The sequence below is a fragment of the Stutzerimonas stutzeri genome (assembly GCF_000590475.1).
Lineage (GTDB): Bacteria > Pseudomonadota > Gammaproteobacteria > Pseudomonadales > Pseudomonadaceae > Stutzerimonas > Stutzerimonas stutzeri_D.
The window spans coordinates 1-230,686 of record NZ_CP007441.1 but is presented as its reverse complement, the minus strand read 5'-3'; the positions used below and the strand labels follow the sequence as shown (position 1 = coordinate 230,686).

The following is a 230,686-nucleotide window of genomic DNA, read 5'->3' as shown; positions in this document are numbered from 1 at the left end:
TGCCGATGTCATCATCATTGGCGCCGGCATCGTTGGTGCGGCCTGTGCAAACGAACTGGCGGCCAATGGCCTCGACGTTCTGCTCCTCGACGCCCAGCGTGGAGGTGCTACGGCAGCCGGGATGGGCCATCTGGTGGCACTGGACGATAACCCGGCCGAGCTGGCGCTGAGCGACTATTCGATTCAACGCTGGCGGGAATTGGGACGTCTGATGGACGACAGCTGCGGCTATCGCAACAACGGGACGCTCTGGCTCGCAGCCAACGAGGCGGAGATGGCGGTGGCCGAGCACAAGCTGGCCACCTTGTCCGAGCAGGGCATGAGCTGCGAACTGCTCGGCGGCGCCGCACTGAGAGCAGCGGAACCGGAATTGCGCAGCGGGCTGCATGGCGCACTGAAAGTCAGTGGGGACGGCATCATCTATGCACCCAACGCGGCGCGCTGGCTGATTGCCCAGGGCGGCAAGCACATCGTCCAGAGGCAGGCGTGCGTGACATGCGTCCAGGGTCAACAGGTCGAGTTGAGTGACGGCAGCAGCCTGCGTGCGCAGGCAGTGGTGCTGGCTAACGGCATTCACGCAACCGAGCTTTGCCCTGACCTGCCGATCCAGCCGAAAAAAGGCCACTTGGTGATCACTGATCGCTATCCCGGCAAGGTTACGCATACCCTGGTCGAGCTGGGCTACGTCACCAGTGCGCACAATAGCGCGGGGCCATCGGTGGCCTGCAACATCCAGCCGCGCCCGACCGGGCAATTGTTCATCGGCTCCTCGCGGCAGTTCGGCACCCGCGACCCGGAAATCGACAGCTGGATGCTGGCGCGAATGCTCAAGCGCGCCGTCGACTATATGCCGGGGCTCGCCCGGATGAACGCCATTCGCAGCTGGACCGGTTTTCGCGCTGCGAGTCCGGATGGCCTGCCGCTGGTGGGCGAACATCCGCAACAGTCAGGGCTGTGGTTGGCGGTCGGCCATGAGGGGCTGGGTGTGACCACGGCACCCGGCACTGCCGAATTGCTGACCGCACAGCTTTTGGGAAGGCCGTCGGCAATGGCCATCGAACCCTACAGCCCAGCACGCTTCATTCCTTCATCAGGCGGGTCGTCGGCGCCCGCCTACGCCATGGGAAACCTAGGCCATGATTGAAATCACGCTGGACGGCCGTGTGCTTCAGGTTGCGCCCGGCACGACGGTAGCCGCGGCGCTGTATCTCGGCGGCGATGGCAGCAGCCGCACCTCGGTATCCGGCCAGCGGCGCGCGCCACTCTGCGGCATGGGTATCTGCCAGGAATGCCGCGTCACCATCAACGGGCAGCGCCGCCTCGCTTGCCAGACGCCCTGCGTCACCGGCATGACCGTGGAAACCCGCCCATGAAATCTCACTACGACATCCTGATCGTCGGCGCCGGCCCTGCCGGAATGGCTGCCGCGCTCGCCGCCGCACCCAGCGGGGCAAGCATCGCCGTGCTCGACGATAACCCAACAGCGGGTGGGCAGATCTGGCGCGACGGGCCACACGTCAAGGTGCCGCCCACGGCACGCCAGCACCGGCAGGCATTGGCACAGGCGGCGAACATCGAGCTCCATAACGGCACTCGAGTAGTCGCCGCGCCGGGCGGCAAGCGTCTACTGCTCGAAGACGCTGAGCAAGGGCATCTGGTCGGTTACGACAAGCTGATTCTATGTACCGGCGCGCGCGAGCTATTGCTACCGTTTCCCGGCTGGACACTGCCCGGAGTGACCGGCGCCGGCGGGCTGCAGGCGCTTATCAAGGGCGGAATGCCGGTGACCGGCAAACGTCTGGTCATCGCAGGAAGCGGTCCACTTCTTTTAGCCTGCGCCGCGACGGCAAAAAACGCCGGCGCGCGCCTGCTGTGCATTGCAGAACAAGCGCCTCTAAAAGCCGTAATCCATTTCGCCGCACGCCTGCCAAGCTGGCCGAGCAAAGCACTGCAGGCATTAAAACTAAGCGATCGCTGTTATCGCAGCGGCACCCATGTGCTGGCAGCACTTGGAACCGACCGCGTGGAAGCGGTGCGTTTGAGCCACAACGGTAAGGTTTCGGAAATCGCCTGCGATCACCTGGCCTGCGGTTTCGGACTCATTCCGAACACCGAACTCGGTCAGGTGCTGGGCAGTGCGCTCAGCGGGGGCGCGCTTCGGGTCGATGCTTACCAGCAGACGAGTCTGACGGATCACTTTGCAGCCGGCGAATGCACCGGCTTCGGCGGCAGTGAACTGGCGCTGGCCGAAGGTCGCATTGCTGGTTATGCCGCGGTGGGCGACCTCAAGCGAAGCAAGGCGCGATTCGCCGAGCGTCAACGCTGGCAGAATTTCGCCGACCTGCTGGCGCGTACCTTCCAGCTCAGCGAACAGCTGAGAACCCTGGCGGCTCCCGACACCCTGATATGCCGGTGCGAGGATGTGCCCTATTCGGCGATGGTGGGCCACAGCAGCTGGGTCGAAGCCAAGCTCGAAAGCCGCTGCGGAATGGGTGCCTGCCAGGGCCGGATCTGCGGCGCGGCGAGCAACGTTCTGTTCGGCTGGCAACCGCCAAAACCGCGCCAGCCGATCAGCCCGGCCCGCATCGGGACGCTGATTGCCTTGCCCGACGCCGAACCGACGGCCGAGCGACATGAAGCGCTGTCCTGAGCCAGCCACTGCCTACCATTCACTCGCCGCCGGCCGTATCCTCGGATTTTCCCAGCTCGTAGCGCGCCGATGCTCACCCTGCTTCCGACCGACCCACCCCGGGATCTGCCCACGCTGCTTGCCAGCCTGAAGCTGATTGCGCCGTTGTTCGATGCGATGCCGGAGGTGGTGTTCTTCATCAAGGACACTGAGGCCCGTTACAGCCTGGCCAACCGTACCCTGGCCGAGCGCTGCGGCCATAGCGATCCCGGTGCGCTGATTGGGCTGACGGCCGAACAGGTGTTTCCGACCGGCTTCGGCGCGCAGTACACCGACCAGGACCGGCGTGTGCTCAGCCTGGGACTACGCCTGCAGAATCAACTTGAACTGCACCTGTACCCAGGCCGCGAGCCGGGCTGGTGCATGACGCACAAACTGGCACTGCGTAATCCGCAAGGCCTGATCATCGGCATGGCCGGGGTTTCCATCGACCTGCAGGCACCCGAGGCCAACAATCCGGCCTACCTCAAACTCGCTGCAGTTGATGCACATATCCGCACAAATCATTCCGGCGCGATCAGGCTGTCCGAACTCACGGCCATTGCCGGGCTCTCGGTCGCCCAACTGGAACGGTTGTGTAAACGGGTATTCCGCCTGACGCCTCGGCAAATGATTCACAAGGCTCGGCTGGATGCAGCGGCCGATCTGCTCGGCGGGCCGCTGCCCATCACCGAAATCGCGCTGCGCTGCGGTTATGCCGATCACAGCGCCTTCAGCCGTCAGTTTCGTGCGCTGACTGGACTGTCACCCAGCGCGTATCGAAACGCCCTGCCATCCAAACATCGGGCACCTTGGTAACGCGCTGCTCCCATTTGTAGCAGCTACGCTTCACTTCAGGTCTTCTGCAGCTCGCCCGACGAACGGTCATCCAGTCGTTAATCGTGTACTTGGCGCGTAGACACCGCTCTAGCGGGCCGCTCTGCAGCAGCTTGCCTCGGTTTCATTTCTCTATCTCGTTCCATTTGGCCGACCGGCACGGCTATTGCTTTACGGATAACGTATACGAAATCGCGAAATAGCTGCTTGAATCAATTGGACGATCAACCGCATCGACGAGGACTGTATGAAGAAAACCCTAGCTGTGGCCGTTAGCGCTCTGCTTGCCGCCTCCATCACCTCCATTGCCCAAGCCGACAAGCTCGATGACATCATCGGCTCAGGCAAGCTGCGCTGCGCCGTTACCCTCGACTTTCCGCCCATGGGCTTTCGCGACGAAGGCAACAAGCCAGCCGGGTTCGACGTCGATTATTGCAACGACCTGGCCAAGGTGCTCGGCGTCGATGCGGAAGTGGTCGAAACGCCCTTCCCAGACCGGATCCCGGCCCTCGTCTCCGGCCGTGCGGATGTGATCGTTGCCTCCACGTCGGATACGCTCGAGCGCGCCAAGACGGTGGGCATGAGCATTCCTTATTTCGCCTTCAACATGGTGGTGCTGACGCGCGAAGAGACGGGCATCAACAACTACGACGACCTCAAGGGTCGCCCGGTCGGTAACACCAGCGGCACCTTCGAAGCCATCGCGCTGGAGAAGGATGTGAAAAGTTGGGGCGAAGGCAGCTTCCGCGCCTACCAGTCGCAGAACGACACCATTCTCGCCGTCGCTCAGGGCCATGTGGACGCCACCGTCGTCACCAACACCGTCGCGGCCTCGACCATCAAATCGGGCAAGTACAAAGGCCTGAAGATCGCGGGCGATGCGCCTTACGTCATCGACTACGTGTCGCTCGCCGCCAAGCGCAACGAGTACGGCCTGATCAATTACCTGAACCTGTTCGTCAACCAGCAAGTGCGCTCCGGCCGGTATGCCGAACTGTACGAGAAGTGGGTCGGTGGCAAGCCGGTCGATCTGACCGTACCTGGCGTTTACTACTGATCGGCGCGTAACGATGCGCCGTAGCGACCACGCCTCCGTTCGGCACCAGCCTGCGCTCAGTTTCATCGGTCGCAGTCTGGTTCCTGGCGGCGCTCAGGCAGCCAGTCTGCACGCGGACGTGGGCTTAAGTTTCTGGGGCGGCGTCGATCCCTTCAGTGGCGAGGTAATCGACCGTCACCACCCTCTTAGCGGCGAGCATATCGCCGGCAAGGTCCTGGTAATCCCCAGCGGACGCGGCTCCTGTACCGGGAGCAGTGTCCTGCTGGAATTGATCCTCAACGGTCATGCACCCGCCGCGCTGGTTTTCGCTGAAGCCGAGGAGATCCTCACCCTCGGCGTGCTGGTGGCGCAGCTGTTGTTCGGCCAATCTCTACCGGTGATCAGTGTTGAACAGACCGCCTTCGCGGCTCTGCGCAGCGCTCGTTACATACGAATCGAGAACGGCGTCGTGCAGGGTTTCGACGAGCTGCCGAACGATGAATGGACCGCCTCAACGGCTCCCGAAGACGCGTTACCGACGAACATTGCCCTGACCGCGCAGGACCGGGCCATGCTTGCCGGGGAGCAAGGCAAGGCCACCCAGGCCGCCATGCAGATTCTGCTGCGCATGGCTGAACTCCAGGGCGCGCGGGAGCTGATGGACATCACTCAGGCGCATATCGACGGCTGCATCTATACCGGGCCGGCAAGCCTGCGCTTCGCACGCCAACTGGCGGACTGGGGTGGACGGGTAAAAGTACCGACGACCCTCAACTCGATTTCCGTGGATCAGCGTCGCTGGCGGGAAATGGGCGTTGCCGCCGCGTTCGGCGAGCCGGCCAGCCAGTTGGCCGACGCTTATGTCGAAATGGGTGCCAGCGCCAGCTTTACCTGCGCACCCTACCTGCTCGACAGCGCGCCACACGCTGGCGAGCAGGTCGTCTGGGCGGAATCCAATGCCGTGGTGTATGCCAACAGCGTGCTGGGTGCGCGGACCTTGAAGTACCCGGATTTCCTCGACATTTGCATCGCCCTGACCGGCCGCGCGCCGCGGGTGGGATGCCATCTGGACGAACAACGCCACGCCACGCTGCGGATCGATCTGCCGCCGCTGCAATCGCTGGATGATTCGTTCTATCCGCTGCTCGGCTATCACGTCGGTCTGCTCTGCGGCAGTGAAATTCCGGTGATCTGCGGGCTCGAACAGAGCCATCCGACACTCGACGACCTGAAGGCCTTCGGCGCGGCTTTCGCCACCACCTCGGCGGCACCGATGTTCCATATCGCTGGCGTCACGCCGGAAGCGAACACGGCCGAGGCCGCACTCGGTGGGCGGGCTCCAACGCGCATTCTCCAAGTCGAACGCTGCGATCTGCTGGCCAGCTGGCACGAACTGGACGGTGGCGAGTTTGCAGACGTTCAGTTGATCAGCCTGGGCAATCCGCACTTCTCGTTGAGCGAGTTCGCCCGCCTCGCACAGCTGTGCGAAGGCCGTGTGAAACACACCGATGTTTCACTGCTGATCACCTGCGGTCGGGAGATTCAGCGCCAAGCCTCCGAAGCAGGCCATTTACAGACACTCGAGCAGTTCGGCGCGCAGATCATCACCGACACCTGCTGGTGCATGATCGAAGCGCCGGTCATTCCTCGAACCTGCCGCACCCTGATGACCAACTCCGGTAAATACGCCCACTACGCGCCAGGCCTGGCTGGTCGGCAGGTGCGCTTCGGCAGCCTTGCCGAATGCGTCGAAACCGCCTGCACCGGCCAAGCCAGCGGCCGCCTACCGCGCTGGCTCGCGACTGCCGAAACCGAAGGAGCGCACTGAGGATGTTCGATTACACCTTCCATTGGCGCCCGGCGCTGCGTGCGCTACCGGACATGCTCGCTGGCGCCGTGGTGACCTTCGAGACCGCCGCGCTGTCGATGATCTTCGGCGTGCTCATCGCCCTGGCGCTGACCGCCATGCGAGAAACCCGCAACCCGCTGCTCAAGGGCGTCGGCAGCGCTTGGGTTTCAGTGGCACGCAACACGCCGTCGCTGTTCCAGATCTATGCCCTGTACTTCGGCCTCGGCGCCTTCGGCTGGCACATCAGTTCCTGGGCAGCGCTGCTTGCCGGCATCACGTTCAATAACGCGGGCTACCTGGCGGAAAATTTCCGCGGCGGGCTCAAGGCGGTGCCGGAGACGCAGATGCGCGCCGCGCGGTCGCTGGGCATGAGTGCGTTCCAGGCGTATCGGTTGGTGGTCGTCCCGCAGTTGCTGCGCATCGTCTTCCACCCGCTCTCCAACCAGATGGTCTGGGCCGTGCTGATGACTTCGCTGGGGGTGATCGTCGGCTTGAACAACGACCTCACCGGCGTGACCCAGGAATACAACGTCAAGACCTTCCGCACCTTCGAATATTTTGCCCTGGCTGCCGTGATCTATTACCTGATCGCCAAGCTGATCGTAGCGGTGGCCCGGCTGATGGCCTGGCGGCTGTTCCGCTATTGAGGATCCGAGCATGTTTGAAACCAGCCTGACCTCGACCGATCTGCTGTTCCTGCTCAAGGGCGCCGGCGTGACCTTGATGCTGACCTTCTGGGCGATGCTGCTGGGGACCCTCGCCGGCATCGTCTTCGGCGTGATCCGCGCGCTGTTTCCCCGCGCGAGCCTGCCGCTGGCCTGGTTCCTGGACATCTTTCGCAGCGTGCCGCTGCTGATCCAGTTCGTTCTGTTCAACGCTTTGAAAAGCATCGTCGGCCTGGACTGGAGCGCCTTCACGGTCGGCTGCGTGGTGCTGGGCGTCTACGCCGCGGCTTTCTTCACCGAAGTGGTGCGCGGCGGCGTGCTGGCAGTGCCGGGCAGTTTGCGTCTGGCCAGCCGCTCGCTGGGCCTGACCTACTGGCAGGACCTGCGCTACATCGTCCTGCCGGTCGCCACCCGCGTCGCCTTTCCCGGCTGGGTCAATCTGGTCTTATCAGTGATGAAGGACACCGCGCTGGTGATGTGGATCGGCATCATCGAGCTGCTACGTGCCTCGCAGACCATCGTCACGCGCATCCAGGAGCCGCTGCTGGTGATCTGCATCGCGGGACTCATCTACTACGTCATGAGCCTGGTGATCGCTCGCCTGGGCGCCCGGCTGGAAAAAAGGTGGCAGGAATGATAGAGATCGAAAAGGTGCACAAATCCTTCGGCGAGCTCGAAGTGATCAAGGGCGTCGACCTCACCGTCAACAAAGGCGAAGTGGTCTCGATCATTGGCGGCTCGGGCTCCGGCAAGTCGACCTTGCTGATGTGCATCAATGGGCTGGAATCCATCAAGAGCGGCTCGATTCGCGTCGACGGTACCGAGGTGCATGCCAAGGGTACCGACATCAACAAGCTGCGGCAGAAGATCGGCATCGTCTTTCAGCAATGGAACGCCTTCCCGCACTTGACGGTGCTGGAGAACGTGATGCTGGCGCCGCGCAAGGTGCTCGGCAAAAGCCGTGCGGAAGCCGAGGAACTGGCGGTCAAGCAGCTGACCCATGTCGGCCTGGCGGACAAGCTGAAGGTGTTCCCGAGCAAGCTGTCCGGTGGCCAGCAACAGCGCATGGCGATCGCCCGGGCACTCGCCATGTCGCCGGATTACATGCTGTTCGACGAGGCGACTTCGGCGCTCGATCCGCAACTGGTAGGCGAAGTGCTAGACACCATGCGCCTGCTCGCCGAGGACGGCATGACGATGGTGCTGGTGACCCATGAAATGGGCTTTGCCCGCGAAGTGTCCGACCGCGTCGCGTTCTTCCGCAACGGCCTGATACACGAGATCGGCCCGCCCGATCAGGTCATCAGCCACCCGCAGAAGCCGGAAACCGCGGCCTTCCTCAAATCCGTGATCTAGGGTGCAGCCATGCGATCGAGCAAAGTTATCCATGTAGTCAGCTGCCACGCCGAGGGCGAGGTGGGTGACGTCATTGTCGGCGGCGTCGCTCCGCCACCCGGTGCGAGCCTGTGGGAGCAGTCGCGCTGGATCGCCCATGACGAAACCCTACGCAACTTCATGCTCAATGAACCGCGTGGCGGCGTGTTCCGCCATGTGAACCTGCTGGTGCCGGCCAAAAACCCGCAGGCACAGATGGGCTGGATCATCATGGAGCCGGCCGACACACCACCGATGTCCGGCTCCAATTCGCTGTGCGTTTCCACCGTGCTGCTGGACAGCGGCATCCTGCCGATGACCGAGCCGGAAACACGGCTGATACTCGAAGCGCCGGGCGGCCTGATCGAGGCCGTCGCGCAGTGCCGCGACGGCAAGGTCGAGCGGGTCGAAGTGAAGAACGTGCCGTCCTTCGCCGACAAGCTCGATGCTTGGATCGAGGTCGAGGGGCTGGGTTCGCTACAGGTCGACACGGCCTACGGCGGCGACAGTTTCGTCATTGTCGACGCCAAGCGTCTGGGTTTTTCGCTGAACGCCGATGAAGCCGCCGATCTGGTCGCGACCGGCTTGAAGATCACCCAGGCCGCCAATCAGCAGCTTGGCTTCGTCCACCCGATCAATTCGGACTGGGCACATATCTCCTTTTGCCAGATCGCCGCGCCGGTCGAACGCATCGACGGCGTGCTCACGGCCGCCAATGCAGTGGTCATACGCCCCGGCAAAATCGATCGATCACCCTGCGGCACCGGCTGCTCGGCGCGTATGGCGGTGCTGCACGCCAAGGGGCAATTGGGGGTCGGTGATCGCTTCGTTGGCCGCTCGATCATCGGCTCGGAATTTCATTGCCGGATCGACAGCCTGACCGAGCTCGCCGGACGGCCCGCGATCGTGCCGTGCCTGTCCGGCCGCGCCTGGATCACCGGCACCCATCAACATCTGTTGGACCCCAGCGACCCCTGGCCAGAAGGCTACCGGCTTTCGGACACCTGGCCGGTGGACCTGAAAATCTGATTCATCGCCGCCGGCCACAAGTAGGCGGCAACAAGCGACACGGCCAAGCCACGGCCGGATTCACACCGCGGACAGGACCCCATCGGCCGAGGACGGCCCAAACAAAACGTATACGAAATACCTTAGTGGAGGCATCTATGAGCAAGCGCGTCAACTGGAGCGGCGTATTCCCGGCCGTCACCACGCAATTCAACGACGATTTTTCAGTCAACCTGGAGGAAACGCACAAGGTCATCTCCAACGTCGTACGCGACGGGGTGTCCGGGCTGGTGGTCTGTGGTTCGGTCGGTGAGAACACCTCACTGAGCACCGAGGAGAAGATCGCCGTCACCGAAGTGGCGGTCGATGCCGCTGGCGGGCGCGTGCCAGTGATCTGCGGTGTCGCGGAATTCACTAGCGTGCAGGCCGCCAAGGTGGCCAACGAGGTGCGGAAAGCCGGCGTCGATGGTGTGATGCTGATGCCGGCGCTGGTCTACGGCTCCAAGCCATTCGAGACCGCCGAGCACTACCGCTACGTGGCCACGAAGGCCGACGTGCCGCTGATGGTCTACAACAACCCGCCGATCTACAAGAACGATGTCACCCCGGACATCCTCATCTCGCTGGCCGACTGCGACAACGTGGTCTGCTTCAAGGATTCATCCGGCGACACGCGCCGCTTCATCGACGTGCGCAACGAAGTCGGCGACCGCTTCGTGCTGTTCGCCGGCCTCGATGACGTGGTGCTGGAAAGCATCGCCGTGGGCGCTGAGGGCTGGGTCTCGGGCATGTCCAACGTCTTTCCCAAGGAAGGCGAAACCATCTTTCGCCTGGCCAAGGCGGGGCGCTTCGCCGAAGCCATGCCGATCTACGAATGGCTGATGCCGATCCTGCATCTCGATGCCCGCGCCGACCTGGTGCAGTGCATCAAGCTCTGCGAAGCCATCGCCGGTCGCGGCAGCGCCCTGACCCGCCCGCCACGGCTGGCCCTGCCGGATGCCGACCGCCAGTACGTCGAGCAGATCATGGCCAAGGCCATGGCCAACCGCCCGACCCTGCCCGATGTGGGGCTTTGAACGTTTGTCCGCCTGCCGCATTCCGTCCGCGCCGCCCCGGCGGCCGGGCGCCTGACTCGCCATGAGAGGTTTCGCCATGCAACTGAAAAAAGCCCATCTGATCGCCGCCTTCGGCCTGGCGCTGGCCTGCGCCAGTACTCAGGCCGCCGAAACCTACACGGTGCCGACCTCGGTGCCGGAAGGCAGCTTCTTCTTCGAGAACTTCCTGGTGCGCTTCGCCAAGAATGCCGACCTGCTGACCGATGGCGAGGTGAAGATCCGCCCGGTCGGCGCCGGGGTGATCGTCCCGGCGCTGCAGGTCTTCGAATCGGTACAGAACGGCGTGCTCAAGGCTGGCCATTCCACCGCCACTTACCTGGTCAATCAGGACCCGCTGAACAACGTATTCGCCAGCTACCCGGGCGGCATGTCCGGCGAAGAGACGCTGTCCTGGCTGTACGAGGGCAATGGCTTGAAATACCTGCAGGAATACCGTGAGAAGGAGATGGGCCTGCACTCGATGGTGGTCGGCGTCGGCAGCACCGAGATCCTTGCCCACTCGAACAAGAAGATTCAAAGCCTGGAAGATTTTAAGGGCGTGAAATACCGCACTGCCGGCGCCTGGGCCGAAGTGGTCAAGCAAGTCGGCGCATCGCCCACGGTGGTGCCGCCAGGCGAGATCTACACGCTGCTGCAGCGCAAGGGCGTGGACGCCATTGAGTGGGCGACGCCGGGCGCCAACCTCACCGAGGGCTTTCACGAGGTCGCGCCCTACATCCTCACGCCGGGCGTGCACCAGCCGTCGTTCGTCTGGGAATTCTTCATGACCACCAAGAGCTGGGACGCGCTGGACAAGGACACCCAGGCCAAGCTCGAAGCGGCGGCCAAGCTGACCACGATGCAGAGCTACTTCCACTTCCTCGACGCCGACATGAAAGCCATGCAGACCTACAAGGACGCGGGTATTGAGATCCTCCGGCTGGACCCGGCAGCGATCGAGGATCTGGCCAAGCGCGGCAACGACCTGGTCACCTCACAAATTGACGCACGCGCTGCCGGGAAGACTGACGCCAAAGCGATCCTCAAGGACTACCAGGACTACATGAAGCGCTGGTCGGACAACTCGTCCTACCTGTACCGCCACTGAGTAACGCCGCCGGCCGCCCACGTGGCGGCCGGCCTGGAGGTCTGATGAAGCGCAATTGTTTCGACTGGCCCGCCACCGTCCTGCTCTGGGTGGCGGCGGCAATGGCTCTGCTACTGGTGCTGGCGATGATCTTCGAGGTGTTCTCGCGCTACGTGCTCAACGCACCGACGCTCTGGGCCTTCGACATTTCCTACATGCTCAACGGCGCCATGTTCATCCTCGGCTGCGCCTATGCGCTGAAGATCGACGCCCACGTGCGCATCGACTTTCTCGCCTCCCGGCTCAAACCGGCCATGCAGCGCTGGATCAACGGCCTGTTCTACCTGCTCTTGTTCGCCCCGATTCTTGGCGCCCTGACCTGGACCGCCGGCAAGCGCACCTGGCACGCCTTCGCCACCGGCGAGGTCGAGCACGTCAGCCCCTGGGCACCCTTGATCTGGCCGTTCTACAGCGCCCTCGCCATCGGCCTGGCGGCGCTGACCCTGCAAGTGCTGGTCGACGCCTACCGCTATTTCACCGACCAGAAGCAGCCCAGCGGGGGAATGCCCGAATGATGGATTTCATCCCGCTGCTAATGTTCGCGCTGCTGTTCGTCTTCATCTTTCTCGGAATTCCGGTTTCGTTTTCGCTGATCACGGTGTCGGCGCTGTTCGGCCTGCTGCTGTTCGGCGAAAACATCTTCCAGCAGATGTTCGGCTCGCTGCTGCAGGCCTCGACTAATTTCTCGCTGTCGGCAATTCCGCTGTTCGTGCTAATGGGCGCGATCCTCGAGCGCAGCGGCCTGGCCCGCAGGCTGTACGAGGCGTTGCAGCTCTGGCTCGGCGGATTTTCCGGCGGCCTGGCGATGTCGACCATGCTGATGTGCGGCATCTTCGCCGCCAGCTCGGGCATCGTCGGCGCGGTGGAAATCGTGGTCGGCATGATGGCCATCCCGGCCATGGCCAAATACAACTACGACCGCGCGCTCACCGCCGGCACCATCTGCGCCGGCGGCTCGCTCGGGACCATCATCCCGCCCTCGGTGATCGTCGTGGTGTATGCCTCGATGGCGCAACTGTCGATCGGCCAGCTGTTCGCCGCGACCCTGATTCCCGGCCTGCTGATGCTGGTGCTGTTCCTGCTCTACATCGGTGTGCGCTGCTGGATCACGCCCGCGCTGGCGCCCGCCGTGCCGGCGATGCAGGCTACGCCGCTGGCGGACAAACTGGCGATCACGCTCAAGGCGCTGATTCCACCGTTCCTGCTGATCTTCGCCGTGCTCGGCTCAATGCTCGCCGGCGTCGCCTCGCCGACCGAATCCGCGGCGGTCGGCGCGTTCGGCGCAGCGGTCCTGGCGCTGTGCTTTCGCGAGCTGAGCATCCGACGGCTGATCGAGGCGCTGGTCTCGACCATCACCATCACCGCGATGATCATGCTCATCGTCACCGGCGGCACCATGTTCACCGCCATCTTCGCCGCCAGCGGTGGTGGCTGGATGCTCGCCGATTTCATGGGCGAACTGGATCTCAGCCCTTACTGGTTGATCCTGGCACTGATGTTCATCGTGCTGATCGCGGGCATGGTGCTGGATTGGATTTCCATCGTGCTGATCTTGGTACCGATCTTCATGCCCTTGGTGAAGATGGCGGGCATCGACCCGATCTGGTTCGCGGTGATGTTCATGGTGGTGATCCAGACCGCCTACCTCACACCGCCGCTGGCACCGTCGATCTTCTATCTGAAATCGATCGCGCCGGCTGAAATGACCTACGGTGAGATGTACCGTGGGGTGCTGCCGTTCATTGCCATCCAGCTGTTGCTGTTTCTGATCATTCTGGCGGTGCCGAGCATCGCCACCTGGCTGCCACGGCAACTGTTCTGAGCCCGTCATCCCCGTGGGGATTCGCTATAGAAGGAGAAATGCATGGCCCGCTTATCACTGGATGAAGTCCGCGATCTGGCGCAACGCATCCTGCGCCAGCACGGCTTCGCCGAACCCTATGTCGTGGCAATCGCTGAAAGCATGGTTGCGGCGGAGCGTGACGAGTGTAAATCCCATGGGATCTATCGCCTGCTGGGCTGCATCGCCACGCTGAAGACTGGCAAGGTCAATCCCGGTGCGGTCCCTGAGGTAGTCGATCACGCGCCGTCAATCGTGCGGGTCGATGCAAAAGGCGGTTTCGCCCAAGTGCCGTTCCAGGCTGGTTTGCCGGTTCTTGTGGATAAGGCGAGGCAGCAAGGCATCGCACTGATGGCCATCAATAACTGCGTGCACTTTTCAGCGCTCTGGGCGGAAATGGAAATGCTGACCGCTGCCGGCTTGGTCGCACTGGCCTGTACGCCGAGCCATGCCTGGGTCGCACCGGCCGGCGGCAGCAAGCCGGTGTTTGGCACCAACCCGATCGCCTTCGGCTGGCCGCGCAGCGGGAAGCTGCCGTTCATTTTCGATTTCGCCACCAGCGCCGTGGCGCGCGGCGAAATCGAACTCCATCGCCGTGCTGACAAGCCGATCCCCGAGGGCTGGGGCATAGACGCCGATGGCAACCCCACTACCGAAGCCGCCGAGGCGCTCAACGGCGCCATGCTGACCTTCGGTGGCCACAAAGGCTCAGCACTGGCCGCCATGGTCGAGCTGCTGGCCGGCCCGCTGATCGGCGACATGACCAGTCAGGAATCGCTGAGCTTCGATGCCGGCACCAAATCGGCACCCTATGGCGGTGAGCTGATCATCGCCATCGATCCCAAGCGCATGCTGGGCGACACCGCCGATGAGCATCTGGCACGCGCCGAAACGATGTTCGAAGCCATTCAAGGTCAGGGCGCACGGCTGCCGTCACAACGGCGCTACGAGGCCCGAGAGCGGACCCTTCGTGACGGCGTGGACATTCCCGATGCGCTGTACGCCGACCTCATGGCCTTGCTCGAACAACCCGCATGAGCCGGCACAGCGCCACCGGTATGACGGCCGCTAGCGACACTCCGCCGAAGAGGGCAGCAAGGGACTGACCATCAAGAGATCCGGAAACTCCATCAGTTGCGCGTGCAGCTGGCGCTGCTCGTCATAGCTTTCGATGGCGCGGCGAAAACGCATGCGACGCTCATCCTGCTGCTTGCGACGAGCACGGGCATCGAGGTTGACGTAGGTTTCGCGGTGCTGGGCCATGCGGGTCTCCCGAGAGAGGTACTGGGAGGCTCAGCATCGAAGCTGTCGGTGACGCTATGAGGTCAGGCTGATGACGCTGCGATGACGATTGCCGCAACGCCATTAGCGGCGCTATCGCCACAGGACGCTCAATCTTCGTGAAGCTTTACCGACTTGGGTGACAGGCGCAGGCTGCGCAGGCTGCGCTTGACGCTCTTCAAGTGGTTCACCAGGCTCGGCCCACGTGCCATGGCGACACCCATCGCCAGCACATCGATAACCACCAGATGGGCGATACGCGAGGTCAGCGGCGTATAGATTTCGGTGTCTTCCTGGACGTCGATGGCCAGGTTGATGGTCGCCAGCTCCGCCAACGGCGTCTGACTCGGGCAAAGCGTGATCAGCGTGGCGCCGGACTCGCGCACCACGTTGGCGGTGATCAGCAAGTCCTTGGAGCGCCCCGACTGGGAAATACAGATCGCCACGTCGGTGGGTTTCAACGTCACCGCCGACATCGCCTGCATGTGCGGATCGGAATACGCCGCCGCGCTGAGCAGCAGCCGGAAGAATTTGTGCTGGGCGTCGGTGGCCACCGCCCCGGACGCACCGAAGCCGTAGAACTCCACCCGCTCGGCCTTGGCCATGGCCGCGACCGCAAGCTCCAGCGCGTCGGAGTCCAGGCGCTCGCGCACATCCATCAGCGTATGCAGGGTGGTGTCAAAGATCTTCAGCGCGAAGTCCGTAATCGAATCATTCTCAGTGATGGCGAACTGGCCGAAGCTGGCACCGGCGGCGAGGCTCTGCGCCAGTTTCAGCTTGAGGTCCTGGAACCCGAGGCAGCCGATAGCACGGCAGAAGCGCACGATGGTCGGCTCGCTGACCCCCACCACATGGGCCAGGTCCGCCATCGAACTGTGCATCACGGCGGCTGGATCGAGGAGCACATGGTCGGCCACCTTCAACTCCGACTTGCGTAGCGAGCTTCTCGATTGAGCGATGTGTTGCAGCAGGTTCACGTTCCGGACTCGCTATGATCAATACCTGGCAAGAGTGGTCGAACGCAGCGGGTGCGCTCGCATCCGTTCTTGCCGGCTGGGCGTAGTGGGCTTGTAGTTATACTACAAGGCTTGCAGCATCGCCCACCTGCGTGCCGTTTTTAACGCCGTATTGCCAACGCGGGTAGTTTTAAGCGGTACGTCAATCGAGTCTGTCCACCTTCTAGGAGTGACGCTGTGTCCATTTCCTGCGACATGCTGGTATTTGGCGGTACCGGTGATCTGGCGCTACACAAACTCATCCCTGCGCTTTATCACCTGCACCGCGAACACCGTCTGCACGACGACGTACGCATCCTCGCGATCTCCCGTCAGGAGATCGACCGCAACGCCTATCTAAGCCTGGCCGAGCGCCATTGCCGTGCGGAAATCGCACGCACCGACTTCGAGGCTGACACCTGGGAAGCGTTCAGTCAGCGTCTCGATTACTTCGCCATGGACGCCTTGCAGCGAGGCGAATTCGTCGGCCTCGCGCACTACCTCGGCCAAGCCGAGGGGCGCGTGCGGGTGCACTATCTGGCAACCGCGCCACGCCTGTTCGAACCCATTGCCTCCAATCTGGAAAGCGCAGGCCTTGCCGGGGAAGACGCCCGCATCGTGCTGGAAAAGCCCATCGGCCATTCGCTGGATTCGGCGCTGGAAATCAACGAAGCAATCGGCGCAGTGTTCCCCGAATCGCGGATCTACCGGATCGATCACTATTTGGGCAAGGAAACCGTGCAGAACCTCATGGCGCTGCGCTTCGCCAACGCGCTGTTCGAGCCGATCTGGCGCAGCGGCCACATCGACCATGTGCAAATCACCGTGGCCGAAACCCTCGGCGTCGAGAATCGCGGTAGCTACTACGACCACGCCGGCGCCATGCGCGACATGCTGCAGAACCATCTGCTGCAACTGCTCTGCCTGGTGGCGATGGAGGCGCCGGTGCGATTCGATGCCAAGTCGATACGCGGCGAGAAGGTGAAGATCCTCGAAGCCCTCAAGCCGATCACCGGTAATGACGTGCAGGACAAGACCGTGCGCGGCCAATATGGCGCCGGCCGCATCGGTGGCCACGATGTGCAGGCCTACTACTTCGAAAACGATGTCGACAACGACAGCGACACCGAGACCTTCGTCGCGGTGAAGGCCGAGATCGACAACTGGCGCTGGGCCGGCGTGCCCTTCTACCTGCGCACCGGCAAGCGCATGTCGCGCAAGCGTTCGGAGATCATCATCACCTTCAAGCAGGTGCCGCACATGCTCTTCACCAAGGGCGAGGTCAACCGCCTGGTGATCAGCCTGCAACCCGAAGAAAGTATCAGCCTGCAACTGATGGCCAAGGCACCGGGCAAGGGCATGCAACTGGAGCCCGTCGAGCTGGACCTCAATCTTGCCAATGCCTTCAGCAAGACGCGCCGCTGGGAGGCTTACGAGCGGCTGCTGCTGGATGTCATCGAAGGCGATTCGACGCTGTTCATGCGCCGCGACGAGGTGGAAGCCGCCTGGAACTGGGTCGATCCGATCCTGCGCGGCTGGCAAAGCCATTACCGCAAACCGAGACCCTACCCGGCCGGGACCGATGGTCCTGAACAGGCGCACCAGCTGATCGAACACCAGGGCCGCCGATGGTGGCGCTGAGACACCTTTCCGGGCGTGCCGACAACGGCGCCCGGAACAGTTCCAGCGCGCAGCACAGGGCGGTTTGCGGCATCTCGGAATAACTAACTCAGCCGCCGCTCAACAACTATCAGAGCAACTTGCCCGTACCGGCTCAATTCAACTCGCCACAAAAATTTCATTGAACGCGACGAAGTCGCCAATCTGCTCGCAACATACCGCCGATATTCACCCGGAATAACCACGGCCGATCACGATAGTTCAACGGCCGAATCTGCGGCCCTTCAGGCCTAAACTTCCGTTACTTCACCGACGGCCTGCTTCGGTGCCAGACGGCGGCACCAGAGCCGCTGTCCAATTCCGCTACAGCCCTTGATTTCACTAGCTCTTACAAGAATTTTCGGAACCTTACAACGGTCTGTCCGGAGTGGGCGAGCGATGCCCGAAAGACACGCCGGCTCTTCGGCTGAACTCACGGAAGATATCCGTCCAGATATGTAGCCGAATTCGACGCATATTCCGCATCCTCAGAAAAAAGTTCACATTGCTCGATAAGCGGCAAACTTCCTCGATATCGACAGCGAATCCACGCCGATGAAGAGCACCTCGGGTTGAGATTAAATTTTTAATGTGTTTATTCTAATAAAGGATTTCAATCAACAACCCCAAAGGATTTGTTTTGAGTGTTCCTACCGTAACGCTCCGTCGCCCAACCGACGGCGACGGTTCTGCCCTCCATGATCTGGTAGCGCGCTGCCAGCCTCTGGATACCAATTCGGTGTACTGCAACCTGCTGCAGTGTTCCGACTTCGCCGATACCTCCATCGCGGCCAATGATGCAAATGGCCAGTTGGTAGGTTTCATTTCCGGTTATCGCCCACCCGCTCGCCCCGACACGCTGTTCGTCTGGCAAGTCGCGGTAGACGCGTCGATGCGCGGCCAGGGTCTGGCTCTGCGCATGCTGATGGCCCTGGTCACTCGGGTCGCCAGAGAACAGGGCGTCCGTCATCTGGAAACGACCATCTCGCCTGACAACGGCGCCTCGCAGGCGCTGTTCAAGAAGGCCTTCGCTCAACTGGAGACCGAGTACAGCACCCGCACGCTGTTCTCTCGGGCCAAGCACTTCGCCGGTCAGCACGAAGACGAAGAGCTTTATCGGGCGGGTCCGTTCGACGCCACCGACTCCAGACAACGAATCAGAGGAAACCCCATGCAAACGTTTGAACTGCACGAATCCGGTGTTCGCAGCTACTGCCGCTCCTTCCCCGTGGTCTTCAAGCAAGCCCGCGGCGCCGAGCTGATCACCCGTGAAGGCAAGCATTACATCGACTTCCTCGCCGGTGCCGGCACGCTCAACTACGGCCACAACCATCCGGTGCTGAAGCAGGCGCTGCTCGATTACATCAGCGCCGACGGCATTACCCACGGCCTGGACATGTATTCCGATGCGAAAGAACGTTTTCTTTCGACCTTCGACCGGCTGATCCTCAAGCCGCGCAACATGGACTACGTCATGCAGTTCACCGGCCCGACCGGCACCAACGCGGTCGAGGCCGCGCTGAAGCTGGCGCGCAAAGTGACTGGCCGCAACAACATCATCAGCTTCACCAACGGCTTCCACGGCTGCAGCATCGGCGCCCTGGCGGCGACCGGTAACAAGCATCACCGTGGCGCCGCCGGCGTTCCGCTGACCGACGTCAGCCGCATGCCGTACGCCAATTACTTCGGCGACAAGGTCAACACCATCGGGATGATGGACAAGTTGCTGACCGACCCGTCCAGCGGTATCGACAAGCCCGCCGCGGTCATCGTCGAAGTGGTCCAGGGCGAAGGCGGCCTCAACGCGGCCTCCGCTGACTGGATCCGCAAGCTGGAAAAACTCTGCCGCAAGCACGAGATGCTGCTGATCATCGACGACATCCAGGCCGGTTGCGGCCGTACCGGCAGCTTCTTCAGCTTCGAAGAGATGGGCATCAAGCCGGACATGATAACGCTGTCCAAGTCGCTGTCGGGCTTCGGTCTGCCGTTCGCCATGGTGCTGCTGCGCAAGGAGCTGGACCAGTGGAAGCCGGGCGAGCACAACGGCACCTTCCGCGGTAACAACCACGCCTTCGTCACCGCCGCAGCGGCCATCGAGCACTTCTGGAGCGATGATCAGTTCGCCAAGAGCGTGCAGGCCAAGGGCAAGCGCATCGCCGATGGCATGCACAAGATCGTGCGCCGTTACGGCCCGGACTCCTTGTTCGTCAAGGGCCGCGGCATGATGATCGGCATCAGCTGCCCGGATGGCGACACCGCCGCCGCCATCTGCCGCCACGCCTTCGAAAATGGCCTGGTGATCGAAACCAGCGGCGCCCACAGCGAAGTGGTCAAGTGTCTCTGCCCGCTGGTCATCAGCGAAGAGCAGATCGACAAGGCCATGAGCATCCTGGACAAGGCCTTTGCCGCCGTGATGTCCGAGCAGGACACCAATCAAGCAGCTTCTTGAGGATTTATAAATGATCGTACGTACCCTGGCTGACTGCGAGCAGTCCAACCGCAAGATCACCACCGAGACCTGGGACAGCACCCGCCTGCTGCTCAAGGACGACAAGATGGGTTTCTCGTTCCACATCACCACCATCTACGCCAACACCGAGACGCACATCCACTACCAGAACCACCTGGAGTCGGTGTACTGCATCAGCGGTAACGGCGAGGTCGAGACCGTCGCCGACGGCAAGATCTACAAGATCGAACCCGGCACCCTGTACATCCTCGACAAGCACGACGAGCACCTGCTACGGGGTGGCTCCGAGGACATGAAGATGGCCTGCGTGTTCAACCCGCCGCTCAACGGCAAGGAAGTGCATGACGAAAGCGGCGTCTACCCGCTGGAGGCTGAAACCGTCGCCTGAGGCGATACGGCATGGCGGGTTCGCCCGCCAGGCAAGTCGTAGGGTGGCTCGAACCGCCCTACGCCGATGATTCAAGGAGAACCTAACGTGAACCCCGTGCAAGCCGACCTGTACCCTTCGCGCCAGCACGATGAACCCAGCTGGCAGGAGCGTCTGGATCCGGTTGTCTACCGCAGTGATCTGGCCAATGCTCCGATCGCACCGGACCTGATCGAACGCTTCGAGCGTGACGGTTATCTGGTCATCCCCAATCTGTTCAGCGCCGACGAAGTCGCGGTATTCCGCGAAGAGCTCGAGCGCATGCGCCAGGACCCGGCCGTCGCCGAGTCCGGCAAGACCATCAAGGAACCCGACAGCGGCGCGATCCGCTCGGTGTTCGCCATTCACAAAGACAATGCACTGTTTGCCCGAATCGCTGCCGACGAACGAACCGCCGGCATTGCCCGCTTCATTCTCGGCGGTGATCTTTACGTGCATCAGTCACGGATGAACTTCAAACCCGGCTTTACCGGCAAGGAGTTCTACTGGCACTCGGATTTCGAGACCTGGCACATCGAAGACGGCCTGCCGCGCATGCGCACGCTGAGCTGCTCGATCCTGCTGACCGACAACGAGCCACACAACGGTCCGCTGATGCTGGTTCCGGGATCACACAGGCACTACATCCGCTGTGTCGGCGCGACGCCGGAGAATCACTACGAGAAATCCCTGCGCAAGCAGGAGTTGGGTGTTCCGGATCACGACAGCCTCACCGAGCTGGCCGATCGTTACGGAATCGACACCGCCACCGGCCCGGCAGGCAGTGTGGTGTTCTTCGACTGCAACACCATGCACGGCTCCAACAGCAACATCACGCCCAGCGCGCGCAGCAATCTGTTCTACGTCTACAACCACGTGGATAATGCCGCGCAGGCCCCGTTCTGCGGCCTTTCGCCCCGCCCGGCCTTTGTCGCCGAGCGCGAGCGCTTCGAGCCGCTGCAGATCCAGAAACAGAAGTATCTCTGACATCCAGGCGGTTAGAAACGTCAGCGAGGCAGCCAAGACAAGGCAGGAATCGCTGAGAAAGCGGAGTTTACGAGCTGTAAATGAGCATTTCGAAGCGATTCCTAACGCCGTATTGGCAACGCAGGTAGTTTTTAACGGCTGGATCTCATCAGGCCCGACTATGGGCCTGATCTTTGTTGGCGGCCAGATGGCGGCCCAGGGATGAAAATTCACCCCCAAGACGGGAAGTTGAATCGATGCATACCGTAGAAAAAATCGGCGGCACATCCATGAGCCGCTTCGACGAACTGCTGAACAATATCTTCATTGGCGGGCGCGAAGGCGATGCGCTCTATCAGCGCGTCTTCGTCGTCTCGGCCTACAGCGGCATGACCAATCTGCTGCTGGAACACAAGAAAACCGGCGAGCCGGGTGTCTATCAACGCTTCGCCGACGCCCGCAGCGAAGGCGCCTGGCTCGACGCACTGGAAACCATCCGCGAGCGCATGGTCGGCAAGAACGCCGAACTGTTCGCTGGCGAATTCGAGCTGCGCGCGGCCAACCAGTTCATCAACTCGCGTATCGATGATGCCCGCGAATGCATGAGCAGCCTGCAGCGCCTGTGCGCCTACGGCCACTTCCAGCTCGACGAGCACCTGATGAAGGTGCGCGAGATGCTCGCCTCACTCGGCGAAGCACACAGCGCTTTCAACTCGGTGCTGGCGCTCAAGCACCGCGGCGTCAACGCCAAGATGGTCGATCTGACCGGCTGGCATCGGGATGCGCCGCTGCCGTTCGAGGACATGGTGCGCCACAGCTTCGCCGAGGTGGATCTGTCCCGCGAGCTGGTGGTCGCCACGGGCTATACGCACTGCAGCGAAGGCCTGATGAACACCTTCGACCGTGGTTACAGCGAGATCACCTTCGCCCAGATTGCAGCTGCCACCGGCGCGCGCGAGGCGATCATCCACAAGGAATTTCACCTCTCCAGTGCCGATCCGAATCTGGTGGGAGCCGACAAGGTCGTCACCATCGGCCGCACCAATTACGACGTCGCCGACCAGCTGTCGAACCTGGGCATGGAAGCAATACATCCGCGGGCGGCCAAGACCCTGCGTCGCGCCGGCATCGAGCTGCGCATCAAGAATGCCTTCGAACCCGAGCACGCCGGCACGCTCATCAGCCAGGACTACAAGAGCGAGCGGCCCTGCGTCGAGATCATCGCCGGCCGCAAGGACGTCTTCGGTATCGAAGTGTTCGATCAGGACATGCTCGGCGACATCGGCTACGACATCGAGATCAGCAAACTGCTCAAGCAGCTGCGCCTCTACGTGGTCAACAAGGACTCCGACGCCAACAGCATCACTTACTACGCCTCCGGCTCGCGCAAGCTGATCAACCGCGCCGCGCGGCTGATCGAGGAAAAGTACCCCGCCGCGGAAGTCACCGTGCACAACGTGGCCATCGTTTCGGCGATCGGTTCCGACCTCAAGGTCAAGGGCATCCTCGCCAAGACCGTGGCCGCATTGGCCGGCGCGAGCATCAGCATCCAGGCCGTGCATCAGTCGATCCGCCAGGTGGAGATGCAGTGCGTGGTCAACGAGGAAGACTACGATGCGGCAGTGGCTGCCCTGCATCGCGCGCTGATCGAGCCGGAAAACCATGGCGATGTGATCGCCGCGGCATAAGCGCACCGCAACAGCGCGCCACGAACCGCCGGACCCGGCATCAGCTAGGTCCGGCGGTTTGCTGTCTGCCAGCCAAGTGCGTTGGACTCCGTGCGGCGCCGATACCAAGCGGCGAAGAACACCAGCGCCAACAGCAACTCGGCCAGGTCGCCGCCGTAATACATCAGCTGCGCGGCGGCCTCGATCTGCGCCAGGTCGTGCGCCGAGTCCCGTGGAAAGCCATAGGCGTACATCAACTTGCCGAGCACGGCGTGAGCGGCGATGGCAACGAACAGCACCCCTAACCGCAGCCACATGCCAGGCCGATGGGGCGCGGGATCCGGTCCGGCAATCGACCAGCTGAACAGGTAGCCGGCCAGGACGAAATGCAGCTGCAGCCAGACATGCAGCAGTGGCTGATTGAAGCTCAGCTGGTACAGCGGTGTCAGATAGAGCACATAGAGCCCGCCGATATCCAGCAGCAGCGCCGTAACCGGATGGCTCATGCAGCGCCCCAGTGGGCTACCCGCAATATCGGTGAGGCGCCTCGCGGTGACCACCGGCACGCTACGCAACAATAGCGTACCGGGCGCACCGAGCATCAATGCGATGGGCGCAAACATGCCCAGCAGCAGGTGTTGAGCCATATGCCCGCGCAGGTCGGCATGGCCCCATTCGACCATGGGGGGTGACAATGCCAGCACCAGCAAGCCACATCCAAACGAGAAACTGATCAGCCGCCAACAGTGCCAGGCCTTGCGGCGCCTGCGCTGAGCGCGCACGCCGAGCACATAGGCAAACCACAGGCCCAGGGTCAGCAACACCAGCAGGAAGGTTCCGGCCAGGGCTAGCAGATGGGCATCGTGGGACATCTGCTATTCGTTCCGCGGTGGCGCGGCTCGGCCAGGTCCGAGCTGCCGCCAGGTGATAAAACCAATCACCAGCAGCATGACGCCGAAGCCGTTCCAAGTCAGGTCGTAGAGCCAGATGTCATCGACATAACGCACCTGGTGCAGGCGCAACAGCTTGTGATCGACGATGCCGTCGAACAGCTGAAACCCGCCAGCGCCGAACAAAAGACCGGCCCACGCGTGCCGTCGCGACACGGACTGCTGACGATTCAAGCGCACGAACAGATAGCCGCCGGCCGCCAACATCAGCAGTTCCGCCGCGTGCAGCAGTCCATCGGAAAGCAGCGCTACGGCCAACGTCGAACGATCGAAGAAATGATGCCAGGCAAGAATCTGGTGAAACACGATCTCGTCCACCGCCGCCATCACGCCAACCCCGAGAAACATCGTCGCGGTAAGGCTGCCGTGGGCATCGACGGGGTTGGTAGTCACAATGATCTCCGGGTCGTAGCAGGTTGGCTTGAATCGAAACTCGCTCCGGTCGATCCAAACCCTATCTATGAGTGACTTAGGTCCGGCTGATGAGTTCGCCATTCAGTTGACCTGACAGGGCTAAATGCGCCGGGGCAAGGCCGTAAAATTCCGCGCATTTCTTGTTGGTATACAGAGCCACATCACCATGACCCACCCCCGCACCGAACTGCTATCGCCCGCCGGCACCCTCAAATCCATGCGTTACGCCTTCGCCTACGGCGCCGATGCCGTTTATGCCGGCCAGCCGCGCTACAGCCTGCGTGTACGTAATAACGAATTCGGCCACGCCAATCTCAAGCAGGGCATCGACGAGGCTCACGCCCAGGGCAAGCGGTTTTACGTGGTGGTCAACATCGCGCCGCACAATGCCAAGCTGAAAACGTTCATCAAGGATCTGCAGCCGGTGATCGCCATGGGCCCGGATGCGCTGATCATGTCCGATCCCGGCCTGATCATGCTGGTCCGCCAGCACTTCCCGGAGATGAGCATCCATCTCTCGGTGCAGGCCAACGCGGTGAACTGGGCCAGCGTCGAGTTCTGGCGCCAGCAGGGCCTGACCCGCGCCATCCTCTCGCGCGAGTTGTCGCTGGAAGAAATTGGCGAGATTCGTGAAAAGGTGCCGGGCATGGAGCTGGAAGTGTTCGTCCACGGCGCGCTGTGCATGGCCTATTCCGGGCGCTGCCTGGTCTCGGGCTATATCAACAAGCGTGACCCCAATCAGGGCTCATGCACCAACGCCTGCCGCTGGGAATACAAGGCTCATGAGGGCAAGGAAGACGAGCTGGGCAATATCGTTCAGCAGTACCAGCCGATTCCGGTGCAGCAGCTTGACCATGACCGGCGCCAGCCAACCCTGGGTGCCGGCGCGCCGACCGATCAGATGTACCTGCTTGAAGACAACAGCCGCCCCGGCGAGCTGATGGAGGCCTTCGAGGACGAGCACGGCACTTACATCATGAACTCCAAGGATCTGCGCGCCGTGCAGCACGTCGAGCGGCTGGTGCAGATGGGCGTGCACTCACTGAAGATCGAAGGCCGCACCAAGTCGCACTATTACGTGGCGCGCACCGCGCAGGTCTACCGCAAGGCCATCGACGACGCCGTGGCCGGGCGGCCCTTCGACAAGTCGCTGATGGACACCCTGGAGTCCCTGGTCCATCGCGGCTATGCTATACCGAAGGCTTTCTGCGCCGACATGTGCATGACGAATATCAGAACTACGAACGTGGCTTCTCGCTTTCCGACCGCCAGCAGTTCGTCGGCGAGCTGACCGGTGAACGGCGCAACGGGCTGGCCGAGGTGACCGTCAAGAACCGCTTCGCCATCGGCGACTGGCTGGAATTGATGACCCCGCAGGGAAATCTGAACTTCCGCCTGGAGGCGCTGGAAAACAAGCGTGGTGAACGCGCCGAGATGGCACCCGGCGATGGGCATGTGCTCTATCTGCCCGTACCGGAAAGCGTCGACTTGCAACATGCGCTGCTGATGCGTGAACTGGACGGCGGCCGGACCACCCGCGGGTAGCCCGCCAGTACGAGGCGCCGGGCCAGACCCGCTCCGCCGCGTGGCGGGTTTCGCCGCGACAGCCGTAGGGTGGGCTTCAGCCCACCGGCAATAGGAATGACGCAGAGACCAGCGGCGGGCTGAAGCCCACCTACGGCCCGTAAAAGCCCAGCGCGCACCATCAAACCAAGAGTTTGACGAACTCCTCAGGCGGCACCGGACGGCTGATCAGGTAGCCCTGCATCTCGTCACAGCCGTGCGCCTTGAGGAAGTCCGCCTGCGCCTGGGTCTCGACACCTTCGGCCACGACCTTGAGCTCCAGACTGTGGACCATGGCGATGATCGCCCGAACGATAGCCGAGTCCTCGCCCACCTGATCCAGCTCGCAGATGAACGAGCGATCGATCTTCACGTAGTCCACCGGGAAGCGCTTGAGGTAGCTGAGCGAGGAATAGCCGGTGCCGAAATCATCGATTGCCAGCTTCACGCCCAGCGCGCGCAGTTGACGACTGATGTTGATCGCGTTGTCGATATCATCGAGCAGCTGACTTTCGGTCAGTTCCAGCTCGAGCCGATCGGCGGGCAACCCGGTTTCTTCCAGTACCTGCCGCACCAGGCTGACGAAGTTGCCCTGACGCAGCTGCTTGACCGACAGATTGACCGATACGCGGATCTCCGCCAGTCCGTCGAGCTGCCACTGGCGCGCCTGCCGACAGGCCTGACGCAGTACGAACTCGCCCAGCGGGATGATCAGCCCGGTTTCTTCGGCCAGGGGAATGAAAAAACCTGGCGCGATCAGGCCTTTCTGCGGATGCCTCCAGCGCACCAGTGCTTCGGCCGCATCCAGGCTGTCTTCCGTCACGCTCAGCCGCGGCTGGTAGAAAACTTCCAGTTGGCCTTCCTCAAGTGCGCGCCGCAGCTGGTTCTCCAACTTGAGATTTTCCAGGCTCGACGCCTGCAAGCGCTCCGTGAAAAACTGCAATGTGTTGCCGCCCAGATGCTTGGCGTGCTGCATGGCCATGTTCGCCTGCAACAGCAACGACGTCGCCTCGCGCGAGTTGTCCGGCATCAAGCTCGCGCCAATGGAAGCGCTGACCACCAACTCCTGACCGCCGACATGAATCGGCTTGCTGATGCGCGTCAGCAATCGGCTGGCCGTGTGCGCCAGGCTCGCGAGGCTACCGTACCCGTCGAGCACCGCTACGAATTCGTCACCGGAAATGCGCGCGATGGTATCGGCGTCCGAGAGCGTATGGGACAGGCGGCGGGAAACCTCGTGGAGCAGCTGGTCCGCGGCCTCATGTCCCAGGCTTTCGTTGAGGACCTTGAAGCGGTCCAGATCGATGTAGAGCACCGCCAGCCCGCGATTGCTGTTACGGCTGCGCTCGCAGGCGCTATGCAGGCGCTCCTTGAGGAGGGTCCGATTGGCCAGCCCGGTGAGCTCGTCAAAGTGGGTGAGGTAGCGCAAACGCTCCTCGACCTGCCGTCTGACGCTCAGATCGGATACGAAGGCAACCACGTTGGTAACGTTGCCGTGTACATCCCGTACTACGCGCATCTGAGCCCATTGCGGGTACACCTCGCCGTTTTTGCGAGTCTCGATCAGCTCGCCCTGCCAACTATCGTTTTGCGCCAGGCTTTCGCGAATCGTCGCGTATTGCTGGCGACTGTCTTCGGAGCTGGCCAGTAACGCGACACTTCGGCCGATCAGCTCTTCCCGAGTGAATCCAGACAGATTGCAACAGGCCTGGTTGACGGCCAGCAGTCGGAACTCGGGATCCATGATCGCCATGCCCTCACCTGCCGCTTCGAACACCGTAGCTGCCAATCGCAGTTGCTCGGCCTGACGATGACTCTCACTGATGTCTCGCCGCGTACCGATCATGCGGACGGCCCGGCCGTTGGCATCGCGCTCGGTGACCCGCCCGCGGTCTTCGATCCAAACGGAACTGCCGTCGTTGAGCATGGCCCGGTATTGCACGGCATAAATGTCGGTCTTGCCCTTCAGATGATCAATCAGATCCTGTTGTACACGTGGGCCGTCCTCGGCATGCACTTCGGGGCGCCGTTGATCGGCAAGCCGCAACCGGTCGCTTTGTCCAACGCCGAAAATCACGTCCATCCGCGAGTGATGGACTTCGTTGTTGGCCAAATCCCAGTCCCACATACCGATCGCGCTGGCTTCCAGCGCCAGGGACAGCCGTGCCTCGCTTTCACGCAGCGCGGCAGTGCGCTCGACCACCCGACGTTCGAGCCCGTCGAACGCCTCTCGCAGCCGGGTCTCGGCATGGCGACGCTGCTCGATTTCCCGGGCCAGCTCGCCATTTAGTTCGATGGCTTCACCGCGCATGCTTTGCAGCCGCCGAATCAGCAACTGATTCTGCCGGCGCTGTGCCAGGCTGACCGTCACCAGTCGGTTCATTTGCCAGGCGATCATGCTCAGCGTCAGCAGCACAATTGCCGCCAGTAGTCCCCACCCCTGCAGCTGGGGCTCGCCGCTGCCCAGCAGCACGGCCGCAGCGGGGAGCAGTCCAGGAATGGCAAACGCCCCGAACGCCCGGAGTGATACGCCGCAGGCCACGCAACCCGCGAAGAATACCGAGGCAAGCGAGCCGAGCAATATTGTTTGCTGCAAAAACGGGCCGTCTAGCGCCAGCTCGATGATGGCGTAGTCCAGCGTCACCGCACTGGCGACGCTGCTCAGGAGAAAAGACCGGTACCAGCGGGGTTGCTGCTGCTCCTCGGCGCTTGCCTTGGCGAAACTGCGTGTCTGCTGCAGCCGCAGAAGGGCGAGCGCGAAGGTTACACCGGACCATATAAGCAGTTGCGGCTTCGGCGCTTCCGACCAGAGCACGGCGGGGAAAACCAGGCTGGTGATGATCATCAGCAGCAGCGCGAGCCGCGAGCCCTCATAGAGCAGCCGCGTGCGCTCAGCCCGCTGATCAATCTCTGCAAGGTTGAAAGCGGCGTGGTCCTCCATGGCCATTGACGCCGACGGATTGGCTTGTGCTGAATCGGTCATCAGGTTGTTCTTGTAATGAATGTCTGGAGCAGTAGGGGTGCATTCGGCACGCTTTGATAATGGCACGACGCTAGCGTCTGGTCATCGTCTGTCCGACCAAAGACCGTGGATGACGATACGGTGGTATCGATCAGGTGGATTTTCAACAGGTCGATGACCAGAACCCGGGCCGACTCCTGGTGCTGTTGCTGCCCTCCTCCATCCAAGCCTCCTGTCTGTTCCCGGCCGTGTTGGCGCCCGTCTGTTGCACGAGCGAATCGACTGGGTTTCCGGCTAGAATGGCGCCCATGCATGATGATCTCTCCCTTCTCCTGAACTCTCTCAACGATGCCCAGCGCCAGGCCGTGGCCGCGCCGCTGGGTCGTCAATTGGTCCTCGCCGGTGCTGGCTCCGGCAAGACCCGTGTGCTGGTGCACCGCATCGCCTGGCTACACCAGGTCGAGCGCGCATCTTTGCACTCGATTCTTTCAGTAACCTTTACCAACAAGGCTGCCGCCGAGATGCGTCAGCGCATCGAGCAGCTGATGAAGGTCAACCCGCAAGGCATGTGGGTCGGCACCTTCCACGGCTTGGCGCATCGCCTGCTACGGGCACACTGGCAGGAAGCCAAGCTGGCGCAGAATTTCCAGATCCTCGATTCCGACGATCAGCAGCGGCTGGTCAAGCGTGTGATCCGCGAGCTCGGCCTCGATGAGCAACGTTGGCCGGCGCGTCAGGCCCAGTGGTGGATCAACGGACAGAAGGACGAAGGCCTGCGGCCCAAGCACATTCAGCCTAGCGGCGATCTGTTCCTGGCCACCATGCTGAGCATCTACCAGGCCTACGAAGAAGCCTGCGCGCGCGCCGGGGTGATCGACTTCTCCGAGCTGCTGCTGCGAGCGCTGGACCTTTGGCGCGACAACCCGGGCCTGCTCGATCATTACCAGCGCCGCTTCCGCCACATCCTGGTGGACGAATTCCAGGACACCAACGCCGTGCAATACGCCTGGTTGCGCCTGTTGGCCAAAGGGGGCGACAGCCTGATGGTGGTCGGCGACGACGATCAGTCGATCTACGGCTGGCGTGGTGCGCGGGTAGAAAACCTGCACCAGTTCAGCGAAGACTTCCAGGACGCCGAAACCATCCGCCTGGAACAGAACTACCGCTCCACTGCCTGCATCCTCAAGGCCGCCAACGCGCTGATCGCCAACAACCAGGGACGCCTCGGCAAGGAATTGTGGACCGAAGGCTGCGAAGGCGAGCCGATCAGCCTGTATGCCGCTTTCAACGAACACGACGAAGCCCGCTACGTGGTCGAAAGCATCGAGAGCGCCATTAGGAAGGAAGGCCTGGCACGTAGCGAAATCGCCATCCTCTACCGCTCCAACGCCCAGTCCCGTGTGCTTGAAGAAGCCCTGCTGCGTGAACGCATCCCCTACCGCATCTATGGCGGCCAGCGCTTCTTCGAACGTGCCGAGATCAAGAACGCCATGGCCTACCTGCGCCTGATCCAGACGCGCGACAACGACGCCGCGCTGGAGCGGGTGATCAACGTGCCGGCGCGCGGCATCGGCGAGAAGACCGTCGAAGCCCTGCGCCAGTTGGCCCGCCAGGAGGGCACCTCGATGTGGGCCGCGCTGCACCAAGCGGTCGGTACCAAGGTGGTTTCAGGCCGTGCAGCCAGTGCGCTGAACGGTTTCGTCGAGCTGATCGACACGCTTGCTTTGAAAGTCGAAGGCATGCAGCTGCACAACATGGCGCAGCTGGTCATCGAGCAGTCCGGACTGCTCGCTTATCACCGCGACGAAAAGGGCGAAAAAGCCCAGGCTCGGGTGGAAAACCTCGAGGAATTGGTCTCCGCCGCCCGCGCCTTCGACCATTACAGCGAGGAGGAAGAAGACGAGCAGACACCACTTGCCGCCTTCCTCGACCATGCCTCGCTGGAAGCCGGCGAGCAGCAGGCCGGCGATCACGAGGACAGCGTGCAATTGATGACGCTGCACAGCGCCAAGGGCCTGGAGTTTCCGCTGGTGTTTCTGGTGGGCATGGAGGAAGGGCTGTTCCCGCACAAGATGAGCCTGGAAGAACCTGGCCGTCTCGAAGAAGAACGCCGCCTGGCCTACGTCGGCATTACCCGCGCCATGCAGCAACTGATCATCACCTACGCCGAAACCCGGCGGTTGTATGGCAGCGAGACCTATAACAAGGTCTCGCGCTTCGTGCGCGAACTGCCGCCAGCACTGGTCAGCGAAGTGCGCCTGAGCAATACCGTCAGCCGCAGCTTCAACACCCGTGGCATGAGCGGGGGCTCGCTGTTCGATGGCGCCAACGTGCCGGAAACGCCGTTCAACCTCGGTCAGCGTGTCCGCCATTCGCTGTTCGGCGAAGGCACCATCCTCAATTTCGAGGGGTCCGGCGCTCAGGCACGTGTCCAGGTGAACTTCGAGAGCGAAGGAAGCAAGTGGTTGATGCTCAGTTATGCCAAACTCGAAGCGCTATGACGTGCACGTCAACCTGATACTAATAAAATTCGTCAAAGGAAATAGCCACTCATGAAACGCCGTCACTTGTTTGGTGCCGCCGCTGCCCTGCTTGCATCCCTGGGTCTTGCGGGCTGCAACGATGAGAAAAAAGTCGAATCGACCGCCGAGCCGCAAGCCACTACCAGTGAAGCACCCAAGGAATACCACTGGAAGATGGTCACCGCCTGGCCGAAAAATTATCCAGGCCTGGGCACTGCCGCCCAGCGGCTGGCCGATCGCGTCAACGCCATGAGCGACGGTCGGCTGACTATCAAGGTTTACGCCGGCGGCGAGCTGGTGCCCGCGCTGGAAGTCTTCGATGCCGTCTCGCGCGGTACTGCTGAGCTTGGCCACGGCGCCGCTTATTACTGGAAGGGCAAGGTGCCCACTGCGCAGTTCTTCACCTCGGTTCCGTTCGGTCTTTCGACCAGCGAGATGAACGCCTGGCTGACCCGCGGCGGCGGTCAGGCGTTCTGGGATGAAGCCTACGCGCCCTACGGCGTCAAACCCATGGTCGTGGGCAACACCGGCATGCAGATGGGCGGCTGGTTCAACAAGGAAATCAACTCGCTTGACGACCTGAACGGTCTGAAGATCCGCACGCCTGGCCTGGGCGGCGAAGTACTGAGCAGACTCGGCGCGACTACCGTCAACATGCCGGGTGGCGAGGTCTTTACCGCGTTGCAGACGGGGGCGATCGATGCCACCGACTGGGTCAGCCCGTACAACGACCTCGCCTTTGGCCTGCACAAGGCCGCCAAGTACTACTACTACCCAGGCTGGCAGGAGCCACAGGCCGTGCTGGAACTGCTGATCAACCAGAAGGCCCTCGACAGTCTGCCGGACGACCTGCGTGCGATCCTCACCGAAGCCGCCCTGGCCGCCAGTCGCGACATGATCGACGACTACGTCTACAACAACGCACTGGCGCTCGAGCAGCTCAAGCAACAGGGCGCGCAGCTCAAGCGCTTCCCAGACGAGGTGCTGACTGCCATGCGCGAGCAGGCCGACGTGGTTCTCGGCGAGCTGGCCGCACAAAGCGAGCTGAACGGCCGCATCTGGGCGTCGATGAAGGCGTTCCAGGCCCAGGTCAAGCCGATGCACGAAATCTCTGAGAAAGAGCTGTATAACTGGCGCTGAGCCAGATGACCGCTGCGCGTGTCGACCTCGGCAAGCGCAGCGAAGCAAAAGCCCGAAACACTCTGCAACTGGCGCGCCCGGACCGGGGCGTGCACCATCTGCTATGTATCTTCACCAACCCAGGAATACCAAATGCAACGTGTGCTCAGCATTTTCATGGCGCTGTGTATCGGCCTGACCCTCAGTCTCGACGTCCACGCCAAGCGTTTCGGCGGCGGCAAGAGCTTCGGCTCGGCGCCCAGCCATCAGACCCGCCAGGCGCCTCAGCAGACCCAGGCCAACACGACTCAGGCAGGCCGTCAGACCCCGGCCGCCGCCAGCGGCGCATCGCGCTGGCTGGGCCCGCTGGCCGGCCTCGCCGCCGGTGGCCTGCTCGCCTCGATGTTCATGGGCGACGGCTTCGAAGGCATCCAGTTCATGGATATCCTGATCTTCGGCGGTATCGCGTTCCTGCTGTTCCGCTTCCTCGCTGCGCGCCGGCGTCAGCAGCAACAGCCGGCCATGGCCGGGCACGGACATGGAAACGCACCGATGCAGCGCGAGGTGCCTGCACAGACCTCGATCTTCGGTGGCAGCGCGGCGCCGGCGGCAGCACCGGTAATCAACGCACCCGCCTGGTTCAATGAGCAAAGCTTCGTGGCCGCGGCTCGCGAGCACTTCCTGTCCCTGCAGCAGCATTGGGATGCGAACGAGATGGACAAGATCGCCGAATTCGTCACGCCGCAGCTGCATGAGTTCCTCCAGCGCGAGCGTGCCGAGCTTGGCGACGCCTACCAGTCCACCTACATCGACGATCTGCAGATCCAGCTCGACGGCGTGGACGACCAGGCCGACAAGACCATCGCCACCCTGACCTTCGTCGGCGTATCGAAGAACTCGCGCTTCGACCAGGGCGAGCCCTTCAGCGAAAGCTGGCGCATGGAACGTGCGCAGGGCGAGAACCAGCCATGGCTGGTCGCGGGCATCCGCCAGAACGCCTGACCCGCGCAGCGGTCATCCACAAACCCGGGCTAGCCCGGGTTTGTCGTTTCTGCGATTCGCGATTTGCAGCCTGATTCGGATGACGACGAAACACTGGGCGCTGAGCTTCTGGTGTATTTGCGAGCCCTCTGCGACGGCGAAGCTCCTGACTGAATTTGATCGCTTCATCCGCCGCGCGTGAACCAACGGGGCGTCCCGCCCAGCGGCGCAGCTCAGGGTTAGGCTTCCCGACTCCAGTCCCGTTTTAGACAAACCACTGATCTTTACCGACGGGCTGAGCTGAACCCTGCGAAGAATTAAGCGTCCATTCTTATCGCGAATAAAAAAGAACGGAGTCCTGCGTGCCAGGCAACCTCGCAACAGGGTTCAGCGCCTTCAGCATGGCTGGCGCACCCACGGCCCTTTCCGCCCCGAATCGCCAACAGGATCGTCAGCCATGAGCAGTGTTCGCCTGCCTTCGGTCGACCGCCTGCTACGCGCACCCGCCTGTGCGCCGCTGCAGCAGCGCTATGGCCGCGAAGCGCTGCTCGGCACCCTGCGCGACCTGCTCGACGAGCTGCGTGAGCCCGTCCGCCAGGGTCAGCTCGCGGCGCTGGAGCTGTCCGAAGCGGTGCTCGCCGGTCGCGCCGGCGAACGCCTGGCCAACCAGCATCGCAGCCGCGTACGCCGCGTATTCAACCTGACCGGCACGGTGTTGCACACCAACCTCGGCCGCGCCCTGCTACCGGATGAAGCCATCGAGGCAATAACCCTGGCGGCGCGCTACCCGATGAACCTGGAGTTCGACCTCGCCAGCGGCAAGCGTGGCGACCGCGACGACCTGATCGAAGGGTTGATCCGCGAGCTGACCGGCGCCGAAGCCGTTACCGTGGTTAACAACAACGCCGCCGCCGTACTGCTGGCACTGAACAGCCTCGGGGCACGCAAGGAAGGGATCATTTCCCGCGGCGAGCTGATCGAGATCGGTGGCGCCTTCCGCATCCCTGACATCATGGCCCGCGCCGGCGTGAAGCTGCATGAAGTGGGCACCACCAACCGCACCCACGCCAAGGATTACGAGGCCGCGATCAACCCGCGCAGCGGCCTGCTGATGCGCGTGCATACCAGCAACTACACCGTGCAAGGCTTCATCAGCAGCGTCGCCACGGCCGAATTGGCCGCCATCGCCCGCGCCCATGGCCTGCCGCTGCTCGAAGACCTTGGCAGCGGCAGTCTCGTCGACCTGTCGCGCTGGAGCCTGCCGAAGGAGCCCACCGTGCAGGAAGCCCTGCGCGACGGCGCCGACATCGTCACCTTCAGCGGCGACAAGCTGCTCGGTGGTCCACAGGCGGGGCTGATCGTCGGTAGTCGCGAGCTGATCCAGAAGATCAAGAAGAATCCGCTCAAGCGCGCGCTGCGAGTCGACAAGCTGACCCTGGCGGCGCTCGAAGCGGTGTTGAACCTCTACCGTGACCCCGACCGTCTCGGTGAGCGCCTGACCAGCCTGCGCCTGCTGAGCCGCCCGCAGCCGGACATCCGCGCACAGGCCGAACGGCTCGCACCCGCCTTTTCCACCGCGCTTGGCGAACACTGGCAGGTCGCCGTGAGCGATGCGCTAGGCATGATCGGTAGCGGCGCGCAGCCAGTGGCGCGTCTGCCCAGCGCCGCCCTGTGCATTCGCCCGCAGCAGCCCAGGCGCCTGCGCGGCCGCAGCCTGCGCCAGCTGGAAGAGGCGCTGCGTTGCCTGCCGATCCCTATTCTTGGCCGGATCGCCGACGACGCGCTCTGGCTCGACTTGCGGCAACTGGACGACGAGCCGGCGCTGCTGGAACAGCTGTCCCATTTGCAGCGGGAGTTGGCGTCATGATCATCGGCACAGCCGGCCACATCGACCATGGCAAGACCGCGCTGCTCAAGGCATTGACCGGGCAGGAAGGCGACCGCCGCCGCGAAGAACGTCTGCGCGGCATCACCATCGATCTTGGCTACCTCTACGCCTCGCTGGGCGAGTCCGACCTCACCGGTTTCATCGACGTGCCCGGCCATGAACGCTTCGTGCATAACATGCTGGCCGGCGCCTGCGGCATCGACTGCGTGTTGCTGGTAATCGCCGCGGACGATGGTGTGATGCCGCAGACCCGCGAACATCTGGCCATCGTCGAGCTGCTGGGCATTCGCCGTGCGCTCGTGGCACTGACCAAGATCGACCGGGTCGAAGCGCCGCGCATCGCCGAAGTGGGCGCCCAGATCGAAGCGTTGCTGCAGGCCGGTCCGCTGGCTGAAGCGCCGATCTACCCGGTGTCCAGCGTTACCGGCGAAGGCATCGGGGCGCTTCGCTCGGCACTGGTCGAGCAGGCCGCAAGCGTACGCGCGCGCAGCGACCAAGGTCATTTCCGCCTGGCCATCGACCGCGCCTTCAGCGTCACCGGCACCGGTGTGGTGGTGACCGGTACGGCTTTCGCGGGCCGGGTTCGAGTGGGTGATGAACTGACCCTGGGTCCCATCGGGCGTACCGTTCGGGTACGCGGGCTGCATGCCCAGAATCAGGCTGCGCAGGAAGCCCGCGCAGGCCAGCGGGTCGCTCTGAACCTCGCCGGCGATCGCCTGGCCGTTGAGCAGATCAACCGCGGCAACTGGCTGCTGAAGCCCGAGCTGCAGGCCGCCACCCGGCGCATCGACATCGAATTCACCCTGTTGCCCAGCGAGGCCCGCGAGCTGCGGCACTGGACCCCGGTGCACATCCATCTTGGCGCGCAGGACGTCACCGGCCGGATCGCCCTGCTGGAAGGTGAATACCTGGCGCCCGGGGGGCACGTGCACGCGCAGCTGCTCCTGAATGCACCGGCTCATGCCGTGCATGGCGATCGCGTGGTGCTGCGCGATCAGTCCGCGCAGCGCACCATCGGTGGCGGCCGGGTGCTCGATCCCTTCGCCCCGCCGCGCAACCGGCACCGCCAGGCACGGCTGGCCGTTCTACGTGCACTGTCCGGCGAGACGCTTGAAGACATCCTACCGGCGCTGCTGCCCAGTGCCCTCAACGGCTTGGAACCGGCCTTGCTGGAGCGCCAGTTCAACCGGCCGCGACAGACCTGGCGCTTGCCGGACGAGGCGTTGGAAATCAGCACGCGGCTAGGCCCGCGGCTGTTCGACCGCGGCACCTGGGACTACCTCGAACAAAGTCTGGTGGCGGCGCTGCAGCGCTTTCATGAAACACAACCGGACGAGCTCGGCCCGGATCGCGACCGTCTGCGCCGCTACGCGCTGCCTCAGTTGGAGCGCCCTATCTACCTCGCCCTGTTGGAGCAAACCCTGGCGGCCGGCAAGGTCGAAGCCAGCGGGCCCTGGCTGCACCTTCCGGGACATCGAGTCCGCCTGAGCGCCGAGGAAGAATCGTTGAAGGCACGGCTGTGGCCGCTGCTCGAATCAGCCCGGTTCAATCCACCCTGGGTGCGCGAGCTGGCTGGCGAGCTGGATATCGAAGAAGAGCGGGTGCGCCATCTGCTGCGCAAACTGTCGCGCATCGGCGAGCTGCAACAGGTGGTTAAAGACCTGTTCTATCCCGACTCGACCATCCGCCAGCTGGCCAATCAGGTGCTGGACATGGAGCGCCAGACCGGTGTGATCCGCGCCGCCGCCTTTCGCGACCAGATCCAGCTCGGCCGCAAACGCAGCATTCAACTACTCGAACATTTCGACCGCATCGGCCTCACCCGCCGCTTCGGCAACGAACGCAAAATCCGCCCCGACAGCGCCTTGGCCTCGGACGTCGAGCTCAGGTAGGCTGCTCGAACACTGACCGGAGCCAAGCTCCGTTCACGCCAACTTCTGGAGGGCAATCGCACCCGGTGGTGCGGCTGGGCTTCAAATCTGTGTTTAACCAATTTTCCATTGGACTATGTTGGCAAGCACTGGCTATTCAGACTACGTCGTTCCGGTTTGCGGCCAGTGTTGGTCTTTGCTGGCTTTTGTTTTCGATTCTAACGAGCCCAGCCTGGAAGCTTTCTGTCCGCCGGCTTCCTCATCACGGTCACCGGGATCATTTTTTGGTTCCTGTGGTAATCCCTGAAGTACTTGGCAACCACACCGCCTTTATTGTTCATCGACAAATCTTCTTCTGTCGTGCTGAGTCCTTGCAACGTAACAATGTAGTTGAAAGGCTCAAAATCAGGGACGCCACTAACTCTTAACTTTAAAGAAAGTGAAGCCTTTATACTTTCAAAAACCTCATTTACGTTCACGTCTAAGTTAAGACCATAAGAAAAATCATTTACCGCGAATGCTCTAAGAACAATTTCATGCCAAGCGCCACCAATTCCAGCCTGCATGGCGATTGGACTCTTCTTCTTGGCATTTACAATCTTTTCGATAACTGGAAGAGCAGACTTCAAGATTACTGTCGCCAAGGTCATGCCAAGCTTCGTATTCTTTCGCTCTGAATAAAGTATCGACATACACAAGCACAACAGCGCAGTTAACACAATCTCCCTTGTTTCAGTTACCTTTAATATCTCCAGAATAAACTCACCAGCCTCGTCTGGCCCAAACTCAGCGAGACGCTGATAAAACCCGACAATTAAGTGCCATTCGCTAGATATATCTTTTGCAGAAATATCATTAGGTGCCGCCCAGGCCAGCAGCTCTATAAACTGCAGGCTTAAAGTGCCTTTATATTCAGGAACAATTTCGTAAAGGGCATTAAAAGCATTCTTGTTCCCCGACTCCATTACAAAGTCTTTTATCTCGCCGTTGATTGCGCCCTTTACCCTCTCAATAGCCCCGAGATCAGGCGTCAACCCAATGATGTACTCTGAGACTAAGAACTCTTGATACGATCTGTGTGGAAAATAAAACTTATCTGCCATTTTCGTTTCGAGAACAGAGCCTGAAACGAGATCGCGAAGCGCAGCCTCGCGGTCAATGTTCTTCCCATCTCTGCACTTATCTATAAGTGAACGAGGTATTTCAGACAAGGCAAGCCCACTACCTCCTCCATCGCACCACATCCACCAGGCTAACTCTCTTACGAAGTTTCTCCGTGTGTCGCTCGAGAAAATCCGCCTCGATTTTTTGAACATCTCCCGCTCTATAATGCAATCCATAAAGTGCTTATACAGTCCGTAACGACTATAGCTTTCTAACTGCTGGCTCGGTTCAGATGCAATTTCAGCCAGCATTTTAGCTTGAACGGGACGCAAGATTATTTCGGAGAAATCCAACGCTTTGATTTCAATAATTCTTTTAGATATGAATTCTTCTAAAGGCATATTGCAGTCTATACCGGAATCCGTTACCAAATGCCGGATGTACTTCCCCATAAACTCTATGGAAGCTTCCCTGGTAAAGAAGTTGAGCTCAATTCTATCGTATATGCTCCACTCAAAAGCTCTGACTTCTTTCTCGTCAAGCGGCCGGACTCCTCTCAATATTAGGGCCTGCTCAGAATCGCTTATAAAGGCTGAAGGCCTACCCAATAGGATTACCTTAGATCTCTTTTCTACAAGTCTATTGAGCTCTTTAACATTATGCCGAAACTGGTCCCATGTCATGGCGTGCTTCATTTCATCGAAGCCGTCTAACAATATGCAGAATTGGCCGGACCTATTCAGCTCCATAAATAATTCAAACGTGTAGTTTTGCACTGCATTGGAAGAAATTAGACTTTTAGCAAGAAGACCTTCAAGGCTCTGCTCATCGGAGATCTCGCCTAGCCGAATATATATCGGTATCCGCCCGCGGTTATTCTCAAGAAATTCCTCGGCCAATGCGCAGGCGAAGTGCTTGGAAAAACTGGTTTTTCCCATGCCGTACCCAGCCAATATGGCTATCGGCCTGGCATTTTCTTCGCTAATCCACGATAACAAACGTTCTTTTAAGGATTGATTTTCACCGAAATACAAGGGCATATAATATTTATCAAGCCCACCCTCCTTGTATCCTGTACAGAGCCCTTCTAGGTACGTCAGGAAGTTCATGATATGCGAGCGAAACTGCTCTAAGGTCATAAACATAAAGCCGCACCCGATTATGTACTTTCGCGTATCCGGGCTAACATCTAGCGGCGCTATGATTATTACCTTATCTACCTCTTTATTATTAAGCAGAACGCTATATTCAGAAAATATATTAGACGCTATGTATGCTTTGGTTAGAGGCTTCTCATAGTTCTTCGCCTCAATGGCATACCTAACTAAAGAGCCGTACTCAAATCTTTCATAATAAACATCAACTTTTTTATATCCACCAAGCCGCTTTTCTATCTCCACATTTCTATAGGAAGCAGCCGCCAATATTCGAGCAATCGTATCACGGTAGTCATTCCCTTTCTTGACAGCACTCATCTATTCACCACCGTTGGTAATCATTCTTCATCGCTCGCAAAAAAGTAAGCGGCACTTCTTTCTCGTTGCCCACCTCGCCAGCACTAGTTAATTTTTACTAGCTTAATAGATTGCTGTGCATAAGGGATTTGGTCATGCTTATGATCTACCTCGGAATTGGAAATATTTAATTCCTCATATTCAAATTAACACTTGCTTTGCAATTCCTACGAGCAATGCTTCCTTCCCCGCCAGGACAGAAATCGCTTATCCGTGACTCTTTTCCTACAACCACAATTTCTTTTCGGCGGGGCGGGATCGTTACGGTCGGCTCGGGGATAACCCGTGTAGCGGGAACGATATTAGTCGCGCCCTGGGGAACGTAGTTGTTGTCGTTGAATACTGTTTGCTTGGGCGTCGGCTCTGCCGTAACAGCTTGAGGCTGGTCTGATTGCCACTGAGGCGTTGCACCTCTCGCGGCCACTTCCTCTACTACCCTGCCCCAATCCTTGGTCTCTGTGGTCTTTACTCGCGTAATCTCAGCGACGGAGGCTGGCTTGGGTTGGATGCGCCTATCGGCAATGCGCTGTGCGGTTCCCTGCAGGAACGCTGAGCCTGCCATCTGGAGAACCGCTAGCGTAATAACGGTGCCAATCAGGCCAGGGATCAGCCTCGCTAGCCTGCGGCTTTTACGTGGTTGCCTTGTGATGTAGTCCGGGGCGTCGTTCCAATCAGCCTTCATACCTAACCTCTCCCTGTCGTTCGGGCGTACCAGCGCCTAGTCACTTCCGTTGTGATCGCTATCCTGCGCTCTGACTGGTCAAGTTTCGGTTGGCCTCGTCGAATTGCGGGGTTCGGTGATCATGTTCGGGCTCGATCCGGCCGCTTACGATCCAAAGGCGTCCTCGAAAGCGAGTCTGCGAGGTGGCGTTCTCATCATCCCAGCGCGGATTCTCTCACTGCTGATGTCGCGCCGGCGATCGTATTTTTTACTGACTTACCCAGCAAAACTTCCTGGGGTTCGTCACCAGCCATAAGTATGCGGTACGCTCACCTCTCGCCTGATCTTCTGCAAGAAGTAGTAGCAGTTGGCCCGTTCGGAAATTCCGACACTTCGTTGATCGTGCTCGGTCAGAGCATCAGCCAAGCTGGAAACTCCTTGTAGATCAATGAGGAAGGCAATCGCACCCGGTGGTGCGGCCGGGCTTCAAACCCGGTTGGGGGCGGCAGCCGTTCCTGGGTGGGTTCGACTCCCACTGCCTTCCGCCATTTCCCGGCTGGACCCAAACGCCTCCGTCGCCCTACATCCCGAACCCCGCAACACGGCAAAGCGCTAATCGCGCGGCAGCCTTTCTACTCGTCTGCTCCGTTCCAGCAATCTTCAATTGAACTCATAGACAGAAGCCATCTGCCGGTCGAGCGCAAGCGGGACAAAGCTGGTCTAGGATTTTATGCACGGGACGATCAGGAGACTAAGTATGTTGGCCGCATTACTTCCGACCTTGAAGGAACTGGAGCTTCCGCTGCGCCTAAAGCTGTGGGACGGCAAGGAGATCGATGTTGGCCCCGTCCCAAGCGTGACGCTGGAAATCAAGGATCCCGGTCTGATCCCGCAGTTGGCCCACCCCAGCCTGGCCCTGCTGGGTGGGGCGTATGTCGAAGGCAAGATCGACTTTCACGGCCCGCTTGAGGAGATCATTCGCATCGGCGATGAGATCTCTAGCGCACTGGGCGAAGAGCACTCGGCATTGCCGACTCGCCAGGCGCATGACAAGGCCACCGACGCCGAAGCGATTTCCTATCATTACGACCTGTCCAACACGTTCTATCAGCTGTGGCTCGACCGCGACATGGTCTATTCCTGTGCGTACTTCGAGACCGGCACCGAAGACCTCGATCAGGCGCAGCAGGCCAAGCTGCGGCACCTGTGTCGCAAGTTACGGCTGAAACCGAGTGATCGCCTGCTCGATGTCGGCTGCGGCTGGGGCGGGCTGGCGCGCTTTGCTGCGCGCGAGTATGGCGTCCAGGTGTTCGGCATCACCCTGAGTGCCGAGCAGTTGAAGCTGGGCCGCGAGCGCGTCGCCGCCGAGGGCCTGGAAAGCCAGGTCCGGCTGGAGCTCATGGATTATCGTGATCTGCCCAGGGACGGCCAGTTCGACAAGGTGGTCAGTGTCGGCATGTTCGAGCATGTCGGACACGCCAACCTGCCGTTGTACTGTCAGCAACTGGCGGATCTGGTACGTCCCGGCGGGCTGGTGCTCAACCATGGCATCACCTCGCGCTACATCGATGGCCGGCCGGTGGCGCATGGCGCGGGCGAGTTCATCGATCGCTACGTGTTCCCTCATGGCGAGTTGCCGCATCTGGTGAAGATCGGCGCCTGCATCAGCGAATCGGGACTGGAGATCGTCGACGTGGAGAGCTTGCGCGTGCACTACGCGCGCACCCTGCAGTTCTGGAGCGAACGCCTGGAGACGAATCTGGCCGAGGCCCAGCGACTGATTCCGGAGCGGGCGCTACGCATCTGGCGGGTTTATCTGGCGGGCTGCGCCTACGGCTTCCGTCGTAACTGGATCAACCTGCATCAGATTCTGGCGAGCAAGCCACTGCCAGATGGCTCTCATGAGCTGCCCTGGTCGCGGGCCGATATCTACCGATAGTCGAAGTGCAAGGGGCGCCTTAACGGCGCCCGGTTCAGCGCGGGTGAGTCAGCGCAGCAGCAACAGCGCTGTGGTGGTCGAGCGGATCATGCCGGTGGTGGTGCTGCCGACGAAGAACTGGCGAATCCGCGAGTGGCCGTAAGCGCCCATCACCAACAGGTCGATGCCTTGCTCGGCCTGATAGGCATGCAGGGTCGGTTCGACTTCCCCAGCACGAATCGCGGTCTGCACGTCGAAGCCGGCAGCGGCCAGCGTCTCGCCTGCCGATTCGAGCAAGGTGCGGTTGTCGGCGGTGTCATCACCGACCATCACTAGGTGAACGGGAATTCCCTTGAACAGCGGGCTCGAGGCCAGCATCTCGATGCCCTTGAGCGTAGTGGCGCTGCCGTCGAAGGCCAGCATGACGCGGGTCGGCACGCTGAAGCTGGCCGGGGTAACCAGGATCGGTCGGTGCAGGGTGCGAATCACGCTCTCCAGCTGGCTGCCGATGAGCTGGAAATCGGTGCCGCTGTCCTCGCCCTGTTTGCCGATCACCAGCAGGCGGATGTCCGATTCCAGATCGCGCAGCGTTTCCACCAGATCGCCGTGGCGCTGTCGCACGTCCGGCAGCGCTACGCCGGCGGTGATCACGCGCTGCTTGGCGGCATCGAGCATCATCCGGCCTTCCTCAAGCGCCAGCTTGTTGCGCTTTTCATCCAGCGCGGCGAGCTCTTCGAGCAGATATTCGCGGCTGCCGAGGCCAATGATGCCGCTGAGATTGCCGGCGGCCGGATACTGCTGTTGATCGAGAACATGTAGCAGGGCCAGCGGCGCATCCAGCTGGCGACTGGCCCAGGCGGCGCAATCACAGACGGCGGCTGCCGAAGGGGATCCGTCGATGCAAGCCATTACGTGGGTCATAGCCGTTCTCCTGGTCAGTGGTTCATGAGCGTGTCGATGGCTTCGGGTTTATCGTGCACCCCGAAGCGGTCGACGATGGTCGCGCTCGCTTCATTCAGACCCAGCACCTGGACTTCGGTGCCCTCGCGACGGAACTTGAGCACCACCTTGTCCAGTGCGGATACGGCGGTGATGTCCCAGAAATGCGCATGGGTAAGGTCGATGACGACCATTGCGACGGCTTCTTTGAAATCGAAGGCGGCGGTGAACTTGTCGGAAGAACTGAAGAACACCTGGCCCACCACCCGGTAGGTGCGCCGATTGCCTTCGCCATCCAGTTCCGCGTCGACCTTTAGGTAATGCCCGACCTTGTTGGCGAAGAACATCGCCGCCAGCAGCACGCCGGCCAGCACGCCGTACGCCAGGTTATGGGTGAACACGACCACCACCACCGTGACCACCATGACGATGTTGGTGGAGAGCGGGTAATGCTTGAGATTGCGCAGCGAATCCCAGCTGAAGGTCCCGATCGACACCATGATCATCACCGCTACCAGCGCGGCCATGGGGATCTGGCCGACCCAGTCACTGAGAAACACCACCATCAGCAGCAGCACGACGCCTGCGATCAGCGTCGACAGGCGCGTGCGGCCGCCGGATTTCACGTTGATCACCGACTGACCGATCATCGCGCAGCCGGCCATGCCGCCGAACAGGCCTGAAACGATATTGGCGACACCCTGGCCCTTGCACTCGCGGTTCTTGTCGCTGCCGGTGTCGGTCAGGTCGTCGACGATGGTGGCGGTCATCAGCGATTCCAGCAGGCCCACCACCGCCAGCGCGGCGGAGTACGGGAAGATGATCGCCAGAGTCTCGAAGGTCAGCGGCACTTCCGGCCAGAGGAAGATCGGCAGCGTATCGGGTAGCTCGCCCATGTCGCCGACGGTGCGGATGTCGAGGCCCAGATACATGGCCACGGCCGTCAGGCTGAGGATGCACACCAGCGGCGAAGGAATGATGCGGCCGATCTTCGGCACGTAGGGGAACAGGTAGATGATGCCCAGGCCGGCGGCAGTCATCGCGTAGACGTGCCAGGTGACGTCTGTCAGCTCCGGCAACTGCGCCATGAAGATCAGAATCGCCAGCGCGTTGACGAAACCGGTGACCACCGAGCGCGAGACGAAGCGCATCAGCGAGCCGAGGCGAAGGTAACCGGCGCCGATCTGGAAGACACCGCAAAGCAGGGTCGCAGCCAGCAGGTATTGCAATCCATGGTCACGCACCAGCGTCACCATCAATAGCGCCATGGCACCGGTCGCCGCCGAGATCATGCCCGGACGGCCACCGACGAACGCAATCACCACCGCGATGCAGAAGGACGCATAGAGGCCGACCCGGGGATCGACCCCGGCAATGATCGAAAAGGCGATCGCCTCGGGAATCAGTGCGAGGGCCACGACGAGACCGGAAAGCACGTCGCCACGCATGTTGCAGAACCAGTTTTGCTTGATCGAATGGAGCATCGGAATATCCAGAGCAAAGGCATCGCCGCCAGACCGGACTACGGCAAGCAAGGCTGAAACGAGACCAGATTTCAAATTCTAGTAGAGGTGTGGTCCACGCACACGAGGCGCGGCGCACGGCAGGACACGACCGCGCCCATGACAGGCGGTCGTGTCAGGCAAAGGGGCGTTGCGCTATGGCGGACTAGGCAGCCAGGTCATGGATCTCGTCTCTTATGGGAGGCTTCGACGGTTCGTGGACGCCGAACGGGCTGGCAAGGATACCGAAACCGACCTGTCACCGCGACCCGCACCCGCCCGGCCGCCGATAGACGACTTGGCAATCCTCCGTGCAGGCACTTTGGCTTACTATGCGAAATCCTCACAACGAGCCCGCCATGCCTGCCCATTCCAGCCGCTTTCGCGTCGTCCTCATCGTTTTGCTGATTCTTGCCGGGCTGCTGCTGAGCATCTATTGGGCCGGGCATATCGCCGAGCGCCGCGCCTGGGCCGAACGCAGCCAGGAGGCACGCGGCCAGCTCGAACTCTATGCGCAGGCCATCCACACTCAGGTTCAGCGCTTCCGCTCGGTACCGGCATTGCTTGCTCTGGATAGTGATATCCAGGAGCTGTTGAGCAACCCCGGCGACCAGGCCCTGCGCGAGCGGTTGAACCAGCGGCTGGAGCAGCAGAACCAGGCGGCAGGCTCTTCAGTTCTGTATCTGCTCGACCGTCACGGCGAAACCCTCGCCGCCAGCAACTGGCGCGACTGGACCAGCTTCGTCGGCAACAACTACGCCTTCCGCCCTTACTTCCTCGATGCGCTGAAAAACGACTCCGGACGCTACTTCGCAGTCGGCGTGACCACCGGCATCCCCGGCTACTTCCTCTCCAGCTCGGTGAAAAACAGCGCCGGCGAAGTGGTCGGCGTGCTGGTGGTCAAGCTCGAGCTGGAGGACATGCAGCGCGAGTGGGTGGGACAATCGGGCATCCTGCTGGTAGCCGATTCGCTGGACATCGTCATCCTCACCAACCGCCCCGCCTGGCGCTTCCGCTACCTGCGTCCGCTCAGCGAAGAGGTGCGCAATCAGCTGATCACTGCCCGACGCTACGCGGAGCAGAACCTGCAACCTTTGCCGAACCAGAGCCTGCAGCGCATCGCCGAAGACAGCGAACGGCGCCAGGTGGACGGCCCGGACGGTCGCCGCAACTACCTCTGGCAGCGCCTGCAGTTGCCTGACGAAAAATGGACGCTGCATTTGCTGCAGGAGCCGCAACTGATCGTCGCCAATGTGCGCAGCTATCGCCTTGCGGCCGCTGGCGTGTGGATGACGCTGGCGTTCCTGCTGCTCTACCTGGCCCAGCGGCGCAAGACCCGACGCGTCGAACAGCGCAGCCGCAGCGAGCTGGAGCACCTGGTGGAGGCGCGTACCCGGGAGCTGCGCACCGCCCAGGATGAGCTGGTACACGCCGCGCGCATGGCGGCGCTGGGGCAGATGTCCACCGCCCTCGCCCACGAGATCAACCAGCCGCTGACCGCCCTGCGCATGCGGCCAGCCAGCGGCTGCTGCTGGACAACGGCCGCACCGAGGCGGTGCGCGAAGGCATCGGCCAGGTCGAGGGGCTGCTCGAGCGAATGGCCGCGCTGACCAGTCACCTGAAGACCTTCGCCCGCAAGAGTCCCGCCGGGCTTCGCCAACGGCTGAGCCTGGCCGAGGTGCTGGAGCAGGCGCTGCAGCTACTCGGCCCGCGAATCCGCAGCGATGGCGTCGAGGTGCTGCATCAGGTGCCGGCCGACGCCTGGGTCAGCGGCGATGGCATTCGCCTGGAACAGGTATTGATCAATCTGCTGACCAATGCCCTCGACGCCGTGCAGGGCAGCCCGGTCCGCCAGCTGCGCATCGAAAGCCACCGCGACCGCCAGGGCTGGACGCTGAGCGTCGCCGACAGTGGTGGCGGCATCGCCAGCGAGCATCTGGATCAGGTCTTCGAGCCCTTCTTCACCACCAAGCCGGTCGGTCGGGGCCTGGGCTTGGGGCTGGCGGTCTCCTACGGCATCGTGCGTGATCTCGGCGGCAATCTGGAGGTACACAACGATGCGCTCGGCGCGGTCTTCGTGCTGCATCTGCCGGCAGCCGAACAGGCCCCCGCCGAGTAGACTGGCAACTCACAGGAGGAGTGGGACATGAGCGGTCAGGTCATCTTCATCGACGACGAAGCGGCGATCCGTCAGGCCGTGCAGCAATGGCTGGAACTGTCTGGCTTCAGCGTGCGCACCTGCGCCAGCGCCCAACAGGCGCTGGCGCTGATCAACCGGGACTTTCCCGGTGTGCTGATCAGCGACGTGCGCATGCCCGACCTGGACGGCCTCGGCCTGCTGGAACGGCTGGTGGCGCTGGACCCTGAGTTGCCGGTGATCATGGTCACCGGGCACGGTGACGTGCCGATGGCGGTCCAGGCGCTGCGCCAGGGTGCCTACGACTTCATCGAGAAGCCCTTCACTCCCGAACGCCTGCTCGACAGCGTGCGCCGTGCCCAGGACAAGCGCCGGTTGGTCTGCGAAAACCGCCAGCTGCGCGAGCAGTTCACCCGCAAGGGGCGCATCGAATCGATGCTGCTGGGCGTCTCGCGCGGCATGGAACATCTCCGCCGCCAAGTGCTGGAGCTGGCCGGCACCAACGTCAACGTACTGATCCGCGGCGACACCGGCAGCGGCAAGGAGCAGGTCGCGCGCTGCCTGCATGACTTCAGCCCACGAGCGCGCAACCCGTTCGTGGCGCTGAATTGCGCGGCCATCCCGGAAACCATCTTCGAGAGCGAGCTGTTCGGCCACGAGAGTGGCGCCTTCACTGGCGCCCAGGCCAAACGCATCGGCCGGATCGAGCATGCCCACGGCGGCACCCTGTTCCTCGACGAAATCGAAAGCATGCCGCTGGCCCAGCAGGTCAAGCTGCTGCGTGTGCTGCAGGAGAAAACCTTGGAGCGGCTCGGCTCCAACCGCAGCATCGAAGTGGACCTGCGGGTGATCAGCGCGGCCAAGCCGGACCTGCTCGAAGAGGTGCGTGGCGGGCGATTCCGCGAGGACTTGCTGTACCGCCTGAATGTTGCCGAACTGCACATTCCGCCACTGCGCGATCGTCGCGAAGACATCCCGCTGCTGTTCGAGCACTTCGCCAGCCAGGCGGCCCTGCGTCATGGCCGCGATCCGGTGCCGGCCAGCCCCGCGGAGCTGGCGCAACTGCTCAGCCATGACTGGCCGGGCAACGTGCGTGAACTGATCAACGCCGCCGAACGCCATGCGCTGGGTCTGACCCCGCCGCCCTCCGCGAACGCGGGCATCCCAGCCGCGGGCACCGGTACATCGCTGGGCGAACAGATGGAAGCCTTCGAGGCGCAATGTCTGCACAGCGCCCTGCAACAACACAAGGGCAACATCACCGAGGTGATGAACCAGCTACAACTGCCGCGCCGCACCCTCAACGAAAAGATGCAGCGCCACGGCTTGAGTCGCAGTGATTACCTCCCGGCGGGTAGTAGCGACACCTGATCATCGCGTGCCTCGCACCGCTTCACTGTCAGCCCACCAGAGCTCGCCGCCACTTTTTGTAAGGAACGCCGCCCGGCCCACCCTACTCTGATCCCGCGACTATCGTCAGGCGGTTGCAATTCCCATCGCGGATGATGGCAGCGCGTATTCAAACCCTACGCTATCGCCGCCAGTTTCATAAGCGGGGCCAGGTGGCGCGCTACCAAAACATGCCGACAATCGAGCCCCAACCATTCCTCAATCAGCCTGGTCCAGCTCATTCAACCTTTGCTGCAAAAAACGCCGTTCCGGCTCCAGTTGCGCCAGCCGCAATGCATCCCGATAGGCCGCTCGCGCATCATCCAGACGGCCCAGGCGGCGGCAGAAATCGGCGCGGGCCGAGTGCAGCAGGTGGTAGTCGCGCAGCAGCCCACGGGCCAGCAGATTGTCGATCAGCGCCAGACCGGCTTCGGGTCCCTCGCGCATGGCGACCGCCACCGCACGGTTCAATTCGATGACCGGCGAGGGGCTGACCCGCAACAGCACGTCGTAGAGCCCGACGATCTGCGCCCAGTCGGTCTTAGCGGCACTGGGCGCCTCGGCATGCACGGCGACGATCGCAGCCTGCAAGGTGTAGGGACCGAAACGCCGCGAGGCCAACGCACGCTGCACCAGCGCCGAGCCTTCTTCGATCTGCGCCCGGTCCCACAGGCTGCGGTCCTGTTCGTCGAGGCGTACCAGCTCGCCCGCCTCATCGGTGCGTGCGGCGCGGCGCGAGTCGTGCAGCAACATCAGCGCCAGCAAGCCCATCAGCTCCGGGTCCGGCAGCAGTTCGAGCAGCAGCCGCCCTAACCGGATTGCTTCGGTGCTCAGGCTGGCGCGGGTCAGCTCGGCGCCGCTGGAGGCCGAATAGCCCTCGTTGAACACCAGATAAATCACCCTCAGCACGTTATCCAGGCGCGCCGGCAACTCCTCCCGCGACGGCACGCGATAGGGGATCGCGGCGTCGCGGATCTTCTGCTTGGCACGCACGATGCGCTGGGCGATGGTACTGGGCGAGGCGAGAAAGGCGCGGGCGATTTCCTCGGTCTTCAGGTCGCAGACCTGCCGCAGGGTAAGCGCCACCTGTGCATCGCCCGGTAAGGCCGGGTGACAGCAGGTGAAGACCAGCCTCAGGCGATCATCCTCCAGCGTGTCGTGATCCCAGTCGGGCTCCTCGGAAGCGTCCAGCTGATCGGCCAACAGGTTCAGCGAGGCATTGAAGCGTGCCCGCCGGCGCAGGCCGTCGATGGCCTTGAAGCGCCCAGCCGAAACCAGCCAGGCGCGCGGGTTGGCGGGTATTCCGTCATGCGGCCACTGCTGTAGCGCGGCGAAAAAGGCGTCGTGCAACGCCTCCTCGGCCAGGTCGAAGTCGCCCAGCAGACGGATCAGGGTCGCCAGCACGCGCCGCGATTCGTTGCGGTAGATGGCCTCGACAGTCCGCTGGCTCGCCGTTTCCCCGCCCGATGTGGCCGTCACGCAAACGCGCCCTGGTGACTCAACGATCAGGCAGCTGGCGCAGCGGACGCACTTCGATACTGCCCAGCGTGGCTGGCGGAATCTTCGCCGCCAACTGCACCGCCTCGTCGAAATCCGCCGCCTCCAGCAGATAGAACCCGGCCAGTTGCTCGCGGGTTTCGGCGAATGGGCCGTCAACCACCGAGACCGCACCGTCGCGTACGCGCACGGTCTTGGCGGTGCGTACCGACTGCAGCGGCTCGCCGGCGACGAAGTGGCCGCTTTGGTGCAGGCGTTCACTGTTGGCCATGCACTGGTCGACCAGGGCGGCCCACTGCTCGTCGGTCATGGCATCCACTCGTTGTTCGTCGTAGTAGACGAGGCACAGGTATTTCATGCTGTTCTCCATCACATCATGCAGACCGACAACCATAGCAGCTGGCAGCGAAAGCACGAGGGCTCCACGACGCGGCAGCTGGGCGGGGTGAGGCGGTGCTCAGTTCAAGGCTTGAGGTCGAAGCAAGCCTGACCGCTGGCCATGTCGAACGGCATCGAGAAGTGCTCGTGCATGACCTTCCAGTCGCCGCCCTGCAGGCGCCAGCAACGCGTGCCACGCATCCAGGCCGTCTGCATCTCGCCTTTCTCATTGGTGCCGCCACAGTGGTTCAGCGAATAGCTGAAGGCGAGGTCGCCGCTGGCGATGACATCGACGTCGCCAATCTCGAAGAAGCCTTCGCCCTGGCAGAAGTCGAAGCAGCGCTGCCAGTGGGCGCGATAGGCCTCGACGCCCTTGAACTGCAATTCGCCGACCGCATCGTAGGCCACGACGTCGGGCGCGTACTGGGCCATGATCCGATCGACATCCTTGCTGGCAACGAGCTGTTCGAACTCGGCCATCAGTTCACGGATACGGGTTTCGCCGTTCTGAATATCGCTTGCGGTGTTCATGTTCGTTTCCTCTTGATTGGGATGACCCATGTCGCGATGACAATCCAACACGTTTGATTGCGGACGGAACGCGGGTCATGGCGGCGCGCGTGGATGCAATGCCCGCACCTCGGCGCATCCCAGGCGTACGGGCGGAATGCGTGAAGCCAGCACAATGGCGTCGTTGAGATCGTAGGCCTCGAACAGGTAGATGGCGGCTGGTTGTTCGCGCCCTTCGGCCACCGGACCATCGTGCAGCGAGACGTGATCGCCTTGTATGCGCAGGGTGGTGGTGCTGAGTGCCGAATGCAGCGCTTCGCCGACTATCAGCCGGCCGCTGCGTTGCAGGCATTCGCGGTAATCGCGACATTCCGCCTCCAGCACCGCGCGATCGGCAAGGGACAGGCCCGCCAGAACGGTCTCGTCCAGATAAACCAGGCACAGATAACGCATCGCTGCATCCTCGACGGAGCGGTTGTTACCTGTAGTCGAATAACTGGGGGCTGAATCGACAGGCGCTACAAAAAAGTTGCCATCACCTGTACGCGGTTACATGGGGGAAGCGGGTCAATCCGAGAGAATCGCTTCGAGCTGCTCGAAAGAATAGGGCTTGGGCAGAGAGCGAGCCTGCAGTTCCGTTTCGATCACGCCATCACCGGAAACGAACACCACCCGCAGCCTGGGGTGTGCCTGAAGCGCCAGCGCCGCGAACTCAGGACCAGACATTCCAGGCAGGTTTACGTCCACCAGCAAACAATCGAAGTGCCGTTCGTCCAGCGCCTGCGACGCCTCTTCGGCGGAATGGAAGCCAACGGCGGCAAACCCCAACTCTTCCAGCATTTCGCACGTCAATTCGAGCAGTTGCGGCTGGTCTTCGACGACCATGGCGTAACGGCGCATGGGCTGTGTGCCGACATCGTCTGGCGCTTGCGTCAGGTCACGCTGCCCTAGGAGCTGGCGGATCTTTCGCGCCAGATCCTCCTGACGATAGGGCTTGCTCAGCAATTCCACGCCGGCATCCAGCTTGCCACCGTGGACGATCGCGTTTCGCGTGTAGCCCGAGGTGAACAGCACAGCGATATTCGGCAACAGCAACTTCGCCTGCCGTGCCAGTTCGGTACTGCTGAGCTTGCCGGGCATGACCACGTCGGTGAACAACAGATCGATCACCATGCCGCTGTGCAGAATGCTCAGGGCGCTCTGGGCATCATTGGCCCGTAACACGCGGTAGCCGAGACCGGACAGCAATTCGATGACCGTGGCCTGCACCGCAAGGTCGTCCTCGACGACCAGAATCGTCTCGTTTCCCCCCACAGCGGGGCCGACCGGCAGCGGAACGGCAGTCACCTCCGGCTGCTCAGTACGTGGCAGGTACAGCTTGACCGTCGTGCCGCTGCCCAGCTCGCTATAGATGCGGATATGGCCGCCGCTCTGTTTGGCAAAGCCATAGGCCATGCTCAACCCGAGCCCCGTGCCTTCACCTTCCGCCTTGGTGGTGTAGAAGGGTTCGAAGGCTCGCTCGATGGTCTGTTCCGTCATGCCGACACCCGTGTCGGAGACCGCCAGCAGAACGTATTGACCTGGCTCGACGTCAACCTGAGTTTGCGCGTAATGCTCGTCGAGCATGGCATTGCAGAGTTCGAGGGTCAGCTTGCCGCCCTCGCTCATGGCATCACGGGCGTTTATCGCCAGGTTGAGCAGGACATTTTCGAGTTGGTTCGGATCGACCATGGTCGTCCAGAGGCCGCCGGCGACAATGGTTTCAATTTCCACCCGCTCGCCCAACGCCTGGCGCAACAGCTCGTCCATGTTGCGCAGCAAGCGGCTCAGATTGGTGGGTGTCGGCCGCAAAGGCTGCCTGCGGGCAAAGGCCAGCAACTCGGCCGCCAGCTTGGCTCCTCGCTCAACCGCCTGGGCAGCGGCATCCAGGCGCTCCGACCCAAGCTGGGCGCTGGCAAGCATTGGCCGCATCAGCTGCAAGTTGCCGGCGATCACCTGAAGCACATTGTTGAAATCATGGGCTACACCGCCGGTCAGCTTGCCAATCGCTTCCAGCTTCTGCGATTGATACAGCGCATGGCGGCTTTGCTCGAGCTCACGGGTGCGCTCGTTCACCAGCTCCAGCAGGTTGTCTTGGGACTGCTGCAGCGCTTGCTGAGCGAGGATCTGCTGCGTCACGTCGTGACCTTGACAGAAGATTCCGCTCACTTCGTCCTGCTCGGTCAATATCGGCTGGAAGATGAAATCGACGAAACGCCGTTGCGCCCCTGCAGATCCGGTGCGGCTGACCAGAACAGGATTGGCCCGGCCCACGTAGGGTCGTTTGGTGGCATAGATTTGATCCAGCAGCTCGCCTAGATCCCGCCCCTCGGTCTGAGGGAAGACGACCAATGCCGGCTGACCGACCACGTCGCGCAGCCCGACCAGCTGGTGGAAGGCGCGGTTGGCGATTTCCAGGATGTGCTGCGGGCCCTGGGTAATTGCGATGAAGCCCGGGGCCTGATCGAACAGGCGATGCAGATGCTGACGCTCTTCCGTCATCTCCCGCCCACGTTGTTCGCTGGCGCGGCGCTCGGCAGCCAGGGTAGTAATGTCGCGAATGGTCAACGACACACCGATGATCTGTCGATTTCCGTCACGCACGGCCGAGGGCAGAATTTCCAGCGTCATATCGACGCCGTCCACCGTGCAGGTGCATTCGTGCGGGTGAGAAGCCGTGCCGGCGAGAACTTGATGTACGCCAGCCTGTAGCGAGGGTGACCAGAACGGGAGTCGCTCGGCATCGAGCTGTACGGCCTCGCCTATCCGCAGCCGGAACAGCTCTTCGGCCCCGGCGCTCCAGTACAACACGCTGAGCGCGCTATCGAGGCCGACGATCGCGTCCCGTGCGGCGTCAATGAAGTTATGCAGGTAATGGTCAGCGTTCAGCCGTCGCTGGTAGTTGCCTTCGACCGGCAGAGGCGGCTCGCTGAGCAATGCATTGGCGCGATCGAGCGTAGTGCGTAGCCGACGCCTGCGCTGATGCCCTGCAAGCGCCTGAGCGATTTGACGGCTCAGCTGGGGCTCGGCGACTTCGACAATCGACCAGTGCGAGCCGATCAGGGGGGCCACACCGAACGCCCGGCGCAGCTGCTCGGCGCCGCCGACAGCACACAGGAAAATCAACTCACAGTGGTGCCAGTGCGCACGTAGCGCCCGTGCCGAGATCAGCGGTCGGGGCAGCCCCGGCATCAGCAGCACCAAGGCCGGTTCGGTCTGCGCAGCCAGGGTCGTACTCGGGCTTTCGACGAGCTGGTCCTGGGTCACGACAGTCATCCGCAGCTGTTGGTCGACCACCACCTTGTCGACAAGCTGCTGCGCTGCATCATCCGCGCCACGCGCGGCAATCAAGGCAACCGACGGTCTGTCCACGGAAACACTCAAAGCAACGGCAGGCCGAGCAAACTGCGGCCTGTCCATAATTTCAGCAAATCAGTGGTTGGACTCATCACATGGGCCGCACGGGCATCGCGAAGCATTTGCGCTACCCGACTGTTGCCCCGATACGCAGCGCCGCCGCAGATGGTCATTGCCTCATTGGTCAGCATGACTGCCGTCTCACCGGCGTCGGCCTTGCACGACAGGATGAAGGGCAGCGCATCCGGATGATTCATATCGCCGCGCCGAGCCGCCTCGCGAATCAGGGCGCGGGTCTTCTCGACGGCCGTCCACATCTCGGCGTAGCGGATCTGTAATGCCTCGACATCGCGTAGCGATTCGCCCGAGTGCGTATAACGCCGCGCGCGCAGATGCTCGCCTGCGGCATCCAGGGCCGATTGGGCAATACCCAGATAGGTACCGGCCATGGCCATCAGAAAGAATGGCGCCACAACTTCGAAGACGTACCAGACCTGATCGCCTTTTTCGCCCAACAGGTTTTGCACCGGCACCGACACCTCGTCCAGGCGCAGCGGCCGCGATGAATTACCTCGCATGCCGAATCCGGACCAAGCCTCGAGCCAACTCATGCCCTGGCTGTCGCCATCGACGATCAGGCAACTGAAATCACCCGTCTCGCTACCCTCGTCACTGGCCACCGTGGAGACGACATAGGAGTCGGCATGCCCACCATTGGTGACGAACTGTTTGGTGCCGGTGACAGTGAAGTGCTCGCCATCCGACTCGATGCGCGTCTGTGGCAGGTAGAAATGGGCGCCCGTACCATGTTCGGAGAGCGCCAGAGTGGTGATGTGACGGCCCTCGGCGATCGCTCGCAGATAACGGTCCTGCTGATGCTGGGTGGCCTTGGCGGCGATCACCGCTGTCCCGACGCAATGCATGCCGAAGCAGAGTGCCGAAGACGGACACGCCCTGCCGATGGTTTCAGTGATAACACTCAACCCGAGCAGCCCCTGGCCGTGTCCGCCCAGCTCGGTCGGCACTTGCAGCCCAAGCAGTCCGGCCTCGCCCAACACCTTCATCGAATGGGCCGGCCACTGAGCGTTCTGATCGACCTTAGCGGCCTCCGGGGCTATATGCGTCTCGATAAGCGAGGCTGCAATGCCCTGTAGCTCGTTGAGCCGAGCGGGTAACTGATAGTCCATAGGAAGGCCACGCTAGGAATTGAAGTTCGTTTGAGGCATGACCGTTACCGAGGGTCGGTTTGCCTAAAGCTGCGCACCGCCGCAACGAAGTACGGGGTGAGCGAATCGCGAGATGGGTAACTTACCCAGCTCTGGATAGACCGCGTAACGCCCGCGGCAGTTCGAATAGAGCCAAGAGCACGGGGTGCGGCTCGGATGCCACATCCATACCGAACCCCCGAGCACTGATGTGTTCAACCTAGAGGGCCGAAGCGTGTGCCCAGGTCGATCATCAACAGAATAGGGAAAGCATCCATGCACGGCCTATTGCAAATACGCCTCGGCATCGCCGCGGCTCTCTTGGCATTCAGCACAGCGGGAGCAGCAGCACCCATGTATCAAGTATTGATCGGCAGCTATACCGGCGACGACAACAGCAAGGGGATCTACCGCATGCAGTTCGATGCCGGAAATGGCCAGCTCGAATCAAAGCCCTTGCAGGTCGTGCGAACCGATAACCCCTCCTGGCTGGCGCTGGATCTGAACCGCAACCGGCTTTACGCAGCAAACGAGAACGGGCCGGGACAGCCCGATCCCGTGGGCCGTGTGAGCGCTTTCATCATGGCGCCGAACAGCGGTCAGCTATCACCGCTGGCGCAGCAGATCACCCTGGGTGACGAGCCCACGCACCTGAGCCAGAGCCGGGACGGTCGCTACCTGTTCGTTTCCAACTACGGCTCCAATCCCAACCCCGGCGGCAGCCTGGCGGTGATGCCGACGGCCAAGGACGGGACGCTCATGCCGGTGACGCAGATCGCCACGCACAAGGCCAGCGAAGTGCACCCCGAGCGTCAGCAATCGTCGCACGTACATTCGGCAGTGGTGTCGCCGGACGGCAAGACCCTGTTCGTCAGCGACCTGGGCGCGGACAAGATTTTTGCTTATCGCTACGACCCGGCCAATGCAGAGCGCCCGCTGTCGCCCGCCGACCCGGCCTTCATCAGCCTGCCGGAGGGCAGCGGCCCGCGCCATCTGGTGTTCAGCCCGGATGGCCTCCAGGCTTACGTCACCTTGGAACTCAGCGCTCAGGTGGCGCGCTTCGATCATGTCGACGGCAGTCTGGTGCAGCGGCAACTGGTCGATCTGGCCGCAGGCGGTGACATCAAGCTGCACTCGCCGGGCGCCATCCATCCGTCAGCCGATGGCCGCTTTCTCTATATCAGCGATCGCGCCGAAAAGAACCGCATCATGGTCTATGCCATCGAGGACAACGCCAACCTGCGTGAGATTCAGCAGCGCTCCAGCGAGGGCCGCGAACCGCGGGAGTTCGCCATCGACCCGAGCGGGCGATACATGATCATTGCCAACCAGAAAAGTGATGCGCTGGTGGTGCTGCGGCGCGACCCCGACAACGGCATGCTGGGCGATACCCTGCAGACGCTGCCGATCGGACGCCCCTCGGATGTGAAGTTCATCGATCGCAGCGGGCTCTAAACCATAGAGCCGGGTAGCGTCAGAGGGTATTCGCCAGAAACATCAACGACCGCCCGTGCGCCAGCGCAGCGGCGGTCTGGTTGTACATCGGGCGCTCCCAGCAGTTGAAGCCGTGATCGACACCGGCATAGGTCTCGATCTGCGCCGATTTGCCAGCCATCGCCTGGCGCACCGCGGCCACCGCATCGGCCGAAATGTAGTGGTCCTTTTCGGCGAAATGGAACAGCGTCGGGCAACCGATCTTCTCAGCCTGGTCCAGCCGGTTTTCGATGCTGCCGGGGTAATAGCAGATTGCGCCGTCCACTCCGGCATTGGCGGCACAGAGAAACGAGAGTAAGCCGCCCATGCAGTAGCCGATCGATGCCACCTCGCCGCTGCAATCGTCGCGCTTGCGCAGCGTTTCGACGCTGCGCCGCAAGTCATCGATGGTCAGGTCGAAATCGAGCTGCTTCTTCAGCTCGACCGCACGGTTCCAGTCCTGCTCGGCGTAGCCCAGCTGGATACCCGGCTCGCTGCGCCAGAACAGGTCCGGCGCAAGCACCACGTAGCCATCACGTGCGTACTGGTCGGCGACAGCCTGGATGTGATCGTTAACCCCGAAGATTTCTTGAATCAGCACCAGCCCCGGACCGGTACCGGTCGGCGGCAGGGACAGGTAGCCCTTGAAGGTTCCGTCCTGCGCAGAAATATCGATCCACTGTGAAGTCATTTGCGTCTCCTCTGGCCTGAAGGGGGTTGCAGACCACCGATTATCAGCCACCCGTAAAGGGGCCACTGTCAAAGGAGTTGCGACAGGAGCTGCCGGTCAGAGTTCGTTGCGAGCCGGCTTAGGCGGGTTGGTCGCCGGCGCCTTCGGAGCAGTAGGCCGAATGGAGGGCAGGTCCGGTCGAGAGCTGGCTCATTCGAACGAATCGCGACAACACATCGAGACATGGTTGCTTGCACCCACTAGCAGATCTCTTTACCCGTCAGCTGTGTGCCACGGCAGACCATGGCCGAGCGTCCCGTCCCGGCCACAGCGGCGCGGTGTTTAACGGCAGCAGGCGACCCACCCGCGTCGTACATCAAGGCTCGCCGGAGGCATCTCCGGCCGCCGAGCGAGGCCGCACCGCAGGCGGCTAGCGCTCGGGGTTCTGCGGCTTGGGACGCTTCAACGCTTCTTCTTCGCTGACCTCATCCGCCATGCCCGGCGGCACGTTGTAGGCACCGCCCGGTACGTCGTTGCGATCGCCGCCGGCAACTTCGCCATTGCGAGGGTCGCGCGCCTGATCACTGCGTTTTTCGTTGCGGTCGCTGAGCGTTTCGGGATTTGCCTTGTCACGTTCGGATGGGTTCATGGGACCTCCGTCTGATTGATCATCGGACACGCCTCGGTGCCTCCGTAGTTAGGAAGGCGATGGGCACTGGAAGTTGCACGTTGACCACCCGGCAGGACGACCGGCCATTCGGCAGACCTGCTGAACTTATCCCGGTCGGCAGCAGCCCAAAAAGCATCTGGGGACCTCCCCAACTGCCGCCGTGTGAAGTTATGCAATTGACTCGAAGCCTGCCCGTAGACGCCGTTCCCGTTGCTCCGGAAACGGCGACGCCCTCCAAGACGCTTTATTTCGCCCTGCTCGACGCGCCTGACAGCGACAGCGTCCGTATCAGCGCGGCGCAGTACCTCAACGCCCAGTTGGATGCTGCGTCCGCGCTGCCCTGCGACCTGCCGGATGCCCCCACGGGGTTGGGCGAATGGCTCGACGGCCATACGGCGAAGATCGGCGGCCAATACCAGGCATACCTCGACGAGCGCCGCGCCGGTGCACCGCGCCGTTATTTCTCCAGCAAGGCCCACGCGCTGCACTTCCTGCGGGGCGTGGCACCGACCAAACTGGTCGACGGGGCCTGGCTTTACGGCCTGCTGCAGCGCTGGGACGATGCGCGCTTCACTGCGCTGATCCAGACCTATCTCGAGGAGCTCGGCGAAGGGCAGCCGGAAAAGAACCATGTCGTGCTCTATCGCAAACTGCTCGCCAGCCAGGGCTGCGACGACTGGCAGAGCCTCGCGGATGAGCACTTCGTCCAGGGCGCGATCCAGCTGGCGTTGGCCGAACACGCCGAACAGTTTCTGCCCGAGGTGATCGGTTTCAATCTGGGCTACGAGCAGCTACCGCTGCATCTGCTGATCAGTTCCTACGAGCTCACCGAATTGGGCATCGACCCTTACTATTTCACCCTGCACGTGACGGTCGACAACGCCGACAACGGCCATGCGAAAAAGGCCATTCAAGGTCTACTGGCCGCCTGGCCGCAGGTTGGCGACAGCGAGGAATTCTATCGCCGGGTCGTCAACGGTTATCGCCTCAACGATCTGGGCGCCAGCACGCTCTCGGTGATCGGCGGCTTCGATCCCGAACAGGAGGTGCTGCGCGTGCTGGAAAAGAAGGCCGGCGTCGGGCAGTTCGTGCATTCCGATTACTGCCGCTTCGATGGCTACACGGTCAACCAGTGGCTGGCCGAGCCGGAGCGGATTCCCCAGTTCCTCGACACCTTGCAGCACCGCGGTTGGATCAAGCGCCACGAAGATCCGCAGCACAGCCGCTTCTGGCAACTGATTACCGGAGAACAGGCACCGATGTTCGGTGTATTCAGCGCCCACGAGCAGCAACTGCTGCATGACTGGATCGCCGGCGACTGGCTGGCGGAGCAGGCCCCGACCCGGGGCAAGCCGCATCCTTCCCTGGCGCAGCGCCAGGGTCAGTTCAGCGGCCGACGGCGCGTTACCAGCGAACGACCAGCCAAGCCCGCCCTGGTGCAGGATAAAGCCCAGGCGGTCAGCGATTTCGATCAGGAGGCTCAGCTGCTGGAACAGCAACTGGCGCAACTGCCGACGCGCGAGGCGCGCATGCGCCATTTGCTGCCCTTGCTGGCTCCCTCCCGCCACCACAGCGCTGCCGGCCTGCTCGCGACTCGGCTTTTCACCGGACTGTTCAACTGAAGGCGAAACCTCGCCAGGGAATCACATGACTTTGGAAAACGCACGGGACCGCGCACTGCTGCATCTGGCTCAGGCGCTGCGCGAGCGCGGCTATCACTTCATCACCCCAACCCCGTTGACCCACGAACGGGTCAATCAGCGAATCGAGAATGCCCTGGCCAAGGACCTGACCGGCGTGTTCGGCTGGTCCCGGCCATTCCAGCATGAGCTGCTGCCACCGGCGGTGTTCAGCTTGATGGACCAGGCCGGTGTACTTGAGCCCTGCGGCTCGCGCTGGCGCAGTCGGGTTCGCTTGTCGACTCTCGACGGTCAGCTGTTCATCCATTCGGCCTATCCCACCGATGCGCCGGACGCCGTATTTTTCGGCCCGGATACCTACCGTTTCGCCAATGCCATCCTGGCGCACCTGAACAACCACAAGGGCAGCATCAGCCGCGCGGTGGATATCGGTTGCGGCTCCGGCGCCGGCGCCATTCTTACCGCACTGGCGCGACCACAGGCCGAGGTGGTGGCGGTGGACATCAACCCCGAAGCGTTGCGCCTGACGCGGATCAACGCGACCCTCGCCGGCGCTGACAACTTGACGGCTCGGCATAGCGATCTGCTCAACGACGTCGAAGGCGAGTTCGATCTGATACTGGCCAATCCCCCTTACCTGATCGACCCGAGAGAGCGCGCCTATCGTCACGGCGGCGGCCCGTTGGGGGCGGGTCTGTCGCTGGCAATTTTCGATAGCGCCCTGAAGCGGCTCGCCCCGTGCGGCACGCTGCTGCTTTATACCGGCGTGGCGATGCCGGGCAGCCATGATCCGTTCCTCCACGAAATCCGCCTGCGTATGGAAGGACGCGGGCTGCAATGGGCCTACCACGAAGTCGACCCGGATGTATTCGGTGAGGAATTGCTCGATGGTGCCTACACCGAGTGCGACCGCATCGCCGCGGTGGTGCTGGAAGTGACCCGACCGGCTGAGTGAAGCAGCGTGCGCCGCCTTGCCAGTCACCGCATGGAAAACGCTTCGCGGTTTTCCGCGCTACACCGGCAGCAACACTAGGCAGGCCGACAGTGTGATTAATGAGCCCAGCGTGGAATACAGCACCACGCGCGAGACCCGCGAGGCCTCGCGGCCATAGAACTCGGCGAGCATGTAGGGCCCGGTACCGGTGGGCAGCGCGCTCAGCAGTAGCGCCGAATAGGCCCAGAGCGTCGGCAGCTCGAACACCTGGAACGCCAGATACCAGGTGATCAGCGGCTGCACCACCAGCTTCAACGCCACCAGCGGCCAGACGCCCGTGACCTCGCCGCCGGGTTGCGGCTGGGCGAGAAACAGCCCCAGCGACACCAGCGCGCAAGGTGCGGCCGCTGCGCCGACCAATTTCAGCAGGGTCGCCAGCGGTACGGGTAGGGCCATTCCGCTCGCGGCCCACAAGCCTCCGAGCAACGGCGCCACTACCAAGGGGTTACGCAATAGCGCACCGCTGACCTTGCCCAACGTTCGGCTGAAACCTTGGCCGGCATGCAACCCGGTCTCCACGCACGCCAGTGCGATGGCGAACAGCACGCAGACGACGATGATCGAGGCCACCATTGCGGGTTGCAGCGCCTCGTCACCGAGCACCAGCATGCACAGCGGAATGCCGATATAGCCGGTGTTGGCGTAGGACGCTCCCAATGCATCGAGGCTGGCGTCGGCCAGCGGTAGCTTCTGCATCAGGCGGTAGATCAGGGTGAAGCCGAACACGCCAAGACAGCCCACCGAGAACGCCGTGATAAAGCCCGGCTGCCAAAGCTGCTCCCAGGTGGAATTGGCGACAACACTGAACAGCAGCGCCGGCAGCCCCAGCCAGACCACGAAACGATTCAGCTCGGAAGCGCCGCTCGGCCCCATGCGGCCGGTGCGGCGGCAGATAAAGCCCAGGAAGATCAGTGCAAAAACCGGCAGGACGACGTTGACGACGGCGGACATGAATTCTCATCGGGTGGTGACCGCCAAAGGTGGCGGTACGGGACGGGCTGCAGACCTTAGCAAAAAATGGCCTCTCGCATTCTCCGAGGCGAATCGCCCGCTCGGGAAGAAAGAGGGTGTTGGCTGGAGGTTTCGCTTTCACGCCGATTAGCGAGTTGGATGGACGCTTGGTTTCGCCCTGCTGGGCGAGTCGCTTTTTCGGTTGTCGAAAGTAAGCAAAACCGCTTGCCCCTTCATATTGCGCTGTTGCGGGAGCGGGCCTTGGCCGCGAAGCTTTGGGCTTGGACTTCCGAGCCTAAGGCCCGATGGCGGAGCTGGCTGAGGCATTGGTTTCGCCCTGCCGGGCGAGTCCCTTTTGGCAACAGCCCCAAAAGGAACCAAAAGGTCTTGCCCCCGCATCCGGCCCCGGCTGCGCCGGGGTTCGTTCGCTCCATCGCCGCTCCGAGGGTCGCCGTACGAGGGCCATCCATGGCCCTATACGGCTCTCGCCGCATCCCTGCGGCTCGCCCCTCTACACAACGATTCCGCTCTCCCTCCTGATGGGGCGTTTCGCATCGCCTGATAGTTCGCACAAAAAAAAATCAAAACCAAGAACAAAAGAACAAAAGAACAAAAGAACAAAAGAGACCGTCAGGCGACTCGGACTTCTGCCCCTTTCAAGAGGCCGAGCGTAGACGCTGCACGGGGTACGCGAAGCATAGATGCCGAGCGAGTCGGGCCGCAGACAGGTACGTTCTTTCGCGAGGGGCTTTCTAGTTCGGTCCCCAGATTAGCGTCTAAAGCGCCTTGCTCGTTTACCAACAGACGAACCATCAGACGACACCGAACGCCCCGTCAGAAGGCCGAATGGAATCGCTGCGCAGAGGGGTGAGCGGCATGGATGCCGCGAAAGCCGTGAAGGGCCATGGATGGCCCTTACGCGGCGACCCTCGGAGCAGCGATGGTATGAGGGAAGTCGAGCGCAGCGAGACCCGGATGCAGGGGCAAGCGTTTTTGCTTACTTTTTTCGCGTTTGAAAAAAGTGAGTCGCCCAGCAGGGCGAAACCAATGCCTCAGCCAACCGCCCAGTGGAGGTAATCACTCAAGCCCAACGCCCAAAGCTCCGCGGCCAAGGCCGCTCCACGACAGTACACGGCAAAAACGTTTTGCTTACCTGTTTCGGACCGGCCATCCAGCGTTTGCAAAAATAAGTTGCCCAGCAAGGCTCTCAAACAACTCACTGATCGCCTAGACCGCAAAAACCAACCAACGCAGACCCTCCCGCCTCAGTGACAGCCGAAATGCTCCCTAATGCAGCACCGTCGACGGACTGTACCCATTCGGCTCCGCCCGAGCCGCGGCAAACTCCGCGTCGACGCGCCCACGCATGGCATCCGGCGATTGGGAAAAACCGCTGCGATCGCTGTAATCCCACTCGACGACGGGCTCGCTTTCACTGGCCAGACCACGCGCACAGGACACGTCCAGCGCCGTGATGCCCGCCACCGCACCCGCGGCGATGGCCGCGTTGACCTGCTCGGTACCGGTCTCGATGCTCATGCCGAGCCCGGCCAAATCCAGCATATCGCCGCCGATGCGGACGTAGATCCAGGGCTTGGGATCGTCGCTCAACAGCAGCCCGACGCCGGTAGCGATTTCACGCGCACCGCAGGCGCGGATCAGACCTTCGTTACCGGGCACGCCGAGAAAACGAGCCAGCTTGCCGGGCATCAGCACTTCGGCCAGGCCCAGCCCGATGCTGAACCAGCCGAGGCCACGGGCAAGCGTACGGGCGGAGTGGTTGGTATGGGTGACACGATGTGGAACGCTCATGAATCAGTCCCTCCTCGGGGCTTGGAGAAGCAGCCGACCACGTCCCGCTGGCGAGACGCGAGGCCCGCCCTCAGGGCTTGAGAACGACCTTGATGCAGCCGTCATGCTTGTCGCGGAAGGTCTTGTACATCTCCGGTCCCTGCTCGAGGCTGACGCTGTGGGTGATCACGAAGGACGGATCGATCTCGCCTTCCTGTATCCGTCGCAGCAGATCATCGGTCCAGCGATTGACGTGGGTCTGGCCCATGCGGAAGGTCAGCCCCTTGTTCATCGCCGCGCCGAACGGGATCTTGTCGATCAGGCCGCCATAGACGCCGGGAATGGAGATGATGCCCGCCGGCCGGCAGACATAGATCATCTCGCGCAACACATGAGGACGATCGCTCTCCAGCATCAGCGCCTGCTTGGCGCGGTCGTACATGGAGTCGATCGAGCGTGCGGCGTGTGCCTCCATCCCCACCGAGTCGATGCACTTCTCCGGGCCCTTGCCGCGAGTGAGCTCCTTGAGACGCTCGAGCACGCTTTCTTCGTCGAAATTGATGGTGATAGCGCCACCGGCACGGGCCATGGAAAGGCGCTCGGGCACGTTGTCGATGCAGATGACCTGCTCGGCGCCCATCATGACCGCGCTGCGAATGGCGAACTGACCGACCGGCCCGGCGCCCCACACCGCCACGGTGTCAGTCGGTTGGATGTCACATTGCGCCGCAGCCTGCCAGCCGGTTGGCAGGATGTCGCCGAGAAACAGCACCTGCTCATCGGTCAGGCCGTCAGGGATGACCACCGGGCCGACATCGGCGTAGGGCACGCGGACGTATTCCGCCTGTCCACCTGCGTAGCCGCCCGTGAGATGGGTGTAACCGTAGAGCCCGGCGGTGGTGTGGCCAAAGACCTTGTCGGCCACCTCCTTGTTGCGGTTGGTCCGCTCGCACACCGAGAAATTGCCACGCCGGCACTGATCGCATTCACCGCAGACGATGGTGAAGGGCACCACCACGCGATCACCAACTTTGAGCTTCTTGTTGGCAGAGCCGACTTCCATCACCTCGCCCATGAACTCGTGGCCCATGATGTCGCCGTGTTGCATGCCGGGCATGAAACCGTCGTACAGGTGCAGATCGGAGCCACAGATGGCGCAGGAACTGACCTTGATGATGGCGTCGCGCGGGTCCTCGATGGAGGGGTCTGGAACGTGGTTGTCGCAGCGAATATCGTGCTTGCCGTGCCAGCGAAGGGCTCTCATGGAAAAATCTCCTGGTTCGGTGTTCGGAAACGCCGCCGTGGTGGTTCTTCCTGATTGATTGCCGCTGGGCGGCAGCTGCTCCTGTCCCGGCTGCTGCCATGTGGCAGCTACGACGTGCGTGTTATCACTTTTTTAGTAAGCGCGGCTGCGGCAGAGTTGCCGGAATATGGCCGCGACGGCGCAATCACCGACGGACTGTCGTTATGCGACGCCTCGCACGCTCGCGATCGGCGTGCGGACGAATCGTCTCGACGGTTTGCGGTAGGCGGCGSGAGCCGCTGTGGCGAGCGGCTGTGGCCTTGGTGGGATCAGTTCTTGCCGGGCCGTATGGAGGCGTAGCCGTTGCGATAGCTCGAGTATTGCGGTGTCCAGCCCAGCGCGCGGGCGCGGGCGTTGCTGCAACGCTTGCTACCGGCGCGACGCGTCATGGCCTGCTCGGCCCAATGGGTCACCCCGAGGCGCTCGCGCAGCCAGTCGATGACCTCGTGCAGCGGTGCAGGATCATCGTCGACCCCTAGATAACAGTCCTCCAGATTGCCGCCGTTCAGATCGGTCTGCAGCAGGCAGGCCAGCAGCGCCGCGGCATCGTCACGGTGCACGCGGTTACTGAACTGCGGCGGCTCACGATCGACCCGCAGACCGGCACGCACCTGATTCTGCATCCAGGGACGAGCGGGATCGTAAAGCCCGGCCAGGCGCACCCGCGTCGCCGGAATGCCACAGTCCAGCGCCAGTCGCTCGGCCTCGAGCATGACCTGGCCGGTGTAGCCGGCGGGTTCGGTGGCAGAGGTCTCATCGATCCATTCGCCATCGCACTGGGCATAGACACCGGTGCTGGAGAGAAAGAACAGCCGTTTGGGTCGCTGACCACGTTGCCGCAGCCAGCCGAGCACATTGCGCAAGCCGTCGACATAGGCGGCACGGTATCCCGCTTCATCATGCTGACTGGCCGATGCGGCATATACCAGATAGTCCAGCGCCCCGTTGGGCCAGCTGCGCGGCACCGCGTCGGCCGACAGGTCACCCTTGACCGGCAGGATCGGCACCGGCAGGCCGGCCGCTTGGCGTCGCAAGCCATAGACCGTCCAACCCGCTCGGCTCAGTTGCAACCCAAGACGAATACCGACATCGCCGCAGCCGGCGATCATTACAGAAGGACGAATAGCCATGGCGGTTGCTCCGTAACCGTTGCGGACCCCTCAATCGGCCCGCCTTGCAGAAGTGTACCGCTGCCACATGAAATTTGCCGCTGATCAGCGCCGATGAACGGGTCGCGCATAGTTGGTTCGAAGTCGAGCAAAGGCTATGCTAGCCAGCACCCTGATGGAAACTCACTATGACACTGACCGAACTGCGCTACATCGTCACGCTCGCCCAGGAATCCCACTTCGGCCGCGCCGCCGAACGTTGCCACGTCAGCCAACCCACCTTGTCGGTCGGGGTGAAGAAGCTCGAGGATGAGCTTGGCGTGCTGATTTTCGAGCGGACCAAGAGCGCGGTGCGGCTGACGCCTGTCGGCGAAGGCATCGTGACCCAGGCGCAGAAAGTGCTCGAGCAGGCGCAAAGCATCCGCGAACTGGCCCAGGCGGGTAAGAATCAGCTGGCCGCGCCGCTCAAGGTCGGCGCCATTTACACCGTCGGCCCCTACATGTTTCCGCACCTGATCCCGCAGTTGCATCGCGTGGCGCCGGACATGCCGCTGTATATCGAGGAAAACTTCACCCACATTCTGCGCGACAAGCTGCGCACCGGCGAGCTGGACGCGATCATCATCGCACTGCCGTTCCAGGAAGCCGATGTCCTCACGCTGCCGCTGTACGACGAGCCCTTCTACGTACTGATGCCGGCCGGCCACCCGTGGACGAAGAAGGAAACCATCGACAGCGAGATGCTCAACGACAAGAGCCTGTTGCTGCTCGGCGAAGGTCACTGCTTCCGCGATCAGGTACTCGAAGCCTGCCCTACCACGCGCAAGGGCGAAGCGCCGAGCCATACCACCGTCGAATCTTCATCGCTGGAAACCATCCGCCACATGGTCGCATCCGGCCTCGGCGTATCGATCCTGCCGCTGTCCGCGGTGGACAGTCATCACTACTCAGCTGGCGTGCTGGACATCCGCCCGCTGACGCCACCCGTGCCTTTCCGTACCGTCGCTATTGCCTGGCGCGCCAGCTTCCCGCGCCCAAGAGCCATCGAAGTGTTGGCCGATTCCATCCGCCTGTGTTCGGTTGCGAAACCGCCCGCCGATAAAGCCTGATGCCATGAGCGAGCTGGCTGCGGTACCGGTTACCGCACTCAAGGGCGTCGGCGCGGCGCTGGCCGAAAAGCTCGCCAAAGTCGGCCTGGAAACTCTGCAGGATCTGCTGTTCCATTTGCCGCTGCGCTATCAGGACCGTACTCGCATCGTCCCGATCGGTGCGCTGCGCCCCGGCCAGGATGCGGTGGTCGAAGGCACGGTCACCGGTGCCGATGTGGTCATGGGCCGGCGGCGCAGCCTGCTGGTGCGCCTGCATGACGGCAGCGGCAGCCTCAGCCTGCGCTTCTATCATTTCAGCCAGGCACAGAAAGAAGGGCTCAAGCGCGGCACCCAGCTGCGTTGCTACGGCGAGGCCCGGCCCGGCGCGTCGGGCCTGGAAATCTATCACCCGGAATATCGGGCACTCAGCGACAGCGAAGCGGTTGCCGTGGAGCAGACGCTCACGCCCATCTACCCGACCACCGAAGGGCTGACCCAACAGCGCCTACGCCAACTCACGCAGCAGGCGCTGGCCCGGCTCGGCCCGCACAGCCTGCCCGACTGGCTGCCCGATGAGCTGACCCGTGACTATCGCCTGGCCAAGCTGGACGAGGCCATCCGCTACCTGCACCGACCGCCACCGGACGCTGATCTCGAAGAACTCGCCGAGGGCCGTCATTGGGCCCAGCATCGCCTGGCGTTCGAGGAGCTGCTGACCCACCAGCTTTCGATGCAACGCTTGCGCGAAAGCAGCCGCGCCCAGCACGCGCCGCCACTGCCAGTGGCGCGTGAGCTGCCAAAGCGTTACCTGGAGAATCTCGGTTTCCAGCCCACCGGCGCGCAGCAGCGGGTCGGTGGCGAGATCGCCTACGACCTTGCCCAAGACGAGCCGATGCTGCGTCTGGTGCAGGGTGACGTTGGCGCAGGCAAGACAGTAGTCGCCGCGCTGGCTGCCCTACAGGCACTGGAAGCGGGCTATCAGGTGGCGCTGATGGCGCCGACCGAGATTCTCGCCGAGCAGCACTTCATCACCTTCTGCAAATGGCTCGAACCCCTGGGTATCGAGGTCGCCTGGCTGGCCGGCAAGCTCAAAGGCAAAGCGCGTACGGCGGCGCTGGAGCGCATCGCCGCGGGTTGCCCGATGGTGGTCGGCACCCATGCACTGTTCCAGGAAGAGGTGCAATTCAAGCGCCTCGCCCTGGTGATCATCGACGAACAGCACCGCTTTGGCGTCCAGCAGCGTCTGGCGCTGCGGCGCAAGGGCGTCGATGGCCGGCTCTGCCCGCACCAGTTGATCATGACCGCTACGCCGATCCCGCGGACGCTGGCGATGAGCGCCTATGCCGACCTGGACACCTCGATCCTCGACGAGCTGCCGCCCGGCCGCACGCCGGTGAACACCGTGCTGGTGGCCGACAGCCGCCGCCTGGAAGTCATCGAGCGAGTGCGTTCAGCCTGCAACGAGGGCCGTCAGGCCTATTGGGTCTGCACCTTGATCGAGGAATCCGAAGAGTTGACCTGCCAGGCAGCGGAAACCACCTTTGAAGATCTTTCGGCGGCGCTCGGCGGGCTCAATGTCGGGCTGATCCACGGCCGCATGAAGCCGGCCGAGAAGGCCGCGGTAATGGCCGAATTCAAGGAAGGGCGGCTGCAGCTGCTGGTGGCCACGACGGTGATTGAGGTCGGCGTCGACGTGCCGAATTCCAGCCTGATGATCATCGAGAACCCAGAACGCCTCGGGCTCGCCCAGCTGCACCAGCTGCGCGGCCGGGTCGGCCGTGGCAGTGCGGCCAGCCATTGCGTACTGCTCTATCACCCGCCACTTTCGCAGATCGGCCGCGAACGACTGGGGATCATGCGGGAAACCTGCGATGGCTTCATCATCGCGGAAAAGGATCTGGAGCTGCGCGGCCCCGGTGAAATGCTCGGCACCCGTCAGACCGGCCTGCTGCAGTTCAAGGTCGCCGACCTGATGCGCGATGCCGATCTGCTGCCTGCCGTACGCGACGCGGCTCACGCCTTGCTTGCACACTGGCCCAAGCACGTAAGCCCCTTGCTAGAGCGCTGGCTGCGGCACGGCCAGCAATATGGGCAGGTTTAACGCTCGTCGGTAAATCCAAACCGCACTAATCATGAGGCTATACTGCGCCGCATGGGAATAAGACGGATCACTTGCTCATGAACTCGGCTGTCGACACAACAAAAGAAATCACGCTGGCCCCAATGATTGTTCAGCTGCTGGACAAACTGGCACTGCCTTATCGCACCTGCGAGGACCACTCGGATCTGGACCCCGCCCGTCGCGTACAGGCGGTTCTGGTCGACGATGCCATCGGTGCGCTGTTGGTGCTTTATCCCCGCGATCACCTGCTGGATTTGCCCTCCCTGGTTGAGTTGACCGGGCGCCAGCTGGTCGCTGTCAAACCCGATCGACTCATGCGCATGCTGGCCAAGCACGACCTGAAGGTGTTGCCCGGCTTGCCGCCGCTGACCAGTTCGCCGTGCCTCTATGAAGAGCGGCTACTACAGCAACCGGAGCTGCTGATCGAGTCCGGTCAGCCGGGTCTGCTCCTGGCCCTGTCCAGCAATGATTTCAAGACGCTGCTCAGCAAGGCCAGCGCGGGCCGGTTCGCAGCGCCGCTGAGCCAGATCAAACCCAACCTCGACCGTCCCGAAGAGGATCGCGCCGAAATCAGCCAGGCCGTGCAGAGCTTTACCGCACGACGGATCCAGAAGCGCCTGGAAGAAACCATCGAGATTCCTCCGCTGGCGCAGACGGCGCAGAAGATCATCAAGCTACGCGTCGACCCCGACGCCACGGTGGACGACATTACCGGCGTGGTCGAGACCGATCCTGCGCTGGCCGCGCAGGTGGTCAGCTGGGCCGCCTCGCCGTACTACGCAGCCCCGGGCAAGATCCGTTCGGTGGAGGATGCCATCGTGCGGGTGCTCGGTTTCGATCTGGTGATCAACCTGGCACTGGGTCTGGCGCTGGGCAAATCCCTAAGCCTGCCCAATGATCAACCGCAGCAGGCGACGCCGTACTGGCAACAGTCGATCTACACCGCGGCAGTGATCGAGGGATTGAATCGGGCCATCCCGCGCACTCAGCGCCCGGAGGCGGGGATCAGCTACCTGGCCGGTCTGCTGCACAACTTCGGCTATCTGGTGCTCGCGCATGTGTTTCCGCCGCACTTCTCGCTGATCTGCCGGCACCTGGAGGTCAACCCGCATCTCAGCCACAGCGTGATCGAACAGCATTTGCTGGGCATCACCCGTGAGCAGATTGGCGCCTGGCTGATGCGCTATTGGGGAATGCCGGACGAACTGTCCACGGCGCTGCGCTTTCAGCATGACCCCAACTATCAGGGCGAGCATGCCGGTCACGCCAATCTGGTCTGCCTGGCCGTGCACCTGCTGCGCAACCGCGGTATCGGCTCCGGCCCATACAGCGAAATCCCGCAAGCACTGTTCGATCAACTCGGGCTGAGCCGCGAGAAGGCCAACGACGTAGTGAACAAGGTGCTCGACGCCGAAGCCGCGTTACGTGCCCTGGCGACGCAGATCCAGCCGCAACATTGAAGCCTGGGCGGCGCCTACGGAACCGACCGAGCCCCGCCCTGCACTTCACGACAACTTAGCCGTTTGCGCGGAAGCTCACCCGCGCATCCACCAGTCCCTCACCGACCTGACTGATGCTGACCTCGGCGAGGCTCGCGCCCGCCGCCTGCAGCTCGTCGAACCAGCGCAACAACGTGCCGTAGGGCGCTCCGGGCAAGGTCACCTGCAAGCTGCCGTCATTGCCGAAGTCGAAGCTCTCGATGGTCAAGCCGCTCTGCTGTGCGCTTTGCGTCACCAGCCCCTGTAGTTGCTCGGGTGCCAGTGAAACCGGCTTGCTGCGCGACATCTGCCGGGCCAGTTCGGTGTTCTGCTCCAGATAGGCATGCAGCTCGCGCGTCTGCTGGAAATATGCTTGGGCATCACGCACCCGCTGCTGCGCCGGCTGCCAGAGCAACAGGTAGAACAGCACCACCAGCAGGAACGCCCCAAGCAGGGTCACCGACAGGCGCTCGCGGGGCTGCAGGCGCTGCCAGCGCAACCACAGCGGAGATTCGGCCAGACGTACGCGCATCTGTTGTTTCAGGTTCATCCTCGGCCTCCAATCACCACGCGCGCGCTGACGGCATCGCCATCACGACTGGCCGAGCCCAACTGGACGCTTTCGCCGGTCTGGCCCAGGCGTTGACGCAACTGTTCCAGCGCCGCGAAGTCGCTGGCGCGCACCTGCAAGGCAAGGTCGCCGCGGGCCTGGTTGTAGTCCAGCTGACTGATCGACACCGGAAAGCCCTCGGCTATGGCCTGCGCCACCTCGTCCAGCAAGCGCATGAAGCCCGTCGAGGTGCCGGCACTCTGGCCGATGTGCTCGTCGAACTGCGCACGCAGGTTGACGATGCGCCGATCCTCCGGAAACAGCTCGCTGTAAAGCGCGTGGCTGGCTTCGGCGTAACGTTCCGCCTGGCGCTCCAATGACCAGGCCTGGGCCAGATTGAAGATCAGTTGCACGGCCAGCACCAGCGCGAGCACCAGCAATACTGGTTTCCATTGACCCAGCCCGCTGCCGGCGGCCTGCACGGCGAAGTCACCCTGAGCCAGATTCAGCGCGGCCGCGCGTCCCGAGGCAAGAAAGCGATAGGGATCATCCAGCTGCTGATAGTCATCGAGCGACTCGGGCGACTCGTCGGAGGTGCCATGCCCATGACGAGGCGTCGGGCACTGCGCGGCCAGATGCGGCCACTGATTGCTGTCGAAGGCGAGCCGGGCTTCCGGAGCGCCTCCCAACAGCGCGCGCCCGTCGATGAATAGCAGTTGGGTGCCGTCGCGGGGCAGCAGATCAGCATCGACATGGATGGCGACGATGGTCAGCCCCAGCGCCTGCAAATCCGCCAGCCAATCGGCCAGCAACTGTCGACGAATCGCGATGACCCGCCGACGGCCATCGTCCAGCGCGTCACCGTGGGTCAGGTGTAGATCGTCGACGTTTTCGGCCAACAGCTCTTCGACTGCATAGGCCAGTGCCTGGCTGATCCAGCGCGCCTTACGGGTCGGCAGATTGACCGCAAAGGCGCTGCAGACCTCGGCGGGCAACACCAGCGTCACGGCGGCCGACGCCTGCTCGGCACAGCTGGCCAACGGCATCCAGCCCCCTTCGCCCTCCCCCGGCAGCCAGTAAACCTGGGCGTCGGCGCCAAGCCGGGTGCAGCAATCGGCAGGCAGAAACAGGCAGTCCATCGGCTATCGCTCTCCGTTGTTGGTTTGACGGAGCAACCGTGGTGGTTGCCCCAGGTTTCGCTGGAGGACACGAATATCGCCGTTATCCTCGCGCCGCAACCGGCTTACCAGCGCCAGCCGGCGATCAGCCAGGCGCACCTCGCTGGTGGCTTGAAACAACTGGCTCGTCACCGCCACGCTGGTGCCTTCCAATTTGACACCGCCAAGCGCCGGTTGCGCCATGAAGCTCGCAACATCGCGAAAACCACTGGACTGGCGTGCCTGCACCAGCGCTTCGGCAGCGCTCGGGCTGAGGCTGTCGGCGAGGCTCGACAGCACCATGGCGCTGGCCGTGTTGACGTTCAGCGGGGTATCTGCCGGTAGTGCGCTGACGTAGGGCGCCAAGCGCTGGAAATCCTCGTCGCGCATGTCGAGCAGCAAGCGCAGCTCGGAAATGTCTTCGAGACGCCGTCCCGCGGTGCGGTAGGGCGGATCGAGCAGCAGATAGGCATTGTCTTCGGCGCCCAGTTCACCACTGGGCTGTTGATCGCTGTCCAGCCAATCAAGCAGGCGCTCGGCGTAGGGTTCGCTGATCTGCAGGCGCAGCAGCAGCCGACGAAACTGCGCCAGCGCCGCGGCGTTGGGCTGCTGTTCCTGCACCAGGCTATTGAGATTGAAGCGCCCGGTCAGATCTTCGATGCGGACCTGAACCTGACCTTGGCCTTCGTCGAGGTCGTAGGCCGGCTGCGGCAAAGCCCAGGGCTCGAGCAGATGATCGATGGCGGGCACTTCGGTGCCGTTGCCCGACGCCTGCAGATCGCGGCGCAGGATCGACCGCGCCAAGGCTTCACCGCCCAGGGCGTAGTGCCAGGCCTGGCGCGCCTGCATCTGGTTGGCGGTGCCGCGAATCGACAGCTGCTGACGGGCAATCATGCCGGCGCAGACCACGGTGACGATGGCCACAACCAGCAACACGGTAATCAGCGCGACGCCGCGCTGGGGCTTCATTGCATCTCTCCTTCGCCATCGGGCTCCGGCACGCCCTGTGAGTCAGGCTGAATGAACTGCGGCGCTGGCGTGGGGCCGTCGGGCAGGCGCAGCAGCCGGGTAATGGTGCCGTAACGTTGATGGTCGAACGACACCTCGACAGCGACTGGCAACCGCCGCGCCTGCTCGTCAGGGTTTCCACGGCCGAAGTCAAAGGGGGGCCATTCCTCATGCCAGGCGTTCTCCGCATCGAGGTAGCGCAGGCGCAGCTCGGTCACACCTTCGAGCACTCGCTGCACCCGTGGCTCGCTGTCCACATCGCGATCGAGGACGACCCAGTAGAGCCGTTCCAGGTTTTCACCGGCGAGGCGCCAGCGCACCCGCTGCAGATTGGATCGTCGCATCCCGGTGGGGTTACGCCAGCCGCTGCGGGTCAGCTCCAGGGAAGCGCCGCCTTCGGCGCTCGACAGCTGACCGATGACGGCGTTCTGCTCATCGCCATAACCGTCGCGCACCGGCCGCGGCACGGCCTGAACCAGGTCCTGTTCGAAACGCCACACTGCCCGACCGAGCTGGCGCAGCTCGGTTTCCTGAGCGCGCACCACCTCGTCGCTGCGCAACACCGCTTCGAGCATGCGGTAAGTCGCCAGCCCCAACAGCGCGAACAGGGCGATGGCGATCAGCAACTCCAGCAAGGTAAAGCCCGCCACGGCACGGCGCATCAGCCCTCGGCTGCTCATGGATCGACTCCGACGAAGCCAGTCAGGCTGGTAACGGCGCGCTGTTCGATAGAACCCGAATCGCTGCGGCGCGGCTCGACGGCCGCCACCCAGACGCGGATGCGCAGCAGGCCCGGCGTGCCGCTGGTCTCCACCTCACTGAGCGTTTGCCATTGGCGGCCGCCGAATTCCAGTTCCTGGTCCTCGCGACCGATGCTCGGTGCCGGCTGCTGCAATTGCAGTTCGGTGAGGCGGTTATCGGCGATCCAGCCGGCTAGCGTCAGTGCTTCCAGCCGCCCGGCATTGTTCACGCTGCGCCCGGCGGCGGTCAGCACCACCGCGGCGACGATGGCGAAAATTGCCAGCGCCACCATCACTTCCAGCAAGGTGAAACCGCGCGAGCGCAGCGGGATGCGGCTCATCGGCGCGCGTCCTGCGGTTCGGCACGGGGCATGCGAAAGCCATCACTGGAAACGACCCAGCCGGTGCCGCCCGGTCGTTGATCGGAGAAGGTCAGGGTAAAGGGCGAAAGCTCGCCGCTGGACAGGATCAACAGTTGCGGCTGCACGCGAGGCGCGCGCCGGCGCTCGCGGTCGCCCTCCTTCGCGAGCCCGATGGGGTCGTCCTCGCGCTTGACCGGCGCCACCAGCTTCAAGGGTGAGCCATCGAGTTCCAGCTCCAGCTGTATCCACTCCGGCGCTATATGCGCCTTGTCGTCTCCGGCATCGCGCCAACGCGCTTCAGCCTCGTCATAGTGCATTACCCGATAGCCATCACGGCTGAACAGCAGGCCGTACTCGCGGCTGTCGAGTACGGCCTCGTCGGCCATCAGGCCGATCAGCGTGGCCAGTCGCTGCGCTTCGTCGCGGACCTCACGCGAAGAGCTGGTACTGCCGATCGACAACATCGCCAAGCCCACCAGACTGCCGAGGATGACGATCACCACCAGCAGCTCGATCAGCGTGAAGCCGCCGTTCCGGCGCGCCCGGCGCATCGATCAAAGGTCCCAGCTACCGATATCCGTGTTCAGCTCAGAACCGCCCTGCTTGCCATCGGCACCGTAGGAGTACAGATCGAATTGGCCCTGGGTGCCCGGCGACAGGTACTGATATTCGTTGCCCCAGGGATCCTTGGGTACGCGCTTGAGGTAGCCGTCGCGATTCCAGTTCTTCGGCTGTGGATTGCCACCGGGCTTTTCCACCAGCGCATCCAGACCCTGCTGAGTGCTGGGATAGGAATAGTTGTCCAGCTTGTACATGTCGAGGGCGGCACTGATCGCCTTGATATCGCCCTTGGCCACGGTCACCTTGGCCTGGTCCGGGCGGTTCATCACCTGCGGCACCACCAGCGCGGCGAGGATCCCGAGGATCACCACCACCACCATGATTTCAATGAGGGTGAAGCCCCTCTGTCTGCGGTCGTTCAACGTCATGCTCACTAGCCCACCAGTTGATTGAGAGAAAGGATCGGCAGCAGGATCGCCAGGACGATCACCAATACCACACCCCCCATGAACACCAGCATGAAGGGCTCGAAAAGACCGACCAGCAACGAGATCTGTGCGGCCAGGTCGTTTTCCTGATTGCGCGCAGTGCGGGCGAGCATCTGGTCGAGCTCGCCGGATTTCTCGCCGCTGGCGATCATGTGCAGCATCATCGGCGGGAACTCGCCGGTGGCATCCAGTGCCCGGGTCAGGCTGCCGCCTTCGCGCACCCGCTGCGCCGCCTCGATGACCTTGTCGCGAATACGCAGGTTGGCGATCACCGCCGCGGCGATGCCCAGGGCGTCGACCAGCGGCACGCCGCTGCGGGTGAGGATCGCCAGCGTCGAGGCAAAACGCGCGGTGTTGGTCGCCCGTGCCAGCCGTCCAACCAGTGGAATGCGCAGAATGAACGCATGCCAGCGGCGCTTGATCGTCTCGTCGCGCAGCGCCTGACGCATACCAAAGCCAACGACGACGATCCCCACGAACATCAGCCAGCCCCAGCGCTGCACCGCCTCGCTGACCGCAATCAGACCAGTGGTCAGCACCGGCAATGCCTGGCCGGTGTTGACGAATACCTTGACCACATCCGGCACCACGTAGCCCAGCAGCAACACCACGATCGCAAGCGAGGCCACCAGCAGGATCACCGGATACAGCAGCGCCAGTTGAATCTTCTGCCGCGATTGCTGGCGCTGGTCGGTGTAATCGGCCAGCTGATCGAGTACCAGGCCGAGATGACCGGCATGCTCGCCCGCCGCGACGGTGGCGCGATACAATTCCGGAAACGCAGACGGGTACTCGCGCAGCGATCCCGCCAGGCTATGCCCCTCCATCACCCGTGCGCGCACCGCCAGCAACATTGACTTGATCTTCTGCGAGGTCGATTGCGCCGCCGTGGCGCGCAGAGCCTCCTCGATGGGAAGCGCGGCCTGGACCAATGTGGCGAGCTGGCGGGTCACCAGCGCCAGATCGCGAGCCGAGAGGCCGCGACCGAAGGCGAAGCCGCCCCCGCCGCTGTCTTCCTTGGCTTTAGCTTGTTTGACTTCCAGCGGCGACCATTGTTTCTCGCGCAACAGCTGCCGCGCCTGCCTCGCGCTGTCCGCCTCGATCAGGCCTTTCTGCTCGCGACCGCGCGGGTCGAGCGCGACATATTCAAACGCGGCCATCAGCGCGACCCCACAGCGCAGGCAAGCCATGCCTGAGCGAGAACGCCATCATGGGGCGTAGGTGCTTGGGCCTTCCGCTCATGGCGAGGTGGAACGCTCGCAAAGGCGCGCTCGACCACGATCATGTCGGTGAAATACAACGAGCCCTTCACCGTTATTCCTCCCGCGTCACGCGCAGCACTTCTTCGATAGTGGTCACGCCTTCTCGCACCTTGCGCAGGCCATCCTCGCGAATGCTAGGCCCCAGACGACGTGCGTGACGGACCATGTCCTGCTCGGCTGCACGGGTATGGATCATGCTGCGCAGGGTGTCGTCGAACATCACCAACTCGTAGATGCCGGTCCGCCCACGGTAGCCCAGCTGCCGACAGACGTCACAACCCTCGGCGTGGTACAGCGTCGGCGCCTGGCTCGGGTCCAGGCCGAACAGCGCGCATTCGGCCTCGTCGGCGACATAGGCGCGTTTGCAGTCATTACACAGCACTCGCACGAGGCGTTGGGCCAGCACGCCGAGCAGCGACGAGGAAATCAGGAACGGCTCGACTCCCATGTCCACCAAGCGTGTCACCGCCCCGATGGCGCTGTTGGTGTGCAGGGTTGAGAGTACCAAGTGACCGGTGAGCGAGGCCTGCACGGCCATGTCGGCGGTTTCCTGGTCACGGATCTCACCCACCATCACCACGTCCGGGTCCTGGCGCAGGATCGCGCGCAGCCCACGGGCGAAGGTCATGTCGACCTTGGTGTTGACTTGGGTCTGGCCAATACCTTCGAGGTTGTATTCGATGGGGTCTTCGACGGTGAGGATGTTGCGCGAGCGGTCGTTGAGCGTGACCAGGCTGGCGTAGAGCGTGGTGGTCTTACCCGAACCGGTGGGGCCGGTGACGAGAATGATCCCGTGCGGCTTCTGCACCGCCTGCTCCATCACCTTCCGATCACGGTCGCTCATCCCCAGATGGCGCAAGGTCAGGCGCCCGGCCTGCTTGTCCAGCAGACGCAGCACAACACGCTCGCCATTGGCCGAAGGCAGCGTCGAGACGCGGATGTCCACCTCACGACCGCCGACCCGCAGGGAAATCCGGCCGTCCTGGGGGATGCGCTTCTCGGCGATGTCCAGCCGCGCCATGACCTTGATCCGCGACACCAGCAGCGCGGCCAATTCGCGCTTGGGCTGCACCACTTCGCGGAGAATACCGTCGATGCGAAAGCGGATCACCAGGCGCTTCTCGAAGGTCTCGACGTGGATATCCGAAGCGTTTTCCTTGATCGCTTCGCCGAGGATGGCGTTGATCAGGCGGATGATCGGCGCATCGTCCTCCTGCTCAAGCAAATCTTCGGTTTCCTGAATCTGGTCGGCCAGGCTGTGCAGGTCCATCTCGTCGCCCAGCCCCTCGACCATCAGCATCGCCGCCGAGGAGTCGTGCTGGTAAGCCGCGCTTAGTGCCTGTTCGAATTCCTCCTGCGCCAGCCATTGCATCGCCAGCGGGCCACCCGCGATGCGCTGCGCCTCTTGCAAGGCAGTCAACGGGGCGCCCTCGCGTGCGCACAAACGCACGCCGTCCGGGCGTTCCAGCAGGATCACCCCATGGCGCCGGGCGAAGGCGAAAGGCAACCGCCGCTGAGCCGGCTCGTCCAGCAGAGTGGTTATTTCGTTCACGTCCAGTTCGGCCATGCTGAAGTTTCCCCGCTAAAAGCTATGAGCATGTCGCCCTTGAGCCAGTGCGACGAACCGCTTTGGACTACAAGGAACACATGACATTGCAATCTCTGGCGCTTTTTTCGTCACCGTTTACGACCCGGTCGGCAAACCGGCACCCAAGGTCGAATATAGCCAAGGCTGCGAGCGGATACCGCATCTATGGCCGGCCATTCATGATTGCGCCATACATAATCCGTTATGGAACCTTAGACGAAGGTCGAATCCAATACGGACGCTGCCTGCAGCGATACAAAGCAACCTAACGGTCACCTTTTGAACGGAGCGGTACGATGGCGTTCTGATTAAAACGGTTGTTTGATTCGTCCAGCCCTTGCAGAATGCCGCGCCGCAACGGTCTCAACCAGCAGTGCAGGGGCCCGTCAGCCGATTTACACCCGACCACCATCCGCAGTGGCCGGGCGAAAAGTACCACCAGCAGCTCAATAGCCGGCCTACCGTGCACCGCCGCTGGTTACGATCAAGCAGGAGAACAAGAACAATGCACATTGGCGTTCCTCTCGAAACCAGGCCCGGTGAAACGCGCGTTGCCGCGACACCGGAAACCATTAAGAAGCTGATCGGCCAAGGGCATCAGGTCACTGTGCAGAGCGGTGCAGGCGTACAAGCCAGCATCCCGGACAGTGCCTTTGAAGCGGCAGGCGCAACCATCGCCGATGCCGCTGCGGCGTTCGCAGCAGAGATCCTGCTGAAGGTGAACGCACCGAGCGAAACCGAACTGGCGCAGATGCAGTCAGGCACGGTCTTGGTCGGCATGCTCAATCCCTTCGACAACGAAAACATTGCACGCATGGCCGAACGCGGCATCACCGCCTTCGCCCTGGAAGCCGCACCGCGCACCTCTCGCGCGCAGAGCCTCGACGTGCTGTCCTCGCAAGCCAACATCGCCGGCTACAAGTCGGTGATGGTCGCCGCCAATCAGTATCCGCGCTTCATGCCGATGTTGATGACCGCCGCCGGTACGGTGAAAGCCGCACGCGTGCTGATCCTCGGTGCCGGAGTCGCAGGACTACAAGCGATTGCCACGGCCAAACGCCTGGGCGCGGTCATCGAGGCCTCCGACGTGCGTCCGGCGGTGAAAGAGCAGATTGAATCGCTCGGCGCGAAGTTCGTCGACGTCCCGTGCGAGACCGATGAAGAGCGTGAATGCGCCGAAGGCGTCGGCGGTTACGCTCGGCCGATGCCCGCATCCTGGATGGCTCGCCAGGCCCAGGCGGTGCACGAGCGCGCCAAGCAGGCCGACATCATCATCACCACCGCACTGATTCCGGGCCGCAAGGCGCCGACGCTGCTGCAGGAAGAAACCGTGCAGCAGATGAAGCCCGGCTCGGTGGTGATCGACCTCGCCGCCTCCCAGGGCGGTAACTGTCCATTGACCGAAGCCGATCAGGTGGTGGTCAAGCACGGCGTGACCCTGGTTGGCTACACCAACCTGGCGACCCTCGTGCCGGCGGATGCTTCGGCGCTATACGCACGCAACCTGCTGGACTTCCTCAAGCTGGTGATCGATGGCGAAGCCCGGTTCCAGCTCAATCTTGAAGACGACATCGTCGCCGCGTGCCTGATGTGCCGCGACGGCCAGGTCGTGCGCACCAACGGTTAAGGGAGCCCGAAAAAATGGACCTGATATCTGATGGCATCTACAACCTGATCATCTTCGTGCTGGCGATCTACGTCGGCTACCACGTGGTCTGGAACGTCACCCCCGCGCTGCACACGCCGCTGATGGCGGTCACCAACGCGATTTCGGCGATCGTTATCGTCGGCGCCATGCTCGCCGCCGCCCTGACCGTTACCCCGATGGGCAAGCTGATGGGCACGCTGGCGGTGACCCTGGCTGCAGTCAATGTGTTTGGTGGCTTCCTGGTGACCCGTCGCATGCTGGAAATGTTCAAGAAGAAGGAGCGCGCTTCTGTTGCAGGCAGCGCCAAGGCGGAGTCCAAGCCATGAGCATGAACCTCATCACCCTGCTCTACCTCATCGCTTCGGTGAGCTTCATCCAGGCCTTGAAAGGCCTGTCGCACCCGACCACCTCACGCCGCGGCAACCTGTTCGGCATGATCGGCATGGGCATCGCCGTGGTCACCACGGTATTCCTGGTGTTCAAGCTCGGCGCGCAGCTGGTCGAGAGCGCCAGCCCCTGGAGCGGCCTGGGCTTCATCGTCCTCGGTCTGTTGATCGGTGGCAGCGTCGGCACGCTGATGGCCAAGCGCGTCGAGATGACCAAGATGCCCGAGCTGGTCGCCTTCATGCACAGCATGATCGGCCTGGCCGCAGTGTTTATCGCCATCGCCGCGGTGCTGGAGCCGCAGTCGCTGGGCATCGTCCAGGCCATCGGTTATCCGATCCCTGCCGGTAATCGCCTGGAACTGTTCCTCGGTGCAGCCATCGGCGCCATCACCTTCTCCGGTTCGGTGATTGCGTTCGGCAAGCTGTCGGGCAAATACAAGTTTCGCCTGTTCCAGGGCGCGCCGGTGTCGTTCCCCAACCAGCACAAGATCAACCTCGCCGTTGGCGTGGCGATTCTGGTGCTGGGTCTGATCTACACCTTCAGCGGCAACTTCACCGCGTTCATGATTCTGGTGGCGCTGGCCTTCGTCATCGGCGTGCTGATCATCATCCCCATCGGCGGAGCCGACATGCCGGTGGTGGTCTCGATGCTCAACAGCTATTCGGGCTGGGCCGCGGCCGGCATCGGCTTTTCGCTGAACAACTCGATGCTGATCATCGCCGGTTCGCTGGTGGGTTCGAGCGGCGCGATCCTCTCCTACATCATGTGCAAGGCGATGAACCGCTCGTTCTTCAACGTCATCCTCGGTGGATTTGGTGGCGACGCCGATGCCGGCCCGGCGACAGGAAGCAAGGAGCAGCGCCCGGTGAAATCCGGTTCCAGCGATGACGCTGCCTTCCTGCTGTCGAACGCCGATACCGTGATCATCGTCCCCGGCTATGGCTTGGCGGTGGCCCGCGCTCAGCATGCGCTGAACGAGCTGGCGGAAAAGCTGACGCACATGGGCGTGACCGTGAAGTACGCGATCCACCCGGTCGCAGGGCGGATGCCCGGCCACATGAACGTGCTGCTGGCCGAGGCCGAGGTGCCGTACGAGCAGGTCTTCGAGATGGAAGACATCAACTCCGAGTTCGGCCAGGCCGACGTGGTGCTGGTGCTCGGCGCCAACGACGTGGTCAACCCGGCGGCGAAGAACGATCCCAAGTCGCCCATCGCCGGCATGCCGATCCTCGAGGCTTACAAAGCCAAGACGGTTATCGTCAACAAGCGCTCCATGGCCAGCGGCTATGCGGGCCTGGATAACGAACTGTTCTACATGGATAAGACCATGATGGTCTTCGGCGACGCCAAGAAGGTCGTCGAGGACATAGTCAAGGCTGTGGAATAAGCGACACTTGCGACACCAGAACCCCTCCCGGCTTTGCCGCGAGGGGTTTTGTTTGTTCTGGCCTTCTGGCTGATCAGAATCCGAAAACCTTGGTCAAGTGCGCCTCGTAACGCTGAACGTCGGCTTCGATCGACGGCTGTTTCATCACGTCGACGCTCAAAAAGGTCGGCAACCCTGTCATCCCCAAGAATTCGTTGGCCTTGTGAAACGGGAAGTAGACGGCATCGACGCCCTTGCCTTCGAAGAAGTCGCTTGGATCGTCAAAGGCCTGCTGCGGCGCGTTCCATGTCGCCGAGATCATGTACTGCTTGCCCTGCAACAGGCCGCCACTGCCGTACTTCTGCGACGCATCGGAACGCGTGCGTCCGTCATTGGCGTAGAGGCTGCCGTGGCCCTCGGTGAATACCTCGTCGAGGTATTTCTTTACGATCCAGGGCGCGCCCATCCACCAACCTGGCATCTGATAGATGACTACATCTGCCCAGAGAAACTTGGCGACTTCTTCGGCGAGGTCGTAGCCAGCATCAATCTGGGTCTCCTGTACATCGAAACCGGCACGGTCGAGAACTCTCAGTGCGGTTTCATGCAACGTGGTGTTGTAGCGGCCGTCGGAATGGGCGAACTGTTTAGCACCGTTGAGGAGCAGCACTTTTTTCATGAGATCGTATCCAGCAAAAAAGAATGGCAAGCAGCCTAACGATTCCAGTTGAGATGAAACAGAGCGCATTCAGCAAAAGCGATTTGACTGAACGTCACGAATTGGCGATTCGTTCATGCCTTAGGCTAGGTCATCACACCCTGGAGCAGACTCATGAATGACCGCTGTACCTTCATCCTTCATGCCCATACCCGACCGGCAAAATCCGCTGAGTTCGAGGCCCTGTTCAAGCGCTACGTTGCCACGAGCCGGGCCGAGGAGGGCTGCCTCGAATATCACATGCTGCGCGACGCCCACGATCCTGCTCTGTTCATCTTCTTCGAGGCCTGGCAGTCACCAAAGGCTCTGGCGGCGCACAATGCCCTGCCGCACATGCGCAAATTCCATGAGCAACGTATGGATTTCCTCACCCGCGATTTCGAGGTTCGCCCGATCGAAATGCTCAGCGCCTCATCCGCCAAGCGTTGAGTCGGGCCAAACAGTTTCGTCAGCGAAACATCAGTACAGTTGATCACCACCCACAACTGAACCGGCACAATTCACAGCCCCTGTGACTGTTGCGTAACAGCGCAGCACGCGACCCTATCTAGCCATAACCCATCCCCGCGAACCGGCGGGAAGGAGAAGGCAGATGGAACGCGTACTGCCCCGCACGCTCAGGCTCGGCACTGGCTCGCTATCGCTGCGTCGACTGGCTGAACTGCTGCATCTGTGGCGCCGACGGGCTCGCACCCGACGCCAGCTGGCAGCGCTGGATGACCATCATCTGTCGGACATCGGCATCAGCCGCAGCGACCGCATGGCGGAGCTGGAGAAGCCATTCTGGCGCTGACATCGTTCTTTCCAGGAGAGATCGTGCGTCCTAAGCTGAACGGCATTACCTGTTCAAGGGTCAAAGCCGCTATCGGTGGGAAGCCGCGTCTAGCCTGGAGAAGTTTATGAACAAGTATGTGTTGTCCGCTGCCGTCGCTGCCTGTCTGTTCGCGGGAACCGCCTCGGCCGGAAGTATCACCGGGACCGTCGATGCCATCGGCGCCTCGCTGGTCAATAGCGTCGAAGGCACCTCTGACGTCACCTCGAACCTCGGCGACGACAAGCTGGTGCTCGACGCCCGCGACGATGCGGCCCGCTTCGTTGCCAGCAATGGCGAAACGCGTGGAGCTCAGCTAGAGGCCGCGCTGGGCCATATCCGCAGCCAGGCACCAGAGCTGAGTGCCAGCGATCTGGAACTGGCCAGCGCCATCCTGGCGCTCTGACCGCGCCATCACACCCGGGCCGCGGCGCTGGCCGTCACGCCGGCGTTTCGCTAGCCTATGCGGCTGTTTTTAGGCACCGGGATCCGCATGCGTTCGTTCTACCTTGTATTGGCCGGCTGTGCTCTCTGTGGCACTGCGCAGGCATTCGACAGCACTATTGCCGGCACCGTCGCCTCCAGCTATGTGGCCAGCCAGGTGACCAGCGCCCCATTCGATAACAAACTCATCCTCGACTCGCGCGATGACGCGGCCCGCTTCGTCGCCAGCCATGGCGAGGTGCGCGGCGCGCGGCTTGAAGCGGCATTGCGCTGGCTGCACGCGCATCAGCCACGGCTGGCTGCGAGCGACCTGGAACTGGCCGAAGCGATCCTCATCCAATAGCCACCCGCACTCACGAGAACCGATATGAAACTGAAGCTGCTTGCCGCGCCCCTCGCATTGACTCTGCTCACCAGTGGCGCCCAGGCCCAAACGCTGGTCGCCACCAGCAACATCGTGATCAATGCGGTGGACCGCAGCATCAACTTCACCTCGGACGTCACCAGCCGCATCAGCGACATGAAGGTCGTCAGCGAAGCCCGTGACGAAGCCGCCGGTTTCGTCGCCAGTGCAGGTGAAATTCGCGGTGCACGCCTGGAAGCCGCTTTCGGCGGGCTGCGCAGCGCATTCCCGGAAGCCCGGCACGCCAGCGATCAGGCCTTGGCCGAACTCATTCTCGCGCAGTGAGATCAGCTCGCGCCTGGCTGGCCTGCGTTGCGCTCACAGCGCTCACCAATCTGTGTCACGCCGATCTTCGCCTGACGCTGGATGACGACGAGCTGAAACCGGCCGAACGCGCAGCCAGCCAGCAATTGCTCGATGAAGCCACGGCGGCGTTGCCGCCCAGGTTGATCGAACGGCTCGATCGCGAGGTGCGTGTGCGTTGGCACGGCGGCCTGACGCACCAGGTATACGGCAGCGCGGGGGGCGATCTGTTGCTGCTCAACCGGCGCCTGCTGCCCTCGCTGACCGACGGTTCCGCCGCCACGCAGCGCACCGACCGTCCCCATGGCACCGTTCGCCGCGAACTGTTGGCGACGCTGATTCACGAAATCGCGCACCTCTATGATCGGGCTCGCCTCTGGTCGCCCGAACGCCACACGCAATTGGCCTTCTGCACCCAACGTGCCGCCAGTCTCGGCCTGGTCGGGTTGCCGGACCGCTGCCGCGGGCAAACCGAACGCCGCTTCACCCTCAGCGATGATCCACGTCTGCTCGACCTCGCCGGCTGGCCCCAACGTGTTGGCCAGCACGGCGAACGCGAGCGGAAAAACGCCCAGATTGCGCGCAGCCCCGACGCCTACGAGCTGACCAATCCGCTGGAGTTCGTCGCGGTGAATCTGGAGTACTTCCTGCTCGACCCCAGCTACGCCTGCCGACGGCCTTCATTGCATCGCTATTTTCGCGAGCATTTCGGCTGGCAACCGGCCAATGTGCAGGCGTGTGACGGCGGCCTGCCAATCCTCAATGCCGGGCACGATTTCGCGCGAACGCCCTTGATCAAGCTCGATCCGGAGCGGGTCTACGAAGTCGATTACCTGTTTGCCGAAGCCAACGATGCCTGGGTCAGCCGCTGGGGCCACAGCATGCTGCGCCTGGTCATCTGCGCCCCCGGACGCCCACGTGGGCCGGATTGTCGGCTGGATCTCGACCATCATCTGGTGCTGTCTTTCCGCGCCTTCGTCGGTGACGTGCAACTGTCCAGCTGGGACGGTCTAACGGGCGTCTATCCGTCACGCCTGTTCGTCCTGCCGCTGGGCCAGGTGATCGACGAATACACCAAGGTGGAACTACGCAGCCTCGCCTCGATCCCGCTCAAGCTGCACCGCGACGAAATCGACAGTCTGGTCGAGCGCAGCGCCGAGATGCACTGGAGCTACGACGGCGATTATTACTTCCTGTCCAATAACTGCGCGGTAGAAACCCTCAAGTTGCTACGCAGCGGCACCGCCCGGCCGGAACTCACCGCGCTGGACAGCATCCTGCCCAGCGGGTTGCTGGAAGTCCTGATCAATCGCGGCCTGGCCGACGCCAGCGTGCTCGACGATCCGCGCGAGGCGTTGCGCCTGGGCTACCGCTTCGACTCCTATCGCGACCGCTACCAAGCGATGTTCGCCGTGCTTCGCGAGCGCCTCGGATTGCCGCAGGAAGATGTAGAGCAATGGCTGGCGCTCACTGCCGAGCAACGTCGCCCGTGGATCGCGAAGGCTGATTTGCGCGCCAGCGCGGCGCTGCTGCTGGTCGAACAGGCCGCACTGCGCAAACATCTGCTACTGGCTCAGGAGGAGCTCAAGAAGCGCTACCTGGGCGGCCGCGAGCGTGGCGATACAAGCCTGGCCAAGGCCGATGAAACCCTGCAGGGCATTCTCGCCAACAGCGGCTATCTGAGCCAGCCGGCGCAGCTGCTCGATGGCAGCGGCTATGGCCTGCCGCAGGCCAGCGAGTGGCAGCGACTGGAGCAGCAAAGCAGCCAGCGCCAGGCGCGGCTCATGCAGCTCACCGAGACGCTGAACGAAGAAGTCCGCTTGTTGTTGCACGAGGAGCGTCGCGTGGAGCTGGAGAGCGTAGAGGCCAACCTGACGCAGATCCGCGACCACTTGCGGCGCCTGTACAAAGCCAGCGGCGGCATGCAATTGCCCTGACAACGTTGGTGAGGCGCTCAGACGCTGTGGGTTCTGCACGTCTGAATGTGTGTCCACACCACTTTTCTCGGGACGAAAAAAAACCTCGAACTTCGTTGGGGGAGGGGGAAGTTCGAGGTCCAAATCCGGACCGCTAGGGCGAGGTCCAGAGATCTGCCAACACTTAACACAACAAGGAGCATCGAAGGGCTTTCACACCCTTCGTAGCCTCAGACAGGCCCTTTGCTCCGGAAGTTCATCGCCGCCTGAAAAAAACTTCAGCGTCACCCTATCGAATCGAGGCCGATTCGTTACGCAGCGGAAGACTCACGCGAATCAATGCGCCTCGTCCCAGTTGTTGCCGACACCGGCCTCGACCAACAGCGGCACGTCCAGTTCGGCAGCCTGGCTCATCAGCGGGCAGATCTGCGCGCGTACCTGCTCGACCAGATCTTCACGGACCTCGACCACCAATTCGTCATGCACCTGCAGGATCACCCGGGCATCCAGCCCGCTCTGCTGCAGCCAGTTGTCGACGCTGATCATGGCGCGCTTGATGATGTCCGCCGCGGTCCCCTGCATCGGTGCATTGATCGCGGTGCGTTCGGCGCCCTTGCGCATGGCGCCGTTCTTCGAGTTGATTTCGGGTAGATACAGCCGGCGGCCGAACAGGGTCTCGACATAGCCCTGCTCGGCCGCCTGGGCGCGGGTGCGCTCCATATAGGCGAGCACCCCGGGGTAGCGCGCAAAGTAACGGTCGATGTAGGCCTGCGCCTCGCCGCGGGAGACGTCGATCTGCTTGGCCAGGCCGAAGGCGCTCATGCCGTAGATCAGGCCGAAGTTGATCGCCTTGGCGCTGCGCCGCTGATCATTGCTGACCTGGTCCAGCTCGACGCCGAACACTTCGGCCGCGGTGGCGCGATGCACGTCCAGGTCGTTCTGGAAGGCGTAGAGCAAGCCTTCATCCTGGGCCAGGTGGGCCATGATGCGCAGTTCGATCTGTGAGTAGTCGGCGGCCAGCAATTTGTAGCCGGGCGCAGCAATGAACGCCTGGCGGATGCGCCGACCCTCGGCGGTGCGGATTGGGATGTTCTGCAGGTTCGGGTCTGATGAAGACAGTCGCCCAGTCGCTGCCACTGCCTGGTGATAGCTGGTGTGGATGCGGCCGGTGCGGGGATTGATCTGCAGCGGCAGCTTGTCGGTGTAGGTGCCCTTGAGCTTGCTAAGAGAGCGATGCTGCATGATCACCTTGGGTAACGGGTAATCCTTTTCGGCGAGGTCAGCGAGCACACTTTCGGCAGTGGACGGTTGGCCGCCGGCGGTCTTCGACAGCACCGGGCAACCGAGCTTGTCATAGAGAATCGCGCAGAGCTGCTTGGGTGAGCCGAGGTTGAACTCTTCACCAGCGATGTCATAGGCCTCCCGCTCCAGATCGACGAGCTTGTTGCCAATCTCGACGCTCTGCAGCCCCAGCAGATTGGCATCGACCAGAGCCCCGTTGCGCTCGATGCGCGCCAGCACCGGCACCAGCGGCATCTCGATCTCGTTGAGCACCTTGAGCAACGACGGCGTGGCCTCCAGCTTACGCATCAAGGTCTGGTGCAGGCGCAAGGTGACGTCGGCATCCTCGGCGGCATAGGGCCCGGCCTGCTCGATGGCGATCTGATCGAAGGTCAGTTGCTTGGCGCCCTTGCCGGCAATGTCTTCGAAACGGATGGTGCCGCGGCCCAAATATTTCAGCGCCAGGCTGTCCATGTCGTGCCGAGTCGCGGTGGCATCGAGCACGTAGGATTCGAGCATGGTGTCGAAACACATGCCGCGTATCTCCACGCCGTAATGCATTAGCACGTTCATGTCGTACTTGCCGTGCTGGCAGATCTTCAGCTTTTCCGGATCCTCCAGCAGCGGCTTGAGCGCGGCAAGCACCGTATCGCGATCGAGTTGCTGCGGCACGCCCATGTAGCTGTGGCAAAGCGGCACGTAGGCGGCTTCGCCCGCCTCGATGGCGAAGGAGAGCCCGACCAGCTGCGCCTTCTGCGCGTCGAGGCTGGTGGTCTCGGTGTCGAAGGCGAAGCAGTCAGCAACCTGCAGGCGTGCCAACCAACCGTCGAACTCGGCCTGATCGAGCACCGTGCTGTAGCGGGCCTCGGCCTGGATCGAACAGTCCTCCGGCTGCACCTCGCAGTTCTCGCCGGCGGCCTTGGCTTCGCGTAGCAGCTCGTCGAGCCAGTTCTTGAATTCCAGCTCACGGTACAGCGCGATCAACGCCTCGCGATGGGGCTCGCCCGGCATCAGATCGGCGACCTGCACATCCAGCGGAACGTCGATCTTGATGGTTGCCAGCTCATACGACATGAAGGCCGCCGTGCGATGCTCCTCGAGTTTGGCCGCCAGCGACTTGGCGCCGCGGATCGGCAGATCGCAGACCTTTTCGAGATTCTCGTAGAGCCCCTTGATACCACCCGGAATGCCGTTGAGCAGGCCACAGGCGGTCTTCTCGCCGACCCCGGGGACGCCGGGGATGTTGTCGACCTTGTCGCCCATCAGCGCGAGGAAATCGATGATCAGTTCCGGACCGACACCGAACTTGGTCTTCACCCCCTCGATGTCGTAGACGCTGCCGGTCATGGTGTTAACCAGGGTGACGTGCGGGCAGACCAGCTGCGCCATGTCCTTATCGCCAGTGGAGATGATCACGTCGCGCTTGAGTGCTGCGCATTGGCGCGCCAGGGTGCCGATCACGTCATCGGCTTCCACGCCATCGACGCACAGCAACGGCATGCCCAGCGCACGCACGCTGGCATGCAATGGCTCGACCTGACTGCGCAGGTCATCCGGCATCGGCGGGCGATGGGACTTGTACTCGGCGAACAGCGTGTCGCGGAAGGTCGGTCCCTTGGCATCGAAGACCACCGCGAACGGGCTGTCCGGGTATTGCCGGCGCAGCGCCAGCAGCATGTTCAGCACGCCCTTCACCGCCCCGGTGGGCTTGCCGGTGGAGGTGGTCAACGGAGGCAGGGCGTGAAAGGCGCGATAGAGGTAGGACGAACCGTCCACCAGAACGAGGGGCGCTTGGCTCATGAGCAGGATCAACCTTTTCGGCGGGACCGCAGCTAGAATGCATCGGACCACTTGACGACAAAGGGACAAGGTTATCATGCGCGCGATCAAACCTCTGATGCTGGCCAGCCTGCTGGCGTTGATGCCGCTGACCGCCTTCGCCCAGGAGCCGGTCGAGGGCGAGCCCGACGTGACCATTCGCCAGGAAGGCGAGCGCACCGTCGAGGAATATCGCGTCAACGGCTTCCTCTATGCCGTGAAGATCATCCCCAAGACCGGCAAGCCGTACTTTCTGGTACGTGCCGATGGCGACAGCAATTTCATCCGCGCCGACAAGCCGGATATGCTGATCCCCGCTTGGGAAATATTCAGCTGGTAACGCAGCGACGTCGTTAACGGAAGGCCATTCATGTCGGTATTCACTCCGCTGCAACGCGAAGAACTCGAAGTCTTTCTGGCGCCCTATCAACTCGGGCGCCTGCGCGACTTCGAAGGCATCGCCGCGGGCAGCGAGAACAGCAATTTCTTCGTCAGCCTGGAAAAGGGCGAGTATGTCCTGACGCTGGTCGAACGCGGCCCAACCCAGGACCTGCCGTTCTTTATCGAACTGCTCGACGTGCTGCACCGGGCACGCCTGCCGGTGCCTTACGCATTGCGCACGGCGCGTGGCGAAGCCCTGCGCAGCCTGGCGGAAAAGCCCGCGATGCTGCAGCCACGGCTGCCTGGCAAGCACGTTGCTACGCCCAATGCGCACCACTGCGCCGAAGTCGGTCGGCTGTTGGCGCGACTGCATTTGGCCACTCGCGAGCAGATCATCGAACGCCGCAGCGACCGCGGCCTGGACTGGATGCAAGCGGAAGGTCCCAGTCTCGCCATGTCCCTGCCCGAGGAGCAACTGCCCCTGCTACGCGACGGTCTGGCAGAGATCGCCGAACTGAAACCGAAGATCCTCGCGCTGCCCCGCGCCAATCTGCACGCCGACCTGTTCCGCGACAACGTGCTGTTCGAGGGCACCCACCTGAGCGGCGTGATCGACTTCTACAATGCGTGCGCCGGGCCGATGCTCTACGACATCGCCATCACGGTGAACGATTGGTGCTCACACCCCAACGGCGAACTCGACGAAGAGCGCAGCCAGGCGTTGCTGGCCGCCTACTCCAGCCTGCGCCGGTTCACCCCGGCCGAAGCCGAGCTGTGGAAACCGATGCTGCGCGTGGCCTGCGTGCGCTTCTGGCTCTCGCGCCTGATCGCTGCACAAAATTTCGCCGGCCAGCCCGTGCTGATCAAGGATCCGGACGAATTTCGCCACCTGCTCGCTGCCCGCCAGCATTGCCACAGCGTATTGCCGTTCGCGCTCTAAACGGTTCCGCCGGCCAGAACGCCGTGCGGCACCTGGTGGGAACGGCGCCGTCTCAAACATTCCGCCCGAGCGAAGACGATCGGCGCCGTTTGCGGTCGAAGTTTTGGGCGGCGACACTGGCAATAAGGGGGCGTGAGGAACATTTCCGCGGCCCTGGCGTCAAGAAGCCCCACCCATGTTCGTCGAAGCGGCCGGGGTAAGATGACCGACTTTCGCCCTAGCCTGCGTCTGCAGGCGTTCGATCAACGCCTGGCGTCGCGCTGTCGAACCCGTGTAACCATGCGCCCCGGGCCCAACCCGGGCACATCACAATCCTGATGCACCTGACCTGCCTGGCTCGGTGGCATTGTTTTCAGGGAACAGAACGAATGACCTCACGCTACGTAATCAATGCCTCGGTAAGCCCCAAGGGCAGCCTGGAAACGCTATCCCAACGAGAAGTTCAACAACTGAGCGAAGCCAGTTCAGGCACGACCTACACGCTGTTCCGCCAATGCGTCCTGGCGATTCTCAACACCGGTGCGCGCATCGATAACGCCAAAACCGTTCTCGAAGCCTACGACGACTTCGAAGTGCGCATTCACCAACAGGATCGCGGCGTGCGCCTGGAACTGCTCAACGCGCCCGCCGATGCCTTCGTCGATGGCGAGATGATCGCCAGCACCCGGGAGATGCTCTTCAGCGCGCTGCGTGACATCGTCTACACCGAGAGCGAGCTGGGCAGTCCGCGTATCGACCTCAGCAGCTCCCAAGGCATCACCGACTACGTATTCCATCTGCTGCGCAATGCTCGCACGCTGCGCCCAGGGGTCGAGCCGAACATGGTGGTTTGCTGGGGCGGCCACTCGATCAGCACCGAGGAATACAAATACAGCAAGCGCGTTGGCCACGAACTGGGGTTGCGTAAGCTGAACATCTGCACCGGTTGCGGGCCTGGCGTGATGAAGGGCCCGATGAAGGGCGCGACCATAGCCCATGCCAAACAACGCATTCTCGCTGGCCGTTACCTGGGGCTGACCGAACCGGGCATCATCGCCGCCGAGGCGCCGAACCCGATCGTCAACGAGCTGGTGATCCTGCCGGATATCGAAAAGCGCCTTGAAGCCTTCGTTCGTGTCGGTCACGGCATCATCATCTTCCCAGGTGGCGTCGGTACGGCAGAAGAATTCCTCTACCTGCTGGGCATTCTGCTGCATCCGGACAACCGTGACGTGCCCTTCCCGGTCATCCTCACCGGCCCGGAAAGCGCCGCGCCGTACCTGGAGCAGATTCGCGATTTCGTCGGCGCCACGCTCGGCGAAAAAGCCCAGAGCCTCTACCAGATCATTATCGACAACCCGGCCGAGGTGGCGCGGCAGATGGTCGAGGGGTTGAAGGCCGTCAAGCAGTTCCGCCGCGAACGCAACGATGCCTTCCATTTCAACTGGCTATTGAAGATCGAGGAAGGCTTCCAGCGCCCCTTCGATCCGACCCATGAAAACATGGCCAGCCTGCAGCTGACCCGAGCCGTGCCGCCTCATGAGCTGGCAGCGAATCTGCGACGGGCGTTCTCCGGGATCGTCGCGGGGAACGTCAAGGACACTGGCATCCGCCGCATCGAGCAGTTCGGCCGCTACGAAATCCACGGCGATCCAGCGATCATGAAGCCCCTGGACAAGCTGCTGCAGGCATTCGTCGAACAGCACCGGATGAAACTGCCCGGCGGCCGCCCGTACGAGCCGTGCTATCGCGTGGTGACCTGAACCCTGCAGGCCCGTAACGGCAGCGGTGCCACCGGTGCCGTCGATCCGGCACATCGCAAAACGCTGTGTTCGGTCTACGTAGGGTGGGCCGGGCGGCGCTCCGCTTCAGCCCCCCGCTTCAGCCCCCCGAAACAGGGCACCGACTGAGTCAATGGGCCAGAGCAGAACGCCGTCTGTCCCGCGCCGTAAGGTCTCCTCTATCCGTAGCGAAAGTCTTCGGTGGGCTAAAGCCCACCATACGGGACCGGCGCGGCTAAGGTGCTCCACCGCAAGCGGCTTTCCGATGAGGGCAGGCGCCATGGCTGTTTTAGCGCAGCAGGACCGAGGCGCAGCAGGTCCTAGACTGGGTTCTCACCCACACTTCGAGTTGCCGCAGTTAAGACACGTCGCACAGCCGTCCATCTGCACCACCGCCTGGGTGTTGCACTTGCTACATAACTGCGCGCCGGCGGGGAAGCCTTCGCCCGGCTCGACTGTCACGGCGCCTTGACTGGCTTCGTAGGCAGCGCGCTTTTCGGCCAGGTATTTGAGCTGGGTTTCATCTAGCGCATGGCCTTCGAGCATGCCGATGTGGATCAGGTGGCGCTCCAGCACGCCGCCGATTTCGGCGACGATGGAGGGCATGTAGACGCCGCCCTTCTTGAGGTAGCCGCCACGGGGATCGAACACTGCTTTCAGCTCCTCGACCAGAAAGGTGCAATCGCCACCCTTGCGGAACACCGCGGACATGATCCGCGTGAGCGCGACGATCCACTGGAAGTGATCCATGTTCTTGGAGTTGATGAATATCTCGAACGGACGCCGCTGTTCGTAAGGCGTGCCGGCGTTGAGCACCACGTCGTTGACGGTGACGTACAGCGCATGCTCGAACAACGGCGATTTGATCTTGTAGGTCATGCCGACCAGGATTTCCGGCCGCTGCAGGCTTTCGTCCATCTCCACCACTTTGGCTTTGGCGGTGGTGTTGTCAGGAGTGGCGGCTGGGCGCTCCAGGGTCTCGTCGACGACCTTGAAGCCCTTGATGCGTTGAGTGATCTTGACGGTCATTGCAGCTTCTCCATCCGGACGACAGGCGCCGCCCGGCTATCAATCGGGGCTCAGTACTTGCCGTAGTAACCTTCCTTGAGGGCGTCGAACAAATTGGCGGCGGAATTGACCTCACCGTCGTATTCGACTTCTTCATTGCCTTTGAGCTCGACCACGCTGCCGTCTTCAAGGATGAAGCGGTACAGGGTCTTCTCCAGGTCGGCCTCCTTGACCAGCACGCCCTGGAACGCCGCCGGGTTGAAGCGGAAGGTGGTGCAGCCTTTCAGCCCCTGCCGCCAGGCGTAGCGGTAGATATCCTTGAACGCCTCGAACGGATAATCGGTGGGCACGTTGGCCGTCTTGGATATCGACGAGTCGACCCACTTCTGCGCCGCGGCCTGGATGTCGACGTGCTGGGTCGGGGTGATGTCGTCGGCAGTAATGAAATAATCCGGCAGCTGCTCGCCGGGCTCGGTCGAGCCCGGCTTGGCCCGCGAGTTGATCAGCGTGCGATAAGCCAGCAACTCGTAGCTGAACACCTCGATCTTCTCCTTGGCCTTGCGCCCGGCGCGGATCAGGTTGCGCGAGTAGTGATGGGCAAAGCTCGGCTCGATGCCATTGGAGGCGTTGTTGGCCAGGCTCAGACTGATGGTGCCGGTGGGCGCAATCGAGCTGTGATGAGTGAAGCGCGCACCCTGCCCGGCCAGCGCCTCGATCAGTTCGGGCGCGTACTCGGCGATTTTTTGCATATAGCGGGAATATTTCGCGTGCAGTATACGGCCGGGTATCTGATCGCCCAGTTTGTAACCATCCTTCGTCATTTCTGGGCGCTTGCGCAGCATCTCGGCGGTGACTTCGAACGTTTCGCTCAGCAGTGGCGCGGGACCCTTTTCCATCGACAGCTCCAGCGCCTGTTCCCAGCCGACCAGCGCCATCTCCCGCGCGACCTCTTCGGTGAATACGCAGGCCTCGGCGCTGCCATAACGCAGCTTGAGCAGCGTCAGGGCCGAACCCAGCCCAAGAAAGCCCATGCCGTGGCGCCGCTTGCTCTCGATCTCATGGCGCTGCTGGGCCAGGGGCAACCCGTTGATCTCCACCACGTTGTCCAGGATCCGAGTGAACACGCGCACCACTTCGCGATACTTGTCCCAGTCGAAGCGGGCATCGACACCGAAGGGATCGATGACGAAATGGGTCAGGTTGATCGAGCCCAGCAAACAGGAGCCGTAGGGCGGCAATGGCTGTTCACCGCAGGGATTGGTGGCGCGGATCGCTTCGCACCACCAGTTGTTGTTCAACTGGTTGACCCTATCGATGAGGATGAAACCCGGCTCGGCGTAGTCGTAGGTGGACGCCATGATCATGTCCCACAGATGCCGCGCCTTGACCCGGCCGTAGATCTTGCAGGCCACCAGGCCGTCGTCGCGAACGATGTAGCCGTAATGGCTCGGCCACTCGCGCCAGAGCACTTGCTCCGGGTCTTCAAGGTCGAGCTCGGCTTTCTCTTTCAGGTGCAACGGGAAGATCAGCGGCCAGTCGGCGTCGCGCTCCACCGCCTGCATGAACTCATCAGTGACCAGCAGGCTGAGGTTGAACTGGCGCAGCCGGCCGTCCTCGCGCTTGGCGCGAATGAATTCGCGCACATCCGGATGGCCGACATCGAAGGTGCCCATCTGCGCGCCGCGGCGCCCGCCGGCTGAGCTGACCGTGAAGCACATCTTGTCGAAGATATCCATGAACGACAGCGGCCCGCTGGTATGCGCGCCGGCCCCGGAGACAAAGGAGCCCCGCGGGCGCAGGGTACTGAACTCGTAGCCGATGCCGCAGCCGGCCTTGAGGGTCAGTCCGGCTTCATGGACCTTGCCGAGAATGTCGTCCATCGAGTCGGCAATGGTGCCGGAAACGGTGCAGTTGATGGTGGACGTGGCGGGCTTGTAATCCTGCGCGCCGGCGTTGGAAATGATCCGCCCGGCAGGAATCGCACCGTTGCGCAGCGCCCAGAGAAACCGCTGATACCAGTGCTCACGAGTCTCTTCGGTTTCGACATCGGCAAGGGCGCGGGCGACCCGCTGCCAGGTCGCATCGACGCTGTCGTCGACGGCGCTGCCGTCCTTGCGGGTCAGACGGTATTTCTGTGCCCAGATGTCTTCGGAGGCCGCCTGTAAGGCGATATGGAGCGTGGTATTCGTGTCAGCCGCAATGGGCCCGTCCGTCTTCGCCATGCGCTGCGTATCCTCGTGTCAATGGAATGGAATCCCAGCACGAAGCATAGTCATAGGCGCCGTAAGCACGATGACCGGCGTCAAGTTGACCGACGGACGACCCTATCAACGCTCGGTGCCAAGCTCGCATCGAGCGCTCGATATGAAGGATCAGAGCGATTCCAGGCAGCCGGCCAGCGAATTGCCGAGGTTGTCGATCAACCGCTCATAACCGTCTGCGGAGGCATCGATGCCGTAGCCCAGGGCGTCCAGCTCGGCGACCTTTACCGGTAGGCCGCGGGTCAGGCTATCGGCCAGGCGCGGACGAACCGGAGGCTCGTAAAACACGCAGCTCGGGCCGGCCTCCTCCAGGCGTTCACGCATCGCAGCAACATGCCGCGCCCCGGGCTGGGCTTCGCCACCAGCGGTGAAGACGCCGGCGTGCTGGATCCCATAGGCGGCTTCGAAATACTCATAGGCTTCGTGAAAGACGAAGAAAGGCTTGGTTCGGATCTTGCTCAGACGCTGGCTGAGCCGCTTATCGAGCGCACCCAGCCGCTGCTTGAACGCCGCGAGGTTGGCTTGGTAGCGCTTGGCGTTAGCCGGATCTGCCTTAGCCATGTCCTGCGCCATCCCTTCAGCGATCTTCACGGCATTGGCGGGCAGCAACCAGAGGTGCGCGTCCAGGCTGCCGGGGCGGTGGGCATGGTCGTGTTCGTCGTGATCGACGGCTTGGTCGTCGGCTGCCTCATGAGTCTGGTCGTCATGCTCATCATGTGCCTGCTCGGAGTGATCGCCATGCGCCTCGTGTGCATGCTCGTCGTGATGCTCATGCTCATGCTCGTTGGCAGCCTCGCCGAAGTGACGCAGCGTCAGTCCGGGCAGCGACTGCATCGCCACGTTCGGTCCCTTGCGACCCTCCAGCACTGGCGAGAGAAAACCTTCCATATCCGGGCCGATCCAGTAAAAAAGATCAGCGCTGCGGATCTGCCGTACGTCGGATGGACGCATGGCGTAATGATGGGGCGAGGCACCGGGTGGAAGCAGGACCGCAGGTTTGCCGACACCGTCCTGAACGGCAGCAGCGATCAGCTGCAGAGGCTTGATGCTGGTCAGCACCTCGACCTCGGCATGGGCCTGGGCAGTGCCGAAAAGGCTGGCGGTTACTAAAAGAGGTATCGAAAAAAGACGGAACACAGGCAACACTCGATTGAACTGAATAGGTAACATAATAACGTCTCTAAGCCACCTCGTCTTCGCCCATGCCCAAGTCTCCGCTGGCCTGCACGCCCCACGACCACGATCACTGCGTCAGCCATGCGCTGGCCGAAGCCGATCAGCTCTGCGAGCGCTCTGGTGTCCGTTTGACGGCACTGCGCAAGCGCGTGCTGGAGTTGGTCTGGCAAAGTCACAAGCCACTCGGCGCCTATGACATCCTTGCCGAACTGACGGCCCAGGACGGCCGCCGCGCCGCACCGCCCACCGTCTACCGCGCGCTGGATTTCCTGCTGGAGAACGGCTTGGTGCACCGCATCGCCTCGCTCAACGCCTTTATTGGCTGCAACCATCCCGAGCATCCACACCAGGGCCAGTTCCTGATCTGCCGCAACTGTCACACCGCCATCGAGCTGGAACAGCCGAGCATCAGCGAGGCCATCGATCAAGCCGCGCGCAGCGTGGGTTTCCAGGTCGAAGGCCAGACGGTGGAAGTGGTCGGCCTCTGCGCGCCGTGCCGGAGCGCCGCATGAGCGAGGCGCTGATCCGCCTGGATGATATTCATGTGCATTTCGCCAAGCAGGCTGTACTCGAGGGCGCCGAACTGCGGGTGCACCGCGGCGAAATCGTCACGCTGATCGGTCCCAACGGCGCCGGAAAGACCACCTTGGTACGCGCCGTACTCGGCCTGCTGAAGCCGGACAGCGGTACGGTCTGGCGCAAGCCGAAACTGCGTGTCGGCTATATGCCACAGAAGCTGCACGTCGACCCCACCCTGCCGCTCTCGGTGCTGCGTTTTCTACGCTTGGTGCCCGGCGTGGATCGCGCCGGAGCCTTGGCTGCGCTGAAGGAAGTCGGCGCCGAGCAGGTGATCGACAGTCCGCTGCAGTCCGTTTCGGGCGGTGAGATGCAACGGGTGCTGCTCGCGCGCGCACTGCTGCGCGAGCCGGAGCTGCTGGTGCTGGACGAGCCGGTACAGGGCGTCGATGTCGCCGGCCAGGCCGAGCTCTACCGATTAATCGGCCGGCTGCGCGAACGTTACGGCTGCGGCGTGCTGATGGTGTCTCATGACCTGCACCTGGTGATGAGCGCCACCGATCAGGTGGTTTGCCTGAATCGCCACGTCTGTTGCTCCGGCCATCCGGAACAGGTCAGCACGGACCCGGCCTTCGTCGAGCTGTTCGGCCAGGACGCGCGTAGCCTCGCGGTCTACCACCACCAGCATGACCATAGCCATGACCTGCACGGCAGCGTGGTCACCGGCAAACCCCACGTCCACGGCCCGAATTGCAAGCACTGATGCCTGACTTCCTCCTCAATGCACTACTCGCCGGCCTTGCGCTGGCGCTGGTCGCCGGCCCGCTTGGTTCCTTCGTGGTCTGGCGGCGCATGGCCTATTTCGGCGATACCCTCTCGCATTCCGCCCTCCTCGGCGTGGCGCTGGGCCTGATGCTGGAGGTCAACCTGACCCTGGCGGTCATCGTTTGCTGCGTGCTGCTGGCGGTGCTGTTGGTGACCTTGCAGCAGCGCCAGCCGCTGGCGTCGGACACGCTGCTGGGCATACTCGCGCACAGCAGCCTCTCGCTCGGGCTGGTGTCGCTGAGCTTCATGCAGGACGTACGCATCGACCTGATGGGCTATCTGTTCGGCGACCTGCTGGCCGTCAGCCCAATCGACCTGGCCTGGATTGTTGGCGGCAGCGCGCTGGTGCTGCTGACGCTGATTCCGCTGTGGCGGCCGTTGTTGGCGGTGACCGTACACGAGGAACTGGCGAAGGTGGAAGGGCTGCCGGTGGCGGCCATCCGGATGGCGCTGATGTTGCTGATCGCCATCGTGATCGCCGTGGCAATGAAGATCGTCGGCGTCCTGTTGATCACGTCGCTGCTGATCATTCCGGCCGCGGCGGCCCAACGCCATGCCCGCACACCGGAGCAGATGGCCCTTGGCGCCAGCCTGCTGGGGCTGTTGGCGGTCTGCATGGGGCTATCGTTGTCCTGGTTCAAGGACACTCCGGCCGGCCCGTCGATCGTGGTATCGGCCGCGGCGCTGTTCCTGCTGAGCTTCGCCTGGCGTCGCCGCCCGGGCTGATCCTCGAGCCACGGACGGCCGTACCAACCGATTCCCAGCGGTTATAGCCACACAACACTGACCCATCGCTACCGGCACAGACATGAACCCCACCCCCTCCCTGCGCTATCTGCAAGGTTACCCGGACGTCTTGCAACAACAGGTCCGTCAATTGATCGCCGAAGGGCGGCTGGGAGACTACCTCGAGAGACGCTATCCGCAGCGCCATCAAGTGCAGAGCGACAAGGCGCTGTATGGCTACGTTCAGCAGCTGCGCCAAACCCACTTGAAAAGCGCACCGGGCATCGACAAGGTGCTCTACGACAATCGCCTGGACCTTACCCATCGCGCGTTGGGCCTGCACACTGCGGTGTCCCGCGTGCAAGGCGGCAAGCTGAAGGCGAAGAAAGAAATCCGTGTCGCCGCGCTGTTCAAGGAAGCGGCTCCGGAATTCCTGCAGATGATCGTGGTGCATGAACTGGCGCACCTGCGCGAGAGCGACCACAACCGCGCCTTCTACAAACTCTGCGAATACATGATGCCCGGCTACGCGCAGACCGAATTCGACCTGCGCTGCTATCTGCATTGGCGGGAGCTGGCTTAACGGCACGCTTCGCCAGACGAAAAAAAACGGCCCGGAATCAACCGGGCCGCCTCTTTCTGACGCTTCGCTTTATGCCGGTACTTGCTCCGCTAGCGGCTCGCGCGCCCAGATGCGGTGTTGTGCCAGTGCCTGCGCAAACGCCGCGAACACCGTACCTACATCTGCATCCTCTCCGCTCACCAAGCCAGCGTCTTCCGGCAGGTTGAGGAGCGTCAGTAGCTGACGCGCTTCACCTAGTACAGCTATAGGCTTGAGGTGTTTGTAGGCTTCGAGCAGGTAATGCTTGGCCACGCCGGACTTGGTCATGGCCTGCACACTTTGCGCTCCGCCCGGGACGAAGACTGCATCGAAGGCAATCGAGGGCATACCGTCCATGGCCGCGTCAGGCGTCAGCATCTTACCGTCGGCGGTCTTGACCGGTGCCGGCGACGGGCCGATCAGCTTGGCCAGCGCGCCTTCATCGGCCAGCTTGTTCTTGAACGCCTCGATAGCGTTGCCGTCCACACCGTTGGCAATGAGGATGGCAACCTTGCGCGACTTGATATTGCCCGACAGGTGATTCATCAGGCTCAGCGCTGGCGAGCTGGCCGGGTTAGGCTGCTTGGTGCTGACAGTCGGTGCGGTTGGCGGCGTTACGCCGATGTTCTCGGCAACCCGGCGCGCCAGCTCCAGATCGATATTGGCGAGGATCTCGTTGACCTGGCGCTCACGGATGAACACCCGCTCGACCTTGCCCAGTTCGAAGCTGTAGGCACCGATGATGTGTTCCTTCTCCGGTGCGCTCATGCTGTTCCAGAACAGCGTGGCCTGCGTGAAATGGTCCGCAAACGACGGGCTGCGCACCCGCACTTTGTGCCCTTCCATACGCTCGGGATAGCTCTCGAAGCCGCCGCCGCTGGCCGCGGGCGGGGTTTCCTTCGGCCAGCCGCTGTCGATGGAGTTGGGCTCGTAGTTGGCGCGGCCCTTGTTGATCGTCTGCCGATGGAAAGCATCGCGCTGGTTGTTGTGCACCGGCGCTATCGATCGGTTGATCGGGATTTCGTGGAAGTTCGGCCCACCGAGGCGCAGCAACTGGGTGTCGGTGTAGGAAAACAGACGGCCCTGCAACAGCGGATCATTGGTGAAGTCGATGCCGGGCACGATATGGCCGATGTGGAAGGCGGCCTGCTCGGTCTCGGCAAAGAAATTATCCGGGTTGCGGTTGAGGGTCATCTTTCCAAGCTTCTGTACCGGCACCAGCTCTTCCGGGATGATCTTGGTCGGGTCGAGCAAGTCGAAGTCGAACTTGTGCTCATCGGCTTCCTCGACCACTTGCACGCCCAGTTCCCACTCGAAGTAGTCGCCCATCTCGATGGACTCCCACAGGTCACGGCGGTTGAAGTCCGGGTCCTTGCCGGCCAGCTTCAGGGTCTCGTCCCAGACCAACGAGAAGGCCCCGGCGACTGGCTTCCAATGGAACTTGACGAAACGGCTCACGCCTTCGGCATTGATCAGGCGGAAGGTGTGCACGCCGAAGCCCTCCATGGCGCGCAGGCTGCGCGGAATGCCGCGATCGGACATGGCCCAGATCACCATATGCGCCGACTCAGGCGTCAGCGAGACGAAATCCCAGAAACTGTCGTGGGCCGACTGGCCCTGGGGGATCTCGTTGTGCGGCTCGGGTTTGACCGCATGCACGAAGTCGGGAAATTTGATCGCGTCCTGGATGAAGAACACCGGCATGTTGTTGCCGACCAGATCGAAGATGCCTTCGTCGGTGTAGAACTTGGTGGCGAAGCCGCGCACGTCGCGCACCGTATCGGCCGATCCACGCGAGCCCTGCACGGTGGAGAAGCGCACAAACACCGGCGTCTCCTTGCCCTTGCCGGCCAGGAAAGAGGCCTTTGTCAGCGCGCTGTGGTCGTCGTAGCTGACGAACACACCATGGGCTGCCGAACCACGTGCATGGACGATGCGCTCCGGAATGCGCTCATGGTCGAAGTGGGTGAGCTTCTCGCGCATGATGAAATCTTCGAGCAGCGAAGGGCCGCGCTCGCCAGCCTTCAGCGTGTTCTGGTTATCAGCGATCTTCACACCTTGGTTGGTGGTCAAGGCCTCGCCCGTAGCATCGCTGCGCGAGACTTCCAGATCATCGAGTTTGGCATTGTGATTCTTGCGGTCGACCGTGTCGGTACCGGCGAGCTCGCTGTGCTTTGGGTCTTTGTTATGGATCATCATGGCCTCGGTTGAGCAGGTGTGCTGAACCGCGAAGAAACCGGGCCGCTTCAGGCCCAACACTTGATCAATTCACGGCGTACCGGTTAGTGACCTGTCACAGCCGCGCAAGGTTGCGCTTCAGGGCGATTTGATCAATCTATCTGCCCGATGGTGTTTGCCTATGGCTGCGGGTTCGCTACGCCGCAGCCCTGCAAACGCGTAGAATGCACGTCTTTCGCCGACTATCCCGGCACTGACGACCGCACCCACAAGGTTCGCCCGTGATTGAATTCCAGCAAGTCCATAAAACCTACCGGGTTACCGGGCGCCGAGGCGCAGGCCGTGAAATCCCTGCGCTCAAACCGACCGACCTGCGTATTGGAGCCGGCGAAGTGTTCGGCCTGATCGGCCATTCCGGTGCGGGTAAAAGCACCCTGCTGCGGCTGATCAACCGGCTGGAAGAACCGTCCGGTGGGCGAATTCTGGTTAACGATGAGGATGTCACGGCACTGGATGCCGACGGCCTGCGGCGCTTCCGCCAGCGTGTCGGGATGATTTTCCAACACTTCAACCTGCTGATGTCCAAGACGGTCGCGGACAACGTCGCCATGCCGCTGCGCCTGGCCGGCAACCACTCACGCAGCGAAATCGACGCCCGTGTCGCCGCGCTGCTCGAGCGTGTCGGCCTTAAAGATCAGGCGCGCAAATACCCGGCACAGCTTTCCGGCGGCCAGAAGCAGCGCGTCGGCATTGCCCGCGCGCTGGCCACCGAGCCGGACATTCTGCTCTGCGACGAAGCCACCAGCGCGCTTGATCCGCAGACCACGGCCTCGGTGCTGCAGCTGCTTGGGGAAATCAATGCAGAGCTGAAGCTGACCATTGTGCTGATCACCCACGAAATGGACGTGATCCGCCGTGTTTGCGACCGCGTCGCGGTGATGGACGGTGGCGAGATCGTCGAACAAGGGCTGGTTACCGAAGTATTCCTGCACCCCAAACACCCCACCACTCAGCGTTTCGTACTGGAAGACGAGGCCGTAGACGAAGGCGAACAGCGCGACGATTTCGCCCATGTACCGGGCCGCATTCTGCGCCTGACCTTTCAGGGCGACGCCACTTACAAGCCGCTACTGGGCACTGTGGCGCGGGAAACCGGGGTGGACTTCAGCATCCTTTCGGGGCGCATCGACCGTATCAAGGACACGCCCTACGGCCAGCTGACCCTGGCGCTGGTCGGGGGTGACATGGCTGCCGCCCTGGCCCGCCTGGACGCCGCAGACGTACACGTGGAGGTAGTGCGCTGATGGAAGCTCTATTGGCAAACGTCGACTGGTACGAGATCTGGCTGGCCACGCTGGACACCCTGCTGATGCTCGGCGGTTCGCTGCTGTTCACCATCCTGTTGGGCCTGCCGCTGGGCGTGCTGCTATTTCTCACCGGTCCGCGTCAGCTGTTCGAGAACGGCCCGCTGTACGCTTTCCTTTCCTTCGTGGTCAACGTGCTGCGCTCGCTGCCGTTCATCATCCTGCTGATCGTGATGATTCCCTTCACGGTTCTGATCACCGGCACTTCGCTGGGCGTCGCCGGAGCCATTCCACCGTTGGTGGTGGGCGCTGCGCCGTTCTTCGCACGACTGGTGGAAACCGCCCTGCGTGAGGTCGACCGCGGCATCATCGAGGCAACCCAGGCGATGGGCGCCACCACCCGACAGATCATTTTCAGCGCCCTGCTGCCCGAGGCGCGTCCGGGCATCATCGCCGCCGTGACGGTCACGGCCATCACCCTCGTCTCCTACACCGCCATGGCCGGCGTGGTGGGTGCGGGCGGGCTCGGCGACCTGGCCATCCGTTTCGGCTACCAGCGCTTCCAGACCGACGTCATGGTGGTCACCGTCGTTCTGCTACTCGTCCTGGTGCAGGTGCTGCAAAGCGTCGGTGACAAGCTGGTGACTCACTTTTCCCGTAAATAATTGCCTAACCCACCATGAAGATAACTGCGCTCGGCTATGCAGCGTTGGAAGCATCGGAACGTGCTCACTGGTGAATTCCATCTTTTCGGATGATTTCGCCTCGCCTAGCCATCGCTCGCAACATTCTCAACCACAGATACTCGGCGATCATCTCGTCGAATCAGACAGGAGCTTTTCATGAAAAAACTGCTTGCCGCCCTTGCCGCTGTCGCGGCCTTCTCCGCCCAGGCTGCCGATGAGCTGAACGTCGCCGCGACGGCCGTTCCGCACGCCGAGATCCTCGAATTCGTCAAACCGCAGCTGGCCGAACAGGGCGTCGACCTGAAAGTGAAAGTCTTCACTGACTATGTGCAGCCAAACATCCAGGTGGCCGAAAAGCGCCTGGACGCCAATTTCTTCCAGCATCAGCCGTACCTGGATGAATTCAACAAGGGCAAGGGCACCGAACTGGTCAGCGTTGCTGGCGTGCACATCGAGCCTTTCGGCGCCTATTCCAGCAAGTTGAAGTCGCTGGAGGAGCTGCCCAATGGCGCCACGGTCGTCATCCCCAACGACGCCACCAATGGCGGCCGTGCCCTGCTGCTGTTGCAGAAGGCGGGTGTGATCACCCTGAAGGACGGTGCCGGCATCACCGCCACGCCGAAGGACATCGCCGAGAACCCGAAGAACATCAAGATCCGTGAGCTGGAAGCCGCCACCCTGCCACGCGTGCTGACCCAGGTCGACCTGGCGCTGATCAACACCAACTACGCGCTGGAAGCCAAGCTCAACCCGACCGAGGACGCTCTGTTCATCGAAGGCAGCGATTCGCCTTATGTGAACATCCTCGTGGCCCGTCCGGACAACAAGGACAGCGCTGCCATGCAGAAGCTGGCCGAGGCGCTGCACAGCGAAGAGGTGAAGCAGTTCATCAATGAGAAGTACAAGGGTGCCGTAGTTCCGGCGTTTTAATTGCAAGTCAGCTGCCGCCCTTAGAACCCCGCCCTGTGCGGGGTTTTTTATGGGAGGGTCGCCGGACAAAAAAGGAACCTGGGCATAGCGAGCAATCCTTTAAGTGAATTGATTCATGTCGCGGACCGCCTGCTGTTGAGCCCGACCGGTCAGTGCGTCAGTCTTCAGTGGCCAACTACCTCCATGGACGGAGCCAACATGCACGCGCAAGCGACCCAGATTTACCTAGCCATTAAGGGCATCAAACAACCCCACCTCTTCGACATCCAGCTGACCCATCTGTAGGGAGTTACAAAGGATGCGAAATATCTTTGCTCGACTATTCGGCCTTTCCTTACTCGCGACAGCACTGAACGCCTGCAGCTCTATGGCCACGCTCACTGGTGACAGGTTTACGTTTGAAGGGCAGCTACCCGCTAACTTCTCCATGCGTGCCCAAGCGCATTACGGCGTCGCCAACGACTGTAAGGGTCGCAGCCAGGCACGCTCATTCGAGAGTGGCTTTCAGAGTACATCCCAGCAGTATCGCTTCAGCATTCCCGTCAGCTACCGCGACGGCCTCTGCGAAATGCAGCTGGCCCGAGTTGGGCTATACATTCATGGCCGCTACGGCGACAAGGACTGGCAACGCACCTATGACAATGGCGGCTTGGTGCTGGTCGAGACACTGCCGCAAGGCGCGCCTGCTTTTGATAGCGATGGCCACCTGAGCAAGACGGCTGAATGCACCTGGCTGTTTCAGGTCAGCAAGCTCTACCTTGAGCTATCGAAATTGCTGAGCTGCAAAGGAGCGGGCGCTCATCTGGTGCGTGACGAGTTGCCGGGCAAGACGGTTCGGTTGGATATTCAGACCGACCCAGAGGAACGGCCGTACAGAAACGACACATGGCTCAAATTTCCGGAAGGATGGAAGCCATGTTTACCAAAAGAAGGTTGGCAGCGTTGCCAGATGCCGCCGGTATTCAAAACGTTTCAAATGAACGGTCAGAAATGCACCGTCTATCCCAATTGCAAGAATGATCAGGGATGAATGACATGAACAAAGCGGGAAATTCGAAAACACTGGTCTGCCCTCAACGAAAGGACTGGATCAGCTTTCGCCTGGTTGACGAACATGGTGACGGAAAGCCTTACGCAAGACTTAGCTATACGCTGCACGACAGCCAGCGGCAACGATATCAGGGAACGCTAGTGACGGTTTAGCAATCATTAGTGGCATTCACTGCGGTCCAGCAGTTCTTGATCTGTCCACGCTGGACAGCGGCGAAATTGATTCGTGGTACGAAGAACTGACCATCAGAGACTCCTTCAAGATACCTCTGACCAACTTGCAGATCGCTGCTGAGCAATCCCCATCTGGCCCCCGCCGATCTGATGGCCGTACCTATCTGGCAGAAGAGCGCGCCGTACTGGAAAGCGCTCACTTTCTGCGCGTAGAAGTTAGCGACCTGGTCGAGGCCAAGGGGCATCTACCCGACCCTGATCCAGCCTGGCAGCCAAAGCCTTCCGCCATGCTTAAGCACAACGCTGGGCAGGCGTCCAAGTGCACCGGCATAGCACTGAAGCCCAATTGTCATCAGGTATTGGAAGTCAAGGCGCTCCGGGCCTACAGCCCGCTGCTCTCGCGCGACAAGAATTTCTGCGCAATCAACGCCTACCATTTGGCCGTAATGAGCACCTTCGTGTATGCGCCGTTCGGCGAACCGAAGCAGCCGGATGGTGCTTATGCCTCCAGTCCGCCCCCCTATAGCCGCAGCGGGAGCATTGGGCATGTGCTGCGCGAGCAACTGGCCCGGCTGGAAAAAGCCACGACGTTCGATAACGCCAGTTACCAGCTGCTCTACGAAGAAGTGCCCTATTCCAAAAGGCTGGAAATCATGCCCTATGATCCGGATCGCTATCAGAGCGAGGCCGTTAAAGGCTGGGCTAATCCCGAAGACGTGCATTTTCTCTACGATGAAGAGACGGACTCCCAGGCCTTCATCGCCCATAACGACAAGCTCATGCTCATCTCGGTGCGGGGCACACTGGGAACGCCAGATATATTGCGAGATCTTGACGCCCGCCAGGTCCCGTACGCTGAAGGCACCGGTCAAGCCCACCGAGGATTTTATGACTCGTTCCAGGCCGTCAAGGTTTTCGTTCAGCGCTATATGGAAGCCTTCTACACTGGCGAGCAGACCCTAATCATTTGTGGGCACAGTCTCGGCGGCGCCGTTGCATTGCTCTTAGCGGAGTGGATCAGAATGCTCCCATCACAACCGCAGATGATGCTGTACACCTTCGGCGCCCCACGCGCCGGCGACCGAGCCTTTGTGCAAAGTGCCCAAGGGCTTGTCCATCACCGCCTCGTCAATCACAACGACCCTATCCCCGCCGTCCCCTTCACCTGGCTGGATGCCGAGTGGAAGCTGGCCAGCGCCGGTACCGTGGTGCTGTTCAGCTCACCCTTGCTGGGTGTGGCGCTGCTCCTGGGTGGGCTGCTCAACCTGCAGGGCGACCCATACGAGCACCATGGTCAACAACGCCACTTCGTGCCCCGCAAGCCCAACGGTGGCAGCGAAGCCTCCATACTCTGGCAACCCGACTGCGCATTGATCGACGAACAGGCCTGTGCGCGTTATGCCGGTGCGATTGATCTGCAGGGCGACATGCCAAAGCGAATGGCCTTCATCGAACAGGCTTTCGCCGGCGCAGAGCATTCCTCCGACAGTGGCTACAGCCGTGCCATGCTCACTACGCTGCTGCGCTGGCATGCAAGCGTTGAGGAGCGGGAAGGTGTCTTGTTTACGCCCGGTGAGATCCACGACATCGACCGGTTGATCCAGCTCGCCGAAGCCGAGCTGGACAGTTGGCAGCCGCGAGATTTTATGGAGTTTCGCCGGGCAGTAAGAGTGCGCCACGACTCTCGCTTCTATAACAAATCCGATTTGGAGCTCCGCCAGATGTACGACGCTGGCATCGCCCTGGCACGCTCCCTTAGCAGGCAACAACGAGCAGCGCTGGGGCGTGCGAAAGAACGGCTGCTAAACGAGGCGGGCAGACGCCTGACCGCGACCAACGTGTTCGGCGACTTGATTAATCGGGGCGACTTGCCCGAATTGGTCGCCCAATGGCGAGCACTGGAACAAAACCAAAGAGCTGAACAACTGGCCGAGATAACGAGACGTCCGGAACGCCGATACGCCTGAGAGACGGATTCGACAAACTCGGTTAAGCGGACGGCCCAGGATGCTTAAAGCAGAGACGGTGCCCGAACGTATCTGCCTTCTTGCCCTTTGGATTAGTCAGCTTCGACCCACCACCTCCGTGTGCGTTTAGCACCGGTGCCTGGCGAAGCGCGGCCCACACGCTAAACACATTCCTGCAATCTTGACCATCCGGGCACCCTCGCACAGCACGTTAGCGCACCACCACCAGTGGGTGCCCTCGCTCGGGATGGCGCTGCACCAGCACGTCCAGGCCGAACACCTCACGCAGGGGCTCTGTTTGCAGCACGGCTTCGACCGAACCCTGCAGATGCGCGCGCCCTTCGTGCAGCAGCAACAGTCGATCACAGTAGCGCGCCGCCAGGTTGAGGTCATGGAGGATCACCAATACGGCCGCGCCGCGCTCGGCAAAGCCGCGTACCGCCTGCAAGGTGCTGTGCTGATGCAGGGGATCAAGGGCAGAGGTCGGCTCGTCGAGCAGTAGTACCCGGCCTTCAGCGCCGGGCCAGAGCTGCGCCAGGACGCGGGCCAGGTGTACCCGCTGCCGTTCACCTCCGGACAGGGACAGGTAGCTGCGATCTTCGAGGTGGCTGGCATCGGCGGCCGCCAACGCCTGTTCGACGATGAGTAGATCCGCCGCGCGCCCTTCGGCGTGCGGCAGCCGGCCCATGGCGACCACCTCTTCCACGCGAAAGCCAAAGCTCAGGCTGGACTGCTGTGGCAACACGGCCAAACGCTGGGCGCGTTCGCGCGTCGGCCAGTCATGTAGGGGACGATCCGCCAACAGGACCCGCCCGGCATTGGCCGCGAGTTCACCGCTGAGGGCACCGAGCAGGGTGCTCTTGCCTGCGCCATTCGGCCCCAGTACGCCAAAGATCTCTCCAGCCCGCAGGTCCAGGTCGATGCCCTGCAGGACGCAACGTGTACCGCGGCGCACCTCTAGGTTCTCCGCGCGGAGCATCAGTTGCGCCCCCTGACCAGCAGGAACAGGAAAAAGGGCGCGCCGAGCAGCGCCGTGACGATGCCGATTGGCAGCTCGGCCGGTGCCAGCAGCAGGCGCGCCAGCAGGTCGGCAAACAGCAGCAGACTGGCACCCGCCAGCGCCGAAGCGGGCAACAGTACGCGATGATCCGGCCCGCTGAGCAGGCGAATCAGGTGCGGCACCACCAGGCCGATAAAGCCGATCAGCCCCGCCGCGGCCACCGCCGCACCGACGCCGAGGGCCGTAAGAAACACCAGCTCGCGCTTGAGCCCCTCGACCGAAAAGCCGAGGTGGCGCGCTTCGGATTCGCCCAATAGCAACGCGTTGAGGGCGGCTGCCCGGCGCGGCAACCAGAGCGCGACCCCGGCGGCAATCAGCAGCAACGGCCAGAGCCGTGCATAGCTCGCACCGTTGAGGCTGCCAAGGTTCCAGAACGTCAAGGTACGCAGCGTGGCGTCGTCGGCGAGGTAGGAGAACAGGCCGATGGTGGCCGCTGCCAGCGCGGTCAATGCAATCCCCGCTAGCAGCATGGTGGCGACGCTGGTCTGACCGTCGCGCCGGCCCAGCCGATACACCGTGGCAGTCACCGCCAGCCCGCCGGCGAAAGCGCTGGCTGACAAGAGATAAGGCTCGAACGCAGCTGGCATACCACCAACGGCGGAGCCAAAGACGATGGCCACCGCGGCGCCTAAAGCCGCGCCACTGGATACGCCGATCAGCCCCGGGTCGGCAAGGGGGTTGCGAAATAGTCCCTGCATCGCCACGCCGGTCAAGGCCAGCACCGCACCGACCGCGAGCCCCAGCAGCGTGCGCGGCAAACGGATCTGCCCGAGGATAAGTTCGGCCTGGGCCAGCTGCGGATCGGCGTCGCCCATCCCCGCGAGGTTAAGGACTGCGCGCCAGGTGTCGCCCGGCGCAAGGCTGACCGGTCCCAACGCCAGCGACAACCAGACGGACAGCAGCAGCAAGACCGCCAGCAGTGCGAACAGCGGGCGTGGGGATAAAACGCGGGTCATCGGGATATGTCGGTAAGGGCCTGCGCGTGAGGATAAAAGGCTGCGGACAGCGCCGCCAGCTCTGCAGGCAAGCGCGGCCCGAGCCCGCCGACCAGCAGGGTCGGGTCGAGGCTGTAGATCCGCGACTCGCGCACCGCACGCAACGAGGCCAAGGCAGGGTGACGGGCCAGCAGGGCCTCACGCATCGCGTCGCCCTGGAGGCTGCGGTCGGTGATGATCAGCACATCCGGATCGAGCGCGGTCAGGGCCTCGCTGGAGAGCGGCTTGAAGCCGCTGTGGCTGGCCCGATTACGACCGCCGGCCTGATCGATCAGCCAGTCGGCACTGGTTTCCTGACCGCCCACCAGCAGGTTCCCGCCACCCTGCCCCAGCAACAGCAGCACGCCGGGCGCCGCCTGTGCGGCCCGGGCCTTGGTGATCCATTCGTGCTGGTCTTTCAGCCGTTTTCGATAGTCATCTAGCAACTGCGTAGCGCGCGCGGGTTCACCCAGCAGGCGGCCCAGCGTCTCGAGATTGCTGGACAACGCCTGGGGGTCTGGCGCGGCAGAGAGTGTCGTGACCTCGACGCCAGCGCCGCGTAACTGCTCCAGCACGGTCGGCGGGCCCATCTCTTCCGTACCGATCAAGATCTCGGGGCTCAATGCGAGAATGCCTTCTGCCGCCAGCTGGCGCTGATAGCCGATGCTCGGCAGCGCCTGCACCGAGTCTGGGTGCTGGCTGGTGGTGTCGACACCGACCAGCCGGGACTCGCCGCCCAGGGCGACCACCCACTCGGTTAACGAGCCGCCCGCACTGACCCAGCGTTGCGGCAATGATTCGCCGTGAGCCGCAGCGCTGACCAGCACCAGCAGTAGTGACGCCACTGATTTGCGCATGCTCATCCCTCCAACGCGGCCGGCGCTTCGGCCAACGCACGCCAATCGTCACGCTCGGGAATGCCGGGTTTGCGGGCACCGAACAGCTGGACCACCAGCTCGCCGTCGGCATCGAACGCCTCCAGGCTGGTGATCACGCCATCGCTGCTCGGCTTGCGCACCCGCCACAGCTCGGTGATGCCGCGGGTGTCGAGATGCAGGTTGAAATCCGGATCCAGCACGTTGAACCAGTGGTGCATCCAGCGCAGGTTGTTGACCGGCCCGGTGTGGATCTGGATGCAGTGACGATTGCCGACGAACACCATGATGGGCATCTGCGCAGCGGCTGCGCCCTCGAACAGCACCGGCAGCTCGTTTAGCGGCAAGCGCTCGGCCCAATCGCGCCCCGCCAGCCGCAGCGCCTGGGTGCGTTGCGCACCGTGCTTTTTCAGCAGCGCGAAGAAATGGTGGGTGTCCTTCAGCTCGGCCCAGCCGTGACGCAGGGACTCGACATCGATCTCATCATCGGCCAGATCTTTCGGTTTCGGCCCGCGCGGCTGCAGATCAAGCACCACGTTCTGAGCGGGCGCGGCGAAACGCTCGACCAGCGCCTCCCAGGCGTCTAGAGCGCTGGTCTCGGTCAGATAGACCTTGTGCACCGCGACGCCCTGGTGATCGAAGACTTGCAGGCTGCGCTGCATGCCTTTCGGAGTCTGCTCGTCGATCGCAAATGCGCTGGACCAGCCGGCGAGAAACAGGCGCAGGTCGATGTCTGGCGAGACCACCAGCCCCATCTGCCCGCCGCCGCCAATGCTCGTCTCCCGGTAGATGCCCTTGCGCTCATGTACACAATTCTCGTTGCGCGTCAGCGCCATGATTCGGCCGAGCGACTCAAGGGCAGGCAGCAGTTCGCGCCAATTCGGCTCCAGGCGGGTGGCGTCTATACCCAACCTGCTGGCCACCAGCTCGGCCTCGCTGATCCCCAGCGCAGCCGCCGCGTCGCGAGCGCGCAGCATCGGCTGCGTCTGACGCAGGGCCTGCCAGTTCTGGTACAGCGTGGAAGAAGTAGCGGTAAGCGGCATCTCTAGTGCTTCCTTGAAAAAAGAGAGGGGACGGCCTGCTGACGGGCCGGAGGCAGCAAAGCTTACAGCCAATTCAAACTCATTATCAAATGCGAATGATTTACATCTGCTGAATTCAAGCCTAGGATCTGCCGCGCCAAACTGCACAGGAATGCATCCCATGAAGTACAAGCCTTGCCTCTCTTCCCTTGGTTCAGGCCTTGCGCTGCTGGCCTTCACGCCAGCGATCGCGTTTGCCGCCGAACCCATGCAGCTGCCCAGCACCACCATCAGCGCGACACGCTCGCAGACGCCCGTGGATGAAGTACCTGCCAGCGTGACGGTCATCGAACGCGAGGCGCTCGATCAGCAGAACGTCAACGACATCAAAGACCTAGTGCGTAATCAGCCTGGCGTCTCCGTCGGCGGCACCGGGCATGCTTCTGGAGCAAGCGGCTACAACATCCGCGGCATCGATGGTAATCGCGTCCTGACTCAGATCGACGGTGTCGAAGTACCGGACGCCTACGCCTTCGGACCCTACGCCAACACCCGGCGCAACTACGTCGACCCGGAAATCATCCGCGCGGTCGAGATACTCCATGGCCCGGCCTCGGCGCTTTACGGCAGCAGCGCCATCGGCGGCGCCGTCAGCTATTACACGTTGAACCCCGACGACATCATCAAGCCGGGCAAGGACGTCGGCGCGCGCTTCAAGACCGGTTACAGCTCGGCGGACAACAGCTGGCTGGGCTCGGCCACCGTCGCTGGGCGCCAGGATGCGTTCGAAGGACTGCTGCACTACAGCAAGCGCAGCGGCGACGAAACCGAGACCCAAGGCGGCATCGGCGGCACCGGAACCAGCCGCAGCGAAGCCAACCCGGAGAGCAACGAGGCCTACAACGTGCTGGCCAAGCTCGGCTACCACTACGGCGAGGCCAACCAGCTGAAGTTCACCTACGAGCACTACCGCTCGCGCATGGACGGCGACATCCTGAGTGCCCCGACCGCCTTGTTCGGCTTTCCCACCCAGGCGTATGTTGGCCGCAACGTGGTCAATGAAGTCGAGCGTGAGCGTTACAGCCTGGAGAACCGACTGGCTTTGGACACAGCGATCGCTGACAGCTGGACGGCGCGGCTGAGCTACCAGAACGCCGGCACCGACGAGCGCACCTACCAGCCCAACAGTGCCTCGAGCAAATACCGCAAGACGACCTACCAGGAGCAGAACTGGACGCTGGATAACCAGTTCGACAAGCGCTTCGCCCTCGGCCAGACCGCCCACCACCTCACCTACGGCCTGAGCTATCAGCAAAGCGAGGTGACCGGCCTGCGCACCGGCAGCGCCAATCCGGTATATGCCAGCGACTTCCCTGACCCTACCGTGCAGACCTGGGGCCTGTTCATGCAGGACAGCATCGAATACGGGCGCTGGGCCTTCCTTCCCGGGCTGCGCTACGACCATGAAACCCTGGACCCGAAAGCCACCGCGGCCTACCTGTCCACGGTCAGCGCCGACGAGGTCGACCTCGACGACAAGACCTGGCACCGCGTCTCGCCCAAGCTCGGCATCACCTATGAGCTGAGCGAGCAATACACGGCCTATGGTCAGTATGCCGAAGGCTTCCGCACCCCGACCGCCAAGGCCCTGTACGGCAACTTCACCAACGAGGCGGGCGGCTACCAAGTGATCGGCAACTCAAACCTTGACCCGGAAACCAGCAAAGGCATCGAAGTGGGCCTGCGCGGCCAGTTCGAAAAGGGCCGCTTCGGCCTGGCGGCCTTCTACAACCGCTACCGTGACTTCATTGAAGAAGACGCGCTCGGCGGTGGCGGCAGCTACACCACCTTCCAGTCCACCAATATCGACAAGGCCGTGATTCGCGGCCTCGAGGCCCATGGGCGCCTGGAACTCGATGCCTTCGGCCTGCCTTCCGGCCTCTACTCCCAGGGCTCGATCGCCTATGCCTGGGGCGAGAATCAGGACACCGGCAAGCCACTCAACAGCGTCAACCCGCTGACCGGCGTATTCGGCCTGGGTTATGACGAGGCGGATGGAAACTACGGCGCCCTGCTCAACTGGACGCTGGTCCGCCGCAAAACGCGTGTCGACGACGATACCTACAACGCCGCCGACGGCAGCACTCAGTTCCGCACGCCTGGTTTCGGCGTGCTCGACCTGACCGGCTACTACCGCATCACCCCGGACGTCACGCTGAACGCCGGACTCTATAACCTGACGGACAAGACTTATTGGCTATGGGATGACGTGCGCGGCTACGACAGTACCGGCGAGGCAGGCTTCCTCGCCCCCGCCAACCTCGACCGCCTGACCCAGCCGGGGCGCAATGCCTCAGTGAATATCGTCTGGTCGATCTGACAGACCACAGGCGCGACGCTCAGCCGTCGCGCCCGATCAGTATCGGCAGCTGCTCAGCCAGTTTCTCAGTGCGCAGCGGTCCGCGAACAAAGCCACGCAGGCGACCGTCCGGGCCGATAAGCGCGAGGTTGCCGCCGTGGTCGACGGTGTAGTTTTTCTTCGAGGTGTCCGCCGGGATGAACGGCACGCCAACCGCGTTGGCCAGAGTCTGGATATCGTCCAGCGGGCCGGTGAGGCCGATGAAGCCCGCACCGAAGTAATCCAGATATTTCTTCAATTGCTCCGGCGTGTCGCGCTCGGGGTCGACGCTGACGAGGATCGGCTGGAGCCGCTGATTCACGTCTTCCGGCAGTTTGCCACGCAATTGGCGCAGTTCGGCCAATGTCGCCGGGCAGATATCCGGGCAGAAGGTATAGCCGAAGAAGAGCAGGTTCCACTGCCCTTCCAGCTGCGCCATGGATACCGATTCGCCGCTCTGGTTGGTCAGCGTCAGGTCTGGCACGTCACGCCCTTGGGGCAGCATGACGATGCCGGCATCGAGCAGTTCCGCGGTGTCGAGCTGCTGCTCGGTATTGAGCACCTTGTAAACCGTCAGGCCGATGACCAGCGCGACCAGCGCTACGAGGATGAAGACGGTTGTCTGGATGCGGGTCATGGGATTCCTGTAATGGCTGGGTCAGGCCGGCGAGACGCTCTGCGCCGGCCTAGATGTTCAGCAGCAGATAATGATCAACCAGCAGCGCGATGAACAGCGCGAACAGATACCAGATGCTGAATTTGAACGTCTTGATGGCTGCATGGGGGCGGCTGTCGCGGTAGAGCACGATGGCCCAGAACAGGAAGCGCGCACCCAGCAGCACTGCCGCAGCCAGGTACAGCGGGCCGCTCATGTGGATGGCGAACGGCATGAAGCTCACCGCCAGCAGCACGGCGGTATACAACAGGATATGCACCTTGGTGTAGTGCTCGCCATGGGTCACCGGCAGCATCGGCACGTTGACCTTGGCGTATTCGGCCTTGCGGTGTATCGCCAGCGCCCAGAAGTGCGGCGGGGTCCAGGCGAAGATGATCAGCACCAACAGCAGGGGCTCAGCGGTGACCTGACCCGTCACTGCGACCCAGCCGAGCAGGGGTGGTGCGGCACCGGCCAACCCTCCAATGACGATGTTCTGCGGCGTGGCGCGCTTGAGAAAGCCGGTGTAGATAACCGCGTAGCCGATCAGTGAGGCCAGCGTTAGCCAGGCCGCCAGTGCATTGGTAAAGGTCAGCAACAGGCCCATCCCGGCGACACTGAGCAGCAGCGCGAAGAACAAAGCCGCGGCCGGTGAAACCCGTCCTTCGGCCAGTGGCCGCTTGTGAGTGCGCGCCATTACCGAGTCGATGCGCCGATCCACGACGTGGTTGACCGCCGCGGCGCCCCCCGCACAGAGCGCGATACCAAGATTGCCGAAGACCAGCACGGTCCAGGGCACGCCAGCGCGCGTGGCGAGAAACATGCCCACCAGCGAGGTGATGAGCATTAGCAGCACCACCTTTGGTTTGGTCAGCTCGAGGTAGTCGCGCCAGCTGGCCTGGGCACCGCGTTCGCTGAGTACAGTCGCCATGGGATTCTCCTTATGCGCGGGGCAGGTCGAGCCCGCCCGTCGTGTTCGAATTCAGTCGGGCTTGCAGCAGAGGGTCACGCACGGCGGTGACCTCGGGGCTAAGGCGTAGGCGATAGTTGAGCAGCACAGTCACCAGTAGCAGCAGCGCACCGCCGCCGTTGTGGGCGACGGCGACAGCCAACGGCAGATTGAGCAGGACATTGCTGATGCCCAACCCGACCTGCAACGCCAGTGCCGCCAGCAGCAACGCGGCCAGACGCTGCAACCCGTTGTTCCAGAGCTGCCAAGCGAGCGTCAACAGAATCAGCGTCACGGTGAGCGCGCCGATCCGATGAGTCAGGTGAATGGCAGTACGCGCCTCGCCGAATAGCATGCCGCCGAGGTAGTTGGGGCCAATGTCGTGGTGTGTCAGGTTGAAGGCGTTGGCGAAATCCATCTCAGGCCACCATTCACCGTGGCACGTGGGGAGGTCTGTACAGGCCACTGCGGCATAGTTGCTGCTGACCCAACCGCCCAGCGCGACCTGGACGACTACCGCCAGCAGGCCAAGCATCGCGAGCGCTCTGATCCGGGCCGGTATAGGCCGGATCGCTGGGCGCCGTCCCGACAAGCGCAGGGTCAGCAGGAACAGCAGGCTCAAGGTCGTGAAGCCGCCCAGCAGGTGTGCGGTTACCACCTGGGGCCAGAGTTGCAGGGTCACCGTCCACATGCCAAAGGCCGCCTGGGTGATCACCACGGCCAGCAGCATCAGCGGCAGCTTGACCGGCTGACCCGGCTGCGAACGCCGCCGAAGCGCCTGCACGGCGAGCGCGAGGATCACCAGCCCCAGTGCACCGGCGAAGTAGCGATGCACCATCTCGTTCCATCCCTTGTGCACCTCAACCGGTGCATCCGGGAAGCGCAGCGCCGCCAGGCTCTGGGCCTGCTCGCTCATCGGTACCGCTAGAAAACCATAACAACCGGGCCAGTCCGGGCAACCGAGGCCGGCGTGTGTCAGCCGCGTATAAGCACCGAGCAGCACCACCACCACGGCCAGCAGTGTGGCAACGAGGGCAAGACGGTATCCGGGTTTTGCCATCTGGTTCTCCTTGGTCGACCTCGTTGAGACTCCAGCGAGGCGGCCGAGTGCCTGGGTCAGCCGATCTGGGAGATTTTCAACAGGTGCTTGAGGTCATCGAGAATCCCCTTACCGTTAGCTTTGGCGTCGTAGCGCAGGACCAGATTGCCGTGCGGATCGATGATCCACAGCTGCGCGCCGTCGGGTGCCTCCGGGTTGCTCGCATAAACCGCGGGGTCCAGCGCATAACGCTGCAGCTGAGGGTATTCGCGCTGCAGGCGCTGATAGTAGTCGGCGCTCAATGCCTGCCCGCTCGCCAGCGCATGGCCGGCACGGCCAGCCTCACGCGCCAGGCCGATATTGATCTGCCGCGCCAGATAGACCAACTGCTGGCAGTCTTCAGCGCACCCTTGCGGTGCCGTAACCAGCAGCTCCCAGCGGGGTTCGGCCGCCGTCGGCACCGTCACCCCGAGCGTCTCGCGCCCTTTGCCGGTGGCTACCAAAGCGCCGTCGTAGGTTCGAGTTTCGGGTATCCAGAAGCCGAAGCGATACATCGCCGTCGCCAGCAACATGGGCCCGATCACCACGGCCAGGATCAGCAACAGTTGCAGCCGCCCGCGGCGGCGTTGGGGGTGTACGGGATCGAAGGTCGGATTCATCGCGGTCACTGCTTGCTCCCTCGTGCCTGATGCACGCCGAAGTAAATGAACAACGCCAGCAGCGCCGCCGCCAGCGCAAACCATTGCACCGCGTAGCCCAGATGCTGCTGCGGCTGCATGCTGGTGATCGGCCAGTCCGCCCGGTACGCCGCCGGGCCGGGCTCCAGTCGTAGCTCGTATTCGACGCCATCACGTCCGAGCAATTGCCAGAGCGCTCCGACGTCGACGTGATTGAGCAGCCTGGGCCAACCCTCGGCCATGCGCTCGTTTAGCAAGAACGGCTTGCCGGAAGGTGCGTAGACCCAGGCGGCCAGCTTCAATGGGCGATCCGGCGTGTCGAACTTCGGCGGGATTCGCCGATCCGGCCAGGGGATCCAGCCACGGTTGACCAGCGTCCAGCGACCGCTCGGCTGATCCTGAAAGGGTTGCAACAACTCGACGCCGACCTGGCCGTCGCGGGTGCGGCTGTCCAGCAGGAAGCTGTGCTCGGCATCGAAACTGCCTTGCAGATAGATACGGCTGTAGGCGGGATCTTCGAGCCGCTCGATCTGCTCGGGTCCAACCGGTGCTGCCTGCTGCCGCGCTTCCTGGCGAGCCAGCATGTCGCGCTTCTGTTCGCCGCGCTCCAACTGCCAGACCCCCAGCCAGACCAGCAGCGGCATCAGCGTCAGGACCAGCAACGTTGGCAGCAGACCGGGTTTGAATCCGCTCATGCCGCGCCCCACGGCGTATTGATACGGCTGGCTATACTGCACCCCCACTTGCTCTGCTACGGACTCGCTCATGCTCAAGGCGGCGATCATTCTGTTATTAGTAGCCACGCTGATCAGTCTGTTCAGTGGTCTGTTCTTTCTGGTCAAGGACGAAGGTCGAACCTCCCGCCTGGTGACCGCATTGTTCGTTCGCGTCACCCTCTCCGCCCTGACGATCGCGCTGATCGCCTGGGGCTTCTATTCCGGACAGCTGCACCCGGGTTTTGGCTAGGCCAGGTCCATGTGCAGCGTCATGGCTGGTCGTTCCAGGTCCAGCCTTTGCCGGCTATCAAAGCACGTAGACGAAAATGAACAAGCCGATCCAGACCACGTCCACGAAGTGCCAGTACCAGGACGCCGCCTCGAAGCCGAAGTGCTGCTCCGGCGTGAAATGACCGCGGAAGCTGCGCACCAGCATGATCGACAGGATGATCGCGCCAATGGTCACGTGGGCGCCGTGAAAGCCCGTGAGCATGAAGAAGGTCGCGCCGTAGATGCCCGAGCCAAGCGTCAGCCCCAGCTCGGTGTAGGCGTGAATGTATTCCTCTATCTGCAGGGCCAGAAACGAGGCGCCCAGCAGCACGGTCAGCCCCAATCCGAGCTTGAGGTGTTTGCGATTTCCTTTGCGCAACGCATGGTGCGCCCAGGTCAGCGTGAAGCTCGAGGTCACCAGCAGAATGGTGTTGATCAGCGGCAGCCCGAAGGCACCAATAGTGCCTTCAGGCGCCGGATAGAGCTTGGGATCCGGGTTGTTCAGCAGTGGCCAGGTGTATTCGAAGTTGGGCCAGAGCATATTGCTCACCCCTTTGTCGCCTTCACCCCCTAGCCAGGGGCCGACCCAGTAGCGGATGTAGAACAGCACACCGAAGAAGGCGAGAAAGAACATGACCTCGGAAAAAATGAACCAGCTCATGCCCCAGCGAAACGAGCGATTCATCTGCGCGCTATAGAGCCCGGCTCGGCCTTCGCGAACTACCGCGCCGAACCAGCCGAACATCATGTAAGCAATCAGCAACGCGCCCACGAAGAAAATCAACGGGCCGTTCGACTCGGCGCGATCGGCCTTGAGGTCGTTGAACCAGGTGCCGAGACCAAAGACCGTTGTCAGCAACGCGGCCGTGGCGATGATCGGCCACTTGCTCTGGGCGGGAACATAGTAATTCTCGTGCGTGGTGGTCTGTTGGCTCATTGCAGACTCTCCTTGGCCGCCACCACGGACGCCTGATCAACGACGGCGACGGGAGGTTGGCGAGACGTGATATCGAACAGGGTGTAGGCGAGCGTCAGATGACGCACGTCCGAGGGCAAATCACGATCGACAATGAAACGCACCGGCATTTCGATGCGCTCACCAGGCTGTAGCACCTGCTGGGTAAAGCAGAAACATTCGGTCTTGTGGAAATACGCGGCCGCCTTCGAGGGCGAAATGCTGGGCACGGCCTGTGCCGTCATCGGCTTGTCGGTGGGGTTGTAGGCGACGAAGAGCATTTCTCGGGTGGCGCCGGGATTGACACTGATCTGATCGGCCATCGGCTGGAATTCCCAGACCATCCCTGACGCGTTGGTGGCGAGAAACTGCACCCGTATCTCGCGTGCCTCGTCGGTAATCTGCGTCCCCTCATAGGCACCCGCGGTCTTGCCGTTGATGCCGAAGGCCTTACACATGACGTCGTAGATCGGCACCAGCGCGAAGCCGAAGGCGAACATCGCGACGACCACAATCAATAGCCGGCGGACAAGCCGGGCGGTGGGCAGAGAATCGCTCATCGCGCCCTCCTTGCCGAGCGCGTTTCACCGTATAGCGCACGCTTCGGCTTGGTGCTGTGGTGGTTGTTCTGATGGTCTGAAGTGGAACGTTGCCCGGCCCGACCAGACGCACCCCTCGCCCCCCATAGCGCGGCCTTCAGTCCACCACTGCAGCCATCGGCCAACTCCAGGGCAGCCGTAGCGTGCCCGGTCGAAGCCAACCGGCACTCCACCGCCAGCCTTAAGCGGCCAGCGGCTGCAGCACTATTCATGCTTGGGTCCCGTGCGGTGCTCGTGGAGTTCTTCCATGCTCGGCGGCACGCTGAAGGTGTGATAAGGCGCCGGAGACGGCACGCTCCACTCCAGACCATCGGCACCATCCCAGGGCTTGGCGGCGGCAGCTGGGCCACCGCGAATGCATTTGATGACGATGAACAGGAACAACAGCTGAGTCGTCCCGAACATGAAGGCACCGATGCTCGAGACCATATTGAAGTTGGCGAACATCATGTTGTAGTCCGGAATGCGTCGCGGCATGCCGGCCAGTCCGACGAAGTGCATCGGGAAGAACGCCAGGTTCATGCCGATGAAGCTCATCCAGAAGTGCAGTTTGGCCAGCGTTTCGTCGTACATGTGGCCGGTCCATTTCGGCAGCCAGTAGTACGCCGAGGCGAAGATGCCGAAGATCGCGCCAGGAACCAGCACGTAGTGGAAGTGCGCCACCACAAAGTAGGTGTCGTGGTACTGGAAGTCCGCCGGGGCGATCGCCAGCATCAACCCGGAGAAGCCACCGATGGTAAAGAGGATGACGAATGCCACGGCGAACAGCATCGGCGCCTCGAAGGTGAGCGAGCCGCGCCACATGGTGCTCACCCAGTTGAACACCTTCACCCCGGTCGGCACCGCGATCAGCATGGTGGCGTACATGAAGAACAGCTCGCCGACCACTGGAATACCGACGGTGAACATGTGGTGCGACCAGACGACGAACGAGAGAAAGGCGATGGCACCGGTTGCGTAGACCATCGAGGTATAGCCGAACAGCGGCTTGCGGCTGAAGGCGGGGATGATCGAGCTGACGGCGCCGAACGCCGGCAGGATCATGATGTACACCTCGGGGTGACCGAAGAACCAGAACACATGCTGGAACAACACCGGGTCGCCGCCGCCGGCCGCGCTGAAGAAGCTGGTGCCGAAGTGGATATCCATCAGCATCATGGTCACCACGCCGGCCAGCACCGGCATCACTGCGATCAGCAGGAAGGCGGTGATCAGCCAGGTCCAGACGAACAGCGGCATCTTCATCAGCGTCATGCCCGGCGCGCGCAGGTTGAGGATGGTCGCGATGACGTTGATCGCGCCCATGATCGAGCTGATGCCCATCAGGTGGATGGCGAAGATGAAGAAGGTCACCGACTCCGGCGCATAGGTCGTTGACAGCGGCGCATAGAAGGTCCAGCCGAAGTTGGGTCCGCCGCCCTCCATGAACAGGGTCGAAACCAGCAGGCCGAAGGCCGCCGGCAGCAGCCAGAAGCTGAAGTTGTTCAGTCGCGGCAGCGCCATGTCCGGCGCACCGATCATCAGTGGAATCATCCAGTTGGCCAAGCCGACGAACGCCGGCATCACCGCGCCGAAGACCATGATCAGGCCGTGCATGGTGGTCATCTGGTTGAAGAATTCCGGCTGCACGATCTGCAGACCCGGCTGGAACAGCTCAGCGCGGATGACCATGGCCATCGAGCCGCCAAGCAGGAAGGCGCAGAAGCTGAACCACAGGTACATCGAGCCGATGTCCTTGTGGTTGGTCGTCAGCACCCAGCGCATGAGGCCCTTGGCTGGGCCATGGTGATGGTCATGCCCGGCATGACCATGATCGTCGATCACTGCACTCATCGCTGCCTTCCCCTATTGACTGGCTTCTTCGGCCTGCTTGAAGTCGAGCACGTCTTTCGGCGTGACCATGTCGCCCTTGTTGTTGCCCCATGCATTGCGCTCGTAGGTCACCACAGCCGCAATGTCGACCTCCGACAGCTGCTTGCCAAAGGCCGCCATGGCGGTGCCCGGCCTACCGTTGACGACAACGCTGAGATGATCCTCAGCCTCGCCGGTGGTGATGGGCGAGCCCTTCAATGCCGGGAACATCGGTGGCAGGCCCTCGCCGCCCGCCTGGTGGCAGGATGCGCAGTTGGTCTGGTAAACCTTCTCGCCACGACTCACCAGCTCTTCGAGCGTCCACTCCTTGCTGGTCAGTTCCGCGAGCTTGGCGGCTTCCGCCTTCTTCTCGCCGAGCCAGGCGGCGTAGTCTTCCGGTGTCTTCACGTCCACGACGATCGGCATGAAGCCATGGTCCTTGCCGCACAACTCAGTGCATTGGCCGCGGTAGATGCCGGGCTTGTCGATGCGGGTCCAGGATTCGTTGATGAAACCGGGAATGGCGTCCTTTTTAACCGCCAGGTCCGGTACCCACCAGGAGTGGATGACGTCCGCTGCGGTGATCAGGAAGCGCACCTTGGCGCCCGTCGGAATCACCAGCGGCTCGTCCACTTCCAGCAGGTAATGCTCGCCCTTGGGCTCGAGATTGTTGATTTGATCGCGTGGGGTGGTCAGGTTGCTGAAGTACTCGACATCCTCGCCCAGGTACTTGTAGTGCCACTTCCACTGATAGCCAGTGATCTGAATGTCGACGTCCGATTCGGACGCGTCGTAGATGTGAATCAGAGTGCGGGTCGCCGGGACTGCCATACCGACGAGGATCAATAACGGAATGATGGTCCAGAGCACCTCGACTCGGGTGTTCTCGTGGAAATGTGCCGACTCCAGCCGCTTGGAACGGCGGTGAGCGAGCATCGACCAGAACATGGCGGCGAACACCACCACGCCGATGACTACGCAGATCCAGAAGATCGTCATATGCAAATCGAACACGGAACGACTGACTTCCGTGGCACCGGAGCGCATATTCACGTCCCAGGCCGCCTGGGCGTGACCGAATAGCGACCACAGCCCAATCCCCATCCAAACTCGTGGATGTCGCGACATTGCGGGTTCCCCTTATGGTTCTTGTTATCCCGCCGACTGCTGTTCGTCCGGTCGCCAAAGCGAGCCACGCTCACCTCGACCGCCTGACTACACGCTGATCTGGCTCCCCCCAATTCCTGGGCACCAACCCTCGCTTTGCACGCACAGTCGGATTCAATCGGTACGCTTACGATCGGAGTATAGACAGCCATGCCGGACTGGCAATTTCGTCAACTACTCGCGTTGGCCTGCGCTTCCCGAGGCTGATCGTTCTTCTTCACACCGCGGACATTCATCAGTGCCAGGCACACCTGCAACGTGATCAGCGCCCAGGCCTGGGCGGACCAGCCCCAGATGATCCAAAGTAGATTGCTCAACAGAAAACACCAGAAACCGACCGTCCGGCGCCCCGGCCTCAGCGAGCCGATCAGCCAGGCGGCAAGCACAGTGACCACCATTGCCGGCCATTGCAGTAAATCGAGAAACACGTCCAACTCAGTCCTCCAAAACGAACGGCAACGCATCGGGGCTGCCGATGCGCTGCCATCAGGCGAGCGCTCGAAGCGCGCCCGTACCAGAGAATCAGGGGTTCGCCGCTGTGATTAGTTCCCCTCCGCCAGGCCGGCGAGATGTGCCGCCTGTCGGCGCCGACCTTCCACCCGCCGCGTGAGCGCGCGTGGCTCGATGATCAATCGGGCGCCCTTGGCCTGGTGCGAGCGGTGCCACTCCTCCAGCAGTTCCATGCAGGCATGGTCGATGTAGCGCAGGTGCTCCATCGGCACGTAGAGCCAGGCACCCTGGGGCACAGCTTCCAGCGCTCGCGCCAGCTGCGGCACCTTGAGGAATGTCGCCGCGCCCTGCATGCGCAACTCGACCCGTAGCCCGTCCTGCACCACATTGATCTTCAACCGTGAGGCCTGCCAGGCGAGTTGCGCCAAAGTCAGGGCGAAGCCCACCAGCACGCCGGTCAGCAGGTCGACCGCGACGATGGACAGCGCGGTGACGACATAGATCAGCATGGCCATACGGCCGTAGCGACCCAGTTGGCGCAGCGCCTTGAGGTCGATCAGTTTGAGCCCGGTGTAGACCAGCACGCCGGCCAGACTCGCCACGGGGATGCGCTCCAGCAAGGCCGCGAGCAGGACCACCGCCGCCAGCAGCCAGACGGCATGCAGCATGGCCGACAGCCGCGTGCGGGCGCCGGCCTGGACGTTGGCCGAGCTGCGCACGATCACCCCGGTCATCGGCAGCGCACCGAGCACACCGCAGAGCATGTTGCCTATGCCTTGGGCTGACAGCTCGCGGTCGAAATCGGCCCGCGGCCCCTGGTGCATGCGATCGACCGCGGCGGCCGATAGCAAGGTTTCGGCGCTGGCGATAAAGGCGACGGCCAAGGCGGCGACCAGCAGACCGGGATCGGCGAAGGCCAGCAGATCGGCCGGGCGCAGCCAGCTGTTGTCCGGCACTTCGACGCGGCGCACCTCGAGCCCCAGCCACAAGCCCACCAGCGTCGCCGCCGCGACACCCAGCAACGCGCCAGGCAGCAAGCGCAGCTGTTGCGGCCGGAGCCGGTCCCACAACCCCATGCAGGCGATGGTCAGCAATCCGAGAGATGCGGCAACCAGGCCGTCACCGTTGCCGGCAAACGGCAGAGCCGACCACAGCGCGGCCGGAAAGGCGCTGAGGTTGTCCAGCCCCGAGGCTTCCGGCTGCGCATCCATCATCACGTGCAGCTGCGACAGCACGATCAGAATGCCGATGCCCGCCAGCATCCCGTAGACCACTGCCGGCGCGGTGACCCGGAACCAGCAGCCCAGTTTCAGACGCCCCGCGAGCAATTGAATCGCCCCGGCCAGCAGCAGGATCGGACCGAGCATGGCGGCGCCGTACTGCTGCACCAGTTCGAACACCAGCACCGTGAGACCGGCGGCCGGACCGCTGACCTGCAGCGGCGCGCCAGAAAGCCAGCCCACCACCAGCCCACCGATAATTCCGGTGACTACGCCCTTGGCAGGCGGCATGCCCGACGCGATGGCGATGCCCATGCACAGGGGCAACGCCACCAGGAAAACCACCACCGACGCCATGAGGTCGCGCGGCAGGGTCGCTTTGATCGTTTCTGCATTCATCCAGAGACTCCTCGAACACGCTGCGACGCCAGCAGCGTCGCGTGCGTAGATACCGATTCGCTCAGCCATTACAGGCCGGCGGTGTTCAGGCCTGCAGGTAGCGCGGGGCGGGTGTCGCCACTGGCGACGGCCCGTCGCCATCGAGCGGCGCGAAACGGCCGAGGCTGGCGTCGTAGGCAAGAATTTCGCTGGTCTCGATGCAGTAGACCCAGCCGTGGATCGACAGCTGGCCACCGGCAAGGCGGGACGCTACCGACGGATGGGTGCGCAAGTGGTCGAGCTGAGCCACGACGTTCTCCTCGGTGAGCACCCCCAGGGAATCGCCGGCGGCGCAGTTGCAGTTCTCCTCCACCAGACTGCGCGCCACCTCGCAGTGCCGCAGCCAGGCCTTGACGGTGGGCATCCGCTGCAAGCCGCCAGGGTTGAGCACCGCTTTCATCGCGCCACAATCGGAGTGCCCGCAGATGATGATGTGCTGCACGTTCAGCACCATCACCGCGTACTCGATGGCGCTCGATACACCGCCGTTCATCTGGCCGTATGGCGGCACCACGTTACCGACGTTACGGGTGACGAACAGGTCGCCCGGCGAGCTCTGAGTGATCAGCTCCGGGACGATGCGCGAGTCGGCACAGGTGATGAACATGGCGCGTGGCTGCTGGGCCTTGGCCAGGCGGGCGAACAGCGCCTGCTGCTCGGGATAGACCTCGGTACGGAAGCGGCGAAAGCCATCGACGAGATGAGCGAACGACTCGTCAGCGCTTTCGCCGCGTGCAGGTAATTGGGTGGGTTCGGTGCGAGTGGTGGATTCACGCATGGGCTGGTCTCCTGATGCGGGGCAAAGACGCGCCAGGCCACTAGACCGCCATGCGGCCAGCGTGACTGCCTGGTCACATTTGCCTCGAGGCTAGTCAGCGAGACTTAACTGAAACTGAACGAGCCGCTCTAGGACGAGCCTTTGCGACGAACTAACCAATCGCTAAATGATGGCACCGCGTACCGTTTCGCGCGGCCGGGATCGTTCAGAGCAACGACATCTGCGAACCCGGGACGACGAAGCGACTGCAGTCGAGGCCATAGTTCTGGTCCCGGCGGTTGTAACCCAATCGCTTGCAGGCCAGCTGGAAACGCTGGGCTAGCAGTTGTGCGAATTGCCCCTCGCCGCGCATGCGGCTGCCGAAACGGCTGTCGTAATCCTTGCCGCCGCGTGACTGGCGCACCAAGCTCATGACGTGGGCGGCACGCTGAGGGAAATGTTCCTGCAACCACTCGTCGAACAGCGTCGCCACCTCGTGCGGCAGGCGCAGCAGCACGTAGCCGGCCGAATGCGCACCGGCTTGTCGAGCCGCCTCGAGCATTCGTTCAAGCTCCATGTCGTTGATCATCGGAATCATCGGCGCGCACATCACACTCACCGGCACGCCGGCCTCGTGCAGCGTGCGCAACACCCGCAGGCGTGCCGCGGGCGAGGCGGCGCGTGGTTCCATGACGCGCTTGAGCTCGTCGTCCAGCGTGGTCAGGCTGACCGAGACACTGACCAGCTTCTGCTCGGCCAGCGGTACCAGCAGATCGAGGTCGCGTAGCACCAGCGAGCCTTTGGTGATGATGTGCACCGGATGTTTGAAGCGCAGCAGGATTTCCAATGCCTGGCGCGTCAGCCGCTGCTCGCGCTCCAATGGTTGATAGGCGTCGGTATTGACCCCCAGCGCGATGGGCTGCGGCACGTAGCCGGGCTTGCTCAACTCTTGCTCGAGACGCTCGGCGAGGTTGGTCTTGGCAATCAGACGGGTCTCGAAATCGATTCCCGGCGACAGGTCCCAATAAGCGTGACTGGGCCGCGCGAAGCAATAGATACAGCCGTGTTCGCACCCACGATAAGGATTTACCGAACGATCGAAGCCGACATCCGGCGACTGGTTGCGCGTGATCACACTCTTCGCCGTCTCGCTACGTACCTCGGTGGCGCGGCTCGGCGGCACGTCCTGTTCCCAACCGTCGTCATACGCCTCGCTGCGGGTCGGGGCAAAGCGGTTATCCGGATTGATTGCGGTGCCACGGCCGCGAGGTGTCGTTGACGTAGCGCGCATAGCGACCTCTGGAATACTGTTCATGCATACAGTACACCGTACCAGGCCGGGCACCGCATGCCAACGGTCGGAAAAAAACAAATCAAGCGGGAATTATTTCCAATCACTTCTGCCAAACACGCCACAGCTGAAACCTCGGCTGCCTCTGGTATCGACAAGGAGGTGCAGATGCCCGCCCACCCAGGCACACGTTTCACGCGCGAGAATAATTTCGACTTCCTAAGGTTCTTCGCCGCCACGCTGGTCCTGCTCGTTCACAGCTATCCGCTGACCGGTCGCCGTCCTGACGAGCCCATTGAACTGCTGACAGGCTATGAGAACGGCGGTGAGTTCGCCGTCGCGATCTTCTTCGTCATCAGCGGCTATCTGATCACCTCGTCATGGATCAACAGCAGCAGTGCGAAAAGCTTTCTGATCAAGCGCGCGCTACGTGTCTTTCCTGCGCTGATATTGGCGGTTCTGCTGTCAGCGTTCATCATCGGTCCGCTGGTAACCGACCGCCCCTTGAGCAACTATTTCTCGTCCCCCGTTACTTGGACGTACCTGCAGAATGCCTTGCTCATCACGCGCTTCGAGCTGCCAGGCGTGTTTAGCCAGAATATCTATCCGAACGTGGTAAACGGCTCGCTGTGGACGCTGCCGCTCGAGGTCCTGATGTACATCGGCGTGCTGATAATGGGTCTGGTCGGGCTGTTGAATCGTCGGCTGATATTCCTGCCCATTGCCGGTCTCGCAGTAGGTCACTTCTGGATTTTGGGGATGCTCGGCATCGAGTCATTCTTTATCAAGAACATCGTCAAGCTGGGCCTGCTGTATTACACCGGGGCCGCCATTTTCCTCTACCGCGACGCCTTGCCGTGGCGTGGGTGGATCGCCGCGGCATTGGTCGTTGCGCTGGCGCTGACGTTTCATACCGCCGCCGGGCCTTACGTTTATGTGCTCGCATTGCCCTACCTGGTGATCTATTTGGCCTACGCGCCAATTCCTCTGATCGCCCGGTTCGGCAAATACGGCGATTTCTCCTATGGCATGTACATCTATGCCTTCCCGTTCCAGCAACTCACGGTGTACTTATTGGGCCACGAGATCGGCGTGTTCTGGCTGACGGCCATCAGCCTGGCGCCGACCTTGCTACTGGCTATTCTGTCCTGGCATCTGATCGAGGCGCCGGCGATGAAGCTCAAAAAACGTTTCTCGGGCGCACCGCAAGCTGCCGTGGTGGCCCCCAAGACGTTGGTCTGAATCGAAAACGCGACATCGAAGCGCCGTAACTGAGCGACAGCGAAAAGTCCTCTTCGCTTGCTTCACGGGCATCAACCTCAGCGCTGGCGTTCCGCAATTGGGGTTATGGTGTGAAGCCAAGAGGACGAATGCTTCGCCTGGCTTGGTAGCCATCGGACGCCTCTCGCTACGCGAGTCGAGCAACCTGCTCCAGCACGCTTACTCAGGTTGAGATAAGACGCACCTGCACCTTGCTGTACTCGGCTTCTGCACCGTCGCTGAGCTCGATGACGCCATGTTTCGCCAGCTCGCGGGCGCGCCAGTAGAGGAAGAGGTCTGTGGAGAAGAAACCGTCGCAATGGCCCATGACCTCCGCCATGGCACGCGCCAAAGGCATCCAGTCGTCACCGCAGGCCGCCTGGAGCTCGCTATCTATCCGCGAATGGTCTTCACCGACGAAACGCCCATCGATCCAGCGGCGTATCGCTGCGTTCTCATCAACGGCGGCCCGCCATTGGCTGGCGAGCTCGCCGATGCGAGCGGGCTCGAGCAGGCGCGGCTGATAAAGCGCAGCCAGCGCGTCCGGCGCATGCATGGACACTGCCATGCGCGTGCCGACTCGACCGTCACCGGTGCCACAGGCGACCTCGTGCAGCGGAATCGATGAGCCTTCAAGGGCCGCCGCCACCCGCGTCAGCATCAACTGCTCGGAGGCGCTATCGCCATGCCAGACCGTTATCTGCCGCGGCTGATCAGCCAGCCGCGCCAGCCACTCGGCATCGCTGGCGATCCCGGAGAAATCCGGCCGAGGCTCCAGCCCGACAGGCCAGACTCCTTCCCAGAAGGCAGAGCGCATCCGGCAGGGCGGGGTTTCGATGTCGACGAGCGGCCCGACCGCCAAATCGTCGCGCAGGATGCGGACCTCGTTTCCTTCGGCCAGCAACTGGCGGACGCTGTCGGCGGCGAGATCGCCACAGGTGATATGCCACATGGCGATTCTCCACTCTCTCAGTCGGGTTTTTTCTTCAGCTTCGGGTTCGGGAAGAACTGCACCGCCTGTACCTGCGGATCAGGCGATTTCGGCTTGGCCTGATTGACCCGGGTACCCAGCTCGGACGGCACCGACTGGCCTTGAGCGTTGAGGGTGTCGGCGTAGCCGCATTCGACGCATTCGCGGTGAGGCACGCCGTCGACGTCCCACATCTTGATGCTGTCGCTGGCGCTGCACGCCGGGCACACGGCACCGGCGATGAAGCGCTTGGTGGTTACCTTCGGCTCGTCGCTCATGCCACCTCCTCGCTCAGGCCAAGATGGCGCAGCAGTGCGTTGGTTGACGGCTCGCGCCCGCGGAAGTCGACGAACAGCACCATCGGTTCCTGCGAACCACCACGCGCCAGAATCGCATCGCGGAAGGCGCGGCCGGTATCGGCGTTGAATACGCCCTCTTCCTCGAAGCGCGAGAAGGCATCGGAGGACAGCACCTCGGCCCACTTGTAGCTGTAATAACCGGCCGCGTAACCGCCGGAGAAGATATGCGCGAAGCTGTTGGGGAAGCGGTTGCTGGCCGGCGGACGCATCACCGACACTTCATCGCGGATGCTTTCCAGCACCTCGAGCACGCTGCGGCCGTCGCCGTGAGTGGCGTGCAATTCAAAATCGAACAGCGAGAATTCCAGCTGACGCACCATCACCAGGCCGGACTGGAAGTTCTTCGCCGCCAACATCTGGTCCAGCTTGTCCTGCGGCAGACGTTCGCCGGTCTGATAGTGGCCGGAGATCAGCGCCAGGCCTTCGGGCTCCCAGCACCAGTTCTCCATGAACTGGCTGGGCAGCTCCACCGCATCCCAGGCCACGCCGTTGATGCCCGACGCGCCAGCATGTTCGACCTGGGTCAGCAGGTGATGCAGGCCATGGCCGAACTCGTGGAACAAGGTGGTGACTTCATCATGGGTCAACAGCGCCGGGCGCTCACCCACCGGCGGGGTGAAGTTGCAGACCAAATTGGCCACCGGCGTCTGCAGCGTGCCAAGGCAGGTACGGCGCTTGTCGCGCGCGCCATCCATCCAGGCACCACCGCGCTTGTTTGGCCGTGCATAGAGGTCGAAGAAGAAGCGCCCGACGTGCTCGCCCTTCTCACGGATTTCGAACAGGCGAACGTCCGGATGCCAGCTGTCGAAGTCTTCCAGCTCGTGGATTTCGATGCCGTACAGGCGCTTGACGATCGCGAACAGGCCGGACAGCACCTTGTCCACCGGGAAGTACGCGCGCAGTTCTTCCTGGCTCAGGCTGTAACGCGCCTGGCGCAGCTTTTCGCCGAAATAGTTGACGTCCCAGCTCTGCAGATCGCTAACACCCTGCTCGGCGGCAAAGGCGCGCAGCTCCTTGAGGTCGCGCTGGGCGAACGGCTTGCTGCGCTGGGCCAGATCACGCAAGAAGCCCAGCACCTGATCGGTGCTATCCGCCATCTTGGTGGCCAGGGAAAGCTCGGCGTAATTGCCGAAGCCCAGCAGTTGGGCCAGTTCCTGACGCAGGTCGAGGATCTGCTCCATCACCGGGCCGTTGTCGAACTGGCCGGCATTCGGCCCCTGATCGGAGGCACGGGTGGAATAGGCGACATAGACCTCTTCGCGCAGCGCACGGTTGTCGGCGTACGTCATCACCGCGTAGTAACTGGGGAATTCCAGGCTGATCAGCCAGCCATCCAGCTCCTTGGCCTTGGCGGCCTCGGCCATCTGCGCCTTGGATGAATCGGTGATGCCGGCCAGCAGGCTTTCATCGGTGACGTGCTTGGTCCAGGCCTGGGTGGCGTCGAGCAACTGGTTGGAAAAGGTGCTGCCCAGCTCGGCGAGCTTCATGCGGATCGCGCCGAAACGCTGCTGTTCGGCGGGTGGCAAGTCGATGCCAGACAAGCGGAAATCGCGCAGCGCGTGCTCGAGAATGGTCGTCTGCGCAACATCGAAGCCGTCTGCCTCAGGGCTGAGCGACAGGGCTTGATAGGCGGCGAACAGGTCAGCGTTCTGGCCCAGTTCGGTGGCGTAGGCGGACAGCTTGGGCAGACAGGCCTCATAGGCGCTGCGCAGCTCCGGGTTGTTGCGCACTGCATTGAGATGGCTGACCGGACCCCAGGCGCGGCTGAGGCGCTCGTTCATCTCGTCCAGGCCGACGACCAGGGTGCTCCAGTCGAGGCTCTCGGCCGGACGGCTGAGCAATTCCTGCAAGGCGATGCGGTTGTCACCGAGGACAGTGTCCACCGCCGGCTCGACATGCTCGGGGCGGATCTCGGAGTAAGGCGGCAGGTCGAATTCCCGAAGCAGCGGATTGGTATCGGTCACGGCATTTGCCCCTTATGAATAAATGATCAGCCAGGCATGTTAAAGACAATTGCCCAACCGCGCAGCCAGCAAACGGCTCGATAGAGTGGCGCTATGTATAACGAAATCGCGGGGTTCATCCAATCGACAATGCGCTGCGCCACGCTGCAACGTCGACCCGCCTCGCTCGGCCGAGTAGCTCTTTAATTGCGACGATTTCCTGCAGCGCGGGTTCCCGCGCATAGCCTTGTAGGAGCGAGCTTGCTCGCGATCACAGGTGTGAAGCTTCCGGCAGCGTAGTGTTCCGCTACCTTGGATCGCGAGCAAGGACTGGGCGTCCCCCTGGCTCCAACAGGGTGCTACGAGTGCTTTCCGGATAGCGGAGGCAAACGGCTCTACTGAGCCGCAGGCGCTTCCACGGGCAGTTCGGGGCGGCGCGCATAGCGCTGCGCCAGCACCGCACAGACCATCAACTGTATCTGGTGAAAGATCATCAGCGGCAGAATGATCATCCCCACCGAGCTGGTAGCGAACAGCACCTGCGCCATGGGGACACCGGTGGCGAGGCTCTTCTTCGAGCCGGCGAAGACGATGGTGATGCGGTCTTCGAGATTGAAGCCCAGCCGCTTGGCGAGAAATTGCGTCAGCCACAGCACGATCGCCAACAACAGGCAGCAGGCCAGCACCAGGCCCAGCAGATGGGTGAGCGGCACCAGCTGCCAGAGCCCTTCGACCACCGCGCCGCTGAAGGCGACATAGATCACCAGCAGGATCGAGCCTTGGTCAACGCTCTTCAGCCAGCCCTTGTTGCGTGTCACCCAGGCGCCAATCCAGCGCCGCGCAATCTGCCCCGCGATGAAAGGCACCAGCAGCTGCATGACGATCTTGCCGATGGAGTCCAGCGTCGAGCCGGCCTCACCCTCGACGCCCATCAACAGCACCACTAGCAGCGGCGTAAGGAAGATGCCGATCAGGCTCGATGCCGCCGCGCTGCAAATCGCCGCCGGAATGTTGCCGCGCGCCAGCGAGGTAAACGCGATGGCCGACTGCACCGTGGCCGGCAGCGCGCAGAGATAAAGCATGCCCAGGTACAGCTCGGTACCGACCAGCGGCGTCAGCGCCGGCTTGAGCGCCAGCCCCAGCAGCGGAAACATGACGAAGGTGCAGGCGAACACCAGCAGATGCAGCCGCCAATGGCCCGCGCCGGCGAGGATCGCTTCACGCGACAACTTGGCGCCGTGCATGAAGAACAGCAGCCCGATGGCCAACGTGGTGAGCCAATCGAAAAACACCGCGCCGCGACCTTCGCACGGAAATACCGTGGCAATTGCCATCACGGCGAGCAGGGCGAGCGTGAAGTTGTCGAACAGTATCCGGAGCTTGGCCATCTATGAGTTTCCTGAGGTCTTGCGGGCGACTGGAATGGACCTTAACGTGTGCGACAGCTTCCGACTAACGCCAAGCAGGCATGAAATGTCTTCAAACGGACAAAGCACGGCGCTGATGGCACGCCTCAGCGAACTCAAAGCGCTGCCGCGCCCGGTGTACGGGCAACTCGATTCGCCGCCGAATCTCAAACTCGGCTACCGCCACAGCCACCCCTGGGTCCAGTTGTCCCATGCGGTAGAAGGCGTGCTCGAAGTGCGCACGGATATGGGCCGTTTCGTTGCTCCGCCATTGCGCGCCGTGTGGATTCCCGCCGGCATCCCGCACCAGGTGTTCTGTGCACCGGACACCTGCATCCGCAGCCTGTATATCGACCGCAGCGTGGTCGGCGATGCGCCGGAACACTGCCGAGTGCTGCAGGTGAGCCCGCTACTGCGCGAGCTGATCCGCCACTTCAGCACGCTTCCTGAGGCCTATTCCGAGGACGGCGCCGAAGGTCGACTGGTACAGGTGCTATTGGACCAGTTGGGTTGCGCCCCGGAAGTCGAACTGGTGCTACCGCTGCCGACCGAGCCGCGTCTGCATAGGCTGTGCAAGAGCCTGCAAGCGCAGCCCGAATCGCAGGAAGGGCTGGCCGACTGGAGCCGCACGCTGGGGATCTCGGAGCGAACCCTGAGCCGCTTGTTCCTGCGCGATACCGGGCTTACCTTCCGTGCCTGGCGCCAGCGCTTGCGGCTGCTCAGCGCGCTGCCGGCGCTGGAGCGCGGCGAGCGGGTCACCGACGTCGCGCTGGGTTGCGGCTATGAGTCCCTGTCCGCCTTCATCGCCGCCTTCCGCGAACAATTTGGCGCAACGCCAGGCGAGTTCTTCCGCTCCAGCAGCAGTTTCGCCGCTGGCCCTGTCCACTAGAATCGCCCGATCCCTTTTTTGAGCCTACAGGAGCAATTCATGAGCATCCGAACCTACCAGGGCCACACGCCCGCATTGGGCGAACGGGTCTTCGTCGACCCCAGTGCGGTTCTTATCGGCGACATCGAGATCGGTGACGACAGCTCTGTCTGGCCGCTCACCGTGATCCGCGGCGACATGCACCGCATCCGCATCGGCAAGCGCAGCAGCATTCAGGATGGCAGCGTCCTGCACATCACCCACGCCGGCCCCTTCAACCCGGACGGCTTTCCGCTGACCATCGGCGACGAAGTCACCGTCGGCCACAAGGTCACCCTGCACGGCTGCACCCTGGGCAGCCGCATCCTGGTGGGGATGGGTTCCATCGTGATGGACGGCGCGGTGGTCGAAGACGAAGTGATCATCGGCGCTGGCAGCCTGGTGCCGCCGGGCAAGACGCTCGAAAGCGGCTATCTCTACGTCGGCAGCCCGGTGAAACAAGCCCGGCCGCTGACGGACAAGGAGCGCAGCTTCTTCAGCTACACCGCGGGTAATTACGTGAAGCTGAAGGACATGCATATGGCCGAGGGAGCTTGAAGGCAGCGGGAACTATTGAAGCGTTAGCGATGATGCCTCATGAACTTAAAAGCACTCAATTGAGTGCATGTTTGCCCCTCGGGTCATCGAGAAGGCTTTTTTAGCACTGGCCTGGTTTCCGGATCGTCCGCCAGCGGCAGCATTGGCAATACGTGACTCATGTTTCTTTCCTATAGCCAAGTCAAGCGAATCGACTCGATCAGCAATTTCTTCATCATGCCTTGTTTGAGTCTGCGCTCGTTGTCACGATGTGTCGGTCAGAAACGTACTACAGAATGGTCGGGCGGAACCGCAGGATCCGTAGATCTTTAGCCGGAACGCCAACGCCAGACCGTACCGCCGGTTCCATGACGCTGCTGCACCCCGTGTCGCAGCGCGAAACGCAACGACGAGACCTCATGCATCACTCCACCATTCTTTTCGACCTCGACGGCACCCTCACCGACCCGCGCGAGGGCATTACCCGCTCGATCCAGCATGCGCTGGCCAAGCTCGGTATCGACGAGCCGGATCTGAGCAAGCTCGAACCCTTCATCGGGCCGCCGCTGCTGCAGGCGTTTATGGAGTTCTACGGCTTCGACGAGGCGCGCGCCTGGGAAGCGGTGGGGCATTACCGCGAGCGCTTCAAGACGGTCGGCCTGTATGAAAACCTGCTGTTCGACGGCGTGCTGGAGATGCTCGAACACTTGCGTGGTCAGGATCGAACGCTCTATGTCGCCACCTCGAAGCCCTCGGTATTCGCCCGCGAGATTGCCCGGCACTTCGCCTTCGACCACCATTTCAAGATGATCTATGGCAGTGAACTGGACGGCACACGGACGAACAAGGTCGAGCTGATTGCCCATCTGATCGCTGAAGAAAGGCTCGACCCCGAGCACACGCTGATGATCGGCGACCGCAAGCACGACCTGATCGGCGCGCGCAGCAATGGCCTGCAGGCGGCCGCGGTGGGTTATGGCTTCGGCAGCCACGCCGAGCTGATGGCCGAGTCGCCGGCGTACTACTACGCGACGCTGCCGGCGCTACGCGCGGCGTTCAGCTAGCGCGGCGTTCAGCTAGCGCGTCTTGATCTGCTCCACCCGTGCCGGGCGGCCCTCGGCATCGAGCCGAACGCGGCCGATGCCCGAGCCATTCCACAGGCGTTCGCCGGACCGGCTACGGCTCGGCAGCCACGGCTGAACCCGCACGCGGCGACGCTTGGTGAACCAGTTCAAGGGCGAGCGCGGCGAATACAGCCAGCGGTTAAGCCTGTCGAACAGATCCAGCAGGCGCCGCGGGAACTCGTTCTTCACGCCGCTGCTGGTGATCTGCCAGAGGTTAGGCCCCTCTATGCGCCCACGGATGTGAACCTGATAAGCGAACGAGTAATGCACGTCGCCCGACAGCACCACGTAGTTGCCCGGCGTGCGCGTGTGGCGAAAGATGTTGAGCATGACCTGCGCCGCACCACGATGGGCCATCCAGTTCTCCGCATCGACCAACAGTGAAAGCCCGAACCAGCTGAACACGCGTTGCACGGTTTCGATCAGCTTCACCCCAAACATTGGCGCCGGCGAAACAATGACCACCGAGCGGTGATCGAGAATGTGCTGCTGCAGATCAGTCAGCGCTTCCCAGTCCATCAAGCCAGAGGGCCGATTCAGATTGCCCTCGCTGCGCCAGCGCCGAGTACGGGTGTCGAGCACCACCAGCGCCGGTTCGCTTGGAATGACATAACCCCAGTCGCCGCGCTGCAGCAGCTCATCGACCACCTGATCGTGGAGCGCGCAGTCGAGCTGGCCATCCTCGCCGCTTGCCAGCAACGACTCGACCGTATGCAGCGACGTGGCACAGGTATCCGGCGCATTGCCCCAGGCCTGGCACAACAGATAACCCAGCAGCGCATTGCCGATGATGCGCCGCGAGAAGGGATGGCCGTAGGCGGTCTGCTCCCAGCGCGCGCTGAGGTTCCAGTCATCGGTGATGTCGTGGTCATCGAAGATCATCAGTGATGGCAGATGCGCCAGCCCTCGCGCCACCTGCGGCAGTCCCTGGCGGAACGCGTCGATGCACGCGGCTTCACGGGCGTAGCGCTGGGCCATTTCCTCGTCCAGCGGCGGCGCCTGTAGCTCGATCAGCGTCCAGGGCACTGGCGACCAGACCAGCAGGTACATGGCCAGGACCTCGCTCAGCGTCACCAGATGGTTATGCGCGCTGGAGGTGGTGAACACCGGCTTTTCCACGCCGCCGAAAAAACGTTCGCGCAGCGCCTCGTTGGACTTGAACGCCGGCAGTAACTGCTCGCGTCGGTAATAAGTGGCCGGATGGGCCATGAGCGCGTCACTGTCGCCAACAACCGCCCCCTCCAAGCATTCGCCATACAGGCCGAGGCGGTGGATCAGCGCGTGGATGGCCATGAGCATCGGCCCGGCGACGTCGTCGGCGTAGATCTGGTCGCCGGTCATCAGCAGTGCAGCGGGCCAATGCTCGGGGGCCTCACGCGCTTCGGCGACCAGCGCATCGACCGCTACCAGCCCGTCCGCGGATGGATGATGCGGCTTGCGGCAGGAACCGTGCAGCAGATCGTCGTAGCGCGAGCGGATGACGAAGGCCGGCCGCTCAGCGCCCTCATGGATCAGGTGCGGTGCCCAGTTGGCGATGCCCAGCTCAACGGCGCCGCTGGCGATCAGCACGTCGTACTCGATCAACCGATCGGCCGGCAGCGGCGTTTCCAAACGCAGGTCGATCAGCTGCAGCCAGGCCGAAGTGCCGATCCGCAGCCGCTGACACGCCGCGTCGTCAATTGCCAGCGAGCGGCAGGATTCACCTTGGGGCTGCAATTGCAGGCGCAGACTCAGCGGCTCGCGGGTTATTAGCCAGAACACCAGCCGTCCGGCTTCGAGCCGGCGCAGCAGCGGCCCGACAAGCACGAGCGGAAGAGAGTCGGTTGACGCAAGCTCGGACATGCGATGGCTCGATGCGGCAATGGACATCAGAGTGTACCGAATGCCGCTGGTTCGCCCCGCGCCTGTCTGCCTTTCATGCGCCGAAATGATGGGTTTCGCAGGCCACCGAGCGCCGCCGAGCGAGTGCGTGCCGACAGCGGCGGCCCAATGCGGCGACAGCTATCGCCTCGGCGGGTCGAGTACCGCCCGGCTGACCGGTCAAAGCCCGTCTGCCTTTAAAAAAAAGGCGCGCCCGGGGGCACGCCAAAGGATGAAGCGCACGCGGTATTCATTTCACCTGGCTGATCAGATCCCGGCGGATCAGGGTTTTGATCTTGATGACATGGTCATCCTCTTGCTCCTTCGCCTTGTGAAAACCCTTGGCGATGTTCGGATGGCCGCCCGCTTCGGCGAGTTCAATCAGCAACTCCCAGGCAGCGTTGTCCTCCAGTTCGATGGTGAGCAACGCTCCCATGCCCTGGGAGAGGTTGGTACGCGGGTCGGTAAGCACCTGCATCACACCCATCGATTTGACTCCCGCAACGTCTGCGCAAGGCGTCTGCGCCGTTGGGTCCGCCCCGAGGGTTTCGATCGCCTCGGCGACCATGTTCATGTGTTCGAACTCTTCGTCACGAATGTGCTGGAGCACCTGGACCAGGTCGGAGTCTGCAGCGTCCAGGGCCTTCGCCTTAGCGATCATTGCGTCATACAAACGCACGCCGCTGCGCTCGAACGCCAACCGCTCGCCAAGCTTGTCCACCAACAGTTCCGGACTCTTGCCCAGCGCCATGTCGAACGTGGACTTGAGCATCCCTTTGGCCGAGCCGGGGACCGGGACCGAGCCAATGCGGTCTGCTTCTTCGGCACGCGTGGAACGCTCCAGCATCATGCCTTTGGAGTCGCCCGGTACGTCCGGATGAATGTCATTGACGGCGTCGAGCAGGAGCTTGGTGTCCTTGGGAGACATCTGTACGCCAGTGAAATTGGTGCCTAGTTTTGCTGAAGTCGCCATGTCCGTTCTCCTCACGAAGCCTTACGCATGTGCATGAGTTCACCGCCCGGGGCCCACTGGTAGCCCGCCGAAACGATGTTCGAGGCGATACCTTCGGAATTGAGCTGGGCGCGGTAGTCCAAGGAGTTTTGCGGTTCTTCGCTCTTGTCGACGTACTGGGTCCCGCTGGTGCGCAGGTTGACCTCAGCAGCCAATACCTGACGGACAAACTCACGCTGGCTCTTGAACTCGATCATCTTCGGCAGCGGGCCGCCGAGGATTTCGGCCGGGTCGCGGCGCTCGATGTTCTTGAAGTGCTCGCAAGCAATATTCAGGTGACCCAGCTCGTAGTCGAGGAAGCGCTCCCACATGGCCTTGATGCGCGGATTGGTTTCCTGTTCGGCGCAGCTGGCATAGGCATAGACCTCCATCGCCTCGTGCACAAGCCACTTCTCCATGAAGGATTCCTGCGGATCAGCCAGCGAGCCGTACTGGGTCACGTGCTGCTCTTCGACCGAGGCGATTTCGGCATACAGTTGACGCGCCAGCGGGTCGGCGAACAGCGGACCGATGTTCATGTAGTAGTCGTGGGTCTGGAACTCGGCGGCAGTGATCATCGCGCAATGGATTTTGGTGATGAGATCCGCCTGCTCCTTCGCGTAGCTGTCGCGCAAGTCATTTTCTGGATGGCGATGATGCTCGGAGGTCTGCCGGCCCGGCACGATGTCGGTGTATCCCTGAAGGATGTTGTTCGCATCCTTGCCTTCGAGACGATCAAGCATGGCCGAGTAGCGATACAGATGGTCGAAGTCCTCCAGCAGACCGAAGCGGTAGGTCTGGGCTTGATAAGGGTCGGGCTCGGTCTGGGCCACGGCCGCGGTCACTTCGATCGCCACCTGCTCATAGGCCACCGTGGTTTCCAACGGCGAGTGGTCCGCCGAGATCAGCCAGTTAACCATGGTCGCCTGGTGCTGCTCGACGCGGCGGATCTCGGCCAGAGGACCGCGGAGCTGACCGGTGATACGAGCGATGCCGTGCTTGAGGCGCAGTGCGTCGGTTTCGATCCCGTTCATGAGGATGATCCGCACGCGGGTAAAGGCGTCGTCGTCGAGCTTGCTGATCGGCTTGCCCGCCATTTCCTTCCAGGTGAACTTCTGCTTTTCAAGGGGCGTGCCCTTGTTGTCGAGGATGCCGGTTAGGTTATCCATGGAGCCTCCGTTTAAACGGCTTTTTCTAGGTATGCGTACGCAAGCGCACGGCTGAATCACGGGTCAGCAAGGCTGACTGCCTAGAAAATGGACGGAGACAGGGGAAAAAGAATTCCGTGAATTTTGGGGCGAACATGCAAGGAGTCGACAAGCGGCAGCGGGTAACCCCTTCGAACAGGTTCAGCTACAGCGAAGCGGAATCGGCGGCAGAACCTTGCCGCATCGGGCCTCAAGCGAAGCGGCTAGCCGGTTCAGCGAAGCGCTTCTAAACGACGCGTCCGCTCGTCGGTGGGCAGTTGGCCCAAGGTAGCCACGTGGATATAGAAACGCTGCCAATCGCCACCGGCCTGCTCGAATAGCGCGGCAAAGGCTGGCACCCAGCGATCATAGAGGCCGAACGGCACGAGACTCGCGTTATTGAGTGGTTGGGCCATCCAACGATCGAACCGGCCGTCGCCCTTCCAGGCCCCGTCACGCAGTTGCCAATACGCCTGCCGCATCCGCATGAACTCTGCGGCTTTGGCGGCACGCATCTCCGGCTCGCTCAAACCGGACGCATACAACGCAGCCAACCGCTCGCGAGTTGCCAGCACCAGCCGGCTGAGGTCCGCGTAGGGATCACGAGCCGTCTCGCTTGGCGCTGGTAGGCCACGGCTGGCACGCCACTGGCGCAGCCCCTCGCGCTCGACGAAAGAGGCATAGGATTCGTTGAACGCCGTGTCGCCGGCAACGTAGAGCCGCTGGTGCGCCAGTTCATGAAAGATCAGCCCGGCCAGCCGCTCGTCGTCCCAGCGCAGCATCGAACTGAGCAGCGGATCGTCGAACCAGCCCAGGGTGGAATAGGCCTGCACTCCGGAGACCTGCGTGTCATAGCCCTCGGCCCGGAGCAGCGCCGCTGCCCCGCGCGCGCGTCCCTGTTGGTAGTAGCCGCGATAGGCCACGCAACCGGCGATCGGAAAACAATGGTTCAACGGCGCCACCGAAAACGCCTCGGTAGCGAACACATTCCACACCACATAAGGCCGCTGAATGTCGGCGTAGACCCGATAACTGTCGTTGTCCGGCAAACCCAGCGCACGGCTGGCGAAGCGTCTGGCTTGCAGCGCGAGGGCCAGCCGCTGGCGCAGTTTTGGGTCGGTTTGCGGGTTGTCGATGATCGCCGCGATGGGCTCGCGCTGGCGCAACAGGTCCAGCTGGCCGACCGCCAGTTGCCCGTAATAAGTGCTGCAACCATTCAGACCAACGGCCAGCAACAGCGGAACCCAGCACCCAGCGCGGTTGTCGACAAGGGCGGTTTTCAGCTTCGAACAAACGCCTGCTCGCATTCGAGGATCCACATCGTCGTCGGTGCGCTGAGCCTACAACGACATCGAAGCCCGCCCAACCATTGAAGGCACCCGTGCCCTTGCAGCCAGACCGCCTAGCCAGCGGTCGGAGACCTATTCATGCGAATTCTGTTGCTTGCGCTTGTGCTGTCCATCCAGGGCGGTTGCGCGCTATGGATGCCCCAGCCGGACCCCAACCAGGCCTGGATCGAGCTGGCCCCGCTGGAAGAAACCGAACTGAAGGCGGTCGCCGTGGATCAACGTCCGCTGGACGACCATCGTTACTTCCAGGTTCCCCCAGGCAGTCATCAGCTGGGCATGCGCTACCGCTTCGAAGTGGGCGCAGCCGATGTCGGCCGCGGCAGCGAAGCGCTTGAGCGCGACTGCCGCCTGACCCTGGAATACGACAGCTTCGATGCGGGTGCCCGCTACCGCCTCGTCGCCGGCGGCTACGGCTTCCGCCCTTGGGCGCGGCTCTACGATCAGCATGATCAGCTGCTGGCCAAGGCCACCGAGCGCGGCTGCGGCGGTGTCGCGACGCGCTGACCTTCTGCGGTGAACCGTTGCGCCGCGGTGCAGTCGTTGAAAGATAGCCGTCTCTGGCTCAGGCTCAATGCCGAGCGCGACAGCACGCGCCGATGCGGCGGCCACCCGGAGGATTCATCACCATGCGCCCGACATTCCCAATGCTCCTGGTGCTCGGCTTGACCGCCTGCGCCGGCCCTCTGCCTGCGCCAGACCCCGGCATGGCCTGGGTCGAGATGAGCGCGCAGCCCAGCGATATCTTCATGTCCGACCGCCTGGACGACAAACGCACGCCGGATGGTCGCTATTTCCAGGTCAGCCCGGGGGCGCATGAACTAGAGGCGCGCTACGAATTCGAAATCAGCAGTGGCGGACTGGGCGATTTCGGCGACACCCAGTACCTGCGCTGTACCATGGTCATCCGTTATGACGATTTTCAGGCCGGGCGGCGCTACCTGTTTGAGGCGCGCTCGCTAGGCTTCACACCGCAAGGTTGGCTGTACGACGAACAGCGCACCGTATTGGCCCGCGCCGAGGCCGAGCATTGCTACTGAGTCGCGTGGCCGACCCATCCGTCAGCACAGAGGTAGACGATGTCCCGTATCGAGCACACCCGCTTTTCCACCCTTGACCTGGCACCGATCCGTGATGACGGCGACGCCGGGCTCGCCCTGCGCAACTCGCTGGCCTTGGCGCAGCATGTCGAGAAGCTCGGCTTCGAGCGCTTCTGGGTGGCCGAGCATCACAACATGGACGGTATTGCCAGCGCGGCCACTTCGGTGCTGATCGGCTATCTGGCCGCCGGCACCTCGCGAATTCGCCTGGGGGCCGGTGGCGTCATGCTGCCCAACCACGCGCCGCTGGTGATCGCCGAACAGTTCGGCACACTCGAAGCCCTCTATCCTGGGCGCATCGAGCTGGGTCTGGGTCGCGCCCCGGGTGCCGACCAGTTCACCGCTCACGCCCTGCGCCGAGACCGCATGGGCAGCGCCGATGACTTTCCGGCGGATGTAGAAGAATTGCAGTTACTTCTAGGCCCACGCCAGCGCAACCAACGGGTGATCGCCATGCCCGGGGTTGGCAGCAACGTGCCCATCTGGTTGCTCGGCTCCAGCCTGTTCAGCGCGCAGCTGGCCGCAGCCAAGGGCCTGCCCTACGCCTTCGCCTCGCATTTCGCGCCGCGCTACGCCCACGAGGCGATTCGCCTGTACCGCGAGAACTTCCGCCCCTCGGAGGTGCTCGACAAGCCCTACGTCATGCTCGGTGTGCCCTTGATGACCGCCGACACCGACGAGCAGGCCGAGTACCTGGCGACCACCGCCTTCCAGCGCATCCTGGCGCTGATCCGCGGGCAAAGTCTGGTCCTGGTGCCGCCCGTGGAGAGCATGCAGGGCAAGTGGCTGCCGCACGAGCAGGACGCGGTGGGCAATTTCCTCGGCATGGCGCTGATCGGCGGGCCGGACAAGATCCGTGCGCGGCTGGAGATTCTGTTGGAACAGACCCAAGCGGATGAATTGATTTTCACCTGCGACTTCTACGAGACCGCGGATCGCCACCACGCGTTCGAGATTCTCGCCGGGCTGCGTTGAGGCCAGCGAAGGGACGCGCAAAAACACCGAGCCGGAGCCCTGCACTGAACCGTTTCAGTAGCAGGCGCACCGCGCGGCAAATGCAGGCCGCACTCTGCCAAGCCCCAAAGGCTTCGCTCCGCGGGGGGAGCCTTCCACGAAAGGTAGACACCCATGCTGGGGCCGCGACGAATGCCGCTGAACCCCATCGAGTCGTGCCGATCGAACCAGCAGCCCATGCGCACTTCTGCGCGTCACGCTTGTTTGCGGAACACTGAATGAATTTTCTCGAATGGATGGCCGTGCTTGGCGTCCTGCTGCTGATCCTCGCGTTGGCATCGGCCTATCTGCGCTGGTTGCCGGTTACCACCTCATTGATCTATCTGGGCTTCGGGTTGCTGATCGGGCAGCTCGGGATCGGGTTGTGGGAAATGGATTTCCTGCTAATCGCCGACTGGATGGAACACCTTACCGAAGTCGTGGTGCTGGTCTCGCTGTTCGTCAGCGGGCTGAAGCTGCGCATGCCGCTGGGTCATCCGGCGTGGCGCAGCACCTATATCTTGGCCGGTCCGGTAATGCTCGCCTGTATCGCCGGTGTCGCGCTGTTCTGCCATTACCTGTTGGGGCTCAATTGGGGGCTGGCGGTGCTGACCGGTGCGATCCTGGCCCCCACCGATCCGGTGCTGGCCAGCTTGGTGCAGGTCAGCAACTCCCGCGACAGCGATCACGTGCGTTATGGCCTGTCTGGCGAAGCCGGCTTCAACGACGGCACAGCCTTTCCCTTCGTGGTGTTCGCCCTGCTGCTGATCGAGCAGGAGACGCTGGCATTGGGCTGGGTCGGCGAATGGGCCCTGCATCGGCTGGTCTGGGCCGTTCCGGCCGGGCTACTGTTCGGCTACATGCTGGGCAAACTGATCGGCAAGCTCGCAATCTTTTTACGCAGCAGAAATGCCGATACATCGATGTCACCGAACGATTCGCTGGCGCTGGCGTTGATCGCGCTCGCCTATGTCGGCGCCGAGCTGATCGGTGCCTGGGGTTTTCTCGCGGTGTTCGCCGCCGGGCTTGGCCTGCGGCGTGCCGAAGTCTCGGTGGCCAAGCGATCCGAGACACCATCCGAAGAGCTGATCGCGCATGCGGTTCCGCATGTGGTCGAAGGCGGCATGACGCCCCGTGAGCTGCCGCTGGAGAGCCAGCGCATCGCAGAACCCAAGGTGGCGGCAGGGGTGATGATGGGCGACATCCTGACCTTTGGCGGCCAGCTGGAACGCAGCCTGGAAGTGCTGCTGGTGACCATGCTCGGCGTGCTGGTGTCGGTGCACTGGGATTGGCGCGCGGTACCCCTGGCGCTGGCGCTGTTCGTGCTGATTCGTCCATTGAGCGTATGGTTGCTGATGCCACGGCGGTATCTGGACCGCACCCAGCTGTTCACCGTCGGCTGGTTCGGCATTCGGGGCATCGGCAGCCTGTACTACCTCAGCTACGCGGTGACCCATGGTCTACTGCCGGACGAGGCTGATCAGGTCATCCGGCTGGTGATTCCGGTGGTGGCGCTGAGCATTCTGATTCATGGCCTCAGCACCCAACCGCTGTTGCGGCGCTACGAGCGCAGCCGAGGGGTTTGAGCCAGACAAACCCCAGGCATGCAGCCGACGGCGTCGCCCGCGACCAGATAACGATCAGCTGTCGGCGAGGCGGAAGCCGACTTTCATGGTGACTTGGAAATGGCCAACCTTGCCGTCTTCGACGTGGCCACGGATTTCGCCCACCTCGAACCACTCGACGTTCTGCAGCTTGCTACTGGCCTCGGCGATGCCGTTCTGAATCGCTTCGTCGACGCTGTTACGCGAGGAGCCGACGATTTCAACCTTCTTGTACGTGTGATGATCCGACATGAATAAATCCCCTTCTGGTCTGAAGAGCCTCCGCTCGGTAATGACGCGTCCTGTCCAATTGAGGCCCGCGGAGCAGCCCGGAAGTTCAGCGAGGCGGACTCAATCGAGGCGCTGAATGTGTTGCGAAATCACCCGATAGCCGGCCGGATAGGGTGGAATGGATGACCTGGCGGGCTTTCTCGTTAGCCGTAGGGTGGGCTTCAGCGCACCGGCAAGATCAATCCCTTTGGTGGGCTGAAGCCCGCACTACATGGCTACGTGGTCCGCCAACCAGACTATTCCAGGCGCCGATAGCGGTAATGGTGGGGTTTGAATATCTGATTGAAATACCGCCCCAGAGAATCGGCCTCGAGCAGCGCCTGTACCACGTCTGCGGGCACCTTCTCGTAGCGGTACAGCGAACCGTTGTGAAACAACACTTCCAGCGCCTGCTCGTCAGGGTCGTATCCCAACTCCCGAAGGCTGCGGGAGGTGACGGCGACGCGCTTCATACCGCCGGATCGGGTTGTTGCTTGAACCCTTCGGCCTGCATTCGCCACAGCGCGTCGAACTCGCCGCCACGGCGGCGCAACTCGTGCGGTGGGCCATCCTCGACGATGCGCCCGTCGCGCAGCACGATGATCCGGTCGAAGCTCGACAGGGTCGACAGCCGATGCGCCACCGCCACCACGGTGCGGTTGTGCACCAGATCATTGAGTGCGACCTGGATTTCGGCTTCGGACTGGGTATCGAGCGCCGACGTGGCCTCATCGAGGATCAGGATCGGCGCGTTCTTCAGGAACGCCCGAGCGATGCCTAGACGCTGACGCTGGCCGCCGGAGAGCATCACCCCACGCTCGCCCACCAGGGTGTCGTAACCCTGCGGCAAGTCACGGATGAAACCATCGCAAAAGGCGCTGCGCGCGGCCTCGATCACCTCTGCGTCGGTCGCAGAGGGGCGACCGTAGCGAATGTTCTCGCGAATGCTGCGATTGAACAGCGCGGTTTCCTGCGGCACCACTGCGATGCGTTCGCGCAGGCTGTCCTGGCTGACGCTGCGGATGTCCTGCCCGTCGATCAGGATGCGCCCTTCCTGCACGTCGTCCAGGCGTTGGATCAGGTTGATCAGGGTCGACTTGCCGGCGCCGGACGAGCCCACCACGCCGACCTTCTGCCCGGCCGGAATATGCAGGTTGAGCTGCTGAAACACCGTACCGCGGCCGGGATAGCTGAAGCTGACGTCGTTGAAGGTGATATCGCCCTCGGCGAGCAGCAACTGCGCGTCGCTGTCGGTGAGACCATGCGGCTGGACGATGATGCGCAGGGTGTCGTCGATGGCGCCGACCTGCTGCGTGGTGTCCACCAGCGCCAGAGCCAGGTCACGCGAGCCATGCAGGATGCGGAACGTCAGCGCACTGACCAGCACCACGTCGCCAGCGGTCACCGAGCCCCCGATCCATAAATTGATCGCCCAGATCAGCATGCCGCCGGCCATCACCGACAGGCAGATGTCATGCATCACCCGCGCCTTTTCCAGGTACATCCAGCTGCGGCGTTGGGCGCGTGCTTCGTAACCGATCTCCTGTGCGAGCCGCTCGGCCTCGCGGTCGCGGGCTGAGAAGGCCTTGATGGTCCATACGTTGGAGACCGCATCCACCAGCTCGCCGCCGACCCGAGCCGACTGGGCGGCGAAGCGCTGATGCTTGGCGCGGCCACGAATGCCGAAGCCGGTGATCAACGCGGCGACGATGGCGACGAACAGGATCAGCGCCACGGCCATGCGCACATCCACCGTGAGCAGCACCACCACGGCACCGAGAAAATCGACGATGGGCGGCACGATCTTCCACGCCAGCCCGCCGTAAATGGCGCCGGCCGCCTGGCCCACCGCGGAAATGCGATTACCCAGCGAGCCGGCGAAATGCTCGCTGAAGTAGCGCATCGGATGGCCGGTCAGGTGTTTGAACAGATCGACGCGCAGGTCCACTACGCTGGCCACCACGGTGCGGCAGCCGAGCCAACCGCCGAGACGCCAGAAGACGTTTTCGATGACGATCAGGCCGATGAACAACCCCAGCGGGAACCAGACGTTGGCGGTGCTGCGGTCCGAACTGCCCTGGGCCATGGAATCCACCAGCAGCTTCATGCCGTACTGCACGGCCACAGCGCAACTGGCCGCACCCACGATCAACGCAAGCAGGCCGCCGAAATGCCAGGGTCTTGCACAGATGTAACGCCAGAGAAAGACCACTGGCCGGCTCGGTAGCGGAGCCGGCTTCGGTTTCGCCTTTGGAACCCCGGCCGGCGCGTTCATGTGACGGCTTCTTCGGTGTATTGCGGCGCTGGGCTTTGCTGGCTGAAACGGTGTTGTTGCAGCCGCAGCTCGTCGGCCAGCCCGTCATGGATGCGGCGATTGCCGTTTTCATCTGGAAAGCCCAGCAGCCCGACCGGGCAGTGGCGATCGTCGGTCCAACCCGGATAGTCCAGCACCGGATACAGGCAGATCCCTTCCACCGGCACGCCGCGCTGCATGGCCAGTCCCGCCTGCTCGCTGACATAACGCAGCCAGTCGCCGCGCACGTCACCCTCGGCACCGGTTTCGGCAATCACCAAGGGGCGTTTGTAGCGCTGCCAGATCTCGCTGAGGATGCCCTTGAAAGGACGATAGTCCGGGTTGTCGCGCTCGATGGTGCGGCCATCGCCGTGGTACCACTGGTTATCGGAGTAGTAATTGACACCCAGCACGTCGAGGTATTCCGGCGCACCGCCGAGGCCAGGCCAGGCCTCGCCGCAGAGCATATCCCAGGCCTCGAACTGTGACTGCCGGAGGCGTTCGGCGTCGCGCTGCGGTCCTGGCCTGTCGTTGGGCGATACCACATGGATGGCCGGGTCGACCTGGACGAAGCGCGCCCGTGGGTCGACGGCACGGATCGCTTCCATGGCGGCGATGGTCGCCCGCACCAGCTGATGCTTGAGCTCGAAACCGCGCCCTCTGGCCATAGGATTGAAATAGGCGACGTCTCCGCCAGCCCAGGCCCAAAACGAGATCTCGTTCAACGGTGCGTAGAACGGCACAGTGCCGGTTTCGTCCTTGACCAGCTGGGCAACTGCCCCGGCATAGCGGGCAAACCGGTCGACGAATTGCGGTCGCCAGATGTCGAGGTCATCCGGCCAGCCGTAGTGGCACAAATCCCAGATCACCTGGGTCCCCTGCCGGTGCGACGCTTGCAGCATTGGCAGAAAGCTCGACCAGTCGTACTGCTCCGGCGTGCGCTCGATCAGGTGCCAGCGCAGGCCGTCGCGCACGCTGTGCAGGCCATGACGGTGGAGCACGGCGTAATCATGCGCGGCCCAGCGATCATGTCCGGTAGCAGCGAGCAGATCAAGCCGCCGGCCATCGCTGCGACGATGGTTCGAGCATTCGAAGCCGCCCAGAAAAAAGCTTTGGAACAGCGTTGGCTGATGCATCGCGTGCCTCGTTTTTTCAGGGAGCCTGTTCGGCCAGGGAATGACTGTGCTCGGCGCTCTCGCCAGCCGCTGGTCCGTGCTCGGCCTCCTCGATGCGCTTGTACACGGCCAGCGCCTGACCGACCACCTGGTCCATGTTGTAGTACTTGTAAGTACCGAGCCGGCCGACGAAGGTGACGCCCGGCGTCTCGTCCGCGAGTTTCTGGTAGCGCTTGTACAACTCGGCGTTCTCCGGCCGAGGGATCGGGTAGTAGGGGTCGCCTTCGGCCGAGGGGTATTCGTAGGTGATGCTGGTCTTCGGGTGCACTTGCCCGGTGAGGTGCTTGTACTCGCTGATGCGCGTGTAGGGCACGTCCTCGCTCGGATAGTTGACCGTGCCGACCGCCTGGAATTGCTCCTGATCCAGTTGCTTGTGCTCGAACTTCAGCGAGCGATAAGGCAGCTTGCCGAAGCGGTAATCGAAATATTCGTCGACCGGCCCGCAGAAAATCAGGTGATCGAACTGCACCTCGTCTCGGATCTCGCGGTAGTCGGTGTTGATCATCACCTTGATGTTCGGGTGCGCGAGCATCTTCTCGAACATTTTGGTGTAGCCGTACTTGGGCATCTGCTGGAAAGTGTCGGTGAAGTAGCGGTCGTCGGTGTTGGTGCGTGTGGGAATGCGCGAGGTCACCGACTTGTCCAGCTGCGACGGGTCCAGGCCCCACTGCTTGCGGGTATAGCCGCGGAAAAACTTCTGATACAGCTCGCGACCTATGCCGTTGATCACCACGTCTTCGCTGGTCTGAATGTCCGCCACCGGCTCGGCGCGGCTGGCGAGGAAATCGGCTGCTTCCTGCTCGGTGGTCATTTCGAGGCCGTAGAGCTTGTTCAGCGTGGTCATGTTGATCGGGATCGGTACTTCCTGCCCGTCTACCTGCGCCAGTACGCGGTGCTCGTAGGGGCGCCACTCGGTGAATCGCGAAAGGTAATCGACGATGCGCTGGGCATTGGTGTGGAAGATGTGCGGGCCGTAGCGGTGGATCAGCACGCCGGCTTCGTCGTAATGGTCATAGGCATTGCCGCCGATGTGCGGGCGGCGGTCGACCACCAACACGCGCTTGTTCAACCCGGCCGCCAGGCGCTCGGCTAACACGCTGCCGGCGAAACCGGCACCAACGATCAGGTAGTCGAATCCCCGCCGGCCGCTGGAGGCGCGTTCGCTGGCGCCGCCGCCTGCGTGCTCGGGATTGCTGTCTCGCAGGCTCAGATCGCGCATTGCATCTTCTCCTTCATCAACGCCCAGGTGTGGTCCCAGGACATGTCTCCCAGAATCTCGTCAGCGGTTTTCAGCAGGCGGTCGCGGTCCTCACCGTCGGCCAGGGCCTTCTCGACCGAGGCGATGAACGCCTCCGGCGTGTCGGCGATGTAGACGATCTCGGTATCCCCATAGGTGCGCACCACGTCCTTGATCGGCGTGGACACCACTGGGCATCCACCGGCGAGATATTCCGGGGTCTTGGTGGGGCTGATGAACCGGGTCGACTCATTCATCGCGAAGGGCATGATCGCCACGTCCCAGCCAGACAAGTATTGGGGCAACTCATCGTACGTCTTGCCGCCCAGGTAGTGGATGTTGTCACGCTGCGGCAGGTCGGCCGGGTCGATCTTGACCACCGGGCCGACCAGTACGAACTGCCATTCGGGGCGCTTCACGGCGATCTCAGCCACCAGCTGGATATCGAAACGCTCGTCGATCACGCCGTAGAAGCCCAGGCGCGGCTGCGGGATTTCGGCCTGGTCATCGGGATCGGCCTGGGTCCGCCGGGCTTCGGCGAAGTGCGCCACGTCGACACTGCTTGGGAAGGCGAAGGCGTTGTCGTGAAGCTCACGCTTGGCTTCCCAGATGCTGTAGCCGCCGGTGAAGACCACGTCGGCGCGCTGCAGCAATTCACGTTCGCGCTGCACCAGTTCCGGCGGCGCGCCGCGAAACGCGGACAACTCGTCCATGCAGTCGTAGACGGTGAGCTTGGGCTTCAAATGTCCGGCGTAGCCCAGCGCCATCGGCGTGTAGTACCAGAGCATCAGTTCGTTGGCGCCGAGCTTGGCCAGATAGCCGTCGAGCAGGTCACGTTGCACGCGCAGCGCCGTCTCGCCTTCGCAGCCTTGCGGCAGGCGCGGCACCAGGACCTGCACGCCGTTCTCCTCGGGGCGTACCTCCAGCCACGGCTGGGCATCCTCGGTGGGGATCGGTTCCTCGAAGAACAGCACGTTGTAATCCCGTGCGAACCGGGACATCAGGTGCTGGGGGCGCTGGTAGACGAAGCTCCAGCGCAGATGCGACAGACACAGCAGCGTAGGCGCCAGCTCATCGAAAACGACTTCGGGCGACGTCTCCTGCTTGTTGGGGGATTTTCCAATCTCGTATTGGTAAGGGCCGGCCCAGCTCATGGCTACCTCTTGCTGATTGCGAAGTCCTCCAGAGTCCGTTCTGCCGCATCGCATGAGCCTGCGCAGCCTGCACAGGCGGAAGAAAAGTCGGATTCGCTAGCGCACGAACCCTCAGGCGTCACCAAGCGCAACCCGCCGGCTATGGACGACACAGGGCAAGTCAAGGTTCCCCATGCCGTCGCTGGGAGGTCGGTCATCGGCTGACCGTCGCCGCGTTGGAACTTGGCCGCCCTTCCTCCCGTCCCTATCACAGGACGCCTGATTTGCCGGTATCGGCGTTGCGTGCTTCGGCAGTGAAGAAGCGCCTCCCGTTTTTGCCGTACCCAACCTTGGAGATGCATGCAGCGGCCGCGCTCATACGGCCAGCCGCGCATCCCCCGTGCGCGTCGAATAATTTCGGTATGCGAGGTAGACACATGATTCTCGTAACAGGTGGAGCGGGTTACATCGGGTCGCACGCCGTGCTGGAGCTGCTCTTGGCGGGCCACGAAGTGCTGGTATTGGACAACCTTTGCAACAGTTCCAAGGTTGCGCTGGAACGGGTCGAAGCCCTCGCCGGCCGCCCGGCCCAGTTCATCAAGGGCGACGTGCGCAATCGCTCGCTGCTCAATGCCCTGTTCGCTTCCTATCCTGTGAGCGCCGTGTTGCATTTCGCAGGGCTCAAGGCCGTCGGCGAGAGCGTGCGCGAACCGCTGCGCTACTACGAGACCAATGTCAGCGGCAGCATCGCGCTATGCCAGGCGATGGCCGAAGCCGGCATTTTCAAGCTGGTATTCAGCTCATCGGCGACGGTCTATGGCGATTCCCCGCGGATGCCGATTACCGAGAACTGCCCGACCGGCTTACCGACCAATCCCTACGGCCAGTCCAAGCTGATGGCCGAAAATGTACTCAAAGGGCTGGCCGAATCTGATCCGCGCTGGTCGATCGCCCTGCTGCGCTACTTCAACCCGATCGGCGCACATGAGTCCGGGCTGATCGGCGAAGACCCCAATGGCATCCCCAACAATCTGCTGCCCTACATGCTGCAGGTGGCGGTCGGTCGCCGAAAGCAGCTGAACGTCTACGGCGCCGACTATCCGACCCCGGACGGCACCGGCGTGCGCGACTATATCCATGTGGTCGACCTGGCCAAGGGCCACTTGAAGGCGCTGGACCAGCTGAATCGGGTTCACGGCGTTTGCGTCTGGAATCTCGGCACCGGCCGTGGCTACTCGGTACGGCAGATGATCACGGCGTTCGAGGAAGTCATCGGCCGACCGCTACCGCATATGTTCAGGGCGCGCCGTCCGGGCGATATTGCCCAATGCTGGTCGGACCCGACCAAGGCCCGCGAGGAGCTCGGCTGGCAGGCGGAAAAGGACCTGCTGACGATGCTCACCGACGCCTGGCGCTGGCAGAGCCGCAACCCGCAGGGTTATGCCGCAGACAAGGTCACGGTCAAGCAGGAGGCGAACGCCGCCGCCAACACCGCGCTGGCCAGCTAAGGACTTGCGCGGCGATGGCGAGGCTAGTCGTCAGGGCGCGCAGGCCAGCTCGCGGCGAATCTTCGATACGTCGAGGCGGCGGTTCTGCTGAACCACACCGGTCAGCTGTGGGTCACGCACCGCCAATCGCAGCAACGCCTCGCGAATTTGTACGCTAGTGGCGCAGGGATTCAGCGAGGCGTAAAGCGCTGCCGCTCCGGTTACATGGGGCGTCGCCATGGACGTCCCACTCATGTAGGCGTAACCCGCGGTACCGGTCGCGGTCGGAACCGTTGAGAGGATATCGACGCCAGGTGCCGCGATGTGCACGCTGTTGGCGCCGTAGTTGGAAAAATAGGCGCGCTGCCCGGTTCGCTCGATGGCAGCCACCGCAATCACGTTGGGCAGCTTGTAGCTGGCCGGATAGGTCGGCGTCGTATCGAGGTTGAGCCCGTCGTTTCCTGCCGCTGCAATGAACAGGATATTGGCCTTCCCCGCCGCCTGAATCGCGTTATACAGCGCCTGCGAATACCCGCCACCGGACCAGGAATTGTTGGTGGCAACCAGATTGATTTTCCTCGCGAGCTTGAGCTGCGTCAGGTAATTGATGGCCTTCACCGCGTCGGCCGTGGTGCCACCGTTTACGCCGAGAAATTTCGCGGTGATGTATTTCGCCGTTGAGCAGACACCGACCACGCCGGCACCGTTGTTCGCCACCGCCGCGATGGTACCGGCGACATGGGTGCCGTGATCGTCGACCGGCCCATCGAATATGCTGGCGTTGTTGGCGGCGAAATCCCAACCCAGGATGTCGTCGACCAGGCCGTTGCCGTCGCTATCCAGGCGATCGGCCCGACTGCCTTCGCCGGCGTTGATCCAGACATTGGCGCGCAGATCACCATGAGTCGCCATTACCCCTTCATCGACGATGCCGACATGGATCTTTTTGGAGCACAGCGCGCCGGCGTTCCAGGCAGCCAGGGCACCGCTGCCGTAGGGATGGGTCGGCGAAGTGGTCGCGCCCTGTAATCCCCAGAGCATGCCGAGCCCCGGGTCGTTGGGGTTGGTTACCTGCGTGTGATAGATCCAGTTCGGTTCGACGAACTCCACCGTTGGATCGGCGGCGATTTCGGCAAGGAGCGCCGCGTTCACCCTTTTGCCCTTACCAAGCCTCGCGCGGATCAGATCACCTTTGGCATCTCTGCGAGCCGCTTTGTCGAGCAGCTTCTGCGCCCGCTTGGCGCCGCGCCTGGTCAGCGCAGTTTCCTTGCCCACTTCCGACGCATCGGCCTTGAATTGCACCAGCAGCTCGCCTTCGACGAAAGGCCTGCCTGCCTTGAGCGAAGCATCCACCGTCGGATCCTGTTTTGCTGACACCTGCGCCGCTCCGGTAACCAGCAGCGCACACAGACCCAGACCGACACGCCGTTTTATGACCATCACTGTTCTCCTTGAACGACTGCAGACAGCCCGCCCATTGCAGGCATCCCCAGAACGGGTTGAGGCGAATGTAACGGGAAGTTAGGCAGCGTTTTAGCGGCGCCGGACGAGCGACGCGCCGTTTGTCGGTAGCGCTTAATCGTGCTGAGTTCGGCCACCGAACGGCAGCGCGGTCGATTTCACATCGATCTATCAGATGGCTTTAGCAACGGCGCGCCCAGGCTGAAGCGGAGCACCGCGGCTACGCCCTCGAAGCCACACCCCGCTGTCGCTACGCAGCTGAGTCCATCTCGTTACGGAGCCACGCGGCCAGTCGCTCCGCACGACGATCCGGCTGACGAGATGGCACCCATAGGGCCAGCCTGGCTCGAGTCTCGACAAACCCCCAAGGCGCCAGCAAGCGTCCCTGGCGCAGATCATCAGCGACCAATTGCTGCGGCGCGATGGCCACGCCGAGACCGGCCAATGCTGCTTCCAGCAGAAAATAAAGGTGCTCGAAACCCTGCCCCATCTTCAATCGGGCCGGATCGAGCCCGTTACCGCTGGCCCAGGCCGGCCAGGCCTGCGGCCGGGACGCGGTGTACAACAATGGCTCGCTCAACACGTCACCCGGCTGCGCCTGGCTCAATGCTGAACAGCGCGGATGGTGTGGGCTCAACACCGGACCGATGCGCTCGACGGCCAGCTCGTGCACTTGCATATCGGCCGGCCACGGCGGTTCCGCGTACCACAGTGTGGCGTCCAGGCCGGTGCGCCGGGGGTCCAGTTCGCCTTCGCTGGCAGACAGCTGCAAATGCAGATCCGGCAACTCGCGGTTGAGGCGGTCGAGTCGCGGGATAAACCAACGGGCCAACAGGCTGCCCGGGCATCCCAGGACGAACGGCGCATCGGCGGTCTGCTGGCGCAGCTCAATACAAGCCCCGCGGAGCCGTTCGAAGGCATCGCCTGCCGCATCCCTCAGCCGCAACCCGGCATCGGTGAGTTTTACGCCGCGTCCTTCCTTGCTGAACAGCGCCACGCCAAGGTGCTCTTCCAGCACCCGGATCTGTCGGCTGACGGCGCCGTGGGTGACGCTGAGCTCCGCCGCCGCTTGGCTTACGCTCTGCAGCCGAGCAGCCGCCTCGAAGGCACGCAGGGCATTCAGTGGGGGCAGAGCTTGGTTCATTGGTGATATTTCCTGACAGGTTGAGGCGATCTTATCGCTTTTTATCGAGGGCCAAGTCAGTTAGTTTTCGATCCATCGCGCATCCGCCATTACGCGGAGCACCGCTTCCCTGCAGGAGATGACCATGACCTCATTGCGCAACGGCCCTGACGCCAAGGGCCTGTTCGGCCACTTCGGCGGTCAGTACGTCGCCGAAACCCTGATGCCGCTCATTCATGAGCTGGCCGCCGAATACGAAAAAGCCAAGACCGACCCCGAGTTCGCCAAGGAACTGGCCTACTTCCAGCGCGACTACGTCGGCCGCCCTTCCCCGCTGTACTTCGCCGAACGCCTGACCGAGCACTGCGGCGGCGCGAAGATCTACCTCAAGCGCGAAGAGCTGAATCACACCGGCGCGCACAAGATCAACAACTGCATCGGCCAGATCCTCCTGGCGCGGCGCATGGGCAAGCAGCGCATCATCGCCGAGACCGGCGCCGGCATGCACGGCGTGGCCACCGCCACCGTCGCCGCGCGCTTCGGCATGCAGTGCGTGATTTACATGGGCACCACTGACATCGACCGTCAGCAGGCCAACGTCTTCCGCATGAAGCTCTTGGGCGCCGAAGTGATCCCGGTCACCGCCGGCACCGGCACCTTGAAAGATGCGATGAACGAAGCCCTGCGCGACTGGGTGACCAACGTCGACACCACGTTCTACCTGATCGGCACCGTCGCCGGCCCGCACCCCTACCCGGCCATGGTCCGCGATTTCCAGGCCGTGATCGGCAAGGAAACCCGCGACCAGCTGCACGCCCAGGAAGGACGCCTGCCCGACTCGCTGGTCGCCTGCATCGGCGGTGGCTCCAACGCCATGGGCCTGTTCCACCCCTTCCTCGATGACCAGAGCGTGGCGATCATCGGCGTCGAAGCGGCCGGCCACGGTATCGAGACCGGCCAGCACGCGGCGAGCCTCAACGGCGGCGTCCCCGGCGTACTGCACGGCAACCGCACCTTCCTCTTGCAGAACGAAGACGGCCAGATCATCGATGCCCACTCCATCTCGGCCGGCCTCGACTACCCCGGCATCGGCCCCGAGCACGCCTGGCTGCACGACATTGGCCGTGTCGAGTACACCTCGATCACCGACAAGGAAGCACTCGACGCCTTCCACAAATGCTGCCGTCTTGAAGGCATCATTCCGGCCCTGGAGAGCGCCCACGCGCTGGCCGAAGTCTTCAAACGCGCACCGACGCTGCCGAAGGATCACCTTATGGTCGTCAACCTCTCCGGCCGCGGTGACAAGGACATGCAAACCGTCATGCACCACTACGACGAACAGGAAGAACATATATGAGCCGCCTGCAGACGCGCTTCGCCCAGCTGAAACAGGAAAACCGCGCCGCGCTGGTGACCTTCGTGACCGCCGGCGATCCGGACTACGCCACCTCGCTGGAGATTCTAAAAGGCCTGCCCGCCGCGGGCGCTGACGTGATCGAGCTGGGCATGCCCTTCACCGATCCCATGGCCGACGGCCCGGCGATCCAGCTGGCCAACATCCGCGCCCTGACTGCCAAGCAGGACCTGGCGAAAACCCTGCAAATGGTCCGCGAGTTCCGCCAAGGCAATCAGGACACGCCGCTGGTGTTGATGGGCTACTTCAACCCGATCCACAAGATGGGCGTGGAGCGCTTCCTGGCCGAAGCCGTGGAAGCCGGCGTGGATGGTCTGATCGTCGTCGACCTGCCGCCGGAACATAACGAAGACCTCTGCGACCCGGCCCAGGCCGCAGGCATCGACTTTATCCGCCTTACCACCCCGACCACCGACGACAAGCGCCTGCCGGTCGTGCTCAACAATAGTTCCGGCTTCGTCTACTACGTCTCGGTGGCGGGTGTGACCGGTGCCGGTTCCGCCACGCTGGAACACGTCGAAGAAGCCGTTGCGCGGCTGAAGCGCCACACCGACCTGCCTCTCTGCATAGGCTTCGGCATCCGCACCCCCGAACAGGCCGCCGCCATTGCCCGTCTGGCTGATGGCGTAGTCGTCGGCTCGGCGCTGATCGACCAGATCGCCAATGCCGAATCGTCCGAACAAGCCGTAAACGGTGTTCTGAGCCTGTGCCGCGACTTGAGTGAAGGCGTGCGAACAGCACGCGGCTGAGCTGATCCGGTCGCGACCCAAAACCGCTGCGCCCGTTTGGGTCCAGCGGTTTCTTTTTGAGTTAGAGGATCAGGCTCCACTCAGCTGGCTAGAGATCACTCGGGGCGGAGCCTCCTGCAAACTTGCATTGAAATGCAAAATACCATCGGCTTCGCCTTTTTATTTGCACTTTATTGCAATCTTGAATGGGTGGGCCTAAGGTTATTTGCAATGAAGTGCAAACTGAACGCTAGCCATGCCTTATCGCCTCTCCCTCCAGGTTTTCACTGATTCACGATGGCAGGACGCTGCCATCCTGACATTCACGCACCCGAAGAAAATCGATACGGCTCGCTGCACAATCGGTTACGACCATACTTATCTCATCGAGCACCTGGACGCGCTGGATACGCCGTTCTCCCCGTCCGTGGCCGTGTGCAATCGACTTGGCTGGAACAGTCAGCATTCGGTCGGCTTTCCAGCCTTTATCTATGACCTGCTGCCCTCCGGTGCGGCTCGCAAGTCGTTGCTAAAGCGCTTCGGACACGAGCGGCCTGAGGACCTCGCCCTCGATCTGTTCCTCCTTGAACGTTGCACGCCTGCCCCCATCGGGCACCTGCGGATAAAGGAATCCGTGGCTCACCTCGGGGAAAGCGACGTGGCCTTCCCCCGCGCAGAAGTTGTCACGCGAACCAATACGTTTCTCGAGTACGCCTATGAGCAGGGCGCAGCCATCGGCGGTGCGACCGGTGCGGGCGGCGAAGCGCCCAAGCTGCTGCTAGCCGAAGATGCCGCAGGCGAGTTGCATGCTGACGCCACGCTGGCCGATGAAAAGGTATGCCGGCACTGGCTCGTAAAGTTTGCCCGTAACCAGGCCGGTGAACGAGACCGGGAAATTCTGCGCGCCGAATATCACTACTACCGGGCCATCAACCAGCTTGGGCTGGATACCATCCCAGCCGATGGGCTGGCCCTGGAAGAGGATGAAAAACCCAGCCTCTGGATGCCTCGCTTTGATCGCCGCGTGGTGGACGGCCAGGTCAAGCGAATCGCCGCGGAGTCTGTCTACTCGATCTGCAACAACGTTCAGCCCGGGTCGCACATGGCCCACGAACAGGTCGTCGCGCGGTTGGTTGAACTGTGGATCGAAGCCGGCCAGAAGGCGGACGTCGAAGATCTGGTTTTCGAATACGTCCGCCGAGACTTGCTGAATCGCCTGCTGGGTAATTCAGACAATCATGGTCGCAATACTTCGATTCTTCGCCATGCAGACCGGCTAACGCTGGCGCCTATTTACGACCTTGCGCCAATGGTGCTCGATCCCGAGGGCATCACGCGCGTCACCAAATGGAAAGACGAGCGACTCGGCGAGCCGCAATGGAGAGCGGTATGCGATGCGCTGGCGCCTTTTGCGCCAGCCGACATCACCTTTGAGCGCCTCCGTGACGCAGCGCGTTCATTCCTCGCCCTGCCAGATTTGCTGCTCGATCTTCCGCCGGCCATCAGAAAGGCCGACAACCGGCTGCCCGTGCTGAAAGCCGCAGCCAGCCTCAAGGCTTGGGGTTTACTGTGAAAAACATGACGATTGAAGAGCGCGACCGGCTCATTCGCTCGATCTGCCAGCAAGTTGCCGCCGGCACGCTGGGCATGCCCGAGGCGATCAAGCGGTTGCGCATCGAAGTCACCGGCCTGAACCAGGCTCAGTTTGCCAGGATGTGCAAGATATCCATGCGTGCGCAGAACCATCTGGAGCATGGCGACGGTAACCCTACGCTGAAGACACTCCAATCCGTGTTCAGGGTATTCGGAATGCGGATTTCGCTGGCTATGGTGGATGCCTATGCCGAGCCCACGGGCCAGCCGCCGTCGGCGTGAGAACCGCGGCCCGCCACGCCGTTTGGCATCTGCTGTCCGAGCTCGGCGCTTCGGGTGATTTCTGCGCCGCATGGCGCCAGCTGAACCGCATCGATCCGCCTCAGGCGTTTCGCTGAACGGCATCGGATATAACCATTGCCTCCCTTTCGTCATCCGCCATCGATCAAAGCCCCGCCCTTATAGTCGGATGAAAACGACAGGCGGACGGCATCCGCCCCGCATCGCTGCCAAGAGGGCTCCTAATGACAATTCCCCCCATCGCATTGAAAGACGGTCATGACATCCCCCAGCTCGGCCTCGGCGTGTTTCAGATTCCCGCCGAGAAGACCCGCCAGGCCGTGCTGGACGCCTTCGACATCGGTTACCGGCACATCGACACCGCCGCCATCTACAAGAACGAAGAGGGTGTGGGGGAAGCCATCGCAGCGGCCGGCTTGCCACGCGAAGAGCTTTTCATCACCACCAAGCTGTGGAACGACCAGCAGGGTTACGACAGTACCCTGCGTGCCTTTGACGAGAGCATGGCAAAGCTGAAGCTCGACACGCTCGATCTGTACCTCATCCACTGGCCCTGCCCGCAGCGGGGTGAATTTCTCGCCACCTGGAAAGCCTTCCTGCGCCTGCGGGAAGAGGGCCGCGTGACGTCCATCGGCGTGTCGAACTTCCGCGTCGAAGACATCGAACTGCTGATCAGCGAAACCGGTGAGGTCCCGGTGGTGAACCAAATCGAGCTACATCCGTATCTGCAACAGCGGGAGCTGGTCGAATATCACGCCGCCAAGGGCATGCCACCGAGGCCTGGAGCCCACTTGCGCGTGGCGGTGATGTGCTTGCCGACCCAGCCATCAAGACAATGGCGGAAAAGTACGGCAAGACGCCCGCGCAGGTTGTGCTGCGCTGGCATCTGGACAACGGGTTCGTGATTTTCCCGAAGTCGGTCCATGCTGAACGACTGCGCGAGAACTTCGACCTGTTCGACTTCTCCCTCGATCCTGACGACATCTCGAAGATCGCCACCCTTGATCGCGGCGAGCGCATCGGCCCTGATCCATCAACCCTGAACTGAGGAGGCCGCATGGATTACATCAATCTTGGACGAACCGGGCTGAAGGTTTCACGACTCTGCCTGGGCTGCATGACCTACGGCATTCCCGACCGAGGCAAACATCCCTGGACACTGGATGAGGCGCAGAGCCGGCCGTTCATCAAGAAGGCGCTGGAGCTGGGCATCAACTTTTTCGACACGGCCAATGCCTATTCCGATGGGACCAGCGAGGAGATCGTTGGCCGCGCGCTGAAGGACTTCGCGCGTCGCGACGAAGTGGTGCTGGCAACCAAGGTCTACATGCCGCTACGGGATAAACCGAACAACGGCGGCCTGTCGCGCAAGGCGATCTTCAATGCCATCGACGAGAGCCTGCAGCGCCTGGGCACCGACTATGTCGATCTGTATCAGATTCACCGCTGGGACTACGCCACGCCCATCGAAGAAACCCTCGAAGCGCTGCACGATGTGGTCAAGGCCGGCAAAGCGCGCTACATCGGCGCCTCGTCGATGTACGCCTGGCAATTTGCCAAGGCGCTGTACACAGCAGACCGTCACGGCTGGACCCGTTTCGTCAGCATGCAGAACCACGTCAACCTGCTCAACCGAGAGGAAGAGCGCGAGATGCTGCCGCTGTGCGCCGCCGAGGGCATCGGGGTGATCCCGTGGAGCCCACTGGCCCGCGGTCGACTGACCCGCGACTGGGACACCAGCAGTGCGCGCAGCGAGACCGATGACTTCGGCCGCACGCTGTATGGCGCCACCGAGGAAGCAGACAAGCGCGTCGTAGAAGCGGTGGCGCGGATCGCCGAGGCACGGGGCGTACCGCGGGCGCAGGTGGCGCTGGCCTGGGTGGCGCAAAAGGCCGAAGTGACGGCCCCGATTATCGGCGCCTCGAAGCCGCATCACCTGGACGACGCCGTCGCCGCGCTCGAATTAAGGCTGAGCGAGGATGAAATCGCCGAACTCGAAAAGCCCTACGTGCCGCATCCCGTGGTTGGTTTCAGCTGAGGCCGTCGCCGCCGTTCTGCTTGATCGCACCCACCTACGGCTGCAGCGATATCCATCGATACCGAGCCCAGCCGCAACCCGCAGGGTGGGCCGGGCGGCGCTCCGCTTTAGCCCACCACACGCCTCATCGGCTAGGGCATCGGCTGCCCTTCTTTGGACGGCCAGCCGGTATTGGTGGGCTGAAGCCCAGCCTACGAATTTCCCGCTCACTTGGTACCCGCCTCGCAAAACAAACCAGCACCCATCGATGACCAATATCAGTCGGCTCGATTTCGACAGCGCCGTGCGGGCGCGTAGCATGCCCTGCACATCCCCAGTAGCCATTCGAGGAAAGTGTTCATGCCTGATACCCCTTACGTACCGCCCAAGGTCTGGACGCACGACGCGCCGTCGGGCGGCAAGTTCGCCAGTATCAACGCCCCCACCGCCGGCGCGCGGGAGGAGAAGGCGTTGCCGGTGGGCAAGCATCCGCTGCAGCTGTATTCCTTGGCCACGCCCAACGGCGTAAAAGTCTCGATCATGCTTGAAGAGCTGCTCGCGCTCGGCCACAGCGGCGCCGAGTACGACGCCTGGCTGATCAAGATCGGTGACGGCGACCAGTTCGGCAGCGGCTTCGTCGAGATCAACCCGAACTCCAAGATACCGGCATTAACCGACCACAGCGTCGAGGGCGAACCGCTGCGCGTGTTCGAGTCCGGCTCGATCCTTGTCTACCTCGCCGAGAAGTTCGGCGCTTTTCTGCCCACGGAAATCCGCGCGCGCACCGAAACCCTGAACTGGCTGTTCTGGCAGATGGGTTCGGCGCCCTTCCTCGGTGGCGGCTTCGGGCATTTTTACGCCTATGCGCCGGAGAAGTACGAATACCCGATCAACCGTTACGCCATGGAGGTCAAGCGCCAGCTCGACGTGCTGGACCGCCAGCTGGCGGAAAACCGCTTCGTCGCGGGCGATGAATACAGCATTGCCGACATGGCGATCTGGCCCTGGTACGGCGTGCTGGTCCTCGGCGAACTGTACGAGGCGGGCGAATTTCTCTCAGTTCAGGAGTACAAGCACGTACAACGCTGGGCCGCCGAAGTCGCGGAGCGCCCCGCTGTGCTCCGTGGACGCAAGGTCAACCGCACGTGGGGTGAGGAGTCGGAACAGGCACCCGAGCGCCACGACGCATCGGACCTCGGCTGAGCCTGGCATGGGCTGAGGGAACCCCTCAGCCCAATTCGCTCATGCGCCCTGTCCCACTAGTCCGTTGCCAGCGCCTTTCGCCGCCACCCCAACGCTCGTTGGCTTAACCCTCCGCTGGCTGCGACCGCTGATCCCTCCGTTCTGAACTATAGCCGTACGGCCAGACCCAATATTCATGAGCGTTGCTCTTACGCAACCGATGACTCGGCCGTTGTCATGGCTGCTCGCACCCAGGCGTGCCGTAAGGCGCTTGATAAGCGCAACGCTCGGCATACCCAGTTGTTAAACACAACGCGAGGTGACTCATGAAACACACACTGGTCGCAGCGTTCGCAACGCTGACCGATGCCAGCCGCACCCAGGGCGATCTGATGTCGCGGGGCATCGCGAAAGAGCAAATTCATTCCGTAGGCGCTGATAGCGCGGACATTCATGCCTATGACGCGCCCTACTCCACCGCTGGCGGCACCGTGGACCGCACGCATCACGAATCCAAGGTTGCGCATTTCTTCAAGTCGCTGTTCGGCCATGAGCCGCATGAAGACCATCGCCGCCACGCCACGGCGTATCCGGAGGCAGTGCGCCGAGGCTCGTTGGTGATCGCGGTCGACGTGTACGACGAAGATCAACTGATTCGCGCGCGTGATGCGCTCGAGTACAACGGCGCACTCAGTATTGATGACAACGGCGCCAGCTCCAGCTCCAGCTCCAGCTCCAGCTCCACCCCAGGCTATACCGGGCCTACCAGTCCCTATGCTGGCGCGACCGGTGGCGACAGCCATCTCGACAAGCATTTCACCGGATCGAACGCCACGACCTCGAATGCAGCCACGACCGCGCACACCCGCTCCGATGACGATCGGCTCAGCCACGCCGCCGGCGCGGGACCGACCGATGACGCGTTGCCAACCGACCACAACCGCACAGCGACAGTCGACACGGGGCAATACGATGTCGGCAGCAGCGCAAAACGAGCCGGTACGGATTATCCAGACACCTTGGCCACCAATCCTGTGACCGGTGGCGGGAATACCGCGCAAGGCTCCAGTGTCGGTGAGCACCCAGCCGCAAACGGCGCCGGCTCCAAAGGGGCCGGGACCTGCAGTGACCGAGTCTGCGTGATCCAGCGGCCTAGCTGATTGCTCGATAGTGCATGACAGGCCGCGACCTGCGGCCTGTCATGAACGTAACGTGGACAACGGCAACGCCTGCTTCACCGTACAGGTGCCGCGAAGGGATCCGGGTGTTGTGCCAACCATCTCTCTTAGGATGGGCTGGGCGGCGCTCTGCTTAAATCCACCACCCAGTTTTCAACGCCAGAAGCGCACCGGCACCGTGCCTCCCTCCCACGCGCCTAACCCAGCGCCCGTCGCAGCCCCGCCCGGCCGATGGTCAGCGCCAAACCATCCTCAGCAAGCCCGAGGGCGGCATTGATCAGGGGCTGCGGCTGGTAAGGCTTGCGCAGGCTCAGCCCGATCTTCGACGACACCAACGCTGCCGTCGCACCGATCAGTGCAGGCAGCACTACCGGCTCACGCCGCATGCCCGCCAGCGCTGCCGCCGTCACGCCACCGGACAGCGCGCGGAACATCATCGACGGGACAATGGTGCGATCCGGCGCAAAGGGCATCTTGTCACCCAGCAGTTCGGCTGCCGCCATCGGCAAGAGAACTTGCTGCACCGAGTGCGAGGCCAACGTACGCGCCGGCTCGTCGGCATAATCGATATCGTCATGCGCGGCCAGCGCTCGGCTGGTCATCGTCGGCGCCAACGTGCTGCGCATACCCGTTACCAGGCCAAGCGCCAATGCGCCCCAAAACAGATTGCTGGATATTGTCATCGTCGAGTCTCCCGGTGGTTATCTATACCGACCGGGCACGGGACGAAGGCGTTCAGCCGAGCGGATGGGCTGTCGTCAGACAGCCTGGATTCGCAAGCGCCACCGCGCCCTCGGTAGGACGTGGCATTGTCGAAGATGCAAAAAAGGCGGCGCTAGGCCGCCTCTTTCATACCCGGTACATCACTGACCGAGCAGACCGGCACCCTGTGCCGAACCGAAAGCAAAGCCGATGAATTCCTGGACCCTCATCTCGCGACCGTTGAAGTTCACCCGATCATTGGCGTAGTGCAGGGAGCTGATCAGGCGCTCGCCGTCCAGCCGGGACCAGCCCGAGTCGAGTGCCATGTTGCTGAACAGGTCAGTGCTGGCGTCGGCTTCCTGCTTCAGCGCCACAGGGTCCAGCTGCCCTCCCGCCTGCCGGCGCTGCGCGACGAGGCTGACCATATCGCGCACCAGACCTTTGTCGATACCGGCGTCGGCCTTGAGCGAGGCCAACATGCTGGAAATCATCGCGTCGGGGGTGAACGCCTCTGCGCTTGGCTCGCGCAGATCCACCACGACGGACAGGCGAGCCGTGCCGTGAGCGGTTTCGAAGCCGAACTCCTCGAGGGCCAGAGTGGGGTTGTGCTCGAGTAGCTGCAGGGCCAATGCCTGCAGTTCCTGTTGTTGGTCATCGGTCATGCTGGCAATCGATTCTTCCGGCGTTGGACCACTGCCGAGTATTTCCTGGTAACGATCGGCCAGCGCCTTGAGCTTGCTCCCCTCGAGATTGCGTAAGCCGAAAACCAGAGCAAGGTTACGGAAGGTCTGCCCCTGCGCGTCTACCCGACCGACACGGTAGCCGGCCGACAGGTCGAGGCCGCGGTCGCCCTCAGCCAGTGCGGCGTTGAACGACGCGTCCTGGATGATCACGGCAGGCTCGTCACCGGCCTGGATCTCCATGCGCTTGAGGGTTATAGCCGACGGCCCCAGGGCGAAGCCATTGGCATCTTCCTTGTTGTCGACGCTCAGGTTGATACCGCGCACGCTCATGCGTATCGGCTTGTCGACGGCGCTGTGTTGCAGGTTGACGTCGATTTCCGGGAGCTCGCCGTTCATCCGTACGGCGGTGGCGTTCTTCGCCGCGTCGAAATTGATCGTGCCGGACGAGACGCGAACCGCGCCATCTTCATCTTCGAAGTTGAATGCGGCCGAGCGCAGATCGCCGTATTGGCGGCCGTCGTAGCCGATAGTGGTGTCGCCCACCAGCGGGCTTTCGCCTGAGGCGGCATCGAACAGCTTTTCGGTCAGCGGGGTCCGCTCGAGCTGGGCGTGGCTATGGGCGGCGACCGGCATCAGTTGACCGCGAGCCAAACGCGAGATGGGAAATGGACCGTGCTCAAGGTGGTCTTTCAGCAGAACCAGGTAATGCCTGATGTTGCCGTCGTCGTCAGGCACTTCGACGTCGACCTGATAGCGCGCCGAGCTGGACAGCAGACCGCGCTCGAAGCTGAGCAGCTTCAGGCTGACGTCGGCACCGGCGCCGCCCCCCATCTGGCGCAGCTTGACGTTGGCTTGGTCAACGGCATCGCGAGCGATCGATTCGACCTGGGTGCCGGTGTAAAAAGTGGCGGCTCCGATAAGGGCCAGGGGTACGGCAACGGCGAGTGCGAGTTTTTTCATGGAAGCATCCTGTGCGGCGGCTGGGCAGACGTCCTGTCAGCCGATGGTTGGCAAGCGGCGGCACTCTAGCAGCGCGCCTGCCCAGGCTCCAGCGCACCAGGTAACGGGATGGGAAGCGTGAGAACGTTGCAGCAAACCGCGACGCGCTATCACCAGTGGTAGAGCCCATAGACGATCACGCCAACGCCGAAACCCATCTGGGCCAACAGCAGCGCGCGGATGGCGAAGGTGTAGCTGATGACCGGGTTCTGTCCCAGCGCATCGTTGGTAAATAGCCGATAGCTGGCCGGAAACTCGGACTCGATCTCCCTGAGCGCCGTGATGGTCAGCTGCAACAGCTGACGGCTACGCGCATCGACAAGCCAGAACACCATGGCCAGCAACACGGTGAAGGCCCCCAGCAGCACCAGCAAACCTGGCGAGAAGCCGCGCTCCAAGGCGGCCAGCACACCGCCATCGGCAAAGATCGCCAGCACCACGAAGAAGTTGAACCCACGCAGGCGCTGCTCGGCATTGAGCTTGAAATGCGCCCAAACAAACCCTCGACTGTCCATGCGCTCACCTTTATCGAAACGCCATCCCGCCCGCATCGAACAGCTCGACGTCAGGTGCCTCGCTGGCTACCCACATGAGAGCCTCGCCCGTCTCGATAAATCCCTACCGCAGTAGGCGATCTTGCGGTAGTAGCCGACGTGCGCGGCAACGGCGACTGTACGTGGAGATCCGTGCCTTGATAGCTACACGCGCTTTCAGCGTGAATCCGAGCTGGTTTGGATTTCGACCTTACCGCCCGTTATGGCAATCGCCTGGCTGTTGCTGAATGGCCGAAGGTCCAGGGTGTCGCCGTACTTGATCAAGGCCTGCTGGACCACATCTTTAAAGGGCGCGTTTCCGTAATGAGGTAGCGGGTAAAAATCCAACAATGCGAGCGCCGCAAAGGAGTCGAGATCTGGCGCGGCGCTGGCATCGTCCAGCTCTTGCAGGTACTCGATGCTCGGAGCAAGCACGGCAGAGCCGGCGGACTCGCCGATATAGCACTTGCCTGCCCTGACCTGCTCAGCGATCAGTTTGTCCGCGCCGGTCCGCTTCAGCTCCTGCAGCAGAAAGAAGGTGTTGCCGCCTGCCACGTAAATGAAGTCATTGGATTCGAGCTTGTCGACGATGTCTTCCGGGCGGGCCGCCGACACCTCAAGCTCATCGATGATCAGCCCTGCATCAATAAACGCTTCCCTGGCCGCAGTGAGATAGGCATTCACTTCCTCACCAAGGCTTGCAGTAGGGATCAACGTCACCGTTTTGCCCTTGCACTGTCCGCTGGTGAAGGTAACAAACAGGTCCGCAACGTCGGCAAATGAAGATGTCAGGAAAATATTCATATCTACCCCGTTAATTAGATGCCAGCGGGCCTGTTCCGCTAAGACTGAACCGGATTATCAGGTAGAGGACAGTCGCTTCCCCTACGCGTGCCGCCAACGCATCACTTGGCCAATAAAGCGCGAACCTGGGCGACCGCCTGCGCCTCCCGGCTGGCCCAGTCTCCGGCGATTTCCACGAAGGGTCGCTGGTGAAGGTCGAGCCAGCTCCGGCAGGCGTCATGAAAACGCCAGCGATCAACAGCATCCGGCTGGCAGCGCTGGCCGTCGCCATGCCACCCGACGCCTTCCGGCGATAGCAACAGGTGCTGGTCGTAGCGGCGGGCGAGCAGCTCGTCTTCCAGCCACGCAGGGCAGCTGCCGAATAGCGTCTGGCTCCAGATCACGTTGCTCAGTAGGTGAGTGTCGAGGATCAGCAATTCAGGCGCCCTGTCCCGCGCGGCGTCTTCCCACGCCAGTTGGCCGCGTGCAATGGTGGGGATGTCGTCCAGGCAGGTGTCGCGCTGTTCCCGGTCGATGAAGTGACGGACGTATTCGCCCACCACCAACCCACCAAAGCGCTGCTGCAACCGTTCGGCGAGCCAGCTCTTGCCGGTGGATTCGGCTCCTGTCAGCACCAACACCTTCATTTCACGGTTATTCTCGCGCCCCGTATCAATCGACACCGACAAAACCTCCCGTCTGGTGCTTCCACAGGCGTGCATAGAGGCCGCCCCGCTCGATCAACTCGGCATGGGTGCCGGTCTCGATCACCCGGCCCTCGTCGATCACCACCAAGCGATCCATGCGCGCGATGGTCGACAGCCGATGTGCGATGGCGATGACCGTCTTGCCCTCCATCAGCGTATCAAGGCTTTCCTGAATGGCTGACTCGACTTCCGAATCCAGCGCCGAAGTGGCTTCGTCGAGCACCAGAATGGGCGCGTCCTTGAGCAACACCCGAGCGATGGCGATGCGTTGGCGCTGACCGCCGGAGAGTTTGACGCCGCGCTCGCCAACCTTGGCCTCGAAGCCCAGGCCGCCCTGGCTGTCGTCCAGGGTGGCGATAAAGGCATCCGCGCGGGCCTTGCGCGCCGCCGCCCAAAGCTGTTCATCGCTGGCGTCTGGTCTGCCGTAACGCAGGTTGTCGCGGATCGACCGGTGCAGCAGCGAGGTGTCCTGCGTGACCATGCCGATGTTGGCGCGCAGGCTTTCCTGGCTGACCTCGGCGACGTCCTGTCCGTCGATGAGGATGCGCCCGCTTTCCAGGTCGTAGAGGCGCAGCAGCAGGTTGACCAACGTGGACTTGCCGGCGCCGGACGGCCCCACCAGGCCGATTTTCTCGCCGGGACGGATATCGATGCTCAGCCCGCTGATCACCCCGCCGCGCTTGCCGTAGTGGAAATGCACATCGTCGAAGCGTACGCCGCCCTGCTCCACCTCCAGCGGTTTGGCGCCTTCGCGGTCAATGACGTGGCGCGGCTGGACGATGGTCTGCATGCCGTCCTGCACGGTGCCGACGTTCTCGAAAATGCCGTTGACCACCCACATGATCCACTCGGACATATTGTTGATGCGGATCACCAATCCCAGCGCCAGGGCGATGGCACCGGTGGTGATCAGCGCCTCGCTCCACAGCCACAGCGCCAGCGCGCCGGTGCCGACGATCAGCAGGCCGTTCATGCAGGAGATCAGCAAATCCAGGCTGGTGATGATGCGCGACTGCAGCTGAAATTTGCCGAGCAGCTCCTGCATGGCCTCGCGTGCGTAGCCTTCCTCTTCCTTTGAGTGAGCGAACAGCTTGAGCGTGGCGACGTTGCTGTAGCCGTCCACCACGCGGCCCATGACTTTCGAGCGCGCCGCGGAAGCGGCCGCCGAGCGCGCCCGAATGCGCGGCACGAAATACCAGAGCGCTGCGGTGTAGCCGATTATCCACAGCACCAAGGGCACGATCAGGCGCAGATCGGCGGCGGCGAACAGGTACAGCGCGCTGCCGGCGTAGACCACCACATGCCACAGCGCATCGATCACCTGCATCGCCGAATCGCGCAGCGATGGGCCGGTCTGCATTACGCGCTGGGCGATGCGCCCGGCAAAATCGTTCTGGAAGAAATTCAGGCTCTGCTTGAGCACGTAGCGATGGTTCTGCCAGCGGATCAGGTTGGTCAGCCCCGGGTTGATCGCCTGATGGGTCAGCAGGTTGTGCAGGCCGAACACCAGGGGCCGGATGATCAGCGCCACCAGCGCCATCCACAGCAGCGCGTTGCGGTGCTCGACGAAGAAGGTCCGCGCATCGCTCGTCGTCTGCGCCATGTCGATCAACTGGCCGAGAAAGCTGAACAGCGCCACCTCGATCAACGCCGCGAAGAAGCCGACCACTATTACGGCGGTCATCAAGGGCCAGACCTGCTTCAGGTAGTGAGCATAGAAGCGCAGCATGCCGGCCGGCGGCGCGACGTCAGGGCTGGGTTTGAAGACATCGATCAGGTTTTCGAAACGGCTGAACAACATGGGGAACGGTCTGCTCTGGCAAATGAGGGCGGCAGCGACGCCACAGCCGACGTAGGTTGGATTAGCCGAAGGCATAACCCGACAATCGGGTGAATTGGTACGATTTCGATGTGTTGCGATGCATGCGTTTATCCGGCGATAAACGACGGAAGCGCCTGCAGCGATTCCATCCTACAAAAAGCTTCCGCCACACGGCGATTGTTGGACGCCACCAGCCAACGTAGGTTGGATTAGCCAAAGGCGTAATCCGACAGTCGGGAAGGTTGGCTCGGTTGCGGTGTGGACGATGGATTCGGCCGTTTCTCGATAAACGACGGAAGCGCTTCCAGCGATTCCATCCTACGTAAAGCATCCGCGCATATCGCGATTCATTGCGCCGCGAGCCCCGACCGCCGCCACTCACGCAGGCCCATCACCGCCAGCAGGGTGAACAATCCGTACAGCCCTGCGGTGAGCCAGTATTCCTGAAACAGGAAGAACGCTACGTAGAGCGCGTCCACCACGATCCACAACACCCAGCACTGCCAGCGCTTGAGCGCCATCCACAGCTGCGCCAGCAGGCTGAACGCGGTGAGCGTCGCATCCGGCCAGGGGAAGGCCGCTTCAGTCGCAGTCGCCATCAACAAACCCAGCCCGACACTGCCCAGCACTGCCATAAGCAGGCCCGTGCCGACCTCAATTGCCGCCGCACCCACGACAGGCCGCCCGCCTTCCCCACCGCTGCCCCGCGTCCACTGCCACCAGCCATACAATTGCATGGCGGCGAATACGCCGTTGAGCAACACCTGCGAATACAAGCGCGCCTCGAAGAAAAACCAGCCATAGAGCGACACCATCACCAACCCGATGGGCCAGCACAGCGGGTTCTGGCGCACGGTGAGCCAGACGGCAAGTACGCCGAGGATTGAGGCGATGAGTTCGAGGGTGGTCATGGGACGGGGCAGTAGCGGTTGCGGTCGGGCATGATACGACAGACGCTCGGCGCTATTTGACGCACTCCAGTTGCTGCAAAGATAAACGCACAGGGTGCGCCCGCTCTACATAGCTGAATGACGAGCAACCGGAGCGTAATTCAACGTTCGGATGGGCGTATGCGGCGCGGGGCGATGGCCGCGACCGTGTCGCGGTTAACGACGTAAGCGCCTCCGGCGATTCCGCCACACGAAACGCAATCGGCCATATCCCGATCTTTGTACTGTTGGTCCACGCTTACACGCAGCGCACTGAAACTATCGGTCCCTACACCATACTTACCTACACACATGACCCGTCCGGAGGGCAAGTGAAAGAATCTGATACGTCGATATCGACGCAAATGGCAGACTTTGAAAGCATCTGTGGATACCACGCACACGTTTATTTCATGACGAGCGAACAGGAGCAGACGGCGCAGTGGATTCGCTCGCAGATCGCGGAGCGATACCCGGACGTGCGAATCGGGCGCTGGCATGAACGCCCCGTCGGACCGCATAGCCAGCCGATGTATCAGCTGGCCTTTTCAGTGGCGGACATGCCGAGCGTATTGCCCTGGTTGATGTGCAACCAGCGTGGCCTTTCGATCCTGATCCATCCCGAAACGCGGGATGCCTACCGAGAGCATGCCGAGTACGCGGCTTGGCTGGGTACACCGCTGCCCTTGAACCTGGGCGCCCTCCCTCGCACAACGAGCTAGCTGCCACTTTGCTGTGATCGGCACGCGGACGTTGTGCTCGATAGCCATTCTGGTGGGCCGAAGCGGATCGCCGCCCGGCGCACCCTACTTATCATTCAGCCGGTTGGTGATTCAGCGCCCAGAGAGACGATGAGGTAAGGCTGCCATTGACTTTTACTTTCTGCCCGGCAGCGATCTCACGAACACCAAGTTCTGCATGGTGCGCTTTCAAATACTTGCCGAATTGCGCGTTCCACGAATCCGTTGGCGGAACCGCTTTGTTTTGATGAAAGCCACCCATGTACTGTTCAATTATGTCGATGGTTAAAGCTTCACTACGGTTAAGTCTTATTTGGTCTAAAGTATTTTTCAGGCGTTCGGTATTAATCTGTATTGCATCCGCCATGAAATATTCCTTATCAATAATTGATCAAAATGCAAAAAGGCCGTCATGACCGATTTAAGCCTAGTGCTTGTTTCGGCCAGACTACTTGTGAATATAACTTGGCCAATATGGAAGCGGTAGCGGATAGAAACTTATGAGATGGAAGCGCCTCGCGATATACGACGGAAGCAGCTGCGGCGATCTCATCTTACGAAGCAATCCGCCACGACGAGACCACGCTAACAAGCGCCCCTTTCGATGGATATGCTTCAACCTCGTATCCATGTAGCGCAGCGCGATGAACAGACTCAGCACCGACCGCGACTGGCTTGCGCGCGCCACGCCATCGACAAAGATGGAGCGCATCGAAGCCTATTTCCGCGGTCACGGCTATACGCCCCATCGACACGACACCTACGCCATTGGCAGCACGTTGTCGGGCGTGCAGAGCTTTCACTATCGGCAATCGATGCGGCACAGCCTGCCGGGCGGCACCATCGTGCTTCACCCGGACGAAATTCATGATGGCGAGGCCGGTACAGAGGCCGGCTTCCGCTACCGAATGCTCTACATCGAACCGTCGTTGATACAGGACGTGCTTGGCGGCGAGCCCCTGCCCTTCATACCGGGTGGGCTGTCGAACGATCCTCGGCTGCTTTCAACGACCAATCGCCTGCTCTACAGCCTGGACGCCGCACTCGACCCGCTCGAAGAGGACGACGCGATCTACGACCTGGCGCAGGCACTGAAGGCTGCGGCGGGCAAACCGCGAGGTCGGCAGGCCGTTGACTACGTCGCAGCTGAGCGGGCCCGCGCGTTTATCCATGACGCACTTGGCGAAGGCATCACGCTGGATGCCCTGGTGCAGGCCAGTGGTCGCGACCGCTGGAGCCTGTCGCGTGATTTCCGTGCGCTGTACGGCACCAGCCCCTACCGCTACATCACCCAGCGGCGCCTTACCGAGGCCCGCAACCGGATGCTGGCAGGTCAGTCGCTGATCGATGCGGCGCTTGCGAGCGGCTTCTTTGATCAAGCCCACATGACCCGGCTGTTCACACAGACCTACGGCATCTCCCCTGCACGTTGGCTGAAGATGCTCAAGCACCGGTAGCCGGCCCAAGCGGTGCTTGCACGATCGTGCAATACGAGTCGGCAGGTGCGGCGCTAGCGTAGTGGGCACCTACCGCACCCACTCGCGAGCCATGCCATGAACACTCAAACGACACCCTACTCCGCCATCAACTTCGCCGAGAAATTCGCGCTGTTCCGGGACCAGTGGGCACAAAAGGTCGTCGCCGAAATGAACGACTACCAGTTCAAAATCGCCCGGCTAGAAGGCGAGTTCATCTGGCACCGGCATGCCGACACCGATGAAACCTTCATCGTGCTGGAGGGCGAGCTGGTGATTCATTTTCGAGACGGCGAGGTCACTGTCGGCGCTGGCGAGATGTATGTGGTGAAGAAAGGGATTGAACACAAACCCAGCGCGGCGCGGGAGACGAAGCTGCTGCTGATCGAGCCAAGGGGTGTGTTGAATACCGGCGATGCGACGAATGAGCGGACCGCTGAGAATGATGTTTGGATTTGATTCAGAGCGGCCAGCGAGGCAGGGGGAAAGATGAATAAATTTCTGCCCTTTTCCTCCCCAAACAATCTGTAGGGTGGGCCGGGCGGCGTTCCGCTTCAGCCCACCAACCATCCAAGGCACCTTCCGGGCGAGCACGCGGGCATCGCATACAGTATCGAGCATGGCGTCGCCATTAACGGATCGCCGAGTGGACAAAAAAAGCGTTGTCCACCCTACGTCACCACATCCGCTTGCATCACGAAGCCTCCCATTGCGTAGGGTGGAAAACGGCGAAGCCTTTTCCACGCGTCACGTCCAGGCTACCTCGCTGACGCAAAGCGCCCTCGGCAGCGCCAACAGCTGGCGAAAACGTTAACAAGTCGGACTCCTTGGGATGGCGGAGTCGATGAGCTCCGCCAGACTTGTTAGGGTCTTGAGCCTCACTCATGGATTACGAAAGGAACTCGTATGGCCAAGCCCGCTGCTCGCTTATCCGACACCCACTCCTGCCCCATCCCCGGTCACGGTTCCAACCCCATGGCGGTTGGTTCCCCGGACGTCTTGTTCAACAACCTACCTGCTGCCCGAGTCGGTGACACCAGTAACTGCGGTGGCGCGATATCAGAAGGCGAAGCCACGATTTTGGTTAACGGCAAGCCGGTTGCATTCCTCGGCAGCCCCACCACGCACGGAGGCAGTATCGTGACTGGCTCCGGCAACATTCTGGTCGGCTCGTCAGTGAGCACGGCGCCTTTCACTGCGCCGGCGCCGATGCCTAACCAGTTGGACGAGCATTTCGTGCTCAGCGATAGCGATACCGGTCTGCCTTTGGCCAACCGCCCTTACACGCTGAAGACGGCCTCCGGCAACGTCATCGAAGGGGTCACTGATGAGCAAGGTAAGACCAAACACGCTGCGGCCTACACGGCCGAGACCGTGTCCGTCGAGTTCGCGCCACAAACCGAAATCTACATTGGCTGAGGGCGCAGCATGTCGAGCACGGAGCCATTAGTTGCACAATCGAACCTGAGCCCTGCGAGCAATACGCATGGCACCCCCGTTCAGGCCAGGCTATTCAAGATCACTGACATTCCGGCAGCCATGGATGCCATCAATTGGCCGGTTTCCGCCGCGCTGATGCGCCACTGGTTTCAGGGACAACCCTGGCCAACGGAAAATGGCGGCATGTCGCAGCGGGTCAAGGAGCACGCCGAATGCCCCCCGGCGCAGTACATCCGGGAAAGCATCGTCAAGATGAGTTGGGTGGCTAGTTTCGAAAAGATCCAGCCGGTTCTCGCCGAGCTGCGCAGAAGCTGGAACAACGCCGCCGCCATGGGTGAGATTCGTAAACATCTGCTCAAGGCCTATGGCGACAAGGGGCTCGGCTGCCATCGCCTGGTTTTCCCGAACCTGGCGAGCGCGGTGGAGCGCTTCGGCTACTTCAACTCACGCGCGATCACCTTTTCCAAATGGAGCAGCGAAGGTCTCAACGACCTGCGCGGAGCGCTGGCGGACTTCAACCTGCGGGTGGCGGCCGAGGGCGACGTAGAGGTTCATGCAGATCGCATCCTGTTTCGCCCGAGAACATTGCTGTTCTATGCCGAGGACAATTACGACTTCAACGACGACGGCTCGGTTTTCAGCCAGCCGCTGGGCTACTGGAACTTCGATGGCATCGCTCCCAGCCTGCTGGCGGCCACGGCACACAATGCCGGCGTCGATGCCGTCTCCCGCGGCATCATGCAGCGGTCGTTGTTCAACATGAGTGAGCAGAACCAAAGGCGCTACATAGACGAGCAGAGCAAACGCTACATGCTTGTGCTGAACAAGCATTTCGCCGATTACCGGGCCAGATACAAACGAGGCGGAGACTTCCGCGTGTTTTCCGATCTACTACGCGAACCCTTGCCACCTGGCACGCCCGCCATCACCCTGCCGAAACACTGACATGAACAAAACCATTCTCGCTGTATGCAGCCTTCTCGCCGCGCTCGCCCTGCTCTTTGGCTGGAGCCTTAACGATGCACTGAGCGCGCCGCCGTCGGTTTCGCAAGTCAGCCCGCAAGGCGGCCATTTGATAGAAAGCGTTCCCGTACAGGGTCTGCTCGCCCCTGGTGGTGGCCTGTCGTATCTGCGCATCGTCGACCGTGCGGACCGGTCGACGATATTTCGCAGCCCGCTCTTTGCTACGCGCTCAGTAGACATGCGAGCGAGCGAGGACAGCCAAAGCCTGGGCGTGACCTGGATCGCCTTCGACAAGCGCACCCAAGACTTTACCCTGAGCATCCCCCAATGGCGCCCGGACTGGCGCAACCTCTTTTTCAGCAATACGCCCTACGAGGTCGTGCCGAACGGGTGAGTCATAAAAACGCTGTTGAAGCTGAGCGCAACATGGCTGGTTTTGATGCCGGAGAGTCGTGCCGCGGTTTGCGATTTGATTAAGAGCGATCACCGGGACGGTGGGGACGGATAAATAAATCTGTCCCCTTTTCTGTCATTAAGGAATCGCCGCGTGGACAAAAAAAGCGTTGTCCACCCTACGTCACCACATCCGCCTGCACTAACGAGGCCTCGCCATTGCGTAGGGTGGAAAACGGCGGAGCCTTTTCCACGCGTCAGTTCCAGGCTACCGCACTAGGCGGGCTTCAAATAGCGCAGGCTCCACTCAGAACGCGAGCTGATACGAGGCAGCCATCCATAGATTTGGCATGTCACTTCGCGAGGTGCCGTTCAACATGAGCGAAACGGTACCAGGACCAACCAAGCCCTCCACGCCCGCGCCAGCCTTCACCCAGTCGTTGGTAACTTCTTCTCCCTTCACCTTGAAAGTGAAAAGACCGGTCACATCACCGCTAACACCCGCAGTACGGTCTTGAAACCGATGCGCACCTTCCAGGGTCGTTACGAAGTCGAACCTTGGAATTGGAAGAGGTGTTTTAGTGTTTAAGCCAAGGCGAGCTTCCGTATATTCGTCAGTCTGGCTATCAAAACGAGCGCGGGCATTGCCCCCGTTCTCGGTGTATCCGTCGATTTGGGCGTTCGTATAGCTAAAGTCGATATAGGGGCTGATGCCCGTTTTATGAAGCGTAAGCGCGTTTACCCAATCCAAACGAACACGAGCCCCCCATGTATCGGTATCTGCTTTCCCGCGGGAAGAGTCGAGGCTGTTGCCGTAAACGTAGCCGCGACGAATTTCGCTCTTCCCCCAATGGCCAAAACCGCCAAATGTTGCATATATGCCGTGCTGCTCAGATAACGGGATGATTGCTTCCAGCATCGCGTATTGACCGTCTGCATCGATTTTGCCGCTGTAGGCAAGGCTCTGCTTTGCCCAGGTCTGGCCAATGGATACGTTGATCTGCGCAAAGCCAAAGTTACGGCCAAGTCCAAACTCAGCGACACCATTGGAGCCGTCCCGGTCGCCGTGATCATCGCGTCCCCAGTCCCCACCTATCCAGAAAGTATTCTTACCAGGCTCGACCAAACGCGAAATGGGGCGGCTGTGTGCACCGTTAATCAAGACATTTACGTTACTAATAACAGAATTGATACCAGAGGAAGCGGAGATCAGGCTGTCTACAGAAGACGCTAACGTGATCATTTCTTTCTCAATTACCACCGGCGGCAACGGTACCTCTGGTACTTCTGGTACTTCTGGTGTTTCTGGTACTTCTGGTGTTTCAGGAAGTTCGGGTACCACCGGCGATAGAGCAGCTCTCGTGGCGGTCGCGTAGTAATATTCGCCACTTACGTACGGACAGTTAATTGGGCAGTTTATAACCGATCCCTGATAATAATCGATCGAGACGTGTCCGCTATCTAACCCATAGCCGAACAGTAGAAAAGGCGTGCCTGGTAACTGGTCAGTAACCAATCCGGACAAAGCAAACGACAGTGACTGGTTTCCCCACCAGTATTGAGATTCCAGCAAGGACGGCATATCGGTATAGGACGTATACGCGGATCCAATGGTGTATTTGTAACCATCGTATTCGACGTCCATAGTACTGGGAGCGGCGTGAGCGGCAGTTATGCAACCCATCAACAAAGCGCTATAAATCGTGCTGGGCAAAAGCTTGTTGAAACGAGGCATAAAAGTCCCTCAAAAGCACTGCAAATAGGTCACGGCTCGCCATTGAGCGAGCGGCGCGGAAATCACACCCAGGAGCGGCCAAAGGCCATCACATTTCGCAGGTGGTAATGTCTAAACGGACTTATCGGCGTCCCGCTGCTCAACCTGAACGCAAAAATGGAGGCGCCGACAGACGGTACGTTTACTGGAAAGGCTGCGTCGCCTAAGAGCAACACGCCGATAGCTGCGGGGTAACCGCAATTTGCAGGACACAGCCGGTGTTCCTACCAAGCGACTAAGCGCTCGGCAGTTATGCAGAAAGTAAATAGGCCTTCTTTAAATCAGATGTTCCCGCTACCAGCCTGCGCACACGATGGGGATGCTTCAACCTCGTATCTATGTAGCGCAGCGCGATGAACAGACTCAGCACCGACCGCGACTGGCTGGCTCGCGCCACGCCATCGACAAAGATGGAGCGTATCGAAGTCAATTTCCGCGGTCACGGCTACACGCCCCACCGACATGACACCTACGCCATCGCCAGCACGTTGTCGGGTGTGCAGAGCTTTTATTATCGGCAATCGATGCGGCACAGCCTGCCGGGCGGCACCATCGTGCTCCACCCGGACGAGGTCCACAATGGAAAGGCCGGCGCATAGGCCGGCTTCCGCTACCGGATGCATCCCTATTCCGCTATTAACTTCGCCGAGAAATTTGCGCTGTTCCATGAACAGTGGACGCAGAAGGTCGTCGCGGAAATGAACGACCACCAGTTCAAAATCGCCCGGCTAGAAGGCGAGTTCATCTGGCACCGGCATGCCGACACCGACGAAACCTTCATCGTGCTGGAGGGCGAGCTGGTGATTCATTTTCGAGACGGCGAGGTCACCGTCGGTGCCGGCGAGATGTATGTGGTGAAGAAAGGGGTTGAACACAAACCCAGCGCGGCGCAGGAGACGAAGCTGCTGCTGATCGAGCCCAGGGGTGTGTTGAATACCGGCGATGCGACGAATGAGCGGACCGCTGAGAGCGATGTTTGGATTTGATTCAGATCGACCAAAAAGGCGAGTGGACAGATCAATTAGTCTCTGCCCTTTCCCAGCTCAAACAATATGTAGGGTGGGCCGGGCGGCGTTCCGCTTCAGCCCACCAACCATCCAAGGCACCCTCCCGGCGAGCATGCAGACATGGCATGCGGTTTCGAGCAATGCGTCGCCAGTAAGCGATCGCCGCGTGGACAAAAAAAGTTGCCCACCCTACGTCAACCACATCCGCCTGCACTAACGAGGCCTCGCCATTGCGTAGGGTGGAAAACGGCGGAGCCTTTTCCACGCGTCATTTCCAGGCTACCTCGCTAGCCATGAATGAACCTAACGTTTGGTTAAGGGGCGGGCTTTAGCCCGTCCCGAGTGAGCGAAGCGAACGACTTGAACCACTTGTTAGGCTTCCCTTGCTGCTAGAGCAATTTTGTCTTTTAGTGCGTCACAGGCTGTGCCAAATTCAAGTTGAGCATCACTGAACGGTTTTAGAAAAGCTCCACCTGGCTCACCGCGGCGATAGGCAGACTTATGCTCTGCTTCTATAGAGTTAATATCCTCTCGTATTTTAAGCGCGGCGTCATATGCGGGTTGCACTTGCTCCCCGTAAACACCAATGATCATTTCAAGGCGATTGAAGTCAACGCCATTAGACGACTTTTCATTTATAAGAGTATCGAGGTATTGGTTGTAATCGGTATGCCCTTTCATTACGAGGGTCAGATTCATGTAGTTGCTAAACATACCGTGTTGCCAGTGACATACCAAAACGTAAAGTTCTTCAAGACGCTCTTTTGCGAGCTTCTGGCTTTGTAGCCGCTTTTCATGCTCAAGCTGTAGCTTCAACTGCTTTCTGTTAGAACTGTTGGTTAGCCAGGCGCCAAGAGTTGTAAGTAATGAGCCAAAGATAACGCCTAATAGGCCAACCCAGGCCTCTGAGGGTGCTGCGCTTAGAATGTCCCAGAATTTTTCCATATGCCTAACGTTTGGTTAAGGGGCGGGCTTTAGCCCGTCCCAGTGAGCGAAGCGAACGATTTGAACCACTTGTTAGGCATTCACAAAAGTCGAACACGGTTACGGAAAACCTTTTTCGACGAGCCACGCCTTATATAATTTTTTACCTACATACTTGAGTTTTAAATGATCTGCGCAGCTAGTTGCACGTTGAATCATCATGAACGCCTCGCCAAACCGATCATGGTTCAAGTTTTGTGGTTCGCCTGGGTTGTGATGTTTAACAGTATTTCGACCCGCATTCCATGACTTAAATATTTCCTGCTTTGATAAATGTGGGTGCCCCAAGCGTGTTCTTGTTCGATTTGCCCATTGCCATAAATTTTCTAGGGGATGAGTGCCTGTTTGTTCTTGAATGATTCTAGAGAGAATTTCTTCGGAGGCACCAAGTAGTGTGAGTGCAGAGACATATCGGCCACTCAGAAACAGGCCGATTCCGTCCTCTAACTGCTCGCGCGCTAATGCGATTTTTGTTGTTCGAGCCATTTTGCCTAACGATTAAGATAGGGGCCGGCTTAGCCGGTCCAAGCGAACGGAGTGAGCGATTCCAGCGGCTTGTTAGACGCATTCAGCCTTCGGTTGCGCTTGAATCATCTGGACGAAGCATTACATATATAGCCATACCTACGAGAGCGATGAAGCCGAAAGCCATAATTTTTACTCCGCTTATCTCCAGTAATAAGCCAAGCCCTACACAAGCTATGGGATACCCGGTAATCCCCGCGACAAAATAGAGCGCTTTACCATCAGCTCCTCGGACGGTTGTGGCTAGAAGCCAGCCTGCCGCCATAGTTCCCAGTACTGCCCAGAGTGTAATCACGCAATTACTCCGTTTTTGTCTAACTATAATTAGACACCAAGTGGTGTATAAGACGCCGAACGGGCTTGATGTATAACATTCCGTACGGGATTTATTAACGGCTCTAGCACAAGCCTTTCAACGGACTGTAAAACCAATTGGAAGGTTATACACCACAGTCCACCAAGGCGATTAGCCGGCGTTGATTCGAAGCAATTTGCGAGTGCGTTCATGGCTCTTGCTCTCCCGCCTGCCCCACTTCGATGGATTCGGGAGAGGCCGACGGCGCGCTGAATAAACCGCTCGGCAAAACGCCGCTCGCCAGGCGTATCGAACTGACACTGAGACCGAACGGGGAAAAAGCGGGCCATCTGTACCTTCCGTGGTGTTCGGGCCGTAGCCCGTTGAGCTGGCCGCTGGGCTTAAGCCTGCGGGGGAGTGTGAGGCGGTGCGCAAACCGGCACGGCTTCGCCACGTTACCGGCGGCGATAAATCCGGTAAAGCAGCAAAAGGGATTAATCCGTGCTTGGTGTATGGCTATCGGATATACGGTTTCGCTCAGGCCAGCGTGCGGGTAGGGCGGCTAGTTATGAGGAATGTTGGAACCGGCCCGCTCAGCCGTCGTGCGTACCCAGCATTTCCCCAACCTTGGTGGCAAAGGCATCGATGGCAAACGGCTTGGTAATCACGCCCATGTCCGGGCCTAGGAAGTCGTTGGCGGCGAAGCTTTCGGCGTAGCCGGTGGCGAAGAGCACTTTCAGGCCGGGGCGTTGCTGGCGGACGATATCGGCCAGCTGGCGGCCGTTCATGCCGGGCAGGCCGACGTCGGACACCATCAAGTCGATGCGCTGAGCGCTTTCGGTGATGATCAGTGCTTCGGTGGCCTCGCCAGCTTCCAGGGTTTCGTAACCCAGGTCTCGAAGGACTTCGATCACCAGCGAGCGGACCACGGGTTCGTCCTCGACCACGAGGATGGTCTCGCCCATGCCGTGGAGCGTACGTTCCGGTTCAACCCGCGTCGGGCTCGTCTCGCCCTGATGAGCGGGCAGATATAGACAGACGCTAGTCCCTGTCCCAGACGCCGACTCGATATGGATGTAGCCCTTGGCCTGCTTGATATAGCCATACACCATCGAGAGCCCCAGGCCCGTGCCTTGGCCGATGGGTTTGGTGGTGAAGAAGGGTTCGAATGCTCGCCCGCGCACCTCCGGCGTCATGCCGGTACCTGTGTCGGTAACGTCCAGGAGAATATAGTCGCCCTCGGTCAGGCCGCGCTTCTTCGGGTCGGGGGTGGCGGTTTGCTGGTAGCTGCTGGTGGAGACAGTGATCTTGCCGCCGTGCGGCATGGCATCTCGGGCATTGATGACGAGGTTGATCAAGGCGCTTTCGAGCTGGTTGACGTCCATGCAGGCGGGCTGCAGCCCGGCGCTCAGGTCCGTCTGTAGCCGGATGTTCTCGCCCGTGGTGCGATGCAGTAAGTCTTCCAGCGAGGCCACGAGTTGGTTGACGTCGACCGGTTTGAGATCGAGGGTCTGCTGCCGGGAAAAGGCCAGTAGCCGCTGCGTCAGTGCAGCGGCGCGCTGGGCTGAGGTGACGGCGGCGTTGATGTAACGCTCGACCTCCTGCACTTCACCGCGGCGGTTGCGCCGCTGCATGAGGTCAAGGCTGCCAATGATGCCGGTCAACAGGTTGTTGAAGTCATGCGCGATGCCACCGGTGAGCTGGCCGACGGCCTCCATTTTCTGTGCCTGACGCAGGGCGTCTTCCGCGCGGACGCGTTCGGCGACTTCGGCCGCCACGCGCGCCTCAAGGGTTTCGTTGAGCTGGCGCATGCGGCCCTCGCTGACGCGCAGGGCTTGTTCGGCGCGCTTGAGAGCGCTGACATCCGTGCAGGCGCCGGCAATGTAGGCCAGGTTGCCCGTAGCGTCGCGAAACGCCTTGGCCTTGCATGAAAACCACCGCTCGGCGCCGGTATGCGTCAGGCGAAACTCGACAGCAAAGTCGTTGCCACGATCGAAGGCCAGGCGCACCAGCTTTCGATCCTCGCTATGCACATGCTCGATGAACCGCGAAACATTGTTGACCTTCTGACCGAGGGCCAGACCGAATATCTGCTCCAACGCGCCATCAAAGCTGAAGCTCCCATCGTGGAGGTACCACGTGAAGGTGCCCGTCCCGGAGGCCAGCAGCGCGGCGCGAAAGCGTTCGTCGGTGTGGCTGAGGCCGGCGCTTTCTTGCCGTAACACGTCTTCGGTAACGTCTTCGACCTGATGGATGATGTAAAGCACGTCGCCCCGATCATCGAGTACCGGCACGTTTAGAGGACGCCAGTAGCGCACTTCGAAGCCGCCGCCCTCCGACTCCGGCCGCGGAATGTCGTACTTGGTGATGGCCATGCCATCTGGCGAGCGAGTCCGTAGAACGCGCTCCAGCGAAGCGCGTAAAGCCCCGGTGCCAAATTCTGTTGGATCATCCGGGTTCTTGCGAAACACATCGAATACTGGCCGACCAACGCTTTGTTCCCGACGCGTATTGGTTGCGCGCAGTTGCGCGTCGCTGGCCGCCAGGATGGTGAAATCCGGATCAGGCGCCAGGATCAAATGCAGGTTGGGTACGGCCTGGAAAATGGCCTGGTGATTGAGTGGTTGCATCATCGGGGCGAAAGGGGCCTGTTAAAGAAACTGGCGCAGGAACAGCGAACCGTCAGTGCCAGAGACTGCATAGTTGAACGATCGCTGACCGGCGAGGCGCGGTACAGGTAGCGCCTCACGGTCGTCCGCTCAGCTCGATTGGGGGTCGCTTTCCGGCTTCGGCATGGGAATCCCCACGCTGCTCTCGACGCTACCGGCCGTGGCATCACCTTCCTTGTAGAAGGGTTCCATCTCGTCGCGCGCCTGCGCCCAATGTTCACTTTCCTGGCCTTCCGGTCGGCCGTTGGCTTCCCAGATTTCATAAGCCCGGTCACGTATACGCTGCTCGTCGTTCATATCGTTGCCCTCGTCGCTGTGGCCAGGACGGATAGCAATCCGCTTCGGCCCGGTTCGGTGTCTTCACACCCTGTATTGAGCAGAGGCGGGCAGCAGGCAGATGGTTCCAGAATCTGGACGGGAGGCTGACGAAATCGCGGTCCGAGAGGCGAAATTCGCTGGGCGGCTAGCCAATCAGCGTACGAATACGCTCGGTCAGACTCGCTATCGTGAAAGGCTTGGTGAGCACCGACATGCCCGGCTCCAGGCTGCCATGATCGGCAAGGGCATCTGCCGCATAGCCAGTGATGAGGAGCACCGGTAGCTCGGGACGACCGTGCCGCCCAGCCTTGGCCAGCTGTAAGCCGTTCATGCCACCGGGCAGGCCGACATCGGATATGAGCAGATCGATAACAACACCGGATTGCAGCACTTCAAGGCCAGCGGTGCCATCAGGCACCTCGATAGTGCGATAGCCCTCGCCCTGCAAGAGATCGGCGACCAGCATCCGGACGGCCGCTTCGTCCTCGACGATCAATACGGTTTCGCTTCGCCGTTCGGCCACAACGACGGTGCCGCCCGGCTGACCGGTATCGGCTTCAGCTTCGCCGTGATAGCGCGGCAGGTAAAGGGTGACCTTGGTGCCTGCGCCTGGTTGGGAAGCGATGCGCACCTGCCCTCCGGACTGTTGCGCGAACCCGTAAATCATCGACAACCCCAAGCCTGTGCCTTCACCGATCGCCTTGGTGGTGAAGAACGGGTCGAATGCCTTCTCCAGGACATCGGGCGACATGCCGGTGCCGTTGTCCGTTACCCGCATCGCCAGGTACTGCCCCGCTGGAATGTCCTGCTGCTTCGTGCTGTCGGCGTCGATTACGCAGTTGTTCAGTTCAATGACGATGAGGCCACCGCCAGGCAGCGCGTCGCGGGCGTTGAGGCATAGGTTGAGCAGGGCGTTTTCCAGCTGTGACGGGTCGACCAGTGCTGGCCATAAATCGGCCGCTGGGATGCTTTCCACTGTGATATCCGGACCTACGGTGCGCTGGATTATTTCAAGCATGCCGTTGACGAGGATCGCCGCGTTGGTCGGCTTTGGCGCCAAGGTCTGCCGGCGGGAAAAGGCCAGCAGTCGATGCGTGAGCGCCGCGGCGCGCTTGGTCGAACCCTGTGCCACCAGCAGGTATTTCTCAATATCCAGCATCCGACCCTGCCTGATGCGGCTGTCGATCATTTCCAGGCTGACGGAGATACCGGCGAGCAGGTTGTTGAAGTCGTGCGCCAGCCCTCCGGTGAGCTGACCTACCGCCTCCATCTTCTGCGCCTGGCGCAGCTGTTCATGGGTCGATTCGAGCTGCGCCTGGCGTGCCCGTTCTTCGGTGATGTCGCGACCGGTGGCGTAGGTCATGTCGCCTGCCGGCGCAGCGACCCATGAGATCGGGTGCAACGCTCCGCTTTTGTGCCGGTAGCGGTTGACGATCCGCACCGATGTGCCGACAGCAGTGGTCAGATAGGCGTTGACCGTTTCCGATGATCTTCTTCCACAATGAATTCATTGACGTGATGGCCGATGAGCTCGTCGGTGCTGTATCCGAGCAGCGTCGTCCAGGCTGGGTTGACCCGATGAATGACACCCTTGAAGTCGATCACGATCATCAGGTCAGGGGAGGTATCCCACATCAGGTTGCGCTCTTCCGTGCGGATGATTACCTCGTGGGAAAGGCGCTTGTTCATTTCGCGCAGATGCTGTTTGGCGACCAGGCGCTGCCTTTCGGCGATAACCCGGCCTGTGATCTCCATGCCCTGGTTCAGCAGGCCGACAATGCTGCCGTCCTCGCCGCGGATCGGTGCGGCGCTGATATTCCAGTATGTGATTTCCGGTTGGCCGTTACGCATCATCGGCAACTCGACGAGGTCCTGCGCGAAGCCTTCACCGGTGTTCATCGCATGATGGAAGGGCGGGGCAACCATGTCCCACGCTTCGCCCCAGACATCGGCGACCGGCAGGCCCAGCGCGTTGGGGTGTCGATCGGCCATGGACGGAATATAGGCGTCGTTGTAGAGCATTCGCAGCTCGGGGCCCCACAGAATGGTGCCCAGCAACGGCGAGTTAAGGCACGCCGATACCATGGAGCGCAGCGACTGCGGCCAGCTAACGGTATGGCCAAAGGGCGTGGCCGCCCAGTCGTGTGACCGCATCAAGGCACCCATTTCGCCGCCGCCCTGTAGGAAGGCAGGCCCGTTGATGCTTGAGTTGGACATAGGTTTGGATTCGATATCGAGACCTGATCGTTGACGTTAGCGCAGAAGACTGGTGATCGAACGCAGGGGCAGAGGGCGGGTGTTCGCTGCCCGCCCGCCGCCATGAATGTCTGCGTATTTTGAGAGCGGGAAGCATGAAGCGTTCAGATCGCGTGAGGCGTCATCCCGCTTCATATCGATACCGCTACCTGGGCGTTCCGTATTTGCCCCAACGCTGAACGGGCAGATCGCAGCATCCTCCCGTCGAGAATGCGCTATCGAACGCCGCATCCAGCCCTCTGATCGCGAACGCTCCAGAGTTGGAGTAATTGCGTTGATTATCCGGCGACGTCCAGCATGATCTTGCCGATGTGCTGGCTGCTTTCCATTAGCCGGTGCGCCTCGGCGACGTCAGCCAGCGGGAAGGTGGCGTGGATCACCGGATGGCAGGCGCCCCTTTCCAGCAGCGGCCAGACCTTCTCCTGCAACGCTTTGGCGATCCCCGCCTTGTCCTGGCGGCTGCGTGGGCGCAGGGTCGAGCCGGTGAAGGTGAGGCGCTTGCGCATGATCGCCGAGGTATCGAACTCCACCCGGCTGCCCTTGAGAAAGGCGATCTGCACCAGCCGGCCATCCACCGCGAGGGACTTGATGTTGCGCGCGATGTAGTCGCCACCGACCATGTCGAGGATGACGTCCACACCGTTACCCTCGGTAGCCTGCGCCAGGACCTCGACGAAGTCTTCCTCGTGGTAGTTGATCACCCGGTCGGCTCCGGCGCGCTGGCAGGCTTCGACCTTGTCGGCGTTGCCGACGGTGGTGAATACCTGAGCACCGAACTGCTTGGCCAGCTGAATGGCCGTCAGGCCGATACCGCTGGAGCCGCCGTGGACCAGAAAGCTTTCGCCCGGCTTGAGGCCGCCACGTTCGAACACGTTGCTCCATACGGTGAAGTAGGTTTCCGGCAGGGCCGCTGCCTCCAACAGCGACAGGCCGGCAGGCACCGGCAGGCAATGCTCGGCGGGGGCCACACAGTATTCGGCGTAGCCGCCACCGGGGGTCAGGGCGCAGACCTGGTCACCGACGGACCAGCCGCTCACCTCAGCGCCGAGCGCAACGATCTCGCCGGAGATTTCCAGGCCGAGCAGTGGCGAAGCATCCGGTGGCGGCGGATAACTGCCGGAGCGCTGGAACACGTCTGGGCGGTTAATGCCGGCGTAGGCGACCCGCACCAGGACGTCGTGAGGACCTGGCTCGGGGATGGGGCCGTCTACCAGCCGAAGACACTCGGCACCGCCACCTGGGCGATGCTCTACATGACGCATGGTTTGCTCACTCATCACGATCTTTTCCTTACAACGCCGGATGGCGCGTTTTTGATTAGGGCCAATTCGAAGTTACAAGGTAGTGCTCGACAGCCGAAGCGCCAAGCCCGGACGGCAATAGGAGCGTCAGGTTTGCAGGTGTTTTACGCTGAAGCGCCCTTATACCGCCGACAATGAAATCTCCAGCGGCACGGGCAGAGGGTGTGTAACGGCTGACGGGTGCTGAGCGGTAACCACGTCCGTTCCGGTGCCGGCCTATAGATCCTCAGCCTGCTTTTCCACGCTGCCGGAGCTCGCATCACCTTTCTTGTAGAAGTGCTCAACCTCTTCCCGGGCGAGCAACCAGTGCGCGGCGGCTTGCCCCTCGGGCTGACCCTGACCGTCCCAAATATCATAGGCGCGTTCGCGTATGCGTTGTTCAATGTCCATTTGTCTTTCCTCATGCGGTCGGTTAGCAAGGGCGGCGGAGCCCATCGGGAAGAAAGCACTTCCGCGCGACAACAGCCTCCCCTGTTATCAGCAGAGAAGGTGAGGCCAGGATGGTTCAGATGTTTCGAGTCTAGGCGACGGACGCGCCTGCGCCAGCGTTGCGGTGCCGACACAGGGAACAGCCGGGCCTAAGCTGCCTTAAAGCACCGGTGAAGCGGCACTCACCACGCGCAGCGCCAGGCCCTCGTATGGGTCGAGGTTAAAAGCCATCTCGCCGTTTTCCGTCAGATCACCTTCGACGCTTTCGTGAATGATATCGACCACCGGGCCGGGTGCGATGCCGGGAAGGATGACCGTTTCGCTGATGGCCTCCGCGCTGAAGTTCAACGCGGTGATCTGTACACCTTTGCCAGCGGGCAACTCGTGGACCATGATCAACAGCCCTGGCGCCTGCACATCCGGGATCAGGATTTGCTTGCTAGCCGCAATGTCATAGGCGCGACGCACGCTGAGGATGCGCTTGAGCTGGCAGGCGAACGAGCCGGTATTCTTCAGCTGCTCGACCAGGCTGCCATAGAGCGAACGCGCCTTGGGCAGGCCCTCGCTGGAGCTTTCGGCCTCGGGTGCTATATCGGCCAGATCGTAGCCGCCACGGTGCAGCCAGCGGGTATCTCCATCGCCCATCAGGTGCTCGACCTGTTCGGCTTCCAGCGGCAAAGCGCCCACCAGATCCCAGCCGGAAAGGGCGAAGACGCCGGGTTGCATGGCGTTGAACATCACCAGCAACAGATGCAGCCGTTTGATCTGCTCGATGTCGGACGCGCTGATAGTGCCAAGGTCGCGAATGCCCAGCGCGGCGGTGATCACGCTGACGGTGGTACAGGACACACCATTGGTGACGAACTTGAGGTTGTAGGGCGCATGGTCGCCGGTCAGGCGCTCGTACATTTCCTCGCGAATGTGTTCACGAAGGATGCCGCCCGACAGCGTCTGACCGTGGTAGTGGTAATGGTCGTAAGCGTGCAGCGTCCAGAAATGCACCAGCTCCAGGGTCAACTCGTCGTGGTTCTGCATGGCGTGGATCAACGAGGCCGGGTCGATGCCGAAGGCGTGTACCTCACGCAGCATCAATCGCAGGAACTCGGTGTCGCCGGTGAGCAGTGCATGGTGATAGGCCGGCCGGGTAATGAAATCGTAGGACAGGTCCGCGCCCCCATGGGACATCGCGGCGATGTCATCGATGGTCAGGTTCAGCTCTTGGAAACTGAAGCCGCCGGCCTTGCGAATGAGACCCGCAATCAGCTGGTTGCCGGTCACCGACAACGGATGGCTCTCGGACCAGGCGGTGCCCTCCGCGCGGCGCTCGACCCCGAGGAAGCCGTTGGCATCCAGGCGCAGGACCCGTGCACCGGACACGTCGATGGCGTGCAGCGCATCGCCGATGATCAGCTGCTGCGCGGCGAAGGTCGGGTCCAGCCAGTTCAGCGAGGGCTGACCTTCCTTGAAATAGTGCAGGTAGACCCAGCGCCGACGCTTGCCATCGACGCCGGTAACAATGCCGGTCACGCTCCAGTCGGTGTCCTTGATGCCGGGTTCGAAGAAGATCACCCGCTGCAGCTGACCGACGATGTAGTGCTTTTCCTTGAGCTGGTCGACCACCGGGGGCGGCAGGTTGATCGCATCCCGGCCCTTGGGCACCTCGGGTAGGAGGGGCCAGTCTTCCTCGTTGATCTCGACCATGTGGTAAAGGCCGGGATAGTCACCGTAGGCCATCTCCGCCAGGCGGAAATCGGCGCCCTTGCCGGTGTGCGCCGGGACGATGTCGTCGATGACGATGGCGTTGTGCGCCGCAGCCATGCGGCTGAGCTGCAACATCTCGGCCTCGGTGCCGAGGTTGGGGTCGATATCGAAGCTGATGCGGTCGAAGTTGCCATCGATGGTCGGCGTGAACTCGCGTCCACGCAAGCCGCCGGAGCGCTTCATTGGGCCGTTGTGAATGCCCTGCACGCCGAGTTCGGACAGCGCGCTCCAGAGACGGTCGTCACCCAGCGCCTGCAGTACCGAGCCGCCCTCGGGCGTGATGATCGCGGCGGGGTAGGCGGTGAACCACACAGAGGAAATCGCGCTCGCATCGCGCGGCCGCGCCTGGGCGTAGGGACGCTGCCAGAGCCGCGCCTGGCCCGCATAGAGCCGGGCCCGCTGGCGGGCGGCGTTTAGCATGGACTGGCTTTCCAGCCACTCGATATAGGTGTTGTCTGGCGTGCTCATAACGACGTTCGATTCCCGTTGCGCTGAGGGAGAGGGTAGTCGTTTGAGTCAGCTGTACCGGCATCGTTGCATCAAAGCGCATCGATACGCGCATGAGCGGCGGCTGGCCGGTAACCGATGTCGGCCTGCAGGCCTATCCGAGGGGCACGTTGCCTCTGGCGCCGCTTCAGCGCGCGCCGGCGATCACCGTGGGCGCGCCGCTGGACTGGCCGGCCAGTCGCCGCTCGGCCATCTTTTGCTGCTTGTAGGCCAGCGCGGCGGGGGCGACCGGGGTCACCTTGCCCGTCTCCATCCACTTCTTCAGGCGACTGGCGTCGGCAATGTGGGTGTACTTGCCGAAGGCATCGAGCACCACGAACGCCACGGGGCGCTTGTTCATCACCGTGCGCATCACCAGGCAATGGCCGGCGGCGTTGGTGAAGCCAGTCTTGGTTACCTGAATGCTCCAGTCGGGCTTGCGTACAAGCGCGTTGGTGTTGCGGAAGCCTAGGGTGTAGTTGGGCTTGTGGAAGGCGACGGTCTTTTCCGAAGTGGTGCTGAACTGTTCGATCAGCGGATAGGCCTGGCTGGCCTTGAGCAGCTTGACCAGGTCGCGAGCACTGGAGACGTTCTGCACCGACAGGCCGGTGGGCTCAACGTAATGTGTATGCGTCATCCCCAGCGCCCGAGCCTTGGCGTTCATCGCCTGGATGAATGCGCTGTAACCGCCCGGATAATGGTGCGCCAGGCTCGCGGCGGCGCGATTTTCCGATGACATCAGCGCCAGCAGGAGCATCTCGCGGCGGCTGACTTCGCTGCCGATGCGCACCCGGGAAAAAACACCCTGCATTTCCCGCGCGTCGCGAATGGTGACCGGCAGTCGCTCGTCGAGCGGCAACTTGGCGTCGAGCGCGACCATGGCGGTCATCAGCTTGGTGACCGAGGCGATCGGCACGACCAGATCGGGATTGCTCGAGTACAGCACCTCGTTGCTCTTCAGGTCGATCAGCAGGGCGCTGCCAGACGCCAGCTCCTGTTGAACGGTGGCTTGGGTGGCAGCGGTAACGGAAGGCGCCAGGATGACACTGCCGCATGCGAGCAGCAGACCGAGAATGGATTGACGAAATTTCAAGTTGAACACCGATGAATTGGCAGTGAAAAAAGACGCGCCGAAGTCGAAGAACGCGGCGCGCATTATAGGTAACCAGGGCCACGCATAAGACCCCTTGCAGCGTTTTATTTTGGCTCGTTCATAGCCGCTCTCGGCCCTTTGCGATGCCGTTTCGCTCGCCACTCAGATCGGCAGCTGGGCACCAGCTGAACTGGGAATGCCCGGGACGCTGCGTCCGAGTGTAGAAGAACATCGATTGCCGCGCTTTTTCGCGGCTCTGCGGCGACACGGCCCAGATGCTGCACGCGACGACGTTTCCCGTGCTATCGGCAGCAACGTACGCCGAATCAATCCGCCCGACGGACGGGAACCCGTACGCCGGCTGCGGGTCCGCTACCTGTCAGGACCTTTGCCGAGACCATGAGGTCAAACGAGCACATTCAAAGGGGAGAACCGATATGTCCCGCTTCAGCCGCAAACCTACCACCCGCGACGAAATCGAAAGCGAAATCCACGACCTGATGACCGCTCTCGATGAGCTCAAGCACGACGCGGCCCGCGGCTCGCAACATCGCTTCGATTCCCTGCGCGCACGTGCCGAGTCTCTATGGCACGACACCAACTGGGACGCGCATTGCCGCGACCTGTCCAAGCGGGGTCGCGATGCCGGCCGCATGGCCAAGGAATGCGCACGTGAACACCCCCTGAGCACTGTGGCATTGGCCGCTGGCGCCGTCGCGCTGATCGGCTATCTGGTCACGCGTCGCTGAACGGCTCGTCCCGCTCATGCTCAACGCCGAGACGCCCAGACTCAAGTTCGCGCTGTATGGAGCGCACTCGAGCCTGGGCAATGCTTTGCTGTGTGAACTGCTGAGCCGGCAGCACGAGGCCGTGACGCTGGTAGACGATCTCAATTCGATGACCGTTCGGCCCGGGTTGCGCGCCAAGACGGGCGACTTGTTCGATGCCATCAGCGTGTCGCAGAGTGTCGCCGGCATGGACGCGGTGATCTGCCTGTTCGACAGCCGTTCGGTGCCCCGCGCATCGGGCGACGCCGCGACAGAACATTCACAGGACTTCTACCAGGCAGTCGACGCTCTGCTGTCCGGGCTGCCCAAGGTGGACGTCGAGCGCCTGCTGCTGGTGGCAGATTTCAGTGCCCATGGCGAAGATCCGAAGGTAGCCGCGGCGCTGCAGCGTATCGCCGCGCACCCGCTGCAGTGGACCTTGGTGGATGCCGGCACCGACGGCGAGGACCTGTCGATCGAAGACTTCGCCAATCTCGAAGGGCTAGGGGATGACGACCGCCGTGTGCAGCTTCGCCGCATCGCCGCCGGCATAGTCGACGAGCTGGAAACCCCGCAGCATATGCATCAGCAGATCCACTTCCGTATCTGAGCGCCCCTCAGGCGGCCAGCTGACGGCGCAATTGCGCCAGCACCGGCGCCGAGGTCGGCCGCACACCGCGCCATAGCTCGAAGGCTGCCGCAGCCTGCTCGACCAGCATGCCCAGGCCGTCTCGGGTCTGCGCGCCGAGGTTAGCAGCCCAATGGCAGAAAGGCGTCGGCGCAGCTCCGTACATCATGTCGTAGCAGAAAGTGACGCCCGGGCCGATTACGCTGTCGGCGAGGGGCGGCAAGTCGCCACCGAGACTGGCCGAGGTGCCGTTGATGATCACATCGAACGGGTCTTGCAGCTGATCGAAGGCGCTCGCGCTCACGGGACCCAGCCCGGCGAACTCGCCGGCCAACAGCTCGGCCTTGCTCAGCGTGCGGTTGGCAATGACCAGCGCAGCCGGCCGCTGCCCAAGCAACGGCTCGAGCACACCGCGCACCGCGCCGCCGGCGCCCAACAGTAGGATGCGCTTGCCTTTCAATACCACACCGGCATTGTCCAGCAGATCACGCACTAGGCCGACGCCGTCGGTGTTGTCGCCCAACAGCACGCCGTCTTCCAGTTTCTTGAGTGTATTGACCGCACCGGCGCGCCGCGCACGCTCGGTCAAGCGGTCGGCCAGGCGATAAGCCTGTTCCTTGAAGGGTACGGTGACATTGGCACCCAATCCGTCTTCGAAAAACGCCAGGGCGAAGCCGGCGAAATCATCCAGCGGTGCCAGCAACGGCTCGTAGCCAAGCGCTTGGCCGGTCTGCTCGGCGAACAGCCGATGTATCTGCGGCGACTTGCTGTGGCCGATGGGGTTGCCGAAAACGCCGTAGCGGTCCATAGGTTTCCTTAGCGGGAAGCATAAAGCCGGAAGCTTGCAGCTTTTCGCGTCCGGCTTCCAGCTTCAGGCTTCAGGCTTCAGGCTTCAGGCTTCAGGCTTCAGGCTTCAGGCTTCAGGCTTCAGGCTAAGCCAATCGCGGTCCCGCAGAAAATACTCGGTCAAGCGTGCCTCCGGCGTGCCGGGCTCAGGTTGCTTGTCGTAGCCCCAACGCACCAGAGGCGGCAGCGACATGAGAATGGACTCGGTGCGCCCACCCGATTGCAAGCCGAACAGGGTGCCGCGGTCGTAGACCAGGTTGTATTCCACGTAACGGCCGCGACGCAGCTCCTGGAATTCCCGTTCACGCTCGCCGTAGGGCATGGCCTTGCGTTTCTGCACGATGGGCAGATAGGCCTCGATATAGGCATCGCCCACCGCTCGCATGAAGGCGAAGCTGGTGTCGAAGTCCCACTCGTTCAGGTCGTCGAAGAACAAACCGCCAACGCCGCGCGGCTCGTTGCGGTGCTTGATGTGGAAATAGCGATCACACCATTCCTTGTAGCGCGGATAGACGTCCGCTCCGAAGGGCGCGCAGGCATCACGGGCGACCCGATGCCAGTGAATGCAGTCTTCCTCATTGCCGTAATAGGGCGTCAGGTCGAAACCGCCACCGAACCACCAGACCGGCTCCTCGGCTTCCTTCTCGGCGATAAAGAAGCGCACATTGGCGTGAGAAGTGGGCACGTATGGGTTTTCCGGGTGAATCACCAAGGACACGCCAAGCGCCTCGAAGCCGCGACCGGCCAGCTCCGGCCGGTGTGCGCTGGCCGAAGGGGGCAGGCCACTGCCGTGGACGTGGGAAAAATTCACGCCGCCTTTCTCGATCAGCGCGCCGTTCTCGATCACTCGGGTCCGGCCACCGCCGCCGGCTGGGCGGGTCCAGGCGTCTTCGACGAAGCGGGCACCGTCGTCTTCGGCTTCAAAGGCGGCGCAAATACGGTCCTGCAAGTCGAGCAGGTAGGCTTTGACGGCTTCGGTACGCTCGTTCACAAATCACCTTGGCAAGTAACGGCACAGACCCGGCGACGATGGTCAGCCCGGCAGTGCTTCAGCGGAAGGGCCGGCAAGCATATCATCCGGCCGATTGACGAATGCGCCTGGGAAGCGTTGGATAGGCTCCTTTGCATTCATCCAGGAGTCGATATGTCGCAGCGCATCCAGTTCAGCCAGCATGGTGGTCCCGAAGTTCTCGAGCAGGTGGACGCGCCTGTCACGGCGCCCGGCGCCGGTGAGATCCGAGTGCGCAACCACGCGATCGGCCTGAATTTCATCGATACCTATTTCCGTGGTGGCCTCTATGTGCCGCCGAGCCTGCCGTCGGGACTGGGCACCGAAGGCGCTGGTGAAGTCGAGGCGGTGGGCGAGGGGGTCAGCGGGTTTCAGGTTGGCGATCGCGTCGCCTATGCCACTGGCCCACTGGGTGCTTATGGTCAGCACCACACCTTGCCAGCGCGGCATCTGGTCAAGCTGCCTGACGCCATCAGCTACGAGCAGGCCGCCGCGGTGATGCTCAAGGGCCTGACCACCCAGTATCTGCTGCGCCAAACCCACGCGTTGCAGGCCGGCGAAACCGTACTGTTCCATGCCGCAGCCGGCGGCGTCGGCTCGATCGCCTGCCAATGGGCCAAGGCTATCGGCGCGAAACTGATCGGTGTCGTCGGCTCGCCGGAAAAAGCCGAGCGGGCCAAAGCGCTGGGCGCCTGGGCAACCATCGACCGCACCCGCGAAGACGTTGCCCAGCGCGTGCTGGAGCTCACCGATGGCAAGAAATGCCCGGTGGTTTACGATTCGGTGGGCAAAAGCAGCTGGGAAATTTCGCTGGATTGCGTCGCGCCGCGCGGCCTGCTGGTCAGCTTCGGCAATGCATCAGGGGCCGTCACCGGCGTAAACCTCGGAGTGCTGGCGCAAAAGGGCTCGCTGTATGTCACCCGACCGACGCTCGCCGGCTACGCGGACACCGCCGAACGCCTGCAGGCGATGGCCACCGAGCTGTTCGAGATGATTGCCAGCGGCAAGATCAACGTCGAAATCGGCCAGCGCTACCCGCTCGCCGAGGCCGCCGAGGCGCAGCGGACACTGGCTGCGGGCCAGACCACTGGGTCGACCATTCTGCTGCCCTGAGGCTGGAACGATCGCCGTCCTGCCGCCATCAGGACGGTCGAATGACCTCGCCATTGCGCACATCGCGGATGGTGCTGGGATTGCGCCGCCCACCCAGGCAACCGCCCAGCACCGCGTCGAGCTGGTCGGAGAAATACTGCTCGACGCGCAAGCGCGATCGCGCTGCAGGGCGGCCGGTGGGGTTCGCCGAGGTGGAAACCAGCGGTCCAGTTAGCGCGCATAGCCGGGTAACCAACGGATGATCGCTGACACGCAGAGCCACGCTGTCGTGCTTGCCAGTGATCCAGTCCGGCAACCGCTGACGATGCGGCACCAGCCAGGTGTTCGGCCCCGGCCAGGTGCCCGCCAAGCGATCCAGCCAGCGCTCGGGCAAGTCTTCCAGGAGAAAATCGAATTGCTCGACGCAGTCAGCCACCAGGATCAGCCCCTTTTCCACGGGCCGCTCCTTCAGCGCGAGTAATCGATGCACCGCAGCGCTGTCCCAAGGGTCGCAGCCTAGCCCCCAGACAGCCTCGGTCGGATAGGCGATGACGCCGCCATTTCTGACCACCCGCGCCGCCTGCTGCACTCGCCAATTACCGATCATTAGCACCCCCGCTGAGACTGATCGGCGCAGTGTACCCAAGCGCATACGGCTGCACAGCCACCTCAGCCGGTCCGCACGACCCATAGGCCATTTTCACAGGTGACCAGCCCCTCGATTTCCAGCTCGGTCAGTTCCGCCAGTACCTGAGTCAAGGGCTGCGCCACGGCCCCGGCTAGAGTCTCGCTGGTCATCGATCCGGCGATCAGCTGATCGAGCAATGGATGTGCCGGACGCTCTGGTTGCAGCTCGCCGACGGTGGCTGTCTGCCGCCAGCCCTGGAGGGCTTGAAGGATGTCGTCGACGCTTTCGACCAGCGCCGCTCCCTGGCGGATCAGTTGGTGGCAGCCACGTGCGCCGGGATGATGAATCGAACCGGGGATGGCATAGACCTCGCGGCCTTGTTCGGCTGCAAGCCGGGCGGTAATCAGCGAACCACTTGAAGGACTGGCCTCGACCACCAACACACCCAGCGAAAGCCCGCTGATGATGCGATTGCGTCGAGGGAAGTTAGAGGCGTGCGGTGCGCAGTCCAGCGGCAGTTCGGACACCAGCGCGCCGCCGCCTTCGACGATGTGCCCGGCCAGGCCGATATGTCGGCGCGGGTAGAGCTGCTGCAGGCCAGTACCCAGCACGGCTATCGTTCGGCCGCCCACGTCCAGCGCGCCTTGGTGAGCGGCGCCATCGATGCCAAGGGCCAGGCCGCTGGTGATTACGAAGCCGCCGCCCGCGAGGCTGCGGGCAAAGGCGGTGGCATTGTCCAGGCCGGGGCGCGAGGCTCGACGGCTGCCGACCATGGCCAGCTGCGGCCGTGAACGAACAGCAGCGGTGGCGCATCCGGCAGTTCCGCCAGTAACGCGGGGTAGCCAGGATCGTCCCACATCARYMCRWKRYSGSGMCGRKRCWYCAACCAGCTCAGCGCGGCGGCGGCCCGTTCGCGTATCGCCGGACTGCGCCTGGGTTCGGCACAGCTCGCGGGCAGCCCCAACGCACGCCAGGCGGTTGCCGGTGCGCTGAGCGCGGAGGAGGCGTTGGGGAAGGCGCTGAACAGTTTATGTAGACGCCGTGGGCCGAGCTCCGGCAGCAAATGCAGGCGCAGGCGGGCTTCCAGCTCGGCAGGGGAAATCGCGGACATGGCAGAACATTCCTTGTCTCGTCGCACCGCATCCATGCGGTGGTATTAGCAGAAAGAAAGCCCCGCTTGTGCGGGGCTCGGGTAACTCAGGGATTACGAACCTTATCCATCACCGCCAGCGAGCGCGTAGCCTGCAGTACCAGGCCATAGCTGAGCTTTTCGTAGGTGCGGAAGACCATCAGCAGCCCCGAACGCTCGTCTGGAATTTTGACGTTCTCACCGGTCACCCGGTCGCGTACGGTTTCGCCAGTCTTGTATACCGCCAGCACATTGCCGATGCTCAGGCCGTCGCGCGCGCCCTTGTTCAGGATCACCACATCGAACTGGCCGATCTGGGTCACACCACGCGGCACATCAAGGATCACACCCTTGATCTCGCCTTCCGGTTCGCTCGGCATGAAGGTCGAGTTCACCGCGCGCTCTTCGCTGGGGAACATACGGTCGCCGAGACGCGCTTCCTGGGTGACCCGGGTAAGCATCATGGTGGCGATGTCACCTTCCATATCGAGCAGCTCGGCGGTTCCCACGTCGTCTGCGTTGATGCCAAGGAACTCCTCGGTCTCAGGGTCCACATAGGTCTTGCCCTGCCGGAAGATGCCATAAACGCCAATGCCGTCCTGGAATTCGCCACGCCCGTAGACGCGATCACCAGCGCCACTGATGACGCGCTCGGCATTGCCGGCGACGATATAGGGCGCGGCCTCGAACTCGGCAGCGCTGTCGACGATACGGTTGCTCAGCAGGAAGCTGTTGATGGCTTCCAGCGGAATGGTGCTGATCGCTTCAGCCATGGGCGTGGTGCGAACGGTAGGCGAGAGTTTGATGGTCCCGCGCGATGCACCACGGTTAAGCACGACACGCGGCTGGCCGTCGATATAGACCAGGCTCAGACTGTCGCCGGGATAGATCAGGTGTGGGTTTTCCACTTGGGGATTGGCGTGCCAGAGCTCCGGCCATTTCCAGGGTTCGCGAAGGAAGCGACCGGAAATATCCCAGAGCGTGTCGCCTTTCACTACGGTGTACTGCTCCGGATGGTCATCCTTGAGCTGCACAGCGGCCTGTGCCATGCCGCCAACCGCCACCAGCAGCAGGGCGAGTAGTGATTTCCTCATGTGGTGAATCCCTTTATGATGTGCTTTCACGTAAAGCGCCCTAGCGCCGCAGAAACCCTTGTGGAAAGCGGCGTTAAGCCGTTTACAAGCTGTTCGGCATCTTAGCAGCGGCTTTTGACTTTATTCCATAAGTGCATCACAAACGCATATGGCAATCCTGAACATCCTAGAATTTCCTGATCCACGGCTGCGCACCATCGCCAAACCTGTGGACGTGGTCGACGACGGCATTCGTCAGCTGATCGACGACATGTTCGAAACCATGTACGACGCCCCCGGCATCGGACTGGCCGCGACGCAGGTCAACGTGCACAAGCGCGTGGTGGTGATGGACCTGTCCGAGGACAAGTCCGAGCCGCGGGTTTTCATCAACCCCGAGTTCGAGTTCCTGACCGACGAGATGGAGCAGTACCAGGAAGGTTGCCTATCGGTGCCCGGCTTCTACGAAAACGTCGACCGGCCGCAGAAGGTCAAGATCACGGCGCTGGATCGCGACGGCCAGCCCTACGAGCTGATCGCCGAAGGCCTGCTCGCCGTGTGCATCCAGCATGAATGCGATCACCTTAACGGCAAACTCTTCGTCGATTACTTATCCAATCTCAAGCGCGACCGGATCAAGAAGAAGCTGGAAAAGCTTCACCGTCAGCAGGCTTGATCACAGACCCGAAGGCTTGCAGCAGCAAGCCTTTTTTATTGATGAGTCTTTTACATGCGCATCGTTTTCGCCGGAACGCCGGAATTCGCCGCCCGTCATCTGCAAGCCCTGCTCGACGCTGATTGCCAGGTGGTGGCGGTTTACACCCAGCCGGATCGGCCGGCCGGACGCGGGCAGAAGCTGATGCCCAGCCCGGTCAAGCAGCTCGCTCTGCAGCACGGGATTGCCGTCTATCAACCGCAGACCCTGCGCGACCCCGCGGCCCAGACCAAACTGGCCGAACTGAACGCCGACCTGATGGTGGTGGTGGCCTACGGATTAATTCTGCCGCAAACCGTGCTCGATCTGCCGCGTCTGGGTTGTATCAACAGTCACGCCTCACTGTTACCGCGCTGGCGGGGTGCCGCGCCGATCCAGCGGGCGGTCGAAGCCGGCGACAGCGAATCCGGTGTGACCGTGATGCAGATGGAAGCCGGCCTGGATACCGGGCCCATGCTGCTGAAAGTCCGCACACCGATCGCCGCCGACGATACCGGCGGGACCCTGCATGATCGCCTTGCCGCGCTGGGTTCGCGCGCCGTTGTCGAAGCAGTCGCTGCGTTGGAAGCCGGGACCCTGAAGGGCGAGGCACAGGATGACGGACTGGCCACCTATGCACACAAGCTGAACAAGGAAGAAGCGCGCCTCGACTGGCGCCGCCCGGCTGTCGAGCTGGAGCGCCTGATACGCGCTTTCCATCCCTGGCCGATCTGCCACAGCAGCCTCGATCAAGCCGCTTTGAAGATACACGCGGCGCGACTGACATCGGAGCAAGGCGCTCCTGGCCAGATTCTCGACGCCAGCAAAGACGGTTTGCAGGTGGCGTGCGGCGAGGGCTCGCTGCTGCTCACCCGGCTGCAACTGCCGAACGGCAAGCCGCTCAACTTCAGCGATCTGTACAACAGCCGGCGCGAGCAGTTCACGCCTGGCAAGGTGTTCGAATAATGTCGATGAATCCGCGCCTGGCCGCGGCGCGCGCGCTCAGCGCCGTGCTGTCCGGCAAGGCCTCGCTGAACAGCAGCCTGCCCGAGGTGCTGAGCAAGGTCGACGCCCGCGATCGTGGCCTGACCCAGGAACTCGCGTTCGGTACCGCACGCTGGCAACCGCGCCTGGCCGGACTCGCCGAGCGTCTGCTGCAAAAGCCATTCAAGGCCGCCGACCGCGACGTCGAAGCCCTGCTGCTGGTCGGTCTCTACCAGTTGTTCTACACCCGCATCCCGCCGCACGCCGCCATTGGCGAGACCGTAGGCTGTGTGGAAAAGCTCAAAAAACCCTGGGCCAAGGGACTGATCAACGCCGTGCTGCGCAATGCCCAGCGCGATGGCGAGGCCTTGTTCGCCGAACTGGAACACGACCCGGTGATTCGCTTCGCCCATCCGCGCTGGTTGCAGAAATCCCTGAAGGCGCACTGGCCCGAGCACTGGCAGGCCATCTGCACGGCGAACAACGTCCATCCGCCGATGATGCTGCGGGTCAACCACCGCCAGACCCAGCGCGACGCCTACCTTGGCGAGCTGCAGAGCGCCGGCCTGGAAGCCTTCGCCTGCGCCCACAGCGAGGACGGCATCCGCCTGGCCGCGGCCTGCGACGTCAACCAATTACCCGGCTTTGCCGAGGGGCGCGTCAGTGTGCAGGACGAAGCCGCGCAGCTCGCAGCCGGGCTGCTAGATCTCGCCCCGGGGCAACGCGTTTTGGACGCCTGTTGCGCTCCCGGCGGCAAGACCTGCCACATCCTTGAGCGCGAGCCGGCGCTGGCCGAGGTCATCGCGCTGGACTTGGAGCCCAAGCGGCTAAAGCGCGTTCAGGAAAACCTCGACCGCCTGCAATTGCAGGCCAAACTGGTCGCGGCCGATGCTCGCGCGACCGAGGCCTGGTGGGACGGCGAACCGTTCCAGCGCATTCTGCTCGATGCACCCTGTTCGGCGACCGGCGTCATCCGTCGCCATCCGGACATCAAGCTGGCACGCCAGGCCGATGACATCACACCGCTGGCCACGCTGCAGGGTGAAATGCTCGACGCGCTGTGGCCAACCCTAGCGATCGGAGGCGTGCTGTTGTATGCCACGTGCTCGGTGTTGCCGACCGAGAACCGCGAGGTGATCGAGGCATTCCTGGCGCGTATGCCCGGTGCCCGTGAGCTGGATTTGCCGCGCGGTTTCGGTGTCGAACAAGCCCATGGGCGTCAATTGCTGCCGCAGGAAAACAGCCACGACGGTTTCTATTACGCCAAGCTGATAAAAATCGCGGCTCAACCCAACGGCCAGAATTCGTAAATGAACGGGGCAAAACGCCTCGCTCAACCATGGATGCGGCGGCCTATGGCCCGCCTTTCAGGAGTGATCGCGTGAAGATCATTATTCTCGGTGCAGGACAGGTGGGCGGCACGCTTGCCGAAAACCTCGCGAGCGAAGCCAACGACATTACCGTGGTCGACACCGACGCCGATCGTCTGCGCGATCTCGGTGATCGCTTGGACATCCGTACCGTGGTCGGCCGCGGCTCGTTTCCCACAGTACTACGCCAAGCCGGCGCGGACGACGCCGACATGCTGGTGGCAGTGACCAATAGCGACGAAACCAACATGGTCGCCTGTCAGGTCGCCTATACCCTGTTCCACACCCCGACCAAGATCGCTCGGGTGCGCGAATCGGTCTATCTCACCCGTTCCGGCCTGTTTAGCAATGAAGCGATTCCGGTCGACGTGCTGATCAGTCCCGAGCAGGTGGTCACCAACTACATCAAGCGTCTGATCGAGCATCCGGGCTCGTTGCAGGTCATCGACTTCGCTGGAGGAAAGGCGCAACTGGTGGCCGTTCGCGCCTACTACGGCGGGCCGCTGGTCGGGCAGGAACTGCGTCAGATCCGTAAGCACATGCCCAACGTCGACACGCGCGTAGCCGCGATTTTCCGCCGTAATCAGGCGATTCTGCCCCAGGGCGACACGGTGATCGAAGCCGATGATGAGGTCTTTTTCATCGCGGCACGCGGGCATATCCGGGCGGTCATGAGCGAAATGCGCCGGCTCGATGACAACTACAAACGCATCGTCATCGCTGGCGGCGGGCACATCGGCGAGCGCCTGGCCGAGGCGATCGAAAGCCGCTACCAGGTGAAGATCATCGAGATGAACCCGGCGCGCTGCCGTTACCTCTCGGATACCCTCGACAGCACCATCATCTTGCAGGGCAGCGCCTCGGATCGCGATCTGCTGGTGGAAGAAAACATCAACGACGCAGACGTCTTCCTTGCCCTGACCAACGATGACGAAGCGAACATCATGTCCTCGCTGCTGGCCAAGCGCCTGGGCGCGCGCAAGGTGATGTGCATCATCAACAATCCGGCCTATGTCGATCTGGTCCAGGGTGGCGAGATCGACATCGCCATCAGCCCGCAGTTGGCCACTATCGGCACCTTGCTGACCCATGTGCGCCGGGGCGATATCGTCAGCGCCCACTCGCTACGCCGGGGCGCGGCGGAGGCCATCGAAGTCATCGCCCATGGTGATTCGCGCTCGAGCAAGGTCGTCGGACGGGCCATCGGCAAGATCGCTTTGCCGCCAGGCACCAGCATCGGCGCGGTGATTCGCGACGAAGAGGTGTTGATCGCCCACGACAACACGGTCATCGAATCGGGCGATCACGTGATCCTGTTCCTCGTTGACAAGAAGCATATTCGCGACGTGGAGCGCCTGTTCCAGGCTGGCCTGACCTTCTTCTGAGTGCCCACGAGGTGCGTCAGAGCACCTCGTCAGCCACCGCGTCCACTGCGCTTTTAGCAATCTCGATGACCTGATCAGCTTCGGCCTGAGTCAATACCAGTGGCGGGGCGAAGCCGAGGATATCGCCGTGCGGCATGGCCCGGGCAATCATGCCGCGCTCCAGGCACGCGGCCGAGACGCGCGGGCCAACCTTCAGCGCCGCATCGAAGGGCGTACGGGCCTCGCGGTCGGCCATGAATTCAAGCGCCGCGAGCATACCGATGCCGCGCACCTCGCCGACCAGCGGATGTTCGGCGAACACCTGGCGCAGCTGCGCATTGAGGTAGGCACCCACCTCGGCGGCATTGCCGGGGATGTTCTCCCTTTCCAGGATATCCAGATTCGCCAACGCCGCCGCGGCACAAATCGGGTGCCCGGAATACGTCCAACCGTGCCCCATGACGCCGTCGCGGGAGGAGGCTTCGTCAATGACATCCCAGACCTTTTCTCCGACGATCACTGCGGAAAGCGGCGCGTAGGCGCTGGTCAACCCCTTCGCGGTGGTGATCAAGTCCGGTTTCATGCCGAACAGCTGGCTGCCCATCGGCGTGCCCAGACGGCCGAAGGCGCAGACCACCTCGTCGGCGATCAAGAGGATGTCGTATTTCGCCAGCACCGCCTGGATCGCCTCCCAGTATCCCTTGGGCGGGACGATGATGCCGCCCGTGCCCATCACCGGCTCGCCGATAAAGGCGGCCACGGTGTCAGGGCCTTCCCGTTGGATCAACTGCTCCAGGTCGTCGGCGCAATGACGTACGAAGGCGGCCTCGTCCATGCCGGCCGGGGCTTTGTAGAAGTGTGGGCAAGCGGCGTGCTTGATGTCCGCGTGTGGCAGATCGAAATGCTGGTGGAAGCTGGGCAGGCCGGTCAGGCTACCGGTCATGATTCCCGAGCCGTGGTAGCCACGCTGACGGGAGATGATTTTTTTCTTCTGCGGGCGACCGAGCACGTTGTTGTAATAGCGCACCAGCTTGATCTGGGTCTCATTGGCATCCGACCCGGACAGCCCGTAATAGACCTTCTTCATCCCCTCGGGCGCCCATTCGATGATGCGCCGCGACAGCTCGATGATGGCCTCGGTCGAGTGGCCGACGTAGGTGTGGTAGTAGGCCAGCTCCTTGGCCTGCTTGTAGATCGCCTCGGCCACTTCGGTGCGGCCGTAACCAATGTTCACGCAATACAGGCCGGCGAAGGCATCGATGAACTCCCGGCCTTCATGGTCACGGATGCGGATACCCGAAGCGCCAGTCACGATACGTCCCTTGAGCGCTCCGCTGGCGTGGTCATGGGCATGGGTGGACGGGTGCATGAAATGATCACGGTCCTGGGCGAAGAGGGCTTCGTAGTTCATGGGCTTCTCCTTTTGCGGTGTTGAGATGGGCCGTTTTGCCGCATCCCGACCCTGTCCCGACGGGAAAGGGGATGGTCCGATTTGGCCACGCAGGTCGCGCTCAGCCGTCATGGTCGTATCAGGGTTCATCACTCGTAGCGTTGGCCTTGGTGATGGATGCAGACGTATTTGGTCTCAACGAAGGGCTCGAAGCCCTCGCTACCGCCTTCCCGGCCGAGGCCGGAGGCTTTCATGCCGCCGAAGGGGATCGGGTGGCCGGTGAACTGGGTGCCGTTGACCGCGACCATTGCGTGATCGAGCCGCCGGATGAGTGGGTGGACGACGTCCAGCCGGTTCGAGCAAATGTAGGCAGCCAGCCCGTACTCAGTGTCGTTGGCCATGGCTACTGCCTCATCCAGGCTGTCGAACGGCAGCACACCGGCGATGGGGGCAAAGTTCTCCTCGCGGTAGATGCGCATGTTCGGGGTAACGTCCGCCAGCAGTGTCGGCTGCCAGAACCAGCCGCCGAGCGCATGGGGCTCACCGCCGGCCAGCAACCGAGCGCCTTTATCGAGCGCGTCGGCGACCCGTGCGGCGGTGGCGTCGAAGGCTGCCTGATGCATCAGCGGGCCGATCTGGCTGCGCTCATCCAGGCCGGTGCCGACGCGTAACGCGCGCACGGCAAGGGCGAAGCGCGTCAGGAAGGCCTCATAGATCGGTCGTTGCACGAGGATGCGGTTGGCCGCGCAGCAGTCCTGCCCGGACGTCTGGAACTTGGCATCCATGGCCACCTGCACCGCGTGATCGAGGTCGGTGTCCGCGCAGACGATCATCGGTGCATTGCCGCCCAGCTCCAGTGCCACCTTCTTCACCCCGGACGCGGCGGCAGCCAGTATCAGGCGACCAACCCGGGTCGAGCCGGTGAAGCTCACCGAACGCACGCGCGAATCCTCGACCAGGGTTTCCATGACCATTTGCGGCTCGCCCAGCACCACATTGAACACACCAGCCGGCAGGCCCGCTTCCTCGGCGAGCTGGGCCAGGGCGAAGGCGGAATAGGGCGTTTCATGTGCCGGCTTGACTACCACCGTGCAACCGGCCGCGAGCGCCGCAGCGGCCTTGCGGGTAATCATTGCGCTGGGGAAATTCCACGGGGTGAGCAGGGCGCAGACGCCGACCGGCTCCCTCAAGGTGCTCAGCTCGGCATCGACAATGTGGCTCGGAATGGTCCGGCCATAAAGGCGCCGAGCCTCCTCGGCGAACCAAGGGATGAAACTGGCGGCGTAGCGAATCTCGCCACGCGCCTCGGCCAGCGGCTTGCCCTGTTCCTCGCTGAGGATGGCGGCCAGGTCTTCCTGATGTAGCAAAATCAGTTCCGCCCAGCGCTGCAGCAGGGCCGCACGTTCATCCAGGCTCTGCAGGCGCCAGGAGGCAAATGCCCGCTCGGCGGCATCTACCGCGGCGACGACCTGCTCGCGCTCGAGCATCGGCACGTGAGCGATCTCGGCCTGGTTGGCCGGGTTCTGCACGGCGATGCTGGCGCCGCTGCGGCTGTGGATCCACTGACCGTCGACGTAACAAAGGGATTTGAACAGCAGAGGATGCTTGAGCGACATGACGATGTCTCCGGGCCGAATGGCATGGGAGACATGCTAGGGAAAGGCGGCTTAGGGTTTTTCCCGTAGCGGCCCGATTGGCAGGCGAATATGACTGTTTGGAGGGGATGAAACGAGAAAAGTGCGCGGCGGCTAGTAGCTCGATATTTCCCTGGCCTTGCCTGGCCTTAACCAGCGGTGGCGGTGGAAAAGGCTGCGCCGTTTCCCACCCTACGGCCAGAGCAACGAGACGGTGCAGCAGCGTTGCATTCCGCCTTCAATACCGATTCGGCTTTTTTATGCCGTGGCGGTCTTCTGCTGCGGCAGCATGCGCACGATGGCATTGAGCAGCATGCCGTAGAGCGGCACGAACAGCGCCAGGCTGATGGCCAGCTTGATCAGGTAGTCGACGCTCGCGATCTCCACCCAGTTCGCCGCCATGAAAGCGTCGTCGCTGTGCCAGAAGGCAATGGAGAAGAACACAAAGGTGTCCAGCAGATTGCCGAATATCGTGGAAGCGGTGGGCGCGACCCACCACTGGCGCAACCGCCGGAGCCGGTCGAAGACCTGAATGTCGAGAATCTGGCCAAATACATAGGCGAGGAAGCTGGCGATAGCGATGCGGAACACGAACAAGTTGAACTCGCCGAGTGCGGCGATGCCACTGAACGCGCCCTGATGGAAAAGCACAGAAACCACGTAGGACGCCATCAACGCCGGGACCATGACCTGAGCAATCACCCGCCGCGCCGGACCCTTGCCGAGCAGGCGCACGGTCAGATCGGTAGCCAGAAAGATGAACGGAAAGCTGAACGCGCCCCAGGTAGTATGCCAGCCGAACAGGGTGATCGGCAGCTGTACCAGGTAGTTACTGGCGATGATGATCAGGATGTGAAAGACGATCAGGCCGGCCAGGGTGGCACGACGGACCGACGAAGAAATCTGCAGCATGTTGCCTGTCCTTTTTTAAGAGTGATGGGGTGAGGGAACCCATTTGCCGGGCCAACAGGGCCAAGGCGGCGCGCATTCTAGTGGCAAACCGGGCCGAGGTATAGCGGCGCCCGTCAGAACACCTCAATCCGCGCAGCCTGGATATCATCATCGAACGCCGCTGGAGCGCCGCCTTCGTCGCGCTTGACGCTCTTGGTGACGATGTAGGTGTAGTAGCGCTCGATGCCCAAATCTTCCAGCAACAACGTGTCGATGAAACGCTGATAGTGGTCGATGTCGCGCGCTCGGATCATCGCGATGTAGTCGACGCCGCCACCCGTGGCATAGCAGAAGGCGACCTCCGGAGCCTCGGCCAGACGCTGTTCGAAACGGCGCATGTCCTGGGCGGTGTGTCGCGCCAGGCTAATTTCCACCAGCACCTGCTGCGTGCGGAACAGTGCGCCCCAGTCGATCAGCGCCCGATAGCCGCGCACCAGCCCAGCGGCTTGGAGCTTGCGCACGCGCTCCCAAGCCGGAGTGACCGAGAGGTTGATCGCCTCGGCCAGCGCCGACTTGGTGATCCGCCCGTCCTCGGACAGGATGCGCAGGATCTTCAGGTCATAGCGGTCGAGCTTGAGCATGATTTCTCCCTGTCACAGCCGGCACGGCCCGTCGTGCGGCTTGTCTTTCCTCGCACCGGACGAAGATTGAGGCCCCGCGCAGTTATCGTGTTTACCGCACCACCTCGGCGATCACCGCCAGCGTATCGCCGCTTTGCACCCGTCCCGGAAAATGCCGAGCGCTGAGCAGGCCGCTGCGACATGCTCGGTATTCCATCGGCATCACGCCGGTGCGACGGGCATCATGCACCCTCGCCACCAGCTCACCGGCCTGAACGGTCTCGCCCAGATCCTTGCACAATTCGAGCAGCCCGTCGCTCTCACTGCAGAGGTAGCAATCGCCATCCGGCATATCCAACATCACCGAGTCGGCCGGCTCGATGTCGCCGTCGAGCATGTCGAAATGGATCAGCAGGTTGCGCACGCCACGCTCGGCAATGGCCAGCGTCCTGGCGCTGATGGAGCCGCCGCCGCCGAGCTCGGTGGTAACGAATACCTTGCCCTGCGCTTCTGCCGCGGTGTCGTACATGCCCAGCGCATCCTGTTCGAGCATGCGCATGCAGTAGGGCGCCGCGAAGGCCCACATGCCGGCCTCGCAGCGAGCCTGCTGAGCCTTGTCTGTCAGCACGTGGCAGGCGGCGAACGGCAGGAAGTCGAGGGTCTTGCCGCCGGAGTGAATGTCCAGCACCAAGTCGGCCAGCGGCAGCAGGCTACGTTGGAAGTAGTTCGCGATCTTTTCCGTCACGCTGCCGTCAGGCCGACCGGGGAAGCTGCGGTTAAGGTTGCCCTGGTCGATCGGCGAAGTGCGGGTACCGGCCCACACCGCTGGGGCGTTCATGAAGGGAACAATGATCACCCGTCCATGCAGACGGGCCGGATCGAGACTGCAGGCCAGCTTGCTCAGTGCGAGCGGGCCTTCATACTCGTCGCCGTGATTGCCGCCGGAAAACAATGCGGTGGGACCCGCGCCGTTCTTCACCACGGTCAACGGGATCATCACTGCACCCCAGGCCGAATCGTCGCGCGAGTACGGCAGGCGCAGATAGCCGTGTTGCACGCCGTCACGCTCAAAGTCGACCGTGGGGCTGATGGGATTGCGCAATGCAGATTCGCTCATGGGCTCAGTCCTTGATGTAAAGCTTGCGTGGCAAGTCGCAGAAGGTCTCCATCCCGGTCTCGGTGATCAGGATGCTTTCGGTGATTTCCAGCCCCCAGTCCTCCATCCACAATCCCGGGATGAAGTGGAAGGTCATGCCCGGCTCGAGCACGCTTTCGTCGCTCGGGCGCAGGCTCATGGTCCGCTCGCCCCAGTCCGGCGGGTAGCTGATGCCGATCGGGTAGCCGCAGCGGCTGTCCTTCTGGATGTCGAACTTGTCGAGCACTTTAAGAAACGCACGGGCGATGTCGCCGGTGGTATTACCGGGCCGCGCCACCGCGAGGCCCGCGGAGATGCCCTCGACCACCGCCTGTTCGGCCTCGAGAATGTGCGCCGGCGGTTTGCCCAGGTAGATGGTGCGCGACAGCGGGCAGTGGTAGCGCTTGTAGCAGCCGGCAATCTCGAAGAAGGTGCCGGCGCCCAGGCGGAACGGGTTATCGTTCCAGGTCAGATGCGGCGCACTGGCGTCGGCGCCGGTCGGCAGCAATGGCACGATGGCCGGGTAGTCGCCACCATGCCCTTCAATCCCCAGAATACCGGCGCGGTAGATATCGGCGACCAGCTCGTTTTTGCGCAGACCGGGCTCGATACGCTCATAGATCGTCTCGTGCATGCGCTGAACGATGCGCGCCGCGACGCGCATGTACTCGATTTCCTGCGGCGACTTCACCGCCCGCCGCCAGTTGACCAGCGCGGTGGCATCCAGAAAGCGTGTATGCGGCAGGTGCTGCTGCAGCGAACGGAAGGCCGCCGCGCTGAAGTAGTAGTTGTCCATCTCCACACCAATGGACAGCCGGTCCCAGCCGCGCGCGGCGATCACTTCGCGGGAGAGGTAGTCCATAGGATGGCGCACGGCGGACTGCACGTAGTGGTCCGGGTAGCCGACGATATCGTCGTCGCCCATGTACACAGTGCGGCGCGCGCCGTTGGCATCCTGATCGCGGCCGAACCACAGCGGATCGCCGTCGAGCGTCAGTAGCACGCACTGATGCACGTAGAACGACCAGCCGTCATAGCCGGTCAGCCAGGCCATGTTCGACGGGTCGGTGACGATCAACAACTCGATACCGCGTGCGGCCATGGCTTGGCGAACCTTGGCGATACGCAACGCATATTCCTCCCGACTAAACGGGAGATTGACGACGATTTCGGACATCTTCTTTGCCCTCGTGGGTGGACCGCTCTTGCTCTGCAGGGGCGAGCTGGCTCGCGAGCTGGGGCCAGTGGCCCGAGCGCGAGTAGGCTCGCGTCTGAAGATCAGGGGTTGAAGATGAAACCCCTGCCCGCTGCGAGCGCCCGGTCGAAGGCGAAGTTGGCGATGGCAGTGTCTTGCGCGCCGGTGCCGGTCAAGTCGCAAAGCGTGACCTGACCAGCCGAGGTGCGTCCGGGGTGTAGCCCGGCGATCACCTGGCCGAGTTCAGCGAAAGGAGATGAGTCGTCCACTAGGCCGGCTTCTAGCGCGTGGTGAAGCTCACCGAGCACCCGGGTCTGGCTGAGCCGGTCAGCGATATAGAGATCACAGGCAGTCAGGGCGGCAGCGGCGATCTCGTTCTTGTGCTCGGCATCCGAGCCCATGGCAGTGATGTGCAGGCCCGGCTGCAGATGATGCGGCTGGATCAGGGGCGTGTGGCTGGGCGTGGTGGTAATGGCGATATCGACGCCGTCCAGTGCGGCATCGAGGCTATCCATGACACGCACTTCGATGTCCTCCAATTCGCCAGCAAAGACGGCCGCCTTCCCCGGATCGCGCGCCCAGATGCGCACCTCGCGGATGTCCCGCACCAGGCGCAGGGCGGCCAATTGCAGACGGGCCTGCTCGCCTGCGCCAAGTATCGCTACGCGGCTGGAGTCCGCCCGGCTCAGCCATTTTGCCGCGACTGCCCCGGCGGCGGCCGTGCGCACCGCGGTAAGAAAACCGTTATCCAGCAACAGTGCATCGAGCAGGCCGGTGCGCGCCGAGAACAGCATCATCAGCCCGTTGAGACTCGGCAAACCGAGCGTCGGGTTGTCGAAGAACCCCGGGCTGACCTTGATGGCGAAGCGCGGCAGGCCCGGCAGGTAGGCGGTCTTCACGTCGACCTCGCCATTGTGCTCGGGGATGTCCAGACGCAGGATCGGCGGCATCGCCACCGCCGCGGTGGCGAGCAGGCGGAACGCATCTTCGACCGCGTCGAGGCTGGCCGGATCAAGGGCCAGGCAGGCGCGGAGATCGGTTTCGCTGAGCAGCACTGTCTCGGCCATGTTGATCTCCATCGGGGGTACACCGGACGCACCGGTAGCAGGGTTGACGGGCTTGGGTTGTTTTATTCGTTGGCGCCGTTGAGCACGCGCAAATGCTGTCCGTTATCCACGTTACGGCCGCTGATCACGATGACCACCGGCCCACGTGGCTTGATCGAGCGCTCGAGCAGGGCGGCGATGCCGACGGCGGCGGCGCCTTCGATCACCAGCCGTTCCTCGTGGTAGGCATGGCGGATGCCGGCGGCGATGATCGGCTCGTCGAGCAAGAGGACGCTGTCGGCGAGCTCACGGACGAGGTCGAAGGTGTAGCGATTGTTCAATCCGATGCCGCCGCCAAGTGAGTCGGCCAGGCTGGGGCGCTCGTCGAGCTCGACCGGGTGGCCCGCCTCGAGGCTCGCATACATCGCCGCGCCGCAGCGCATGCTGATGCCATGGGCGCGGATCGCCGGGCGTTGGTGCTTGAGGCCCAGGGCGACACCGGCAAACAGTCCGCCGCCGGAAAGCGGCACCAGCACCTCGGCGACTTCGGGACACTGTTCGAGTATTTCCAGGCCGAGTGTGCCCTGGCCAGCGATGATATGCGGATGGTCAAAAGGCGGAATGAAGGTGGCGCCCTGCTCTTGGGCGATGCGTTCGGCCTCGACCTGGGCGTCATCCTGGCTGTGACCGACGATGACCACCTCGGCACCAAGCTCGCGGATCGCCTGCACCTTGTTTGGCGGCACCATATGCGACAGGCAGACGACGGCTTTGGCGCCCTGCTGCTGCGCAGCGAAAGCGAGCGCACGACCATGATTTCCGGTGGAGGCGGTGACCACGCCGAGGCGTTTCTGCGTCTCCGATAACTGGGCGACCGCATAGCTCGCGCCACGCAGTTTGAAGCTGCCGGTGGCCTGCTGCGATTCCAGCTTCAACCACACCGGTACGCCAGCCAGCAGGCTGAGCGACGCCGAACGCTCCAGGGGCGTTTCCCGAACGAGGCCGCGAATGCGCTCGCGTGCGTCGAAGAGCTGGTCGAGAAGAATCGGCTGCATGGCAAACATCCCGATGATGGATGTCGCCGAGTGTAGGAGCGCTGATTTCAGCAGCCCAATGTACTAGGACTCTTTATTTTTGCCCCACAATTGTGCCGCTCCCAAGGCCTGATGCGCCATGTCATGGGGCTCATAGGTCTGCGAGCGACACACTTGGTGCACGCGGGCTCATTTTTTCAGCGCGCGCCGCGAAACTCGTGAATCTCCGGGTACTGCTCAAAAACCTCGCGAACGCTGCACAACCCCTCACGCAAGCGCTCTTCGTCGCACTCGGCACCCACGCACAGACGCATCGCCCTCGGCCGTCGGGTACCCGGCGGCAGGAAGGGGTCGGGCAGGGTCAGGGCAATCTCACGGCGGCGCAACTCGTGCTGCAGCGCATCCAGCTCCCAATGGTCGGGCACGTTCAGCCAGGCGCTGAGGGAGGCTGGGTGGCTGCCACGCAGGTAATCGCCCAGTTCAGCGGTCACTGCGGCCTGGCGGGTGGCGATCAACTCGCGCTGCAGGCGCACCAGTTCATCGGCCTGACCGTGCTCGATCCAACGCGTGGCGATTTCGCCCAGCAGCGGCGCGGCCATCCAGCTGTTGACCCGCAATATGCTTTCGGTGCGCAACGCCAGCCGCCGCGGCATGGCCAGATAGCCGATGCGCAGGCCGGTGAGCACCGACTTGGTCAGGCTGGTGCAGTAGAACGACAACTCAGGCAGGTAATGGCTGATCGGCAAGGCTTCGCGGTAGTCGCCAAGCAGAGGCCCGTAAACGTCGTCCTCGATCACATAAACACCGTAGCGACGGGCGATCTCGGCGATTTCGCGGCGGCGCGTATCCGGCATTATGGTGCTGGTGGGATTGTTCAGATTCGGTGTACAGACCAGCGCGGTGACCCGCTCGTTGCCGCACAGGTCCTCGAAATGCTCCGGATCGAGACCATGGCGATCGGTCTCCACGCCTTGCAGGGTGAAGCCGAGCACCTGAGCGGTGCCGATTACCCCATGGTCGGTACAGTTTTCGCAGAGGACCAGATCGTCCGGCCCAGCCAGAGAGGCGAGGGCGAGGAAGATCGCGTGGGAGGTACCGTTGGTGAGCAGCAGATCCTGCAGGTCTACCTTCAGACCCAGCCCGGCGAGCCATTGCACGCCGACCTCGCGGTGGTGCTCGAAACCGGCGATCGGCCGGCAGGCGTGGATCCAGGGTTGTTCGTGCTCGGCCGCCAGCTCCTCGCAGGTTCGGCGCCAAAAGCGGTCGTGCGTCTCGGTACGAACGATGCGCGCCGTTGAAAAATCGAGCAGCGAATTTTCGCCGCGATCAAGCATCGAACTGGCGACTCGCTCGCTGATGCGCCGACTGACGAAGCTGCCGCGGCCTACTTCGCAGCGCACCCAACCCTGGCGCTCCAATTCCTTGTAGGCATTGGTCACCGTCTGCACGCTGATGTCGAGTTGCTCGGCCAGCAACCGCTGCGGCGGCAGGCGCTGGCCGTCCTGCAGGTGGCCCTGTTCGATGTCGGTTGCAATAGCGGTGACCAGCAGCTTGTATTTCGACGCGCCACTCCGGGCAGCGAGCAAGGCCTGTTTCCAGTTGCGCATGACAATCCCACCTTCAGTCGAGCCGACAGGATCAGCCGAACTGCAGTGTCATGCAATTGTCCTAGTGCAATCCCACTGAGAAAACGGTCTTTGTTATGCTCGAGCGGCGAAACGCGGCGCACGTCTCGAAGAAGAAGTCCCAAGCCGCGCTGAGGCAGGGAATGCCCTGTCCTGATGCTCATGAAACTGCCCTCCTATATAGCAGGCCCGCCTGCGAACCAAAAAAGCACAGGAGAATTCACGATGAATCGCGCTCGTCCTTTCCATTTCGGCAAGCTGTTGCTTGCCTCCGCCGCAATGGCCGGCCTCTCGCTTGGTAGTTTGGCCCAGGCCGACACCCTCGATGAAATCAAAAAGAGCAACAGTGTCCGCATCGGCTACGCCAACGAAACACCATTCGCCTACACCGCCACCGATGGCAGCGTCACGGGCGAATCGCCCGAGATTGTCGAGAAGATTTTCCAGCGGATGGGCGTCGAAACCATTAAACCCGTCCTCACCGAATGGGGCTCGCTGATCCCTGGGCTGCGTGCCGGGCGCTTCGACCTGATCGCGGCCGGGATGTACATCACGCCCGACCGCTGCAAACAGGTGATCTTCACCGATCCACAATATGAGCTGCCGGATACGCTACTGGTCAAAGCAGGCAACCCTAAAAATCTGCACAGCTACGAAGACATCGCCAAGAGCGGTGCCAAGCTGGCAATCATGTCCGGTACGGTGAACCTGGCTTATGCGCGCGACGGCGGCATCAGCGATGACCAGATTCTTCAGGTACCCGACACCACGGCGCAGCTGCAGGCCGTACGCAGCGGTCGTGCCGATGCCGCGGTGGGTACCCAACTGACCATGAAGGGCCTGGCGAAAAAAGGCGGCGACTCGCTCGAAGCCGTCAGTGAGTTCAAGGACGATCCATCGCACATTGGCTATGGCGCCCTGGCGTTCCGTCCCGAAGACACCGCGCTGCGCGATGCGGTGAATGCCGAACTGAAGAAATGGCTCGGCAGCGACGAGCATCTGAAGACCGTCGAACCGTTCGGCTTCGATAAGTCCAACGTCACCGAAAAGACCGCCGCGCAGCTCTGCGCCCAGTGATCCACGAACGGAGCGCCGTGCCCTGATCGGCGCGGCGTCTTCCGTTCGTGTGGTTTCGTTCCTGCAACAGAGGTACCGAACCTATGGGCGAACTCCTTCCCCTCATGTTTCAGGGGGCCTGGGTGACACTGCAGATCACCTTCTGGGCCTCGCTGCTGGCAATTGGTTGCGCCATATTCGGTGCCATGGGGCGCTTGTCATCGTTCGCGCCCCTGCGATGGTTCTCGATTGCCTATATCGAGGTATTCCGCGGCACCTCACTGCTGGTCCAACTTTTCTGGCTGTATTTCGTGCTGCCAATGCCACCGTTCCACGTGGAACTCTCCGCATTTGCCGTAGCCGTGTTCGGTCTCGGCCTGCATATCGGCGCCTATGGGGCGGAAGTCATGCGCGGCACCATCCGCTCGGTAGCGCGCGGGCAATACGAGGCCTGCGTGGCGCTGAACATGTCACCTATCAGGCGCTTTACGCGGATCATCCTCCCGCAGGCCCTGCTGGCGGCCATCCCGCCTGGCACCAACCTGTTGATTGAGCTGTTGAAAAACACCTCGTTGGTATCACTGATCACCATTTCCGATCTGGCCTTCCGGGCGCGCCAGCTGGATCAGGCGACATTCATGACCCTGGAGATCTTCGGCATGGCTCTGGTGATGTACTTCGTCATGGCCCAGGCAATCAACCTCGCGATGCGTCTGGTTGAACGGCGTCTCAGCCGCGGCCGGATCAAAGGGGGCATGGCATGAACTTCTTCGATTGGCAGTTTGCTTGGGAAATTCTGCCGCAGTTGCTGCAGGCCTCGCTGAAGACTATCGGCATTACGCTTGCCGGCTTCGCCATCGCCGTGGTGCTCGGCCTGTTCCTGGCGATCGCCCGTCGCAGCAAAGGGGCCTGGTTGTCCTGGCCGGCGACCGGCCTGATCGAATTCATCCGCAGTACACCGCTGCTGATTCAGGCCTATTTCCTGTTCTACGTATTTCCCAACTACGGTATCAACCTCAGTGCTCTGCAGGCCGGCATCGTCGCCATCGCGGTGCACTATGCTTGCTATACGGCAGAGGTTTACCGGGCCGGGCTCGATGCGGTCCCGCGCGCCCAATGGGAGGCGGTGACTGCACTGAATATGAAGCCGACCACCGCCTATCGCGATGTCATCCTGCCTCAAGCGCTGCGGCCGATACTGCCTGCGCTGGGGAACTATCTGGTGGCGATGTTGAAAGACACCCCGGTGCTTTCGGCGATCACCGTGGTCGAAATCATGCAACAGGCCAAGAACATCGGCTCCGAGAGCTTTCGCTATTTGGAACCGATCACCATGGTCGGCTTGTTTTTTCTGATTCTGAGCCTGGCCCTGGCCTGGTGCGTCCGCCGCCTCGAAAATCGCTTGGAGCTTGCCCGATGACTACTTCACCGCATCTCGACGCCAGTTCGAACACCTCCACCGCCAGCCCTGACATGGCCGAACCTCTGGTGCGCTTCGACCAGGTGACCAAGCGCTATGGCGACCTCACCGTGCTTGACCATCTCGATCTGGAAGTCGCCAATGGCGAGAAGGTCGCGATCATCGGCCCCAGCGGCTCGGGCAAATCGACCCTGCTGCGCGCGCTGATGACACTGGAGACCATCGACGATGGTGTCATCGAAGTCGACGGCGAGCCGCTGACTCATATGCCTGCCTCCGATGGTCATCTGATCCCGGCCAGCGGTCGTTATCAGCGCCACGTACGCGGCAAGGTGGGCATGGTGTTTCAAAGCTTCAATCTGTTTCCGCATATGGATGCCCGACAGAACGTGATGGAAGCGCCGGTGCAGGTGCTTGGGCTGTCCAAGAACGAGGCTCGCGAACGCGCCGAAGAACTGCTCGCCATGGTGGGCCTGGAAGACAAGCTGGAGCACTATCCGGCGCAGCTCTCTGGAGGTCAGCAGCAACGCGTCGCCATCGCCCGCGCCATGGCCATGCGACCCCGGGTGATGCTGTTTGACGAGGTCACCTCGGCACTGGATCCGGAACTCTGCGGTGAAGTGCTCAACGTCATCCGCCGGCTGGGCGAAGAGCATAACCTGACGATGCTGATGGTCACGCACCAGATGGGGTTCGCACGCGAGTTCGCCGACCGCGTATGCTTCTTCAACGCAGGCCGTATTCACGAGCAGGGCACTCCGGACGAGCTGTTCGGCAACCCTCGCGAGGCGCGCACGCAGGAATTTCTCAGTGCGGTAACCCAGGCAAGTTAGATGGCGCCGCGGTAAGCGATCCGCGGCAGGGCCTTGCCGCACTCGCTATCGAAGGGGAACGCTATGCTCGAATCGTTGGAAAAGATGCTTGCCAAGGGCATGGACAATCCCATGCTGCGCTTTGGCCTCGGCAAGGGCTATCTGGACGCAGACGACGCGGCTCGGGCCTCCACGCACCTGCAGCGCTGCGTCGAACAGGACCCCAGCTACTCCGCCGCCTGGAAGCTGCTCGGCAAGGCGTTACAGGCCGTCAGCGACCTTGAGGGGGCACGTCATGCCTGGACGCAAGGCTTGATCGCCGCGCAAACGCACGGTGACAAGCAGGCCGAAAAGGAAATAACGGTGTTTTTGCGCAAGCTGAACAAGCAGACCGACGCCTAGCGCTGCTGGCAAGGCCCGCCGCGCGGTGGAATCACCTCTTTCAGTTGTCTTGAATGAAACGCAAGCCGACGCCCTCGGCATCGACGCGCATCACTTCCATTTGCAGCACAGGTGCCGGAATAGGCAAATCCTGTACCTGACCGCTGACTATCATTCCGAGTTGCAGCTCGGTCAGCTGCGGATGCCTGACGTAAACACCACCATCTGACAGATCACGGGTATGAGCAAATACCTCACCAAAGGACTCATGGGCGATGCGTATTCGACACTTCATGGGTGCGCGCGGGTGCTGTCGCTGGTTTGACATCTGACGTTCCCTTGTTCGTTAGCTGGTGGTCAGTACCAGCGGCGTTCGCCTGCCGGGCGTTTCTTGAAGCGTTTCATGGTCCACATGTACTGGCTCGGCCAGCTGCGCACGTAGCGCTCGATGACGCCACTCATGGCAGCGACCGCCACCTCGACGTCTTCGTCGTACATCGCCGGCGGTGCCGCTTCGAGAATCACCTTGTAGCCTGAACCATCCTCCAAGCGCAACGCATGGAGAAACACCCCGATCGCCTTGCCGCCAGTAAGCATGCCGGGCACAAATTTGCTGGTCAGTGCCTGGGTACCAAGAAAGGGCACAAAGACGCCCGCGCCTTCGCTGGGCTCCGGATCGGCAGGAATGCCCACAGCGCCCCCTTTGCGGACTTCCTTGATGACGCTGATGATACCTTCACGAGTCGATGGGGCGACCTTGTTGCCCAGCTGTACCCGTTGGCGCTGCAGGAGGTCGTCCACCGCTTTCAGCTTCGGCGGCCGATAGAAAATGATCGGCTTGCATTGCGCGCAGTAGAAGTGATTGAGCACTTCCCAGTTACCGAGATGGCTAGTGATGCCGACGACACCTTTGCCGGAAGCCAAGGCTTGCTCCAGCACTTCAAGCCCTTCGACCTGTTTGACCAGACGCAACGTTTTCTCCGCGGGCCAGATCCAGGCACAAGCGCTTTCAGTGAACGTCCTGCCGATCTGCTGCAGACTTTTTCCCAACAGGCTTTCCTGTTCGGCGGCGTCGAGCTCAGGAAAGCACTTGGCCAGATTGATTCGGGCAACTTCACGAGAACGGTTGGGCAGCTTCCACATCAACCAGCCGATGAGGCCGCCCAGCCCCTGTACCGCGCGCCAGGGCAGCAGCGCGAACAGGCGCAGGAAGCCGACCACCAGCGCACCTTTGAACTTGTCCAAGGATCTCTCCCGAAAATCAAAGCCGCTAGTGTAACTGCTTCGGGCGTTGCGCTACTCGCATGGCAGCCTGCCCACTACGGACTGACCGACGCATCGGTCAGCATTGCATATCGATCGCAGTCGGTGGTGTGGTCCATGACCATGCCGCAGGCCTGCATATAGGCATAGCAGATCGTCGGTCCCACGAAGCTGAAGCCGGCCTTCTTCAGTGCGCGACTCATCGCCTCGGCCTCGGCCGTCACCGCTGGCACCTCTTGGATCGACTGGAAGTGGTTTACCTTCGGCTGCCCATCGACGAACGACCACAACCAGCCGGCCGGATCTTCCAGCTCAAGCCACAATTGCGCGTTGCGCCGTGCCGCTTCGAGCTTGCGACGATTACGGATGATGCCTGCATCGAGCATGCGCTCGTCGATTTCGGCATCGGTCATTTGCGCCAGGCGTTGCGGATCGAAGCCGAACAGCACCTGGCGATAGCGATCGCGCTTGCGAAGCACGGTGATCCAGGACAACCCGGCCTGGAAGGCCTCGAGGATCAGAAATTCGAACAGCACTTTTGGGTCGCGGGTCGGTACGCCCCACTCGCTGTCGTGATAGTCGATATACAGCGGGTCATCATTGCACCAGGCACAACGCGGCATGTTTTCCATTCCTTGACGAAGGCAGCGAGCAGAACAAAATTCACCGCAGCGGCTCGGCCGGAGGTCCGCGCTACCACGGCCCGGAGCCGTTATCGGGTATACTCCGGGGCTTTCTGTCGAAGCCAGCACAGGTGAAATTTTGACTCAGCCTACGCCTGCCGTGCGCACCTTCCAAGACCTGATCCTCGCCCTGCAGAGCTATTGGGCAGAGCAGGGTTGCGTCGTTCTGCAACCCTACGATATGGAAGTGGGTGCCGGTACATTCCACACCGCCACGTTTCTGCGTTCCATTGGTCCGGAAACCTGGAACGCCGCCTACGTGCAGCCCTCGCGTCGTCCGGCCGATGGCCGTTATGGCGAGAACCCCAACCGCCTGCAGCACTATTACCAATTCCAGGTGGTACTCAAGCCCAACCCGGACAACTTCCAAGAGCTTTACCTCGAATCGCTTCGCCGCATTGGCGTGGATACGTCGGTCCATGATGTCCGTTTTGTCGAGGACAACTGGGAATCACCGACGCTGGGCGCTTGGGGTCTCGGCTGGGAAGTGTGGCTGAACGGCATGGAAGTCACCCAGTTCACCTATTTCCAGCAAGTCGGTGGCATCGAGTGCTACCCGGTCACGGGTGAGATCACCTATGGCCTGGAGCGTCTGGCGATGTACCTGCAAGGCGTCGACTCGGTCTATGACCTGATCTGGACGGATGGTCCGTTCGGCACCGTTACCTATGGCGATGTGTTCCACCAGAACGAGGTGGAGCAATCGACCTATAACTTCGAACACGCCAACGTCGAGAAGCTGTTCGAACTCTTCGATTTCTACGAGTCGGAAGCCAATCGGCTGATCGACCTGGAGCTGCCGCTGCCCACCTATGAAATGGTGTTGAAGGCCTCGCATACCTTCAACCTGCTGGACGCACGCCGCGCCATCTCGGTAACGGCGCGTCAGCAATACATCCTGCGCGTGCGCGCACTGGCTCGCGCGGTGGCGCAGAGCTACCTGCAGGCACGCGCGAGGCTCGGCTTCCCCATGGCGGCTCCCGACCTGCGTGACGAAGTATTGGCCAAGCTGGAGGCCGCAGAATGAGTGCACTGGATTTCTTGGTCGAGCTCGGCACCGAAGAGCTGCCACCCAAGGCGTTGAGCAAGCTGTCCGAAGCTTTCCGTTCGGGTATCGAAAAAGGCTTGAAGCAAGCCGGTCTCGCGCATGGGCGCGTGCAGGCGTATGCCGCCCCGCGGCGTCTTGCCGTACTGATCGAACAGCTCGACAGTGAACAGCCGGATCGCAGCATCAACCTCGACGGCCCGCCGTTGCAGGCCGCCTTCGACGCCGAAGGCGAGCCGACTCAGGCCGCCCTGGGCTTCGCTCGCAAGTGCGGCGTGGACCTCGCGGAAATCGACCGGAGCGGTCCGAAGCTGCGCTACAGCCGTTCGATCCCCGGCCAGGCGACCGCTGAGCTGTTGCCCGGCATCGTCGAAACCTCGCTGAACGATCTACCGATTCCTAAGCGCATGCGCTGGGCCGCGCGCAAGGAAGAGTTCGTCCGCCCAACCCAGTGGCTGGTGATGCTCTTGGGTGATCAGGTCGTCGATTGCACGATTCTGACCCAGCGCGCTGGTCGCGAATCTCGCGGTCATCGCTTCCACAGTCCGGGTCCGGTGCGCATTTCCGAGCCGACCAGCTATCTGGAAGACCTGCGCGGCGCGCGGGTGGTTGCCGACTTTGCCGAACGCCGCGAGCTGATCGCCAAGCGCGTCGAACAACTTGCTGCCGAGCAGAACGGCAGCGCCATCGTGCCGCCGGCGCTGCTGGACGAAGTCACGGCGTTGGTGGAGTGGCCGGTGCCGCTGGTGTGCGCCTTCGAGGAGCGCTTCCTGGAAGTGCCGCAGGAAGCGCTGATCACCACCATGCAAGACAACCAGAAGTACTTCTGTCTGCTGGACGCCAACGGCAAGCTGCTCCCGCGCTTCATCACCGTGGCCAATATCGAATCCAAGGATCCGGCGCAGATCGTTGCGGGCAATGAAAAGGTGGTCCGCCCTCGTTTGACCGACGCCGAGTTTTTCTTCAAACAGGACAAGAAGCAGCCTCTGGACAGCTTCAACGAGCGGTTGAAGAACGTGATCTTCCAGGCGCAGCTGGGCAGCGTATACGACAAGGCAGTGCGGGTTTCTCGGCTCGCCGCCTTCATCGCTGAGCGCACCGAGGGCAATGCCCAGTGGGCGGCGCGCGCCGGTCTGCTCTGCAAGTGCGACCTGGCTACCGAGATGGTCGGCGAGTTTCCGGAAATGCAGGGTATCGCCGGCTACTACTACGCCGCTAACGGCGGTGAGCCCAACGATGTTGCCCTGGCCTTGAACGAGCAATACATGCCGCGCGGCGCAGGTGCCGAGCTGCCAACCACCCACACCGGCGCCGTGCTGGCGGTGGCGGATAAGCTGGACACGCTGGTCGGCATCTTCGGCATCGGCATGCTCCCCACCGGCAGCAAAGATCCGTACGCGCTTCGCCGCGCGGCACTGGGCATCCTGCGCATCTTGATCGAGAAGCAGCTGGACCTCGACGTGGTGGCTGCCGTGCAGTTCTCCATCAATCAGTTCGGCGGGCAGGTAAAGGCCGAGGGGCTGGCCGATCAAGTGCTGGAATTCATCTTCGATCGCCTGCGCGCTCGCTATGAGGATGAGGGCGTCGAGGTTGCGTCCTATCTATCGGTACGCGCCGTACAGCCACGCTCAGCGCTGGATTTTGATCAACGGGTACAGGCGGTGCAGGCGTTCCGCGATCTGCCGGAAGCCGAAGCCTTGGCGGCGGCCAACAAGCGGGTTGGCAATCTTCTCAGCAAGTTCGAGGCGAAATTGCCGGAGACGGTCGAGCCGCGCTACTTCGACAACGCCACCGAGTTTTCACTGTACTCCGCCCTGCAACAGGCCGAACAGGCCGTACAGCCGCTTGCCGCGAACCGCCAGTACCGTGAGGCGCTGGAACGTCTGGCGCACCTGCGAGGGCCGGTGGATGCCTTCTTCGAGGCGGTACTGGTGAACGCCGAAGACCCTTCGGTGCGCGCCAACCGCTATGCCTTGCTTGCCCGGTTGAGAGGATTGTTCCTTGGCGTTGCCGATATTTCCGCACTTGGCTAAGCCGGTGAAACTGATAGTGCTCGACCGCGATGGGGTCATCAATGAGGACTCTGACGCCTACGTTAAGAGTCTGGCCGAGTGGATCCCGATTCCGGGATCCATCGAAGCCATTGCTCGATTGTGCAAGGCAGGCTGGACGGTGGCGGTCGCCACTAACCAGTCGGGGCTGGCACGAGGACTGTTCGATGCAACCACGCTCGACAACATGCATTTCAAGCTGCAGCAGCTGGTGATGGAGCAGGGCGGGCGAATCGATCTGATCGTGCATTGCCCACATGGGCCAAACGATGGCTGCGTATGTCGCAAGCCGTTGCCCGGTTTGTTTCAGCAAATCGCTGAGCACTTTCATTTGAAAGATCTGGACGGTGTGCCGGTAGTTGGCGATAGCCATCGCGATCTGCATGCGGGGATGAGTGTCGGGGGTGTGCCTTATCTGGTTCGAACCGGTAAAGGCTTGAAAACTCTTGGAGGCACCCTGCCGACGGGAACTCAAGTGTTCGATAATTTGGCTGCGGTAGTCGACCATCTACTAGAGGCCAAAGGATGAATTTTTTGCTGCCGGTGCGCGTGGCGCTGTTCTACCTAATGCTGGCGTTTACAGCATTTGTATGGTGCTTAGTTAGCCTGGTCTTCGCGCCCTTCATGTCTTTCCGCAAGCGCTACCGGTTTGTGGTCCAGACCTGGTGCCGCGGTGCGGTATGGCTGGCTAAGGCCATTGTCGGGCTGCGTTACGAAATCCGCGGTCAAGAGAATATTCCGGACAAGCCTTGCGTCATCCTGTCTAAACATCAAAGCACTTGGGAAACCTTCTTTCTCTCGGCGTACTTTGAGCCCCTGAGCCAAGTGCTCAAGCGTGAATTACTCTATGTACCGTTCTTCGGCTGGGCGATCATGCTGCTAAAACCGATTGCCATTGATCGAAACAATCCGAAGGCGGCCCTGCGTCAGGTCGCAAAGCAAGGCCAGGAACGCCTGGACCAGGGCGCCTGGGTGCTGATCTTTCCCGAGGGCACTCGCGTGCCGGTCGGTCAGACGGGCAAGTTTTCACGCAGCGGCGCTGCCCTGGCGGTGAATGCCAAGTTGCCGGTACTACCAATCGCACACAATGCCGGAACGTTCTGGCCGAAGTCGGGTTGGAGCAAGCGGCCTGGAACCATCCAAGTTGTCATCGGACCGGCTATGTACGCCGAAAGCGAAGGACCCCGTGCTACCGCCGAACTCAACCAGCGTGCCGAAGACTGGGTCAACATTCAGGTCAGGCAATTGGAAGAGGGCGGGGCCTGAAGGCAGAACGGGAGACGGACAGAGTCAAAAGGGGAAACAGAGTTGGTCTGTTCCCCTTTTTTCGTTACGGCCAATTCGTGCCGTCAGGCTCAGTCGTCGACGGAGCTACGTATCAGATGGTCGAAGGCACTCAGCGAGGCCTTGGCGCCTTCGCCGACAGCGATGACGATCTGCTTGTACGGCACGGTGGTGACGTCGCCAGCGGCGAAAATACCTGGCAGCGAGGTCTCGCCACGTGCATCGACGATGATCTCGCCACGCGAGGTCAGCTCCACGGTGCCTTTCAGCCAGTCGGAGTTGGGCAGCAAGCCGATCTGCACGAAGATGCCTTCGAGTTCCAGGCTGTGGAATTCGCTGGAGTTGCGATCCTTGTAAGTCAGGCCGGTGACTTTCTTGCCGTCGCCGATAACTTCGCTGGTCAGCGCACTGGTGATCACGGTGACGTTGGGCAGGCTGTGCAGCTTCTTCTGCAGCACGGCATCGGCGCGCAGCTGGCTGTCGAACTCGAGCAGGGTCACCTGAGCGACGATACCGGCCAGGTCGATGGCCGCTTCCACACCCGAGTTGCCACCACCGATCACCGCCACACGCTTGCCCTTGAACAGCGGGCCGTCGCAATGGGGGCAATAGGCGACGCCACGGCCGCGGTATTCCTGCTCGCCCGGCACGTTCATTTCGCGCCAACGCGCACCGGTCGCCAGGATCAGTGTCTTGGCTTTTAGCGAAGCGCCGCTCTCCAACCTAACTTCATGCAGACCACCCTGGCTCGAGGCCGGAATCAGTGCCGCGGCACGCTGCAGATTCATGATGTCGACGTCGTATTCACGCACGTGGTTTTCCAGCGCGCGGGCCAGTTTCGGGCCTTCGGTTTCGTTGACCGAGATGAAGTTCTCGATGGCCATGGTGTCCAGCACCTGACCGCCGAAACGCTCAGCCGCAACACCGGTACGGATGCCCTTGCGCGCGGCATAGATGGCCGCCGCGGCGCCGGCTGGCCCGCCGCCAACGACGAGCACGTCAAAGGCGTCCTTGGCGCTGAGCTTCTCAGCGTCACGCGCCGAGGCGCCGGTGTCGAGCTTGGCAAGGATCTCTTCCTCACCCATGCGGCCCTGGCCGAACAGTTCACCGTTGAGGTAGATGCTCGGCACCGACATGACCTGGCGAACGGTGACCTCTTCCTGGAACAGCGCACCGTCGATGGCGACGTGGCGGATGTTCGGGTTGAGCACGGCCATCAGGTTCAGCGCCTGGACCACGTCCGGGCAGTTCTGGCAGGACAACGAGAAGTAGGTTTCGAAGTTGTATTCACCATCGAGGTTCTTGATCTGCTCGATGATGTCCGGCGCGGTCTTGGACGGATGCCCGCCGACCTGCAGCAGCGCGAGCACCAGGGAGGTGAACTCATGCCCCATCGGAAGGCCGGCGAAGCGCAGGCTGATATCGCCGCCGATGCGGTTGAGCGCGAACGACGGACGACGATCATCGTTGCCATCGGCGCGCAGGGTGATCTTGTCGCTCAGGCTGGCGATTTCTTCCAGCAGGCTAAGCATTTCCTGGGATTTGGCACCGTCATCGAGGGACGCGACGATCTCGAACGGCTGGGTGACCTTTTCCAGGTAGGTTTTCAGTTGCGACTTCAGGTTGCTGTCGAGCATATAAAATTTCCCGTAGCGGATGGCTCACTGCAAAACAGAGAGTTAGGAAGGGTGCAAGCTTGAATGGGGGAAAGCATACGAGCCCGGGAAGAGCCGTGAAAATTGATTAAACCAAGCACCTTGATCGACTAGCCCTATCGTGTTCCACGTGGAACAAAAAACCCGGCTTTCGCCGGGTTTGATTTTTTAAAGCGTTTTTCAATCGGTGACGATCAGAAGTCCAGGTTAGACACCGCCAAGGCATTGGATTCGATGAAATCTCGGCGGGGTTCCACTGCGTCTCCCATGAGCGTGTTGAATATTTGATCCGCTGCAATAGCGTCGTCGATGGTGACCTTGAGCATCCGGCGAACCGCAGGATCCATGGTGGTTTCCCATAGCTGATCCGGGTTCATTTCGCCCAATCCCTTATATCTCTGAACGCTATGGCGACGAGTTCCTTCGGTCATCAACCAGTCAAGCGCCTGCTTGAAGGTCGTGACCGGCTTTTTGCGCTCACCACGCTGAACGTAGGCGCCTTCCTCAAGCAAGCTGTTCAGCTTCTCACCCAACACGGTAACCGTCTTGTAGTCGTTGCTGCCAAAGAAGTCGCGATTGAAGGTGATGTAGCTCGCCAACCCGTGAGAAATAATTTCCACTTCCGGCAGCCAGAGATTCCGCTCTTTATCCTCACGCAAGCTTGCCTTGTAGGCCAATCCAGAACGCTCAACCCCCTTCAGCAGAGCCGCATAGGGCTCCAACCAAGCTTGCATCGCAGCGTGATCACCAAGCTGCTCGACGCTCACTCGCGGCAGATAGATGAAGTGCTCGGTCAACTCTTGTGGATAGAGGCGGGAGAGCCGCTGCAGCGTCTTCATCACAGTACGATAGTCGTTGACCAGCCGCTCCAGCGCCTCGCCCGAGAGGCCTGGTGCGTGCTCATTGACGTGTAGACTGGCATCCTCTAACGCGGACTGGGTGAGATATTCATCCATCGCCTCGTCGTCTTTGATGTACTGCTCTTGCTTGCCGCGTTTTACCTTGTATAGCGGCGGCTGAGCGATATAGACATAACCGCGCTCAATCAGCTCAGGAAGTTGGCGGAAGAAAAACGTCAATAGCAGCGTGCGGATGTGCGAACCGTCAACATCAGCATCGGTCATGATGATGATGTTGTGATAACGCAACTTGTCGATGTTGTATTCCTCACGACCGATACCACAACCAAGAGCGGTGATCAGCGTACCTACTTCCTGGGAAGAGATCATCTTGTCGAATCGGGCCTTCTCCACGTTAAGGATCTTGCCCTTGAGCGGCAGGATGGCCTGGGTCCGGCGGTTACGGCCCTGCTTGGCAGAACCGCCCGCGGAATCACCCTCCACTATGTAGAGCTCGGAAAGGGCAGGGTCCTTTTCTTGGCAGTCAGCAAGCTTGCCGGGTAGACCCGCAATGTCCAGCGCGCCTTTACGTCGCGTCATTTCACGGGCCTTGCGGGCCGCTTCGCGCGCGCGGGCCGCATCGATCATTTTCCCAACGACGGCCTTTGCCTCATTGGGATGCTCGAGTAGAAAGTCGGCAAAATGCTTGCCCATTTCCTGTTCGACGGCCGTCTTGACTTCAGACGAAACGAGCTTGTCCTTGGTCTGAGAGCTGAACTTGGGATCTGGCACCTTCACCGAAATGATGGCCGTCAAACCTTCACGAGCATCATCACCGGTGGTCGAAACCTTGTGTTTCTTCGCCAACCCTTCCTGCTCGATATAGTTGTTCAGATTACGTGTCAGCGCGGAGCGAAAGCCCGCCAAGTGGGTACCACCATCGCGTTGCGGAATGTTATTAGTGAAACACAACAGGTTTTCGTTGAAGCTGTCATTCCATTGCAGCGCCACTTCAACACCGACACCATCATCCCGTTGAACATTGAAGTGGAATACTTCGTTAACGGGCGTCTTGTTGGTGTTGAGATAAGTTACGAACGCGCTAAGACCACCTTCGTATTTGAACAGCTCCTCTTTAGCGTTGCGCTCATCGCGCAGCACGATACCCACGCCAGAGTTCAGGAACGACAGTTCACGCAACCGCTTGGCAAGGATGTCCCAGCTGAAATGAATATTCTGAAAGGTTTCGGCCGAAGGTTTGAAATGAATTTCGGTGCCTGACCCTTCGGTCTCGCCGACAGAAGCCAATGGTGCTTGGGGTACACCGTGGCGATAGGTCTGCTCCCAGACTTTCCCCTCGCGGCGGATCGTCAGTACCAGCTCTTCCGAAAGTGCATTTACCACCGAGACGCCCACGCCATGCAGGCCGCCGGATACCTTATAAGAGTTGTCGTCGAACTTACCACCCGCATGCAATACCGTCATGATGACTTCGGCTGCGGATACGCCTTCTTCGTGCGTATCTACCGGGATCCCGCGGCCGTTATCACGGACACTGATAGATTCATCTACATGTATGGTGATGCAGATATCGCTGCAATGACCGGCCAACGCTTCGTCGATCGAGTTGTCGACGACCTCGAAGACCATATGATGCAAGCCGGTGCCATCATCGGTATCTCCTATGTACATGCCGGGACGTTTACGTACCGCATCCAGGCCTTTTAGCACCTTGATGCTGGACGAGTCGTACGTGTGGTTTTCGCTCATGCCTTCACTCCCGAGGGGCCGTGGACTTGGGTTATCTCACCATGTTCCACGTGAAACATTGAGACTGGAGTATCGTCACGCCAGCCTTCTCGCAATACATTCGAATCGACGCAAGTGATGAATACCTGGCAATTCAGCTGTTCCAGCAACCGGCATAACGAAAGCCGGTGGTTATCGTCCAACTCGGACGGTAGATCATCAACAAGGTAAATACACTGGCCCCGCTTGGCCTCGCTGACCAGATGACCCTGAGCGATCCTGAGCGCGCAAACGACGAGTTTTTGCTGGCCGCGTGACAATATTTCCGCCGCGCTATGGTTGGCAATCCGTAAGCGAAGATCGGCCCGCTGGGGCCCGGCCTGGGTATGTCCCATCAATCTGTCGCGCTCGATCGAGGCATCCAACACCTCAGCCAGGGAACGCTCTTTATCCCAGCCGCGGTAATAACTCAACTGAAAGCCTTCCAGCTCTAGCAGAGATGCTAACGTGCGTTCGAATACCGGCTTAAGCGCCTGAATATAGGCACGCCGATAACCGTCAATTTCGTCGCTAGCCGAACTGAGCTCACGGCTCCAAGCCGCGTGCGAAGCGGCGTCCAGTGTACCATGCCGTAGCCAGGAGTTACGTTGCCTCAGCGCCTGCTGAAGGCGCTGCCAGGCCTGAAGGAAGCGGGGTTCCACGTGGAACACACCCCAGTCAAGAAACTGCCGACGAAGCTTTGGAGCGCCTTCCAGTAAACGAAAGCTGTCGGGATTGATCAACTGCAGCGGCAAGGCGTCAGCAAGCTCCGCTGCACTTCGAACGCTCTGACCGTTGATGCGAATACGGATTTCGCCGCCACGATCTCTTGAAATACCCAACGCGCCGGACTGTTCTTCACCCAGCTCAACCTGGCCGAAAACAATACAACTCGTTTCTTCATGGCTAATAACGGGGTTCAAGCGAGTGCTGCGAAACGAGCGCGCCATTCCGAGGAGATGCACGGCCTCGAGAAAACTTGTCTTCCCACTGCCATTGTCGCCGTGAAGGATATTGATCCGGGGGGAGGGGGTTAACGTCACCGGCTGTAGATTGCGAACGCCGGTGACGGAGATACGGCTAAGGGACATTCAGTCGGGGTTACAGACGCATCGGCATAACGACATAGGCCGAATCATCGTTATCGAATTCCTGAACCAGCGCGCTGCTATTCGCGTCGGAAAGGATCAACCGGACCTGATCGGTTGTCATCACACCCAATACATCAAGCAAATAGCTGACGTTAAATCCGATTTCCAGCGCGCCGCCCGAGTAATCCACAACAACTTCTTCTTCCGCCTCTTCCTGCTCGGGATTGTTCGCCTGAATCTTCAACAGACCGTTTTCCAGTTGAAGACGAATACCTCGGTATTTTTCATTGGAAAGGATCGCCGTACGGCTGAATGCCTCGCGCAAGGTTTGACGCTCACCAACGACTAATTTGTCGCCACCACGAGGCAGGACGCGCTCATAGTCGGGAAATTTCCCATCCACCAGCTTTGACGTGAAAGTGAACTCGCCGGTGGTTGCACGGATGTGATGCTGGCCAAGCACGATACTGACATCACCGTCTTGATCAGTCAGTAGGCGTGCCAGTTCCAGAATACCTTTGCGTGGCACGATGACCTGATGGCGATCAGGCTGCTCGATACCCGCTTGCATAGAACACATCGCCAGACGATGGCCATCGGTCGCGACTGCACGCAACATGCCGCTGGAGACCTCGATCAACATTCCATTCAGGTAATAGCGTACGTCCTGCTGCGCCATGGCAAAGCTGCTGCGCTCTATCATGCGGCGCATCCTTCCCTGGTTGACGCTGAAATTCAGCGAACCCGGTCCTTCCTCAACGGTAGGAAAGTCATTCGCAGGCAACGTCGACAAGGAAAAGCGGCTGCGCCCCGACTTGATCACCACCTTCTGATCGTCCAGACGAATATCAATTAGCGCGTCAGGCTGCAGGCTTTTACAGATATCCATCAGCTTTCGGGCTGGCACGGTGATCTCACCCGGCTCGAATGCATCTTCCAGAGCGACTCGGCCGACCAATTCGACTTCTAGATCGGTACCGGTTAGCGACAGCTGATGATCCTGAACCACCAACAGAACATTAGACAACACCGGCAAGGTCTGGCGTCGCTCGACGACGCCAGCAACCAACTGCAGGGGTTTCAACAGGGCTTCGCGCTGGATAGTGAAATGCATGGTCTGGTCCCTTGCCTAATTAATTGGCCGCAGTCTGTTAAGTTGTCAAAGTACGCAGCAGATTTTTGTAATCTTCGCGAATATCAGCATCCAATTCGCGAAGTTCAGCAATCTTACGACAGGCGTGCAGCACCGTCGTGTGATCACGCCCACCAAAAGCGTCGCCGATTTCGGGCAGGCTGTGATTGGTAAGTTCTTTAGACAAAGCCATCGCGACCTGACGTGGTCTCGCTACAGAGCGCGAGCGACGCTTCGAGAGCAGGTCAGATATCTTGATTTTGTAATATTCAGCGACGGTACGCTGAATATTATCAACGCTGACCAGCTTATCCTGCAGGGCCAGCAAATCTTTAAGCGACTCACGAATGAGCTCGATTGTGATGTCGCGGCCCATGAAATGAGCATGCGCGATTACACGCTTCAACGCGCCTTCCAGCTCGCGGACGTTCGAGCGGATCCGCTGCGCAATAAAGAACGCGGCGTCATGGGGCAAATCGACATTGGCCTGGTCGGCTTTCTTCATCAAAATCGCCACCCGCGTTTCTAGCTCCGGCGGCTCGACAGCTACGGTCAAACCCCAGCCAAAGCGTGACTTCAGTCTCTCTTCAAGGCCGTCGATTTCCTTCGGATAGCGATCACTGGTCAAAATCACCTGCTGCCCGCCTTCAAGCAACGCGTTGAAGGTGTGGAAGAACTCTTCCTGAGACCGCTCCTTTTTAGCAAAGAATTGGATGTCATCGATCAACAATGCATCCACGGAGCGATAGAAGCGCTTGAACTCGTTAATGGCGTTGAGTTGCAGAGCCTTGACCATGTCCGCCACGAAACGCTCGGAATGAAGATAAACCACCTTGGCATTGGGGTTCTTCTTCAACAAATGATTACCTACCGCGTGCATCAGGTGCGTTTTACCGAGACCTACCCCTCCATAAAGGAATAGGGGGTTGTAGCCATGCTTCGGGTTGTCAGCAACCTGCCACGCCGCCGCGCGCGCAAGCTGGTTGGACTTACCCTCGACAAAATTCTCGAAGGTAAAGGTCCGGTTGAGGTAACTGGTGTGCTTGAGCCCACCCTCAACCTGCACGTTGCGCTCCGCACGCGCTGGCGCGGGTGCATGGGCCGGTTCCTTGGTGGCAAAGGTTTCAGTGGGCGCTGTGGGTGCCAGTGCTGCAACGGGGGCCGACTGTTGTTGGCTACGCGCCATGGCGGAGGGAAGCGCCGCAGCTGCTGTCCGTTTGCTGCCGATCAACAAGGATAATGAAGGCGCCAAGCCGGTGGCGCGCTCCGATAGCAATTCGAGCAAACGGGAAAGATATTTTTCGTTAACCCAATCGAGTACGAACCGGTTGGGAGCATAGATGCGTAACTCCTCCCCTTCAGCCTCGACCTGAAGCGGACGGATCCATGTGTTGAATTGCTGGGCCGGCAGCTCATCTCTCAAGAGGCCAACGCACTGCTGCCAAAGTTCCACCGACAC

206 protein-coding genes, 1 tRNA gene and 6 pseudogenes (1 of these 213 cut by a window edge) are annotated in these 230,686 nt (G+C 62.0%); 102 read left to right on the top strand and 111 right to left on the bottom strand.

Features of this window, described 5'->3' with window-relative positions; translation table 11 throughout:
• The 15 genes from CH92_RS01045 to CH92_RS00975 all read left to right on the top strand — a co-directional run.
• Positions 1–1,144, top strand: partial view of an NAD(P)/FAD-dependent oxidoreductase gene (locus CH92_RS01045; RefSeq protein ID WP_025239946.1) — the 3' portion only. Its footprint begins 5 nt before the window's first position; the window shows 1,144 of its 1,149 coding nt (coding positions 6–1,149); its start codon lies off the left edge, out of view; it ends in the stop codon at positions 1,142–1,144.
• Positions 1,137–1,373: a (2Fe-2S)-binding protein gene (locus CH92_RS01040; protein WP_025239945.1), complete on the top strand. Its 237-nt coding sequence runs from the start codon at positions 1,137–1,139 to the stop codon at positions 1,371–1,373. Before CH92_RS01045 ends, CH92_RS01040 begins: the two co-directional genes overlap by 8 nt.
• Positions 1,370–2,650, top strand: coding sequence for an NAD(P)/FAD-dependent oxidoreductase (locus tag CH92_RS01035; RefSeq protein WP_025239944.1), 1,281 nt, complete (start codon positions 1,370–1,372; stop codon positions 2,648–2,650). Before CH92_RS01040 ends, CH92_RS01035 begins: the two co-directional genes overlap by 4 nt.
• Positions 2,651–2,719: 69 nt before the next feature.
• Complete coding sequence (locus CH92_RS01030) at positions 2,720–3,487, top strand: helix-turn-helix transcriptional regulator (RefSeq protein WP_025239943.1); 768 nt, start codon at positions 2,720–2,722, stop codon at positions 3,485–3,487.
• Between the two features lie 265 nt (positions 3,488–3,752).
• The gene (locus CH92_RS01025) at positions 3,753–4,562 is read left to right on the top strand and encodes a transporter substrate-binding domain-containing protein (RefSeq protein WP_025239942.1); all 810 of its coding nucleotides are present in this window, start codon (positions 3,753–3,755) and stop codon (positions 4,560–4,562) included.
• A gap of 13 nt (positions 4,563–4,575) precedes the next feature.
• A complete protein-coding gene (locus tag CH92_RS01020; protein ID WP_025239941.1) occupies positions 4,576–6,369 on the top strand; it encodes an aconitase X in 1,794 nt (597 codons plus the stop codon).
• A 2-nt stretch (positions 6,370–6,371) separates the two neighbouring features.
• Positions 6,372–7,037 (top strand): amino acid ABC transporter permease, encoded by a 666-nt coding sequence (locus tag CH92_RS01015; protein WP_025239940.1) that lies wholly within the window; start codon positions 6,372–6,374, stop codon positions 7,035–7,037.
• A 10-nt stretch (positions 7,038–7,047) separates the two neighbouring features.
• Complete coding sequence (locus tag CH92_RS01010) at positions 7,048–7,692, top strand: amino acid ABC transporter permease (protein WP_025239939.1); 645 nt, start codon at positions 7,048–7,050, stop codon at positions 7,690–7,692.
• Positions 7,689–8,411 (top strand): amino acid ABC transporter ATP-binding protein, encoded by a 723-nt coding sequence (locus CH92_RS01005; protein ID WP_025239938.1) that lies wholly within the window; start codon positions 7,689–7,691, stop codon positions 8,409–8,411. The genes CH92_RS01010 and CH92_RS01005 overlap by 4 nt, the downstream gene beginning before the upstream one ends.
• Positions 8,412–8,420: 9 nt before the next feature.
• Positions 8,421–9,458 (top strand): trans-3-hydroxy-L-proline dehydratase, encoded by a 1,038-nt coding sequence (locus tag CH92_RS01000; protein WP_025239937.1) that lies wholly within the window; start codon positions 8,421–8,423, stop codon positions 9,456–9,458.
• Between the two features lie 137 nt (positions 9,459–9,595).
• Positions 9,596–10,513, top strand: a complete 918-nt coding sequence (locus tag CH92_RS00995; RefSeq protein WP_025239936.1) for a dihydrodipicolinate synthase family protein — start codon at positions 9,596–9,598, stop codon at positions 10,511–10,513.
• A gap of 76 nt (positions 10,514–10,589) precedes the next feature.
• Entirely contained in the window at positions 10,590–11,639 is a 1,050-nt protein-coding gene (gene dctP, locus CH92_RS00990) for a TRAP transporter substrate-binding protein DctP (protein WP_025239935.1), read from the top strand.
• Between the two features lie 44 nt (positions 11,640–11,683).
• Positions 11,684–12,193, top strand: a complete 510-nt coding sequence (locus tag CH92_RS00985) for a TRAP transporter small permease subunit (RefSeq protein ID WP_025239934.1) — start codon at positions 11,684–11,686, stop codon at positions 12,191–12,193.
• Positions 12,190–13,500, top strand: coding sequence for a TRAP transporter large permease (locus tag CH92_RS00980; RefSeq protein ID WP_025239933.1), 1,311 nt, complete (start codon positions 12,190–12,192; stop codon positions 13,498–13,500). The genes CH92_RS00985 and CH92_RS00980 overlap by 4 nt, the downstream gene beginning before the upstream one ends.
• A gap of 42 nt (positions 13,501–13,542) precedes the next feature.
• The gene (locus CH92_RS00975) at positions 13,543–14,556 is read left to right on the top strand and encodes an Ldh family oxidoreductase (RefSeq protein ID WP_025239932.1); all 1,014 of its coding nucleotides are present in this window, start codon (positions 13,543–13,545) and stop codon (positions 14,554–14,556) included.
• Between the two features lie 30 nt (positions 14,557–14,586).
• Here the strand turns inward: CH92_RS00975 and CH92_RS00970 are convergent, their stop codons facing one another.
• Both CH92_RS00970 and hexR read right to left on the bottom strand, forming a co-directional pair.
• Entirely contained in the window at positions 14,587–14,781 is a 195-nt protein-coding gene (locus CH92_RS00970; protein ID WP_025239931.1) for a PA3496 family putative envelope integrity protein, read from the bottom strand.
• 128 nt (positions 14,782–14,909) lie between these two features.
• Positions 14,910–15,776 carry a transcriptional regulator HexR gene (gene hexR, locus CH92_RS00965; protein WP_025239930.1) on the bottom strand — a complete coding sequence of 289 codons (867 nt, stop codon included), beginning with the start codon at positions 15,774–15,776 and terminating at the stop codon, positions 14,910–14,912.
• A gap of 216 nt (positions 15,777–15,992) precedes the next feature.
• On the opposite strand from hexR, the gene zwf reads away from it, so the two are divergent.
• The 6 genes and pseudogenes from zwf (at position 15,993) to CH92_RS00940 (ending at position 22,983) form a co-directional block, all read left to right on the top strand.
• Entirely contained in the window at positions 15,993–17,435 is a 1,443-nt protein-coding gene (gene zwf / locus CH92_RS00960; RefSeq protein ID WP_025239929.1) for a glucose-6-phosphate dehydrogenase, read from the top strand.
• A gap of 658 nt (positions 17,436–18,093) precedes the next feature.
• Positions 18,094–18,525: pseudogene (gene ectA / locus CH92_RS22170) on the top strand (diaminobutyrate acetyltransferase); the annotation flags it as partial.
• A gap of 99 nt (positions 18,526–18,624) precedes the next feature.
• Positions 18,625–19,902, top strand: coding sequence for a diaminobutyrate--2-oxoglutarate transaminase (gene ectB, locus CH92_RS00955; RefSeq protein WP_038623229.1), 1,278 nt, complete (start codon positions 18,625–18,627; stop codon positions 19,900–19,902).
• Positions 19,903–19,912: 10 nt separating this feature from the next.
• On the top strand, positions 19,913–20,311 hold the full coding sequence (locus CH92_RS00950; RefSeq protein WP_025239928.1) for an ectoine synthase: 399 nt from the start codon (positions 19,913–19,915) through the stop codon (positions 20,309–20,311).
• A gap of 96 nt (positions 20,312–20,407) precedes the next feature.
• Positions 20,408–21,316 carry an ectoine hydroxylase gene (gene thpD / locus CH92_RS00945; RefSeq protein ID WP_025239927.1) on the top strand — a complete coding sequence of 303 codons (909 nt, stop codon included), beginning with the start codon at positions 20,408–20,410 and terminating at the stop codon, positions 21,314–21,316.
• A 236-nt stretch (positions 21,317–21,552) separates the two neighbouring features.
• A complete protein-coding gene (locus CH92_RS00940) occupies positions 21,553–22,983 on the top strand; it encodes an aspartate kinase (RefSeq protein WP_025239926.1) in 1,431 nt (476 codons plus the stop codon).
• A gap of 44 nt (positions 22,984–23,027) precedes the next feature.
• Here the strand turns inward: CH92_RS00940 and CH92_RS00935 are convergent, their stop codons facing one another.
• Together CH92_RS00935 and CH92_RS00930 are read right to left on the bottom strand one after the other, a co-directional pair.
• Positions 23,028–23,834 (bottom strand): cytochrome c oxidase assembly protein, encoded by an 807-nt coding sequence (locus CH92_RS00935; protein ID WP_025239925.1) that lies wholly within the window; start codon positions 23,832–23,834, stop codon positions 23,028–23,030.
• A gap of 3 nt (positions 23,835–23,837) precedes the next feature.
• The gene (locus CH92_RS00930; RefSeq protein WP_025239924.1) at positions 23,838–24,305 is read right to left on the bottom strand and encodes a DUF2243 domain-containing protein; all 468 of its coding nucleotides are present in this window, start codon (positions 24,303–24,305) and stop codon (positions 23,838–23,840) included.
• Positions 24,306–24,486: 181 nt separating this feature from the next.
• Here CH92_RS00930 and yegQ point away from each other — a divergent pair.
• A pseudogene (yegQ, locus tag CH92_RS00925) lies at positions 24,487–25,871 on the top strand (tRNA 5-hydroxyuridine modification protein YegQ).
• Between the two features lie 160 nt (positions 25,872–26,031).
• On the opposite strand, the gene CH92_RS00920 reads toward yegQ, so the two are convergent.
• A complete protein-coding gene (locus tag CH92_RS00920) occupies positions 26,032–28,872 on the bottom strand; it encodes a putative bifunctional diguanylate cyclase/phosphodiesterase (protein ID WP_025239923.1) in 2,841 nt (946 codons plus the stop codon).
• A gap of 287 nt (positions 28,873–29,159) precedes the next feature.
• On the opposite strand from CH92_RS00920, the gene uvrD reads away from it, so the two are divergent.
• The 5 genes from uvrD to selB all read left to right on the top strand — a co-directional run bounded on the left by uvrD (position 29,160) and on the right by selB (position 37,253).
• The gene (gene uvrD, locus CH92_RS00915) at positions 29,160–31,352 is read left to right on the top strand and encodes a DNA helicase II (protein ID WP_025239922.1); all 2,193 of its coding nucleotides are present in this window, start codon (positions 29,160–29,162) and stop codon (positions 31,350–31,352) included.
• A gap of 51 nt (positions 31,353–31,403) precedes the next feature.
• Positions 31,404–32,513 carry a TRAP transporter substrate-binding protein gene (locus tag CH92_RS00910; RefSeq protein WP_025239921.1) on the top strand — a complete coding sequence of 370 codons (1,110 nt, stop codon included), beginning with the start codon at positions 31,404–31,406 and terminating at the stop codon, positions 32,511–32,513.
• Between the two features lie 132 nt (positions 32,514–32,645).
• Positions 32,646–33,494, top strand: a complete 849-nt coding sequence (locus CH92_RS00905) for a Tim44 domain-containing protein (RefSeq protein WP_025239920.1) — start codon at positions 32,646–32,648, stop codon at positions 33,492–33,494.
• A gap of 436 nt (positions 33,495–33,930) precedes the next feature.
• Positions 33,931–35,340 carry an L-seryl-tRNA(Sec) selenium transferase gene (selA, locus tag CH92_RS00900; RefSeq protein ID WP_025239919.1) on the top strand — a complete coding sequence of 470 codons (1,410 nt, stop codon included), beginning with the start codon at positions 33,931–33,933 and terminating at the stop codon, positions 35,338–35,340.
• The gene (gene selB, locus CH92_RS00895) at positions 35,337–37,253 is read left to right on the top strand and encodes a selenocysteine-specific translation elongation factor (RefSeq protein WP_025239918.1); all 1,917 of its coding nucleotides are present in this window, start codon (positions 35,337–35,339) and stop codon (positions 37,251–37,253) included. The genes selA and selB overlap by 4 nt, the downstream gene beginning before the upstream one ends.
• A gap of 197 nt (positions 37,254–37,450) precedes the next feature.
• Here the strand turns inward: selB and CH92_RS00890 are convergent, their stop codons facing one another.
• Positions 37,451–39,811 carry an NACHT domain-containing protein gene (locus CH92_RS00890; RefSeq protein ID WP_025239917.1) on the bottom strand — a complete coding sequence of 787 codons (2,361 nt, stop codon included), beginning with the start codon at positions 39,809–39,811 and terminating at the stop codon, positions 37,451–37,453.
• A gap of 1,003 nt (positions 39,812–40,814) precedes the next feature.
• Positions 40,815–40,937 (bottom strand): hypothetical protein, encoded by a 123-nt coding sequence (locus tag CH92_RS22380; RefSeq protein ID WP_256059187.1) that lies wholly within the window; start codon positions 40,935–40,937, stop codon positions 40,815–40,817.
• 26 nt (positions 40,938–40,963) lie between these two features.
• On the opposite strand from CH92_RS22380, the gene CH92_RS00880 reads away from it, so the two are divergent.
• Both CH92_RS00880 and cfaB read left to right on the top strand, forming a co-directional pair.
• Positions 40,964–41,059 (top strand) — tRNA-Sec (locus tag CH92_RS00880).
• A gap of 209 nt (positions 41,060–41,268) precedes the next feature.
• On the top strand, positions 41,269–42,450 hold the full coding sequence (gene cfaB, locus CH92_RS00875; protein WP_025239915.1) for a C17 cyclopropane fatty acid synthase CfaB: 1,182 nt from the start codon (positions 41,269–41,271) through the stop codon (positions 42,448–42,450).
• Positions 42,451–42,498: 48 nt separating this feature from the next.
• Here the strand turns inward: cfaB and CH92_RS00870 are convergent, their stop codons facing one another.
• Both CH92_RS00870 and CH92_RS00865 read right to left on the bottom strand, forming a co-directional pair.
• Positions 42,499–43,350, bottom strand: coding sequence for a universal stress protein (locus CH92_RS00870; protein ID WP_025239914.1), 852 nt, complete (start codon positions 43,348–43,350; stop codon positions 42,499–42,501).
• A 14-nt stretch (positions 43,351–43,364) separates the two neighbouring features.
• Entirely contained in the window at positions 43,365–44,852 is a 1,488-nt protein-coding gene (locus CH92_RS00865; protein WP_025239913.1) for a SulP family inorganic anion transporter, read from the bottom strand.
• A gap of 377 nt (positions 44,853–45,229) precedes the next feature.
• On the opposite strand from CH92_RS00865, the pseudogene CH92_RS00860 reads away from it, so the two are divergent.
• A pseudogene (locus CH92_RS00860) lies at positions 45,230–46,989 on the top strand (sensor histidine kinase).
• Positions 46,990–47,016: 27 nt separating this feature from the next.
• Entirely contained in the window at positions 47,017–48,378 is a 1,362-nt protein-coding gene (locus CH92_RS00855; RefSeq protein WP_025239912.1) for a sigma-54-dependent transcriptional regulator, read from the top strand.
• Positions 48,379–48,615: 237 nt separating this feature from the next.
• Here the strand turns inward: CH92_RS00855 and CH92_RS00850 are convergent, their stop codons facing one another.
• The 6 genes from CH92_RS00850 to CH92_RS00825 all read right to left on the bottom strand — a co-directional run bounded on the left by CH92_RS00850 (position 48,616) and on the right by CH92_RS00825 (position 55,364).
• Entirely contained in the window at positions 48,616–49,875 is a 1,260-nt protein-coding gene (locus CH92_RS00850; RefSeq protein ID WP_025239911.1) for an RNA polymerase sigma factor, read from the bottom strand.
• Positions 49,876–49,894: 19 nt separating this feature from the next.
• A complete protein-coding gene (locus CH92_RS00845) occupies positions 49,895–50,251 on the bottom strand; it encodes a YciI family protein (protein WP_025239910.1) in 357 nt (118 codons plus the stop codon).
• Positions 50,252–50,355: 104 nt separating this feature from the next.
• Positions 50,356–50,802, bottom strand: a complete 447-nt coding sequence (locus tag CH92_RS00840) for a YybH family protein (protein ID WP_025239909.1) — start codon at positions 50,800–50,802, stop codon at positions 50,356–50,358.
• A 75-nt stretch (positions 50,803–50,877) separates the two neighbouring features.
• Entirely contained in the window at positions 50,878–51,234 is a 357-nt protein-coding gene (locus CH92_RS00835) for a YciI family protein (RefSeq protein ID WP_025239908.1), read from the bottom strand.
• 114 nt (positions 51,235–51,348) lie between these two features.
• On the bottom strand, positions 51,349–54,096 hold the full coding sequence (locus CH92_RS00830; protein WP_144381072.1) for a response regulator: 2,748 nt from the start codon (positions 54,094–54,096) through the stop codon (positions 51,349–51,351).
• A 104-nt stretch (positions 54,097–54,200) separates the two neighbouring features.
• The gene (locus tag CH92_RS00825) at positions 54,201–55,364 is read right to left on the bottom strand and encodes an acyl-CoA dehydrogenase family protein (protein WP_025239906.1); all 1,164 of its coding nucleotides are present in this window, start codon (positions 55,362–55,364) and stop codon (positions 54,201–54,203) included.
• A 294-nt stretch (positions 55,365–55,658) separates the two neighbouring features.
• Between CH92_RS00825 and CH92_RS00820 the strand changes: the two genes are divergently transcribed.
• The gene (locus CH92_RS00820) at positions 55,659–56,837 is read left to right on the top strand and encodes a lactonase family protein (RefSeq protein ID WP_200869635.1); all 1,179 of its coding nucleotides are present in this window, start codon (positions 55,659–55,661) and stop codon (positions 56,835–56,837) included.
• 19 nt (positions 56,838–56,856) lie between these two features.
• On the opposite strand, the gene CH92_RS00815 is transcribed toward CH92_RS00820, so the two are convergent.
• Together CH92_RS00815 and CH92_RS00810 are read right to left on the bottom strand one after the other, a co-directional pair.
• A complete protein-coding gene (locus CH92_RS00815; RefSeq protein WP_025239904.1) occupies positions 56,857–57,546 on the bottom strand; it encodes a dienelactone hydrolase family protein in 690 nt (229 codons plus the stop codon).
• Positions 57,547–57,955: 409 nt separating this feature from the next.
• Positions 57,956–58,174 carry a hypothetical protein gene (locus CH92_RS00810; RefSeq protein WP_025239903.1) on the bottom strand — a complete coding sequence of 73 codons (219 nt, stop codon included), beginning with the start codon at positions 58,172–58,174 and terminating at the stop codon, positions 57,956–57,958.
• Between the two features lie 191 nt (positions 58,175–58,365).
• Between CH92_RS00810 and CH92_RS00805 the strand changes: the two genes are divergently transcribed.
• Together CH92_RS00805 and CH92_RS00800 are read left to right on the top strand one after the other, a co-directional pair.
• Positions 58,366–59,817 (top strand): iron-containing redox enzyme family protein, encoded by a 1,452-nt coding sequence (locus CH92_RS00805; RefSeq protein WP_025239902.1) that lies wholly within the window; start codon positions 58,366–58,368, stop codon positions 59,815–59,817.
• A 25-nt stretch (positions 59,818–59,842) separates the two neighbouring features.
• Complete coding sequence (locus tag CH92_RS00800; RefSeq protein ID WP_025239901.1) at positions 59,843–60,790, top strand: methyltransferase; 948 nt, start codon at positions 59,843–59,845, stop codon at positions 60,788–60,790.
• 57 nt (positions 60,791–60,847) lie between these two features.
• Here CH92_RS00800 and CH92_RS00795 read toward each other — a convergent pair whose 3' ends face one another.
• From CH92_RS00795 to CH92_RS00775, 4 genes are all read right to left on the bottom strand, one after another.
• Positions 60,848–61,780 carry an AEC family transporter gene (locus CH92_RS00795; protein ID WP_025239900.1) on the bottom strand — a complete coding sequence of 311 codons (933 nt, stop codon included), beginning with the start codon at positions 61,778–61,780 and terminating at the stop codon, positions 60,848–60,850.
• Between the two features lie 1,287 nt (positions 61,781–63,067).
• The gene (locus CH92_RS00785; RefSeq protein ID WP_025239898.1) at positions 63,068–63,592 is read right to left on the bottom strand and encodes a hypothetical protein; all 525 of its coding nucleotides are present in this window, start codon (positions 63,590–63,592) and stop codon (positions 63,068–63,070) included.
• A 70-nt stretch (positions 63,593–63,662) separates the two neighbouring features.
• Positions 63,663–64,835 (bottom strand): zinc-dependent alcohol dehydrogenase, encoded by a 1,173-nt coding sequence (locus CH92_RS00780; protein WP_025239897.1) that lies wholly within the window; start codon positions 64,833–64,835, stop codon positions 63,663–63,665.
• A gap of 308 nt (positions 64,836–65,143) precedes the next feature.
• Positions 65,144–66,004, bottom strand: coding sequence for an NAD-dependent epimerase/dehydratase family protein (locus CH92_RS00775; protein WP_025239896.1), 861 nt, complete (start codon positions 66,002–66,004; stop codon positions 65,144–65,146).
• Between the two features lie 167 nt (positions 66,005–66,171).
• Between CH92_RS00775 and CH92_RS00770 the strand changes: the two genes are divergently transcribed.
• The 3 genes from CH92_RS00770 to CH92_RS00760 all read left to right on the top strand — a co-directional run bounded on the left by CH92_RS00770 (position 66,172) and on the right by CH92_RS00760 (position 70,653).
• Complete coding sequence (locus CH92_RS00770) at positions 66,172–67,092, top strand: hydrogen peroxide-inducible genes activator (protein WP_025239895.1); 921 nt, start codon at positions 66,172–66,174, stop codon at positions 67,090–67,092.
• 4 nt (positions 67,093–67,096) lie between these two features.
• Complete coding sequence (gene recG / locus CH92_RS00765) at positions 67,097–69,172, top strand: ATP-dependent DNA helicase RecG (protein ID WP_025239894.1); 2,076 nt, start codon at positions 67,097–67,099, stop codon at positions 69,170–69,172.
• Between the two features lie 77 nt (positions 69,173–69,249).
• Entirely contained in the window at positions 69,250–70,653 is a 1,404-nt protein-coding gene (locus tag CH92_RS00760) for an aminoacyl-tRNA deacylase and HDOD domain-containing protein (protein ID WP_025239893.1), read from the top strand.
• Between the two features lie 55 nt (positions 70,654–70,708).
• Here the strand turns inward: CH92_RS00760 and CH92_RS00755 are convergent, their stop codons facing one another.
• From CH92_RS00755 to gspE, 9 genes are all read right to left on the bottom strand, one after another.
• Positions 70,709–71,221, bottom strand: a complete 513-nt coding sequence (locus CH92_RS00755) for a type II secretion system protein M (protein ID WP_025239892.1) — start codon at positions 71,219–71,221, stop codon at positions 70,709–70,711.
• The gene (gene gspL / locus CH92_RS00750) at positions 71,218–72,360 is read right to left on the bottom strand and encodes a type II secretion system protein GspL (protein WP_025239891.1); all 1,143 of its coding nucleotides are present in this window, start codon (positions 72,358–72,360) and stop codon (positions 71,218–71,220) included. The genes CH92_RS00755 and gspL overlap by 4 nt, the downstream gene beginning before the upstream one ends.
• 3 nt (positions 72,361–72,363) lie before the next feature.
• On the bottom strand, positions 72,364–73,347 hold the full coding sequence (gspK, locus tag CH92_RS00745) for a type II secretion system minor pseudopilin GspK (protein WP_025239890.1): 984 nt from the start codon (positions 73,345–73,347) through the stop codon (positions 72,364–72,366).
• Complete coding sequence (gspJ, locus tag CH92_RS00740) at positions 73,344–74,066, bottom strand: type II secretion system minor pseudopilin GspJ (protein ID WP_025239889.1); 723 nt, start codon at positions 74,064–74,066, stop codon at positions 73,344–73,346. Before gspJ ends, gspK begins: the two co-directional genes overlap by 4 nt.
• Entirely contained in the window at positions 74,063–74,467 is a 405-nt protein-coding gene (gene gspI / locus CH92_RS00735) for a type II secretion system minor pseudopilin GspI (protein ID WP_025239888.1), read from the bottom strand. Before gspI ends, gspJ begins: the two co-directional genes overlap by 4 nt.
• A complete protein-coding gene (gene gspH, locus CH92_RS00730; protein ID WP_025239887.1) occupies positions 74,464–75,039 on the bottom strand; it encodes a type II secretion system minor pseudopilin GspH in 576 nt (191 codons plus the stop codon). The genes gspI and gspH overlap by 4 nt, the downstream gene beginning before the upstream one ends.
• A gap of 3 nt (positions 75,040–75,042) precedes the next feature.
• Complete coding sequence (gene gspG / locus CH92_RS00725) at positions 75,043–75,477, bottom strand: type II secretion system major pseudopilin GspG (protein ID WP_038623225.1); 435 nt, start codon at positions 75,475–75,477, stop codon at positions 75,043–75,045.
• A gap of 5 nt (positions 75,478–75,482) precedes the next feature.
• A complete protein-coding gene (xcpS, locus tag CH92_RS00720) occupies positions 75,483–76,697 on the bottom strand; it encodes a GspF family T2SS innner membrane protein variant XcpS (RefSeq protein ID WP_025239885.1) in 1,215 nt (404 codons plus the stop codon).
• A 154-nt stretch (positions 76,698–76,851) separates the two neighbouring features.
• Complete coding sequence (gspE, locus tag CH92_RS00715) at positions 76,852–78,366, bottom strand: type II secretion system ATPase GspE (protein WP_025239884.1); 1,515 nt, start codon at positions 78,364–78,366, stop codon at positions 76,852–76,854.
• 526 nt (positions 78,367–78,892) lie between these two features.
• Between gspE and CH92_RS00710 the strand changes: the two genes are divergently transcribed.
• Genes CH92_RS00710 through CH92_RS00700 form a run of 3 tightly spaced genes read left to right on the top strand, consistent with a single transcriptional unit; the run spans position 78,893 to position 81,809 of the window.
• A complete protein-coding gene (locus tag CH92_RS00710) occupies positions 78,893–80,014 on the top strand; it encodes a Re/Si-specific NAD(P)(+) transhydrogenase subunit alpha (RefSeq protein ID WP_025239883.1) in 1,122 nt (373 codons plus the stop codon).
• 14 nt (positions 80,015–80,028) lie between these two features.
• Positions 80,029–80,361: an NAD(P) transhydrogenase subunit alpha gene (locus CH92_RS00705; protein WP_025239882.1), complete on the top strand. Its 333-nt coding sequence runs from the start codon at positions 80,029–80,031 to the stop codon at positions 80,359–80,361.
• A complete protein-coding gene (locus CH92_RS00700) occupies positions 80,358–81,809 on the top strand; it encodes an NAD(P)(+) transhydrogenase (Re/Si-specific) subunit beta (protein WP_025239881.1) in 1,452 nt (483 codons plus the stop codon). Before CH92_RS00705 ends, CH92_RS00700 begins: the two co-directional genes overlap by 4 nt.
• Positions 81,810–81,882: 73 nt before the next feature.
• Here the strand turns inward: CH92_RS00700 and CH92_RS00695 are convergent, their stop codons facing one another.
• Positions 81,883–82,467: an NAD(P)H-dependent oxidoreductase gene (locus CH92_RS00695; RefSeq protein WP_025239880.1), complete on the bottom strand. Its 585-nt coding sequence runs from the start codon at positions 82,465–82,467 to the stop codon at positions 81,883–81,885.
• Between the two features lie 153 nt (positions 82,468–82,620).
• On the opposite strand from CH92_RS00695, the gene CH92_RS00690 reads away from it, so the two are divergent.
• The 6 genes from CH92_RS00690 (at position 82,621) to CH92_RS00665 (ending at position 86,404) form a co-directional block, all read left to right on the top strand.
• Complete coding sequence (locus CH92_RS00690) at positions 82,621–82,935, top strand: putative quinol monooxygenase (protein ID WP_025239879.1); 315 nt, start codon at positions 82,621–82,623, stop codon at positions 82,933–82,935.
• A gap of 163 nt (positions 82,936–83,098) precedes the next feature.
• Positions 83,099–83,299 carry a DUF1127 domain-containing protein gene (locus CH92_RS00685; protein WP_025239878.1) on the top strand — a complete coding sequence of 67 codons (201 nt, stop codon included), beginning with the start codon at positions 83,099–83,101 and terminating at the stop codon, positions 83,297–83,299.
• Between the two features lie 106 nt (positions 83,300–83,405).
• Positions 83,406–83,723: a DUF2388 domain-containing protein gene (locus CH92_RS00680; protein WP_025239877.1), complete on the top strand. Its 318-nt coding sequence runs from the start codon at positions 83,406–83,408 to the stop codon at positions 83,721–83,723.
• A gap of 87 nt (positions 83,724–83,810) precedes the next feature.
• Positions 83,811–84,104, top strand: coding sequence for a DUF2388 domain-containing protein (locus tag CH92_RS00675; RefSeq protein ID WP_025239876.1), 294 nt, complete (start codon positions 83,811–83,813; stop codon positions 84,102–84,104).
• 24 nt (positions 84,105–84,128) lie between these two features.
• Positions 84,129–84,449 carry a DUF2388 domain-containing protein gene (locus CH92_RS00670; RefSeq protein ID WP_025239875.1) on the top strand — a complete coding sequence of 107 codons (321 nt, stop codon included), beginning with the start codon at positions 84,129–84,131 and terminating at the stop codon, positions 84,447–84,449.
• Positions 84,446–86,404 carry a DUF4105 domain-containing protein gene (locus tag CH92_RS00665; RefSeq protein WP_025239874.1) on the top strand — a complete coding sequence of 653 codons (1,959 nt, stop codon included), beginning with the start codon at positions 84,446–84,448 and terminating at the stop codon, positions 86,402–86,404. Before CH92_RS00670 ends, CH92_RS00665 begins: the two co-directional genes overlap by 4 nt.
• Before the next feature lie 315 nt (positions 86,405–86,719).
• Here CH92_RS00665 and polA read toward each other — a convergent pair whose 3' ends face one another.
• Positions 86,720–89,464 (bottom strand): DNA polymerase I, encoded by a 2,745-nt coding sequence (gene polA, locus CH92_RS00660; protein ID WP_025239873.1) that lies wholly within the window; start codon positions 89,462–89,464, stop codon positions 86,720–86,722.
• A gap of 76 nt (positions 89,465–89,540) precedes the next feature.
• Between polA and CH92_RS00655 the strand changes: the two genes are divergently transcribed.
• From CH92_RS00655 to ppnN, 3 genes are all read left to right on the top strand, one after another.
• Complete coding sequence (locus CH92_RS00655) at positions 89,541–89,822, top strand: DUF2782 domain-containing protein (RefSeq protein WP_025239872.1); 282 nt, start codon at positions 89,541–89,543, stop codon at positions 89,820–89,822.
• Between the two features lie 30 nt (positions 89,823–89,852).
• Positions 89,853–90,803 (top strand): homoserine kinase, encoded by a 951-nt coding sequence (locus CH92_RS00650; protein ID WP_025239871.1) that lies wholly within the window; start codon positions 89,853–89,855, stop codon positions 90,801–90,803.
• Between the two features lie 368 nt (positions 90,804–91,171).
• Positions 91,172–92,545 (top strand): nucleotide 5'-monophosphate nucleosidase PpnN, encoded by a 1,374-nt coding sequence (ppnN, locus tag CH92_RS00645; RefSeq protein ID WP_025239870.1) that lies wholly within the window; start codon positions 91,172–91,174, stop codon positions 92,543–92,545.
• A gap of 351 nt (positions 92,546–92,896) precedes the next feature.
• Here the strand turns inward: ppnN and CH92_RS00640 are convergent, their stop codons facing one another.
• The 3 genes from CH92_RS00640 to znuA all read right to left on the bottom strand — a co-directional run bounded on the left by CH92_RS00640 (position 92,897) and on the right by znuA (position 96,969).
• On the bottom strand, positions 92,897–93,592 hold the full coding sequence (locus tag CH92_RS00640; protein WP_025239869.1) for an NrdJb: 696 nt from the start codon (positions 93,590–93,592) through the stop codon (positions 92,897–92,899).
• A gap of 50 nt (positions 93,593–93,642) precedes the next feature.
• Positions 93,643–95,793 carry an adenosylcobalamin-dependent ribonucleoside-diphosphate reductase gene (locus CH92_RS00635; RefSeq protein ID WP_025239868.1) on the bottom strand — a complete coding sequence of 717 codons (2,151 nt, stop codon included), beginning with the start codon at positions 95,791–95,793 and terminating at the stop codon, positions 93,643–93,645.
• A 150-nt stretch (positions 95,794–95,943) separates the two neighbouring features.
• Positions 95,944–96,969: a zinc ABC transporter substrate-binding protein ZnuA gene (gene znuA, locus CH92_RS00630; RefSeq protein ID WP_025239867.1), complete on the bottom strand. Its 1,026-nt coding sequence runs from the start codon at positions 96,967–96,969 to the stop codon at positions 95,944–95,946.
• A gap of 65 nt (positions 96,970–97,034) precedes the next feature.
• Here znuA and zur point away from each other — a divergent pair, with 65 nt between their 5' ends.
• From zur to CH92_RS00610, 4 genes are all read left to right on the top strand, one after another.
• Complete coding sequence (gene zur, locus CH92_RS00625; RefSeq protein ID WP_025239866.1) at positions 97,035–97,520, top strand: zinc uptake transcriptional repressor Zur; 486 nt, start codon at positions 97,035–97,037, stop codon at positions 97,518–97,520.
• Complete coding sequence (gene znuC, locus CH92_RS00620; RefSeq protein ID WP_025239865.1) at positions 97,517–98,287, top strand: zinc ABC transporter ATP-binding protein ZnuC; 771 nt, start codon at positions 97,517–97,519, stop codon at positions 98,285–98,287. Before zur ends, znuC begins: the two co-directional genes overlap by 4 nt.
• Positions 98,287–99,075: a zinc ABC transporter permease subunit ZnuB gene (gene znuB, locus CH92_RS00615; protein WP_025239864.1), complete on the top strand. Its 789-nt coding sequence runs from the start codon at positions 98,287–98,289 to the stop codon at positions 99,073–99,075. Before znuC ends, znuB begins: the two co-directional genes overlap by 1 nt.
• 82 nt (positions 99,076–99,157) lie before the next feature.
• The gene (locus CH92_RS00610) at positions 99,158–99,658 is read left to right on the top strand and encodes a M48 family metallopeptidase (protein ID WP_025239863.1); all 501 of its coding nucleotides are present in this window, start codon (positions 99,158–99,160) and stop codon (positions 99,656–99,658) included.
• 69 nt (positions 99,659–99,727) lie between these two features.
• On the opposite strand, the gene katE is transcribed toward CH92_RS00610, so the two are convergent.
• Positions 99,728–101,872, bottom strand: a complete 2,145-nt coding sequence (katE, locus tag CH92_RS00605; RefSeq protein WP_423832779.1) for a catalase HPII — start codon at positions 101,870–101,872, stop codon at positions 99,728–99,730.
• Positions 101,873–102,135: 263 nt separating this feature from the next.
• On the opposite strand from katE, the gene CH92_RS00600 reads away from it, so the two are divergent.
• From CH92_RS00600 to CH92_RS00575, 5 genes are all read left to right on the top strand, one after another.
• Complete coding sequence (locus CH92_RS00600; RefSeq protein WP_025239861.1) at positions 102,136–103,158, top strand: methionine ABC transporter ATP-binding protein; 1,023 nt, start codon at positions 102,136–102,138, stop codon at positions 103,156–103,158.
• Entirely contained in the window at positions 103,158–103,823 is a 666-nt protein-coding gene (locus tag CH92_RS00595; protein WP_025239860.1) for a methionine ABC transporter permease, read from the top strand. Before CH92_RS00600 ends, CH92_RS00595 begins: the two co-directional genes overlap by 1 nt.
• A gap of 177 nt (positions 103,824–104,000) precedes the next feature.
• On the top strand, positions 104,001–104,774 hold the full coding sequence (locus CH92_RS00590; RefSeq protein WP_025239859.1) for a MetQ/NlpA family ABC transporter substrate-binding protein: 774 nt from the start codon (positions 104,001–104,003) through the stop codon (positions 104,772–104,774).
• A gap of 298 nt (positions 104,775–105,072) precedes the next feature.
• The gene (locus CH92_RS00585; protein ID WP_025239858.1) at positions 105,073–105,804 is read left to right on the top strand and encodes a hypothetical protein; all 732 of its coding nucleotides are present in this window, start codon (positions 105,073–105,075) and stop codon (positions 105,802–105,804) included.
• 298 nt (positions 105,805–106,102) lie between these two features.
• Positions 106,103–107,965 (top strand): lipase family protein, encoded by a 1,863-nt coding sequence (locus tag CH92_RS00575; protein WP_235206180.1) that lies wholly within the window; start codon positions 106,103–106,105, stop codon positions 107,963–107,965.
• A gap of 211 nt (positions 107,966–108,176) precedes the next feature.
• On the opposite strand, the gene CH92_RS00570 is transcribed toward CH92_RS00575, so the two are convergent.
• Genes CH92_RS00570 through CH92_RS00555 form a run of 4 tightly spaced genes read right to left on the bottom strand, consistent with a single transcriptional unit; the run spans position 108,177 to position 111,917 of the window.
• Positions 108,177–108,944 (bottom strand): heme ABC transporter ATP-binding protein, encoded by a 768-nt coding sequence (locus CH92_RS00570; protein ID WP_025239855.1) that lies wholly within the window; start codon positions 108,942–108,944, stop codon positions 108,177–108,179.
• Positions 108,944–109,981: a FecCD family ABC transporter permease gene (locus CH92_RS00565; protein ID WP_025239854.1), complete on the bottom strand. Its 1,038-nt coding sequence runs from the start codon at positions 109,979–109,981 to the stop codon at positions 108,944–108,946. The genes CH92_RS00570 and CH92_RS00565 overlap by 1 nt, the downstream gene beginning before the upstream one ends.
• The gene (locus CH92_RS00560; protein ID WP_038622653.1) at positions 109,978–110,856 is read right to left on the bottom strand and encodes a heme/hemin ABC transporter substrate-binding protein; all 879 of its coding nucleotides are present in this window, start codon (positions 110,854–110,856) and stop codon (positions 109,978–109,980) included. Before CH92_RS00560 ends, CH92_RS00565 begins: the two co-directional genes overlap by 4 nt.
• Positions 110,857–110,858: 2 nt before the next feature.
• Complete coding sequence (locus CH92_RS00555; RefSeq protein WP_025239852.1) at positions 110,859–111,917, bottom strand: hemin-degrading factor; 1,059 nt, start codon at positions 111,915–111,917, stop codon at positions 110,859–110,861.
• Positions 111,918–112,068: 151 nt separating this feature from the next.
• On the opposite strand from CH92_RS00555, the gene CH92_RS00550 reads away from it, so the two are divergent.
• On the top strand, positions 112,069–114,276 hold the full coding sequence (locus CH92_RS00550) for a TonB-dependent hemoglobin/transferrin/lactoferrin family receptor (RefSeq protein WP_080689954.1): 2,208 nt from the start codon (positions 112,069–112,071) through the stop codon (positions 114,274–114,276).
• Between the two features lie 19 nt (positions 114,277–114,295).
• Here CH92_RS00550 and CH92_RS00545 read toward each other — a convergent pair whose 3' ends face one another.
• Genes CH92_RS00545 through CH92_RS00525 form a run of 5 tightly spaced genes read right to left on the bottom strand, consistent with a single transcriptional unit; the run spans position 114,296 to position 118,309 of the window.
• A complete protein-coding gene (locus CH92_RS00545; protein WP_025239850.1) occupies positions 114,296–114,931 on the bottom strand; it encodes an SCO family protein in 636 nt (211 codons plus the stop codon).
• 49 nt (positions 114,932–114,980) lie between these two features.
• Complete coding sequence (gene cyoE / locus CH92_RS00540; protein ID WP_025239849.1) at positions 114,981–115,880, bottom strand: heme o synthase; 900 nt, start codon at positions 115,878–115,880, stop codon at positions 114,981–114,983.
• A gap of 10 nt (positions 115,881–115,890) precedes the next feature.
• Positions 115,891–116,958, bottom strand: a complete 1,068-nt coding sequence (locus CH92_RS00535; RefSeq protein WP_025239848.1) for a COX15/CtaA family protein — start codon at positions 116,956–116,958, stop codon at positions 115,891–115,893.
• A 56-nt stretch (positions 116,959–117,014) separates the two neighbouring features.
• A complete protein-coding gene (locus CH92_RS00530; protein ID WP_025239847.1) occupies positions 117,015–117,596 on the bottom strand; it encodes a hypothetical protein in 582 nt (193 codons plus the stop codon).
• Between the two features lie 5 nt (positions 117,597–117,601).
• On the bottom strand, positions 117,602–118,309 hold the full coding sequence (locus tag CH92_RS00525) for an SURF1 family protein (protein WP_038623221.1): 708 nt from the start codon (positions 118,307–118,309) through the stop codon (positions 117,602–117,604).
• A gap of 70 nt (positions 118,310–118,379) precedes the next feature.
• Here CH92_RS00525 and CH92_RS00520 point away from each other — a divergent pair, with 70 nt between their 5' ends.
• Positions 118,380–118,580 carry a twin transmembrane helix small protein gene (locus tag CH92_RS00520; protein WP_025239846.1) on the top strand — a complete coding sequence of 67 codons (201 nt, stop codon included), beginning with the start codon at positions 118,380–118,382 and terminating at the stop codon, positions 118,578–118,580.
• Between the two features lie 57 nt (positions 118,581–118,637).
• Here CH92_RS00520 and CH92_RS00515 read toward each other — a convergent pair whose 3' ends face one another.
• The 8 genes from CH92_RS00515 to CH92_RS00480 all read right to left on the bottom strand — a co-directional run bounded on the left by CH92_RS00515 (position 118,638) and on the right by CH92_RS00480 (position 127,328).
• On the bottom strand, positions 118,638–119,537 hold the full coding sequence (locus CH92_RS00515; RefSeq protein WP_025239845.1) for a cytochrome c oxidase subunit 3: 900 nt from the start codon (positions 119,535–119,537) through the stop codon (positions 118,638–118,640).
• On the bottom strand, positions 119,534–120,115 hold the full coding sequence (locus CH92_RS00510) for a cytochrome c oxidase assembly protein (RefSeq protein ID WP_025239844.1): 582 nt from the start codon (positions 120,113–120,115) through the stop codon (positions 119,534–119,536). Before CH92_RS00510 ends, CH92_RS00515 begins: the two co-directional genes overlap by 4 nt.
• Positions 120,116–120,358: 243 nt before the next feature.
• Positions 120,359–121,987: a cytochrome c oxidase subunit I gene (gene ctaD, locus CH92_RS00505; protein WP_025239843.1), complete on the bottom strand. Its 1,629-nt coding sequence runs from the start codon at positions 121,985–121,987 to the stop codon at positions 120,359–120,361.
• Positions 121,988–121,999: 12 nt separating this feature from the next.
• Complete coding sequence (coxB, locus tag CH92_RS00500) at positions 122,000–123,133, bottom strand: cytochrome c oxidase subunit II (protein WP_025239842.1); 1,134 nt, start codon at positions 123,131–123,133, stop codon at positions 122,000–122,002.
• A 209-nt stretch (positions 123,134–123,342) separates the two neighbouring features.
• Complete coding sequence (locus CH92_RS00495) at positions 123,343–123,606, bottom strand: hypothetical protein (protein ID WP_025239841.1); 264 nt, start codon at positions 123,604–123,606, stop codon at positions 123,343–123,345.
• Between the two features lie 108 nt (positions 123,607–123,714).
• Positions 123,715–125,241: a SulP family inorganic anion transporter gene (locus tag CH92_RS00490; protein WP_025239840.1), complete on the bottom strand. Its 1,527-nt coding sequence runs from the start codon at positions 125,239–125,241 to the stop codon at positions 123,715–123,717.
• Between the two features lie 85 nt (positions 125,242–125,326).
• On the bottom strand, positions 125,327–126,058 hold the full coding sequence (locus tag CH92_RS00485; protein WP_025239839.1) for a carbonic anhydrase: 732 nt from the start codon (positions 126,056–126,058) through the stop codon (positions 125,327–125,329).
• 205 nt (positions 126,059–126,263) lie between these two features.
• Positions 126,264–127,328, bottom strand: a complete 1,065-nt coding sequence (locus CH92_RS00480) for a PA0069 family radical SAM protein (RefSeq protein ID WP_025239838.1) — start codon at positions 127,326–127,328, stop codon at positions 126,264–126,266.
• 168 nt (positions 127,329–127,496) lie between these two features.
• Here CH92_RS00480 and CH92_RS00475 point away from each other — a divergent pair, with 168 nt between their 5' ends.
• Positions 127,497–128,570, top strand: coding sequence for an acyltransferase family protein (locus CH92_RS00475; RefSeq protein ID WP_025239837.1), 1,074 nt, complete (start codon positions 127,497–127,499; stop codon positions 128,568–128,570).
• 202 nt (positions 128,571–128,772) lie between these two features.
• Here the strand turns inward: CH92_RS00475 and CH92_RS00470 are convergent, their stop codons facing one another.
• From CH92_RS00470 to CH92_RS00455, 4 genes are all read right to left on the bottom strand, one after another.
• Positions 128,773–129,540 (bottom strand): DUF1835 domain-containing protein, encoded by a 768-nt coding sequence (locus CH92_RS00470; RefSeq protein ID WP_025239836.1) that lies wholly within the window; start codon positions 129,538–129,540, stop codon positions 128,773–128,775.
• 17 nt (positions 129,541–129,557) lie between these two features.
• Positions 129,558–129,836 (bottom strand): YheV family putative zinc ribbon protein, encoded by a 279-nt coding sequence (locus CH92_RS00465; protein ID WP_025239835.1) that lies wholly within the window; start codon positions 129,834–129,836, stop codon positions 129,558–129,560.
• On the bottom strand, positions 129,833–131,881 hold the full coding sequence (gene prlC / locus CH92_RS00460; protein ID WP_025239834.1) for an oligopeptidase A: 2,049 nt from the start codon (positions 131,879–131,881) through the stop codon (positions 129,833–129,835). Before prlC ends, CH92_RS00465 begins: the two co-directional genes overlap by 4 nt.
• Positions 131,882–132,255: 374 nt before the next feature.
• The gene (locus CH92_RS00455; protein WP_025239833.1) at positions 132,256–133,248 is read right to left on the bottom strand and encodes a bile acid:sodium symporter family protein; all 993 of its coding nucleotides are present in this window, start codon (positions 133,246–133,248) and stop codon (positions 132,256–132,258) included.
• Between the two features lie 85 nt (positions 133,249–133,333).
• Between CH92_RS00455 and CH92_RS00450 the strand changes: the two genes are divergently transcribed.
• The 3 genes from CH92_RS00450 to CH92_RS00440 all read left to right on the top strand — a co-directional run bounded on the left by CH92_RS00450 (position 133,334) and on the right by CH92_RS00440 (position 135,774).
• Entirely contained in the window at positions 133,334–134,155 is an 822-nt protein-coding gene (locus CH92_RS00450) for an AraC family transcriptional regulator (RefSeq protein ID WP_025239832.1), read from the top strand.
• 39 nt (positions 134,156–134,194) lie between these two features.
• Positions 134,195–134,731, top strand: coding sequence for a gamma carbonic anhydrase family protein (locus CH92_RS00445; RefSeq protein WP_025239831.1), 537 nt, complete (start codon positions 134,195–134,197; stop codon positions 134,729–134,731).
• Positions 134,732–135,129: 398 nt separating this feature from the next.
• Positions 135,130–135,774 (top strand): HAD family hydrolase, encoded by a 645-nt coding sequence (locus tag CH92_RS00440; protein WP_025239830.1) that lies wholly within the window; start codon positions 135,130–135,132, stop codon positions 135,772–135,774.
• Positions 135,775–135,786: 12 nt separating this feature from the next.
• Here CH92_RS00440 and CH92_RS00435 read toward each other — a convergent pair whose 3' ends face one another.
• From CH92_RS00435 to CH92_RS00420, 4 genes are all read right to left on the bottom strand, one after another.
• Positions 135,787–137,676 carry an isoleucyl-tRNA synthetase gene (locus CH92_RS00435; protein ID WP_051517536.1) on the bottom strand — a complete coding sequence of 630 codons (1,890 nt, stop codon included), beginning with the start codon at positions 137,674–137,676 and terminating at the stop codon, positions 135,787–135,789.
• 268 nt (positions 137,677–137,944) lie between these two features.
• On the bottom strand, positions 137,945–138,667 hold the full coding sequence (locus tag CH92_RS00430) for a ferritin-like domain-containing protein (protein WP_025239828.1): 723 nt from the start codon (positions 138,665–138,667) through the stop codon (positions 137,945–137,947).
• 11 nt (positions 138,668–138,678) lie between these two features.
• Positions 138,679–139,854, bottom strand: coding sequence for a hypothetical protein (locus tag CH92_RS00425; protein ID WP_025239827.1), 1,176 nt, complete (start codon positions 139,852–139,854; stop codon positions 138,679–138,681).
• Positions 139,855–140,105: 251 nt separating this feature from the next.
• Positions 140,106–141,179, bottom strand: coding sequence for an aminopeptidase (locus tag CH92_RS00420; RefSeq protein WP_025239826.1), 1,074 nt, complete (start codon positions 141,177–141,179; stop codon positions 140,106–140,108).
• Positions 141,180–141,299: 120 nt separating this feature from the next.
• On the opposite strand from CH92_RS00420, the gene CH92_RS00415 reads away from it, so the two are divergent.
• The 4 genes from CH92_RS00415 (at position 141,300) to CH92_RS00400 (ending at position 144,897) form a co-directional block, all read left to right on the top strand.
• On the top strand, positions 141,300–141,725 hold the full coding sequence (locus tag CH92_RS00415) for a hypothetical protein (RefSeq protein WP_025239825.1): 426 nt from the start codon (positions 141,300–141,302) through the stop codon (positions 141,723–141,725).
• 122 nt (positions 141,726–141,847) lie between these two features.
• Complete coding sequence (locus CH92_RS00410) at positions 141,848–142,258, top strand: hypothetical protein (RefSeq protein ID WP_025239824.1); 411 nt, start codon at positions 141,848–141,850, stop codon at positions 142,256–142,258.
• A 39-nt stretch (positions 142,259–142,297) separates the two neighbouring features.
• The gene (locus CH92_RS00405) at positions 142,298–143,293 is read left to right on the top strand and encodes an LLM class flavin-dependent oxidoreductase (protein ID WP_025239823.1); all 996 of its coding nucleotides are present in this window, start codon (positions 142,298–142,300) and stop codon (positions 143,291–143,293) included.
• Between the two features lie 257 nt (positions 143,294–143,550).
• Entirely contained in the window at positions 143,551–144,897 is a 1,347-nt protein-coding gene (locus CH92_RS00400) for a cation:proton antiporter (RefSeq protein ID WP_038622646.1), read from the top strand.
• Positions 144,898–144,951: 54 nt separating this feature from the next.
• On the opposite strand, the gene CH92_RS00395 is transcribed toward CH92_RS00400, so the two are convergent.
• The 6 genes from CH92_RS00395 to CH92_RS00370 form a co-directional block, all read right to left on the bottom strand.
• Positions 144,952–145,167, bottom strand: a complete 216-nt coding sequence (locus tag CH92_RS00395) for a dodecin (RefSeq protein WP_025239822.1) — start codon at positions 145,165–145,167, stop codon at positions 144,952–144,954.
• Positions 145,168–145,442: 275 nt separating this feature from the next.
• Entirely contained in the window at positions 145,443–145,658 is a 216-nt protein-coding gene (locus CH92_RS00390) for a KTSC domain-containing protein (RefSeq protein ID WP_025239821.1), read from the bottom strand.
• Positions 145,655–147,460, bottom strand: a complete 1,806-nt coding sequence (locus CH92_RS00385) for an ABC transporter ATP-binding protein (protein WP_025239820.1) — start codon at positions 147,458–147,460, stop codon at positions 145,655–145,657. The genes CH92_RS00390 and CH92_RS00385 overlap by 4 nt, the downstream gene beginning before the upstream one ends.
• Positions 147,457–148,614, bottom strand: coding sequence for a beta-glucosidase (locus CH92_RS00380; protein ID WP_025239819.1), 1,158 nt, complete (start codon positions 148,612–148,614; stop codon positions 147,457–147,459). Before CH92_RS00380 ends, CH92_RS00385 begins: the two co-directional genes overlap by 4 nt.
• 16 nt (positions 148,615–148,630) lie before the next feature.
• On the bottom strand, positions 148,631–149,872 hold the full coding sequence (gene glf / locus CH92_RS00375; protein ID WP_025239818.1) for a UDP-galactopyranose mutase: 1,242 nt from the start codon (positions 149,870–149,872) through the stop codon (positions 148,631–148,633).
• Positions 149,860–151,044, bottom strand: a complete 1,185-nt coding sequence (locus tag CH92_RS00370) for a glycosyltransferase family 1 protein (RefSeq protein ID WP_025239817.1) — start codon at positions 151,042–151,044, stop codon at positions 149,860–149,862. Before CH92_RS00370 ends, glf begins: the two co-directional genes overlap by 13 nt.
• Before the next feature lie 416 nt (positions 151,045–151,460).
• Between CH92_RS00370 and galE the strand changes: the two genes are divergently transcribed.
• Entirely contained in the window at positions 151,461–152,531 is a 1,071-nt protein-coding gene (gene galE, locus CH92_RS00365; protein WP_025239816.1) for a UDP-glucose 4-epimerase GalE, read from the top strand.
• Positions 152,532–152,561: 30 nt separating this feature from the next.
• On the opposite strand, the gene CH92_RS00360 is transcribed toward galE, so the two are convergent.
• Both CH92_RS00360 and CH92_RS00355 read right to left on the bottom strand, forming a co-directional pair.
• Positions 152,562–153,950: a S8 family peptidase gene (locus CH92_RS00360; protein ID WP_025239815.1), complete on the bottom strand. Its 1,389-nt coding sequence runs from the start codon at positions 153,948–153,950 to the stop codon at positions 152,562–152,564.
• A gap of 271 nt (positions 153,951–154,221) precedes the next feature.
• Positions 154,222–155,115 (bottom strand): LysR family transcriptional regulator, encoded by an 894-nt coding sequence (locus tag CH92_RS00355; RefSeq protein ID WP_025239814.1) that lies wholly within the window; start codon positions 155,113–155,115, stop codon positions 154,222–154,224.
• 118 nt (positions 155,116–155,233) lie between these two features.
• Between CH92_RS00355 and trpB the strand changes: the two genes are divergently transcribed.
• The 9 genes from trpB (at position 155,234) to CH92_RS00315 (ending at position 163,488) form a co-directional block, all read left to right on the top strand.
• Positions 155,234–156,451, top strand: coding sequence for a tryptophan synthase subunit beta (gene trpB, locus CH92_RS00350; protein WP_080689953.1), 1,218 nt, complete (start codon positions 155,234–155,236; stop codon positions 156,449–156,451).
• Positions 156,448–157,257, top strand: coding sequence for a tryptophan synthase subunit alpha (gene trpA / locus CH92_RS00345; protein WP_025239812.1), 810 nt, complete (start codon positions 156,448–156,450; stop codon positions 157,255–157,257). The genes trpB and trpA overlap by 4 nt, the downstream gene beginning before the upstream one ends.
• 235 nt (positions 157,258–157,492) lie before the next feature.
• Complete coding sequence (locus tag CH92_RS00340) at positions 157,493–158,809, top strand: type II toxin-antitoxin system HipA family toxin (protein ID WP_025239811.1); 1,317 nt, start codon at positions 157,493–157,495, stop codon at positions 158,807–158,809.
• 5 nt (positions 158,810–158,814) lie between these two features.
• Positions 158,815–159,111 (top strand): helix-turn-helix transcriptional regulator, encoded by a 297-nt coding sequence (locus tag CH92_RS00335; RefSeq protein WP_051517578.1) that lies wholly within the window; start codon positions 158,815–158,817, stop codon positions 159,109–159,111.
• Positions 159,112–159,353: 242 nt separating this feature from the next.
• Positions 159,354–160,034, top strand: coding sequence for an aldo/keto reductase (locus tag CH92_RS00330; RefSeq protein WP_423832763.1), 681 nt, complete (start codon positions 159,354–159,356; stop codon positions 160,032–160,034).
• The gene (locus tag CH92_RS22460; RefSeq protein ID WP_423832761.1) at positions 159,965–160,177 is read left to right on the top strand and encodes an aldo/keto reductase; all 213 of its coding nucleotides are present in this window, start codon (positions 159,965–159,967) and stop codon (positions 160,175–160,177) included. Before CH92_RS00330 ends, CH92_RS22460 begins: the two co-directional genes overlap by 70 nt.
• Before the next feature lie 9 nt (positions 160,178–160,186).
• A complete protein-coding gene (locus tag CH92_RS00325) occupies positions 160,187–161,167 on the top strand; it encodes an aldo/keto reductase (protein ID WP_025239809.1) in 981 nt (326 codons plus the stop codon).
• Positions 161,168–161,506: 339 nt separating this feature from the next.
• Positions 161,507–162,349 (top strand): glutathione-dependent disulfide-bond oxidoreductase, encoded by an 843-nt coding sequence (gene yghU / locus CH92_RS00320; protein WP_025239808.1) that lies wholly within the window; start codon positions 161,507–161,509, stop codon positions 162,347–162,349.
• 305 nt (positions 162,350–162,654) lie between these two features.
• Positions 162,655–163,488, top strand: coding sequence for a hypothetical protein (locus CH92_RS00315; RefSeq protein WP_025239807.1), 834 nt, complete (start codon positions 162,655–162,657; stop codon positions 163,486–163,488).
• A 215-nt stretch (positions 163,489–163,703) separates the two neighbouring features.
• Here CH92_RS00315 and CH92_RS00310 read toward each other — a convergent pair whose 3' ends face one another.
• From CH92_RS00310 to pnuC, 7 genes are all read right to left on the bottom strand, one after another.
• Positions 163,704–164,189 carry a DUF4126 family protein gene (locus CH92_RS00310; protein WP_038622641.1) on the bottom strand — a complete coding sequence of 162 codons (486 nt, stop codon included), beginning with the start codon at positions 164,187–164,189 and terminating at the stop codon, positions 163,704–163,706.
• A gap of 180 nt (positions 164,190–164,369) precedes the next feature.
• Positions 164,370–165,851 (bottom strand): YdgA family protein, encoded by a 1,482-nt coding sequence (locus tag CH92_RS00305; RefSeq protein WP_025239806.1) that lies wholly within the window; start codon positions 165,849–165,851, stop codon positions 164,370–164,372.
• 149 nt (positions 165,852–166,000) lie between these two features.
• The gene (locus CH92_RS00300) at positions 166,001–166,405 is read right to left on the bottom strand and encodes a hypothetical protein (protein WP_025239805.1); all 405 of its coding nucleotides are present in this window, start codon (positions 166,403–166,405) and stop codon (positions 166,001–166,003) included.
• A gap of 195 nt (positions 166,406–166,600) precedes the next feature.
• Positions 166,601–167,227, bottom strand: a complete 627-nt coding sequence (locus CH92_RS00295) for a Type 1 glutamine amidotransferase-like domain-containing protein (RefSeq protein WP_025239804.1) — start codon at positions 167,225–167,227, stop codon at positions 166,601–166,603.
• A gap of 101 nt (positions 167,228–167,328) precedes the next feature.
• The gene (locus CH92_RS00290; RefSeq protein ID WP_025239803.1) at positions 167,329–167,853 is read right to left on the bottom strand and encodes an AAA family ATPase; all 525 of its coding nucleotides are present in this window, start codon (positions 167,851–167,853) and stop codon (positions 167,329–167,331) included.
• Between the two features lie 25 nt (positions 167,854–167,878).
• Positions 167,879–169,714, bottom strand: coding sequence for an ABC transporter ATP-binding protein (locus CH92_RS00285; protein ID WP_025239802.1), 1,836 nt, complete (start codon positions 169,712–169,714; stop codon positions 167,879–167,881).
• 368 nt (positions 169,715–170,082) lie between these two features.
• A complete protein-coding gene (pnuC, locus tag CH92_RS00280; protein ID WP_025239801.1) occupies positions 170,083–170,646 on the bottom strand; it encodes a nicotinamide riboside transporter PnuC in 564 nt (187 codons plus the stop codon).
• Between the two features lie 431 nt (positions 170,647–171,077).
• On the opposite strand from pnuC, the gene CH92_RS00275 reads away from it, so the two are divergent.
• A complete protein-coding gene (locus CH92_RS00275) occupies positions 171,078–171,386 on the top strand; it encodes a DOPA 4,5-dioxygenase family protein (protein ID WP_158491114.1) in 309 nt (102 codons plus the stop codon).
• A gap of 91 nt (positions 171,387–171,477) precedes the next feature.
• On the opposite strand, the gene CH92_RS00270 is transcribed toward CH92_RS00275, so the two are convergent.
• On the bottom strand, positions 171,478–171,771 hold the full coding sequence (locus CH92_RS00270; RefSeq protein ID WP_025239799.1) for a hypothetical protein: 294 nt from the start codon (positions 171,769–171,771) through the stop codon (positions 171,478–171,480).
• Between the two features lie 277 nt (positions 171,772–172,048).
• Here CH92_RS00270 and CH92_RS00265 point away from each other — a divergent pair, with 277 nt between their 5' ends.
• The 5 genes from CH92_RS00265 (at position 172,049) to CH92_RS00245 (ending at position 175,676) form a co-directional block, all read left to right on the top strand.
• The gene (locus CH92_RS00265; RefSeq protein ID WP_025239798.1) at positions 172,049–172,861 is read left to right on the top strand and encodes an AraC family transcriptional regulator; all 813 of its coding nucleotides are present in this window, start codon (positions 172,049–172,051) and stop codon (positions 172,859–172,861) included.
• A 96-nt stretch (positions 172,862–172,957) separates the two neighbouring features.
• Positions 172,958–173,338, top strand: a complete 381-nt coding sequence (locus CH92_RS00260; protein WP_025239797.1) for a cupin domain-containing protein — start codon at positions 172,958–172,960, stop codon at positions 173,336–173,338.
• Between the two features lie 447 nt (positions 173,339–173,785).
• Positions 173,786–174,298, top strand: a complete 513-nt coding sequence (locus CH92_RS00255) for a PAAR domain-containing protein (RefSeq protein WP_025239796.1) — start codon at positions 173,786–173,788, stop codon at positions 174,296–174,298.
• 9 nt (positions 174,299–174,307) lie between these two features.
• The gene (locus CH92_RS00250) at positions 174,308–175,264 is read left to right on the top strand and encodes a DUF6402 family protein (RefSeq protein WP_025239795.1); all 957 of its coding nucleotides are present in this window, start codon (positions 174,308–174,310) and stop codon (positions 175,262–175,264) included.
• Between the two features lies 1 nt (position 175,265).
• Complete coding sequence (locus CH92_RS00245) at positions 175,266–175,676, top strand: hypothetical protein (protein ID WP_025239794.1); 411 nt, start codon at positions 175,266–175,268, stop codon at positions 175,674–175,676.
• Positions 175,677–175,982: 306 nt separating this feature from the next.
• On the opposite strand, the gene CH92_RS00240 is transcribed toward CH92_RS00245, so the two are convergent.
• Positions 175,983–177,410: an autotransporter outer membrane beta-barrel domain-containing protein gene (locus tag CH92_RS00240; protein WP_080689952.1), complete on the bottom strand. Its 1,428-nt coding sequence runs from the start codon at positions 177,408–177,410 to the stop codon at positions 175,983–175,985.
• A gap of 392 nt (positions 177,411–177,802) precedes the next feature.
• Here CH92_RS00240 and CH92_RS00235 point away from each other — a divergent pair.
• Both CH92_RS00235 and CH92_RS00230 read left to right on the top strand, forming a co-directional pair.
• Positions 177,803–178,045 (top strand): annotated as a pseudogene (locus CH92_RS00235) (AraC family ligand binding domain-containing protein); the annotation flags it as partial.
• Positions 178,046–178,066: 21 nt separating this feature from the next.
• A complete protein-coding gene (locus tag CH92_RS00230; RefSeq protein WP_025239791.1) occupies positions 178,067–178,435 on the top strand; it encodes a cupin domain-containing protein in 369 nt (122 codons plus the stop codon).
• A 393-nt stretch (positions 178,436–178,828) separates the two neighbouring features.
• Here CH92_RS00230 and CH92_RS00225 read toward each other — a convergent pair whose 3' ends face one another.
• The 11 genes and pseudogenes from CH92_RS00225 to pbpG form a co-directional block, all read right to left on the bottom strand.
• Positions 178,829–179,401: a hypothetical protein gene (locus tag CH92_RS00225; RefSeq protein ID WP_025239790.1), complete on the bottom strand. Its 573-nt coding sequence runs from the start codon at positions 179,399–179,401 to the stop codon at positions 178,829–178,831.
• 99 nt (positions 179,402–179,500) lie between these two features.
• Positions 179,501–179,926: a hypothetical protein gene (locus tag CH92_RS21810; RefSeq protein ID WP_144380937.1), complete on the bottom strand. Its 426-nt coding sequence runs from the start codon at positions 179,924–179,926 to the stop codon at positions 179,501–179,503.
• Positions 179,927–180,008: 82 nt separating this feature from the next.
• Positions 180,009–180,260 carry a hypothetical protein gene (locus CH92_RS21805; RefSeq protein WP_144380935.1) on the bottom strand — a complete coding sequence of 84 codons (252 nt, stop codon included), beginning with the start codon at positions 180,258–180,260 and terminating at the stop codon, positions 180,009–180,011.
• A gap of 593 nt (positions 180,261–180,853) precedes the next feature.
• Positions 180,854–182,893, bottom strand: coding sequence for a hybrid sensor histidine kinase/response regulator (locus CH92_RS00220; protein WP_025239789.1), 2,040 nt, complete (start codon positions 182,891–182,893; stop codon positions 180,854–180,856).
• A gap of 126 nt (positions 182,894–183,019) precedes the next feature.
• Positions 183,020–183,226, bottom strand: a complete 207-nt coding sequence (locus CH92_RS00215) for a DUF2934 domain-containing protein (RefSeq protein ID WP_025239788.1) — start codon at positions 183,224–183,226, stop codon at positions 183,020–183,022.
• A 166-nt stretch (positions 183,227–183,392) separates the two neighbouring features.
• Positions 183,393–184,598 (bottom strand): annotated as a pseudogene (locus CH92_RS22165) (ATP-binding protein); the annotation flags it as partial.
• A 110-nt stretch (positions 184,599–184,708) separates the two neighbouring features.
• A complete protein-coding gene (locus CH92_RS22160; protein WP_200869633.1) occupies positions 184,709–185,464 on the bottom strand; it encodes a PAS domain-containing protein in 756 nt (251 codons plus the stop codon).
• A 317-nt stretch (positions 185,465–185,781) separates the two neighbouring features.
• Complete coding sequence (locus CH92_RS00205; protein WP_025239787.1) at positions 185,782–186,780, bottom strand: NAD(P)H-quinone oxidoreductase; 999 nt, start codon at positions 186,778–186,780, stop codon at positions 185,782–185,784.
• Between the two features lie 240 nt (positions 186,781–187,020).
• Complete coding sequence (locus CH92_RS21525; RefSeq protein WP_080689951.1) at positions 187,021–187,194, bottom strand: DUF2934 domain-containing protein; 174 nt, start codon at positions 187,192–187,194, stop codon at positions 187,021–187,023.
• A 198-nt stretch (positions 187,195–187,392) separates the two neighbouring features.
• Positions 187,393–189,462 (bottom strand): maltose alpha-D-glucosyltransferase, encoded by a 2,070-nt coding sequence (treS, locus tag CH92_RS00200; protein WP_025239786.1) that lies wholly within the window; start codon positions 189,460–189,462, stop codon positions 187,393–187,395.
• A 166-nt stretch (positions 189,463–189,628) separates the two neighbouring features.
• Positions 189,629–190,573, bottom strand: a complete 945-nt coding sequence (pbpG, locus tag CH92_RS00195; RefSeq protein WP_025239785.1) for a D-alanyl-D-alanine endopeptidase — start codon at positions 190,571–190,573, stop codon at positions 189,629–189,631.
• Between the two features lie 437 nt (positions 190,574–191,010).
• Between pbpG and CH92_RS00190 the strand changes: the two genes are divergently transcribed.
• Both CH92_RS00190 and CH92_RS00185 read left to right on the top strand, forming a co-directional pair.
• The gene (locus CH92_RS00190) at positions 191,011–191,322 is read left to right on the top strand and encodes a glycine zipper domain-containing protein (RefSeq protein ID WP_025239784.1); all 312 of its coding nucleotides are present in this window, start codon (positions 191,011–191,013) and stop codon (positions 191,320–191,322) included.
• 16 nt (positions 191,323–191,338) lie between these two features.
• On the top strand, positions 191,339–191,950 hold the full coding sequence (locus CH92_RS00185; RefSeq protein ID WP_025239783.1) for an NAD(P)-dependent oxidoreductase: 612 nt from the start codon (positions 191,339–191,341) through the stop codon (positions 191,948–191,950).
• 7 nt (positions 191,951–191,957) lie between these two features.
• Here CH92_RS00185 and aroE read toward each other — a convergent pair whose 3' ends face one another.
• Both aroE and hemF read right to left on the bottom strand, forming a co-directional pair.
• Entirely contained in the window at positions 191,958–192,776 is an 819-nt protein-coding gene (aroE, locus tag CH92_RS00180; protein WP_025239782.1) for a shikimate dehydrogenase, read from the bottom strand.
• A gap of 105 nt (positions 192,777–192,881) precedes the next feature.
• A complete protein-coding gene (gene hemF / locus CH92_RS00175; protein ID WP_025239781.1) occupies positions 192,882–193,805 on the bottom strand; it encodes an oxygen-dependent coproporphyrinogen oxidase in 924 nt (307 codons plus the stop codon).
• Positions 193,806–193,958: 153 nt separating this feature from the next.
• On the opposite strand from hemF, the gene CH92_RS00170 reads away from it, so the two are divergent.
• Entirely contained in the window at positions 193,959–194,936 is a 978-nt protein-coding gene (locus CH92_RS00170) for a quinone oxidoreductase family protein (protein ID WP_025239780.1), read from the top strand.
• Between the two features lie 28 nt (positions 194,937–194,964).
• Here CH92_RS00170 and CH92_RS00165 read toward each other — a convergent pair whose 3' ends face one another.
• The 3 genes and pseudogenes from CH92_RS00165 to CH92_RS00155 form a co-directional block, all read right to left on the bottom strand.
• A complete protein-coding gene (locus tag CH92_RS00165) occupies positions 194,965–195,522 on the bottom strand; it encodes an L-threonylcarbamoyladenylate synthase (protein WP_025239779.1) in 558 nt (185 codons plus the stop codon).
• A gap of 62 nt (positions 195,523–195,584) precedes the next feature.
• Positions 195,585–196,654 (bottom strand): annotated as a pseudogene (gene dprA, locus CH92_RS00160) (DNA-processing protein DprA).
• Between the two features lie 86 nt (positions 196,655–196,740).
• Complete coding sequence (locus CH92_RS00155) at positions 196,741–197,766, bottom strand: LysM peptidoglycan-binding domain-containing protein (RefSeq protein ID WP_025239778.1); 1,026 nt, start codon at positions 197,764–197,766, stop codon at positions 196,741–196,743.
• A 148-nt stretch (positions 197,767–197,914) separates the two neighbouring features.
• Here CH92_RS00155 and def point away from each other — a divergent pair, with 148 nt between their 5' ends.
• The 4 genes from def to trkA all read left to right on the top strand — a co-directional run bounded on the left by def (position 197,915) and on the right by trkA (position 202,178).
• Positions 197,915–198,421: a peptide deformylase gene (gene def, locus CH92_RS00150; RefSeq protein ID WP_025239777.1), complete on the top strand. Its 507-nt coding sequence runs from the start codon at positions 197,915–197,917 to the stop codon at positions 198,419–198,421.
• A 54-nt stretch (positions 198,422–198,475) separates the two neighbouring features.
• Positions 198,476–199,405, top strand: a complete 930-nt coding sequence (gene fmt, locus CH92_RS00145; RefSeq protein WP_025239776.1) for a methionyl-tRNA formyltransferase — start codon at positions 198,476–198,478, stop codon at positions 199,403–199,405.
• 5 nt (positions 199,406–199,410) lie between these two features.
• Positions 199,411–200,733 (top strand): 16S rRNA (cytosine(967)-C(5))-methyltransferase RsmB, encoded by a 1,323-nt coding sequence (gene rsmB, locus CH92_RS00140; RefSeq protein ID WP_025239775.1) that lies wholly within the window; start codon positions 199,411–199,413, stop codon positions 200,731–200,733.
• A gap of 71 nt (positions 200,734–200,804) precedes the next feature.
• Entirely contained in the window at positions 200,805–202,178 is a 1,374-nt protein-coding gene (trkA, locus tag CH92_RS00135) for a Trk system potassium transporter TrkA (RefSeq protein WP_025239774.1), read from the top strand.
• 16 nt (positions 202,179–202,194) lie between these two features.
• On the opposite strand, the gene CH92_RS00130 is transcribed toward trkA, so the two are convergent.
• From CH92_RS00130 to CH92_RS00090, 9 genes are all read right to left on the bottom strand, one after another.
• A complete protein-coding gene (locus tag CH92_RS00130) occupies positions 202,195–203,568 on the bottom strand; it encodes an aspartate aminotransferase family protein (protein WP_025239773.1) in 1,374 nt (457 codons plus the stop codon).
• Between the two features lie 128 nt (positions 203,569–203,696).
• Positions 203,697–205,163 (bottom strand): NAD-dependent succinate-semialdehyde dehydrogenase, encoded by a 1,467-nt coding sequence (locus CH92_RS00125; protein WP_025239772.1) that lies wholly within the window; start codon positions 205,161–205,163, stop codon positions 203,697–203,699.
• 276 nt (positions 205,164–205,439) lie between these two features.
• The gene (locus CH92_RS00120; protein ID WP_025239771.1) at positions 205,440–206,093 is read right to left on the bottom strand and encodes a 7-cyano-7-deazaguanine/7-aminomethyl-7-deazaguanine transporter; all 654 of its coding nucleotides are present in this window, start codon (positions 206,091–206,093) and stop codon (positions 205,440–205,442) included.
• Positions 206,094–206,206: 113 nt separating this feature from the next.
• The gene (locus CH92_RS00115) at positions 206,207–206,713 is read right to left on the bottom strand and encodes an Lrp/AsnC family transcriptional regulator (protein WP_025239770.1); all 507 of its coding nucleotides are present in this window, start codon (positions 206,711–206,713) and stop codon (positions 206,207–206,209) included.
• Positions 206,714–206,804: 91 nt separating this feature from the next.
• The gene (gene doeB, locus CH92_RS00110) at positions 206,805–207,809 is read right to left on the bottom strand and encodes a N(2)-acetyl-L-2,4-diaminobutanoate deacetylase DoeB (protein ID WP_025239769.1); all 1,005 of its coding nucleotides are present in this window, start codon (positions 207,807–207,809) and stop codon (positions 206,805–206,807) included.
• A 4-nt stretch (positions 207,810–207,813) separates the two neighbouring features.
• Positions 207,814–209,004, bottom strand: coding sequence for an ectoine hydrolase DoeA (gene doeA, locus CH92_RS00105; protein ID WP_025239768.1), 1,191 nt, complete (start codon positions 209,002–209,004; stop codon positions 207,814–207,816).
• 101 nt (positions 209,005–209,105) lie between these two features.
• Positions 209,106–210,089 carry an ectoine utilization protein EutC gene (gene eutC / locus CH92_RS00100; protein ID WP_025239767.1) on the bottom strand — a complete coding sequence of 328 codons (984 nt, stop codon included), beginning with the start codon at positions 210,087–210,089 and terminating at the stop codon, positions 209,106–209,108.
• A gap of 62 nt (positions 210,090–210,151) precedes the next feature.
• Complete coding sequence (eutB, locus tag CH92_RS00095) at positions 210,152–211,123, bottom strand: hydroxyectoine utilization dehydratase EutB (RefSeq protein WP_025239766.1); 972 nt, start codon at positions 211,121–211,123, stop codon at positions 210,152–210,154.
• A gap of 176 nt (positions 211,124–211,299) precedes the next feature.
• Positions 211,300–212,709 carry a PLP-dependent aminotransferase family protein gene (locus CH92_RS00090; protein WP_025239765.1) on the bottom strand — a complete coding sequence of 470 codons (1,410 nt, stop codon included), beginning with the start codon at positions 212,707–212,709 and terminating at the stop codon, positions 211,300–211,302.
• Between the two features lie 243 nt (positions 212,710–212,952).
• On the opposite strand from CH92_RS00090, the gene ehuB reads away from it, so the two are divergent.
• From ehuB to CH92_RS00065, 5 genes are all read left to right on the top strand, one after another.
• Positions 212,953–213,804, top strand: a complete 852-nt coding sequence (gene ehuB / locus CH92_RS00085; protein WP_025239764.1) for an ectoine/hydroxyectoine ABC transporter substrate-binding protein EhuB — start codon at positions 212,953–212,955, stop codon at positions 213,802–213,804.
• 83 nt (positions 213,805–213,887) lie between these two features.
• Complete coding sequence (gene ehuC, locus CH92_RS00080; protein ID WP_025239763.1) at positions 213,888–214,547, top strand: ectoine/hydroxyectoine ABC transporter permease subunit EhuC; 660 nt, start codon at positions 213,888–213,890, stop codon at positions 214,545–214,547.
• A complete protein-coding gene (ehuD, locus tag CH92_RS00075) occupies positions 214,544–215,203 on the top strand; it encodes an ectoine/hydroxyectoine ABC transporter permease subunit EhuD (RefSeq protein WP_025239762.1) in 660 nt (219 codons plus the stop codon). Before ehuC ends, ehuD begins: the two co-directional genes overlap by 4 nt.
• Before the next feature lie 53 nt (positions 215,204–215,256).
• A complete protein-coding gene (gene ehuA, locus CH92_RS00070; RefSeq protein WP_051517577.1) occupies positions 215,257–216,036 on the top strand; it encodes an ectoine/hydroxyectoine ABC transporter ATP-binding protein EhuA in 780 nt (259 codons plus the stop codon).
• Positions 216,037–216,099: 63 nt separating this feature from the next.
• Entirely contained in the window at positions 216,100–216,417 is a 318-nt protein-coding gene (locus CH92_RS00065; protein WP_025239760.1) for a hypothetical protein, read from the top strand.
• Between the two features lie 40 nt (positions 216,418–216,457).
• Here CH92_RS00065 and CH92_RS00060 read toward each other — a convergent pair whose 3' ends face one another.
• The 3 genes from CH92_RS00060 to CH92_RS00050 form a co-directional block, all read right to left on the bottom strand.
• Positions 216,458–216,724 carry a PilZ domain-containing protein gene (locus CH92_RS00060; protein WP_025239759.1) on the bottom strand — a complete coding sequence of 89 codons (267 nt, stop codon included), beginning with the start codon at positions 216,722–216,724 and terminating at the stop codon, positions 216,458–216,460.
• A gap of 29 nt (positions 216,725–216,753) precedes the next feature.
• Positions 216,754–217,641, bottom strand: a complete 888-nt coding sequence (locus CH92_RS00055) for a lysophospholipid acyltransferase (RefSeq protein ID WP_025239758.1) — start codon at positions 217,639–217,641, stop codon at positions 216,754–216,756.
• A gap of 74 nt (positions 217,642–217,715) precedes the next feature.
• Entirely contained in the window at positions 217,716–218,282 is a 567-nt protein-coding gene (locus tag CH92_RS00050) for a DNA-3-methyladenine glycosylase I (RefSeq protein ID WP_025239757.1), read from the bottom strand.
• Positions 218,283–218,421: 139 nt separating this feature from the next.
• Between CH92_RS00050 and glyQ the strand changes: the two genes are divergently transcribed.
• From glyQ to CH92_RS00030, 4 genes are read left to right on the top strand one after another with little or no spacing between them, the layout of a single operon-like run.
• Positions 218,422–219,369: a glycine--tRNA ligase subunit alpha gene (glyQ, locus tag CH92_RS00045; RefSeq protein WP_025239756.1), complete on the top strand. Its 948-nt coding sequence runs from the start codon at positions 218,422–218,424 to the stop codon at positions 219,367–219,369.
• The gene (glyS, locus tag CH92_RS00040; protein WP_025239755.1) at positions 219,366–221,420 is read left to right on the top strand and encodes a glycine--tRNA ligase subunit beta; all 2,055 of its coding nucleotides are present in this window, start codon (positions 219,366–219,368) and stop codon (positions 221,418–221,420) included. The genes glyQ and glyS overlap by 4 nt, the downstream gene beginning before the upstream one ends.
• 4 nt (positions 221,421–221,424) lie before the next feature.
• Positions 221,425–221,967 carry a D-glycero-beta-D-manno-heptose 1,7-bisphosphate 7-phosphatase gene (gene gmhB, locus CH92_RS00035; RefSeq protein ID WP_025239754.1) on the top strand — a complete coding sequence of 181 codons (543 nt, stop codon included), beginning with the start codon at positions 221,425–221,427 and terminating at the stop codon, positions 221,965–221,967.
• Positions 221,964–222,704 carry a lysophospholipid acyltransferase family protein gene (locus tag CH92_RS00030; protein ID WP_025239753.1) on the top strand — a complete coding sequence of 247 codons (741 nt, stop codon included), beginning with the start codon at positions 221,964–221,966 and terminating at the stop codon, positions 222,702–222,704. Before gmhB ends, CH92_RS00030 begins: the two co-directional genes overlap by 4 nt.
• 89 nt (positions 222,705–222,793) lie before the next feature.
• Here CH92_RS00030 and ahpF read toward each other — a convergent pair whose 3' ends face one another.
• The 5 genes from ahpF to dnaA all read right to left on the bottom strand — a co-directional run bounded on the left by ahpF (position 222,794) and on the right by dnaA (position 230,686).
• Positions 222,794–224,359, bottom strand: coding sequence for an alkyl hydroperoxide reductase subunit F (ahpF, locus tag CH92_RS00025; RefSeq protein ID WP_025239752.1), 1,566 nt, complete (start codon positions 224,357–224,359; stop codon positions 222,794–222,796).
• A gap of 212 nt (positions 224,360–224,571) precedes the next feature.
• Positions 224,572–226,986: a DNA topoisomerase (ATP-hydrolyzing) subunit B gene (gene gyrB, locus CH92_RS00020; protein WP_025239751.1), complete on the bottom strand. Its 2,415-nt coding sequence runs from the start codon at positions 226,984–226,986 to the stop codon at positions 224,572–224,574.
• Entirely contained in the window at positions 226,983–228,095 is a 1,113-nt protein-coding gene (gene recF, locus CH92_RS00015; protein ID WP_025239750.1) for a DNA replication/repair protein RecF, read from the bottom strand. Before recF ends, gyrB begins: the two co-directional genes overlap by 4 nt.
• Positions 228,096–228,105: 10 nt before the next feature.
• Positions 228,106–229,209, bottom strand: a complete 1,104-nt coding sequence (gene dnaN / locus CH92_RS00010; RefSeq protein WP_025239749.1) for a DNA polymerase III subunit beta — start codon at positions 229,207–229,209, stop codon at positions 228,106–228,108.
• A gap of 37 nt (positions 229,210–229,246) precedes the next feature.
• Entirely contained in the window at positions 229,247–230,686 is a 1,440-nt protein-coding gene (dnaA, locus tag CH92_RS00005; protein ID WP_025239748.1) for a chromosomal replication initiator protein DnaA, read from the bottom strand.

Excerpts from the sequence above, each read along its gene's own strand:
- CH92_RS00285 (WP_025239802.1), bottom strand. The coding sequence starts at position 169,714 with ATGTTGTTCAGCCGTTTCGAAAACCTGATCGATGTCTTCAAACCCAGC.
- CH92_RS00465 (WP_025239835.1), bottom strand. The coding sequence starts at position 129,836 with ATGAGCGACGAGCCGAAGGTAACCACCAAGCGCTTCATCGCCGGTGCC.
- gspL (WP_025239891.1), bottom strand. The coding sequence starts at position 72,360 with ATGGACTGCCTGTTTCTGCCTGCCGATTGCTGCACCCGGCTTGGCGCC.
- CH92_RS00870 (WP_025239914.1), bottom strand. The coding sequence starts at position 43,350 with ATGACCCACGTAATGGCTTGCATCGACGGATCCCCTTCGGCAGCCGCC.
- CH92_RS00640 (WP_025239869.1), bottom strand. The coding sequence starts at position 93,592 with ATGACCGTCAAGATCACTCAACGCATCAAGGGCTTCAAGGTCGTCGAC.
- ehuB (WP_025239764.1), top strand. The coding sequence starts at position 212,953 with ATGAATCGCGCTCGTCCTTTCCATTTCGGCAAGCTGTTGCTTGCCTCC.
- eutB (WP_025239766.1), bottom strand. The coding sequence starts at position 211,123 with ATGCAGCCGATTCTTCTCGACCAGCTCTTCGACGCACGCGAGCGCATT.
- CH92_RS00240 (WP_080689952.1), bottom strand. The coding sequence starts at position 177,410 with ATGCCTCGTTTCAACAAGCTTTTGCCCAGCACGATTTATAGCGCTTTG.
- CH92_RS22160 (WP_200869633.1), bottom strand. The coding sequence starts at position 185,464 with ATGTCCAACTCAAGCATCAACGGGCCTGCCTTCCTACAGGGCGGCGGC.
- zur (WP_025239866.1), top strand. The coding sequence starts at position 97,035 with ATGCCCAAGTCTCCGCTGGCCTGCACGCCCCACGACCACGATCACTGC.
- doeA (WP_025239768.1), bottom strand. The coding sequence starts at position 209,004 with ATGTCCGAAATCGTCGTCAATCTCCCGTTTAGTCGGGAGGAATATGCG.
- CH92_RS00225 (WP_025239790.1), bottom strand. The coding sequence starts at position 179,401 with ATGGAAAAATTCTGGGACATTCTAAGCGCAGCACCCTCAGAGGCCTGG.
- CH92_RS00475 (WP_025239837.1), top strand. The coding sequence starts at position 127,497 with ATGCCCGCCCACCCAGGCACACGTTTCACGCGCGAGAATAATTTCGAC.
- CH92_RS00825 (WP_025239906.1), bottom strand. The coding sequence starts at position 55,364 with ATGGACTATCAGTTACCCGCTCGGCTCAACGAGCTACAGGGCATTGCA.
- glf (WP_025239818.1), bottom strand. The coding sequence starts at position 149,872 with ATGCGCGATCTGAGCCTGCGAGACAGCAATCCCGAGCACGCAGGCGGC.
- CH92_RS00090 (WP_025239765.1), bottom strand. The coding sequence starts at position 212,709 with ATGCGCAACTGGAAACAGGCCTTGCTCGCTGCCCGGAGTGGCGCGTCG.
- CH92_RS00940 (WP_025239926.1), top strand. The coding sequence starts at position 21,553 with ATGCATACCGTAGAAAAAATCGGCGGCACATCCATGAGCCGCTTCGAC.
- CH92_RS00650 (WP_025239871.1), top strand. The coding sequence starts at position 89,853 with ATGTCGGTATTCACTCCGCTGCAACGCGAAGAACTCGAAGTCTTTCTG.
- CH92_RS00395 (WP_025239822.1), bottom strand. The coding sequence starts at position 145,167 with ATGTCGGATCATCACACGTACAAGAAGGTTGAAATCGTCGGCTCCTCG.
- CH92_RS00290 (WP_025239803.1), bottom strand. The coding sequence starts at position 167,853 with ATGAAGGTGTTGGTGCTGACAGGAGCCGAATCCACCGGCAAGAGCTGG.
- polA (WP_025239873.1), bottom strand. The coding sequence starts at position 89,464 with ATGAGCCAAGCGCCCCTCGTTCTGGTGGACGGTTCGTCCTACCTCTAT.
- ahpF (WP_025239752.1), bottom strand. The coding sequence starts at position 224,359 with ATGCTCGACAGCAACCTGAAGTCGCAACTGAAAACCTACCTGGAAAAG.
- CH92_RS00420 (WP_025239826.1), bottom strand. The coding sequence starts at position 141,179 with ATGCGAGCAGGCGTTTGTTCGAAGCTGAAAACCGCCCTTGTCGACAAC.
- CH92_RS00430 (WP_025239828.1), bottom strand. The coding sequence starts at position 138,667 with ATGGCGACTTCAGCAAAACTAGGCACCAATTTCACTGGCGTACAGATG.
- CH92_RS00845 (WP_025239910.1), bottom strand. The coding sequence starts at position 50,251 with ATGAAATACCTGTGCCTCGTCTACTACGACGAACAACGAGTGGATGCC.
- CH92_RS01000 (WP_025239937.1), top strand. The coding sequence starts at position 8,421 with ATGCGATCGAGCAAAGTTATCCATGTAGTCAGCTGCCACGCCGAGGGC.
- CH92_RS00700 (WP_025239881.1), top strand. The coding sequence starts at position 80,358 with ATGAGCATGAACCTCATCACCCTGCTCTACCTCATCGCTTCGGTGAGC.
- CH92_RS00220 (WP_025239789.1), bottom strand. The coding sequence starts at position 182,893 with ATGATGCAACCACTCAATCACCAGGCCATTTTCCAGGCCGTACCCAAC.
- CH92_RS00545 (WP_025239850.1), bottom strand. The coding sequence starts at position 114,931 with ATGACCCGCATCCAGACAACCGTCTTCATCCTCGTAGCGCTGGTCGCG.
- CH92_RS00910 (WP_025239921.1), top strand. The coding sequence starts at position 31,404 with ATGAAACGCCGTCACTTGTTTGGTGCCGCCGCTGCCCTGCTTGCATCC.
- CH92_RS00455 (WP_025239833.1), bottom strand. The coding sequence starts at position 133,248 with ATGGCCAAGCTCCGGATACTGTTCGACAACTTCACGCTCGCCCTGCTC.
- dctP (WP_025239935.1), top strand. The coding sequence starts at position 10,590 with ATGCAACTGAAAAAAGCCCATCTGATCGCCGCCTTCGGCCTGGCGCTG.
- CH92_RS00950 (WP_025239928.1), top strand. The coding sequence starts at position 19,913 with ATGATCGTACGTACCCTGGCTGACTGCGAGCAGTCCAACCGCAAGATC.
- CH92_RS00835 (WP_025239908.1), bottom strand. The coding sequence starts at position 51,234 with ATGCGTTATCTGTGCCTGGTTTATCTGGACGAGACCGTTCTGGCGGGC.
- CH92_RS00325 (WP_025239809.1), top strand. The coding sequence starts at position 160,187 with ATGGATTACATCAATCTTGGACGAACCGGGCTGAAGGTTTCACGACTC.
- CH92_RS00185 (WP_025239783.1), top strand. The coding sequence starts at position 191,339 with ATGCTCAACGCCGAGACGCCCAGACTCAAGTTCGCGCTGTATGGAGCG.
- ctaD (WP_025239843.1), bottom strand. The coding sequence starts at position 121,987 with ATGAGTGCAGTGATCGACGATCATGGTCATGCCGGGCATGACCATCAC.
- gspK (WP_025239890.1), bottom strand. The coding sequence starts at position 73,347 with ATGAAGCCCCAGCGCGGCGTCGCGCTGATTACCGTGTTGCTGGTTGTG.
- CH92_RS00830 (WP_144381072.1), bottom strand. The coding sequence starts at position 54,096 with ATGACTGTCGTGACCCAGGACCAGCTCGTCGAAAGCCCGAGTACGACC.
- gspH (WP_025239887.1), bottom strand. The coding sequence starts at position 75,039 with ATGCGCCGGGCGCGCCGGAACGGCGGCTTCACGCTGATCGAGCTGCTG.
- CH92_RS00550 (WP_080689954.1), top strand. The coding sequence starts at position 112,069 with ATGCATCCCATGAAGTACAAGCCTTGCCTCTCTTCCCTTGGTTCAGGC.
- CH92_RS00305 (WP_025239806.1), bottom strand. The coding sequence starts at position 165,851 with ATGAAAAAACTCGCACTCGCCGTTGCCGTACCCCTGGCCCTTATCGGA.
- CH92_RS00995 (WP_025239936.1), top strand. The coding sequence starts at position 9,596 with ATGAGCAAGCGCGTCAACTGGAGCGGCGTATTCCCGGCCGTCACCACG.
- CH92_RS00795 (WP_025239900.1), bottom strand. The coding sequence starts at position 61,780 with ATGTCCGCCGTCGTCAACGTCGTCCTGCCGGTTTTTGCACTGATCTTC.
- xcpS (WP_025239885.1), bottom strand. The coding sequence starts at position 76,697 with ATGGCCGCGTTTGAATATGTCGCGCTCGACCCGCGCGGTCGCGAGCAG.
- CH92_RS00780 (WP_025239897.1), bottom strand. The coding sequence starts at position 64,835 with ATGAGAGCCCTTCGCTGGCACGGCAAGCACGATATTCGCTGCGACAAC.
- CH92_RS00905 (WP_025239920.1), top strand. The coding sequence starts at position 32,646 with ATGCAACGTGTGCTCAGCATTTTCATGGCGCTGTGTATCGGCCTGACC.
- CH92_RS00635 (WP_025239868.1), bottom strand. The coding sequence starts at position 95,793 with ATGGCGAAGACGGACGGGCCCATTGCGGCTGACACGAATACCACGCTC.
- CH92_RS00525 (WP_038623221.1), bottom strand. The coding sequence starts at position 118,309 with ATGAGCGGATTCAAACCCGGTCTGCTGCCAACGTTGCTGGTCCTGACG.
- galE (WP_025239816.1), top strand. The coding sequence starts at position 151,461 with ATGATTCTCGTAACAGGTGGAGCGGGTTACATCGGGTCGCACGCCGTG.
- CH92_RS00205 (WP_025239787.1), bottom strand. The coding sequence starts at position 186,780 with ATGAGTGAGCAAACCATGCGTCATGTAGAGCATCGCCCAGGTGGCGGT.
- CH92_RS00855 (WP_025239912.1), top strand. The coding sequence starts at position 47,017 with ATGAGCGGTCAGGTCATCTTCATCGACGACGAAGCGGCGATCCGTCAG.
- CH92_RS00980 (WP_025239933.1), top strand. The coding sequence starts at position 12,190 with ATGATGGATTTCATCCCGCTGCTAATGTTCGCGCTGCTGTTCGTCTTC.
- pnuC (WP_025239801.1), bottom strand. The coding sequence starts at position 170,646 with ATGACCACCCTCGAACTCATCGCCTCAATCCTCGGCGTACTTGCCGTC.
- CH92_RS00245 (WP_025239794.1), top strand. The coding sequence starts at position 175,266 with ATGAACAAAACCATTCTCGCTGTATGCAGCCTTCTCGCCGCGCTCGCC.
- CH92_RS00450 (WP_025239832.1), top strand. The coding sequence starts at position 133,334 with ATGTCTTCAAACGGACAAAGCACGGCGCTGATGGCACGCCTCAGCGAA.
- CH92_RS00335 (WP_051517578.1), top strand. The coding sequence starts at position 158,815 with ATGACGATTGAAGAGCGCGACCGGCTCATTCGCTCGATCTGCCAGCAA.
- CH92_RS00535 (WP_025239848.1), bottom strand. The coding sequence starts at position 116,958 with ATGGCAAAACCCGGATACCGTCTTGCCCTCGTTGCCACACTGCTGGCC.
- CH92_RS21525 (WP_080689951.1), bottom strand. The coding sequence starts at position 187,194 with ATGGACATTGAACAACGCATACGCGAACGCGCCTATGATATTTGGGAC.
- CH92_RS00425 (WP_025239827.1), bottom strand. The coding sequence starts at position 139,854 with ATGGATAACCTAACCGGCATCCTCGACAACAAGGGCACGCCCCTTGAA.
- CH92_RS00655 (WP_025239872.1), top strand. The coding sequence starts at position 89,541 with ATGCGCGCGATCAAACCTCTGATGCTGGCCAGCCTGCTGGCGTTGATG.
- CH92_RS01005 (WP_025239938.1), top strand. The coding sequence starts at position 7,689 with ATGATAGAGATCGAAAAGGTGCACAAATCCTTCGGCGAGCTCGAAGTG.
- CH92_RS21810 (WP_144380937.1), bottom strand. The coding sequence starts at position 179,926 with ATGGCTCGAACAACAAAAATCGCATTAGCGCGCGAGCAGTTAGAGGAC.
- CH92_RS00530 (WP_025239847.1), bottom strand. The coding sequence starts at position 117,596 with ATGAATCCGACCTTCGATCCCGTACACCCCCAACGCCGCCGCGGGCGG.
- CH92_RS00230 (WP_025239791.1), top strand. The coding sequence starts at position 178,067 with ATGCATCCCTATTCCGCTATTAACTTCGCCGAGAAATTTGCGCTGTTC.
- gspI (WP_025239888.1), bottom strand. The coding sequence starts at position 74,467 with ATGAGCCGCATCCCGCTGCGCTCGCGCGGTTTCACCTTGCTGGAAGTG.
- ehuA (WP_051517577.1), top strand. The coding sequence starts at position 215,257 with ATGGCCGAACCTCTGGTGCGCTTCGACCAGGTGACCAAGCGCTATGGC.
- CH92_RS00935 (WP_025239925.1), bottom strand. The coding sequence starts at position 23,834 with ATGTCCCACGATGCCCATCTGCTAGCCCTGGCCGGAACCTTCCTGCTG.
- CH92_RS00410 (WP_025239824.1), top strand. The coding sequence starts at position 141,848 with ATGCGCCCGACATTCCCAATGCTCCTGGTGCTCGGCTTGACCGCCTGC.
- cfaB (WP_025239915.1), top strand. The coding sequence starts at position 41,269 with ATGTTGGCCGCATTACTTCCGACCTTGAAGGAACTGGAGCTTCCGCTG.
- CH92_RS00690 (WP_025239879.1), top strand. The coding sequence starts at position 82,621 with ATGAATGACCGCTGTACCTTCATCCTTCATGCCCATACCCGACCGGCA.
- CH92_RS00435 (WP_051517536.1), bottom strand. The coding sequence starts at position 137,676 with ATGTCCGAGCTTGCGTCAACCGACTCTCTTCCGCTCGTGCTTGTCGGG.
- CH92_RS00295 (WP_025239804.1), bottom strand. The coding sequence starts at position 167,227 with ATGAATATTTTCCTGACATCTTCATTTGCCGACGTTGCGGACCTGTTT.
- CH92_RS00555 (WP_025239852.1), bottom strand. The coding sequence starts at position 111,917 with ATGCCGCTTACCGCTACTTCTTCCACGCTGTACCAGAACTGGCAGGCC.
- CH92_RS00785 (WP_025239898.1), bottom strand. The coding sequence starts at position 63,592 with ATGAGCGTTCCACATCGTGTCACCCATACCAACCACTCCGCCCGTACG.
- CH92_RS00300 (WP_025239805.1), bottom strand. The coding sequence starts at position 166,405 with ATGGACAGTCGAGGGTTTGTTTGGGCGCATTTCAAGCTCAATGCCGAG.
- selB (WP_025239918.1), top strand. The coding sequence starts at position 35,337 with ATGATCATCGGCACAGCCGGCCACATCGACCATGGCAAGACCGCGCTG.
- CH92_RS01015 (WP_025239940.1), top strand. The coding sequence starts at position 6,372 with ATGTTCGATTACACCTTCCATTGGCGCCCGGCGCTGCGTGCGCTACCG.
- CH92_RS00390 (WP_025239821.1), bottom strand. The coding sequence starts at position 145,658 with ATGAAGCGCGTCGCCGTCACCTCCCGCAGCCTTCGGGAGTTGGGATAC.
- CH92_RS00275 (WP_158491114.1), top strand. The coding sequence starts at position 171,078 with ATGACGAGCGAACAGGAGCAGACGGCGCAGTGGATTCGCTCGCAGATC.
- trpA (WP_025239812.1), top strand. The coding sequence starts at position 156,448 with ATGAGCCGCCTGCAGACGCGCTTCGCCCAGCTGAAACAGGAAAACCGC.
- CH92_RS00405 (WP_025239823.1), top strand. The coding sequence starts at position 142,298 with ATGTCCCGTATCGAGCACACCCGCTTTTCCACCCTTGACCTGGCACCG.
- rsmB (WP_025239775.1), top strand. The coding sequence starts at position 199,411 with ATGAATCCGCGCCTGGCCGCGGCGCGCGCGCTCAGCGCCGTGCTGTCC.
- CH92_RS00400 (WP_038622646.1), top strand. The coding sequence starts at position 143,551 with ATGAATTTTCTCGAATGGATGGCCGTGCTTGGCGTCCTGCTGCTGATC.
- CH92_RS00260 (WP_025239797.1), top strand. The coding sequence starts at position 172,958 with ATGAACACTCAAACGACACCCTACTCCGCCATCAACTTCGCCGAGAAA.
- CH92_RS00815 (WP_025239904.1), bottom strand. The coding sequence starts at position 57,546 with ATGACTTCACAGTGGATCGATATTTCTGCGCAGGACGGAACCTTCAAG.
- doeB (WP_025239769.1), bottom strand. The coding sequence starts at position 207,809 with ATGAGCGAATCTGCATTGCGCAATCCCATCAGCCCCACGGTCGACTTT.
- CH92_RS00520 (WP_025239846.1), top strand. The coding sequence starts at position 118,380 with ATGCTCAAGGCGGCGATCATTCTGTTATTAGTAGCCACGCTGATCAGT.
- CH92_RS01010 (WP_025239939.1), top strand. The coding sequence starts at position 7,048 with ATGTTTGAAACCAGCCTGACCTCGACCGATCTGCTGTTCCTGCTCAAG.
- CH92_RS00485 (WP_025239839.1), bottom strand. The coding sequence starts at position 126,058 with ATGCGTGAATCCACCACTCGCACCGAACCCACCCAATTACCTGCACGC.
- CH92_RS00705 (WP_025239882.1), top strand. The coding sequence starts at position 80,029 with ATGGACCTGATATCTGATGGCATCTACAACCTGATCATCTTCGTGCTG.
- CH92_RS00355 (WP_025239814.1), bottom strand. The coding sequence starts at position 155,115 with ATGAACCAAGCTCTGCCCCCACTGAATGCCCTGCGTGCCTTCGAGGCG.
- recF (WP_025239750.1), bottom strand. The coding sequence starts at position 228,095 with ATGTCCCTTAGCCGTATCTCCGTCACCGGCGTTCGCAATCTACAGCCG.
- CH92_RS00585 (WP_025239858.1), top strand. The coding sequence starts at position 105,073 with ATGCGAAATATCTTTGCTCGACTATTCGGCCTTTCCTTACTCGCGACA.
- CH92_RS00125 (WP_025239772.1), bottom strand. The coding sequence starts at position 205,163 with ATGTCGCTCAAGCATCCTCTGCTGTTCAAATCCCTTTGTTACGTCGAC.
- CH92_RS00360 (WP_025239815.1), bottom strand. The coding sequence starts at position 153,950 with ATGGTCATAAAACGGCGTGTCGGTCTGGGTCTGTGTGCGCTGCTGGTT.
- CH92_RS00445 (WP_025239831.1), top strand. The coding sequence starts at position 134,195 with ATGAGCATCCGAACCTACCAGGGCCACACGCCCGCATTGGGCGAACGG.
- CH92_RS00595 (WP_025239860.1), top strand. The coding sequence starts at position 103,158 with ATGGAAGCTCTATTGGCAAACGTCGACTGGTACGAGATCTGGCTGGCC.
- CH92_RS00250 (WP_025239795.1), top strand. The coding sequence starts at position 174,308 with ATGTCGAGCACGGAGCCATTAGTTGCACAATCGAACCTGAGCCCTGCG.
- CH92_RS00560 (WP_038622653.1), bottom strand. The coding sequence starts at position 110,856 with ATGCGCAAATCAGTGGCGTCACTACTGCTGGTGCTGGTCAGCGCTGCG.
- CH92_RS01020 (WP_025239941.1), top strand. The coding sequence starts at position 4,576 with ATGCGCCGTAGCGACCACGCCTCCGTTCGGCACCAGCCTGCGCTCAGT.
- CH92_RS00215 (WP_025239788.1), bottom strand. The coding sequence starts at position 183,226 with ATGAACGACGAGCAGCGTATACGTGACCGGGCTTATGAAATCTGGGAA.
- CH92_RS00130 (WP_025239773.1), bottom strand. The coding sequence starts at position 203,568 with ATGAACTACGAAGCCCTCTTCGCCCAGGACCGTGATCATTTCATGCAC.
- CH92_RS00310 (WP_038622641.1), bottom strand. The coding sequence starts at position 164,189 with ATGACAATATCCAGCAATCTGTTTTGGGGCGCATTGGCGCTTGGCCTG.
- gyrB (WP_025239751.1), bottom strand. The coding sequence starts at position 226,986 with ATGAGCGAAAACCACACGTACGACTCGTCCAGCATCAAGGTGCTAAAA.
- CH92_RS00330 (WP_423832763.1), top strand. The coding sequence starts at position 159,354 with ATGACAATTCCCCCCATCGCATTGAAAGACGGTCATGACATCCCCCAG.
- gspG (WP_038623225.1), bottom strand. The coding sequence starts at position 75,477 with ATGACGTTGAACGACCGCAGACAGAGGGGCTTCACCCTCATTGAAATC.
- recG (WP_025239894.1), top strand. The coding sequence starts at position 67,097 with ATGAGCGAGCTGGCTGCGGTACCGGTTACCGCACTCAAGGGCGTCGGC.
- CH92_RS00115 (WP_025239770.1), bottom strand. The coding sequence starts at position 206,713 with ATGCTCAAGCTCGACCGCTATGACCTGAAGATCCTGCGCATCCTGTCC.
- CH92_RS00170 (WP_025239780.1), top strand. The coding sequence starts at position 193,959 with ATGTCGCAGCGCATCCAGTTCAGCCAGCATGGTGGTCCCGAAGTTCTC.
- aroE (WP_025239782.1), bottom strand. The coding sequence starts at position 192,776 with ATGGACCGCTACGGCGTTTTCGGCAACCCCATCGGCCACAGCAAGTCG.
- ppnN (WP_025239870.1), top strand. The coding sequence starts at position 91,172 with ATGACCTCACGCTACGTAATCAATGCCTCGGTAAGCCCCAAGGGCAGC.
- znuC (WP_025239865.1), top strand. The coding sequence starts at position 97,517 with ATGAGCGAGGCGCTGATCCGCCTGGATGATATTCATGTGCATTTCGCC.
- CH92_RS00385 (WP_025239820.1), bottom strand. The coding sequence starts at position 147,460 with ATGAACGCGCCGGCCGGGGTTCCAAAGGCGAAACCGAAGCCGGCTCCG.
- CH92_RS00265 (WP_025239798.1), top strand. The coding sequence starts at position 172,049 with ATGAACAGACTCAGCACCGACCGCGACTGGCTTGCGCGCGCCACGCCA.
- CH92_RS00770 (WP_025239895.1), top strand. The coding sequence starts at position 66,172 with ATGACACTGACCGAACTGCGCTACATCGTCACGCTCGCCCAGGAATCC.
- CH92_RS00120 (WP_025239771.1), bottom strand. The coding sequence starts at position 206,093 with ATGCTGCAGATTTCTTCGTCGGTCCGTCGTGCCACCCTGGCCGGCCTG.
- CH92_RS00670 (WP_025239875.1), top strand. The coding sequence starts at position 84,129 with ATGAAACTGAAGCTGCTTGCCGCGCCCCTCGCATTGACTCTGCTCACC.
- CH92_RS00380 (WP_025239819.1), bottom strand. The coding sequence starts at position 148,614 with ATGCATCAGCCAACGCTGTTCCAAAGCTTTTTTCTGGGCGGCTTCGAA.
- CH92_RS00840 (WP_025239909.1), bottom strand. The coding sequence starts at position 50,802 with ATGAACACCGCAAGCGATATTCAGAACGGCGAAACCCGTATCCGTGAA.
- CH92_RS00590 (WP_025239859.1), top strand. The coding sequence starts at position 104,001 with ATGAAAAAACTGCTTGCCGCCCTTGCCGCTGTCGCGGCCTTCTCCGCC.
- coxB (WP_025239842.1), bottom strand. The coding sequence starts at position 123,133 with ATGTCGCGACATCCACGAGTTTGGATGGGGATTGGGCTGTGGTCGCTA.
- CH92_RS00415 (WP_025239825.1), top strand. The coding sequence starts at position 141,300 with ATGCGAATTCTGTTGCTTGCGCTTGTGCTGTCCATCCAGGGCGGTTGC.
- cyoE (WP_025239849.1), bottom strand. The coding sequence starts at position 115,880 with ATGGCGACTGTACTCAGCGAACGCGGTGCCCAGGCCAGCTGGCGCGAC.
- CH92_RS00975 (WP_025239932.1), top strand. The coding sequence starts at position 13,543 with ATGGCCCGCTTATCACTGGATGAAGTCCGCGATCTGGCGCAACGCATC.
- CH92_RS00920 (WP_025239923.1), bottom strand. The coding sequence starts at position 28,872 with ATGACCGATTCAGCACAAGCCAATCCGTCGGCGTCAATGGCCATGGAG.
- CH92_RS00760 (WP_025239893.1), top strand. The coding sequence starts at position 69,250 with ATGAACTCGGCTGTCGACACAACAAAAGAAATCACGCTGGCCCCAATG.
- CH92_RS00985 (WP_025239934.1), top strand. The coding sequence starts at position 11,684 with ATGAAGCGCAATTGTTTCGACTGGCCCGCCACCGTCCTGCTCTGGGTG.
- yghU (WP_025239808.1), top strand. The coding sequence starts at position 161,507 with ATGCCTGATACCCCTTACGTACCGCCCAAGGTCTGGACGCACGACGCG.
- glyS (WP_025239755.1), top strand. The coding sequence starts at position 219,366 with ATGAGTGCACTGGATTTCTTGGTCGAGCTCGGCACCGAAGAGCTGCCA.
- CH92_RS00510 (WP_025239844.1), bottom strand. The coding sequence starts at position 120,115 with ATGAGCGATTCTCTGCCCACCGCCCGGCTTGTCCGCCGGCTATTGATT.
- CH92_RS00515 (WP_025239845.1), bottom strand. The coding sequence starts at position 119,537 with ATGAGCCAACAGACCACCACGCACGAGAATTACTATGTTCCCGCCCAG.
- CH92_RS00865 (WP_025239913.1), bottom strand. The coding sequence starts at position 44,852 with ATGCTCCATTCGATCAAGCAAAACTGGTTCTGCAACATGCGTGGCGAC.
- CH92_RS00680 (WP_025239877.1), top strand. The coding sequence starts at position 83,406 with ATGAACAAGTATGTGTTGTCCGCTGCCGTCGCTGCCTGTCTGTTCGCG.
- CH92_RS22460 (WP_423832761.1), top strand. The coding sequence starts at position 159,965 with ATGGCGGAAAAGTACGGCAAGACGCCCGCGCAGGTTGTGCTGCGCTGG.
- CH92_RS00270 (WP_025239799.1), bottom strand. The coding sequence starts at position 171,771 with ATGGCGGATGCAATACAGATTAATACCGAACGCCTGAAAAATACTTTA.
- CH92_RS00775 (WP_025239896.1), bottom strand. The coding sequence starts at position 66,004 with ATGGCTATTCGTCCTTCTGTAATGATCGCCGGCTGCGGCGATGTCGGT.
- CH92_RS00970 (WP_025239931.1), bottom strand. The coding sequence starts at position 14,781 with ATGGCCCAGCACCGCGAAACCTACGTCAACCTCGATGCCCGTGCTCGT.
- ehuD (WP_025239762.1), top strand. The coding sequence starts at position 214,544 with ATGAACTTCTTCGATTGGCAGTTTGCTTGGGAAATTCTGCCGCAGTTG.
- trpB (WP_080689953.1), top strand. The coding sequence starts at position 155,234 with ATGACCATGACCTCATTGCGCAACGGCCCTGACGCCAAGGGCCTGTTC.
- CH92_RS00805 (WP_025239902.1), top strand. The coding sequence starts at position 58,366 with ATGCAATTGACTCGAAGCCTGCCCGTAGACGCCGTTCCCGTTGCTCCG.
- CH92_RS01030 (WP_025239943.1), top strand. The coding sequence starts at position 2,720 with ATGCTCACCCTGCTTCCGACCGACCCACCCCGGGATCTGCCCACGCTG.
- CH92_RS00315 (WP_025239807.1), top strand. The coding sequence starts at position 162,655 with ATGAAACACACACTGGTCGCAGCGTTCGCAACGCTGACCGATGCCAGC.
- CH92_RS01025 (WP_025239942.1), top strand. The coding sequence starts at position 3,753 with ATGAAGAAAACCCTAGCTGTGGCCGTTAGCGCTCTGCTTGCCGCCTCC.
- CH92_RS00480 (WP_025239838.1), bottom strand. The coding sequence starts at position 127,328 with ATGCGCGCTACGTCAACGACACCTCGCGGCCGTGGCACCGCAATCAAT.
- CH92_RS00165 (WP_025239779.1), bottom strand. The coding sequence starts at position 195,522 with ATGATCGGTAATTGGCGAGTGCAGCAGGCGGCGCGGGTGGTCAGAAAT.
- CH92_RS00685 (WP_025239878.1), top strand. The coding sequence starts at position 83,099 with ATGGAACGCGTACTGCCCCGCACGCTCAGGCTCGGCACTGGCTCGCTA.
- dnaN (WP_025239749.1), bottom strand. The coding sequence starts at position 229,209 with ATGCATTTCACTATCCAGCGCGAAGCCCTGTTGAAACCCCTGCAGTTG.
- CH92_RS00440 (WP_025239830.1), top strand. The coding sequence starts at position 135,130 with ATGCATCACTCCACCATTCTTTTCGACCTCGACGGCACCCTCACCGAC.
- CH92_RS00755 (WP_025239892.1), bottom strand. The coding sequence starts at position 71,221 with ATGAACCTGAAACAACAGATGCGCGTACGTCTGGCCGAATCTCCGCTG.
- CH92_RS00675 (WP_025239876.1), top strand. The coding sequence starts at position 83,811 with ATGCGTTCGTTCTACCTTGTATTGGCCGGCTGTGCTCTCTGTGGCACT.
- eutC (WP_025239767.1), bottom strand. The coding sequence starts at position 210,089 with ATGGCCGAGACAGTGCTGCTCAGCGAAACCGATCTCCGCGCCTGCCTG.
- CH92_RS00255 (WP_025239796.1), top strand. The coding sequence starts at position 173,786 with ATGGCCAAGCCCGCTGCTCGCTTATCCGACACCCACTCCTGCCCCATC.
- CH92_RS00190 (WP_025239784.1), top strand. The coding sequence starts at position 191,011 with ATGTCCCGCTTCAGCCGCAAACCTACCACCCGCGACGAAATCGAAAGC.
- CH92_RS00030 (WP_025239753.1), top strand. The coding sequence starts at position 221,964 with ATGAATTTTTTGCTGCCGGTGCGCGTGGCGCTGTTCTACCTAATGCTG.
- ectB (WP_038623229.1), top strand. The coding sequence starts at position 18,625 with ATGCAAACGTTTGAACTGCACGAATCCGGTGTTCGCAGCTACTGCCGC.
- ehuC (WP_025239763.1), top strand. The coding sequence starts at position 213,888 with ATGGGCGAACTCCTTCCCCTCATGTTTCAGGGGGCCTGGGTGACACTG.
- CH92_RS00370 (WP_025239817.1), bottom strand. The coding sequence starts at position 151,044 with ATGAGCTGGGCCGGCCCTTACCAATACGAGATTGGAAAATCCCCCAAC.
- katE (WP_423832779.1), bottom strand. The coding sequence starts at position 101,872 with ATGATCCATAACAAAGACCCAAAGCACAGCGAGCTCGCCGGTACCGAC.
- CH92_RS00565 (WP_025239854.1), bottom strand. The coding sequence starts at position 109,981 with ATGACCCGCGTTTTATCCCCACGCCCGCTGTTCGCACTGCTGGCGGTC.
- treS (WP_025239786.1), bottom strand. The coding sequence starts at position 189,462 with ATGAGCACGCCAGACAACACCTATATCGAGTGGCTGGAAAGCCAGTCC.
- CH92_RS00610 (WP_025239863.1), top strand. The coding sequence starts at position 99,158 with ATGAACCCCACCCCCTCCCTGCGCTATCTGCAAGGTTACCCGGACGTC.
- CH92_RS00470 (WP_025239836.1), bottom strand. The coding sequence starts at position 129,540 with ATGTGGCATATCACCTGTGGCGATCTCGCCGCCGACAGCGTCCGCCAG.
- CH92_RS00695 (WP_025239880.1), bottom strand. The coding sequence starts at position 82,467 with ATGAAAAAAGTGCTGCTCCTCAACGGTGCTAAACAGTTCGCCCATTCC.
- def (WP_025239777.1), top strand. The coding sequence starts at position 197,915 with ATGGCAATCCTGAACATCCTAGAATTTCCTGATCCACGGCTGCGCACC.
- selA (WP_025239919.1), top strand. The coding sequence starts at position 33,931 with ATGAGCAGTGTTCGCCTGCCTTCGGTCGACCGCCTGCTACGCGCACCC.
- znuB (WP_025239864.1), top strand. The coding sequence starts at position 98,287 with ATGCCTGACTTCCTCCTCAATGCACTACTCGCCGGCCTTGCGCTGGCG.
- gspJ (WP_025239889.1), bottom strand. The coding sequence starts at position 74,066 with ATGAGCAGCCGAGGGCTGATGCGCCGTGCCGTGGCGGGCTTTACCTTG.
- CH92_RS00810 (WP_025239903.1), bottom strand. The coding sequence starts at position 58,174 with ATGAACCCATCCGAACGTGACAAGGCAAATCCCGAAACGCTCAGCGAC.
- CH92_RS01035 (WP_025239944.1), top strand. The coding sequence starts at position 1,370 with ATGAAATCTCACTACGACATCCTGATCGTCGGCGCCGGCCCTGCCGGA.
- CH92_RS00155 (WP_025239778.1), bottom strand. The coding sequence starts at position 197,766 with ATGAGGAAATCACTACTCGCCCTGCTGCTGGTGGCGGTTGGCGGCATG.
- gspE (WP_025239884.1), bottom strand. The coding sequence starts at position 78,366 with ATGGCCGAACTGGACGTGAACGAAATAACCACTCTGCTGGACGAGCCG.
- CH92_RS00820 (WP_200869635.1), top strand. The coding sequence starts at position 55,659 with ATGCACGGCCTATTGCAAATACGCCTCGGCATCGCCGCGGCTCTCTTG.
- CH92_RS00890 (WP_025239917.1), bottom strand. The coding sequence starts at position 39,811 with ATGAGTGCTGTCAAGAAAGGGAATGACTACCGTGATACGATTGCTCGA.
- CH92_RS00340 (WP_025239811.1), top strand. The coding sequence starts at position 157,493 with ATGCCTTATCGCCTCTCCCTCCAGGTTTTCACTGATTCACGATGGCAG.
- uvrD (WP_025239922.1), top strand. The coding sequence starts at position 29,160 with ATGCATGATGATCTCTCCCTTCTCCTGAACTCTCTCAACGATGCCCAG.
- CH92_RS00060 (WP_025239759.1), bottom strand. The coding sequence starts at position 216,724 with ATGTCAAACCAGCGACAGCACCCGCGCGCACCCATGAAGTGTCGAATA.
- CH92_RS00065 (WP_025239760.1), top strand. The coding sequence starts at position 216,100 with ATGCTCGAATCGTTGGAAAAGATGCTTGCCAAGGGCATGGACAATCCC.
- CH92_RS00570 (WP_025239855.1), bottom strand. The coding sequence starts at position 108,944 with ATGCTCCGCGCGGAGAACCTAGAGGTGCGCCGCGGTACACGTTGCGTC.
- CH92_RS01040 (WP_025239945.1), top strand. The coding sequence starts at position 1,137 with ATGATTGAAATCACGCTGGACGGCCGTGTGCTTCAGGTTGCGCCCGGC.
- CH92_RS00710 (WP_025239883.1), top strand. The coding sequence starts at position 78,893 with ATGCACATTGGCGTTCCTCTCGAAACCAGGCCCGGTGAAACGCGCGTT.
- fmt (WP_025239776.1), top strand. The coding sequence starts at position 198,476 with ATGCGCATCGTTTTCGCCGGAACGCCGGAATTCGCCGCCCGTCATCTG.
- CH92_RS00800 (WP_025239901.1), top strand. The coding sequence starts at position 59,843 with ATGACTTTGGAAAACGCACGGGACCGCGCACTGCTGCATCTGGCTCAG.
- CH92_RS00490 (WP_025239840.1), bottom strand. The coding sequence starts at position 125,241 with ATGAATGCAGAAACGATCAAAGCGACCCTGCCGCGCGACCTCATGGCG.
- CH92_RS00050 (WP_025239757.1), bottom strand. The coding sequence starts at position 218,282 with ATGCCGCGTTGTGCCTGGTGCAATGATGACCCGCTGTATATCGACTAT.